Here is a 230,686-nt window from a genome sequence, read left to right as displayed (position 1 = left end):
TTGCGGCAACCATCATCAAATCGGCAAGCTCGTCCACAATTACGACGATGTAAGGGAGCACGGCGGCCGGATTGTCAGCCATCAACGTGTTGTAGCCTTCAATGTTGCGGGTTGCAGATTTAGAGAACAGCTCATAGCGGCTTTCCATCTCCACGACGATTTTCTTCAACGCAAGCGAAGCGCGCTTCGGATTTGTTACAACGGGTGCTAGCAAATGCGGAATGCCGTTGTATACGTTAAGCTCAACCATCTTTGGATCGATCATAAGAAATTTCACTTCGTCGGGAGCAGCTTTGTACAAAATACTCGTAATAATTCCGTTAATACAAACCGATTTGCCTGAACCCGTAGCACCTGCAACAAGCAAATGGGGCATTTTCGCCAAATTGCCGACAATCGTCTGACCGGAAATGTCACGACCGAATGCAATGGACAATTTGGATGCGGCATTTTGGAACGTAGCTGTTTCCATGACCTCGCGCATCGTAACGACCGATACTTCCATATTCGGCACTTCAATCCCGATTGCCGATTTCCCTGGAATCGGCGCTTCCATCCGGATATCCTTTGCCGCTAATGCAAGCGCAATATCATCCGTTAGCCCAACGATGCGGCTTACTTTTACTCCGGTAGCAGGCTGAACCTCATAACGCGTAACTGCCGGGCCTCTTACGACATCCAGCACTTTAGCCTTTACGCCAAAGCTCTCAAGCGTTGCCTCCAGCTTTCTGCGCGAATCGTACATGTCGGTTGCGTCTGCGTTTTTGCCTAGTAAATTAGGTTTCGTAAGCAGCGAAAATGGCGGCAGCAGATATGGCTTCACCGTGCTGGCTTCCGCAATCGGACGTTTTGGAACAGGCTGCGAACCGCTTTCATCATCAATGAGCGCCTCTGATGCTTCGGCAGCGGCAGTAGCTGGCAGCTCTGAAACTTGCAGCTCCGATTCATCCTCAAACTCATCCTCATCGGAATCATCGGGCTCGGGCGCTTCTGGAGCGGCAAGCTCCTGAACTGGCCACGGCCCTCTCCATTCTTCCTCTTCAGGAGCGTCAGGAAGCTCAGGATCGATCACTAGACCGGTCTGAGTCTCAACCCAAGGTACAGCTTGCTCTTGCCCGGAGAGCGTATTTAGCGGCTCTGTATGTAAGTCTTCGCCGGATTTCTCCCATGGCGGCTCAAAATCATTTTGCCAAGCAGGCTTGCTGTTTGAACGCGCTTCAAGGCTGTTCGGCTCGAATACCCATTCATCCTGCTCGTCGTCTTTCTCGCTTTGCTCCTCGGCATTGTTGTTTTGCCGCCATGAGAAAAATAAAGATTTTTTCTTTTTTGGGGGAGCTGCAACGTAACCGTCATGGTCATCATCAATCGTATCGTCATCATCGTCGATATCCGTTTGGCTGGCACTCGAGGCAGCAACGGCAGAAGCGCGCCTTGCTGTCCGTTTCGCCCATTTTGCGCTTAGCAGCTTGAACATTCGGGTTCCCCTGCTGCTTGCCAGTCTTCCTAATTCCACATAGGACTTGCCTGTCATGAGCATAATGGAAATCGCGAACATGACGAACATGATCAGCTTCGCGCCATAGTAGCCAAACAAGGAGAAAAATAACGAATATTGAATAGCTCCGACGTAGCCGCCGCTTATTTCCTTGTCTCTAATCGGTAAATCGTTGGCTGCTGGAACACTAATTAATGATAGCTGCAAATCGCTGCTTAGCTGCCTAAAAATCTCCGTGCCAGTCAAATCGACCGTAGGGCCCAGCTTTTGATCAATTTCCGATATGGAGCTCATCAGCGTGAAAGCGAGCACTAAAATAAACAAGCCAGTGCGTCTATTCGTCCAACCCTTTGGCCAAGCCCGTTTGATCATGACAGCCAGTCCAATTACGATGCCAATTAAAGCAAGCACAAAATAAAACTTGCCGAGCACAAGCCCAAATAGCTTGGATAACGAGCGCCCGACAGCCGCTTCACCTGACAATGCAATGATGGAGATTGTAATAAGCAATATGCCGTATACTTCGTATTTTAAGTTTGTGCCAATTGTTTTTTTTCGTCTCTTTTTCTTTGCCAATTCCGTCACCTCTGGTAAAAGATTATACCATAGGTGGGCAAATGTTCCTATGAGACATTCGTACGAACATCTGTTTGCTGTTACTTGTAATGAACAATCGTCCCCGGCATTAAGCTTGGCTTCAAATAATCATCCAGGCTGCACTCGATAAGGCGGACGATCTTCCCCATGCCCGGCGCAACCGGCATAACCTGCATCTTTACGCCGTTTGACCAAACCTCCTGCAAATTTTCCGCTTCATCATGAAATCCCTCCAGCACCAATTCGAGCGGCATATTCGTATAAATGGTCATACGCTGCCCACCTCAAGTCTTCCGCGCTTCCATGCCTCAATCCGTTGGTTCAGTTCCCTTAACGCCTCACCGAGGCCGCCTACCGCATCAATCAACCCATGCTTTACCGCATCGGAGCCAATGACCGTCGTTCCGATATCCCTTGTAAGCTCGCCCGTTTTGAACATCAGCTCTTTAAAGATATGCTCCGACACGTTGGAATGCGAGGTGACAAACCGTACGACACGCTCCTGCATTTTATCCAAATATTCGAAGGTTTGCGGTACTCCGATGACTAAACCGTTTAATCTAATCGGATGAATCGTCATCGTCGCCGTTTCCGCAATAAACGACATATCGCCCGCTACTGCGATCGGAACGCCGATGGAATGCCCGCCGCCCAGAACGAGCGTCACCGTCGGCTTTGATAGGGATGAGATCATTTCGGCAATGGCTAGTCCCGCTTCCACGTCGCCGCCTACCGTATTCAAGACGATAAAGACGCCTTCGATTTTATTATTTTGTTCGGCTGCTACTAATTGCGGAATAAGATGCTCGTATTTGGTCGTTTTGTTTTGCGGCGGCAGAACTAAGTGACCCTCTACCTGCCCAATAATCGTCATGCAAAATATGTTCGACTCATTAAGCGCAGGTGTCGCGGTCTGGCCAAGCTGCTGTATCGTGTCGACGACAGCATTCGCCTTTCTTTTCTCATCTGCACTTGGTTCCTGCTGCTCTGAAGTAATACCCGTTTGCATTTGCCAACTCATGTACAATCCCCCTCTAATGAAATAATGCTCGTCATAGTATGGGGTCTGACGTCGAATTTATACAAATACAGTCACGAATCAATATAGAGCACAAAAAAAGAGAACCGTTTGTCTCCGCCGCGGCAAATGCGGAATGGACAAACGATCCTCTTCGTATATTGATGTATTTGATTATACTTCCATAATGATTGGCAAAATCATTGGGCGACGGCGAGTTTGCTCGTACAAAAAGCGACCAAGCGCATCCTTCACATTTGTTTTGAGTGATGCCCATTCGTTGACTTTATCGTTCATCAGGCGCGTAAGCGTTGAAGTTACGATGCGGTTTGCTTCATCCAGCAAGCCCTCGGATTCACGAACATATACGAAACCGCGAGAAATGATGTCTGGACCAGACAAGATGGCGCCATCCTGCTTGCTAAGCGTAACTACGACAACCAAGATGCCGTCTTGCGATAACAGCTTACGGTCACGAAGTACGATGTTACCAACATCGCCTACACCCAAACCGTCGATCAATACGTTGCCAGCTTGTACTTTAGAACCCTTGCGGCCGCTGCCGTTTTGGAATTCTACAGTGTCACCGTTATCAATTACGAAAATGTTTTCGCGCTCGATTCCGATTGCTTCACCAAGCTTCGCGTGCTGGCGAAGCATACGGTATTCACCGTGAATCGGAATAAAGTATTTAGGCTTAATCAGGTTAAGCATAAGTTTCAATTCTTCTTGGCTGCCGTGACCGGATACGTGTACGCCCGATACCGAGCCGTTTCCGTAAATCACGTTTGCGCCTAAACGGAATAATTCATCAACCGTACGTCCAACATATCTCTCGTTGCCTGGAATCGGCGTTGCAGCGATGATAACCGTATCGCCTGGCAAGATGTCCACCTTGCGGTGAGTAGAGCGCGCCATGCGTGTAAGTGCTGACATTGGCTCGCCTTGACTGCCTGTACACAAAATGACAACGCGATCCGCAGCCAATTTGTTAACTTCCTCCGGTTCAATGATCATGCCTTCCGGAATGTTCAAGTAACCAAGATCGGAAGCGATGCCAACTACGTTCACCATGCTGCGGCCTACAACAGCGATTTTGCGTTTTGTAGCGATTGCAGCATTAATAATTTGTTGAATCCGGTGTACGTTCGATGCGAATGTCGCAACAACGACGCGCTGTGACGATTTCCGGAATATATCTTCAAGATTATCGCCTACCTGAGCTTCAGACGGCGTGTATCCAGGACGTTCTGCATTTGTACTATCCGACAATAACGCCAAAACGCCGCGTTTCCCGATTTCAGCGATACGCTGCAAATCAGCGAATTGCTCGTTAACCGGCGTATGATCGAATTTAAAGTCACCCGTATGAACGACAGTGCCTTCCGGTGTATCCAAGCTGACGCCAACGGAATCAGGAATACTGTGGTTTGTTCTAAAGAAGGAAGCACGGATGGTGCCTAGCTGAATTTCGCTGTCTGCGTTGATGAGAATACGTTTAGTTTCTCCAAGCAAACCCGCTTCCTTCAATTTGCCTTCAATAAGTCCGAGTGTTAGTTTAGTTGCATATAAAGGAACATTTAAGCTCTTCAATACATATGGCAGTCCGCCGATGTGATCCTCGTGACCATGAGTAATAATGATGCCGCGAACTTTGTCGCGATTTTCCGTTAAGTATGAAATATCCGGTATGACGATATCTATACCGAGCATGTCCTCTTCTGGAAACTTCAAGCCTGAGTCAACAACTACAATGTCGTTGTTATATTGAATGACATACATATTTTTTCCGATTTCGCCTACTCCGCCTAGTGCAAAAATGAGCAGTTTATCCTGGTTGTTCTTCTTAGACAAGTGTATCTTTCCTCCTTAAAATTTTGCGAAGCAGCTTTTGCTTCGTAATCATTTTCTTAAATTTTTGCGAAGCACAAAGGCTTCGTGAACATGTTTGTGAAATTTTGCGAAGCAGAAAAGCTTCGTAATATTTAATTGTTGCGAAGCGAATAGGCTTCGTAAGTATGGTCTGAATATGGAAAAGCAGAATAGCTTCGTACAGTCCCACCTGGTGTAGTGAAGCCGAACCTTTTTAAACCTATGCCCTGTTATCGTCAGATGCCGCTCTGACGTTAAGTTCATTTCCAAATATTTGCCGCACCCAGTCACTTGCAATCATTATACATGAAGAAAAAGCTGGAATACAAGTGAAACCCGATAAAGCTATTTTCCAATATGCTTCCCAAAAAAATAAAACCGATGCTGGACGCACCGGCTGCAATCAAAGAAAACGTCTATTTATACGAGCAAATTGCGTAAGAATGCGGCTTCCGCCTCATTCACTGTAACAAGCGGGAGCCTTACTCCGCCTACGGAAAATGCTTTTAAACCAAGTGCATATTTTACTGCAACAGGATTAGGAACAGGATGAGGACATTGGAACAAACCTTTGAAAATCGGAAATAAGCGTCCATTCATACGTGCAGCTTCCTGAACGTTGCCGCTTGTGTATGCTTGGATCAGCTCTTTCATCTCGGCTCCGATAATATGGCTTGCTACGCTTATCGTGCCATATCCGCCAATCGCCAGAGCAGGCAGAGTAGCGCTGTCATCACCGGTATACACTTTAAAATCAGCCGGTGCCCCGCTAATAATTTGCGTCAATTGATCGGTAGATGCACAATCCTTAGTAGCGACAACATTGTCGATTTGTGCTAAACGAAGCGTCGTTTCTACAGAAAGGTTCACACCGGTGCGACCCTCAACGTTGTACAAAATGACAGGCAAAGCGGTTGCTTCCGCAATAGCCTTAAAATGCTGGAATAGTCCCTCTTGGTTAGGACGGTTGTAGTAAGGAGCAACAAGCAATACGGCATCAACGCCCGCAGCCTCTGCCTCTTTTGTCAAATGGATGGAATGGGCCGTGTTATTGCTCCCTGTACCTGCAATAATTTTGCAACGACCATTCGCATGCTTAACAGCAAATCGGAACAGCTCTAACTTCTCTTCATCGGACAGCGTAGGCGATTCGCCAGTAGTGCCTGAAACGACAAGACTATCGCTTTGCTGATCCTCAATCAAATAATCAATCAATTGGCCAGTCGTTTGCCAATCAATTTGACCGTCCGCATCGAATGGGGTTACCATTGCGGTAATTAATCTTCCAAATTCCATCTGAATTCCTCCCAAAAGTGTTGCTCTCTATCGATGAAGCTCGAACTTTGCGTGGAGAGAACGCAGTGCCTCCGCCATATCCGCTTCACGTACGAGCACCCATATCGTTGTATTGGAATCGGCCGATTGCATGATGGAAATCCCTTGTTCCGTCAGCGCTTCCACGATACGCGCCATAACGCCAGGTTCTCCATTCATTCCACCGCCGATTACGGATACTTTAGCACAGCCGTTTATGGCTGAAGGAGCAAATCCTCCCTCCTTCAACACATCGACCGCACGTTCAGCATCATGATCAAATACGGTATAAATTGCGCCGCTAGGCGTTACATTAATAAAGTCGACGCTAATGCGATGCTTAGCCATCGATTGGAATACTTGAAGCTGCACATCATTTCGGCCTTCGATCGCCTTGACCGATATTTGAGTGATGCCAGAAACATGAGCAATGCCCGTGACATGCCGATCCTTAACGGATAGAGCTGCCCTTAGCTCGGCCGAATCAGTTACAAGCGTGCCTGTTTCGTTAGAAAAGGTAGAACGCACTCGCAGCGGTATGCGAGCTTGCTGCGCAATCTCAACCGCACGGGGATGTATCACCTTGGCTCCTTGCCTTGCCATGTTGCAAATTTCAGCGTAGCTGACGACAGGAAGCGGCTTTGCCTCTTCGACAATGCGCGGATCTGCTGTCAATATGCCATTTACGTCTGTATAGATATCAACCATTTCAGCGCGCAGCGCAGCGCCAAGGGCAGTCGCAGATGTATCGCTTCCGCCGCGGCCAAGCGTAGTCGTATCGCCATGCGCCGTGCTTCCTTGAAAGCCTGTCACAATAACGACCGTGCCTGCATGTAAATGGCTTATGACCTTATCTGGACGAATTTCTTTAATTCGGGCTTGCCCATATTGCTCGTCAGTAATCATGCCCGCCTGTCCGCCGGTTAAAACGACGGAAGGTATGCCGCTTGCGATGAGTAAGCTGCATAAAGCGGCTGCGGAAATAATTTCTCCGCAGCCTAACAGCATATCCCGCTCGCGAGCCGGCAATCTGTCGCCATTGTCACGAATAAGCTGAAGCAGCGTATCCGTTGCATATGGATCACCCTTTCGACCCATTGCCGATACAACAACGACAACAGCGAAGCCATTACTGCGTTCTCTGCTAATGTGATGGATAACGTGTTCTCTGGCATGATCGGTTGATAGAGAGGTGCCCCCGAATTTTTGAATCAGGATGCGCATATAATTATCCTCCGTGATCGATCCCAAGAAGGAGCAGCCGATACCCTTACTTAATAAATGAACCTGCTGCGATATGCTCTGCGATTTGTACAGCATTCCATGCTGCGCCTTTGAGTAGGTTGTCTGAGACGATCCACATATTAAGTCCGCGTTCGAAGCCAAGATCGCGTCTCAAGCGACCGACGAATACATCCGGCTTGCCGGCAGCATCAGTCGCAAGCGGGTACTGCTGATTAGCAGGATCATCAACGAGCGTAATGCCCGGCGCGTCTGCCAGCAGCTGCTTAACCTCTTCCAAATCGTAGTCGTTTTTAAGCTCAACATACAGAGATTCCGAGTGACCGTAAACGACAGGGATACGTACGCAAGTAGCGGTAACCTGAATGGATTCGTCACCCATAATTTTTTTAGTCTCGCGGACCATTTTCATTTCCTCGAGCGTATAGCCATTCTCTTGGAATTTGTCGATTTGTGGAATCGCATTAAACGCGATTTGATGCTTGACAGGCAAAGCCCCTACCGGAAGAATGGCAGGATTCACCTCATCACCGCTAAGCACGGCTTGCGTTTGACGCAGCATTTCATCGATTGCCCGGCTTCCTGCACCTGACACAGCTTGGTACGTGGAAACGATAATACGGGAAATGCCATAACGGTCTTGAAGCGGCTTAAGCGCTGCAACCATCTGAATAGTCGAACAATTCGGGTTAGCGATTATGCCCTTATGCTCGCTAACCTTCTCGATATTCACCTCGGGAACGACGAGGGGTGTGTTCTCATCCAAACGGTACGCATTCGTATTATCGATACAAATGGCGCCATGCTCGACCGCATGGGGAGCAAGTGCCTTCGTTACGTCGCCGCCGGCGCTGAACAAAGCAATCTCAATGCCCTTAAAGCTATCCGGCGTTGCTTCCTCTACCGTCAGTTCTTGGCCCTTGAACGCCAATTTTGTGCCTGCCGAACGAGCAGACGATAACAGCTTGAGCTCTTTAATAGGGAAGTTTCTGGAATCGAGTAATTTGAGTATTTGTTCTCCTACTGCGCCTGTTGCTCCGACTACAGCAACATTAAACGACTTCTGATTCGACATTTGTTGTCGTCTCCCCCTCAAACGTGTGTCATGAATGACGTTCGACAAGCAGAGGCTGCAGCTGTTTGCCTTGAAGGGCCGCTTCGCATGCTTCCAAGACCAAATCCATTCTGGCAACCAGCGAATTAGGCTTTTGCACAGGGTTATCTTGGCCGAACGGCACGAAATAAATATGTTTAGCCACTAGAAGCTTCGCTATGTTAGCGGCATTTAAACCAAGTCCATCGTTAGTTGAAATAGCAAGCACAAGCGGACGACCGTTACGCATTTGCGCCTTGGCAGCCATAAGCACTGCGCTATCCGTGATCGCATTTGCCAATCTGCTCGTTGTGTTGCCTGTGCAAGGCGCTATGACCAGAACGTCAAGCAGCTTGGAAGGCCCAAGGGGCTCTGCCTGCACAATCGTTGATATAAGCTCATTGCCTGTAATCGCCTTAAGCTGCGCTTGCCAATCCTCGGACTTTCCGAATCTAGTATCCGTGGTCATAAGCGTATTTGAAACGATCGGCACCACATTGGCACCCGCATCGACGAACCGCTTAATTTCAGGCATAACCTCAGCAAACGTACAGTGCGATCCAGATAAAGCATATCCTACTGTAATACCAGACCAATTCATATCCCATTCCCCCGCTTAATCAAATCGTCCAAAATCAACTGTGTTAAGCAATCCGCCATGATACGTCCAGCTGTTTTGGGTGCGACGATACCGGGTAGTCCGGGTGCGAGCATCGCTTTAATTCCCCGCTTCTCAGCAAAGCGGAAATCAGTGCCGCCAGGCTTCGATGCGAGGTCGATTATTACGGCCCGCGAAGGTAAATTTGCGATAATTTGTGCTGTGACTATCATAGTCGGAATTGTATTAAAAAGCAAGTCAATATTGCTCACATGCTGCAACAAACCACTGATGTAGAAAGGCTCAAACCCCATTTCCGAAGCCCTTGCAAACTGCTCCGAACGCCTTACGCCAACCTTCACTTTTGACCCTAAACCTTGAAGCGTGCGCGCCATCGTGAAGCCGGTTCTGCCGAATCCGAGCACCATGGAGGACGAACCGTGAATCGTAATATCCGTATTCTGAATCGCCATCATTAGCGCGCCTTCCGCTGTCGGTATCGAATTGTAAATAGCGACATCATCACGGTCGAATAGCTCAACGAGCGATAGTGATTGCTGCTCGCATAGCTGGCGCAAATAAGGTTTGGCCATTCCCGTATAAACGGTGCAGTGCTTTGGCAGCTTTGCCATATGGCTATCTGTCAGCTGCATTTGACGGTCGCTGAAGACAGCGTGTATTAGACCTTGATCATCGGTGCCTACCGCCGGCAGCAGCAGCGCATCGACATTTTCAAACAACTGTTCTTCGAACTCCGCCTGCACAGCGCCGTCTAATGACGAATGTAGTCCGTCGAAGCCTGAGACCGTAACGGCAGCATCAAGCTCCGTCAGCTTACGTATGACCTCAAGCTGCCTTGCATCGCCGCCAAGCAACAGCACTTGAATGCCTGTTAGCATTAAGCTTCACTCCTTTCTTGCTAATAGCTCATGATCATCTTATGCTTGCGCCCAGAGCGGGGTGAAAAAGAAAAAAAGATCGGGCAAATGCCCGATCTTTTCGTTTCTATTATTGCTATACGCCTGTGTGGCCAAAGCCGCCTGCGCCTCGCACCGTTTCTGGCAATTCTGCCGCTGCTACAATCGTAACAGCCGGTACCAGCTGGAACACCATTTGAGCGATCCGCTCTCCGCGTGTAATCGTAAAGGGCTGCTGTCCCAAATTAATAAGAAGCACCTTAACTTCACCGCGGTAGTCCGCATCAATCGTTCCAGGCGAGTTCAAGCAGGTTATGCCATGCTTATATGCAAGCCCGCTTCTTGGTCTAATTTGCGCCTCCAGCTCGCCTGGCATAGCCATAGCAAATCCGGTAGGAATAAGCTGGCGTTCGCCCGGAGCCAGTATGACAGGCTCGTCTACGGCAGCCTGCAAATCAAAGCCCGCTGCCCATTCGGACATTTTGCGCGGCACTGCGATATCTTCATTGCCTTCTAATCGTTTAAACTGTACTTGATACAAACTGATTCCTCCCCAATTGCGCTGCTGCTTTGTCGTTAGAGCCAACCATCGCAACGGAGAATGGTACGGATAGCATACGCTTCGTCACTTCAACAACATGCGACATATCTACAGAATCAATACGTTTTAGAAGCTCATCCAGCGTATAATGCTGACCGAGCATCAGCTCGTTTTTGCCTAAACGATTCATTCTGCTGCTTGTGCTCTCCAAGCTAAGAATCAAGCTTCCCTTGAGCTGCTCTTTGCCGCGGTGCAGCTCATCCTCGCCTAGTCCTTTGACGGACAGCTCGTTTAGCTGCTCCATCGTCAAATCGAGCACTTCTTTCGTTTGCTTAGGCGCCGTTCCCGCATACAGCGTGAACAATCCCGTATCCGCATAGGAAGTATGATAGGAATACACGGAATAAGCTAAGCCGCGCTTCTCCCGAATTTCTTGGAACAGTCTGGAGCTCATGCCGCCGCCAAGCGCATTATTAAGCAAAATCATAGCATACAAATGCGAGTCGGTGATGGAGCAGCCAGGAAATGAGATACAGAGGTGATTTTGTTCGGTTTTCTTTTTGTAGAACAAATAGTCCCCATGGAATGTAGGCGGAGTAACGATTGCGGAAGCCGGCTTGCTGTTCGTAAAGCCTCCAAAATGTTTTTCCAATAAAGCGAGCAATCCTTGCTCTTCTACATTGCCGGCTACGCTGATAACTGTATTCTCAAGCGTATACGTATCGTTCATATATCCGCGAAGCGTATCCGGGGTCATTGCTGTCAAGCGATCCTCAAGCCCCAAAATCGAATAGGCTAACGGATGATCTCCGAAAGCGGCACGCGATGCTTCATCATGCACCTTATCATCCGGCGTATCCTCGTACATCGAAATTTCCTCGAGAATCACGTTTTTCTCTTTGGCTAGCTCCTCCGGATCGAGCTGGGAGTTGAAAAACATATCAGAGAGCGCATCCACAGCAAGCGGCAAATGCTCATCAAGCACCTTTGCAAAATAGCAGGTGTACTCCTTTGAAGTAAATGCATTGACATTGCCGCCAATGCCGTCAAATAAATCAGCAATATCCTTCGATGTACGGCTTTCTGTCCCTTTGAACAGCATATGTTCGATAAAATGCGAGATCCCGTTATTTTCCGGCGTCTCATTGCGCGAGCCCGTTTTGACCCAGATCCCAAACGATACGGATCTTACGGTCGGAATGTATTCAACAACAACACGCAGTCCATTGCTTAGAGTATATTTGTTCAACGGTATTCCTCCTTATGTTCTGTACGGCAAAGCGAATCAATTACGGTTCGATGATAAGTTTTGCCGAACATAACTACCTTCTTTTGCATGCGTATTTAAACATGAATGTTTTTACTATAGCAGAATCAGTCGGCCCCCTCAACAGCAGCCGGCAGGCGCTTGGAAGAAAGCGTCTCGCTGACCGTTCCGACCGCATAGCCCTTTGCCTTGGCAGCGGCGATCATGCCTGGAAGCGCGTCTCGCGAAGATGCGGTCGGATGCATCAAAATTAATGCGCCCGGCTCGAGCTTCGACGATATTTTGCGAACAATCGAATCAGCCGGCGGCTTCTGCCAATCAACCGTGTCGATCGTCCAAAGCACCGTTTTGAGCCCCTGCTCCTCTGCGATTTGAACGGTAGCTTGATTAAAGGAGCCGGACGGCGGAGCGAACCATTTGTTATCGACGTTTAAAGTGGATTTCAGCAGCGCCTCGGTTTTTGCAATTTGATTGTACTGGTCCTGCCTGCTTAGCGCCCTCATATCCGGATGCGTATAGGCGTGGTTGGACATCTCGTGTCCGTCTGCTTGAATTTTTTTGGCAATGTCCGCATTTTTTTTAAGCCAGCTGCCATCCAGAAAAAAAGTAGCTTTCACATTTTCTCGTTTAAGCGTATTTAATATGGAATCTATGTATTCATTGCCCCATGCCACATTAATCATAAACGAGATCATTTTTTTATTCGAATTGCCTCTGTAGATCGGGTGAGGCCCAAGATCGTTAAGCTTTATATTCGGCTCTACTTCCTTGAAGACATAAGGAATCGCATTTGCGGAAGGCGCAAGCAATGCCGCATCCAGCGTTTTCTCTATATCAACCTCCACTCCATTATAACCGGGAATCGCCTTCCAGACGCGGTCAATCCGCGCATCTTCAGGGGTGATTTTGCGTTTTTCGGCTTCCTCGGAAATAATCGTGAGCAGTCTTTGGCTTTCTTCCGCGGAATACGTTATATCCGCAGACGCAGCTTTAGCGTCGCCATATTTCAATGAGGCAAGATATTGCGACACATCACCATTTATGCTCACGAATACAAGCACCATGAGCATACTCGCTGCAATCGTGGCAGCTTTTCTCACCGTCATATTTCCCACTCCTATAAACAGCCTGACATGCCTTCTAAGCTTGACCTTAAAGAGGCATGTTAATCCATGTTTATGAAAAAAGGGACAAGATTATGCAAGCGGAAGCGAATGCATCCAAACAGCCATTAAAAAACAAAAAGAGACAGATCAAATCTGGCTCTTTTCTACTTTTTTTCTATTATTGTAGCCTAAGCGTTGAACGCTTATTGCGACGATACTTCCGGCGTCATAAGAACTTTCGCTGACAAGTTAATTCGGCCTTGTTGATCGATTTCGGTTACTTTAACTTTGATTTGGTCGCCAATGTTCACGACATCCTCCGTTTTGGCAACACGTTCAGTAGACAGCTGCGAAATATGGACAAGTCCATCCTTGTTCGGCAAAATCTCAACGAATGCGCCGAATTTTTCTACGCGCTTAACTGTACCTACATAAATCTCGCCAACAACAACTTCCTTCACGATGCCTTCGATGATCGATTTTGCTTTCTGGTTCATTTCTTCGTTAGAGGAAGCAATGAATACCATACCGTCTTGCTCGATATCGATTTTAACGCCTGTTTCTTCGATGATCTTGTTAATAATTTTACCGCCTGCGCCAATAACGTCACGGATTTTGTCCGGGTTAATGCGAAGCGTCAAAATTTTCGGTGCATATTTCGATAAGCTTGTCCGAGTAGTCGGCAGGCTTTCAAGCATTTTACCGAGGATGAAAATACGTCCTTGACGTGCTTGTTCAAGTGCTTGCTGCAAGATCGCACGGTTGATGCCGGCAATTTTGATGTCCATTTGAATAGCCGTTACGCCTTCAGCCGTACCAGCAACCTTGAAGTCCATGTCGCCAAGATGATCTTCCATGCCTTGGATATCAGATAGAATAGCAAAATGGTCGCCATCCTTGATTAGACCCATTGCGATACCGGCTACAGGAGCTTTGATCGGCACGCCTGCATCCATCATAGCTAGTGTGCTTGCGCAAATACTTGCTTGTGAGGATGAACCGTTCGATTCCAAAACTTCGGAAACAAGGCGGATCGTGTACGGGAAATCGGCTTCGGATGGAATGACTTTGGAAAGCGCGCGCTCGCCAAGTGCTCCATGTCCAATTTCACGGCGTCCTGGCGGACGAAGAGGACGAGCCTCACCTACGCTGAACGGCGGGAAATTGTAATGATGCATAAAGCGTTTTGTTTCCTCAGGCGAAATGCCGTCCAAAATTTGAACGTCACCCATCGCTCCAAGCGTACAAATGCTTAGCGCTTGCGTTTGTCCACGAGTGAACAAGCCCGAACCGTGCGTACGAGGCAGAAGAGCGACGTCGCAGTCAATCGGACGGATTTCTTCAAGCGAACGGCCGTCAGGACGAACCTTGTCATGAGAAATAAGGCGGCGAACCTCTTCCTTCACGATATCATAAAGAACTTCCTTCACATCGGAAAGCAGCTCTGGCGTTTCGATATATTGCTCTTCAAAATGTGCGACAGCCGCGCTGTTAACCGCGTCAATGGCTTCTTGACGAGCATGCTTCTCTTCTACTTTAATAGCTTCAACTAACTGAGCGGAAGCATAAGCACGAACATCAGCATTCACTTGTGCATTAACCGTATGTAGCTTAACTTCCATTTTCGGCTTGCCGGCAATGGCTTGCAACTCTTCGATTTTAGCGACGATGTTTTTGATTTCATCATGTCCGAACATAATGGCTTCGAGCATAACTTCTTCAGTTACTTCGTTCGCTTCGGCTTCAACCATCATAATAGCATCCTTCGTACCCGCTACAACAACAAACAAATCCGTTTGCTGCTCTTGCTCAACTGTCGGATTAATGACGAATTGACCGTTTACCCGGCCAACGCTTACGCCGCCGATTGGACCATCAAAAGGAACGTCGGAAATCGATAAAGCAGCAGAAGTACCGATCATTGCCGCGATTTCCGGCGGGCAGTCCTGATCCACGCTCATCACGATATTCATCACTTGTACGTCATTGCGGAAGCCTTCCGGGAATAACGGACGAATAGGCCTGTCCGTAAGTCGGCTGGACAAAATCGCCTTCTCGCTTGGACGGCCTTCACGTTTAATGAATCCACCTGGAATTTTACCAACGGCATACAAACGCTCTTCATAGTTAACTGTAAGCGGGAAGAAATCCAAATCCTTCGGACCTGCGGATGCTGTTACCGTACACAATACGACAGTATCGCCATATTGCACGGTTACTGCAGCATTTGCTTGCTTAGCAAGTCGTCCTGTTTCAATGGATAGCGGTCTTCCGCCTACCATCATCTCAATTCGTTGTACCATCTTATCCCTCCTAAAGGTTATTTTTTTAGTCTATTTCACTGTAATATACAGGTTTTTCCCAGTGTTTCCCTATTACAAAAAGCAACCCGAATCCGCTTATCCGGTATTCCCGGACGGCTGGACAACCAGGTTGCTTCTCATTACGCATGTTTTAACGGCGTAGGCCGAGTTTTTCGATCAATGCGCTGTAACGTCTAACATCATTGTTTTTAAGGTATGCAAGCAGCTTACGGCGCTGACCTACCATCTTGAGCAAACCACGACGGGAATGATGATCTTTCTTGTGCTCCCGCAAATGTTGAGTCAAGTTAACGATGTTTTCAGTCAGGATAGCCACTTGAACCTCCGGAGAACCGGTATCAGTTGCATGTGTCTTATGCGTCTCAATCAGTTCGTTTTTACGTACTTGTGTAATTGCCATCCTAATTCACCTCCTTCTTGATAATCGCCATTAGCCTCGCTGCCGTCGGTGAGATCGGACACCCAAGCTAAGGTTAAGTTTAGAGAATGACATACGAGATGTATGCCTACTCACAACGTTGTATAGTATAACATATAAGATATACGCTTGTCGAGTTTATCTCCCAAGCACATAAATCGTATGATATCACGATCCATAATAGATTGTACAAACATCCGGTTTAGTTGTAACCGAGTATTTCCTTAGCCCGAAGAGCATCGGTGCCGATTTGGCTGATAAGCTCATCAATGGAATTGAATTTCTTCTCCGAGCGGATAAACGAAACAAATTGCAAACGCAATGGTTCACCGTAGATATCGCCGTTGAAGTCAAACAAATGTGCTTCCATAACGGGCTGAGGCTCCTTCTGGTTGAATGTTGGCTTTAAGCCATAGTTCAATACACCAGAGTATGCTTTATCTCCCGTCCAAGCCGTTATCGCATAGACGCCTAATCTTGGCGAAATATACGGAGCATTAATTTGGAGGTTTGCCGTTGGGAAGCCAATGGTGCGGCCTCTCTTATCCCCATGAACGACGATGCCTTTCACCTCATACGGGCGTCCAAGCAGCCGTTCAGCCAATTCCGTGTCACCCTGCTCGAGCGCTTCACGAATATAGGTGCTGCTTACTTTTATTCCATTTTCATATAAAGGCTCAATGACATGTACGGCAATATCGGGCTGGCCCAGCTGTTTAAGAGCTTCCGTATTGCCTAAACCTTTATGTCCAAAATTGAAGTCGAAGCCCACCACTACCTGCTTGGCGCGCAGCGTCCGCAACACCTCATCCACAAAGCGTTCAGGTGATACGGAAGAAAACTCCGTATCAAATCTCATAATGAACACAAGATCGACTCCGAGCTCTGCGAACAAAGCAGTCTTATCCTGAAGAGGAGTAAGGCAACGATAATATTGATCTCCTTGACCGAGCACTTCCTTCGGATGGGGATCGAAGGTCAAGACCGCTGATAGCATTTCGGCTTTCTTCGCTTCAAGCACCGCTTGGCGAATGACGTTTTGATGTCCGCGATGAACACCATCAAAATGACCGATTGCTATGGAAAGCGGTTTGTCCAGCGATAACGTGGACAAACCGTTTAAAGGAAAACTTAATGGTATAATTTCCAACGCTGAAACACCTGCATTTCCTGTTAACTTTCTACATCGATAATTTAAGCTGAAAATACTTTGACTGGCCTGAAAACAGTTGCTCCCAGATCGATCTGAAAAATACCAAGAAACAAAAGATTATCGTTATAAAGACGTACAAGTTGTCCATCTTCAAGGGTTGCAGCTTGGTTATCCGCATGGGACAAATTAATCTTCTGCCCCAGCAGCGCAAGCTTGCCGAATGCTTCCGGAACGATTGCACGCTCCAAATGGGTGATGGCTTCGTCAGCGGCTATTAAATGGCCCTCTAACTCACCAGCATTTTGCAGTTCCTCGATTTGCTCTAACGTCAAGCAGTTTTCCTGTGTGATGCCGCCAGACATCGTTCTCGTCAGATGTGCCATCGCAGCAGGAACGCCAAGTGCTTTGCCAATATCTACGCATAAAGTACGGATGTATGTACCTTTAGAACAAACGACGGAAAACGTAATTTTGGGCTGCTCAAGCTCAAGCTGCGCGTCAATGAGATCAATCTGATGAATCGTAACTTTTCTCGATTTGCGCTCAACCGTTTTGCCTTCTCTAGCCAGCTCATAAAGTCGCTTGCCATCAATCTTGACTGCGGAGAACATAGGCGGAACTTGTTCAATTTCGCCTGTAAAACGTCTTAATACTTCACGTATCGCTTCCTCAGTAACTGTCACTGTTGATTGCTGTTCAATGACCGTACCGGTTAAGTCCTCCGTGTCCGTTGCTATACCAAGCTGCAAAACGGCTTCATAAGACTTAGGCCGCTCTTGTACATATTCAACCACTCTGGTTGCCCGCCCTAAACATAAAGGCAATACACCCGTCACCATAGGATCAAGCGTACCCGTATGTCCGATCCGCTTCATTTTCAAAATGCGGCGAACCTTTGCAACCACATCATGTGAAGTCCAGCCTTCAGGCTTCCAGACTGCCAAAATGCCGTCCATCGTTTAAACCAACGCCTTTCTAACGGCTTCCACAAGCTTATCAATCGAATCTGTTAATGAGCCTTCAAGCCGACAGCCAGCTGCCCTAACATGTCCGCCACCGCCAAAATCCTGAGCGATTGCAGCTACATTGGCTTTGCCCGCCGAACGCAAGCTTGCTTTGACAGAACCGTCTTCTGCTTCTTTAAATAATATGCCGACCTCTACTCCATCAACATTAAGAGCATAATTTACGATACCTTCGAGATCCTCGGGTACCGCACCTGTATCCAACAAATCGTCTTTTCCAATAAAAACCCACCCGATCTCCAAATTTTCTGAGAAGGTGAGTCGGTTTAACGCGATTTGGAGCAGCTTGAGCTTAGCCATCGTCATCTTCTCAAGCAAATGATCAGCAAGTTCGTTGCCATGCACGCCTAAGGCAAGCAAATGGGAAGCAATCTCCAAAACACGCGGGCTAGTATTAGAATAACGGAAGCCGCCCGTATCGGTTAGTAAACCGGTATAAATGGCTGTTGCGCAATTCAGGTCAAGTGAAATTTCTGCTCTTTCGATTAAGTCATATAAGATTTCCACTGTTGCGGCAGCTTCGGCACGAATGACATTCACGGCACCAAATCCGTTGTTCGTCGGATGGTGGTCGATATTGAGCAGCTTTGCTTCAGAAGCAAAGCTGCTCGCAACCTCCCCTATACGCTTGAAATCAGCGCAATCGACCGAAATAATGGCGTCGAACTTTTGCTGCGGTACAGCTTGCTTATAGTTGACGATCGAATCAAATTGATGCAAGTAGCTAAGTCTCGACGGCAATTCACTTTCATTAATCAGAACGGCCGATTTACCAAGCTTTTGAAGCAGCCAGCCTATGACAACAGTAGAGCTTATGGCATCTCCGTCAGGCTGGACATGAGACACGACCAAAAAATGGTCGGATTCGTTCATGAAAGCCAGCGCATCATCTAGCTGCTTCACATAGCTACCTTGTGCCTTCATTGACTTGCATTCCCGCTATTGATGTTCTCAAGCAATGATTCAATGCGGCTGCCGTATTCGATACTGCTATCGAACTTGAACAGCAGTACGGGCGTGTGACGGAGGCGCATACGCTTGCCAAGCTCTGTGCGGATAAAGCCCGTTCCGCTTGCAAGTGCTTTGAGCGTCGCTTCCTTCTGTTCTTCACTGCCAAGCACGCTTAGGTATACCTTAGCTTGTGACAGATCGCTCGACGTTTCAACGCCAGTTACGGTGATGAATCCGATTCTAGGATCTTTAAGCTCTGTTTGTATAATTTGGCTGAGCTCTTTTTTAATCTGCTCGCCAACCCGTCCTACGCGAATTTTTGCCATGCTATAATCACCTCTCTACCGATTCCATGACAAACGCTTCGATCGTATCTCCTTCACGAACATCGTTGTAACGGTCAAGTGTAATACCGCACTCGTAGCCTTGTGCCACTTCTTTGGCATCATCCTTGAAGCGCTTGAGGGATTCGATCTTACCTGTGAAGACAACAATGCCGCCACGGATAAGACGAGCTTCTGCGTTACGAGTAATTTTGCCGGAAGTGATCATGCAGCCTGCAATTGCGCCAACCTTCGTAACTTTAAATACGTTACGAACCTCAGCGTGACCGATAACAACTTCTTTGAAGATTGGATCAAGCATGCCTTTCATCGCTTGTTCAATTTCATCGATAACATTGTAGATGACGCGGTGCATACGAACGTCAACTTTTTCTTGGGCAATGGTTGCTTCAGCTTGCGGATCTGGACGAACGTTAAATCCGATTACGATAGCGTTGGATGCCGAAGCCAAAATGATGTCGGATTCCGTAATCGCGCCTACACCGCTATGGATGATTTTTACGCGTACGCCTTCGATGTCGATTTTAGCAAGCGATCCTTTAAGTGCCTCAGAAGAGCCTTGAACGTCGGATTTAATAATAACGTTCAGGTCTTTAATTTCACCATCTTTGATATGGTTATACAGATCATCAAGCGTTACGCGTGTATTGGCACCCATATCCGATTGGCGCTGTTTAATGGAACGGCGGTCAGCGATCGCACGTGCTTTGCGCTCATCCTCGAATACCATGAACGGATCTCCGGCTTGCGGCACTTCCGTTAAACCAGTAATTTCTACCGGCGTAGAAGGACCTGCTTCTTTTAAACGGCGGCCTTTGTCATTCACCATTGCTCTGATACGGCCGAAACAGTTGCCTGCAACGAAAGCATCGCCGATTTTTAGCGTGCCATGTTGAACGAGAATACGTGCAACTGGACCTTTACCTTTATCAAGCTCAGCTTCAATTACTGTAGCGCGAGCGCGCTTGTTAGGGTTTGCTTTGTAGTCATTAACTTCTGCTACGAGCAAGATCATTTCAAGAAGGCCTTCAAGACCGATTCTTTGCTTAGCGGAAACTTCAACGAAAATGGTATCGCCGCCCCACTCTTCCGGAACCAGTTCATATTCAGTCATTTCTTGTTTGATTTTGTCCGCATTTGCTTCTGGCTTATCGATTTTGTTGACAGCAACGATAATGGGAACGCCGGCAGCTTTCGCATGGTTAATCGCTTCTACCGTTTGTGGCATAATGCCGTCATCGGCTGCTACGACGATAATCGTTATATCCGTTACCTGCGCACCGCGAGCACGCATAAGCGTAAACGCTTCGTGACCTGGCGTATCTAGGAACGTAATTTTTTTATGGTTAATTTCAACTTGGTAAGCACCGATGTGCTGCGTAATCCCGCCAGCTTCTCCGCCAGTTACGTTCGTTTTGCGAATCGCGTCAAGCAAAGTCGTTTTACCGTGGTCAACGTGACCCATGATTGTAACAACTGGAGGACGTGATACCAAATCTTCATCTTCGTCTGATTCTTCAACCGTCTCGAAGGAATCTTCCTCTACAGGAATTTTCACTTCAACCTCTACGCCGTAATCCGTAGCGATCAAATGGATAGCATCCATATCGATTTCTTGGTTGATTGTAGCCATAACGCCTAAGAAAATCAGTTTTTTGATAACTTCTGATGCATCCTTGTGAAGCAATTTAGCCAATTCGCCGACAGTCATTGTACCGCGAACGATAATCTTTTTAGGCGTATTGTCGATTTTCTCGCGCGGTGGTTGTTGTTGGAATTTGCCGCCGCGGCCTTTTTGGCCCCGGTTGTTATTTCCTCTGTAGCCGCCGCCTGGCTTGCCGTCTTCAAAACGCTTTTGGCCTGGTCTTGCATTTTTGTTGTCATTTCCGCGCGATTGCCCTTGAGCTGGCTTGGAATCAAAGCGGCTTTGTCCGGACGGTGCTGGACGGCTGCTGCTTGCAGCAGTGCTAGGACGGCTCGCTGAATTGCCTTGTCCGCCTTGTGCTGGACGATTTTGCCCTGAAGATGCCGGCCGGCTGCTTTGGCCGCCTTGGCCTTGACCTGGACGGCTTGAACCCGCGCTAGAGCTTGGGCGACTTCCTTGTCCGCCTTGCCCTTGGCTTGGGCGGCTTGCGTTGGAGCTTCCTTGTGAAGGACGGTTGTTGCTGGACTGTTGCGCAGGACGATTCGTTGATTGTTGTCCTGCTGGTCGTTGTTCGGTTTGGTTGGTTTGTGGTTTCGTATTAATAGAATTCATAGGCCCCTGTCTGTCTTGATTCGTATTTTTGTTTTCTTGTACGGGTGCAAGCTTTCGTTCCTGCTGCTGTTGCGGCTGCTGCGATTGCGGCCGGCTTGCGGAAGTTTGAGCGGAGGATACAGACACGCTTGTCGTTTCCTGTGCCCGTTTAGCTGCAGCATTTTGTTTAATATTCCGGAAAAATCCTTCGACCTTGTTTACCATCTCATTTTCCATGACACTCATATGGTTATTGACAGGTAAATCAAGTCGTTTAAGAATCGTAATGATTTCTTTGCTGCTCATATTAAGTGACTTGGCATACTCGTAAACGCGCAGCTTATCTTTATTGTCCTTGCTGTCTTGTTTATTGTCCAATATGATCCACCTCCGTATTATGGCTCAGATGACTCGCAATCATTTTTCCGAATTGCGCATCGGTTACCGCTAGTACAACCCGTTCTGGCTTACCAATCGCCTTTCCTAGTTGCTCACGGTCGAATGCTTCGGCGAGTTGTATTCCGTAGGTGTTGCATTTGTCACGAAATTTTTTCTTCGTATTTTCTGAAGCATCTCCTGCAAGGATCACGAGATGCACTTTTTTGTTTCTTACAGCCTTGAGAACAATCTCATCGCCTGTAATCAGCTTGCCTGCTCGCATAGCCATGCCCAGCTGTGATAAGCTCTTATTCTGCTTCATCGCTTATCAGCTCCTTGCCGGCGATAAACTGCTCCTCAACCGCTACAAAATCCTGCTCGAGCTGATCATAAATATGATCTCCAACATGCTGCTTCAGCGCTCGATCAAGTGCCTTGGATTTCTTTGCTAATTTAAAGCAGCTCACTTTACCGCACAAATACGCGCCGCGGCCCGCTTTTTTGCCTGTCAGGTCAATTTGCACCTCTTCGGCCGGTGTCCGCACAATCCGAATGAGTTCCTTCTTCGGCATCATCTCCTGACAAGCGACGCATTTGCGAAGCGGTACTTTTCTCGGTCTCATTGTACACCCCTCCTCTGCCAGCTGAATTGACGCTTTCCTAATAGAGATTAATCGATGGAAACCGAATCCTGGTGCATGATCGTCGTCAAAGATTTCGGACGGCCATACTCCTGCTCCGCTTGAGTCTCGCTTTTAATATCGATTTTCCAGCCTGTCAGCTTGGCAGCAAGCCTAGCATTCTGGCCTTTAATACCGATCGCGAGCGACAATTGGTAGTCTGGAACGATAACTCGTGCCATCTTCTCTTGTTCGAATACGATTACCTCTAGCACCTTGGATGGGCTAAGCGCATTCGCAACATATTCATCCACGCTTTCAGACCAACGAACGATATCGATTTTTTCGCCTTTAAGCTCGTTTACGATCGTCTGAACGCGCAGTCCCTTTTGCCCAACGCATGATCCGACTGGATCAACCTCGGAATTGCGGGAATGTACAGCAATTTTCGAGCGGAAGCCGGCTTCGCGCGCAACCGAGCGGATTTCCACGACGCCGTCATAGATTTCAGGAACTTCAAGCTCGAACAGTCTTTTTAATAGACCTGGATGCGTACGGGACAAGATGATTTGCGGACCCTTAGTCGTATTTTCGACTTTGGTGATATAAGACTTCACGCGGTCGCCATGCTTGAACTTATCGGTAGGCATTAGCTCTGTAAGCGGCAATACAGCCTCTACTTTGCCAAGGTCTACAAATAGATTGCGAACATCTTGACGCTGAACGATACCGTTAACGATATCTTCCTCTTTATCGATAAAAGCGTTATAGATCAATCCGCGCTCTGCTTCGCGAATACGCTGTGTTACGACCTGCTTCGCTGTTTGTGCAGCAATACGGCCGAAGTCGCGCGGCGTTACTTCAATATCCGCAATATCGTCCAGCTGATAATGAGGGTTGATTTCCCGTGATGCCTCTACTGTAATTTCGAGACGCGGGTCAAGCACCTCATCAACGACGGTCTTGCGGGCATATACTTTAATAACGCCAGTATGGCGGTTAATATCGACACGAACGTTTTGCGCTGTGTTGAAATTTCTTTTGTAGCTGGAGATAAGCGCTGCCTCAATGGCTTCCAGCAGGACATCCTTCGTAATGCCCTTGTCTCTTTCTATTTCCTGTAACGCTTCAATAAAATCCATGCTCATTGGACTGGATTTCCCCCTTTCAATATAAAAAACGAATATTAGAACACGATAGCGAGTCTAGCACTGGCTACCTTGACATAAGGAATGGTGTACTCCTTCTTGCCAGTACGTACAACCGCATTTTCCCCGTCAAATGAAAGTAGCAGCCCTTCAAATTCTTTAGCGCCGCTAATCGGTTCATATGTCGTTATGTAAACGTGTTTACCGATTGCTTTAACTACGTCCTCTTCCTTTTTAAGCGGTCTTTCTGCTCCCGGAGAAGATACTTCTAGAAAATAAGCGTCAGTTACCGGATCGTTCTTATCCAGCTGCTCGCTCATAAATTCGCTGATACGGCCGCAATCGTCGATATCGATGCCGCCTTCTTTATCCACGAATATACGAAGGAAATAATTGCTTCCCTCTTTGACATACTCAATATCAACTAGTTCAAATCCATTACTGCTGAGGTATGGTAGAACCATTTCCTGGACGGCAGCTTTGATTTTGGAAATACTCAAATTCAGTTGACCTCCTGTTTATACGCACTATGCCATTTTGCCAAATACAAAACGTAAAGAGTGGGTTTCCCCACTCTTCTGCATCAAAGTCTTTATCATCATCATTGCCAGAAAAATTATAACATAACCGCACTATAGTGACAAGAAATCTTTTCTAACAGCCCTCTTTCTAAAACAGGGAAAGCTGGTTGGATTCAGGCAATCCACGGAAGCATCCCATGTTGCCAAGCACCTCTACAATCGTCTTCGTCGCCTTCGATTTCATCTGGAAATCCTCGATCGACAAGTACTCGCCATCGTCTCTCGAAGCCGCAATATTGCGTGCCGCATTATCGCCGATACCTGCAATTGCAGCAAATGGCGGAATTAGCGAATCGCCGTCTACAAGGAACTTCGTCGCATCGGAGCGATAGAGGTCAATCGGCTTAAAGGAGAATCCGCGAGCTGTCATTTCAAGCGACATTTCCAGCTGGGATACCATGTTTTTCTCTTTAGGCAGCGCGTTAAACCCTTTTGCTTCAATTTCGATCAGCTTGCGCAAGATTGCATCGTACCCTTGGCACAGCAGTTCCAAATCAAAGTCGTCCGCGCGGACTGTAAAGTAAGTCGCATAGTATTCAATCGGATAATAAAGCTTGAAAAAGGCCGTCCGAACAGCGGAGATGACGTAGGCAGCAGCATGGGCTTTCGGGAACATATACTCGATGCGGAGGCAAGAATCGATATACCACTGAGGTACCTTGCACCGCTTCATCTCTTCGATCCACTCCGGCGTCAGACCTTTGCCTTTACGCACGCTCTCCGTAATTTTAAAAGCCAACCCCGCATCCATGCCCGCTTTGTAAATCAAGAAAAGCATAATGTCATCCCGGCAGCCGATTACGGTTTTAATGTTGCACGTTCCGTTCTTGATAAGCTCCTGCGCATTGCCGAGCCAAACGCCCGTACCATGCGACAGCCCGGAAATTTGCAGCAAATCGGCAAAGGAAGACGGCTGCGTTTCCTGAAGCATCTGCCGTACGAATTTGGTTCCCATCTCGGGAACGCCGTACGTCGCTACCGAGGAACGTATTTTCTCGCCCGGTATGTTGAGCGCATTCGTCGAGTTGAACATGCTCATCACTTTAGGATCGTTCATCGGAATGCTAGTTGGGTCAACGCCGGTCAAATCCTGCAGCATCCGCATCATCGTCGGATCATCATGACCGAGAATATCGAGCTTCAGCAAGTTTTCATCAAATGCATGGTAATCGAAGTGGGTCGTCTTCCACTCCGCATTGACATCATCTGCAGGAAATTGTACGGGCGTTATGTCTTCTACTTCAATATAATCGGGAACGACCACGATACCGCCTGGATGCTGGCCTGTGCTCCGCTTCACGCCGGTACACCCGCTCGCAAGCCTTGCTAGCTCCGCTCCGCGCCATTTTTTGCTATGCTCTTCCTCAAATTTCTTAGCGAAGCCATAAGCCGTTTTCTCGGCGACCGTACCGATTGTTCCTGCACGGAACACGCTCTTGTCGCCAAACAATACCTTCGTATAGTTATGGGCAATCGGTTGATAATCGCCCGAGAAGTTAAGATCGATATCGGGAACTTTATCGCCTTTAAAGCCAAGGAACGTCTCGAACGGGATATCCTGTCCTTCGCCCTTCATCGGCTTCTCGCATTTTGGACAAAGCTTATCAGGCAAATCGAATCCGCTCGGAATGCTTCCGTCCAAAAACCACTCGCTATGGCGGCAATCCGGATTTTTGCACAAGTAATGGGCTGGCAGCGGATTAACCTCAGATATGCCAAGAAAGGTCGCTACGACCGACGATCCAACCGATCCCCTTGAGCCGACCAAATAACCGTCCGCATTCGATTTTTTAACGAGCTTCTCCGATATCAAATAGTTGGCGGAAAATTTAAATTTAATGATCGGAATAAGTTCCTTCTCCAATCGGTCGATAACGACCTGAGGCAAATCCTCGCCATACATCGATTTTGCGGTGTCATAACAAGTGTTGCGTATTTCTTCGTCCGCTCCCTCGATGTTAGGCGCAAATAGGCCTGTCGGGAACATATCATACGGTTCAAAGCGTTCGGCAAGCTCCACCGTATTCGTAATGACGACTTCCTTCGCTCTTGCTTCACCGAGAAAAGCAAACTCCTCCAGCATTTCTTCCGTCGTGCGGAAATGAGCGTCTGGCTTGCGAATGCTCTTCAGCGGGCTAAAGCCCGTAATGCCGTGAATCGTAATATCCCGGTACATTTTGTCACGCGGATTCAAATAATGAACATTCCCCGTCGCGATGACCGGCTTGCCAAGCTCGTCTCCGATTTGGCAGATGCGGCGATGCGCCTGCTCAATCTCAGCCCGGCTGCCTACAAGACCTTTTTCAACTAAATGCATATAAAAATCGATCGGTTGAATCTCAAGAACGTCGTAGAAACGCGCAACCTCGAGCGCTTCCTCGTACGATTTGTTCAATACCGTCTCGAAAAACTCGCCCTTCTCACAACCGGATATAACGAGCAAGCCTTCACGGTGCTCGACGAGCTTCGTCTTAGGAATCGTCGCGACCCGTTTAAAATGCTGCGTATGCGATAACGAAATCAGCTTAAACAAGTTTTTCTTGCCGACTGCATTTAAGGCGTAAATATTGCTATGGAAAGGTCTGGAGTTCGATAAGTCAATGCCGACATAGTCGTTCAACTGATTCAGGTCCGTAATATTACGCTCCGCAGCATCCCCGATTAAGCCGTAAAGCACACCGCCAAGCGCAAGTGAATCGTCAACCGCGCGGTGATGGTTTTCAAGGCTGACCTTGTATTTATCCGCCAAAGTATTCAAACGGTGATTTTTGAGCGACGGAAAAATAAACCGAGCCAGCTCGAGCGTATCGAGTACCGGGTTTTTCACCTCAGGCATCCCAAACGCTTTGCAGTTCGCTTGAATGAAGCCGATATCGAACCGCGCATTATGCGCTACAAGAATATCGTCGCCAATAAACTCGATAAATTCACGAAGTTTCGGCTCAATCTCGGGCTGTCCTTTTACCATGTCATCATTGATATTGGTTAATTGCTGAATATGATAAGGTATCTTCTCATGCGGATCGATAAGCGTCGAGAAACGATCGATTTCTTTGCCGTCGCGCATCTTGACGCCTGCAAGCTCGATGATTTTGTTATTGATAACCGACAAACCTGTCGTCTCTATATCAAATACGATATAAGTCGCTGTCGCAAGCGGCTCCGGCCTCGACTGGAGCACCATTGGAACGGCATCGTTAACCACGTTGGCTTCTACGCCGAACAGCACTTTGATGCCATGTTTTTTGGCTGCTTTATTCGCATCGGGATAACATTGCACATTGCTATGATCGGTTACGGCAATTGCCTTATGTCCCCATTTGGCAGCCGTTTTGATATATACGTCAACCGGCGTTACCGCATCCATCGCGCTCATCGTTGTGTGGAGATGGAACTCGACGCGCTTCTCCTCCGCCTTGTCCGTACGATCTGGAGGTGACTTAACCTCATGCAAATCATTTGGCATCATCACTAGCTCCGGTTCCTGCATAAAGCGGTCATATTCGACCCGTCCGCGCGCTTTGACCCATTTGCCGTTGGCAAGCTGGCTTAATATTTTGACGTCGTCCTTTGTTTTGGCGAACATCTTCATCGCAATGGAATCCGAGAAATCAGTCACATTAAACGTAAAGAGCGTGCTTCCGTTGCGAAGCTCCTTCACGTCGAGGCCAAATACGGCGCCTTGGACCGTTATTTTCTTTTCTTCCTCGATGATATTCATTAGAGGCACGGGCTCTTCGCGGATATCATATCCGACGGCAAGCCTAATTTCAGCTTCATCAACAAGCTCCGATTCCGATTGCGAGTTAGCCATCAGCTCCTGCACGTACTCACGCTCTTCCTGCACGATCCGAAGGGCGTACTCGTCCAGTATTTCTTGCCGTGACTCGCTCATGATCATCTTCACCTTGCATGCGCGTTGAAAATATTGATTGTAAAAGCGGATGATTTCCTCATCCAACCGTTTTTTGCGAGCAAGCTCCAGCCCTGTGTTATCGAGCAACGATAGCGTAAGCACGTCACCTTCGACCGAAATGCTGGCTTTCTGAAGCCATCCGTTAACGGATGCGATCTCGCGCTGTGCCCACTCCATAAATAAACCCCAGTATTGCAAAACAATCGATTCGGTCTCGACAATAGGGTCGTATATGAAAATAAAAGAGACCGCAGCGATATGCTCGAACTTCATTCGAGCTGCTTGGCATAGGCCATTATAGGCCTGTAAAGGCACCATGGACGTTTTGCGTATGCAAAACGTCCATTCCCGATTGCTGTTGCTGACGATAACTTGATCGATGTAACCATCTTGAAAATAAGTTTGTATAAGTTCCTGCGGCAGCTCCGTTTGCTGTAAAAGCATTTCGAAACGCTGCCGCTTGTCCGCGGTTTGGCTCATAAAACTCCACTCCTTAAGATCCGAACCGAGCTTCTTCAGTTCTTAATAAGCACGTGCAAATACGACAGTATGTTTTGCTTCATCGCCGCAAACGAGACATGTGCTCTTATGCGTAGACGGTTCAAATGGGATATTCCGGCTTGTTGCTCCTGTTTCTTCTTTAACCTGCTTCTCGCAAGCAGCAGATCCGCACCAGCCAGCTTCTACGAAGCCGCGCTGCTCCTCGAGAAAACTTTTCATTTCATCAAGCGTATCCACCGAACGCGAGTTATCGATACGGAACTGCTTCGCGCGGTTGAACATTTCATGATGGGTTTCTTCCAGCATCGCTTCAACTTCAGCAACGAGATTCGCTTGTTGAACAACGCGCTTCTCTCCTGTAATGCGAGAAACGAGTACAACTTGTCCGTTTTCCATATCACGAGGTCCAAGCTCTAAACGAAGCGGAACGCCGCGCATCTCGTATTCGTTGAATTTCCAGCCTGGGCTAACGTCTGCACGGTCGTCTACACGCACGCGAACGCCTGCTTTTTTGAGCTCGGCATACAGCTCGTCTACACGGCCAACAACCTGCTCGCGCATTTTCGCCGGTCCGATTGGAATCATGATCACTTGGGTTGGAGCTACCTTAGGCGGCAGCGCCAGACCGCGATCATCGCCATGAACCATAATAAGCGCGCCGATCAGCCTTGTGCTTACGCCCCAAGAAGTCGTATGCGCGAATTGCAATGTATTTTCACGATCAAGGAATTTGATATCAAAAGCGACTGCAAACTTCGTGCCGAGGTAATGGGAGGTTCCAGCTTGAACAGCCTTGCCGTCCTTCATCATCGCTTCGATGGAGTACGTATCTACAGCACCCGCAAAACGCTCGGAAGGCGTCTTCTCGCCCTTGATAACCGGAATAGCGAGGAACTCTTCGACAAACTGAGTGTACACATCAAGCATCTGCATCGTCTCTTGACGAGCTTCCTCTTCCGTCTCATGAGCGGTATGGCCTTCCTGCCACAAAAACTCGCTTGTGCGCAGGAACGGCATCGTGCGCTTCTCCCAGCGGACTACGTTAGCCCACTGGTTAATAAGCAACGGAAGATCACGGTACGATTGAATCCACTTCGAATACATATGGCCAAACATCGTCTCCGATGTTGGACGAATAGCAAGCCGCTCTTCCAGCTTCTCGCCGGCAGCTTCCGTTACCCATGGCAGCTCCGGATTAAAGCCTTCCACGTGCTCCTTCTCTTTTTGAAAGAAGCTCTCTGGAATAAATAGCGGGAAATACGCATTGCGATGACCCGTTTCTTTAAAGCGACGGTCGAGGTCACGCTGAATATTTTCCCAAAGCTCATAACCCTCCGGACGGAACACGATACAGCCCCGCACCGGTGAGTAGTCCATAAGCTCGGCTTTTTTAATAACATCTATATACCATCTGGAGAAATCTTCGCTCTGCGGCGTAATTTCTGTAACAAACTGTTTATCTTTAGACATGAGCGACAACTTACTCCCCTCTTACCAATCGTAAAATATCATTATAGGTTACTACAAGCATCAGCAGCATAATGAGCGCGAAGCCCACAAAATGCACCATGCTTTCACGGTTTGGATCAATTGGCTTTCTTCTAACCGCTTCGATTCCGAGGAAAATGAGACGGCTGCCGTCCAGAGCCGGAATCGGAAGCAAATTGAATATGCCAAGATACAAGCTGAGCAAAGCGGTCCACGAAGTTAACTGCGCAATGCCTTGCTTCGCAATTTGGCTCGTTACCTCAGCGGTACGCACCGGTCCGCCAAGATCATCAAGCTTGAACTCTCCGAAAATAAGCTTCTTGAATCCTTCAAAGATGCTTATGGTCATATTTTTCATCAGCTTGCCCGCACCGGTAAACGTCTCTGAAAATGACGCAGGCCGTGTAGGCAATGCTGCGCTTATGCCCACCTTGCCTACCCCTGCTTCATTTGCTTCAGGCGTAATGACAATCTGCTGGGCTTTGCCGTCCCGAATGATGTCCATCTTGACTGGCACATTCGGTGATTTGCCGATAATCCCGATCATTTTATCGAAATCAGCGCCGATTTTGATTCCGTTAACCGCATCGATAACGTCGCCTTTTCTTAGGTCAACCTTATCGGCAGGCATGCCTTCCGAAATATCGCTGACAAGCAGCTTATCCGGCGATTCAACGGGAATTCCAACCATCTGAATATACGTCGCAAACAATACGAATGCGAGCACAAAATTCATGAGTGGACCTGCAAAAATCGCAAGCGCACGCTGCCGCACCGTCTTGCTGCCGAATTGTCTGTCGAGCGGCGCAATTTGCGTATCCTTGCCTTTGGCGATCATCAAAGCCTGTGGATGTACCGAGAAGCTCTCGTTCTCTCCTTCAACGTCTAGCGTTACAGAAAGGCTCTTCTCCAAATCAATTTTAACGATCTCGCCGCGAATAACGCCGCTTCTCTCGTCAAGACGATCTAAATACAAACGAGTAATTTGATTGTCCTTCAGCCGAACCGCTATCGTTTGGCCTGGTTGAACATCAACTATTTCAGGGTCCTCTCCTGCCATTCGAACAAATCCGCCTGCCGGCACCAGCCTAAGCGTATATCTAGTCTCGCCGCGTTTTACCGAAAAGAGCTTCGGCCCGAAGCCAATTGCAAATTCCCGAACCAATATGCCCGCACGTTTAGCGAAATAGTAATGACCCCATTCGTGGATCGTTACGATAACGAAAAAGACGAGTATAGTCAAAAAGACGACCTGAATCATGTGCATAAAGCTGAAGCCTCCTGTTCGTTACGGCCTGTACATAGATTATCATTATTCTCCCGTCCGATACAAGAGAACCGGAATTTGACCGATATTATACGGATTCTGCCAGCTGGCGCGCCCAAGCGTCCACTTCTGCAATCATTTGCAAGTCATTAATAGCAGACACCTCGTGACGTTCAACTACCGTCTCCAATATCCGCTCAATGTCCAAAAACGTAATTTCACCTTTCAAAAAGCGTGCCACTGCGACCTCGTTGGCTGCATTAAAGACAGATGGCGCGGATTCGCCCATACGGCCGCATGAAAAAGCAAGCCTTAAGCATGGGTATCTGTCAAAATCCATCTCACGGAAATTCAGCCTGCCGATTTGAGCTAGATTCAGCCTATTCGTTGGAGTAGCGTTCCGCTCCGGATAAGATAATGCGTATTGGATCGGCACGCGCATATCAGGCATCCCAAGCTGCGCGATGACGCTGTGATCGGAAAACTCCACATAAGAATGAATGATGCTCTCCGGATGAATAATGACATCTATCTGATCGTATGTAACGTCAAAAAGCCATTTTGCCTCAATGACCTCAAGACCTTTATTAACCATCGTCGCGGAATCAATCGTAATCTTTGCGCCCATTGACCAGTTCGGGTGATTAAGCGCCTCTGCGACGGTTACGCCTTCAAGCTCTTCCCTTGTCCGGTCACGAAAGGAACCGCCCGAGGCTGTCAGCGTAATTTGCTTGATCGATTTACGATCTTCGCCGTTCAAGCATTGAAAAATAGCAGAATGCTCGCTATCAATCGGGAAAATGCTTACGCCGCGCTGGCGTGCGCGCTCCATGACGATATGACCTGCAGTAACGAGTGTCTCTTTGTTGGCTAAACCGATCGTTCTGCCTGCGTCAATGGCTGCTAGTGTTGCAGGCAAGCCTCTGCTGCCCATAATTGCCGTTACAACGACGTTAGCGTCCACACCAGCCGCTACTTCGATAAGGCCTTCCTCGCCAAATACGACCTTCGTTCCTGCCGGCATATGAGGCCGTGCAGCGTCAGCGTCAGACTTGGAAGCCAAGCTGACGATTGACGGCTTGAATCGATTCGCCTGCTCGATAATCAGATCAACGTTAGCGCCAGCCGATAAGCCGACAACCGTGTAATGATCAGGATCATGGGCTATAATGTCCAGCGTTTGTGTTCCGATTGAGCCAGTTGAACCTAATATGCTTATTTTTTTCATGCCAAAAATCCTCCTGACTTATACGGGCAGCAGCTCGGTCAGCACCAACAGCGGAAATACGATCAGCCAGCTGTCGCATCGGTCAAGCACGCCGCCATGTCCCGGCAACAACGTGCCGGTATCCTTAATATCTCTGACCCTTTTATAGGCTGATTGAATCAAATCCCCAAATTGCCCTGCTACAGCGGCAACTAAGCCTATAAGCAGCGCTTTTGGCAAATCGATAAAACCAGGAATCGCCAAAGCGAAAACCGCAGACACGATTATGGAAAATAAAACGCCTCCCAGGGCGCCTTCAATCGTTTTATTTGGACTGATCGATGGCCAGAGCTTTGTTTTCCCAAAGGCTCGTCCCATAAAATAAGCGCCGATATCCGATGCCCAAATACAGCCAAAGGCCAAAAACGTCCATATTAAACCATGTTGCTCAATTTGACGTGCCTCGACCATAGCTGAAAAGCCATAGCCTACATATAAAGCGCCTAGCAACATAAGTGCGGCGCCGTCAATTGTAGTTTTATTTTTTGTAATTACGGTTATTGCAAGCAATAAGAAGGCAAGCACCCAAAGAATGGTTAACGGCGAAGGAATCGTTATTCCCCAATCTGACCAAGGAAGCACGAACAGTAGCACACCCGCATATCCGAGCAAAGAAGACGGATGCGACCATGCTACACCATTCATGCGCGCATATTCAGTAAAGCCGATAATTGCTAGTAATACGAGTAGACTAGTATATAGCCATCCGCCTACGATCGTAAGGCCGATGAACCCAGCACCTGCTACAACTCCGGTAATAATTCGTTGTCTCAATGAAAAGTCACACTCCGTTGCTTGAAGCTACAATCCACCATATCGACGTGCACGGCGCTGATATTCCAAAATCGCCTCTTGAAAATGCGCTTCCGTAAATTCCGGCCAGTACACATCCGTAAACCATAACTCACTGTAAGCTAGCTGCCACATCATAAAATTGCTTAGACGCAGCTCTCCGCTAGTACGAATGAGTAAATCCGGATCGGGCAATCCGCTTGTAAGCAATCGATCTGCCATCACTTTATCATCAATTTCATCAAGGGATAAACTCCCTTGCTGAACTTCTGAAGCGATACTTTTTATGGCTTCAAGCATTTCCTTACGGCTTCCGTAATTCAGAGCAAAATTCAAAACAAGTCCAGTATTGTTTGCAGTTTTCACAATCGCTTCTTCAACTGCGCTTATAGTAAATGATGGCAAATCCTCTTTATGGCCCATCATACGAACCTGTACGTTGTTTGCAATCAGCTCTTCTAATTCAATTTCAAGAAATTGCTGGGGCAGCTTCATGAGAAAATCCACTTCAGCTTTCGGTCTCTTCCAGTTTTCCGTTGAAAACGCATATAACGTCAAATACTTGACGCCTAACCGGTCTGCTGCAATTGTAATACGTTTGACCGCTTTCATGCCGGAATGATGACCTGCCATTCGTGGCAATCCACGATCTTTAGCCCAGCGACCATTCCCGTCCATTATAATCGCAACATGCTCAGGCACATTTTCTAAGGCCACAGAATCAGTCGGCTGTAAGGACGATTTGCCTAGTTTGGCCCAAAGTCGCTCGATCATCTTACTTCCTCCCAACCGAAATCAAAACCAAACCCCACCTAGCGGAGGGGCCCAGAGATTATTATACTTCCATAATTTCTTTTTCTTTAGCAACCAGCACTTTATCTACTTCTGCAATAAACTTGTCAGTTGCTTTTTGAATATCCTCTTGATGTCCACGCGACTCGTCTTCAGAGATCGTCGTTTTCTCAAGTTTTTTAATGCCATCGTTAGCGTCGCGGCGAATGTTGCGGATAGCTACCTTCGCTTCTTCACCAAACTTTTTCGAAGTTTTTACCAGATCAGCACGACGTTCCTCCGTTAGCGGCGGAATCGAAATGCGAATCGCTACGCCATCATTCGAAGGCGTAAGGCCAAGATCGGATTTCATAATCGCTTTTTCAATCGCCGAAATCGACGATTTGTCCCACGGTTGAATAAACAACGTGCGGGAGTCAGGAGTGTTTATGTTAGCCAGTTGGTTGACAGGCGTCATCGCTCCGTAATATTCCACTTGAATACGGTCCAGCAAAGAAGGGTTCGCTTTGCCAGCGCGCAAAGACGACAAATCACGTTTAAGCGCGGAGATCGCTTTATCCATACGTTCTTCTGCGTTTTTCTTCAGCTCTTGTGGCATTATTTCGCACTTCCTCTCACTATCGTTCCGATTTTCTCACCCAGTACGACGCGTTTAATATTCCCTTTCTCCGTAATTGCAAATACGATAAGCGGAATATTATTGTCCATGCAAAGTGAGGCTGCAGTTGAATCCATTACACCTAAATTGCGGTTTAACATGTCGAGGTATGTAAGCTCCTCAAATTTCTCAGCCGTGCTATCCTTAAATGGATCCGCAGAATATACGCCATCCACTTTATTTTTCGCCATTAGTATCACTTCTGCTTCAATCTCAGCTGCACGCAGCGCCGCTGTCGTGTCTGTTGAGAAGAACGGATTTCCTGTTCCAGCAGCAAAAATGACGACGCGACCCTTCTCCAAATGACGAATGGCACGACGTCTGATGTACGGTTCAGCGATTTGCTGCATCGCGATTGATGTTTGTACGCGAGTTGGCACATCGATTTGTTCCAATGCATCTTGAAGTGCGAGTGAATTCATCAGAGTAGCCAGCATACCCATATAATCGGCAGTTGCACGGTCGATCCCTTTTGCAGAACCGGCAATACCGCGCCAAATGTTGCCGCCGCCGACGACAATAGCGACTTCTATGCCAAGTGCAACAACTTCTTTCACCTGATCAGCAATCGAAGATATGACAGTTGCTTCAATGCCATAACCTTCCTGTCCAGACAATGATTCACCGCTAACTTTCAGAACGATACGTTTATACACAGGATGCTCCAACGTTAATACCTCCATCATGCACCTCATTAGATGAGGTCCCTCAAATATGTTCTAATCATACAAGCAGGCGGGGCGGACGCCCCGCCCCGCCTGTGCGTTCGGATTAATGTTTAACTTGTGCCATTACTTCTTCAACGAAATTGTCTACTTTTTTCTCTAGGCCTTCACCAAGCTCGTAACGAACGAAGCGACGGATGGAAATGTTTTCACCAATTTTGCTGATTTTTTCGTTAAGCAAAGTGGAGATCGTTTTGTCTGGGTCTTTAATGAACGATTGCTCAAGAAGACAGAACTCTTCGTAGTACTTCGAGATACGGCCTTCAACCATTTTCTCAACGATTTTTTCTGGTTTGCCTTCGTTAAGCGCTTGAGCTTTCAAAATTTCGCGCTCTTTTTCAAGCTCTTCGGAAGAAACCTCTTCACGGCTAACAAATTTAGGGTTAGCTGCTGCGATTTGCATAGCAACGTCTCTTGCAAACTCACGGAATTGATCCGTTTTTGCAACGAAGTCTGTTTCGCAGTTAACTTCAACGATTACGCCGATACGGCCGCCAGCGTGAATGTACGATTCAACTACGCCTTCAGTTGCGATACGGCCTGCTTTGTTAGCTGCAGCTGCCAAACCTTTTTCACGAAGGAACGCAATCGCTTTTTCGATATCGTTGTTTGTTTCGTCCAAAGCTTTCTTGCAATCGAGCATCCCTGCCCCAGTTCTTTCCCGTAGTTCTTTTACCGCGCTAGCACTAACTGCCATTGTAAGCCCTCCTATAAATTATACGAAGCCTATGTAGCCCCGTAATGATATACTGTTGGTTCTAGTCATTTACATTCGAAAAAAGGGCAGTGAGAGGTTTATCACCATCTGACCACCCTTTGTTGACTAACTAAAGCCTCTAAATTAAGCCGTTGTTTGTTCGCCTTGGTTAGCTTCAACGATTGCATCAGCCATTTTCGACGTCAACAACTTAACGGCACGAATTGCATCATCGTTACCTGGAATTACGTAGTCGATTTCGTCTGGATCACAGTTCGTATCAACGATACCAACGATTGGGATACCAAGTTTGCGAGCTTCTGCAACAGCAATGCGCTCTTTGCGTGGGTCAATGATGAACAACGCGCTTGGCAAACCTTTCATTCCTTTGATACCGCCAAGGAATTTTTCCAAACGGTCTTTTTCTTTGCGAAGAATGATAACTTCTTTCTTCGGAAGAACTTCGAAAGTGCCGTCCTCTTCCCACTTCTCAAGCTGTTTCAAACGGTCGATACGTTTTTGAATCGTTTGGAAGTTAGTCAAAGTTCCGCCGAGCCAACGTTGGTTGATGTAGAAGTTGCCGCAACGTTCTGCTTCTTCTTTCACGGAATCTTGTGCTTGTTTTTTTGTACCTACGAACAGCATAGTGCCGCCGTCTGCAGCGATCGATTTAACAAAGTTGTATGCTTCATCAACTTTCTTAACCGTTTTTTGCAAATCGATAATGTAAATCCCGTTTCTTTCTGTGAAGATATAACGATCCATCTTCGGGTTCCAACGACGAGTCTGATGACCGAAGTGTACCCCAGCTTCTAGTAGCTGTTTCATGGAAATAACCGCCATTTCTTCAACACCTCCTATAATGGTTTTTTTAGTGCTCCTCCGCTAGTCGCATCTTTCACCAAAACTTCCGCCGGGCGGAAGCACCGTTTGGCAAAATTGACCTGCGTGCGTTTTTAACACCGTGAATTAATATACCATAAATATATATCTCGTGCAACAATGATTCTGAAAAGATAGGTTAACCTGCTTTTTTGCTAGAAGTAATCGCATCAGCTTCTTTTTTCGTAATCGGCTCACCCGTTACAACTACAATCGCTTCAGCTACCGTCATCTTCTCTTGAAACAGAAAATAACCGGCGCGTACCAGTTTTTTTGATTTCTTCATCTGGCTAATAAACGCCGTTTTGTTGTCTATAATGTGATTAGCGGCGAGCAGCTCTGCTGTTTTGGTTAAGTTTGATCCCGCCTCGATCCGAATGACATGCTTAACTGCCGCTTCTTCCTTTACGGGCTCCGCGGTAGGAGAGGGAGCATCCATAGTAGCAGCAGGCTGCTCTTCTTTGGCTGGCTCGGTTTTAGGCTCCGCCTGCGTCTTTGTTCCCGCCTTCGCTTCTTGGTCAAGCTTAAACGAGTCGCGTTCAGCCTCAAGTAATGCGTCGACCTCCACTTGCGTGTAGAGCTTCCCGCTTGGCTCCGTGCCCATTTGACCTAGCTTTTGCCTGCTCTGCTCGCCTGAGAGCATGAGCTGGAATAATAATGCGCCTATAATGATGCCAGCACCGAGACCGATCAAAAATAAGCGGTTTTTAAGCATGAGCGGCCTCCTCCTGCTTCGCGAGCTGAATAATGAGCTGTACCTCTCCCTTATTCATGCCAAGCTTCTTGGAGATCATTTCAATGGATTTGCCTTGTTCATAAAGTGAAAAAAGCTCCGCATAACGGGAATGAATCGTATTTGCGCGTGGAGCTTCCTCTTCAACTGGCTCTGGGAGCTTCGCAAAAGCTGCTTCGCTTTTGCCCGCATCAATCGAAAGAGGCTGAGGAGAAGCAGTCTGAAGCGTAATTGTTGCGGTAGCAGATCGCGCCATTTGCAGCTGCTCTGCAAGCTGCTCACACTTTCTCTCTAGCTCCGCAATCCTTTGCTCCTGACGCTCCGCATCAACCTTTGTCTCTTGCTGTGCATCTCTAACCAACTGAACAAGCTCTTCATTATCCTTCTCCATGTTCTCCATGAACTGCTCCAGCGCCGTTTCCATGTTTTGCATCGATTGCGAAGGAAGCGAATGATCCTGCTTCTTTCTCGGCATTACAAAGGCGCCAACAATGACAACCGCTCCGAGTAATACAATATATTGCAAGTATGGCTGCATCGTTCATAGCCTGCCTTTCTAATGTTCGCCTAAATCTTATAGCTTTATATCGAGCCTATGCCCTTTAAAGGGGTGGGTTGGAGGATGCTCCTGCTCGCTTTCCGCAGCACCTATTTCTGAACGTTTACGCCTGCCCTGCTGGTTCGCATCTTCCTGCCGGCCATCTTTCTCGCTGCGTACGTTAAGGCCGTTCGTTTGCTCTACCGCCGAATTTTTCCCTCTGGCAAGCTCCGTATCTTTCGTAGTCTGGGCAGCCAGCATATTTTGATCCGCTACAGGTTTATGAATCGCTTGTCCATGCATGCCGCTAAATTCCTGCGTGCGCGGAACCGACATTTGCAAATCCATTGATTTGAAAGTCATTGCAGCTTCCCCCTTTGCGCAATTCATTTGCAGCCGTTACTTTGTGTAAGGAACTAAGACGATATCCCCCTCCGAATATCGGAAGGAAACGCGCTGCGAAGAATCTTTGACGAATTTGGTGTATCTGCCAATTACAATTTTTGTGCCGCCAAACACGATGTTGCTGACATCGACTCTCGAACGATCAGTATCCTCAAGCGATTTCTCGATAGCAAGAATTCGGCTTTTCGTTTGATCGTTCTCGAGCAGCGTTTGACGTTTCGTTGCCGTCAATTTAATGCGAAGCGCCATCTTCTCCGGCGAAAGGTTGCCTGTAGCCGCCAGCTGATCCAAAATGGTCAATGCTTTCTCCGACTTGTCCAAGCTTTCCATATTCTGTTTGAGCCGTCCTCTAAGCTCAAGCAGCTCCGTACGATATTCCGGCTTAACGCCTACCTCAATCGTTGTTGCGGTTGACATGGAATTGCCGACCGTTCGTGCGCTTACCAAATCGCCCGCTTGCACGATGCCGCCCACGATCAATCCCTTGGCGCCGGAGCATATGACATTTCTGCCAGCCTTTACATGCGAGTGCATGATGCTCTGGGATACGAGCACCTCTTCTCCGGCGATGACATTGCCTTCTTGAATGAAGGAGCTGCGAACATTATGCCCTGCCTTAACGAAACCTTTGTTGCTGCCAAGGATGCCGCCTGTAATTTCAACAGAGCCATCTGATTCGATTTCTGCTCCTTCAACGCCGCCGATTACACGGATATCGCCAGATGCCTTAACGCGAAAGCCGCTGAGCACGTTGCCCCTGATAACGACAGTGCCGACAAAATCAATATTTCCAACGCTGTAGTCAACGTCGCCGTTCACTTCATACACCGGGAAAACATTAATTTTCTCTTTTTCCGTCAGCGAAATAAGGCCGTCAATCGCACTGTACATAGCCGTTTGCTCGTCATTTAGCACGACATTTTTGCCGACCTTAAATCTTACATGCTTCCCAAGCTTAGAGGGAATCTCTTCTCCCGTTACCGTTTGGCCGGATGGTCCAGGCTGTGGATCAAATCGTTCTGCAATCAGTTGACCCCGTTTAACATTTTTTAGCTGGACGACTTCTTTGAAGTCGACCTTTCCGTCTTCCAGCTCGGCAGGAGCGCTGTTTCTTTTCTCCATGTCATAAACTAAACGTATGAAACCATCCTTGCCCGGTACGGGCGAAACGCCTTGCGCAATCAAAGTCTGATCCTTATAGTACGCAAGCGGATTGGTTCCAATTTGATTCAGAACCTCAGTCCGCAAGCCAAAGACGACCCCTTTGCTTCGTGCATAACGTTCTAGATCATTGCCGCTGCATCCAAACTCATCCGTTATCCGACTAAATGTCAAGAAGGCAGATAGTTTATCGGCTGAGATCTGGATGCTAAGGTATGAGTCTAATTGTAGATTATCCACCTTTTCCCCTCCTTCCTAATGTTGCATGAGTTGATCTTTATGCTTAGCCAAAGCTCCCCGCAATCGCAAAATAGCTTTCGAGTGGAGCTGGGAAATTCTCGAAGGTGACAGTGACATTACTTCAGCAATTTCACTTAATGATAATTCCTCGTAGTAAAACAGAGAAACGACGGTGCGTTCCTTTTCCGTGAGACGCTCAATTCCTTTAACTAGCGATTCCTTTAAGTAAAACTCGTGTACCTTGTGATCTGGATTTTTTGCTTTGTCATCTACTAACAATGACATTCTGGTCTCCGATTCCTCTTCTCGAATGGGATCCTCTAACGAACATATCGTCGTAACTGCGATATCTTGAAGCATATTCGTAAATTCTTTCTCCGACACATCCAGGTAACGGCTAATCTCAGCATCGGTAACGGTGCGCAAATACTGCTGCTCCAGATGCTGATAGGCTTCTTCCACTCGCTTCGCTTTTTCCCTTACGGAGCGAGGCACCCAGTCGCCTTGCCGCAAACCATCAATAATAGCGCCGCGAATGCGCCAAGAAGCATAAGTCTCGAATTGCAAGCCGCGGCAATAATCAAATTTTTCGATGGCATCGATAAGCCCCATAACGCCGTTGCTTGCCAAATCATCCTTAATGACGTTTTTCGGAAGACCAATCGCCATACGATTTGTAACATAATCAACAAGCGGCAAATATTGCTCAATCAGCTTTTTCTTTGCTTCCAGCTCGCCCTGTTCTCTCCATGCTTGCCACATCTGCAAGTTTGTCAGATGAGGGGTTTTCTGCTCAATCATCGACTCACTCTCCTGTCAGGTGACGAATGGCTTTGACCAATTCTTCAGGCTGTGTATTTTTAGTAGATAACAATTGAGGTGGAGTAAGCGGTCGAAATCCAGTTGCTTCATTAGATTGTGCATCAGCAGAGGAGTTCGCCGCGCCATCCATCAGCTGCGATTTTAACAATTGGTTAATGTCCGCAGACTCGTCCGGGGTTTGCATGTCAAGCTGTGTGCCCTTGCTCTCATCGTCCTCGATCTGCTCGCCTACTAGAGTAGGGGGCTGAAGAATGTATGCCAATATTGCACGTACTGCATACGCAAGAACAAAAAAAGCGATGAAAGCATACATGCTTCTAAGCAGCATTACAGAAATCGGATTGTTTCCGATCGAGAAAGCTACCGTAAGCACGGTGCCGAAAACTCCAAATACGACATTCCATCGCCATGTTCCTAGCATATCAAATCTCCTTTGTACCAAACTGCACGCTTCTTATATTTAACATTCCATTATCACTATTAAACTCTATCGTGCGTCCAAAGCTGCCACCCGTGTCTTGCGAAATAATCGGAATTTTAAATCTTAGCAGCATCGCCGTGCAGGATTCTACGTTGCGGGGACCGATTCTTAATGAATCGGTATGTCCGGACATAGCAAACATTTGTGCTCCGCCTGCCATCTTTGCTCTCATTCTCTCAACGTAAGCACCGGCTGCTATCATTCGGTCCAACAGCTCGGGAATGGCGGTATCGGCATATTTAGCCAAGTTTATTTTGGTCTCGCGGGCAATCTCTGAAGACGGCAGCATCACATGTGCCATACCGGCGATTTTTCGGATCGGGTCATACAACGTGAGACCTACACATGATCCTAAGCCGGTCGTTTTGAGTATCGCTCCATCTGTTGCAATATTTAAATCAGCCATGCCTACTTTGACCAAGTTTTGTTGTATCATTCGGTAACGACTCCCAAAGCCCTAAATATTTTTTCAAACGACTCTGGGTCAGGTATAAGGAAAAAATGTCCTTCTAGCGATTGACAATCTTCCAAAAACGTCGTTTCGATAAGTAGGGCCGAGTCTCCCATCTCTCCGTATTGCATGAGACCGTAGCTTAGTACGGCTCCTGCCATATCAACTGCTATGGCAGGAACGGATGGGGCCATCGTTAAATGGGTAAAGTCTGCAAGCGAGGATAGATATGAGCCTGCCAAAATGTTGCCGATCTCGCAAAGCGCAGACAGCTCCATCTCAGAATAGCTCTCCTGCTCTTCAATATTCATCGCCAGCAGCTGGCGTAAAATCCGCTTAGCCGATGCTTCTTCTATAATGAAAAACATATTGCCAGGCGCTTCGCCTTCCACCCGAAGGAATACGGCAATGACGATTTGTTCAGAACCGCCAACTCGCTCCGCGATTTCTTCAAAGGGCAGCAGGCTTACTTTTGGAACAGCCATATCAACGGGTTTGTCCAACAAGCGCGATAGCGCAGTCGCAGCGTTTCCTGCACCGATATTGCCGACTTCTTTTAATACATCCAGCTCAAACGCTTCTAAACGATTGAATAAACTCACTCGTTATACCTCTAGCTGCTCTAACTGAATGATTTCGCTCTTGTTCAATACCTCGGACAAATTCAGCATGATGAGAAGTCGACCTTCACCAAGCTTAGCAATGCCTCTTAAGTATTTAGCTTTAATGCCTCCAACAATTTCAGGCGGCAAATCAATCGTGTCGGTATCGATATCAATAACGTCATTCGCGGAATCTACGATAAAGCCAACCTCGAGATCTGCTACTGCTACAACGATAATTCTTGAATTTTCGGTTGCAGTCGTCTCTGATAGGTTAAAACGGCCGCGCAGGTCAATTACGGGAACGACCACGCCGCGCAGATTAATAACCCCTTTAATAAACGTTGCTGTTTTTGGGACGCGTGTAATTGGAGATAATCTTTCGATCGTGCGAACCTTATCTACTTCAATTCCGTACTCTTCGTTGCCTAATGCGAACACGATAACCTTTAATTCTTCTCCCATCGTAAAAACCCCCTTATTTAATTAGTGCATTCGGATCAATAATCAATGCTACGTAACCATCGCCAAGTATCGTTGCACCTGAAATGGCTTCGATATTGGTTAAATATTTGCCTAACGATTTTAGGACGATTTCACTTTGGCCGATAAACTCATCGACCATTACAGCAGCCCATTTCTCGCCTTTGCGAACGACAACAATTTCGGTTTCTTCCTCTTGATTTTCATCAAAGTCAGGAGAATCGAGCACTTTGCTAAGCGATACTAGCGGAATGATCGAATTTCTGAACTCAATCATTTTGTTGCCGTGGACATGCAATATATTTTCCTTGCGAATGATGCCGGTTTCTACGATAGAGGATAATGGAATAGCGTATTTTTCAGAGCCCAGCTTAATAAGCATCGCCGAAATAATAGAAAGGGTGAGCGGCAGTTGAACGGAAAATTTAGTGCCTCTGCCAAATGCAGAATCAATCGTTACGTTTCCGCCTAATGATGTAATTTTGGAACGAACGACGTCAAGTCCGACGCCTCTTCCAGAGATATCCGAAATTTTGTCAGCAGTACTAAAGCCAGCTGCAAAAATAAGCATATTAATTTCGTCCGGCGACAGCAGCTTCGCTTGCTCTTCCGTTACAACGCCATTTTTAATCGCAGTCTTCAGAACACGCTCATGGTGAATGCCGCGGCCATCCTCTTCCACTTCGATGAAAACATGGTTTCCGCTATGGAAGGCACGCAAGTTAATCGTACCCGTCTCCGGCTTGCCGGCTGCGATACGCTCCTCTACGGTTTCAATGCCGTGGTCAACGGAGTTGCGAAGCAAGTGAACGAGCGGATCGCCAATTTCGTCAATTACTGTACGGTCAAGCTCAGTGTCCGCTCCTGTAATGACTAGATCGATTTTTTTGTCCAGCGATTTCGCTAAATCTCTGATCATGCGAGGGAAACGGTTGAATACCGAGTCGACAGGAACCATCCTCAGCTTCAGCACGATGCTTTGCAAGTCCGAGCTGACACGCGTCATATGCTCGACCGTCTCCGTCAGATCGTTGCGCTTAATTTCGCTGGAAAGCTGCTCAAGTCGAACGCGGTCGATGAGGAGCTCGCTGAACAAGTTCATCAGCGTATCCAATCTCTCGATGTCTACACGAATCGTTCTTGCTACATTTGCGGGTGCTCCTGCTGCGGGTTGCGCTGCCGGTGCCTGTGTTTTAACAGCTGCCTCTACATTTACAACCGGCGCTGCTGGAGTAACTGGAGCTGCTTCAACAACCTCTACGGCTGCTGCGGCGTTAGATTGACTAAGTACAGCTAGCGACTCAGCATCAAGCAACGTCACGATTGCAGTCTCAATTTCGGATATGTTTAGCAGCTGTGTTTGGAGATCTTCCTGTCCCAATTGTGAAATCGTAAATACAGTGAAGCTGAAATCGAATTTTTCCTGCTCGATATCCTGTGCAGGAGGATCGGATTTAATGACTTCACCGTTGCGCTCTAGCAAATCAAATACCATATAGGCACGAACGGCTTTCAGCAAGCAATTATCGCGAATCGCGATTTGGATGTGATAGACACTGTGCCCTGACTCTATCGATTGTAGCAAGATAGAGGATTGGAATTCATCAAGCAGCATCGCCCCTGATGCGCTTGAGGATGAAGCGCCTGCTGCATTTGCTGCCACTGTTGGAGCGGCAGCCGCACTGCTTGCGCTATAATCGCTTTTCAAAATAATTTGCAAGGACACTACGATTGAAGTGACATCTGCCTTGCCTGTCCCTCCGCCAACAATATCCTGAACCATCGCTTCCAGAGCGTCCAGCCCTTTGAACAAGGTGTCAAAAATAAAGCTGTCCATCTTTAGCTTGCTGTTGCGAACCAGGTCCAGCACGTTCTCCATTTCATGAGTCAGCGCCGCCAAATCCTCAAAGCCCATCGTAGCTGACATCCCTTTCAGCGTATGAGCTGAGCGGAATATATTTTGAACGATACTAAGCTCCTCAGGCTCGCTTTCCAGCCGCAGCAAATTTTCATTCAGGGACTGCAGGTGATCATTAGATTCATCGATAAACATCGATAAATAGGCATTCATATCCATTTCCTAGCACCTCCTGTTAGTATGTTTAAGCGTTTGCTATCTATTTATTTCAGCACTGCCTTTACAAGTTGCGAGGCAATGAGTTGAAGAGGCAATACATGACCTACGCAGCCAGCCTCAATCGCAGATCTTGGCATGCCGTAAACGACGCAGGTTTCTTCTGCTTCTGCGATCGTTGTTTCGATGCCGCAGCCTTGCAGCAGCTTCATCCCTTTTGCACCATCGCTGCCCATTCCGGTCATGATGACAGCGTGCCGCTTTAATTCGCGAAACGTTGCCAATGATTCAAATAAAACATCGACAGATGGACGATGGCCATTGCGCTGCGGCTGCTCTGTCAGCAAAATCGAATAACCGGCTGCATCCTTTGCAAGCTCCATATGGAAGCCGCCAGGCGCAATATAGACAACCCCTGCCGTTACTCTCTCTCCCTGTTCAGCTTCCACGACATGCAATTCACTAAAGCTATCCAGCCGCTGAGCAAGCGACTTCGTAAATTTAGGAGGCATATGCTGCACGATAAGCACAGGTGCCGGAAAGTCAGCCGGCAAAGAAGTAATAACCTCATGAAGCGCTCTCGGTCCTCCGGTTGAAGTGCCGATGGCTACGATATGTTTGAATGCTGCAATCGGACTGCCAGCCTTTTCTTTTCTTGTAGAGGGTGGCTCTACATGAACCGGCTTAGCCTCAAGGTGCGGTTCTCTAAGTACGGTTTTGCGCGTAACAATCGTTGATTTAGCTTTGCTTGGCGCAGCTTCCTCAAGCTTGTTTTTTTGTTTTGTATGTAAAGGGGGTGCCGCTTGCTTCAGCGGCTGCTTCTCCTCCGTTTTCGGAATAACCGTGTTGCTCCGATCCTTGAGAGGGGTAGGCAGCGGCGTTGCTATCGGCTCCTCTTGTTGTGAAGGCTTATTTCTTGCTGCCTCTATGACTGGCTTTGCTTGTTCAGAATCATTTACGGCCGGTTCCTGTTTCTCGCTGATCGTAATTATGGGCTGATAGCGCTTCGTCAGTACGGCTATGCGCAATTTTTCAAGCAGAAACTCGCCGACCTGATGAATGTCATTCGATATGGCGCTTGAAGGCTTTCGAATAAAGTCGAACGCGCCAAATTGCAATGCTTTAATCGTCTCTCTCGTGTTATCTTCGCTTATTCCAGAGAGCATGATGACCGGTGTCGGATTGTCCTTCATAATGATTTGCAATGCTTCTATTCCGTTCATTAGAGGCATTTCCAAATCCAAGGTGACGGCGTCCGGCTTCCATTCGCGGACCGCTTCAATCGCTTCTTGACCATTTCTGGCAGTAGCTACGATCGTAAATTGCGGGTCCCGAATGATTAGGTCACTGATAATCTTCCGCATAAATCCGGAATCGTCAACAACAAGTATGCGATAAGGAGCCATTCCATTTCCTCCTCACTTCCAAAGGATTATCTTGAGAGTCTGAACATTTTATGCAAAAATCCTTTGACTCCGCCGTTAGCTGTAGAACTCTGTGGGATCTCTAGAAATCGCCTTGCAATCCGATCGATGGCTACGGACGCTTCGCTTCCCGGATACGCCACCGTAAACGGGATTTGGCGCTTTACCGCCTTTGACACATTCGGGTCATCTGGCAATATGCCGAGATGCGGCAGCTCGGATTGCAGAAATCGCTGTGCTACCATGGCAATTTTTTCTGCCGTTTGTTTTCCTTCGCGAGGATCGGCGGCGCGATTGACGATTAATTTGAAATGAACGTCCACTTCCATTGATTTAACCATCTTAATCAATGCGTACGCATCCGTAATCGAAGTCGGCTCCGGCGTTGTGACAACGATCGTTTCTTGAGCCGCCGTAATAAACTTGACCGTTTCCTTCGAAAGCCCTGCCCCCGTATCAAACAAAATAACGTCATACTTCCCATGCAGCTTACTGATCTCCATTTCAAAGCGGTCAAGCTGCTCCTGCGATAAATCCATCAGGTCGCGAAAGCCGGAGCCCCCTGCAATAAAGTTAAGCCCTTCAGGACCTTCCTGAACGATTTCCCATATCGTTTTTTCCTGCTTAAGCAAATGATATAAATTGTAGGTCGACGAGATGCCCATAAGCACATCAATATTCGCCATTCCGATATCAGCATCGAATACGAGCACTTTTTTGCCCAACCGCTGAAGCGATAAAGCAAAGTTAAGGCTGAAATTCGATTTGCCGACGCCGCCCTTCCCGCTCGTAACTGTTACAACGCGGGTCGTTCGGCCTTCTTCTTGAAGCTCTTGCTGCTTCACTAAATTACGTAATGCTTCTGCTTGATCCATCATGGGCCATTGCTCCCGAGCAGCTTGTTAATGTAAACATCGATTTGAAACAACTCGATATCATCGGGTACGGTCTGTCCGCTTGCCATGTATGTAGGCAGAAATTCAAAATTCATAATGAGATTGAAGATCGCTCCATAAACCGAGGTTTCATCTAATTTTGTAAACAACACTTTTCGAACGCCATATTTGCTAAAATGGTCCGCAACCGCCGCCATATCACGCGTCTTGCCTGTCAAGCTGAGCACAAGCACCGTCTCGCTAGGCTCGGTGGTTTGGAGCAAGCTGTTTACTTCGGATACGTGAAGCTCGCTGCGGAAATTCCGGCCAGCTGTATCCATATAAATCAATTCCTGCTCTTCAAGCTGCTTGAAGGCACGAGTTAGATCCATTTGCGAGAAAACAACCTCAAGCGGCACATTCAAAATGGTAGCATATGTTCTAAGCTGGTCCACCGCCGCAATACGGTACGTGTCCGAAGTGATAAAGCCGACCTTCCGGCCTTTTTTTAACGTTTGCTCCGCTGCCAGCTTCGCGATCGTAGTCGTCTTTCCTACGCCGGTTGGTCCTACAAAATGAACGACTCGCACATGGCTGCTAATTCCGCTGCCGCTATAAGGCCGCAGCCACTCGTCAATTTGTGCTGCAGCAAGCTCCCAAACCTGATCTTTGCTGAATTCGCCTTCAGCTTCATGCTGTTTCTCTTCAATGCCTTGCAGAAGGCGCTCGACCCAAGCCGGGTCCATTTCCTGTTCAAGCAAATGCACCTTGAGCTGAATTAATGGCTCGGACATAGCCGCAAGATTATGCTGCTGCTTTGAGAGCTTGACCATGTATTCCCTTAAATCGCGTATCTCGTCAATAATGAACTGTTCTCGTTCTTTTCGATCATTTGATTCTTTCACCGGCACCGGCGCAGGTGCCGGTACAGGCGGCTCCATTACAGCAGTAGCGGTACGCTGCGCCGTCTGCAAAATCTGCTCAACAGCCGCATCCACTTGGGGGTTAGCTGTTCGCTGCTGAGGCGTCGGGACGTTCGCTTGATTAGATTCGATAGCGGCAATAACCTCCATCTTCTTCTTGCGGAACATCCCCATAAACCCGCCAACCTTGATTTCCTTCGTATTCAAAATAACGGCGTCTTTCCCAAGCTCGCTGCGAATCATCGAAACAGCCTCAGGCAGCGCATTTACGACATAACGTTTTACTCTCATAGGTTCACCACCCCTACGCTTTGAACTTCGATGTTCGGCTCAAGCTCACTGTAAGAAAGAACGGGCAAATCTTGCATCGTTCTCTCCACAATTTGTCTCAAATACATCCGAATGGTGGGCGAAGCTAGAACGACAGGCTGTTGGCCGGACTGGATTTGACGATTAACATGCTCATTTAGCTTCTGGTAAATTTGCTGCGTGGACACCGGATCGAGCGCGATATAGCTGCCTTGATCCGATTGCTGCACGGACTCTGCAATTTTTTTCTCAAGCTGCGGACCAACCGTAATGACCTTTAACGTATCGCCGCCGGAAGAAAACTGCTGTGTAATTTGTCTGGATAAGGATTGGCGTACATACTCTGTCAAAATATCGGGATCCTTCGTATAGTTTCCATGGTCTGCCAAAGCTTCAAAGATCGTTACAAGATCACGAATGGATACCTTCTCACGCAATAACTTAGCTAGTACCTTCTGTACATCGCCGATCGTAAGGATAGAAGGAATCAATTCATCAACGAGAGCTGGGTAGGATTCTTTGACATTTTCCACAAGCTGCTTCGTTTCTTGGCGTCCAATAAGCTCATGCGCATGGCGCTTTACAATCTCCGTTAAATGGGTAGCAACGACAGAAGGCGGATCAACGACCGTGTAGCCTGACAGCTCGGCGCGCTCCTTCATCTGCTCATCGATCCATATTGCCGGCAAGCCGAAGGCCGGCTCCGTCGTTTCAATCCCAACAACCGAATCGTCTTCAAAACCCGGGCTCATGGCCAAATAATGATTGAGCAGCAAATCGCCGCGAGCGACGGTATTGCCTTTAATTTTGATCACATATTCATTAGGCTTCAGCTGGATGTTATCCCTGATCCGAATGACAGGCACAACAAGCCCCAGCTCCAGAGCGCACTGCCTGCGAATCATAATAATGCGGTCAAGCAAATCTCCGCCCTGCTGTGTATCCGCCAGCGGGATCAACCCGTAGCCAAACTCGAATTCAATCGGATCAACCTGCAGGAGGCTGATAACACTCTCAGGACTGCGAACCTCTTCAATCTGCTGCTCTTCAACAAGCATTTCCTCTTGCTCCTGCTGCTTGTTAATCGCCTTCTGCATATACCAGCCGCCAAATGCGAGCATAATGGCGAAAGGCCAAGTCCGAATCGGTCCGATCGGCGTCAAGCCTAGCAAACCGATCGTTCCAGCTGCGATAAATAATAGCTTTGGATATTTGAACAGCTGCGAGGTAACATCCTCGGCCAAGTTGCCGTCGGATGCCGCTCTCGTTACGATCAAGCCAGCAGCCGTTGAAATAAGCAAAGCAGGAATTTGACTGACTAGACCATCACCGATCGTTAGGATAGAGAAAGTTGAAAGCGACTCGCCAAAGCTCAAATCATGGATAGCCATCCCGATGATGAAGCCGCCGACCAAGTTGATTACTAGAATGATGATTGATGCTATCGCATCACCTTTTACGAATTTGCTGGCACCATCCATCGCTCCGTAGAAATCTGCTTCTCGTTCGATTTTGGACCGGCGGTCTTTCGCTTGCTGCTCATTAATCAACCCTGCGTTCAGATCCGCGTCGATACTCATTTGTTTACCAGGCATCGCGTCTAGCGTAAATCTTGCTGCAACTTCCGCTACCCGCTCGGAACCTTTCGTAATTACGATAAACTGAACGACTACGAGGATGAGGAAGACGATAAACCCGATTGCGATTTGTCCTCCGCCAACCCAGCTTCCGAATGTGGCAACAACTTCCCCTGCTTCCGCATGCGACAAAATGTTTCTGGTTGTAGATACGTTTAGCGCTAGGCGAAATAGGGTCGTGATCAATAGAATGGCCGGAAAGATCGAGAAGTCCAACGCTTCCCTCGTATTCATGGCGATTAGCAAAATCATCAATGCGATCGATATGTTTAAAATAATTAGGATATCTAGTAATAGGACTGGGATCGGGATAATCATCATGAGCACAATACCAATTACGCCAAATAGTACTACAAAGTCCTTTGCTTTCATGATGCCGTCTCCTCCCGTAGTGTTATGATGATTTTACTCGGCCCTTCATCTTATATACGTATGCGAGCACCTCAGCCACAGCTTGGAACAGGTCTGGAGGAATAACATCCCCTATCTCAGCACGTTCATAAAGCGCTCTGGCCAGTGGTTTATTTTCCATAGTTACAACACCGTTCTCTTTGGCTATCTCCCTGATTCGAAGCGCGACATGATCCATGCCTTTGGCAATAATCTTAGGCGCCTCCATCTTCGTTGCATCATATTTTAATGCGATAGCAAAGTGTGTAGGGTTGGTGATGATGACATCCGCTTTAGGAACCTCTTGCATCATTCGCTGCAGCGCCATTCTGCGTTGACGCTCACGAATTTTGCCCTTGATGATCGGATCACCCTCCGATTTCTTATATTCGTCTTTAATATCTTGCTTGGACATTCTGAGACTCTTGTTATGCTCATAACGTTGATAGAAAAAATCTGCGAATGCGAGTACGGTAAGCACCGCACCAATTTCAATGCCTAACCTAACCGTCAATCCGGCTGTAAAGCTAAAGATCTGCTGAATAGGCAAGCTTGCTAATACCAATATGCGGTCCCACTCTTTGGAAATGGCCATATATACGAGAACACCTATAATAAGCAGCTTCAGTACGCTTTTCAGAAATTCAACGATCGTTTTTGCGGAAAAAATTTGTTTAAAGCCGTTAATTGGGTTTAACTTGTTTAATTTCATTTGAAGAGGCTCGCCGGTCAGCAAAAAACCAAACTGAATGATGTTTCCTAAAATTCCGATAATGACCGTTATCGCAAATATCGGCATTAAAATGAGCAGCAATTGAATGGTTATATCGGTGAAAAGCGACATCACGTTTCCAGTCGTCACTTCCATCAACAACCAGTCCTCAAACAGATTTCCAAACAGCATCATAATATGCTCTTTATAAAAACCGCCGAGCATGATAAAGCCCATAAAGGTAAACATCAAGATTAATGAGCCAGGAAGGTCAGAGGATCTAGCAATTTGACCTTTCTTTCTAGCTTCATCTCTTTTCTTCGGAGTTGCTTCTTCAGTCTTCTCCTGACTGAAAAGCTGAAGATCAAGCTTTAAACGGTAATTACGCATGGGCAGCATCCTCCTATTGTCCCTCAGGCGGCGGTCCTTGCACGATTCCGAATAACTGCTCCAAAGCATCAAACATGATGGAAAACAATCTTTCGAATATGCCGGCAAGACTTGGCATTAGCAAGATAAGCAAAAACATGCCAATGATCAACTTAAGCGGGATACCGATAACAAACACGTTGAATTGAGGAGCTGTTTTGGTCAAGAAGCCTAAGCCGACATCCGTCAAAAACATCGCAACGATCAACGGTGCAGCAACTTGAATTGCCAGCAAGAACGTATTGCCAACCAACCTCGTCAAAAAGTCGGTCACGCCTCCGCTCATCAATCTGCTAAATAAATCATTTGACAGTGGCATCCATTTGTAGCTGTCCATGAGACCAGTCAATAAGAAGTGATGGCCGTTCATCAATAGGAAAATGACGATAATAAGCATGTACTTAAAATTGCCGAGCAATGGAGCTGACGTACCCGTATGAGGGTCTACTATGTTTGCCATTGCAAACCCAACCTGCAAATCCATAAAGGCGCCAGCGGTTTGCACGACTGTAAAAAACAAATAGACCACATAACCCATCAGAACTCCGACCAAAATCTCCCGCAATACGACGAGCACATACTCCGCGTCCGGGACGATCGTCTGATTCATTCCATAAGTTAAAAAAACGATAAACGAAATGAAAAAGCCAAGCCCGATTTTAAATACATTCGGCACGCCTCGCGAAGAAAAGACAGGCGCTACGACGAAAAACGCTGTAATTCGACAAAAGATTAGCAAAAAAATAGGAAAGCCTTGTACGATCGCATTCATCCACTCACAACCTAACCGATGTAATTATGAAGATTGTTCAGCAGATTGTAAGTGAAGTCGATAACCGTATTTAGAATCCATGGGCCAAATATGATGATGGACACGAAGACCGCTACAATTTTCGGAACAAAAGCAAGCGTCTGCTCCTGAATCTGAGTTGTTGCTTGAAATATGCTGACAATTAACCCTACAACCAAAGCAAGAACGAGCATTGGCGCACTGGCTTTCAAAACTACGAATACGGCTTCACCAGCCAATCCGATAATGAAATCAGTACTCATCGACGTCCCTCCCTGCTAGTATCACGTGTTGAAGCTTAACAATAAAGATTTTACGATTAAGTACCATCCGTCTACCAATACAAACAGAAGCAGCTTAAACGGTAACGATATCATGACGGGAGGAAGCATCATCATCCCCATCGCCATCAAGGTGCTTGCCACGATCATGTCGATGACCAGAAACGGAATAAAGATCATAAAGCCCATTTGAAAAGCGGTTTTAAGCTCGCTTATTGCGTAAGCAGGTATTAATACCGTAATCGGGATATCCTCGAAGGACGCAGGCTTCTCCGTTTTTGTGTAATTCATGAAGAGCATCAGGTCCTTTTCCCTCGTATGAGAGAACATGAACTTCTTCATCGGGACGGAAGCTTCTTTAAAAGCTTCGGTTTGCGAGATTTGACCTTTTAAATAAGGCTGAAGCGCAACATCATTTACTTGCGAGAATGTCGGAGCCATGATGAAAAAGGTTAAGAACATCGCAAGTCCAATGAGCACTTGGTTGGGAGGCATTTGCTGCGTTCCGAGTGATGTTCTTACAAAGCCTAGAACGATAACGATACGAGTAAAGCTGGTCATAAGAACCATAATCGCAGGAGCGATGCTTAATACTGTAATTAATAGAAGTATGGATAATGCGCTAGTACTGGGCGTATCGCCATTCCCGTCGCCAATGTTGATGGATAGGTCAGGAAGCGGCTCCGCAAATGCTTGGTTATGTATGAGTAGTGCAAGCAGCTGTACAGCAACGATTGATATCCACCATTTATTTTTCATCATCCATCAACCGTTCATTTGTTTTAGAGTTATGCAGCAGAGATTCCAGCTGTTGCTTTCTTCCTGCTTGCTCACTTAACTTGGTTTGCAGCAGATCTGAAAAGGATGACTCCTTATTCCATTGCTCGTTGGAAGGCTCTGGACCTGTCTTCTCGTTGCGGCTGCGCAGCTTGCCAACCAATTGGGAGATAAGATCCTTTGACCAAGCGGACTCCTGCTGGCGTTCAAGCGCGGTTATAACCGCTCTGACTTGCTCAGGATCATCCAGCTTATCTAGCAGCGTTATGTTCTCTCCTACGCCAACGATGTATATCCGGCCAGCGATTTCAACGATTTGAAGCGAGTTGTTTTGTCCAAGCGCAATGCCGCCGAGCGAACGAAGCGATCGATTCGTTCCCCACGTACGGTTGCGCTGAGACAGCCATTTAATGACGAAAATAATCAGCGTGATAACGATGGCAAGCGAGATGATGACCCAAACCAAGCTGCCAGCTAGATCCTTAGATCCGGTAAACACCATCTGCCCATCTTGATTTGCGCTGCTGCCGTCTGTTGCAGCAGCAGCCGCAAAACCAGGCCATATCGCCATCCCAAGAGCAGACACCATTGAAATGCGCGAAGGTATGTTAAACATAATGTCTAACCGTTATCCGAGCGTTTTCTTAATCGCTTCAATAACGCGATCAGCTTGGAACGGTTTAACGATGAAGTCCTTTGCGCCTGCTTGAATCGCATCAATAACCATTGCTTGCTGACCCATTGCTGAACACATAATAACTTTTGCATTGCCGTCTAGCTTTTTGATTTCTTTCAGTGCGGAGATGCCATCCATCTCCGGCATCGTAATATCCATCGTTGTCAAATCCGGTTTTAGTTCCTTGTACTTCTCAACCGCCTGAGCGCCATCTTGTGCTTCACCGACGACTTCGTAGCCGTTCTTTGATAAAATGTCTCGGATCATCATGCGCATGAAAGCTGCGTCGTCTACGATTAGAATGCGGTTTGCCATCTTTTTATCCTCCTAGGATGCTATTGTAATTTTTGAATGCGGTCCCATTGGCTCACGATATCGGTTACGCGTACACCAAAGTTTTCATCGATAACAACAACCTCGCCTTTGGCTATTAGCTTGTTGTTCACCAGAATGTCGACTGGTTCGCCAGCAAGCTTGTCCAGCTCGATAATTGAGCCTTGCGACAGCTCCAAAATATCCTTTATCTGCTTTTGGGTCCTCCCTAATTCTACCGTGACCTTAAGCGGTATGTCGAGAAGTAAATTGAGGTTTGTTTCATCAGGTTGAATAAACGGTGCATTACCAAAATTAGCAAATTGCACAGGCTGTACGTTTACGTTTCGATTTGCTGATTGACCATATGTATGCGGTCCAGGCGGCTGCATCGGCATGTCGTATCCAGCGGCTGGCGTTTGATACTGCATAGGCGGCATTTGCTGCATAGGCGGTGCCATATGCATTTGCGGCGCCACAGCGTCCATCTGAGCCGTCGCAGCCGTTTCTTGCATTGCCATAGCTTGCTGCGCTGCCGGGGCTACAGGAGCCGCTGGAGGCGTCGCTGCTACAGGCTGAGCTGGTTCCTCTTCCACTACCCCCATCAAAATATCAACCATCTGCTTCGCAAAAGGAATTGGGAGAAGCTGCATGATCGTCGAGTCAATTAAATCGCCAATCGTCAGTCGGAAAGAGATTTTAATAAACATGTCTACCGGCGGCAAATGCTCCATGCCGTCACCGTTGTTTACGTCTAAAATATCGATGCCCGGCGGCGAAATATTGACAAAACGATTAAAGATCGTCGACATGGAAGTCGCGGAGGAACCCATCATTTGATTCATCGCTTCTTGCACCGCGCTAATGTGGATTTCATTCAGCTCTTCTACCGTAATGTTGTTCCCATCGCCGCCAAGCATGAGATCAGCAATGATTTGGGCGTCCTTCGTCTTAATGACGAGAGAGTTAATGCCTTGGAAACCATCGACGTATTGCACGCTAACCGCTACATGAGGCTTAGGGAAAATGTCCGGAAGCTCATCTTTTCTAACAATGGTAACTTGCGGCGTCGTAATGTCTACTTTTTTGCCAAGCAGCGTTGACAATGCGGTAGCGGCGCTGCCAAAGGTGATATTTCCAATTTCGCCGAGTGCAGACTGCTCCATTTCGGATAAGAAGTCTGAAAGCTGGGTACCGGTATCAGAGGACTGCACCGGATCCGGCTCATTGGAGGATTGACGAAGCAATGCATCAATTTCCTCTTGCGACAAATAGTCCTTACTCGTCATAATCTTCTTCCACTCCTTCGCTGACGATCTCATCTACTTGTACAGCCAGTCGATCCTTAACGGAACCTGGACTGCCAATGAATTTAAGCTTGTCTCCAACTTTAATTTTCAGACCATCATCGACGGACTTATTCAATGAGATAACATCGCCAATGTTGAGTCCTAGAAACTCTTTAATAGTAAGCGAGGATTCGCCAAGCTCTGCTACGATCGGCAGCTTTGCTTTGTTAACGCGCTGTTCCAAAATTTCAACCTCTTCAGGCGCGCGCGCTTTCTTCTGCGATACGAACCAATGATGAACGGAAAGTCTGGACATGATCGGTTCGATGACGACATGCGGAATACAAAGATTAATCATGCCTGTCGTATCCCCAATTTTAGTGCTGAATGAAATAAGGGCTATCGTCTCATTGGGTGAAACAATTTGCATAAATTGCGGATTCGTCTCCAATGCTTCCAGCCTAGGAGAGATATCAATGATCGTTCTCCATGCTTCCTGCAAGCTTTCGAATGTCCGGCTAAAGATACGCTCCATAATGATCGTTTCGATTTCCGTTAAATTATTAATTTTAGAAGGCGCAATGCCTTGGCCGCCCAACATACGATCAAGCATAGCGTAGGCTACGTTCGGATGTACCTCAAGCACCATTCGCCCTTCCAGCGGCTCCGCTTCAAATATGTTCAAGATCGTCATCTTAGGAATCGAACGAATGAATTCGTCATAAGGCAATTGCTCGACCTGCACGACATTAATTTGAACAAAAGTGCGAAGTTGCGCTGAGAAATAGGTTGTCAGATATCGCGCAAAGTTTTCATGGATCCGAGTTAAGCTTCGAATATGATCCTTGGAGAAACGAACAGCGCGTTTAAAATCATACAGGCTGACTTTTCGTGTCGTTTCTTCCTTTTTTAAATCCTCTGCATCCATTTCACCGGAATCGAGGGCAGCGAGTAGCGCATCAATTTCATTCTGCGATAAAACATCAACCAAATATCTCACCTCCTTCGAGGAATGTCTGCGTAGTCAGTTAAAGCTCTGTAATAAGAAAGTTCGTAATTTCTACCTTTACCAATTTACCTTTTGGGATAATCGGATTGATTAGGTTAAGCAGCTTGGATTCAAGCGCATCTTCGCCTTGAGACCCTTGAAACTCCTGTGCAGTCATATCAGCTAACGTGCGGTTAATGATAGGACGGACTTCAATTTCTAGCAGCTTGTCGAACTGTTCCTTTGTTTTCTTGCTGTCAAGCTGGAAAGCAAAGCTGAGCACCACAACATATTCAGGGTCTTTAAGGTTTCTTCTGAAATCCTTTAATTCGGATGTAACTTCCACCCGTTCATCAGCCGACAGCACTTTAACTTCAATCGTTTTGGTCTCTGTCGCCGTTTCCTTGGGATCAGTAAAAAAGGACTTAAATAAAATAATAGCAACGATTGCGATTAACGTTATGGATAATAAAATCGTTATTAGCCAAGGTAGCATTTTTTTCATGTTGAGGGACCCTCCGTTTGCTCACTCTTCTGGGCCGCCGCAACGAGGCCGATTGTTCGAAGATACTGTTGATTAAGCAGCAACAGATCAGCTGTCTTTTCTTTTACTACCAGCTTTTTTCCTGTCGTAAGCGTTATGACAGTATCCGCAGATTCTTCAATCACTTCAATGAGTAATGCATTAATCGTGACTTTTGTTCCATTCAAACGCGTTACGGTAATCATCAGTTACCCCCTCACACAGGGGGAGGCACTAAGCCTCCCGCTCATTATGACTTACCTATCGTTTTAAGTTAACGACCTCTTGCAATATTTCATCTGAAGTCGTAATAATACGCGAGTTGGCTTGGAAGCCGCGCTGCGCCACGATCATTTCCGTAAACTCAGCTGTTAGATCAACGTTAGACATTTCAAGCTGGCCTGCAATGATGGCACCAGTACCTAGCTCCGGATCACCTGCGAAGGACATAAAGTCTTCGATCGAAGCGTCAGGGTTAGCATTTGCTGTGACACGGTACATATTGCCGCCTAGCTTCTCAAGGCCGCTAGGGTTAATGACCTTGGCTACGCCAATCTGTGCAACTGCTTCTGTTCCGTCAGCGGTAACGCCCATAATCGTTCCATCTTGCCCGATGGAATAAGCAGTGACCGCTTCGTCAAGCACGATTGGCTCTTGGTCAACGCTTAGTACAAAGTATCCATCGCCCGTAACAAGCTGCCTATTGGAATCCAACGTAAAGTTGCCCGCGCGTGTAAGCAGCATTTCGGAATCATCGTTCGCTCTTACTACGAAGAAGCCGTCACCGTCGAGCCGAAGATCTGCCGGTTGGTTCGTCGTCATTGCGCTCCCTGCGGTATGTACCGTATCGATGGAACCGATGGATACTCCCAAACCGATTTGTTTTGCGTTTACGCCGCCGCGCACGCCGTCCTCAGGCGCGGTTACGCCCGAAACCGTCTGGCTTAGAATATCTTTAAACATCACGCGGCCAGCTTTAAATCCAACCGTATTGACGTTCGCAATATTGTTACCAATTACGTCAAGCTTTGTTTGAAAGCCGCGCATACCGGATACGCCCGAATACATCGATCTTAGCATTGTTCGTTATTCCTCCTGGAATATGGATTAGTCTCACTTGGCTTAAAAAGGATGTACGCACTATCATTAAACTGCTTCAATCGGTCCGCAGCTTGAGGCTTCCTGATAGGTCCAGCCTTACGATAAAATAATAGCGCTGTCTATCTGAGTAAACACATTGCTTCTCATTTGCCCGCCATCCATCGCCGTCACAACCGTGCGGCTTGGCACGTTGACAATCATCGCAATATCGCGAAAAACGATTAATGAGTCTTGAGCGCCTTTGGATGCGGCCTCTTCAACGGCATTCATAATTTTCGTCAGAGATTCCGGCTGCAGCTTGATGCCTCTCTGCTGCATGCGAACCTCTGCGTGGTGACTGAACTTAAGCACCTTCGCATCAAGCATCTCTTGAAATGGAGTTGGCTGCGATGAACGGCTGACTGCTGATTTGCTTGGCTGCAGAGGTGTGGACTTAACCGGAAAAATATGACCGATTTTCACGCCATCATTCACTAGACCTCAGCCCCCTCCTCAGCATTCGCTTTATCAGAAGGTTTATCATCCGATTCGTCCGGCGGCTTCGTGTCTCCGTTTGTCTCCGAAACCGAAGTGACATATTCCAGCGCAACCTCTGCGCCGCCAACTCTTGCGTGCAGGATGCCATCCTTCGATATAATCGAATCCACAACACCGCTTGCTTTAGTTACTTCCCCAGCTTCGTTATACTCGTTCCATTCGATCGTTTTACCAATCAAAGTCGAAGCGGAGCCTATGCTCTGACGCATTAAGGTTAGCTCGGTAGCCATATTCATTAGCTGCTCTACTGAGGTGAACTGTGCCATTTGAGCGATAAAATCTTTGTCCTGCAGCGGCTGCATAGGATCTTGGTTTCGCAGCTGCGTGACTAGAATACTTAGAAATTGATCTTTGCCGAGTGTGTCTTTTTCTTTATTTGCTGCGGCTCGCACGTTTTCTTGGCTGTAATTCGGCCAAACCACGCGAGAAGGAATGCTGTTAGACATATCCGATCACCTCCGTTCACTCTAACGATAAAACCGCCCTGCTAAGCCTTTACATTAATCCCTCTGCCGAAGCCAAGTCCTTGAATAGCGGCTTGTTCAATCATTTCGGTCTCAAAATGGGCTTCGCCCGAGCCTTCATCGCCATTAAAGGTATGGCGATTGGACGATTGCTGTTCTCTGCTTCCTTGCCCTTGATGCTGCTGAGAAAGCTGTGCAGTCGACTGTCCTTGTGATACTTCAAGCTTATCAACCATTAAGCCTTGCGCTTGTAGCGCGGATCGAAGCTGCGCCATTTGGTTATCGAGCATGTCCTTGGCCATCGCTGTATCCGTTTGGAAAATTGCTGTCAACAAGCCATTTTGCATCGTGATTTTAACGTCGACCTGACCTAGATGCTCAGGGAAAAGCATGATCTTTGCTTCTGATACACCGTTCATAGTCGTTAAATCAAACTTCTGCACGATCATTCCTGTCATCGACTTGGCAAAATCGTCGGCAACAACAAATGATGTGGCAGCTGCCGCATTAGCGACAAGCGACGTAAGTCCGCGAAGTGTTTCCGATTGGCTTGTGCCGAGATGCACCTGAGAATTCGTTTCGATTGGCAGAGCTCCCGCTTCTGTGTCGACCGCTTGCTCCATGTTCTGAATGGCCGTAGACAATAGGGCTGGATGAACCGTTTGCTGCGATAGACGCTGCAACAAAGTGCTGACATCAGCTTGCGGTGCATTTTGCGCGGCAAACAGTTGTTGTGTGAAGGCTGACGATTTCGTTTGAGACTTATTCGTATCCACCGGCTCGCCTTCCAAAATCGCTGTTAGCGCTTGTAGCTGCTCCGCTACCAGCTTAGTTGGCTCTTGCTGTTGAATGAGCTTTGTCGTACCTTGCGGCAGCATGTTTTGCAATTGAAGAAGCGTATCCTGCAAGCTTGTCTTTACGTTTGCGACATTTACAGCCGCTTCATTAATAGGCAGGCTTTCATTTTCCGCAGACAGTTGGTTCTTTGGCTGCTGAATGACTGGCACTGGAATGCCTAGAAGCGCAAGCAGCGCATTCATTTGATCAAGGACGGCCTCTAGCTGCTTCAGCTGCTGCTCGTCTTCAACCTTCACTTCGCCGTCTTCCGTTTTCGGCACTTCAAGCTGCTCAAGCAAGCCATCAATGATCGACATTAGATCGGATAAAGCAGGCGCAGCGGCAGCAGCCTCTCCTTCAATCGCAGCGTCCTTTGCTACATTCGCTACAAGCTGAACGGCCTGCGTTTTGCCAGAACTGCTAGCCGCTTCCCCGTTAATTTGTTGAACTAACGTTTTTTGGAATTCCGCCCCGCCTGCACTTTTGCTTGCTTGTCCACCCGCAGTCGGTTGCGCTTGCTGCTGGGGAGCAGCGGTTTGTGATACCATCATTTCCATTTTTCTCACCTCCTCTCTAATAGGGGGCTAAAAAAGTTACGGGTACAACTCTTAACTTCCAGACATTAGCTTAGCTACGAGCTGGGCGGCTACCGTTTCATTGATTGCTGACATTTCTGACAAAATCGTTGATCTCGGCGCGTCGCCAACCGCATTCAAGATGCGAAGCACTTTGCTTGGACTGACATCCACCATCTTGACAAGCAGCTCAGCAGCGCTTTTAGGAGCCATCGCTGTGAAAGTTGCGCTTAATTGCGTTTCATCAAGCACAGAGGAAGCCTGTGTTTTTTGCGGTGTTTTCTGCGCATCCAGCTTCGCTTGCAGCGCCGCGATTTGCAGATCCTTAACCTTCACGTTGTCTTTGAGCTTCATAGCTGCGTCAGCAGCAGTCTGAGGATTCATCTTCTCCATAATGCGCACTCTGTCGTCAGGACGCATATTCGCAAATACGAGCACCATTTCATCTAAAGTCATGCTTTGCAGAATAGGTGCTGCTTTACTAGGCGTAATTTTGGAGAACATGCCCGCTAATTCTTGAATTTTCGCTTGGTACTGCTCATCCTCAAGCAATTGCTCGTCATTGGAGCTTTTGAGCTGGGAGTTATCGTTCTCCAAATCCTTAACCTCTTGCTCCAGCGCCGACTTCGTTTGATTGGCTGCCGCCAGCTCGCTTTCAATCGCAGTAAGCTGTGCTTGCAGGTCCGCAATCTTAGATGACATGTTCGCTGTTTTCAAAACATCGTCATTAACGGCTCCGCCTGCAACCTTTGGTTCAGGAAGCACGTCTTTTAAGAATGGAACCGAGTTTCCGGCCTCCAGCACTTTATTGCGAAAGTCAATATTGAACAAGGTGTACAATACGCCAAGCAACACGATGGCGAATAAAATCGGCGTCATCAAGAACATAATTCGTTCAAGTGTGCTGTAGCCTTGCTTTTCATTTTCCGTACCCGCCAATTCCACTCACTCCCTCTAGCCGGTATAACGCATCAATTTATGGGGTTGGTATCATGAAACGGACGCTTGCCAGCTCATCTAATTCGTTCTGCTCCTTGATTTGCATCGCATATTGAAACCGGTCACGCGCATGGTCCTTTGCTTTCAGCCAAACTTTTTCATCCTTCATTTTATCTGAAAGTTTAAGCCTGCTTTGCTCAACCGCTTTCTGTGCATGCAACACATCTTTCAATTTGCTGGTGATGCAAGCTACTAAATAATCCAAGTACTGCTGGATAACCTGCAATTCCGACAAGGAGACAGCAATGATTGAAGCTTCATGAAGCTTGCCTTCCCATTCATGTTGCTTCGCGCGCAGCTCCTCAAGCGACAGTTCCTCAGCCGCAAGAGCTCCGATCGCCGTTGATAGCATCCACTCTGCTTGTGTCTTTTCACTCGACTTCAAATCAATGACCTTTTGAAATGAATACCGAAACGATGCCATTTATCGATTCAACTCCTGTAGAAATCGGTAATTAAACGATTTTGCGCTTCCTCTAAGCTCACCTTTTCATTGGTCTTCTGCTTCGTATAGCTCTGAATGGGCTCAATAAATTGGAGTGCTTTATCAATTTCTGCATTTGATCCTCGTTGGTACGCCCCAATATTGATCAAGTCTTCCGAATCTTTATATATAGCTAGCATTTTCTTTAATTCATTGGCGGCATCCTGTTGCTCTTCGGTCACAATTTCTTTCATAACGCGACTGACAGAAGCAAGAACATCGATTGCTGGAAAATGACCTTTATGCGCCAAATGGCGGCTTAGCACGATATGACCGTCGAGTATTCCGCGGACAGCGTCAGCAATCGGCTCGTTCATATCGTCGCCGTCAACGAGCACCGTGTAGAAAGCGGTGATGGAGCCAGAAGGACCCGTCCCTGCTCTTTCTAACAATTTAGGCAGCGCTGCGAATACGGAAGGCGTATAACCGCGTGTTGCAGGAGGCTCGCCGATGGCAAGCCCTACTTCACGCAGCGCCATCGCATAACGCGTTACGGAATCCATCATCAACATGACGTTCAAGCCGCGGTCGCGAAAATATTCGGCAATCGAAGTCGCAATCAACGCGCCTTTCATACGAATTAGGGCCGGCTGATCGGATGTAGCTACAATAACGACGGAACGCGCTAAGCCTTCGGGCCCAAGATCCTTTTCCATAAATTCCAGCACTTCGCGTCCGCGCTCGCCGATTAGGGCGATCACGTTAACATCGGCGGACGTGTTCCGGGCAATCATGCCAAGCAGCGTGCTCTTCCCTACGCCGGAGCCTGCGAAGATGCCTACGCGTTGGCCGCGGCCAACCGTTAGCAGACCATCGATCGCTCTCACGCCAATGCCAAGCGGTTCAACGACGCGCGGGCGCATGAGCGGATTGCTGGGTTCATTATGAGTCGAATAATGAGGCATCCGGCTTGGCAGAAAAGAACCGTCGAGCGGATTGCCTAAGCCGTCAAGCACTTTTCCTAGCAGCTCGGATCCGACTTGAACGGTTAAGGGCTTGCCGGTACCAACGACATCGCAGCCAGGGCTTATCGCATGAAGATCGCCTAGCGGCATCAAAATAACTTTGTTATCTCGAAATCCGACGACTTCCGCTTTAATCGGCTTCGCGCCTTTGGATGGATAGATAAAGCATACGTCGCCGATGCTTGCGTCCGGACCTTCTGATTCGACTGTTAAGCCGATAACCTGCGTCACTTTACCGTTTATCCTTACCGGATCGAGAGGCTGCAGATGCTCGATGTACTTCAGTACATCCAAATTATTCACTATCATTGGAATAACCTCGCTCTTCGCCGCTGTGATGTGCAAGATGGATTAACTCACGTTTAATCTCAGCCAGCTGCGTATCGATGCGAGCGTCGATGCTCCCAAAGGATGAACGAATAACACAACCATTGTCCTTTACCGTCGAGTCTGGCAAAATTTGCAGCTCCGCTTGCGAATCGATCGCAAAATGAAGCTCTTCTCTAGCAGCTTGTACAAAGGCGAGCTGGCCAGGTGCGACGCAAAGCGTAATGATGCCCTGCTCTCTTCGACGTGACAATGATTTGCGAATTAATTCAATCGCCATCTCTGGAGCTAACGTCAACTGCTGGCCAATAATCTTTTCAGCAATTGCACAGCTCAGTTCAACAAGAAAAGGTTCGGCTTCCTGAATGATTTGTTCTCTCATTTGGAAAGCAGTTTTTAGCACATCCGATGCTTCGGCAAGCTTCTGCTCCCAAGTTTGACGCAGCTCCGCTTCCGAGTTTGCAGCACCTTCCGCATAACCAAGCTCATAGCCCGATTGCCGTGAAGCTTCGGAAGCCGCTTCGTCATCGGTCCGCTTTTGCAGCCACCAAACATCGATTTGCTGCTGCGTCTCGGCGAGCAGCTTTTCGCTCTCCAGCGCCGCTTCACGAAGACGTTCTTCTGCATAAAGCTGAGCATCATTCAAAATTTGATCTCGCAGCGTGATCGTCTCTTCATCAGGAACAGGCTCGGTATCTTCTTCCTGTTCTTGAGGCTCATTGATTTCAAAATTCCGTTGATGCAGCCATTCCAGCTGCTTCAATTGCTCAAGAGTAATCACGCTCGAAGATTTTATCAAATTAGACAATGATATCGTCTCCTCCACCGCGGGCGATGATGATTTCACCTGACTCTTCTAGACGGCGAATGGTAGCAACGATACGAGTTTGCGCTTCTTCCACGTCGCGTAAGCGTACGGGGCCCATGAACTCCATTTCTTCCTTGAAGGTCTCGGCCATGCGCTTCGACATGTTGCGGAATATAGCTTCTCGAACCTCTTCGCTCGCCACTTTGAGTGCAAGCTGAAGATCTGAATTCTCGATATCGCGAATGATCCGTTGAATAGAGCGATTGTCGATATTGACAATATCCTCGAATACAAACATACGTTTCTTGATTTCTTCTGCAAGCTCTGGATCTTGAATTTCAAGCGCGTCGAGAATGGTGCGCTCCGTACCGCGGTCGACACCGTTCAAAATTTGTACGATCGAATCGATACCGCCGGCATTCGTGTAATCCTGGGTAACCGTTGCGGACAGCTTTTGCTCGAGAACACGTTCTACCTGTGAAATGACTTCAGGCGACGTACTATCCATCAATGCGATACGCCTTGCAACCTCTGCCTGCTTCTCTTGCGGAAGCGAGGATAGAATATGAGAGGATTGTTCGGATTGCAAATAGGATAATACCAAAGCAATCGTCTGCGAATTCTCATTTTGGATAAAGTTCAATATTTGAGTAGGTTCTGCTTTTCTGGCAAAATCGAATGGTCTCACCTGCAGCGTAGCTGTCAACCGGTTAATGACCTCAAGCGCTTTTGCTTCGCCGAGCGCTTTCTCCAAAATATCTTTGGCGTAAGAAATACCGCCTTGCGTAATATATTCTTGAGCCATGCAAATTTGATGGAATTCGCTTAATATCGTTTCGCGGTCCAGACTGTCTACTTTACGGACGTTGGCGATCTCAAGCGTCAACTGCTCAATTTCTTCATCGCGTAAATGTTTAAATATTTGCGCCGAAACTTCAGGTCCAAGCGTAATAAGCAAAATGGCTGCTTTCTGACGACCTGATAAGCCTTGCATTGATTTTGACAATTGAACCACCTCTATTCATCCACAAGCCATGTGCGAAGAAGATTAACGAACTCATCCGGTTTCCGTTTGGCCAGTGTTTCAAGATTTTTACGGGCTTGACTGTCATTATTGACACTTTCCAAATCAAGCGTTGGATATTCTACCTTAGCAGGAGCAGCTAACTCTATTTCTTCTTCTACTGCTTTTTTGCGTCTGCGGGCAATTACATAAATTAATCCGCCGATGATTGCTAGAGCTGCGACGCCAATACCAATAATCCAAGGCATGGATAGCGCGTTCGCTTGATTAGCAGTGCTGCTTCCAGAGAATGTTCTCGCGATGACCGCAACTTTTTTAGCCATTAATGCGTCATCATTAACATCTTGTCCGGAATCTGCAAGCTGAGCTCTTACCAAAGCTGTCAAATAAGTCATAATAGCTGTTCTACTAGCTTCATCATTCATTTGTGACTGCTCGATGCCGATACTAATAGAAAGGTCTTTCAAAACAAACGGTCCCGAAACGATATTATTGTTTATCCGAGTAACTTCATAATTTCTGATTTGCGAGTTTGTCTCCGAAGAACCTTGACCTGCCGATGAAGCTTCATAGCCTGGCACATCAGTCTCCCCGGTACCTGCAACACCGCCAGCCTGACCAGCACTTCCAGTTGAAGTACTGTTATCGATCTGTTCACTAATGATGATACCGTTGTTGTTGTTGTTATCAAGCGGCTTCACCACTGACTCTTGCGATGTCTTCTTGTCGAAGTTCATGCTGCTCGAGATTTGAATGACTAGATTGTCGGCGCCAACGATCGGCCCAAGAAATTGTTGAATGTTTTTCTTTAGCTCCGTTTCATATTTCCGCTGAATAATGAATTGCGATTCCACAGCATCCGTGCTGTTCGATATACCGCCGTCCACTTCAGAATATGTAAGTTCTCCCTGCGGGCTGGAAATCGTGATGTCCTTCATCGCTAGATTAGGGACAGACGTTTTTACGAGGTTGTAATAACCGTCGATTTCCTTTTGACTAGGCCGATAGCCTGACATGAACTTCATCATGATGGAAGCCGATGCTTGCTCCGCGTCTTCCGGAGACAAAAACACGCTTTCCTTCGGCAAATTAACTAGAACCTTTGAACTGTCTACTCCCTGCATCGCATTGAGCAGTTGCTGGATTTCTCCGTTCAAAGCATTAAGGTATTTAACATTGAACTCATTCTCAGTCGTTCCAAACTGACTGGAACTAGAGTTAAAAGCTTCAAAGCCGATGGACCCATTTTGAACTAGCCCTTGAGAGCCAACATCCACTTTAATTCGTGATGCTTCCGTACTGGGTACTGAAATGCTTTTGCCATTGCCGCTAAGTTGATAAGGAATTCCGCTTCCGTCTAAGTAAGTCATTATGGCTGCTGCATCGGTCGTATCCAAATTTTGAAAAGCAATTTCGTATTCCGTTCTCGTAAATACGATTGTCAACAAGATTATTGTCAACAAGATTCCACTGATGGATGCCCCCAACCATATTTTTTGTTTTCTGCCCATTTGGCCCCAGAACTGCGTAAGCCTGCCTCTAAGTTGGGCGATTCTCTCGTTCACATTGTCACCTCACCCAAATACTATGCTAGGTCAAAAGTTGGATTAAATTTGCATCCGCATCATTTCTTGATAAGCCTCGACTACTTTGTTGCGGATTTGTGAGGTGAGCTGCAAGCTCAACTGCGATTGCTCAGAAGCAATTAGTACTTTCGTAACATCCACTTGACCCACCAAGTACTTGTCATTCAGCTTGTGAACGTTTTGTTCTTGGTTGCTTACGTTATCGATGGCTGTTTGCAAATATTGTCCAAACGTTTCAGTTAATTGAGCCGGAGTCGCTTCTTGCACCGATTTAGTTTCAATGAGCTTGACAGGCTGAACCGGACCGAGCGACATCGATTGAATCATCATTATTCCTCCATTGCATCTTATATGGTTTGATTACTTTTATTTCCCTATTTCCAGCGCCTTTACGAACATGGATTTTGTTGCGTTGAGTGCCGTTACGTTGGCTTCATAGGAACGCGTTGCCGCGATCATATCAACCATTTCCTTCGTAACATCCACATTGGGCATATTTACGTAACCTTTTGCATCCGCATCAGGATGTGTGGGGTTATAAATGAGCTTGTTCGGCGATTGATCTTCTTTAATTCTCGTAACTTTTACGCCTTGCGCAGCTGAGTTGCCGTTTAGCTGTTGAGAGAGCATGCTGGAAAACGACTGCTGCATCGGCTCCATGACGACCATCTTCCGCTTGTAAGGCTGAAATTGTCCGTTAACGAAACTGCCTCGAGTCGTTTCTGCATTGGCGATATTGGAGGAAATAACATCCATGCGCAGCCGCTGTGCAGATAATGCGGAAGCACTAATATCAAATCCTGTTGACAGCTTCACGTTTAGACTCTCCCTTCAATCGCTGTGCGCATCATTCTTACGTCATGATTAATTTGTTGGATATAAAAGTTATAGCTTAATTGATTTTTCGCAAGCAACGACATTTCACGGTCGATATCAACATTATTTTCATTGTTGTTCATCGAAGTTGTTTCATCGGTAACAAGTTTGGGTACTGGTAGAGTAGATGAGCCTGATCCGATCGGAATATGCTTTTGATTCGTTCGTTTGCCGACCAAATGCCCTTGCTGATTTCCCATCGATTGCTCCAATAATTCCTCAAACAAAACCTCAGACCGTTTGAAATGCGGCGTATCACCGTTTGCCACATTGTTAGAAATGACGCGCTGCCGCATTTCAGCTGCTTGTAGCGCACCTTCCAATCTTCCAAATGCTGCGCCATTCAACAAATTCACGTAGTTTCACCACTTTCACATAGGAGATCTTCTTAACGTATTCAACAGATTAATGCTCAATCCTTCTTTGTTCGACAGTAAAAATTAAAAAAATGAGATCGTGTGTCGATTTTTGCCGACATGATAATATTCAACAATTTCCTAAATTATTACAATAAGAAAAAAGCCCTATCTTTGAAATAAGATAGGGCCAATATGGTCTGAACGTCCTATAATTAAGACTTAATTTTATCCAATTCTTGTAAGAGCTGGTGATTTAATATTTTAATGTATGTGCCTTTCATCCCTAAAGATCTAGTTTCGATCACGCCGGCACTTTCCAGCTTGCGAAGCGCATTTACAATAACTGAACGTGTAATGCCTACCCGATCTGCGATTTTTGAAGCTACCAGCAAACCTTCCTTGCCATCCAGCTCTTCGAAGATATGTTCGACTGCCTCAAGTTCGCTGAACGACAAAGAACCAACCGCTACGGCAACGACAGCACGGCTGCGTACCTCCTGCTCGATCTCCTCTGTCCGCTCACGCAGAATCTCCATACCTACAATCGTAGATCCATATTCAGCTAAAATAAGATCATCATCGTCAAACGTACCCGACAAACGAGTCAGAACCAAAGTGCCTAGACGGTCTCCTCCGCCAATGATCGGAACTACCGTCATAATTTCTTGATCGCCAAGCCTAGGAAATGTTTCGTAAATGCCGGAATCAGGCTTAACGTTTGTCATCGACTCCTGCATATCAAGAAAACGGCCGTTGGTTTCTTGCGGGAAACGAAGCTCATCTGCGGATAAGGAGCGCATAAAATCATGATCATACGCATCTACAGCCGCGCAGCCAAGTATTTTACCTCTGCGACTAACGACAAACACATTCGTTTGAATCGTCGTGCATAGCACCTCCGCCATTTCCCTAAAGCTGAGCGCTTTGCCGGCCGCACGCTGCAGCAATCGGTTCAGCGTTCTTGTCTTTGTTAGTAAAGTCATTCTAATGCCTCCCAAAACTCATAACAACTACAGTATATATTGACTCAAATCGCGGTTTTGTGCAATGCTTCCCAGCTTTTCCCGTACGTATTCCGGGGTAATCGTCATTTTCTCGAGTGAGAGCTCAGGCGCTTCAAACGATAAATCTTCCAGCAGCTTCTCCAAAATCGTATGCAAGCGGCGCGCGCCAATATTTTCGGTATTGCGATTTACATCGGCAGCAATCGATGCCAGCTCATGAATCGCCTCATCCGAAAACTCGATTTGGATGCCCTCCGTCTCAAGCAAGGCTGCATATTGCTTCGTTAAAGCATTTTTAGGCTCCTTCAAAATGCTTACAAAATCATCTAAGCTTAGGCTCGTCAGCTCCACCCGAATCGGGAACCTACCTTGCAGCTCTGGAATCAAATCCGAAGGTTTGGCTACATGGAATGCGCCGGCTGCAATAAACAACACATAATCCGTTTTTACTGGACCATACTTGGTCATAACCGTAGAACCTTCTACAATTGGCAAAATGTCGCGCTGAACGCCCTCTCTGGATACATCAGGGCCTGAACCGCGCGATGGGCTCGCAATCTTGTCAATCTCATCTATGAAAATAATGCCGGACTGCTCAGCACGTGTAATCGATTCCGAAATGACATCGTCCATGTCAATTAGCTTATTCGCTTCCTCTTGCGTCAACACCTTGCGCGCTTCCTTAACCGGCAGCTTGCGTTTCTTGGGTTTCTTCGGCATAAGCTGGCCGAACAGCTCCTGCATATTCATGCCCATGCCTTCAGGTCCCTGACCGGACAGCATATCCATCACATTAGGCGAGGAATCCTCGACCTCGATTTCAATCACTTCGTTTTCTAGCTTGCCAGCAGCGAGCTGCTCCTTGATTTGTGACCGTTTTTGATAAAGCTCATTCTCTACCTCAGGCGCTTCCTTCGGCTCATCTGCTTGCTGTTGGTTGCCAAAGAGCATCTCAAATGGATTTTTTGAGGATTTGGCTTTTGTGGCAGACGGCGCCAGCAGCGTTACGATCCGCTCATTAGCTAGTTTTTCGGCACGGTCTTTAACTTTTTCGGTCTTTTCGGTTTTCACCATACGAATTGCCGTTTCAATGAGGTCGCGGACCATCGATTCAACATCGCGGCCAACATAGCCCACCTCGGTAAATTTCGTCGCCTCAAGCTTGACAAAAGGAGCTTTGACCAGCTTCGCCAAGCGGCGAGCGATTTCTGTTTTACCGACTCCGGTAGGTCCAATCATCAAAATATTTTTCGGAACGATTTCATCGCGCAGCGTTTCATCGAGCAAACTTCTGCGGTAACGATTGCGAAGAGCAATAGCTACCGAACGTTTAGCCGGCTTTTGTCCAACGATATACTTATCAAGCTCCGCTACGATCTGGCGCGGCGTCAGTGCATCATTTCCCATTATAAAATCCCTCCGATTTCTATTCTTCGCTATGGCATTCCGAAGCTAATTCGTTTATTACAGTCACTATTCGATTACTTCTACGATAATATTTTGATTCGTGAACACACAAATTTCAGCAGCAATCTCAAGTGACGAGCGTGCGATATCCTTCGCTTCCATCTGCGGGGCATGGCGCTGAAGCGCTCTAGCAGCAGATAAAGCGAAGCTTCCGCCTGAACCTATAGCTAAAATGCCGTCATCCGGCTCTATAATCTCTCCGTTGCCCGAAATAAGCAGCAAACCGGTTTTGTCCATAACGAGCATCATCGCCTCAAGCCTGCGCAGGACACGGTCCGAGCGCCATTCCTTTGCAAGCTCGACAGCCGAACGCTGCAAATTGCCGTGATGCTCCTCCAGCTTTGCCTCGAACTTCTCGAATAACGTTATCGCGTCAGCAACCGATCCTGCAAATCCTGCGACTACTTGGCCACGGTACAACCTTCTTACTTTTTTGGCTGTGTTTTTCATGACCATGCTGTTCCCGAAAGTTACCTGCCCGTCTCCGGCAATCGCGCCTTTCCCTTCATGACGAACTGCACAAATGGTCGTTGCGTGAAATTGCATTTCCATTGCGTTGCCTCCTCAAGGTTCCATATTGAAATAGAATGCCATGCCATCATTACGAAATATTACTGCAAATGTTCCCGTTTAAATTGCTCGATGCCTTCAAGTGCCCGATTAGCAATCATTTCATTCTTTTCTTTTTTGCTGCGAATCTTTTTCTCCAGAGGCGGGAATAAACCGAAGTTTGCATTCATTGGCTGAAAATGCTTGAAATCGGCAGTCGTAATATAGTTAGCCATGCTTCCTAGTGTCGTTTGTTCTGGCAGCACAACCGGCTCTAAGCCGCGTGCTAGCTTAGCAGCGTTAATACCGGCAATCAATCCTGATGCTGCCGACTCCACATAACCTTCTACTCCGGTCATTTGACCGGCGAAGAACAACGTGTCGCGATTGTTAAGCTGATAAGTAGGCTTAAGCAGTCGAGGGGAATTGATAAACGTATTGCGGTGCATAACTCCGAAGCGAACGAACTCCGCATTCTCAAGCCCTGGAATGAGCGAGAATACACGCTTCTGTTCGCCCCACTTGAGGTGGGTCTGGAAGCCAACCAAATTGTACAAGGTACCCGCTGCATTATCTTGGCGAAGCTGAATAACCGCATGCGGCAGCTTGCCTGTATGCGGATTGACAAGGCCTACGGGCTTCATTGGTCCAAACAATACGGTTTGCTTGCCTCTGCTTGCCATAACTTCGATCGGCATGCAGCCTTCAAAATAAACTTCCTTCTCAAAATCTTTAACTTCAGCTTTCTCAGCCGTCGTCAGCGCCTCGTGGAAGATTTCAAACTCCTCTTCCGTCATCGGACAGTTCAAGTAGGCAGCTTCCCCTTTGTCATACCTTGATGCTAAATAAACTTTATTCATATCGATTGAATCTTTTTCTACGATTGGAGCAGCAGCATCATAGAAATAAAAATATTCCTCGCCCAGCAGCTCTTGAATCTGAGAGGATAAGCCTGGAGCCGTTAGAGGGCCTGTTGCTATAACAACGATCCCATCTGTCGGGATTTCCGTAACTTCCTCATTGCGGACCTCGACTAATGGATGCTCATGCAGCCTGCGCGTAACCTCGCCCGAGAAACCATCGCGGTCAACGGCAAGCGCTCCGCCTGCCGGGACAGCATGCTGGTCAGCACAGCTCAAAATAAGCGAGTTCAGCTGGCGCATTTCTTCCTTTAGGACGCCTACGGCATTGGATAGTCCATTTGCTCTTAGGCTGTTGCTGCAGACAAGCTCTGCGAATTGATTGGTATGATGAGCCGGCGTTTTCGTAACTGGGCGCATTTCATAGAGAACGACTGGCACTCCCTGCGATGCGATTTGCCATGCTGCCTCGCTTCCTGCTAGACCAGCTCCGATGACGGTTACTTTTTGTGGTTGTGACAAAATGTATTCAATCCTTTCAAAATATAATTCACGATGCAAAAAAAGAATGGAAAAACGTTAAAGGCTTTTACAAAACCCTAATGCCTTTTTCAAAAAAAATCAACTTGCCAAGCCGAATTCCCAAACAGCAACACTCAGCTAAGCTGCACTTACTGCAACGCAGCCTAACATTCATAGAGTCATGTGAGGTTTTTGCAGCACTTTCTGCAATAGCGAGACTCCGCTCGACAACCGCAGCCCTATAAGAACAAGTAGGATAACCTAACTTTATATGATCTTCTTAAACAAGCTTACCCTATCGATTCGTTTCATCGTTTGTTAGCTTTATTATCAATTATCCATAAGTCTATACCGCTAGCAAATTCCCTGCTATTTTCGATCGTGCTGCCTAATGGCCCAATGGTTATCTAGTCGTCAGCTTCACATAAACGCTGGTTAAACCCTCCTGTACAGGAGGGTTTAATGTGAATTAACTGCCCGTTTAACAACGGTGTCCTCCCTGTTTGGAGGGAGGACGGCTACATCGTTAACATTCGTCTGCAGATTATGTTGGTCTTTAGCTAAATTTAATCAGTATCTGTGCCTTGCTCGTCTTCGTCCAGCACCTCTTCGGAATAGTCGCACGTTGGACAGAGCAGCTTCACGCCGCTGCGGTTGCGCTTCTCTACGAGCTTAGAATCGCACTGCGGGCACGGTTTGTTCGTCGGTTTGTCCCATGATACATAATCGCATCCAGGGTATTGGTCGCAGCCGTAGAAAATACGGCCTTTTTTGCTGCGTCGCTCAATAATTTTGCCTTCGGCGCATTTCGGGCAAGTGACGCCGATATCTTTGACGATAGGTTTCGTATTGCGGCATTCCGGGAAGCCGGAGCATGCTAAAAATTTACCGAAGCGACCCATCTTGTAAACCAAATGGCGTCCGCATTTCTCACATAGCTCGTCAGAAACTTCATCTTGAATTTCAATTTCCTTCATTTCATCTTCGGCTACCTCTAGCCGCTTCTCGAAGGATTCATAAAAATTCGCGAGAACCTTCACCCAGTCCTCCGTACCTTCCTCCACATGGTCAAGGTTTCCTTCCATGTTGGCCGTAAATTCGGCATCAAGAATTTCCGGGAAAAACTCCTCCATAAGCTGTATGACGAGATCGCCTAGCTCGGTTGGCATAAACTTTTTCTCTTCCATTGCGATATAACCGCGCTTTTGAATCGTCTCGAGCGTCGGTGCGTACGTACTCGGACGGCCTATACCCAGCTCCTCCAGCGTCTTCACAAGCCGTGCCTCCGTAAACCTTGGCGGCGGCTGTGTGAAATGCTGCTTGGGATCAACGGACTCTGAGTTGATCACATCGCCCGCAGCAAGCGGCGGCAAAAATTTATGCTCTTCTACCGTGCCGTCATCATTGCCTTCCACATATACCTTCATAAAGCCCGCAAACTTCACTTTAGAGCCGGTAGCTCTAAAGACCGTTTCGCCTGCTTGCAGATCTACCGTCATCGTATCTAACACCGCTGATTGCATCTGGCTGGATACGAATCGCTCCCACACAAGCTTGTATAGACGGAATTGATCGCGGCTAAGGAATGGCTTCATCGTTTCTGGATCACGTAAGATCGATGTCGGGCGAATTGCTTCATGCGCATCCTGAGCATTGCTGTTTTTCTTCGTATAAACCCGCGGTTGCTCAGGTACGAACGTCGCGCCGTACTTTTCCGTAATGTATTCCTTGGCTTCCTCTTGCGCAATTGGTGAAATCCGCGTGGAGTCCGTTCTCATATAAGTAATTAAACCGACGGTTCCTTCTTTGCCAAGCTCGACACCTTCATAAAGCTGTTGAGCGACTGACATCGTCTTAGACGCCCGGAAGCCCAGCTTCCTTGCCGCTTCCTGTTGAAGCGAACTCGTTATGAAAGGAGGCGCAGGATTGCGCAGGCGCTCCTTCTCCCGCACGTCAGATACAGTAAACTTGCTGCCCTTCATCGCGCTGAGCACTTCTTCAACTTCCGCTTCCTTGCCAAGCTCCCGCTTATCTCCGTTAATGGAATAATACTTCGCGTCAAAAGGAATGCCGGAATGGCTAAGCTTAGCCGTGATCGACCAGTATTCTTCAGGAACGAATGCATCGATTTCATTTTCGCGATCGATGATCAGCTTAACCGCAACCGATTGTACCCGTCCGGCCGACAAACCCTTTTTCACTTTCTTCCATAGAAGCGGACTAATTTTGTAACCGACAAGCCGGTCCAAAATGCGTCTAGCCTGCTGCGCGTTTACTAGATCCATATTAATTTTACGCGGCGTTTTGAAAGCATCCTTAACCGCTTGTTTCGTTATCTCATTAAATACTACGCGACATGTGTCCGTCTCATCAAGCTCCAGATAGTGCGCCAAATGCCAAGCAATCGCTTCACCTTCGCGATCCGGATCGGCTGCTAGAAAGACATGTTTCACTTTTTTGCTGGCATCCTTCAATTCCTTGAGGACGCTGCCTTTGCCGCGTATCGTTATGTATTTGGGATTAAAATCATTATCTACCTCGACGCCGATCTGGCTTTTGGGCAAATCGCGAATATGTCCCATGGAAGCTTTTACGATATATTTGCTGCCTAGATATTTACCAATCGTTTTGGCTTTTGCGGGTGATTCGACGATAACTAAAGAATCTGCCATGTAAGGCGCCTCCTCTCTCCATTGCAAGCTATAAAGCAATATATATTGATCCGGGCTGCAATTCTATTTTGCGTTTTATACATAAATTTAGCAGAAGTGCGTTCAAATGTCCAAACGGAATGGCGGAGAGCTCATGCAATTCATTAATAGATAACGGTTGATCCCTCAAAAAGGCGATCAATTTGCTCTCTTCCAGCGTTAGCTGGGCCGCTTCTGTCTTCTGCTTGGCGTTGTCCGAATTGTCTGCTTCCCTATAGGCATCTAATGCAGCTGGCAGCCACTTCAGCTCATCGATAATGTCATGAATGCCGCATATCAGCTTTGCTTCACCGCGCTTAATCAGTTCATTGGGGCCTTCGCTCTTAGGCGATGAGATCGGACCGGGTATGGCGAACAGCTCACGCGACATGTCAGATGCATGCTGCGCAGTTATGAGCGAGCCGCTCTTTGTAGCGCCTTCCACAACGACCGTTCCAACAGATAAGGCGGCGATGATGCGATTGCGCTGAGGAAATTGCCCAGGATGCAGCGGCGTACCGATCGGAGTTTCGGAGACCAGCAAGCCGTGCTCCGCAATTTTGTGAAATAAGGATAAATTCTCTGGCGGATAACACTTATCAATTGGTGTCGGCAGAACGGCAATCGTCCCTCCCGCTTCGTACAAAGCCGCTTCATGGGCTTTGCTATCGATCCCTCTCGCTAGTCCGCTGACGACCGTTAAGCCCGCAGAGGACAGCTCCTGCGCAAGCGCAGCTGCCGAATGCCTGCCATATGCGGTTGGCACTCTCGTACCAACAATGGCAATAGCAGGTCGCTTCAGCAATTCCAACCTGCCTTTGGCATAAATGACCCAAGGCGGCTGTGCGATTTCCCTCAGAAGACTCGGATAGTCGGGGTCATAGGGAGTAATCTCAACTGCGTTTGCTCTTGCAACTTCTTCTGCTCGGCCATTGGCCAGCATCCATGATTGCTTGGCATAACGCTCGGCTGCTGATTGCGCTTGGTCGCGGCGCAAGCCTATCGCAAGTAAATCCTCTATACTCCATAGTTGCTTATTCCAAAATTGATGCTTAACGGCCTTCTGGATGGCAAACCATCCAATGCCGGGAATCTCGTGTAAAGCAATAATCATTTGCCTGCGAATATCTTTATTTTGTTCCATCCTCGTCCAACCCTTTCTTGGCTTGGGCTGGCCTGCATTCTTATCTATTGTGCGTTACACAGCATAAGATTGCAAGTCAACCCATAAAATAATGGCTACAGGCAAATAAAAAAGCAACCTTCCAACTCCCGTTTTCGGGTCGTTGAAAGGTTGCTTACCTTATATCGAACTATTGAATTATTTACGTGTAATACATTTTTCGAGCAAGCCTTGCTCTTCAAGAACGCTAACAAGCGTTGAACCCATTTCCGATGGTGTCGGAGCTACTTTAATGCCGCAAGCTTCAAGCGTTGCGATTTTTTCAGCAGCTGTTCCTTTACCGCCAGAAATGATTGCGCCTGCATGTCCCATACGTTTGCCTGGAGGCGCTGTAGCGCCGCCGATGAAGCCGACAACCGGTTTTTTCATGTTGGCTTTAATCCACTCTGCAGCTTCTTCCTCTGCTGTACCGCCGATTTCACCAATCATGATTACCGCGTAGGTGTCAGGATCTTCGTTGAAGAGGTTCAAGATGTCGATGAACTCGGAACCTTTAACAGGGTCGCCGCCGATTCCTACTGCAGATGATTGTCCAATGCCGCGAGTCGTCAATTGATGAACCGCTTCATAAGTCAATGTGCCTGAGCGGGAGATAACGCCAACATGTCCAGCTGTATGAATGTAACCAGGCATAATGCCGATTTTGCACTCATCAGGTGTAATAACGCCTGGGCAGTTAGGTCCGATAAGAACGGTTTTGCTGCCGTCCATGTAACGTTTTACTTTAACCATATCAAGCACTGGAATGCCTTCTGTAATACAGATGACAAGATCAAGCTCAGCGTCAACAGCTTCCATGATCGCATCAGCAGCAAATGCTGGTGGAACGTAGATTACCGAAGCGTTAGCTCCAGTAGCCGCTTTAGCTTGTGCAACCGTGTTGAATACAGGCAATGATACGAGCGTGCCGTTATCAAGTGTAATGTCAACGTTCGTGCCACCTTTGCCAGGTGTTACGCCGCCAACCATTTGCGTACCGTATTCCAATCCGCCTTTGGTATGGAACAAGCCAGTAGCGCCTGTAATACCTTGGGTAATGACTTTTGTATCTTTATTGACCAAAATGCTCACTCTTAACTCACATCCCCTGAATGAATTCGTATGCAGCCGCAGGCCGCACAGCAAGTTATCTTATTTCACGAGAGCGACAATCTTCTGCGCGCCGTCCGCCATGGAATCCGCAGCCACGATGTTCAATCCCGATTCTTTCAAAATGTTTTTGCCGAGGTCTACGTTCGTACCTTCTAGACGAACAACGAGCGGACGGTCAAGACCGACTTGCTTCGCTGCTTCGACAACACCATTAGCAATAACGTCGCAACGCATGATGCCGCCAAAAATGTTAACGAAAATACCTTTAACCTTCTCATCGGACAAAATGATTTTGAATGCTTCTGTTACCTTCTCAGCTGTAGCACCGCCCCCTACGTCTAGGAAGTTGGCAGGGTCGCCGCCGTAATATTTGATAATATCCATTGTCGCCATCGCAAGGCCTGCACCGTTAACCAAGCAACCGATGTTGCCGTCAAGTGCGATGTAGCTAAGGTCGAATTTGGACGCTTCGATTTCTTTTGCGTCCTCTTCTTCCAAGTCGCGAAGCTCAACGATATCTTTGTGACGGTAAAGAGCATTGGAATCAAAGTTAAGTTTCGCATCAAGCGCGATAACTTGTCCGTCGCCAGTTACGACAAGCGGGTTGATTTCGGCAATGGAAGCGTCTTTCTCTACGAAAGCTGTGTAGAGCGAGATCATGAACTTAACGGTTTTGTTAACCAGATCGTTAGGGATGTTGATGGCATAAGCCAATTTGCGTGCTTGGAAAGCTTGCAAACCAACAGCTGGATCAACGATCTCTTTGAAAATTTTCTCCGGGGAGTGTTCAGCAACTTCTTCAATCTCAGTGCCGCCCTCTTCCGAAGCCATCATAACGACACGACCTGTACCGCGGTCTAATACAACGCCGATATAATATTCTTTTTTAATGTCGCAGCCTTGTTCAATCAGAAGACGTTTAACTTCTTTGCCTTCTGGTCCTGTTTGGTGGGTAACGAGCACTTTGCCTAAAATTTCGCTAGCGTATGCACGTACCTCGTCGATACTTTTTGCTACTTTAACTCCGCCCGCTTTACCACGGCCACCTGCGTGAATTTGTGCCTTCACGACAACTACCGGTGTTCCGAGCGCTTTAGCCGCTTCAACAGCTTCGTCTACGGAGAAGGCTACTTTACCTTCTGGTACGACGACACCATACTGTTTAAGGACCGCTTTCCCTTGATACTCATGGATATTCATTGTTGAAATCCTCCATTTCACAGACTGAAATCAGTCATATGTACACAAACCTCTATTATTGTAGCACCTTTCCCCATCCGTTACCTTACTTTCATACATAATTAATACGGCTTTTTTGATATGGGTTTCATCTCAATTTGAGATTAAAGGATTAAAACCTGATGGGGCCGCCATTTATCGGTGTTGTGAACTACGCCATCTAGTATGACCAAAACTGCTTTTCAATACCCGAATCATTTTAAACATTGACAATATGTAGCAGCCTCCTCTATGATATTTGCAAATTCATAATACTGATACGGAATCGTAAGGAAGCACCTTCATCCATCAAAATGGGGGTGCTTTTTGTTTTGTTTAGTTTAATCAAGAGTGCGAGCGTATATGGCGTTGACGGCAAAGGGATATCGGTTGAAGTAGATATTGCGAGCGGGTTGCCGCAGATTAACATTGTAGGATTGCCCGACCCCGCCGTCCGCGAGTCTGTCGAGCGGGTAAGGGCTGCTCTCAAAAACAGCGGCTTCACCTTCCCGATGGACCGCATTACCGTTAATTTGGCTCCGGCCGACCTGCGCAAGGAGGGAACGTCTTTTGATCTAGCGATCGCAGCAGGCATTCTGACGGCAAGCGGCCAAATTAGTGCGGTACATTTTGAGAACACCCTCCTGCTGGGCGAGCTTTCGCTAAACGGCAGCGTTCGGCCGGTAGCCGGCGTGCTGGCAATGCTTGAGCAAGCAAAAAAGGTAGGGGTTCAGAGAGTATTGCTGCCCATCGGCAACGTGAAGGAAGCAAGCTGGATCTCCGGCCTAGAGCTGTTCGCGCTCAGCCATCTTAACGAACTGGATTTACAGAAGCAAGAACAAGACGGCTGGGAGCATATCCGCGCCGATCAAGCTCATGAATCTTTTTCCTTTAAAAATAGTTCCTCAACACTCGCGGAAACAGCAGGCGATGATCCCGGCGATTTTGGCGATGTTATCGGTCAGCATCAAGCTAAGCGAGCGATGCTGATTGCCGCAGCCGGCAAACATAATATTTTGCTGAGCGGCCCGCCAGGCACAGGAAAAACGATGATGATTCGCAGGCTGCCGGGCATTTTGCCGCCCCTTAGCGAGCAAGAAGCGCTGGAGGTCACCAAGATATACAGCGTGGCAGGCAAGCTGCCCGGAAGCTCCCATGGATTGCTTGCGCAGCCTCCCTTCCGCGCCCCGCACCATACCGTTTCCGCTGGCGGCCTAATTGGCGGCGGCTCTATCCCGAAGCCCGGGGAAGTTACGCTTGCGCATCGCGGCGTGCTGTTCTTAGATGAATTGCCGGAATTTCCAAGGCAGGTGCTTGAGGTTTTGCGCCAGCCGCTAGAGGACCGCATCGTCACCATATCCCGCTCCAAAGCCGTATTCCAGTTCCCCGCCAGCATCATGCTTGCTGCTTCGTACAACCCTTGTCCCTGCGGCTATTATGGTCATGAATATGGGGATAAGCGCTGCACCTGCAGCTCATCCATCATTAGCCGTTACCGTTCCAAAATATCCGGACCTCTGCTCGACCGAATCGATTTGCAGCTTGAGGTGCCGCGACCGATATCTTTGGATCATGTCGCCGCTTCCCCATCTTTAAATACTGCTCAAATGAAGGCGCTCGTTAGAAATGCAGTGGACTTTCAGAAGGAAAGAAACGCTAATAACAGATCCAAAAGCAAAGGTGAATTAACAGGAGCTTCCCTTCGCAAAGCGGTAAATATTAAACCCGATGCGATCGGCTTGCTGGAGCATGCTTTTGAGGCACTCGGTATCAGCATGCGCGCTTATGATCGTATGTTAAAGCTGTCCCGCACCATAGCTGACCTTGCATCCAGCGAGTCTATAATAGAGGAGCATGTAGCGGAAGCGATACAATATCGCGGTCTTGAGAGGCAGCACTCCTAATCGAATAACTAAAGGGCTTTCACCTTAGGTTAGGTTCTTAACCTAGGCAAAAGCCCTATGTTATATGTATGGATTCAAAAAGCACCCTCGTAATGCTTGCATTCCACGATCGTCTCGTCCGTGCGGTTAATCGTGATTGCTATGACATCAAACCGAACGGAAGCATTTGAACGGTCAGCGCTTCGCAAATAAACCTGAGCCGTTTCCCTTACCTTTTGCTGTTTTCGGCGATCGACCGATTCAGCCGCTGTGCCAAATCTGCCATTTTGCTTCCTCGCGCGCACCTCGATAAAAACAAGTCTTCCTTCATGCTCCGCGATAATATCGATTTCTCCGCTGCGGCAGCGCCAGTTGCGCTCGAGAACCGAATAGTTTTTGCTTAACAAATAGTCACATGCGGCCGCTTCGCCAAACATGCCCGTTTGCTTTCTGTTGTCTCGTTTATCTCTATCATCCGCCAAGCTCTTGCGCTCAACCATTCTTCATGTCCCTTGCTTTGCGATCAGAACGATAAACAAAGCTTAATATTTCGGCAACTAGCGTATAAAGCTCTGGCGGAATCTCTTGATCGACATCAAGCTTGGAGAGCACTTCGACAAGTGAAGAATCTTCTTGGACTGGAATGCCGTTTTCCTTAGCTTTTTCAAGTATTAGGTCGGCCATATGCCCTTTGCCTTTGGCAACCATAACCGGGGCCGTGCGCTCGCCAGGCTCATATTTTAACGCAACAGCCTTTTTGATTTTTGATTTGGGCTGATCATTCGCTTGTTCGCTGCTCATATGCGATAATCGACTCCTTTGTAGCGATTGGAGGAAAAAGCGGTCATTTCCGGCACTTGCAGGCTTTTTGCGGCAGCGGCCGTCGCTTCAGCCGCCTGAGCCCCGGCCTTTGGCAGCGGCGTTGTTCGAAGCGATAGCAGCTGGAATCCGGCTTGCTGCAGGCTGCTTGCTATTTCATTCCGGGATGACTCTGCCAGCATGGAGATAGCAGGGTGATCATTCCACAGATTTAAGCTGACGATTTTGTCCATCACATTAACGTCCACCATCGTGTCCCCCAGCGTATTCATAGACAAATTGAACAGCAGCCTGCAGTTGGATGAGTCCAGCTCTCCTTTGCGCCCTCTTCTCGTCTGGATATGAACGGATGCGGTCTGCTTGCCATCGGGACTATTAAGCGGAATAAACATCGTAACATGGGTTAGCACGGAGCTGTTGCGCTCTGGCGTCAGCAGAAGCTGCTGTCCCGTAATTTGCTGAACGAGCTGCTGCGCTGTTTCTTTGATCGCGGGCGGTGTCTGATCGGAAGAAACTAACGCCAGCAGCGCGCTTTTTAGCGACTCTTGGTGTGCCGGCAAAGCTGGCTCTGCAACGGGAGCACTATCCGCAATGGATGAAATGATTGCTGCTGCCGCTCGCTCGACGCCATGCCTTGTGTCTTGGATTCTTATTGGCAGCGGCTCTTCCTGCTCTTCCGCATTCCCTTGCGCGTGTACATTCGTCTGAGGAGCCTCTTTTCTAGTCAACTCCACCGCTTGGCCAGCCTGTGGAGCGGACTGCGTCGAAGCTGCGGCTGTTTGCGCAGGCAAAGGCTTCGCAGCAGCAGAAGCAGCAGTCTCTGCTTCAGCCGCTTGCGGCGCTGGCGCAGGCTGGCTTCCGGAAGTATCCGGTGCTCCTGCAACCGCCTTGGCAAGCTGAAGCTCGTGGTCTACGCCCATCCATTTCATCATCTGTCCGAGCCAGTTGGGCTGGGACTGCGCGACTCTTGCTGTCTGGGGCGCTGCCTGCTCAGCCGCACCCTCTTCAGCAGTTGCAAGCGTACTTGCGCTCGCCTGCCCCAGAGGCGGTTCTATTTTTGCTGTTTGCGCGAGCTGCGCTCTTGCAATTGCAGCTTCTTTCGTTCCCATCTCTGCCGCCTTGGATGGCTCATTAGGCGACGATGCCGCGCGCAACAGTTCCATCCCTTCTACCAGCAACGCTTGCACCCGAGCTGCCGCCTGCGGCAATGGCTTTGCTTCTGCCGAAGCGCCGTCTGGATCACCGCTTGCGAGCGCAGAAAGCTGCTGCTGCATCGTTTCAATGAGTTCATGGGCGCTGCGGCCGAACATGACCTGCTGCATGGCACCAACCGTTGCGCCCGTCATCGGCAACCCCCGTTTAAAGGTTGCAGCTGCGGCCTGCATCCACTGCTCCGCATCGCCGCCCGCCGGCATCGCCGCTGCGGCTTGCTGAAAGGCTTGCGCAACCTCACGGTTCAGAATGACGCCTTCTTTGCGCAAATCCTTTACAATATGCGCCGCCCATTTCTGTTCAGGCAATGCGAGCTGCTTAGCCCATTCTTTAAAGGTATCCTCCGGCAGCCCTACAGCGCCCGGTTCAACCTGCTTCAGCGTCACAAGCGCTCCGCTTGATTGCGGCTGTACCTGCAGCATGGCTGTTTGCCCCACTTGAAGCGGGGCTTCCAGCTTCGCACGCACCTGCACTCCGTTAATCTGAACGAGCGCCTCGTTATTTTCCATCACCTGCAGTACGACGCCCCGTACAACTTGGCCAACCTTGAGCTCCATCGCCCGTGTATCCGTTCCTGAGGATTCCCCTAGGAAACTCCGCATCATTTGACTAATATTCATCTGCTCATCCGCCTCCGCTGCTCCAGCGCCTATCTGCGAGTTTCTTCTTATGCGCTTATCGCTCTCTATACGTCATACTTTTTCGACTCCGTTAAACCTATAAACCATATATCGGTCGAAGTAAGCCAAGCATGAAGCGATACTGCCCAAAAAGATATTTAAACAAAAAAACGCCTGATCATCACACGAAGCATTCCTCTGCCTCGTACAATCAATCAAGCGTCATGCTGTTTGTTTTGCAATAAAGTCTAGAAGAGCAGAAGCTGCTCCTCTGTAAACAAGTTGCCGAGAAACGATCTGCGATGCAGGGGACTTGGCCCTGTCGCCAGCAATCGCTCGCGATGCAGCTTCGTTGCGTAGCCTTTATGAATAGCAAGCCCATAGTCAGGGCATTCCTGCTCCCACTCGCCAGTACACAGTCTATCGCGGGTAACTTTAGCGACAATGGATGCAGCCGCGATGGACTGGCTGGTTGCGTCCCCTTTGATGATCGACTGCTGCGGCAGTGACACATCCACCTTCTCCGCGTCGATAAGCAAATAATCCGATGGCACCTGCAAAGATTCCACCGCATGCTTCATTGCGAGTCTAGCTGCCTGCTTAATATTGATGCGGTCGATCGTTTCAGCGTCAACGCGAGCAGCCGACCAAGCAACGCATTCCTGCAAAATAATCTCATACAGCTGATCCCGCTTTTTCTCGGACAGCTTCTTAGAGTCATTGACTCCCTCAATCACGAGTCCCGGCGGCAAAATGACAGCTGCGGCCACAACGTCTCCGAACAAGCAGCCGCGGCCTACCTCATCCACGCCGGCAATCGCTTTGTAGCCATCTTGCCATAACGACTGTTCATATTGCAGCACGTTACGTTCCCCCGTTTCACATCAATAAGGTGGAGCTTCCAGCGTGATGCGACCTAGCTTGCCTGAACGCAAATCACGCAAAATGATTCCTGACGTCTTCTCCAGATCGACGCGTCCGCCGCTAAGCAGGCACCCTCTCCGACGTCCGATATCCTCCATCACTCGTACGATCTCATCCGAATCGGATACATCCTTCGGCGGCGTCTCGAGCTCGTAACGCTCCTTCATGTTCGGCCAGTACCGGTCCACGAGCTCACGCATCGCAAAAAAGGCAATATCGTCAACGTTCAATATTTGCTCTCTTATGGCGCCTGTCATCGCTAGCCGGTAGCCGACCAATTCGTCCTCAAACTTCGGCCACAAAATACCAGGCGTATCAAGCAGCTCCATCTCCGTACCGATCTTAATCCACTGCTGTCCCTTTGTGACACCCGGACGGTCGCCGGTTAAAGCAATTGCTCGTCCTGCCAGCTTATTGATCAGCGTAGACTTCCCAACGTTCGGTATGCCAACGATAAGTCCCCGGATTGCACGCGGATTTATCCCTTTGGCAATTTGGCGCGCAATTTTCTCTTGCAGAATCTGCTTCGCCTTTTGCGGCACCTCATTGACACGCGTACCCGTCGAGGAGTCGATCGCTATCGATTCATGACCCTCATTTTTGAAATAAGCCATCCATTGCTCGGTCGTCTTCGGATCTGCCAAATCGGATTTGTTCAACACGATCAGTCTTGGCTTGCCGTTCAAAATTTCTTCTATCATCGGATTGCGGCTCGAAAGCGGTACCCGAGCATCCAATAGTTCGATGGCAAGATCGATTAGTTTGAGCTTGTCTTGTATTTGCCGCTTCGCCCGGGTCATATGACCCGGAAACCATTGAATGGCCATTTACTTACTCACCTCATTTTGTCCAGTGCTTTATAAACTCTAGCTTGTCCAGCGGCCAAAAAATAATATCGGCGCGACCAACGACTTCCTTATCTTTTACAAAGCCGATCACACGGCTATCCGTACTATCGCTGCGGTTATCGCCAAGCGCAAAAATCGTGCCTTCCGGAACCGTCATTTCAGGCACTTCGGCATTCGGGAAATTTGGCCCTCCGCCATTGTACAGCTCGCCTTTCGCATGCGCTTCTTCGATCGCTTCCTTTATATAAGGCTCATCGATTTTTTTATCATTAATATAAAGGTCGTCGCCTTCAACTTTGATCGTATCGCCCGGCACGCCAATTACCCGTTTAATGAATTTTCGCCCTTGCTCCGGAACGTCAAATACAACTACCTCTCCAAACTTCGGTTCGCGGAACGTATATAAAATTTTATTGACGATCAAACGCTCGCCCGTCTCGAAGTTAGGCTTCATGGATGGGCCGTCTACGATAAATGGTGAAAATAAAAATTGGCGAATAAGAAATACGAGAACGACCGCAATGACTAAAGCTTTGATCCATTCTACGATTTCCTTGTAAGCACCGCCCTTCTTGCCTGAGCCGGATGCATGGGCCACGGCACGGTCTGGTAATTTTTGCTGAAAATCGGATTGGTTTGACGTATCGTTCACTTCATTATCATTATCGTTGTTCAGACCATCATTACGCTGCTGTGAGTCCACTCTGTTCGCCTTCTTCCCATATACTGTAATATGTAAATGACCTTTGAGAAAAAACGAAAAGGAGCTTGTTTGCGCAAGCCCCTCTTGTCGTTTGTTCTTAACGAATTTCTTTAATACGAGCAGCTTTTCCGCGAAGACTACGTAGGTAGTACAATTTCGCGCGACGTACTTTACCACGGCGAGCCACTTCGATTTTTTCGATTTTAGGCGAGTTAAGCGGGAAAGTTCTTTCCACACCAACACCGTAGGAAATTTTACGCACTGTAAAAGTTTCGCTGATTCCACCGCCGCGACGTTTGATTACAACGCCTTCGAACAATTGGATACGCTCACGAGTTCCCTCGATAACTTTTACATGAACTTTTAGCGTGTCACCAGGACGAAAGTTCGGTAGACCTTGGCGCAGGTTTTCTTGCGCAATAGTTTGCAAAAGATTCATTTGATTCACTCCTTCCACCATAGACGTTCTTATAAGCTCACCGAATTCCTATGAACCGGTTCATCGCTGATAGCGGACCGTCCGACTTTACGAACAACATTAGAAATTTTACCACAGCCAGCCCAATAATACAATATGCTTTTTTTATTCATTATTATTGTATACTAAATAATGACATACGCCGACAAAACGAGGTGGAACATTTGATTCCAGATAAAAAACAATATTTTTCCATAAATAAAGGAGGAATGATTGCCGCACTCTTGTTATTGACCCTTACAGCTCCTAGCTATGCGGCCGCTGAGTCCTTGAACTTCAAGGATACGAAGGATCACTGGGCTGGCACTTACATAACATGGGCGATCGAGCAAAAGTTGACGCAAGGGTATGGCGACGGCTCCTTTAAGCCTAACAATCTTGTTAATGAAGCAGAATTTCTAGCCATGATGCTCCGTGCTTACGGCTTAGCAACCGAATCACCCGCAAGCGGCAGCGCATGGTTCCAGCCATACTACGATTATGCCGAACACCTAGGTTGGCCGGTAAGCAGCGCGCAGCAAAATAGCGAATTTCGGCGCGGACAAGCTGCTCTGCTTCTTGCCTCGGCTGCCAGCGGCGAAGCTTTTACGGAGCAAAGCGCTGTTCAATGGCTGTTGAATGAGAAAATATCAAATGGCCGAACATCTGCAACGGTTAGCGGCTTCGCCACTGACGGCAAGCTTACCCGCGCGGAGGCGCTCACTTTTTTCTACAATCTCAAGAAGCATTCCAGCTCGTTGTCAAAAGCGCAAATTCCGAAAGCAACAAATGCGCTAGGCGGAGTCGCATTAAACGATACTATTCAGAAGCTCCAGAAAGCGCTTGGCAAGCCGGCACGCATCGATCCAAGCGAATATGGCTTCTCCTGGCATATTTACAACAGCGACTATAACCACTACATGATGTTTGGCCTCCAAAACGACCGCGTTACGGCGCTTTTCTCCAACGACAGCGACAGCTGGAAAAGCAATTCCGGAATCCATATCGGCCAAACGATCACTGCGGCCAAAAAGCTTATTAGCCGCCCTACTAATGCCGAGGCGAACGAGAACTATTATGCCTATACAATAGGAAACGAGCGTACCATCCTTTTTATTGACCGGCAGGACGGAAGCAAAATAACCGGCATCATTCGGATGAATCAGGCTGTCTCCAAACCAATCAAAACATCCTATACAACCAAACTCGAAGCAGCTTTTGAATTGCAGCTTTTTGATCTGGCGAATGCAGAAAGAGCTGTTCGCGGCATTCCAATCCTCGAATGGGACAAGCTCGCTGCCGCTTCAGCCCATGGACACAGCGGCGATATGAGTAAACGAAGCTTCTTTAATCACACGAACCCGGATGGCTCTTCCCCCTTTGATCGCATGAAAGCGAAGGGCGTCAAATACCACTCTGCAGCTGAGAATATCGCCGCTGGTTACCAAAGCAGCATCTTTACTCACTATGGATGGCTCAATTCCAAAGACGGTCACCGCGAGACGCTGCTGAACAGCAAGCTTAAGCGGCTTGGTACAGGCGTCGCAGTCGGGGGAACCTATAATGTATATTATACCCAAAACTTTTATACGCCATAATAAGTCAGTTTCTTCTATTATAATAAAGAGGGTTTTCAAAATTTGAACAGATCGGTTAAAAACCATAAAAAATAGCGGTGCAGGAGGCAATTCCTGTACCGCTATTTTTCTTTTTCGTCGATGTCTGCTTGCTCCGAGAAAATGTAGTGGTTTTTACTCAACCACTTTGTTTGTTAACATCGATATTCTATTTGTCTGCTTTATTAGGCTCCTGCTTCAGCTGTGCAGCGATCCACTTCCGTTCCTTGTCGGTAAGCGCCGCACTCTTCAGCAGGTCAGGACGGCGCTGCAGCGTCCGCAGCAGCGATTGCTGGCGCCGCCACACCTCAATATTCGCATGATGGCCAGAAATAAGGACATCCGGCACCGGCCAGCCGCGGAATTCAGCCGGACGGGTATAATGCGGATGCTCCAGCAAGCCCGTGCTGTACGAGTCCGTTACCGCAGATGTCTCATTGCCGAGCACGCCGGGGAGCAGCCTTACCACGCTATCAATAAGCACCATCGCCGGAATTTCACCGCCAGTCAGCACGTAGTCGCCAATGGATAGCTCGTCCGTTACGAGATGCTCGCGAATACGCTCGTCATAGCCCTCATAGTGGCCGCAAATCAGCACGAGATGCTGCTCCTTTGCAAGCTCCTCCGCCTTCTGCTGCGTAAACTGAGCGCCCTGCGGACATAGCAGGATGACGCGCGGCTTAATGTTGTCATCGAGCTTAAGATCCTCAACAGCTGCAAATACCGGCTCAGGCTTAAGCACCATGCCGCCTCCGCCGCCATACGGATAATCGTCGACCGTATTATGTTTATTGCCCGAATAAGCTCTAAAGTTGATCGCTTGTGGCGTAACGATCCCTTTCTCCTTCGCTTTTCCTAAAATGCTGGCGTTAAATACACCGTCGAACATTTCAGGAAACAACGTTAGCACATCAATTTTCATCGGTTTAAATCAATCCTTCCATCAACCGGACCGTTACGACTTTCTCTTTCGTATTCACGCTGATCAAAACATCATCGATGACAGGCAATAGCAGCTGCTTGCCGGAGCCCTTCGGACGATCAACGACCCATACGTCATTTGCGCCAGGGCTTAGTATTTCCGAAATGGTGCCAAGCTCCTCGCCTTCTTCCGTCACGACGCGGCAGCCAATAATTTCATGATAATAATATTCGCCGTCGTCCAAATCAACCAGATTGGCTTCGGACACCTTAAGCACCCAGCCCTTATATTTCTCTACCTGATTAATATCAGTGAAGCCCTCAAGCTTCAGTATGTATACGGTTTTGTTCTCCCGTGCGCTAATGACCTTCACTTCAAGCGATGCTCCGCTTTCCTCGTTCAGCATGAGCAGCTTGCTCCCGGGTGCGAAGCGAACATCCGCAAAATCCGTTTGCGACAATATTTTCAGCTCTCCGCGAATACCGTGCGTATTAACTACCTTCCCGACCGTAAACCATTTTTCGCTCATTACAACCAGCCCTTCATATGTGTATCCCTCTATTATACATGCAAAAACGGCATCGTTCCACGTTGGAGACGAAGCCGTTTGGATATGCGCAGTGTTTAAAATAGCTGCATATTAAAAAAAGGCTAGGACATACATCCTAACCTTCCCTCCATTACGTGCATCATGACATGATGTCGACGATGACGCGCTTTTGCGATTTGACGGAAGCAGAAGTCACTACCGTACGCATCGCTTTCGCAATGCGTCCCTGTTTACCGATGATTTTACCGATATCCTCGGGGTGAACCGAAAGCTCGTATATCGTGCCACGGTCATCATCCTTCACATTGATTTGCACCTGATCAGGATGATCAACCAATGCCTTCGCTATGACAAGAATCAATTCTTTCATCTCAAGGCCCTCCGCTATTCAACAGTTATTTCTGTTGCTTAAGCTCATGGAACTTTTTAAGAACACCTGCTTTGGAAAGCAAGTCACGAACTGTATCAGAAGCTTGCGCTCCTGTTTGCAGCCATTTCAACGCTTTTTCTTCATCGATCTTAACTTGAGCCGGTTGTGCAACCGGGTTATAAGTGCCGATCTCTTCGATAAAACGTCCGTCACGCGGCGAACGGGAATCCGATACTACTACGCGGTAGAAAGGAGCTTTGTGAGCACCAATTCTTTTCAAACGAATACGTACTGCCATGAAAATTCACCTCCTTCAAAGAGTAAACAGCGATTAAAACGGGAACTTCATATTTTTGCCGAGCATGCCCTTCAGGCCTTTCTTGCCGCCCTTCGGACCTTTCGGCCCCATCATCGATGAGAATTGCTTCATCATTTTTTTCATGTCGTCAAACTGCTTAATGAGGCGGTTAACCTCGACGATCGTCGTGCCGCTGCCTGCAGCTACACGTTTGCGACGGCTGTGATTAAGCAGCTCCGGCTTTTGCTTCTCCTCTTTCGTCATGGAGCGGACAATCGCCTCGACTCGGCCGATTTGTTTCTCATCGACCTTCATATCCTTCATGCCCTTCATCTTGTTCATGCCGGGCAGCATATCCATAATTTGATCGAGCGGCCCAAGGTTGCGAACCTGCTCCATCTGCTCCAGGAAATCGTCGAACGTAAATTCTGCTGTACGCATTTTACGTTCCATTTCCTTCGCTTTCTCCGCATCGATGTTTGACTGCGCCTTCTCGATCAAAGAGAGCATATCGCCCATTCCGAGAATCCGGGAAGCCATACGCTCCGGGTGGAACGGCTCCAAGGAGTCGATCTTCTCACCCATCGCCGCGAATTTAATCGGGCAGCCTGTTACGGCTTTAACCGAAAGCGCCGCGCCACCGCGGGTATCGCCATCGAGCTTCGTCAGCACAACACCCGTTAAAGCGAGCTGTTCATGAAAGCTTTGTGCAACGTTAACTGCATCTTGCCCTGTCATCGCATCAACAACGAGCAGCACTTCATCCGGCTTCGTAACCTGATGGATTTGCTTCAGCTCTTCCATCAGCTCTTCGTCGATATGCAAGCGGCCGGCGGTATCGATGATGACATAATCATTGCCGTTCTCTTTGGCATGCTGGAGTCCGGCACGCGCAATTTCTACAGGCGAGGTTTGATCACCCAAGGAGAAAACCGGCGCATTGATTTGATCGCCGAGCACTTGAAGCTGCTTGATTGCCGCGGGACGATAGATATCACACGCGATAAGAAGCGGCTTATTATTGCTCTTCTGTAGGAGCTTAGCCAGCTTGCCCGTCGTCGTTGTCTTACCGGCACCCTGCAAGCCCGCCATCATAATGACGGTTGGAGGCTTGTTCGCCTTCGCAAGCTTGCTTTGAGTGCCGCCCATCAGCTCGGTCAGCTCTTTATTTACGATATCGATGACGACCATGCCGGGTGTAAAGCTCTTTGACACATCGAGGCCGATAGCCCGTTCCTTCACCTTCGCGATAAAGTCCTTCACGACCTTGAAGTTAACGTCCGCCTCGAGAAGCGCCAATCGCACCTCACGCATTGCTTCGCTAACATCTTCCTCGGAAACCTTACCTTTGCCCCTCAGCTTGCTGAACACATTTTGAAGCCGACTTGATAAGCTCTCAAATGCTGCCATGTACCGTCACCTCCACTCATTATGTTTTAATCGGTTATTTGAAATTGTGCAATCATGCTCATGAGCGCCTGCCTGTCCTGCTCGGCAATCGAAAGCTCATTCACGCTGTTCACGAGCTGCACGGTTAATTGTAGAAGTGATTCATGCCGGACAAGCAAGCCGAGCTTGCTCTCATAGCTCTCAAGCACCTGTTCGGCACGCTTGATATGCTCGTATACCGCTTGTCTGCTTATGCCGAATTCGGCTGAGATTTCTCCAAGTGAGAAGTCGTCGTGAAAATAATATTTGAGAAACGTCCGCTGCTTCTCTGTCAAGAGCGGCTCGTAAAAGTCGAACAACAAGTTTATACGGGTCGTTTTGGATAAGGCATCTGGTTCATTTGCTTTCATCCCGTCAGCCCCTCCTGTTATTAAGCTTGTGTCACCGACAAGGTAAATACCTTTACACCTGACAACGTCTTTTATCATACATGACGTCATAGGCAGCTGTCAAGCATTTCCCCTTGTCACCTTTAAAAGCCGCATTTACTATCGCTTCAAATGATTCGAAACCAGCTTATTCAGCCGTTTTTTCGGCATCCTGCGATTCCTCGCGCTGAATTAATCCAGCAAATAGCGCATGAATGAACTGCTCCGAATCAAATTGCTGCAGGTCGCCCATCTTCTCGCCCAGTCCAACAAGCTTCACTGGTAAGCTGAGCTCATTACGAATCGCGATTACGATACCGCCTTTAGCCGTGCCATCCAGCTTCGTTAGAACAAGTCCGGTAACGCCGCTCTTCTCGCCGAACAGCTTCGCTTGGCTGAGCGCGTTTTGACCTGTCGTTGCGTCAAGAACGAGCAACACCTCATGAGGAGCATCGGGCAGCTCGCGCTGAATGACGCGGAAAATTTTGTTCAGCTCTTCCATCAAATTCGTTTTATTTTGCAGCCTGCCTGCCGTGTCGCACAACAGCACATCTACGCCGCGCTGCTTGGCAGCTTGCACCGCATCGAACATTACGGCTGCCGGGTCTGATCCCGACTGCTGCTTGATCACGTCAACGCCAACGCGCTGACCCCATACCTCGAGCTGCTCGATCGCTCCTGCACGAAACGTATCGCCTGCTGCCATCAGTACGCTTTTGCCTTCGCTCTTGAACTTATGCGCAAGCTTTCCGATTGTTGTCGTTTTGCCAACGCCGTTAACACCTACGAACAAAATAACGGTAATGCCGCTTGGCGCCATGCGCAAACCAGATTGATCATCACTCTTCATTAGCTGAATCAGCTTCTCGGACAGAATAGGCTGCAAATCGGCAGCATCCTCGATCTTGCGCTTCTTCACCTCGACGCGAAGCTCATCTATCAGCTGCATGACGGTATTAACGCCAACATCCGCGCCGATTAGAATTTCTTCAAGCTCCTCATAAAACTGCTCGTCGATCTTCTTGCGGCGCGTAATGAGCTCCTCGACCTTCTCAACGAACGCTGTACGCGTCTTCGACAAGCCCTCTTTAAAAATATTCGTTACCGCTTCGGTTTTCGTTGCGATACTTTCCTTCAGCTTCTTAAAAAAACTCATCGGTTCAACTCCCCATCCTCACATTGCCGGTTTGTCTTTATTTATGCGGATACCGGTTCTTCCTCATCCTCTAAGCGTACGGATACCAGCTTCGATACCCCGCCTTCTTCCATTGTAACTCCGTACAGCACATCTGCTTCTTCCATCGTACCTTTGCGATGCGTAACGACGATGAACTGCGTCAGCTCCGAAAACTCGCGCAAATATTGCGCGAACCTGGATACGTTTGCCTCATCGAGCGCGGCTTCAACTTCATCGAGCACGCAGAACGGAACGGGCTTCACCTGCAAAATAGCAAACAACAAGGCAATTGCCGTCAGCGCACGCTCACCGCCTGAGAGCAGCTGCAGGTTTTGCAGCTTCTTGCCCGGCGGCTGCGCAACGATGTCGATGCCGGTATCAAGCACGCGATCCGGCTCAACGAGCACTAGATCTGCCCTGCCTCCTCCGAACAACTTCGCGAATACGACGACAAAATGGCCGCGAATCGCTTCAAAAGTCGTTTTAAACCGCTTCGACATCTCCTCATCCATCTCACGGATAACCTGATACAGCGTTGTCTTCGCGTCTATAAGATCATCCTTCTGCTCCGATAAAAACTCAAACCGTTCGCTTACCCGCTCATATTCCTCAATCGCGCCGAGGTTAACCTCGCCGAGCGACGTAATTTGGCGTTTGATGTCCCGTACCTCGTTCTGTGTCCCAAGAACATCCTCCGGCACTGGATACTGTTCCTTAGCCAGCTCATAGCTCAGCTCGTATTCCTCGCTAAGCTTGCGAAGCAAGTTGTCGAGCTCAACGTCGAGCCGGTTAGCGGCGATTTCGGTTTGGCGCATTTGCTCTTCGACCTGTCTAAGCTGCGCGCGCTGCTCCTTCGTCTCACTCTCGCCCAAATCAAGCTCGGCAATACGCTGTGCACGCGCGGATCGCTTCAGATCCGTCTGTTCTGCGCATTCTTGCTTCTTTATTCGGAGGTGATTGAGCTGCTCGATCTGCTGAACCGTCTCGTTCGCATGTCTTTCTATCTCTTCCTCTTGCTGAACAGATAACGAGCGCAGCCCTTCCAGCTCCTGCTTCGCCCGCTGAATGTCAGCCCGCACGCGCGCCGATTGATCCTCGAACGAAAGCTTCTCCTGATCCGTCTTGGCTGCTGCGATTTTAATATCGGTAAGCTGGCCTTGCAGCTCTTCCTTAGCGGATTCGCTCGCTTTGCGGCGCTCCTCTGCCATGCGGATTGCTTCCTGCAGCCTTGCTTCATCGAGAACAAGCTGCTCCAAACGAAGCTCAGCCGCTGCTGCAGCTGCCTGCACATCCTTTTGCTCGGATAAATGCGTATTGCGGTCTGCCGAATACAGCTGCCGCTGCTCATCCAGATGTTTGGCTTCATTATGAAGCTGCTGAAGCTCAGCCCTAATTTGCTGCTCTTCAATGCGGCTTTTCTCGCCTTCCGCACGAAGCTCCTCGATATTATGAGTTCTTATCGAATGCTCCTTGCGCAAATCGCTAAGCTTGCTGCGCAGCTGCTCAACCATCCGGCGAGCATCGGCAATCTCTTGATCAAGCCCGTCGATCTGGCGTTGACGTCCAAGCAGGCTTGCGCCCTTCTTCTGCAAGCTGCCGCCCGTCATCGAGCCGCCCGCGTTGACGATATCGCCCTCAAGCGTCACGACGCGATAGCGGTATTGGCATTTTGAGGCGATCCGGTTCGCTTGCTCAAGCGTTTCGGCAAGCAGGACGTTGCCGAGCAAATTGTTGACGATTGCGGTGTAACGAGAATCCGAGCTGACCAAATCTGCCGCTACCCCAACAAAGCCCTCTACGGATTCCGCAGTCCGTTTGTCATGTTCGGGCACTTGCCTGCCGCGAATAACGTCAAGCGGAAGGAAGGTTGCCCGTCCAAGCTGGCGCTGCTTCAAGAAAGCAATCGCGGTACGAGCTGTTTTCTCGTCCTCCATGACAATATGCTGCAAGGCACCGCCAAGCGCTGTCTCAACTGCGGTTTCAATCCGTTCCGGAACACGGACAAGCTCTGCTACCGCGCCATGGACACCGCTGATTCCGCCGTTGCCGCGCCTTGAAGCTTTGAGCACTTCTTTAACCCCTTGCATAAAGCCGTCGAGCGCATCCTGCATTTCCTTCATCGTGTCGCGCCTCGATACATGGCTGTCGAGCTTTTGCTCCCACTTGCGAATCGCTAGCGTTACTTCTTCCAAGCTTTGCGAAATCGCTCTCGTTTGCTCGGATTCGGTAAGCGTCTTGCTTCTTGCCTGCTCAAGCCGCGCAAGCGTAGACTCAAGCGCCTCCGCTAGCTCCGAACGCCTCGCATCCAACTTCTCTTGCTGCTCCAGCCACTTGGTCTCGTCCTCGCTAATCCGCTCCATACGCCGCTGCAATGTATCCTGTTGCTGCGCCGCATATCTGATTTCATTGCGATGCTGAGCCATAGCGCTGAGCACTTCGAGCAGCTCGCTCTTAAGCGTCTCCTCTGCATCAGCAACCGCGCCTCCTGCAACGCCAAGCAAACGAGCTTCCTCTTCGGATATTTTCGAGCGAAGATCGGCAAGCTGCAATTGAAGCGCTGCTGCACGGCTGCGGAATTCCGCTTCCTCCTGCGTCATCGTGCCAATTCTGGCATCCTGCGCTGCAATGGATTCCTCCAATTGCCGCTTATTTTGCTCCAAATTGCGTTTGCGTTCTTTCAAAACCTCGCCGTAGCCTTCGCATTTCTCAAAATCCTCGCTAATTTGCAGCATCGCTTCATGAAGCTGATCGAGCGCCTGCTCAAGTTCCCGCAGCTGCTGGCGATCCTTCTCCAAATGCGCATCATGCTTGCTGACAACGGTGGAAAGCTGAAGCTGCTCCTGCGTCAACCGCTCAAGCTTGCCGTTTGCTTCCGTCCATGTGCCGTGGATTTGTTCAATGTTATGTACGTACATCGAGATTTCTTTCGTTTTGAGCTGCTCCTTAAGCGCCTTGAAATGGATAGCTTTCTCGGACTGCTTGCGCAGCGGGCCAACCTGATCCTCAAGCTCCGTGACAAGATCGTGGATGCGCAGCAAATTCGTCTCGGTTTCGTCAAGCTTCCTCTGCGCCTCGCGCTTACGCGACTTGTACTTGACAATGCCGGAGGCTTCCTCAAAAATACCGCGCCGATCCTCGGAGCGCGTACTTAAAATCTCTTCAATTCGGCCTTGTCCAATGATGGAATAAGCCTCTTTACCGATACCGGTATCCATGAACAGCTCGGTAATATCTTTTAGCCTGCATGGCTGCTTGTTAATTAAATATTCGCTGTCGCCGCTTCGGTGCACACGGCGCGTCACGGTCACCTCGTTGTACTCAAGGGGAAGCGCACCGTCGGCATTGTCTAGGGTCAGCGAAACCTCGCTGTAGTTAACAGCTTTACGAGCGTCGCTTCCGGCAAAAATAATATCCTCCATCTTGCCGCCGCGCAGACTCTTCGCGCTTTGTTCGCCCAACACCCAGCGTATGCCGTCCGAAATGTTGCTTTTACCGCTGCCGTTTGGCCCAACCACCGCAGTGATCCCGGTTACAAACTCCATTTCCGTCCGATCTGCGAAAGACTTAAAGCCTGATAATTCAATCCGTTTCAGAAACATGTCTTGGTTTTCACCTCACCCCTCATTGTACCACATCTTATGGGCCTTGATAACCATTATGGCGGCTAAAAACAACCACTGCGCGTCTGCTTTCGCCTTGCTCGCGCCACACTTGTTCATTCTTCTTTCTGCAAAAAAAGAGAGAGCGTCCAGAGGGCCGTATGGCCTGCTTTGGACACTCTCTTCGCTGATTAGACTTGTTCCTGCGATAGCGTACGCCATGCTTCAGCCGCTGCGCGCTGCTCCGCTTCCTTCTTCGTTCTCCCGCTTCCAACGCCAAAACGTTCTTCCCCGAGATATACCTCAACGACAAATTCACGGTCATGCGCAGGTCCACGTTCCTCAATGATGCGATATTCAACGGCGCCAAGCCCATGATGCTGCGAGCGCTCCTGAAGCTTCGACTTGGAATCCTTCACTAGCAGGCCGTAATCGTTAGACTCAACAAATGGGAACATGTGCTCATTCAAAAATGCCCTCGTCTGCTCAATGCCTGCATCAAGGAAGATCGCACCAACAAATGACTCAAACAAGTCAGCAAGCAGCGCTTGACGCTGCCTGCCGCCGAGCTGCTCTTCACCGCGCCCTAGCAGCACGTGAGAGCCAAGCTCTAAACGTTCCGCGAATTGGGCCAAGGAAGGCTCGCACACGATCGATGCACGCATTCTCGTGAGCTCACCTTCCGGACGCTGCGGATAAGTCGCGAACAAATATTCCGACACAAGGAGCTGCAGGACAGCATCTCCGAGAAACTCTAATCGCTCATTATCCTGAGCAGAACCGCGCTTGTGTTCATTCACATAAGAGGTATGGGTAAAGGCCTGTCTGAGCAGCTTCGTCCGCTTAAAGCTGAGCTGCAGCCGCTGCTGCAGCTCATAGAAGGAATCACGCTTCATAAACTTTCATCACGATCGATGCATTGTGGCCGCCAAAGCCAAATGAGTTAGACAAAGCTGTCTTCACATTCGCTTCACGCGGTTTATTCGGAACGTAATCAAGGTCGCACTCTGGATCTTGATTGTCCAAATTAATAGTCGGAGCAATGATGCCGTTTTTAAGCGTTAGGCCAAGAATAACGGCTTCAACGCCGCCAGCCGCACCAAGCAAGTGACCTGTCATCGATTTTGTTGAGCTTACTGCTACTTTGTAAGCATGATCTCCGAGCGCTTTCTTGATCGCCTTCGTTTCCGAACGATCGCCAACCGGAGTCGATGTGCCATGCGCATTGATGTAATCGATCTCTGAAGGCTCAATTCCAGCATCCTTCAAAGCTTTTACCATACAGCGAGCAGCACCATCTGGATCAGGCTCAGTCATATGGTGAGCGTCTCCGCTCATGCCGTAGCCAATGACTTCCGCGTAAATTTTTGCTCCGCGTGCTTGCGCATGCTCTAGCGATTCCAGCACCAATACGCCGGCGCCCTCACCCATTACGAAACCATCGCGGTCCGTATCGAACGGACGGCTTGCCTTTTCAGGCTCCTCATTGCGAACGGACATCGCGCGCATCGAACAAAAGCCTGCCATGCCCGTAGGTCTGATCGTTGCTTCCGCTCCGCCTGCGATCATCACGTCGGCATCGCCGCGCTGAATCAGCTTGAATGAATCGCCGATCGAATGCGTTCCCGTTGCACATGCTGTTACAGCCGTGCTGTTCGGACCTTTTGCGCCAGTGAGCATCGATACCTGGCCAGACGCCATGTTTGCGATCATCATCGGAATAAAGAATGGGCTAACGCGCTTAGGGCCTTTTTCCAGCAAAATGTTATGCTGGTCTTCCCATGTGCCAAGTCCGCCGATACCGGAACCGACCATAACGCCAACGCGTTCAGCGTCCGCATTTTGACCTATTTGCAAATCCGCATCTTTAACCGCTAGTTGGCTTGCTACAGCTGCAAACTGCACGAAACGGTCCATTCTGCGAGCTTCTTTTTTATCTAAACCATAATCTTCGGGATTAAAATTTTTGATTTCTGCGGCAATACGTGTCGGGTATTCGGAGAAATCGAAAGCCTCAACAACCGATACCCCAGATTTTCCTTCTAACAGGTTACCCCAGAATTGCTCCAAATCGGAACCGAGCGAGGTAATAACCCCCATACCCGTAACTACAACTCTTTGTTTCATTCGATTCACCTCTATGTCCAGCAAAATAGATGTGCATGCTGCATCATCTTGTCCAATCTAAATCGATGTTACTGTGATGCGTATACCCTGCTTATATTTCTCGGTAAATCCAAGCTATGCCGTTCGTAAACGGGGTGAGCCTTTACACTCGAAATATAAGGAGGTATAAAGTCGATAGTCGTACACAATCGTAATGATTGAAAATCACCTAGATGGAGAGAAGTCCCGTTTGTTAATAAACGGGACTTGTCCAACTTACGTATGAGATTGTATGTATTTAACTACTTCTCCCACAGTGGTGATTGTCTCAGCATCTTCATCAGAAATTTCCATATCAAACTCGTCTTCTAGCTCCATGACCAATTCAACGACATCAAGAGAGTCAGCGCCGAGGTCATCTTTAAATGAAGCTTCTAGTGTAACTTCCGCTTCGTCTACGCCTAGACGGTCGATGACGATACGTTTTACGCGATCTACTACTTCGGACATCCGGTTCACCTCCTCCATGGTATTATACGAGAATTAAAGATAAAATGCCATACGTAACCGTTTTAATTCCGAACAACGGAATTATTTGGTGTTACATATACATGCCGCCGTCTACGTGAATCGTCTGTCCAGTCATATAGGCTGAAGCATCCGAAGCAAGAAAACGAACCGCGTTTGCGATGTCGCTCGGATCACCGAGACGGGCAAGCGGGATTTGGCCAGATAAGGATTGGCGCATTTCTTCCGGAAGCTTATCCGTCATTTCGGTTTGAATAAATCCAGGAGCAACACAGTTAACGGTAATGCCGCGTGACGCAAGCTCGCGGGCGCTAGCCTTAGTTAGGCCAATGACGCCAGCCTTCGCCGCAACATAGTTCGCCTGCCCTGGATTTCCGAGCACACCAACGACCGAAGAAATGTTAATGATGCGGCCGGAACGCTGCTTCATCATAGAACGAGTGACCGCTTTAATGCCATTGAAAACGCCCTTGAGGTTCGTTTCAATGACTTGGTCGAACTCGTCCTCCTTCATACGCATGATTAAATTATCTCTAGTAATACCCGCATTATTCACCAAAATGTCCACAGCTCCGAATTGCTCGATGACTTCCTTCACCATCGCTTCAAATTCGTCCACTTTGCCGACATTAGCTTTGATGACTAATGCGCGTCTACCAAGAGCTTCGACGGCTTGTGCCGTTTCAGCTGCCGCAGCCTCGCTGCCGGAGTAGTTAATCGCAACATCTGCGCCTGCCTCGGCAAGTGCAATGGCTATCGATCTCCCGATTCCGCGCGACGCCCCGGTTACGAGCGCTTTCTTCCCTTCCAAGCTTGCAAACATTCTAATCCCTCCACCCTCATGATCAATATCTACAGCGCTTCAAGCGCGGAGATGCTGTTTATCGAAATGACACGAACGTTTTTGTCGATTTTTTTGATCAAGCCGGCAAGCACCGTTCCTGATCCGATTTCTACAAATGTATCCACGCCCTGATCGATTAGATAGCGTACGCTATCCTCCCAGAGCACAGGTGAATAAACCTGCTCGACTAGAAGCGAACGAATCTCATCTGCGGCCGTAACAACATTTGCTGTCACGTTTGCCACAACGGGAACAGACGCATCCTTCATCACAAGACCAGTGAGCGTCTCTTGAAGATTAGCTGCCGCAGGCTTCATCAGCGACGAATGGAAAGGACCGCTGACTTCGAGCGGAATGACCCGCTTCGCGCCGGCTTCTTCCTTGCCGCGTTCAACAACGGCTTGTACGCCTGCTGCCGTGCCTGATACTACGATTTGTCCTGGGCAGTTCACGTTTGCAAGCTCAACAGCCGAGCCTTCGGCAGTAATAGCCGCGCATAGCGCTGCGAGCGTCTCGCGCTCCGCGCCAAGCACTGCCGCCATTGCGCCAAGGCCGCTCGGAACGGCTTGCTCCATAAACTGTCCGCGAGCGCGAACGGTACGAACGGCGTCCTCAAAGGACAGTACGCCGGCAGCAACAAGCGCACTGTATTCGCCTAGGCTGTGGCCCGCAACATAATCAGGCTTCAAGCCGCGTCCCTCAAGCGCCTCGAGAAGAGCAACGCTGACGGTAAGCAAAGCAGGCTGAGTGTTAGCCGTCTGCTTAAGCAAGTCATCCGGCCCTTCAAATATAATGCTGCTTAGGGAGAAGCCTAGCGCTTCATCCGCTTGCGCAAAAATCGAACGCGAGCGGTCAAATGCCTCGTAGACATCTTTGCCCATTCCAACTGCCTGGGCGCCTTGTCCCGGAAAAACAAATGCTGTTTTACTCAAGTATGTTCCCCCTTGCGCACATTAACGGTTTGCTCCGCTTAAGAGCGGCCAAAGCCCGCATCGCGCTTTAAAATATAAGCCGGCCGTAAGAGAAAAGCTTATCTGTACTTATTTTATAGAAATGAGTTCCAAATGCAGATATACTACCAGACAAGCACCGAAGCGCCCCAAGTCAAGCCGCCGCCAAAACCAACGAGCACCAGCTTGTCGCCTTCATTCAAACGGCCTTGCTCCACCGCTTCGGCAAGCGCAACCGGAATGGAAGCCGATGACATGTTGCCGTACTTATCGAGGTTAATCATCGCTTTATCCTCCGACAGGTTAAGCCGGTTCAAAGCAGACTGAATAATGCGGATGTTCGCCTGATGCGGCACTAGAAGATCGATATCGTCCTTCTCAAGCCCTGCCTTCTGCAAGGCTTCCTCAGCTACACTTCCCATAATTCGAACGGCAAATTTGAAAACATCATTGCCGGCCATATGAATAAAGTGCTGCTTCGTCAGAATGCTCTCCTCCGATGCCGGAGTGCGGGAGCCTCCTCCAGAGACTTTAAGCAGTTCCCCGCCGCTGCCGTCAGCGCCAAGCTGGAAGGAGAGGAAGCCGCGGCCCTCTTCAACTTGCCCAAGCACAACGGCGCCTGCACCGTCACCAAACAAAATGCATGTGTTGCGGTCAGTGTAATCCGTAATGCGGGATAAAGTCTCGGCACCTACGACAAGCACATGCTTGTACATGCCGTTAGCCACCATGCTGGAGCCTGTCGCGAGCCCATAAATAAAGCCCGAGCAAGCAGCCGACAGATCAAAGGCAGCAGCTTTCTTAGCTCCCAACTTATCTTGCAGCAAGCATGCAGTCGATGGAAAAAACATATCCGGCGTAATCGTAGCAACGATAATAAGATCAATATCTTCCGGCGTTAATCCAGCAGCAGCAATAGCTTTTAGCGAAGCATGCAGCGCAAGATCTGATGTTGCTTCCTGAGCGGACGCCAGACGGCGTTCTTTGATGCCCGTGCGTGTAACGATCCACTCATCGTTTGTTTCTACCATAGCTTCTAGCTCTTTATTCGTTAAAATGCGTTCGGGAACATATTTGCCTGTTCCGATAATGCCTACAGGATGTAAACTCATTTCGCACACTCACTTCCCGTTTATTTCTGCTGCAATGGTTTCGATCAATTGGCCCTGGATCGCGCTTCTTGCCTGCCTTACCGCATTCTTAACGGCAAGCGCGTCCGATGAGCCGTGACACTTCACGACCAGACCGTTCAGGCCAAGCAGCGGAGCGCCGCCATGTTCCTTATAGTCCATTCTTTTTTTCAACGAGCGAAGGTTAGGCATCATGATAGCCGCTGCAAGCTTCGTTAATAACGATTTGCCGAAAGCATCCTTAAGCGATGTGAAAATCGTACCCGCCGCGCCTTCCATCGCTTTTAGCATAATGTTGCCGGCAAAGCCGTCGCAAACAAGCACATCGCAATTACGGTTGAGAACGTCCCTGGCTTCGACATTGCCAATAAAATGAATCGGCGCTTGCTGAAGCAAAGCGTAAGCCGCTTTGGTCATCTCGTTTCCCTTCATCGCTTCCGTACCTACGTTCAGAAGGCCTACTCTTGGTTTATCCAAGCCATGAACCTTGGCACGGTAGATGCTGCCCATGATCGCATATTGGAGCAAATGCTCCGGCTTTGCATCCATGTTCGCTCCAAGATCAAGCGTCAAAATCCCTACATCATCCATCGTTGGCATCATAGGCGCAAGCGCCGGCCGTTCAATGCCATCCATTCTTCCGACAACGAGAAGTCCCGTCGCCATCAAAGCGCCCGTGTTGCCGGCAGAGAGCATCGCATCCGCTTGCTTCTCGCGTACGAGCTGTCCGGCAACGACCATGGACGCTCCTTTTTTGCGGCGCACCGCTTTAACCGGCTCATCATCGGCTCCGATAACCTCATCCGCATGGCATATGGTTATGTTAGAAGGCTTCTGCCCCTTCATGAGCGGTTCGATAACAGACGTATCGCCGACGAGCAGCAGCTCCGTATCCGGCCACTGCGCCGCCGCATCAAGCGCTCCTTGCACAATTAAGCTTGGAGCGTTATCCCCGCCCATAGCATCAATAGCGATCCGCACGTTCGTCTCCTCCTTCAGTATCTGTGTCTCCCGCGGACCGAAAAATAACAAAGTTACCTTGGAACACCATTTCATCGCCAACATACGTGAACAGCTCGACCTTTGCCTTGCTCCGCTCGCCCGAGATGGAACGAACATAAGCTTTGGCAATACATTTCTCCCCAAGCTTAACGGGACGAATGAACCTAATGTCCGCTGTTACGGTTAGCGCAATTTCATCATCTATAATAGCAACTGCCAGTGAATTCGCTTGTGCAAACACGTGATGGCCCCTGGCGATTCCGGTTCTGGAGAATACATGCTCCTCGCGAATCTCGAACACCGAGATGCCGCTCTTGTCCAATTCCAGATCGACGATGTCACCGATCACCTCATGCAATGGCAACGATCGAACCGAATCATAAGAACGCTCAGCCATCAGCTTAAGTCTTTCTCTAAGCTCCGGAATACCTAGCTCCATTCGGTCAAGCCGAATCGTTTGGATGCTTACTTTCAGCAGTCGCGTGAGCTCCCGATCGGTTATAAAAGGATTTTCATCAATATGTCGGGCAAGCTGCTGATGCCGCTGCCGTTTGGGCATTCGTTCGATGTTCGGCACCACCTTTTACCGTATAGTAACATAAACGATTCTAATCGCGCCTCAGCCTCGCATGAAACCGGTACGATTAGTATATGTATGCTGCTTGATATTATCACCTGGTACTAATTAAGTATATAAAAAAATACGCCCGAGCGCAATCCAGCATGTAAATTTACAGTTTATAACATTGTTAAACAGCTTGCTTAATGCTCTATTACAGCAAAAAATAGCACCTCATCGCGAGATGAAGTGCTATTTCTGACATCAATCCACTATTGGGAAATGATCTCTTTTGTTTTGTAATATCCACAAACTTTGCATACGTGGTGAGCCAATTTCAACTCTCCGCATTGCTCACACTTCACCATGCCCGGTACTGCAAGTTTGAAATGCGTACGACGTTTATCACGGCGAGTCTTGGATGTTCTACGCTGAGGTACTGCCATATTTAACACCTCCTTCAAAAATTCAATCAGCATTACGCTTATTCCTTAAATAGATCCTTTAGCGCCGCAAAACGAACGTCAATCTTTTCGTTGGAGCAGCTGCATTTGTGCTCATTTAAGTTCTGTCCGCAAGTCTGACAGAGACCTTTACAGTCATTGCTACAAAGCGGTGCAAAAGGCATGAACAGCTGAAGCGCTTCTTCCACATAAGGCCTCAAGTCCAGTCTTTCTCCATTCACCTCAATGAAGTCATTCTCTTCCTCTTCCATATCCTCATCGCGTTCTTCGTCAGCCGCAGGACGCTTGAATACTTCCGAGAAACGAATAACCGTATGGTCCTTCACCGGTTCGAGACAACGTGAGCAAGGAAGCTCGAGATCAATGGCCAGCTTGCCATCAACTTCAATGAATCCTTCATGCCCAGTTACCTGAAGCGATACATGGAGCGGTCCCGTACGATAAACATCTTGGCGTCCTTTAAACAGGTCACTGACATCCAACTGTTCGTCAACTGTCAATTTCAACCCTTTGGACATTGTTTCTTGAATATGAAACTGCATCAGATCACCCCAAACAAACAAAGATTATTATATCTATCAGAATACCGTTTTGTCAACATTTTCACACTGCTTTTCCTTAAGTCTTTGAGCAGCCCGTGATTGAGCGCCTTCACTATGCTATAGTGAAACGACCAACATTTAACAGAGAGAGGACCCAAGCGAATGCGCACAGTCGGACTTATCGTCGAATACAACCCGTTTCATAACGGACATTTGTATCATTTGCAACAATCGCGCAAAATAACGCAGGCAGACGCCGTCGTTGCCGTCATGAGCGGCCATTTCCTCCAGCGCGGCGAGCCCGCCCTGCTCGATAAGTGGGCAAGAACGCGCATGGCGCTCGAGGGCGGCTGCGATCTCGTTATCGAGCTGCCGGTCGCATACGCGACGCAAGCTGCCGAATGGTTCGCCTACGGCGCGGTATCCCTGCTGGAGGCGACTGGCGTCGTCGACAGCTTCTGCTTCGGCACCGAGAACGGCGAGCTTGAGCCGCTGCTGCAAGCTGCCGAGATCGTCGCACATGAGCCTCAGGCGTTCAAATTGCTTTTAAAGCAGCAGCTTCAAACGGGAATGAGCTACCCAAGCGCTTACAGCAGCGCAATAACCGCTTATTTATCGGACCAAGGTTATGCTTCCGCAGCGAAGTTCCCTTTCTCGCTGCCAAATCATACTTTAGCGCTCCATTACCTGCTCGCTTTAAAACGACTCGGCGGCAAAATGGAGCCTTTCACCATCACGCGTGAAAAAGCCCAATATAATCAGGATACGGCAACCGACAGCCAGATCGCAAGTGCGACCGCGATTCGCAAGCTGCTGCTTGAGCAGCGCTCGCTCGAGGAAGCTCGCGCATATGTTCCCGAGTCAACCAATCGCATCCTGCAGCAAGAATGGTCGGCTGGCAGATGCCCGATTAGCTGGGCATCCTTTACAGACACGTTGCTGCATGCAGTCGTCACCCGTTCGCCAGCGGAGCTTGCACACATACATGAAATATCAGAGGGACTGGAGCATCGACTGCTGAACGCCCTTCCGAGTCTCAAGTCACGAGAATTCGAAGACATCTTGGAAGCATTGAAAACGAAGCGCTACACGCGAACGAAGCTTCAACGCGCGCTTCTTGCCATTCTGCTCGGACACAGCAAAGCTGATCTTACGCAACAAAAGCTCGCTTCGGGTGTTGAATATATAAGAGTGCTCGGTTTTACGGAAAAAGGCAAGCATTTATTGCGCCGCATGCGCAGCTCCGCATCGCTGCCCGTACTAAATAGCGCAGCTAGGCCGCCAAAACCGTTCCGCTACCTAGAGCTGGATACGCAGGCAAGCAGCGTTTACATGCTTGGTGTTTCTAGGGCAGCGTCTCCGCAGCCGCTGTTCCGAGACTTTACGGACAAGCCGATTACGATTGAACAAAATTAAATTTATAAGTTAATTGGCACTTGCAGCATGGAACGTTTTTATTTGATCGATCGCTTCATCCAGCGTGCTAACGCTGACGACCTTCATCGAGGTGCCTAGTGATTTGGCTTTGGCGCTTGCATCCTCGAAATTATCGGCAGGCGCCAGAAAGAGCTGAGCGCCTTTTTTGCTTGCAATAATAATTTTTTGCTTAATGCCGCCGATCGCACCGACTTTCCCGTCTACGGTAATCGTCCCAGTCGCCGCAATGCGATGTCCGCCGGATAAATCACCATTCGTGAGCAGATCCAGTGATTGAAGGGCAAAAACGAGTCCAGCAGACGGTCCCCCGATCTCTCCAGCCGTTATAGTCAGTTGATTATCGAGATCGGTCGGGACCAAGCTGCGAAGCTCGGTTAAGCCAACAATGCCAAGCGTCTTTAAAAATTGCTCATTTGTCTTATCCGATTCAAATGCGTTTGCAGGAAAGATTACGCTAAGGCGTTTGCCGCCGCGGTCGATGTCAAACTGAATCGGCTTATCTTTGCTGCTCGCTTGCAACGTCTCCAGCATCTCATCTATACTGCCTAACGGCTGTTTGCTTGTCATGCCAAGAAGCTTGTCTCCCGCTTGGAAGGCATTTGGATCGGCATGCTCCGCCATAAGAACGTCGGATACGATTAGGCCATCCGTTCTGCGCTCATAGGGCAAACCGGCGTAGCGATAAGCAGCCTCGATGGCGTTATTTTGCGACCCCTGCATGATGACATTCAGACGTTCTGCATACTGTTCCTTCGTATAGCCCCGAAGCACGTCTTTTTTGAGATGAACCTCCATGTTTGCGTTCAGCATTGACGAGAAGGCATGCAAAAAGTTCGGCTCCGTCAACTTGACCGCCGTCAGCAAAAACTCCCCTTTGCCCAGCCGATCCCCCGCTTCTATCTTAACCATCGGCTTAACCGGAACAGCAATTCCTGGTTCATATACGACATAAGGTGTAGGAGCATACAATAATATCCACATAAATGCTGCGGTCGATAGCACAATGATAGCTATTCTCCGCATATCCGACCGTTGCTTTTTCACCCGCCACTCCCCACTTCCATTCAAACTTCCATTTTGCATACCAGACATACCAAAAAACGCTCTATGGCTGTACACGCCAACCCATGTGGTCTATCAAGCGCTGCACATGCGTACTATTTAACGTATAGGATTGTCCATTTCTTCATGACAGCAGCAAGCTTATTGCCAAGTCCGACCACGCTTTGCCCCAGCGTCTTAAAGGAGTTGAGTAGCATTGGCTAAAACGGTTCTATTAGCGTTCCTGTCCATATTGCTTGTCGCAGCTATTATTGTTCAGCCGGATGCTTCCTTTCAATCCTCGCTGCAAGGACTCACCGTATGGTGGAATATCGTATTTCCCGGCTTGCTGCCGTTTCTCGTATTATTTGAGCTGATAACCGCCTTCGGGCTTGCAAATGCGATGGGATCACTGCTCCAGCCGATGATGAGCAAATGGCTTAAGCTGCCAGGAGAAGCTGCGCCCGCAATCTTTCTAGGCTGGATGGGCGGCTACCCTGCAGGTGCAGAGGCGGTTGCTTCCTTGCGCAAGAAGAATGTCGTGTCAAAGCAACAGGGCCAGCGAATGCTAGCCCTGGCGCATATGCCCAACCCCTTGTTCATGCTCGTCGTCGTTGGCGCAGGATTTCTGCATAAGCCCATTGTTGGAGCCATCATAGCTGTAGTTGTATGGTTATCCGCGCTATGGGTGATGCTTCTAATAACAATTACAAGCCGTAAAGAACAGACCGCTAAAGCTGCCGCTCCAACTGCGAGCGATGACGAGCAACCACGCGGCATGCTTCAGCGAGCAGCCGAAGCGCTTCGCAACGGCAGGGAGCAGGACGGCCGCAGCTTCGGCAAAGCGCTGGGCGATTCCGTCACTGCAAGCGTTCAGAAGCTTATGATGATCGGCGGCTTTATGATTTTCGCCGCTGTGCTCGCTAAATTGTCCGAGCCGCTGATTGCCCCGCTTCTGGACAAAGCTGGGCTTAGCTTCATCAGCCAAGCCTTTTTTGAAGGTCATTTAGGCGCCTACTCCGCTGCTATATGGAATGCACCGGGAGCGGGAACGCTCGGCAACGCCGCCGCTATCGCTGCGGTTCTCGCATGGAGCGGTCTGTGCGGCATTTTGCAGGCGGGCTATTCCATTACAGGCACCGACCTCAAGCTGCTCCCGTTTGTCGCATGGAGAATTGCTCACGCCTTGCATGCCCTTCTGTTTATGCTGCTGCTATGGAAGCCGCTCACGACGCTGCTGCGTCCTTTGCTTGCCCCAGGCGCCGTGCCAACATTCGCTGACGGCTCCATCATGCCAGACAGCTCCGCTATCGTTGCGGTCAAAGCCGGTGATCTTCCGTTTTTATGGCAGTTCTCACTGCCAGCCTGCATCCTGCTCGCCCTAATCGGCTTGGTAGTTTCCGCCATATTGCTGCCATATCGCCGAGCTGGCAAAACATGATATACATTGGATCAAATAATGGCTGTTGTCACAAAGCTGCTCAGCTCTTCGGTTTGTATTTCTCGCGTAATTGCGTCTCCACGACAGGCGGAACCAGTTCATGGACAGCCCCGTGGAATTGGGCGATTTCTTTTACAATGCTGGAGCTCAAATAAGAGTACTTAGGATTAGTCATCATAAACATCGTATCGATTTCGGCATCGAGCAGATGGTTCGTCGAAGCAAGCTGAAGCTCGTATTCAAAATCGGTTACCGAACGAATCCCTCTAATAATAACGTTAGCTTGGCGTGATTTCATAAATCGGACGAGCAGATCACGGAAGCTGTCTATCTCTACATTCGGAATATCCCGCGTAACTTCAGCAAGCAGCGCTTTTCGTTCTTCGACGCTGAACAGCGGATTTTTGCTTGAATTATTCAAAACGGCTACAATAAGCCGATCAAATTGTTTGGCGGATCTGCGAATAATGTCTAAATGACCATAAGTTACAGGATCAAAGGTACCTGGGTACACCGCTACTCGCTCTTGTTTATTCGTTGACATCTGTTACACTCCCGTCGTGACTCTCTTGGTTGGTATATTGATAAATGGACACGGCGGTATCCCCGTATTTCGCATGCTTCAGCTGCTCAAAATGCTCCATCTGCTCCGAATACCGGTGAGCGGCGTCATGCTCGACGACTATAATCGCATCCGGCTCCAGCATTTGTTTCTCTACGAGCTGTGCCATCAAGCTATCCATCGTAATCATTTTGTATGGCGGATCAAGAAAAACAAGCCGGAACTTCTGCCCCCGCTTCGCTAGCGCTTTCAATGCGCGCTCCGCATCATTCCTATAAATTTCAGCAGCGCTTCCCATCTTCGCCGTTTGCACATTTTGACGAATGACATCGATGCTTATATTTTCCCGATCAACAAACACCGTACGCTCAATCCCTCTGCTCCAAGCCTCTATGCCCAAACCGCCTGTCCCGGCAAAAAGGTCCAGCGCCAGTCCTCCGTCGAAGTAAGGTCCAATCATGCTGAAAATAGCTTCCTTTACCTTATCCGTTGTCGGCCTCGTATTCATGCCAGGCACAGCCTTCAGCGTGCGGCCTTTGGCCTCGCCCGCAATGACTCTCACTCCAATTGCCCCCTTCTATCTCATTCCCGCCTATCGTACCATAGAACCCCTTTCACAATAAAGCAGAGCCTATCAAAAAAACGGACTAACAAATGATGTATACTTCCCCAGCAAACCGGACATGATAAACTCATCGGCGTCGCAAGATGTCGTAGACAACCGCGGAGAAGACTTACGTTTCCCCATAAGCTCTTCGTCCGGTTTCTCCTCTCCCATGAAAAGGGCGCCCCGAAAGGGGCGCCCGATTTTTTTATTAATCCCCATATTTATAAAGGATTCCTTCTCTTTATCTTTACTTCAATTCTTAATTGTCCACCAATTGTCCACCAAATAGAACAAAACCTTCTTTAACCCAAAGATTAATTTCACCTTTGATCTGGCCTTCGCTTCTCTGTGATCGTTGGCTAAGATATTGCACATTAACTCCATGTTAAAAACGCATGGTGCATTCGGACTAAGGCAGAAAGCTTTGACCTTTCCATTTCGGACGGATAACACTTGAATTGTACGGTTGGATATATTTCGTTTGCGGTCATTATAAATATATTGTAATGTCCGACCGATATGGTTTTCGATCATGTCTCTCATTCCAATACGAATATTCATTCTTATTTGTTACAAACATACGTTCTCGTTCAATTGGACGTTATTGAGTATCTTCACTCATTATGCCTTTTTTGGTAATTTATTTAGTAGAAATTTGTCGAAACTAATATGCAACAGAAGGAAGATATAGTAAAATTACGAGAATAATATCGAAAAGGAGATAAAATATGGGTCTATTAAAAGTGTTGGGTTGGCTATTCCTACCTTTCATTATGATTTTTGTTTCATGGAAAAATTTAAAAGTAGTCGGTAAAACATTCGGAATAATTTGGGCTGGCTTAACTCTATTAGCAATACTCGGAAATATTACCGGCCCAGTAGATCCAGTTGCTGAATCGGTGGAAAAAGCGGATGTTGGCAACAATACCACAGAAAAAGAATCAGACGCGGATAAAATATCGGCTAAAGATGCTGAGAAGAAAAAAGCAGCGGAGGCTAAAGCTGCTAAGAAGAAGGAAGCGGAGGAAGCCAAGGCAGCAAAGGATAAAGAAATAGCTGATAAAAAAGCAGCAGAAGAAGCAGAGTATAATAAACCTGAAAAAGTTTATGAACGTTGGATACAGTCTCAATTTAGCGCTTGGGATGGCTCGGCGACTGCCCTTAAAAAAAGCGTTAAAGAAAATATGAACAACCCCAAAAGTTTTGAACATGTAGAAACTACATATTCCGATAAAGGAGATATGAAGGGTATCGATGTCTACATGAAATTTCGAGGCACCAATTCATTCGGGGCGATAGTCACTAATAAAGTACATGCTTCGTATGATTATGTAGAAGGTACATTCACATATGAGATGGTCGATTAAATCCCAAATAAGCCCCGACCAATTAAGGTCAGGGGCTTTCGTTTATTTGCGGGATATTTCGATTGTGTTAAACTAGATCAATCCCGATAATGACATTTTCCTAGGCTTCACCTTACCCACCCACGAATTATCTGATATCACCTTACTATTAATAAGTCGTTGTAGGTTATTAGTATCATCATTCATTTTACCTTCTTATAAGAGAAGTGGTTTTTTTTAAAATGCCTGAATCCCTCGAAGAAAAAGTTGAATGGTTAGAACTATACGTAAAATTACTTCGTGAAATCGCACTAGATCCGGAACAATACCGTTTATGGGATTGGATAATTGCTAACAATACGTTTAATTCTTACAGATCCAAAAAAAAGATGATCCAGGTCAGGTTTTGTCGTGCCCTCATTCGAACTAATTTCTAGTGAAATAATCCAGGTTCTTTCACCAAACGAATACCTCTCTAATGAAAGAGGGATTATTCTTTCTGAGAAACGCAGTTAAAATGGTACCTTATGAGTCATTACAGTATTATCTTAACAATTAAAACAGATACCCCAAATCACTCCTCCTCATATGCAGTCATTTCCATCGTTTTTTTTGCGATGTCAAACCCATAACCCCTGCCCATCAAAAACTGAATGCATTTTTGTTTCCACTCTCGTTCTGATTTTGTTTTTCTTTTGTAGGTTTCGATTTTACTTTTGAGCGCTTTCGCGGCTGACTCTAGCTCATCCGACTCTGTTATTGCGCTGAGTGCCATATCAATGCTCGTTTGTTCTACGCCTTTTTGTTTTAGTTTTTGGGCAATCATTCGTTTGCCATTTTTCTTTAGGTTCGAGCCGTCTTTTGCAAACTTGCGCGCGTAATCTTCATCATCCACGAATTTATAATGTCTGGCCCATTCCAGTGCTTTCTGCACAACACCTTCTTCATATCCCTTTTTGGTCAATTTCTCAATAAGGATATGCTGCGTTTTATTCATCAAGTAGCTCGTAATATAGCCTTTTGCCTTCTCGAGCTCGTCTTCAAACAAAACCGACTCCAATTTTGCAGGGTCCACTTCCTGATCCACCTGGAGCTTATGTTTAGCGACTGCATAGGCAGAAACACCTACAAGAAATTGATCATCTACATATACATTAACACGATCTTTGTTCCGCTTTTGAACTTCTACACTCGTGATCTTGGGCATGATTGTCTCCTACATTATTAGGTTTTACATGGATGCAAAACTAATATTTATATTTTTTATCATTTCATCTCTTATCTTACCAGTAATTCATGCCATCTTTATGTATTTAATATGCTTATTTTTCTACTATTTTATCTACCACTGCTTCGTATCGAAGCGCTCAGCTCGAACCATAAGCGATGCAAAGCCGGATCATGCACCGCTGCATGCCGTTCTAAGGAGATGTTCATTATGGTGCTATTTGCTATTCTTTTTGTCTTGATTGCCGCACTTAATATTTTCTTTCCTAAATTCGGATGGCATATGAGATATGGTTGGATGGTAAAAGGTAATTCCGAGCCTAGCGATGCTTACATTCTAATGAGTAGGATCAGCAGTCTTTTTTGCTCCACCCTGCTCTCTCATTCCGCCTTAGGTGTCAGTTATCCATATAAGGCTAGTATCCTATCGGAACAAACATACAATCACATAGCTCTATCAACTCATATTCTACATGGTAGTCAAGATAGGGAGGTGTTATTGATGTCTGGAAGTGAATGCGGTTCTAAAAACAGTCTTGGTTTTATTCTGGTACTGTTCATATTGTTAGTTATTGTCGCATGCAGTTGCCGCGTATTTGGCTAAATTATTAACATCTAGCGTATTTAAATTATTTGGAGGTCATATAAATCATGCACAATAAAATTGGTTTGATTCTGGTGCTTTTCATCCTACTAGTGATTGTTGTTTGCAGCTGCGGCGTATTGGGACACAATGATCGCAGAGACGAAAGAAACGACGAAAGAAAAGATGATAGAAAAGATGAGAGAAACCATGACAGAATCAATAACAGAAGTAATATCTGCAGCCATAACAACAGATGTGGATTCGGTTACTAATTTTAATGCCAGCTTTTGGCTCCGTTACAAAAATCCTCGTCAAAAGGCCCATTTTATGGGTCTTTTGTGTTTTGAACCGTTCAGAAAGCCCCCGGCTTTCTCTAGAACAACTTTTTTGGATACGCGCAATAGAGTTTGCCTTCCGTTATTTTTGAGGCCGATAACAACACTGTTTCTCTAGACCCACACCTGTTTTCTCGGTTATCATTTTATTTATCTTGTTAAGGAATTGAGGTAACGAAATGCAAAACTCTTACAATGAAATTAGACAAGGAGAAAAAGGCGCATTACTAAGTATTTTTGCATACGTTTTTTTATCAGCCTTAAAATTAATTATTGGCTATTTTACTCACTCGGAAGCTTTATCAGCGGATGGGTTAAATAACTCGACTGATATTATTGCATCCATAGCCATATTAATTGGATTGAGAATCTCTAGAAAGCCGCCGGATAAGGATCATCGATACGGCCATTATAGAGCTGAAACGATTGCTGCGCTTATAGCCTCATTTATTATGTTTGCCGTTGGACTCCAGGTACTATACCAATCCATATTAAAGTTTAAAGCCCCCATAACGGAATCCCCTGATATGATCGCGGCATGGACTGCCCTCTTCTGTGCAGCCATTATATATTTGGTTTACATCTACAATATTCGACTAGCCAAAAGAACAAACAGTCATGCCATGATGGCAGCAGCCCAAGATAACCGGTCCGATGCGTTTGTAAGCATTGGTGCTTTTATCGGCATTGTAGGCGCACAATTTGGCATTCCTTGGTTAGATCCACTAACGGCTATCCTAGTTGGTTTTATCATTTGTAAAACAGCCTTTGATATTTTTCGCGATTCCACGCATTCACTAACGGATGGATTTGATGACTCTGAGCTGCAAACCATAAAAAAAACCATCCACAAAGTAGACGGCGTCGAAAAAATTATTGATATAAAGGCTCGTGTCCATGGCAACAACAAATTGGTCGATGTAACGATAGGCGTCGATCAACAGCTCAATATCATTGAAGGCCATGAAATTACTGAAAAGATCGAAAAACTGATTTTCGATAAATACAACATCTCTCATGTCCACATCCACATAGAACCGTATGTCACGGCAAAAGGTTAAGCGAATGATCAATGACAACAATTACCTGCTCCACGTCCAAAACTTCCATGTTTTTTTCGGTAACTGTCTCTCCGCCCAGTTTGATAACTTTAATGCAATAAAATTAGTATGAGGATTAGGGTTTTTGGAATTATCATACAATATTAACGCAATAATTAATGCAAAAAAAACCTTTATGCCTATCCATATTTTCATCTAAGTCGCCCCTTTTTTACACATTTCGCCAAAAAGCAGGCTTTTCCTCTTTCCCTGTTGAAGAAAATGACGTTTATTTGAAACCAATTTCAAATAAACGCCCTTGCAGTCGCAGAAAAAGACCTTAATCCTCTATTGATTTAGAGGATTAAGGTCTTTTTCTGTGACATGATCGTCCATACTATCGGATTTTTCATCATCAGCTATTCGTTTAATTTGAGCTATATCTACTCTTCTACCTCATTTGAACCTTGAAGCGGGTTGTTCTGAAGATTCAACGCAACAGCTTGTGCTTGTTGAAGAATTTGCTGCGCCAGCTGAACATCCTGCTGCTCCTGCCTGACTTGCTGCTGTGCTTGCAACACTTGCTGAGTCTCGCTTTGCAGCTGCTGCTCCGCTTCGAGCAATTCTTGATTTTCGAGCTGCAACAGTTGATGCGCTGCTTGGACTTCTTGCTGCGCTTGTTGTAGTTGCTGCATCTCCTGTTGATCTGCAGCCCATTGTTTTTGATTTACCATTAAGCGAACCTCCAATAATGATTGATTTCGTTCTTTAATGACCAATAATATGGTGCTCCTAATAACTTATTTCTATGCTTTACATTAAATGGATTGCGGTGAGCCTCAATCGATCTTCATGGTACTACATAATGTTAGTACTCTCTCCCTGCCAAAAATAGCTATATGATCATTGTAAAAAGGTGTAACCCCCTATGCGGAAATTACTGAAAGTAACCATCATTTTGTTTGGCGTTTTTATTTTTCTTTATTATGTAGGATTTATTGGATTATGGTATATCGTTCGCAACGTTTCATTTGCACCCTAAACGAAGGAATATGAAAATAATTTTGAAGCACAATAAGATGTCTTGCTAAACGAAACCAAAAAGGAGTGCTTTTTATGCGCGAAGGTTTGATTCCTGCCGTTCTTGGAACTGTAGTTTCTGCATCTGGTGCTAAAATGCTTAATAGCAAGTACAAACTTGTTGGTGTCGGTGTCCTTGGCTTTGGTCTTGCCCATGTAATTCTTGGAGCAATCGATTTAGTTGAACATCGTTAAGTTTGGCAAGGTAACGGGGGGGCGCTTCTTGCCTCCCTTCTTATTCTTTCCATTTGGGCTTATCGCCTCGATAAAATGCCACCGTGACAAACATCCAATCACTCAGCAGCAATAGCGCATAACCTACATGGTACTTAAGATGCTGGGAGGTGAATGTTTAATGTCTGGATTCGTTGGTGGTGCTCACAACAGTATCGGTTTTATTCTTGTACTATTCATCTTATTGGTCATTATCGCTTGTAGTTGTGGATTTGGCGGCTTCGGCGGTTACTAAGAATAGTAATCTACACTCTAAATGCAACCCCTCCATGCGTTAACCGTTCATTGCTTAAGCTTACCAAGAGGCTCATTTTATGAGCCTTTTGGTCACTAAAGGCTCCCCAGTCGGCCAGCCTACATCCATAACCACTCCTTTTACATAATGCTTGCTTGCAGCCGTTCCTTCACCTTTTTCGTCTTGACAAAAAAACCGTCCAGACGGTACAGTAATGATGGAGGTGAATCCCAATGGCAATCGACAATCTAGTGCCTAAACGCAAGCGTTTATTAGTAGCTGCTTCGATAATTGTTAGAGAGCAAGGCGTAGAGCATCTAACGCTAGAAGCGGTTGCGAAAGCCGCTGGAGTCAGCAAAGGCGGCTTACTCTACCATTTTCCAAGCAAAGATGCCCTTATAAACGGGATGGTCGAAGATTTAACTAACGCATTCGTAGAAGATATTCAAGACAGAGTGGACCGTGATCTTCAACCAAATGGCAGATGGAGCAGAGCCTACGTAGAATCGACCTTCAGAGGTTTTGAAGATGGATTGGAGATGAGCTCCATTCTTTCAGCAGCCCTCTTTACAAACCCTGAATTACTGCAACAGATGCAAGAGCAGTACGCGGTTTGGCAAAAAAATATCGAGAATGACGGATTGAACCCGATTCGTTCTACGATTGCCCGGCTTGCGGCGGATGGCTTATGGTTCTCGGAAATGTTCGGATTAGCTCCATTAGAGAAGGATGCCAAAGAGCTTATTTTTAATGAATTGATGGCATGGACGAAGGAGGATCATACATAATGGCATACCTATTTTTAGCTATATCCATTTTGGGCGAGCTTATTGGAACTTCGATGATTAAAGCCTCACAGGGATTTACAAAGCTTTATCCAGTCATCGCAACGTTAATAAGCTTCACGATATCATTTTACTTTTTATCTTTAACCATGAAGACAATTCCGCTAAATACTGCTTATGCGATTTGGTCTGGCGTTGGCGCTGTCGCTACCGTTCTTATTTCTGTATTCATTTGGAAAGAGAAAATCAATGCCGGAAGCATGGTCGGAATTGGCCTGATCGTCATTGGGGTGATCGTACTGAACCTGTTTGGACCGGGCCATGATTCAGCTGATGACTCTTCAAAAACAGCGAGCGCAATGGTTCAAAAAACGAACTAAGCCATTGACATATTGTTTCTTAATTCTACCAGCAGCCCATAACATGGGCTTTTTCTTTTGCATATCTATCCTTCTCTCTATTTAATTAACCCTTTCTCTATTAAAAAGGCATTTAGCATATAGCAAATCGGTCCCTCTCTGCATTTGATATAGAGAGCTTCTTGAAAGTGAGGTGATCGATATGTCTCGTGTAGGTATTCCGCTTCAGCCAGATTTAGTGTTAGTTTCTTGGACAAGAAACCCGCTTGTGCCCGGCTCCGCCCGTCGAGTAACCGCTGCTCGCGTAATTGGAAGCGCTCGGCCTTGTAGTTGCAAGCTGGTCCCAAACTCGCTATTAGTCCCTGCAATAAAATGTTTGAAAAAGAACGGCTTTGTTATTGTGGTCAGCAAAAAAACGACAGATGTATCCGGTTTTATCCTTTTGCAACGCGGCTAACTACGCGGATGTAAGACGCACCGCAAAGGAAAGAGCCTTCTTTTGCTGGCCCTCTTTCCTTTGCGCTGCGTTTCTCTGATCATTATGTTTGGCTAAGTGACAAACACCCAATCAGAACATCTTACCGGTGCATAACCTACAGTGTACTCAACACACGAGGAGGTGCAATGAAAAATGTCCGGTCATGTTGGCGGTGTTTTCACAAATACTGGTACAATCCTGGTCCTTTTCATTTTGTTGGTCATTATCGCGTGTAGCTGCGGGGTCTTCGGCGGCGGCTATTAATAGCTCCTTAAATTATCTCCATGCACATTCCAAACAAGCGCAAAGTTGATTTACTCCAAATAGCTTGTCAAGAGGCCCGGCATATGGGCCTTTTGTATTTTCTTCTACGCAAAGCTGCTTTCTACAAAGCACATTCCCTTCGCCAAACTTTTAAAGATGTAGTATGATGGCTTCAAATCACAAGAAATGGAGAATCATCATGAAATCGTTATTAACCGCATTGCTGACCTTATCTCTTATCCTCTCTGGCTGCGGAGCCTTATCAGTCAATCTAGAACCAAACGCTGCTAAAAACGATTTAAATGTGGATGCAACGATTCATCTGCCCACCGACCGTTACCCGGAGACGATGGCTCATATTGCAGCAGCGATTAAGGCAGGCGCATCGGCTATCTGTACGATCGACAGAAACGGAGCAGATGCTAATCGGGATGCATCATTAAACGGTATTGCCACCAAAAAAGGCTTTGATCGCGATGAATGGCCGATGGCTATGTGCAAGGAAGGCGGGGATGGCGCACATATCGCTTACGTTTCGCCAAAGGATAATCGCGGAGCAGGTTCCTGGATCGGCAATCAACTCGCAGAACTGAAGGACGGCACACGGGTATTATTTGTTGTCGGTGATTCGGCAGCAGCTGTGGTACCCGCAGCAACCGAGCAGCCGCCGGTGAAGGAAGAAACGGTTTATTATGCGAATTGCGCTGCCGCAAAAGAAGCAGGCGCCGCACCCTTACATAAAGGCGACCCTGGTTATAGCGTGAAGCTGGACCGGGATAAAGATGGCGTCGCATGCAGTTAAAACAAGTAAGCAAACCGATTAGGCGGCCGATTGCTCCTTGCTCGGTTTAATGACAAACAAAGCTAGCGCACAGCAAAAAACGGCAAACGCGGCAAACAAATAAAATAACCAAGCTTCCTTATTCAGAAGCAGCGACGCCACCGGAGGACCAACTGCTACCCCTATAAAGCGAGTGCTGCTGTAGAGCGAGGTGATCGTGCCTCGCTCTTTCTTTTCGATCCCCTCTGTAATTAGCGCGTCTAAGCTAGGAAGCGCGAGGCCGATGCCTGCGCCGCTGACAAACATGAAGGCAAGCAAAAAAACAAGCCCTTTCGTATTCATAACCCCGCAAATGAACATCATGACCGCTAAAGCGGCCATCCCAATGACGATAAACCACTTCATTCTTCCCTTGTTTTCACCGACGATTTTCCCAGTAATGAACGAGGCTAGGCAAATGGCGCTTAATGGAATAGCAAGCAGCAGTCCCTTTTGTATGCCATCGATCTGATAATGGTCCTCAAGGACTGACGACAGCTCATATAGGAATCCGAACATAATAAACATCGCGATACCGCCAATCGCAAACGTTGCATAAAGCCAGCGACCCTTCTCGGCGAGTATCCGCTTGATGGATTGGAAAAAACTTTTGAGGCTATTATCCCCTTTATCCTTCTGGCCTTTCTTAGGCTCCTTCACAAGAAAAATAACGCCAATGATGGAAATCAACGATATCAGCGGAATAACGGCTAATGGAAGAAACCAATAGACCAGCGCGAGCGCCGAGCCTAATACGGGGCTGAGTACTTTTCCAAACGTATTGGACGTCTCAATCATCCCTAGCCCACTGCTTACCTCCTCCTCGCTTTCAAACATGTCTCCTACTAAAGGAAGAACGATCGGAAATGCGCCTGCCGCCCCAACCCCTTGAATAAACCTGCCGGCTAAGATGACCGCATACACATGCGACTCCATTAACCAGGCAGCGAGTCCTGAGACCAATCCTCCGATAGCCGCAATGGAGAGGCCGGTTATAATAATGATTTTCCGGCCAAAACGATCCGACAAATACCCTGCGATTGGGATACAAAGGATAGAAACTGCCGCGTATACGGTAATGATCAAGCTCGATTGCACAGAAGTAATGTGCAGTTTTTTTTGCATAAGCGGCAGTACAGGAATCAGCATGGAGTTAGCGAGCGTCATTATTAAAGGAATAGATGCTAAAGCGGCTAAGTCCCACTTTTTTTTCACAAAGGCTCCCCTTTCTCGTTCTTGCGCGCATAAATAAGCAGCACTTAACAGCACTCAGAGCTGCAATGTTTTCAAAGGTTCTTCAGCAGGCCCATCAACGACTTCGCCGCGGTATGAAAATCTGGAGCCATGGCATGGACAATCCCATGTGCGATCCCCGTTATTCCATTCCACCTCGCATCCCATATGGGTGCAGGTCGTATCCACGAGGAACAGCTTCCCTTCTGAATCCTTATACGCTCCAGCTCTTTTGCCATGAAGCTTAACGACGCTTCCTTCATCCACAGCCAAATCCTCGGGATGCTTGTGCACCAATTCAAGCTTGCCGGCAATGAGATGCTTGGCTACATCTGCGTTATCTACGATTAGATTTTTAAGGGCTCCCAACGTAGTGGGGCGTGATGGTGCATATAAACCCTCATAAACATTTTCCTTCTCCATGATTAAATCCCTGATGAGCAGCGCAGCCGCCGTACCATTCGTCATCCCCCACTTCCGATAACCGGTTGCGAGGAAAACATTTGGGGAAGAAGCGGTTATTCGGCCGATATAAGGTATGTTGTCGCCTGTAGCAAGATCCTGGGCAGACCAACGGTACGCAATTTCCTTCAGCCGAAAATGGCTTGTCGCGAATTTCCGCAGCTCCTCGTAGTGATTGATCGTACAGACCCCTTGCCCCGACTTATGGCTTTGGCCGCCTATAAGCAGCAATTTCTCGTGCTTCGCCGTATTGACATATCGAATGGATCGTTTCGGGTCCTCCGCGCTCAAATACATGCCCTCTGACCATTTGTCTTCCACATGGACGCCAAGCACGTATGAGCGGTCCGCATGCATTCTCGCAAAATAAAAACCAAGCCCGTCATAAAACGGAAAGTGCGTGCAGGACACAACATGCTTACATGTCATACGACGCCCTTTGCTGGTTATAACCTGTGGATGCGCGCCAGGCTCGACATCCACGGCAGTTGTATTTTCGTAAATCGTCCCTCCCGCTTCTACAAACTTAAGCACGAGGGCGGACAAATATTGTAGCGGATGGAACTGTGCTTGATTATGCATAACGACTGCTGCTCTAGCAGGCAATTCCAGCGGAGTTTGATCCAAATAAGCTCCTGGTATCCCTAGCGCGGCGTATGCGGACATTTCCTTCTCGAGCTTATTTATGTATTCGTTGGAGTTTGTATAAACATAGGCGTCTTGTACCGAAAATCCGCAATCGATATCGTTTTGCTCAATCGTTTGCTTCATGAATTGAAGGGCCTCATGATTAGCTTTGTAATATAAGGCTGCTTTCTCTTCTCCTTCGCGCTGGATAAGCTCATCATAGATCAAATCATGCTGTGCCGTTATTTTAGCCGTCGTATGTGCCGTCGTTCCGTTTAGAAGCCGTCCCGCTTCGATGAGCACGACGCGAAGTCCCTCTTTAGCAAGCAAGTACGCCGTTGTTATGCCTGAGATACCGCCGCCGACGACAACAACATCGGTTTCGAGATTTTGTTCAAGCGCGGGATAAGATGAAAGCTCGGATGAAGTTTCAATCCAGTAGGATTCCGGGTATTTGGGCAACTGATCCTTTTTTGACATTGCTGATCTCCTCCTTGTCTATATAGCACCTTAATTTGTGCCATTTGATTATGTTTCATTCTTTGTCCATGCGAATCCGAAGCAAACCAATAAATACGAATCGTACCGCGACTCGGGAGTAGAATAAGCGCCATATATTAGGACAGTTTATAGAGGACATTACTGACAAAGGAGGCGCTTTGCTTGGAGAGCTCATTCGAGCAATCTTTTTTGCCGATAACCACTTTTGCTAGTGGAGAAGGTCTTGCTTATCGGCCTGATATTTATTGCTATCCCATTCAAATCGTCAACGTGTGTTTTATAGGCGATCCGAATAAAAAACAAGACGGCTGGTTTCTCGTAGATGCCGGCATGCCTAGATCGGCGAAAAAAATTATAAAAGAGGCAGAGGAACGTTTCGACTGTCCGCCTAAAGCCATTATTTTGACGCATGGGCATTTTGATCATGTTGGTGCGATCATTGAGCTAATTGAGCGCTGGAGCGTTCCCGTATACGCACATAAGCTGGAGCTGCCTTACTTGACCGGTGAAGCTGACTATCCTCCCGCAGACCCCTCGGTTCATGGCGGGCTCATTTCGGAGATGTCCTCCTACTTCCCCCATGACGGCATTAATCTGGATGACCGCGTAAAGGCGCTGCCTGATAAAGGGGTTGTGCCGGGGCTCCCCGATTGGAAATACATCCATACGCCCGGTCACACGCCCGGCCATATCTCGCTCTTTCGCGAGGAGGACGGCACTTTAATTGCCGGAGACGCATTTGTGACGGTTAAGCAGGAATCGCTTTATAAAGTGATGACGCAGGAGCAGGAAATTAGCGGTCCGCCAAAATATTTTACGACAGACTGGATAGCCGCTGAGAAATCCGTAAAGAAGCTGGCTGATCTCAATCCCTATTTAGCTATTACCGGGCACGGGGAACCGATGTTTGGCGAGTCGCTCAAAGATAATTTATCGCTGCTTGCGAAAAAATTCAAAGAGATCGCCGTACCTGAGCATGGCCGTTATGTGCAGTAAAAATAAAAGCGGCATCCAACAAATAAAACCCCTGCCTTGGGTGGCAGGGGTTCTACGCGTTTCCCATTCAGCTTTAATGAAAGCCTTCGTCAAGTACGCTCGCGGTCACGGCTTCTTAAGCCCATCAATCCAAACAAGCCGAGTAAGCCAAGCCAGCTCCAATTAATCGGTTTTTTTGTTGCCGTAGCTGTTGTGCGGTACTGGTTGTCTCGTATGTTGGAATGGTCGTTAACATCGAGTGCGCGTGTCGTATTATCGACACCTCTATCGATATCGTATCGCATACCAGCATCAGGCACGGAATTGCCCATGCCTTTATTGCTGTAATTCTCCACTGCACCAGACTTCATGTTATCTGCAAAAGCGGGTACAGCCATTACGAATGTTAAGCATGCAACTACAGCAAAAACCGTCCAAAACTTCTTCATGTACTCGTCCCCTTTGTCTTATTATTTCGTGCATTTTATTTTGTCTCAAGCTCAAAAGATCTATGCGAGCAATGGGAATCAATTTTATGCTTATTCCATTAAACTTCCATAATTTGAATACATAATCGAAAAAATGAGTACTTTTTTGCAAAAGTTTACAATGCTATTCTTTGGGAGGGGATGATGATCGTATGAAGAGGAGTGGATAAACAGTCTGACGAAAATTGCAAACGCTTTCAGATAAGCGGCTAACGACGATGCTTATGACTTCGATGTACAAAAAAGAGGAGGCGTGATGATTTTGAAAAAAAGTTTGCTTCTCATGCTTTGCAGTACGCTTTTGCTTGGCTTATTGTTTTCGGTATCGAGGCCAACTGTTGCTAATGCGGCATTTGGATCGGGAGATTTTCTGAAAACAAGCGGCACTGTGCTTAAAAATAATTGGGGAGCCGGCTCCGTCATTAATCTGCGGGGAACGAATCTCGGCGGTTGGCTGCTGCAGGAGGATTGGATGACGCCTGCTGGCGCTGTCGATGAATACACGATTCGGCGGACACTCATTAACCGGTTCGGTGAAGCGGACGCTCAAACGTTGATTAACGGCTACCAAGACACATGGATTCAAGCAAGCGACCTTGATATGATTAAAAATATGGGCATGAACGTCGTCCGCGTCCCTCTCTACTGGGAGGACTTTATGTATACGAACGGGACGATGAAGCCGGATTCGATTACGTTCCGCAAGCTGGACTGGCTTATTACGCAGGCTGGCAACCGCAACCTCTACGTCATTTTAGACCTCCATGGAGCTCCAGGCGCGGCATGCCCTTGGCATTCCTGCGGCCAAGAAAACTCGAACCAAATGTGGACAAACGCCACGTATCAGAACTGGACCGTTCAAATTTGGGAGCGGCTTGCAACCCGTTATAACAATAACCCGACCGTCGCCGCCTATGACCTGCTTAACGAGCCGCTCGTCACGATGGGAGCGGGCGAGAACGCGGCTCAAATCAAGCAAAAGATGGATTTCTTCAATAGGCTGTACCAAGCCGTTCGCGCTAAGGACCCTAACCATGTCATCATCATCGCAGCCTTCTTCGACTGGTTTGCTGCCTCCCCTCCTTCTGCTTATGGCTGGAGCAATGTCATGTATCAAACCCATCATTATCAATTCACCGATTATAACGACTGGAATTTGACCAACTCCGAAATCGATAGATGGCTCAAAGATATGGCGCTTTACCAAAAAAACTGGAATGTTCCGGTTTATGCAGGCGAATTCTCTTTTGGGCAAAATGATTTATACGAAAAATGGCTGAACGGTCTCAATGGCTTAAACGCCTCATGGACGAATTGGAGCTATAAGGTCAAGGGCGGAGGCAACTGGGGTTATTACATCAATAACAACAACCCTGCGCCAAACTTAAACAGCGATAGCGCAGCCACTATCGCAGCCAAATGGAATCAGTTCGCAACCGCCAATTTCACCTCGAATACCGTCTTTCAAAATTTAGTGAAAAAATATACGGGCGCGGCGCCTGTTGCTGCAACATGGTCCAGCCTCAAAGCGAATGCAAACAGCACTTTTGTGAGCGCGGATAACGCCGGACTTAATCCCTTGATCGCCAATCGGACGACTGCCGGAGATTGGGAACGGTTTAAGGTCATCAATAACGCAGACGGCACGATCTCCCTGCTCTCGCTCACCAACCTTAAATATGTTCAAGCCGATCTTAACAACGGCGGCCGCTTGATCGCGAATGCCTCGTTCATTGGGACATGGGAGAAGTTTTATAGGCAGGATTTAGGCAACGGCCTTGTGGCGCTGAAATCTGCTGCAAATAATCTCTTCGTATGTGCGGATTTGAACAATGGCAATGTGCTGTACGCGAACCGTACTGCGGTCGGCGGCGCTTGGGAGCAGTTTATTATCGCTTCGGCTCCCTGAGCAGCGAATAGAGGCAATAATTACCGCTCCTTTCATTTCAACAAACCGACAAACATTTTTAATCTTGGGTTAAGGTTCGCTTTTTATAATAAGAGACATCAACCCCACTGTTGATATATAGTTCTAGGACACCGGCCCACAGCGATGTGGGCCATTTTTTTGTCTTCCTCACCTGCTGCGCCACATTAATTGGAACCATACAACCCATAAAAACGTTATAACCGAATATACTGTCTGGAAGTGGCTGCTTACGAAGAAGGTTTTGCCGAGCAAAACCTAAGCTTTAGGAGGCGATTAACGATGGAAACATTCGGCAGAGGCTGTCTGTACATTATTTTTGGTGTCATTATCGTAATGGCACTGGCATTTATTGTTGGAGGCACGATTACTATCCCTTGGTACATTCTCATTCCCCTTATCATACTCGCTTTCTGGGCCGCATCCAAAAAAGGTAAATGAATGGCATAAGCCATGCAGCGCAACATAAACCGGCATTCCCGCAGCTCGCGGCAGGATGCCGGTTACGTTGTGCCCAGTGCTTTTAAATAAACGGTTTCTTAGGTGGAGGTTAAACCTTGAGCATACATAATGAAGAAGATATCATTCGGCTAGTGCGTGAAGACAAATGGATGATGGAGGTATTAAGCGCCGCCAAAATGCTGCAATTGCCGGATTGGTGGGTATGCGCAGGCTTCATCCGCTCAAAAATTTGGGACGTGCTGCATGGCTATCCGCAGCGGACAGCCACACCGGACGTAGATGTCATTTATTTCGATGCCAGCAATCTGGATGAAGCTGTCGAGAAGAAGCTTGAAGCCGAGCTTCGAGCCTTGAATCCGACTGTCCCATGGTCCGTTAAAAACGAGGCAAGAATGCATCTCATCGACCATGCGCTGCCTTATACATCCTCCGTTGATGCTATCTCCAAATTTCCAGAGACCGCTACAGCGCTCGGACTTACGCTTAATCATCATAATAATGTTATACTGGCCGCCCCTTGCGGAATCGACGATGTCATTCATATGGAGGTCAAGCCGACTCCCTTTTTTGCTGGCTCGAATGAGAAGATGAAGCACTACGAGTCGCGTATAGCGAACAAGAACTGGCAGCAAATTTGGCCGCTGGTAAGGATTGTTGAGCCGGAGCGGTCTAATAGATTCGAGTAATCCGTACAAAAACCAAGCCAGCGGCTGCCCGCTGGCTTTATTTTACGCTAAGCTTATGACTCTTCTTACGTAAGCAAAATAATACGCGCTGCCGGGTCCCAGCTTGCGGCAAGCCCAAGCTCTGCTGCCAGAGCGCGAACCTGAACATAACCCGTCGCTTCGGACAAAATGGATTCTAGCTCTTTGCCATTTACGGTTACATGCGTTCCCGTCCAACTAATCTTTGCGCCAAGCGCTTCGCCAAGCGCCCTTGCAGGCACCCAAGTCACCCCGTTAAGCAGGTAACCATCCGATATAACCTTGTCCTTGTATTCAACATCAACATGCTCAGCATCCTTGAGCTTCTCCGGCTTTGGCTCCTGCTGAAGGCTTAAAGCATCATATTTTTTCAAATTATACTGCGTAATAATAGATTTTAGTTTAGCTGGATATGCGGGATCGGTTGCATAGCCGCATGCGAACAGCATGTCAGCCTGCTGCTCCGGCGTTACAGCACGGCGAACGCGCTCATACCTCGGAGTTGCCAGCAGCAAATCCAAATCCTTATAAAAATCATACACGCTGTCATAGGCTCGAAACGCGGCTTTTGTTTTTGAGCTGCGCCCATCGACAACTTCCCAGGTTCCTTTTACTACCGCTTTGCCATGCCAATATGCGTTCGTCTGCCCGCTGCCAACCTTTATTCCGCCTAAATTATTCCAAGAATGAATGACGCCTCCTGTTTCAAGAAGATTTTGCGCTAATCGCACGGATGGAAACATCGGTGATCCTTCTCGCTTAACCCGCAATACAATCGGCGCTAATATCTCGATAAATTGTTCTTTTGTCAGCTTTGCCATCTCCTGACCCCCTTCTGCCTACGTGGCACGCCTCGTTACCCTGTCCTTATCTTTGTATGCGGCGGATGCGGCAATTGCAATGGACAAAGCGGTACGATTGTAGCAAGCAAAAGCAAAGGCCGCCATGCAGAATCTTTCCTTCTGCATGGCAGCCCTAATTTAAACGACTAGAGTCCGTAAAACCGCCGCGTATTGGCAAGCAATATTTCCGCGGCCTGTAAAGCGGGTAGCTGCTTAATCTGAGCGATATGCTTAGCTGCATCGGCAGCCATCGCTGGGCGTGTCGGCTGGCCGGCATAAGGCCCTTCGAACGGCCACGGTCCGTCCGTTTCAACCATGAGCTGCTCCACCCGATACTGCGCGACAAGGCGCTGAATCTCTTCCTCGTACGCAACGTCCGGCGTAATCGAGACCATATAGCCGCTGGCAGCCATCCGGCGAACGACGTCCTCACTGCCCTTGAACCAGTGAAAGTGCGCCCTGCGTACGCCGTGCTTCTCTAATAAGTCGCAAGCTTTGTCCGCATCCTCATATACCGCATGCAGCACAATCGGACGATCGAGCTCACCGGCAAGTGCAGCGAAGCGCTCAAGCAGCTCCAAATACGGCTTTTCGTCAAATGGCAAACCCGCTTGCGATGCTTCTAACCGCGTATAATACGGCAATCCAACCTCGCCGATCGCAAATCTCTCACCCGCCGCATGGCGAAGCCGAATCCACGCGAATAGCTCATCCAGCTCCGCTTCGGGTGGAAGCGGCTGCTCCGGATGAAAGCCGTAGGCCGGATGCACCCGTCCGTCAAAGCGATTCGCGATTTCACGGTTCACCACCGAGGATTGCAAATGCATCGAGACGGCAACCACAGCTGCAACGCCTTCCGCGAAGGCGTCCTCCAGCAGCGAATCCCGCTCCTCCTCCGCATATAAATCGACATGGAGATGTGCGTCTATGCATGACCCTGCGGTCCATGCAGTCTTTAAAGCCGATTGCTCCTCACGCTCGTTCCAACCAAATGCTGCAGCCACCTGTTAGCTCCCCTCCTTCGCGCCAATCTTAAGCAGCTCATAAATACGCTGCTTCAACGTATTGAACACCGGATCTGTCCATAATGCTTCATGGCGCGGACGCTCAAACGGTACCTGAAATTCCTCGAGCACTACGGCAGGCGAAGCGGACAGCACGATAATCCGATCGGACAAATACAAGGCTTCTTCGATGCTATGCGTAACGAGCAGCACCGATCTGCGGTTATGCTCCCAGATCGACATGAGCCACTGCTGCATTTGCTGCCGCGTCAATGCATCCAAGGCGCCAAACGGCTCATCGAGCAGCATCAAATTCTGCGGCGCAAGCAAAGCCCGAAGAAAGGAAACACGCTGCTGCATGCCGCCGGACAACACATGCGGATAGGAATTCGCATATTCATGCAGCCCAATCCGCTCCAGCCACTCTTTTGTTTTCTCCTTCGCCGATTTTCGGTCAACGCCTGAGATCGTAAGCGACAGCTCAATGTTGCCGGCAACGGTTTGCCAGTGGAGCAGTGAAGATTGCTGCGGCATATATGAAATATGTCCCCGCTCGCCGGTCGTTTGCTTGCCGTCGATACATATCTCGCCTTCCGATGGCCGCTCAAGGCCGCCAATCACTTGAAACAAGGTCGTTTTTCCGCTGCCAGAGGGTCCTATAATGGAGACGAATTCCCCATCCGCTACGGAAAACGATAAGCCCGCCAGCACCTCTTTGCTCGAGGCGCCTTGCCCAAATCGCTTGCGGATGCCCTGCACCTGCAACGTCGCCTGCAGATTCTCATCTATATTGCTCATTCGCTACCTCACCTCTTTCTTAGGGCGCCAACGAATGACAAGACGCTCCGCCAAAGTGACTAGACCAAATAACGTCAGGCTAAGCGCAACGATAATGATGACCGCCGCGAACACGCGATCGGGCATAAAACCTTTGGACGAAATGAGCATAAACGAGCCCAGTCCTTTATTCGTACCGAGCCATTCGGCTACAACCGCGCTGAGCACGCTGTAGGAGGCCGCGATTTTTAATCCGGAAAACAGATGGACAATGGCGTGCGGCAGCTCCAATCGCCAAAATAGCTGCCACTTGCGAATCCCGATCATTTGCAAATAGTTGCGCAGCTGCGCGTCGGTGTTCATTAAGCCGCCCAGCATCGCAACCGTTATTGGGAAAAAACATACCATAATGACAAGCAGCGCCTTCGGCAGCAAACCCCAGCCGAGCAGCATCGTCAAAATAGGCGCAATCGCTATAACGGGTACGTTTTGCGTCAAAACGAGCAAAGGGTATACCGCCGTACGTACGCCGGGAATTAAATGCAGCAAAGCGGCGAGCACGAAGCCCACCGCCGATCCCCCCACGAAGCCGATTAGCGTAAGCTGCACCGTCGCTTCTGTATGCATCATTAGCCTTGGCCAAATATCGATTGCTTCTTGAACGATTGAGATAGGAGACGGAATCAGCCACTCTTGGAACAACCCAAGCGCGGTTGCTGCCTGCCAGCAAGCAATTAGCGCGATAAGCACTGCTGATGGCGGCCAGGTTTGGGACCAAAGCGTTCTCTTATTGCCCATCTGGATATTTCTCGAGCAGCCTGCCCATCGAGGCGCCATTAGCCGGATTGTAGTAAATTTTGATTTGTGAAATGACAGATGGACAGCCCATCTCCGTCATCGCTTCGCTCATCGACTGCACTACGCCAAGCAGATGGCTGAGCTCGCCCTCCATCGTCGTTTCAAGCGGCGCTACGCGGTACGGTACACCCGCTGCTTTGATGATCTCGATTGCCCGGTCCACGTAAGGGATAACACTCTCGCCACCCGGCGTAGTCGGCAGGATTTGAATGCTTACTAATGCGTTTGCCATTAGAATTCCTTCTTTCTCATCGATGTTGGCGCAAGGCGGCAGATGCTGCCGCCTCCCTATGTTCCTTTATTCCGGCAAAAATTCGTTCGTAAAGGCTTTGTCCGCTTCAAGCTCTTTCTCCAGCAGCTTGTGCTCGAACATCCAGCTCGCGTAATTTTCCCATACGCTAAGCTTTTGCTCGCCCCAACGCGGCGCGTCGTCCTGATATTTCGGGCTTAGCCATTTTTGGCTTGCGCGCACGAGATCCGCGTTCAAATCCGGCTCCGCTTTAATCAAAATCTCTGCCGCATCCTCCGGATTGCCGATCGCGTATTGGTAACCTTTTGCCGCCGCAGCCGTGAATGCCTTAACAAGCTCCGGCTTCTCTTTAATCATCTTCTCGCTTGTCGTCAGCACCGGCGTATAATAATCCAGTTTGTCGCTGTAATCGGTCAAATAAACCATGTTGATTTTTTCGCCGCGAAGCTCTGCTTCCACACCTGTCCAAGCATAATAAATCCATGCAAAATCAATATCGCGCTTAACCGCCGTGAAGAAATCGCTGTCGCCGATGCTGATCAGGTTTACTTTGCTGACATCCGCGCCCTTCTCCTGCATTAGCGATTGAATGACCGCCTCCTCGACAGGAGCGCCCCAGCCGCCATAGGTTTTGCCTTCGAATTTCTCCGGCGAGTCAATGCCTTTCGCAACCGGAGAAGCGAAGCCTGAAGTGTTATGCTGAATGACCGCTGCAATCGACACGAGCGGAACGCCTGCGATCCGAGCCATGGTAATCGATTCTTGATAGCTTACGCCGAACTGCACATTGCCCGAGGCTACCATTTGATCGGCGCCGCTTTGGCCAGGCTGAATAATTTCAACGTCAAGCCCCTGCTCCTTGAAAAAACCTTTATCTCTTGCTACATAAAGTCCGGTATGATTCGTGTTAGGCGTCCAGTCCAGTACAACCTGCACCTTCTCCAGCGGCTTGTCCGCTGCTCCCTCTTGCTCTTGCGGCGGCTTGCTCGCTTCCGGCGCGTTGTTGTTTGTGCCGCAGCCTGCCAGCGCCATGACGAATACGAGCATAGCCGCTACTATTCTCCATGATTGGCGACCCGTTTTCTTCTGATTCATGATGTGTTTGTTCCCCTCTCACTGCTTCTATTTGTGTAAAATGACGAGTCCGCATCAGTGTCCGGTTGGCAACAATTAAAAAAAGCGTCCCCCTAATCCGGAGGACGCCATGTGATTGGCTGTGCAGCTGTTTGAAGCAGCAAAGGCTTGATCGCTAAGATCAGGCTTGCTGAATAAACAGAGCTTCTGTCCCTACGCTGGCATTATCCAGATCAGGTTTAACGGGTCGGAATTGTACAGATAATTCCCTCTCAGCCGGCCTAACCAGCTCCCCGGAACATATTCGGTTCGTCAATACTTTCAATTGTATAGCAAAACCCAATCATAATGCTACTCTTTTTTTGAAAATGATTATCATCAAGCCTGCAAACCCTTCGTCTTCCGGCATAGCGCCACCACATACATAGGCTCGGCACTCTTAAGCAAATGAAGCGGAATCAGCTCATCCGGCGTCCAAGCTCGCTTATGCTCCTTGCCCCGGCCCGGCGCGATGCCGTTCGTCTGCCGCAGCCAGCGCATTGCCGGAAACAGGGAATCATCGAACGCATTTTGCCCATACACAGCCTCGACCGCGTAGTGCTGGACAAGCTCGCCGATCAGCTCTGCCGTGCGGTACTCAAAGCGATGATGCTCGTTAAAAGGCCGCTCCTCAAAATAAATATGCGTGTTCGTCACGGTGCGGTTCGGCGTCGATACGATAAACAATCCGCCAGCCTTTAGCACCCTAGCCGTCTCCTTAATAAAGTCCGCTCCCGAAGCGACATGCTCGATCGTCTCGAAGGAGACAACCGCATCGAAGGCTTCATCCTCAAAGGGCAGCCGCAGCACATCGCCCTTCACAAACGACACGCCGCCGCTGCCATAGTCCCGCTCCGCAAGCTCAAGCGACACACGGTCAACGTCAATGCCTATCACCTCGGCAGCACCCGCCTGCTTCAGCATCGCGCTTCCGTAACCTGCTCCGCATGCGGCATCCAGAACGCGCAGTCCATTTACCCGCGTACCGGCAAATTCATAACGTCTCATATGCTCATGATAAACGCTGTTGTAGCTTTGCTTAACCGCCTGATTCACAACCAGCCGCTCGCCGGTAAACTGTACGTCGTTTTGCTCTTTTAATAGCTCCTGCCGCTCTGGTGAAGGCATTTCCCGCTTCATTGCCTTGAGGGCTGCTGCCGGTTCAATCTTCTGCACGTTAACGTCTTCCAGCGATTTACCCTCCCTGTCATGGACGCGCCCTGGCTCGGCCGGTGTTACAACCGCCTCTGGCTCCTGCTCCTGAACGGAAGATGCAACACGGCCGTATACGAGCAGATATGCGGCAGTAAGCTCATCTGAAATCATTTCGTTCGTTACTTGCTCCAGCAGCCTGATATAGTCAAGGTGCTCCTGCGGTTTATGCTCCGCGAGCGTCACCTTCACATAAGCAAAGCCTGACTGCGTGAACAGCTGATTGACCTGCTGCTTCGTATACTGAATGGCGGCTTGGCGCTGCGCCTTCACATTTGTTGGGTCTAGATATTGCCTAATATTTTCAAAATAATAACGATTCGCGAAGCAGCCGATGATCCAGCCTCCCGGCCTTAACAGGCTGACCAGCCGCTTCATGGACTGCGGCGTTCCATAGGCATGCGCATCTCCGATCAGAATCCCGTCCAGCCCTTCGGCGGGCAATGTCCAGTCCTCCGGCTCGTTCGAGCGGAACACCGTAATTCCTGACGCCTCGGCAACTCTCGCCGCAAGCTCATTACGCTCGACGCCGTACCATTTGGCAGCTGGAAACTGCTTTAGCAAATGAAGGATCGTTGCCCCGCAGCCGCACCCGATTTCCAGGATGGAGCTGTCCTCGCGCCTGTATTCATGGGACTCCCGCTGTATGACGGTACTAAAATCCATTCGTATATACGTCGCCTCGCCTGGATCAAAGCCCCACTTTACTCTAAAAACATTCGCATTATTATTAAAAGTTTGCCGGAAGAGCTCCGGCTCGGAGCTGAAGGAGACGCTGCCGAAATGATGGATGAACGTATCTCCGCATAGCAGCAGCCGGTAACCTGCCATCCGCAGCCGCAAGCAGTAGTCATCATCCTCAAAGTTGCCGATGCCGAAACACTCGTCAAACGGCCCGACCCGCTCCCAAGCCTCCCGCTTCATAAGCAGGCAGTAGCCAACCAGCTTCACGCGCTCCTCCCACCTCGTTTTGTCGGGAATCGCATGCAGCGCGGAAGCGAACAGCTCCATCTCCTCTATCGTTTTGTACGTGACCGGAATCGTCGTCCAGTATGACGCTGAGTTCGTTACCGGGCCTACCGCACCAATTCGCTCATCGCTGAGCAAGCAGCGCTTTAAGCCGTCAAGCCAGCCTGGCGTGACGATCGTATCGTTATTTAGCAGCATAAGCAGCTCGCCGGAGGCTGCTGCGAGCCCTTGATTGCAGCCCTTCGGAAACCCTGCATTGCTGCCGTTGTCGATGACGATGATGTCGCTTTCGTTTGTTGCCCAATCCACCGTACCATCCGTCGATCCGTTATCTACAATAATCAGCTCATAGCAGCCTTTCTGCGTATGCCTGCGAATGCTCTCCACGCATTGCTTCGTGTAATCAAGCTTATTGTAGGTAACGAGAATAATGCTTGTCGTGCTCCTAATGGCATCGCTCACGCGTATCCCCCTCAAGCAAGCGTAAACGGCTTACGCAGTCCGTCGGCGGCAATGCTCGTATCGCGATGAAATATAAGCCGTTTCCTATGCTCATATTTCGATCTGTATCCATAAAATATGTCGGGGCTGCCGTTTCTGTGAGAAATGCCCTTCATCAATTGCCGCTACGCTGCCGCTTTATATTTTTTTCGTATGCCTACGATAAGCATAAGCAGCGGCAGCAAAACCTGAAATATCGGGGCAACCTTCAGCGTAATATCAAGGCCGATCCATATATGCATCGTATTATTTCTCTCCAAAAACGAAGCGGCGTAGATGATGATGCCAATCGGCATCACGCAATAGCGATAGGCAATGCCGGTTATGACGTTAAACGTGAATACCGAAGCCATATATAGCGCGGTCATTTTCACATAAAGCCCTATAAACAAGAGCAGCGTTACAATGACGTCAAGCCGCTCCAGAAAGTTGGCCAGCCTGATCAACTGCACAACCTCAAGCAGAGGCAGCGCCGTAAGCGCAGCTATCTCCGGTCCAAGAACGCAAATCGTGAGCGCATTCATAAAGATAAGAAACATCGAAACCCCTATAAAAGATAAATAGGAGACGCGTCCGATAATTTTTTTCTCGCTGACATGCTTCCAGAAAACGAAAAAAATAATCGTCTGCCCAAAGGGAAAAGACAATAAATCCGGAAATGCCGCCTTTACTACAGGCCCAATTCCATTCTCGAGGAGCGGAAACAGGTGCGAGATATGCGGCAACCTGGCAATGAACAGAAATAAAATAATGCCCATGTAGCTAAGCGCTGCTATAGGAAACAACAGCTGTACGACGCGGACAAACACTTCAAGTCCCTTGCTTACGGTATAAGCTGCAGCGCTCAAAATGAGCAGCATGACAATCCACTTCGGCGTAAAAGAAAGCAGCGCCATCATCGTGAGCTCGCCGACATCCCTTACGTTGCGCATCGATTCGTACGCAAACCAGAGCGCGTGCATAAGGCCAACAAAGCCGCCGATCCATTTTCCAAAATGCATGATGTAAAGCTCGGCAAGCTCCGATTCGGGAGAGCGCTTCTGTATGCGGACATAAATAACTGTAAGCAGCAGGCCGGCTAACGCAGCCAGCGTCATCGCCATCCATGCGTCCTGCTTCGCCTTGATGCCAAGCTCGAACAATGGCGTGCTGCCGATCAAAAATACGATGATCAAAATTGAAAGCTGATTTTTCCCGATCTGCTGCATACGGTCTCCTTTCCGATTATGAGCTTTCCTTCTTCTTCTGCTCCTTCTTAAAGCCGCTTCCGCTCATGCCTGTCGATAGAAGCTTAACCTCTACCGCAATTTTCACTTCCGTGTTAGGGAAAATTTCCATCCAGTTCTCTCGCGACTTCGACCACTGCTTCGGATACCTTTCATGAATCACATTGCCGAAGCCCAGCACATCAGCCCGGTGCTTGCGGACGGCCTTCCAGCCTTTCTCCATAATCGAAGCAATCTCCCGTTCAATGAGCCGCTCGACCTGATCGACCTGCCGCGGCTTCGCAAGCTCGCCCGCGCAGTTGTATTCCATCAGCGTCCCTTCCGAGCTCACATTCACATGCATGATCCACTTGCCGTTTGACAGCTCTGGACGCAGCTTGGTTTTTGCATGCGTAATCCGGATAGTCGAGTTCTTCTGTCCTTCCCCATCCGCCGCGCATGCAAAGGGGATCGTCGCTTTTTTCACATGATCTGCAAGCCACATCACGCCTTGGCTTTCTTCATTGTTAATCCAGCCTACCAGCTTGTCGCCTGCAATCAATCCCAAATCATATAACCTGACCTTAGACGGCGTGTTGGTGCGCGAGAGCTTTCCAACCGTATCCATGCTCTCGGTAGTCCCTGCCACGACCAATCCCGGCAGTCCTGTAGCATGGGTGGTGCCCAGCAAGTCCATCATCACTTGATGCACCGTCATTTGACGGAAGATCGAGCTGTTCAGCTCCTCGTTTGTGATCATGCGCTGAATGGCTGAAGCGGGTATTTTCTCAAGCGGAATGAGCTGCTCGAGCATTCGGCGCGCGCTCCCCTTCGACAAGTACACGCTCACCGTCTCGCGGGAATCATGATTGCGAAGATACGTGTCGAGCAGCGGCCCCAGCCCCTTGCGGGCAGCTTCCTGCCCAATAATGATGATTTGAGTATGCGAGAAGTAAAGGCGACGCGACGTTTCCTGGCTCGCTTTGCTGACTGCGCTGCGGAAGCTCTCGCCCTTCGTGGAAAACACGTTTACCGACGCCGAGTTGCTTGAAGCGCTCTGGCTGGAAATGGCTTGCGGAATGACAACCTGATACGTCAGCACCCAGTTCCCGTCCTTCCAATCCACTCCGGTTGCGGAAATTACGGCAATATCATTGAGCTCTACCCGATTCCAGCAGCCGGCAGCCAGCAAGCACACAATCAGCGGCAGCAGCAGCTTCCATTTAGTCATTGCCGTTCCTCCCTTTCTTTACGGTTTGCCGGAGTGTCGCTGTGCCGGCGGTTTTTTTCCGTTCGGGCGCCGCTTCGGATTGCGCAGGTTCAAATCAAGAGGACGAAGCACAATTGCCCACCAGGGCAGCCTCACGAACACGTCTCTCCATATCCCTTGCTTGGTTGGCCCTGGCGCGATCGGAGACATGTACGGCACCCCGAAAGAGCGCAGCGATGCGAGATGAATAAGCATAATCAGCACGGATATGAATATGCCGAAGAAGCCGAAAATGCCTGCCATAATCATGAAGGCGAACCGGATAATGCGTGAGGTTGCCGCCATATTGAACTCAGGCATAACGAAATTGGAAATAGCCGTGAAGGATACCACGATGACCATGCCCGCCGATACGATGCCCGCCTGCACGGCAGACTGGCCGAGCACGAGAGCGCCAACGATTGAGATCGCCGGGCCGATAGCCCGCGGCATCCGAAGTCCCGCCTCGCGCAGTACCTCGAACGTAACCTCCATGAGAAGCGCCTCGAGCAAGCCTGGAAACGGAATGCCTTCCCGCTGCGCCGCTAGACTAATAAGCAGCGTAGTCGGAAGCATCTCCTGATGATAGGTCGTCACTGCGATATATAGGGCAGGCAGCAGAATCGAAATCACATACGCGCCATAACGGATCATGCGTACGAACGTCGCAATATCGAATCTCTGGTAATAATCCTCAGGCGACTGGAAAAAGGTAAAAAAAGTCGTTGGCGCCATCAACGCCATCGGCGATCCGTCGACCATGACCACCACTCTGCCTTCAAGCAGCGCGGCTGCAACCGTATCGGGACGCTCTGAATTCAGCAGCGTCGGAAAAAGCGTGAAGGTCTCGTCCTGAATAAACTCCTCAATATATCCGCTCTCCAGCACGCCGTCTATTTCGATTGCCGCCAGCCTGCGGTAAACCTCCTTAACGATCCCTTCGTCCGCTACGCCGTGCAAATAGAGCACGCCCACGTTCGTATGCGTCTGACGGCCGATCTTATGCACCTGCACATGCAGGTCCGAAGAACGAATGATGCGCCGAATTAAACTGATATTCGTTCGAATGCTTTCGACAAAGCCATGCTGCGGCCCCCGAATAACCGTTTGGGTCTGCGGAATCGTAACGCTGCGCTCCTCGCCTCCGCCGACATCCGCAGTTAATGCCGCAGCGCTCCCGTCTGCCATAATGACGCATAGCCCGTCCGTCATATACTGGAGCGCTTGCTCCAACGAACGAATATCCTGTACCGATCCGATTGACACGATGCAGCTGCGAAGCGCCTCCAGCAGCTTGCCGCCCTTCACGAATACATGGTCCGGCAGCTTCATCGACATTAACGGCTCCATGACGCTTTCGTTAATCGTCTCCGAATCCACGATTCCATCCACATATATAATCGCGATTTCGCGATCGGGGGCCGCATCGCTGCGAAACATGCGGATCACAATATCCGAGCTTCCGCCGAACCGATCGCGGATCGTTTCCAGATTCGCATGCAGCGATGGACTAAACGGCGTTAACGTCTCTGCATTTTGTTTGTTCATAACGGCACCTTTCATTTCCATGTTGCTTCTATTTTGGCGCAATATGGATTTAAATATGTACGCCGCTATTCCAAACGTCACCTATCGCCAGAGGAACGTGCCAGTCTTTGTAAAAAACATCCACAAAAAACCACTAGTATAAGAACGAATGTTCTGTATATAATAAGAACAAACGTTCTTATCTTGGAGGGATACATCATGACATTAGAAAAATGGTTCAGCGTAATCGGTTGTGTCGTTGATGTGATTTATATGAGCAAAAAAGGCAAGTTTACGAAACGAAGAATTCGAGTCCTATCGGTGAGAAACGGCTACGTTAGAGCCTTTTGCATCGACTCGGGCGCACAGCGCGTCTTTCTTGCGGCAAATATATTAGCGGCAGAGCTGGTGAGCCGAAATGTCTCTTAATAAAGCCATCATGCTCGCGGATTGCCAATCGTTTTATGCGTCGGTGGAGAAGGCGGAGCATCCCGAGTACCGCGATTTGCCGGTTGTCGTGGCGGGCGATCCCGAACGCCGTTCCGGCATCATTCTCGCCGCCTGCCCGATCGCCAAGTCATTTGGAGTAACCACTGCGGAGAGACTCGGCGATTCGCTTGCGAAGTGTCCGAATTTGGTAATCATTAGACCGCGCATGCAGCTGTATATCGATATTTCCATGACTATTACGCGCATTTATCAGTCGTATACCGACCTCGTCGAGCCTTATTCGATCGATGAGCAGTTTCTCGATGTGACAGGCTCGCTGCATCTGTATGGGTCGGCGGAGGAGCTGGCGCATCATATCCAGACTCGCATTTTGGCGGAGCTTGGCATATACACCCGCTTTGGCATCGCGGAAAATAAAATTTTGGCGAAGACGGCCTGCGACAACTATGCAAAGAAAAACGAATCGGGCATTTACATCCTCTCGAAGGATAAGCTTCAAGATACGCTATGGACGCTGCCCACCGCCAAAATGTTCATGGTCGGCAGCCGTATGACGCGCCATTTTAATGCGATGGGGCTCGATACGATCGGCAAGCTAGCGGCAACGCCGCTGGATAAGCTGAAGCTGATGATGCGCCGCAAATTCGGCAAAAACTCCGACATTAACGCCGAGCTGTACTGGCGTATTGCCAACGGCATCGATGACAGCCCCGTTACGCCGGGAACGCATCAGGTTGCCCCGAAGGCGGTTGGGCATATGATGACGCTGCCCCGGGACTACGGCAAGCTGGAGGAAATCAAGGTTGTGCTGCTTGAGCTGACGGAGCTTGTGTGCCAGCGCTGCCGCGGCAAAGGCTATATGGGGCATGTCGTGTCTGTGGGATTGATGGGAGCCGACTATGACCGCCCGACCGGCTTTAGCCGCCAAATGAAAATGGACGATCCGACCAACGTCACCAACCAGGTTTACCGCGCCGCGGTGCAGCTGGTGCTGCGGCACTGGGACGGCTACCCCGTAAGAAAGATCGGCATCAGCCTGTCGCAATTTTCGCAGGATGACGAGTATCAGCTCTCGCTGTTTGACCCAGACCGCGAGAAGACGATGGCGCTTGAGAGGGCGACGGATGCCTTGAAGAAGAAGTACGGGGACGCCGTTATTTTAAGAGCCGTATCCGTCTCTCCCGCTGGGCAAGCGCTGCATCGCTCGGAGAAGATCGGAGGACATTACAAATGAGAAAGAAACTTGAAGGCAACGGGCTTTGGGAGTCGAGCCGCATGATGCTGCCCGAGCACAAGGTCGCGATTAATGAGCATGAGAAATCACTCAGGCAGCGGGAGCGCGTAGAGCTTGACGAGCAGGAGTGGGAAAATGTAGCCCGCTTCGTGAACGAATCGCTGCAGCAGCGCCACTCCATCACGCTTCGCCTGTTCCATCCGCTGGAGGAGTTGACCGTCGTCGGCATCGTCGATCGGGTCGATCAGCTGAAAGGCCGCTTTATGGTCGATGGCGAATGGTTCTCGATTCGGGATATCGAGGGCGCCGCAGCCGAGGAATAATGTCTCTAAACCATTCATTCAAAACAAGGAGCTGCCAAGCGCGAAGGCTGGGCAGCTCCTTGTTCTATGTGACGATCGATAGCTGAATAAAATTCAATATTAGACTCAATAGCGCATGCCATTCGTTCCGCCGTTTTATTTCCCCCGCTGCATCGCAAGGACAGCCAGCTCAATCTTATTAAGCATAAGCCCGTATTCATTCGTAATCTCAAAGGAATGCGGCAGCGGCAGCTTCTCAAAATAAGGCGCGATATCGTCTGCCGACTTAAACCAATCGCCAAGCTCAGGCGGCCCAACCGGCTGGTCGCCCCACGCCGAGCCAAGCTCCGGACTGTAGATCGGTTCCGCTCCAGGCCTCAGCCGCCCGCCAAGGAGGCGCTCCACATAGACGCGCTGCGGCGGCCCCTTGCGAACGCGAGCGAACATATGGGGCGCATAGTCGGCACGCGAGCCGCTATGCTTAACCGCTCCCGCAAAACATTTAGCACCGTCATGCACACGGGGGATGCCAAACAGCAGCGCATAAAGACGCTTGCCGAATTCAATTCGCTCATGCAAATTTTCGAAGCTCTCCAAGATGAGCCCGGAGAGCCTCAGCACTTCGGCTTCATCGCCTTTTCCTTGCCCATTCCCATAAGGAAAAATCACGCCGTTCAATTGCAGCAGCGATTGCAGTCCAAAAAACAGCGTATGAAGCACCTTTTCGCGAAAATAAGGCTGCTGCACGACACGCTGCTCGATATAATGCTGCTCGTTTACGATTAGCGCAATCGTTAGCGGCACGGGGTCGCGGTCACGCCAGAACTGCTTCCAAACCGGTGCCATAAAAGCCGATACGCCAAAAGCAGGCAGCAGATGGAACAGGCTCCTGCCCTCGCGCCGGCTCCATTCGTACAGCAGCAGCTGCGGATAAGCATCCTGAAAGATCAAAGCGTTCGCCTGCTCCAAAAAACGGAACACCGCCTCCCGCTGCTCGGGCGTCAGCAGCAATGGCAGCCACTCCCCTTGCAAATCCGTCATGTTCCAGCCGCCGTTGCGCGACACCATATGGGCAAGAAACGCCCAGTGCAGCTCCGGCATGCGAAAATACACGCTGCGGTATGCCTCGGTTCGCGTTACATTATTGCGGTTGCTGGCAGCCGTCTCCGAGCGGATTCGATCAATAAGCGCTAGCTCCTCCATGCTCCAGCTGCCCGATGGCCCAGCCGCAGGCAATACGGCGGGCTTTGACCATGCGTACATGAGCTTCGCAACGGCAGCAGATGATAATTGCAGCGGAGCCGCCTCTGCCATCATCGCTTGCGAGGCATTCATCGCGCCCCATTTCCCGATCGCGTACTCAAACGCCGCGCCGGGAAGCGCGAGCAGCTGGCGCAGCCAGTAGCCGATTGAGCGGCGATATGTCCGTAATCCATTTTTATTGCCCATCGTCAGCGCTCCTTGTTCAAATCATTGGCTATGTAGGAGTTGATATAAAGCTGCAAGTCTATATGAACCAGTATCTGCCACTGTGCCGCATGTCATACCGTGTAAGCAACATATGCGCTGCCGTTTCCCAAGATGTATAATAAGAGCATGCGAAAGGAAAGAGGGAGAGAGTCATGTGCGGAAGATATACGCTCACCGTTACGCTGGAAGAGCTGATGGTCAGATATATGATCGAGGAGACGATGGTGCCGTTCCACCGTCCAAAATATAACGTAGCTCCAAGCCAGCAGGTGCTGTCAATCATTAACGACGGACACAGCAACCGGCTCGGCGAGCTCAAATGGGGACTTGTGCCGCCATGGGCTGATGACCCGAAGATCGGCTTCCAAATGCTTAACGCGCGCTCGGAGACGGCAGCGAGCAAGCCTGCCTTCCAGAAGCCGCTGCGCCACAAGCGATGCATCATCCCGGCAGACGGCTTCTACGAGTGGAGAACGACGGCGAGTGGCAAGCAGCCGATGCGCATCGTGCTGAAGAGCCGCTCTATTTTCAGCATGGCAGGACTTTATGAGACGTGGCTCTCGCCTGACGGGACCAAAATAAATAGCTGCACGATATTAACCACAACGCCGAACGAGCTCGTTGCGCCGATTCACGACCGGATGCCGGTCATTTTGCGTCCGGAGGATGAGCAGCTTTGGCTGAACCGCGCGGTGACGGACGTTAGTGCGATCACGCCGCTCCTGCAGCCCTACTCGGCGCATGAGCTCGAGGCTTATCCCGTTTCAACAGCCGTTGGAAGCGTCCGCAACGACGAGTCTGCGTTAATCGAGCCATGTAAAGTGGACGAGCAGCTAGAGCTGTGGTAAGTGCAGAGAAGGAAGCTGCGACTCTGCTGATAACAAAAAAAAAATCGCTGACCTTAAGCGGTCAGCGAAACATTCCCCACAGCTTCAACAGATGAAACGTGTTGTTGGGATCGATTTTTTGCCCCATCACGAAGGCGACGATCTGGTCCTCCTGCGTATCCGTAAGCTGTTCCTGCAAAATAACGGCCGCCGCTTTCACAAGCTTCCTCACCTTTGGCCGGTCCTGCAAATCATACTTCGTTACATTGCCCAGCAGTTGCCTAATTTTGTCCTTCACGACAGGGTTTTTCATTTTGTATTTAACGCGCTCGACCAGCTGCGGCCGAATTCCATAGTTTTGGTAACTCACTGCCCTGACACCTCCATCCGGCAATCCGATTACATCTTTAATCTATATGCCGTTTGAAGGTAATTATTGCCTAGTCCAGCTGTTCTCCTTGAAAAAATTGATCCTTCTGCAATACGCTGCGCAATCTGGCATAGGACTCATTCGACCAAAAATCGTCACGCCCTGTTAATTCAGCGGCATCGTCCCTAGCAATCTCCAGCACCTCATAGTCGGCAACCATATCCGCCAAGCGGAACTCCGGCAAGCCGCTCTGCTTCGTCCCAAAGAAGTCGCCGGGGCCCCGAATTTCAAGATCGCGCCTCGACACCTCAAAGCCGTCATCCGTGTCGGTCATCACCTTCATCCGCTCTTTTCCGGTTTCCGATTTGGGATCGGCAACGAGTATACAATGTGATTGATGCTCGCCCCGGCCAACCCGGCCTCTAAGCTGATGCAGCTGAGACAAGCCAAACCGCTCGGCGTCCATAATGATCATAAGCGTCGCGTTCGGAACGTCGACGCCTACCTCGACAACCGTCGTCGCGACAAGCACATGCGTCTCGTTCGCGCCGAAAGCGCCCATTACCGTTTCCTTCTCGGCAGCTGAAAGCCGTCCGTGCAGCAGCCCCACGCGCAAATCGGGAAACGATTGCTGGGTTTGCACGTACAGGTCAATTGCATTTTGCACATCAAGCTTCTCCGATTCTTCAATCAGCGGGCAAATGATATAGGCTTGTCTGCCCTTGCTAACCTCTTTGCGAATAAAGCCGAGCACGCGCTCCATCATGCTGTGCTTCACCCAATACGTTTTGATCGGCTTGCGGCCATGCGGGCGCTCGCGGATCGTCGACACATCCATATCCCCAAAAGCCGTAATCGCCATCGTTCTTGGAATAGGGGTGGCCGTCATCGTCAGCACGTCCGGATTCATTCCTTTGCGGCGCAGCACGCTGCGCTGATTTACGCCGAAGCGATGCTGCTCATCGACAACGACTAGCCCCAGGCTCCGAAAGAAAACATCATCTTGAATAAGGGCATGCGTGCCGACTACAATGTCGATGATTCCCATCTGCAGCCCGGCAAGCACGTCTCTTCGTTTCTTCTCCGTAAGGCTGCCTGTAAGAAGGGCAACCTGAATGCCAAGATCGGCAAACATTCTCGTTAACGAGCGCATATGCTGATCCGCCAAAATTTCGGTCGGCACCATGAGCGCCCCTTGATGGCCTGATTTAACCGCTACGTACAGAGCGATGGCTGCGACTACCGTTTTGCCGGAGCCAACATCGCCTTGAAGCAGGCGATTCATGCAGGACGGCCTTCTCATATCGACGCAAATTTCATTGACGACCTTCTTCTGCGCATCGGTCAGCTCGAACGGTAGAGTCGCGGCAAACTGGCGAATCGTCTCGCTCTCGATCTGATGCGCAATGCCGTCATTGCGCTTGCGATTAAGCGCCCGATAAGCCTGCAGCTTCAGCTGAAAAAGAAACAGCTCCTCATAAACCAACCGATCGCGGGCAGCTTGTCCTTCCTTTGTATCATCCGGCAAATGAATGCGCTGAACCGCATCTCGCCTTGCCATTAGATCATGCTGGCGTACCAGCTCATGCGGCAGCATCTCTTCGATCATCGTCCCGTACTGCGTCAGAGCTTGCCGCACCGTCTTGCGCATCCACGGCTGCGTAATGCTTCCGCCGACCGAATAAACCGGCTGCAGCGTTCCCGACTTAGCCGCGCCGCCGCTGCCTGGAAATTCCGAGTCCGATATCGTCATTTGCAGGCGCTGCTGCTCCCATTTGCCGGTGAGCATAATTTCCCGCCCGATGACCAGCTGGTCCTGCAGGAAATGACGGTTAAACCATACAGCTGTAACCAGCCATTGCCCCACTTCCACCTTGCAGGTGAGCCTCGACTTGCTCTTGCCATAGCGCTGCAAGAGGGGGACGCCCCGCACATGCCCGAGCACCGTGACCTTCTCGCCTTCCTTTACGTCGGTCAGCTCGCGAATGCGGTAATCCTCATAACGAAATGGAAAATAATCCAGTAAATCCGCAACCGTTCTCACGTCAAAGGCGTGAAGCTCCTGTTCCTTAGGAGCGCTCACGCCTTTGATTTGCCGAACAGAAATTTGATCCAGCGTCATCATCATATCACATCCTGTACATAAACACGGCCGATGCGCCCGGTCCCGTATGGGTACCGATAACCGCGCCAATCGTCGTCCAGCCAATGGCTTGCACATTAAAATTGCTCTTGAGAAGCTCAAGAAGCTCCTCTGCCGTATCCTTGCGGAAAGAGTAAGCCATTGTGAGACCGACCGGCTCGTCGCCGTACGTCTGCTTCAGCATCTCCACAATGCGCCCCATGGCCTTCTTGGAGCCGCGCACTTTATCTACCGCAAGCACGACACCTTCCTTATCCAAGGATAAGATAGGCTTGATGTTTAGAATCGAACCAATCAGCGCGGAGGCTTTGCCGATCCTTCCGCCCTTCTGCAAATATTCGAGAGTATCTACGAGAAAATATAAATTCGTATCGCGCTCGAGCTGCTCGATTGCCGCGATAATCCGTTCCTTGGATTCGCCTGCCTGCGCCATTTCAGCCGCTTTCACGACACGCATCCCAAAGCCAAATGAAGCTGATCTCGAATCCAAAATCGTAATATCAGATTCTCCCTCAAGCATGGACTGCGCAATTACAGCCGATTGATAAGTACCGCTGAGCGCCGCAGACAAATGAAGCGAAATAATAGGCGACTCGGCGTCTTCAGCAAGCAGACGTTCATATACGTCTGAAAATTCATTTGGCGATGGCTGCGACGTCGTAGGAAGCGCGGAAGACTGTGCAAGCTTCTCATAGAACTGCTCGGACGTAATCGTCACCGCATCCAGAAACGTTTCTTCGCCAAAGAGCACTTTAAGGGGCACAGCCGTGATCCCCAGTTTTTCTCTAACCTCTTCTGGAATGTCGGACGTACTATCCGTTACGATTCTAACCTTCCCCAATGTTAACCCCTCCCAGCTTTAAAACGTTAACCTTTTATTCGAGCGCAAAAACATAAGGATACAGCGGTTGTCCGCCTTTTTGCACTTCCAGCTCAAGCTCAGGATACTGCTCGCCGATCCACTCGCACAGCGTTGCCGTCTCTGCTGCATCGGCTTCCGCACCGGTAAGAATCGTCAGCAGATCTCCTCCTGCGCTCATCATGCTTGCGATTAGCGACTGGCTGGCGTCCTGCAGGCTGGCATTCGAAACCATAATCGCTTTTTCCTTAATGCCGATATAATCGCCTTCCTTGATGCATACGCCATCAATCGTCGTATCGCGCACAGCCTTCGTTACTTGTCCAGAGAGCACTTGCTCCGCTGCATTTTTCATCCATAGGCTGTTTCGCTCAGCCGTTTCTTCTTCCTTGAATGCGAGTACCGCCGCTAAGCCCTGCGGGATCGTTTTTGTCGGAATGACCGTAACGCTGCGCTCGCTTAGTTCAGCAGCCTGTTCCGCCGCCAAAATAATGTTTCCGTTATTCGGGAGAATATATATATGCTCCGCAGACAACGCTTCGATAGCCTTTACAAAGTCTTCGGTGCTCGGATTCATCGTCTGGCCGCCGGACAATACCGTATCGACTTCATTTTCGAGGAAAATGTCCGCGATTCCCTCGCCTAAAGCGACCGCAATAATGCCAAACGGCGCCTTCTCGAACACTTGGCCTGGCGGGATGCCTTGAACAGCCTGCCCGGCAAGCAGCTCAGCCGCGGAGAAGTCCGCTATGTCCGAAGATGAATGTTCATGCTCAAGCAAATCGCGATGCTGCTCGCGCATGTTAAGAATATGAATATCGGTTAATTCGCCGTAAGGAAGTGATAGATTCAGCACGTCGCCAGGCTTGCGCGAGTGTACATGCACTTTAATGATATCGTCTTCTGTTATAACAAGTATGGAATCTCCGTCTTTTCCAAGCGCACGTTTGTAAGCGGATTCATCAAAAAACGCTCCCGTATGCCCAGCTAGCTTGCGATTGATAAAAAATTCCATATCATATAAAAATTCAATTGCTTCCGTTGATAAGCGTGATTGCGCCGATGAAAGCTCTTGCTTACGGATGTTTGGTGCAGGAGCTATTGTCGGAACAGCTACCTCCTCTGGAGGAGCCGCTTCTGAACCCATCGAATAGGAATCGAGCTGGCCGTCTAATTCTGTCAGGCTGCGCACGAACCCCTCATAAATAAATACAAGGCCTTGTCCGCCGGAATCAACTACGCCAACCTGCTTAAGGACAGGCAATAAATCTGGCGTGCGCTGCAAAGCTTCATGCGCCTTCTGATGCACTTCTTGCATCAATTCAACGACATCATTTGTTCTGCGTGCATATTGAACCGCATGCTTAGCAGCTTCCTTGGCGACCGTAAGGATCGTTCCTTCGACTGGCTTTACGACAGCTTTATAAGCGAGGTCAACACCGTATTGCAAAGCAGCGGCGAGCTGCGTCGTTCCCGCCTCTTCAAGACCGGCAAGCGATCTAGAGAAGCCTCGGAAAAGCTGTGACAAAATAACGCCAGAGTTGCCCCTTGCGCCCATTAACAGCCCCTTCGATAATGCTTCCGTCGCTTTACCGATGCTGCTTGACGGCTTGCTGCGGAGTTCACTAACGCCAGAGGACATCGTTAAGTTCATATTAGTTCCCGTGTCGCCATCCGGCACCGGGAAAACATTTAATGCGTTAACGTGCTCTGCGTTGCGCTGTAAATAATCCGCGCCGAGCAGTGCCATTGCGGCAAAATCAGATCCGTTTATAAAGCGCTTACTCAACGAAATTTCCCTCCCTGTTACTTAAGTACCCTGACATCTTGCACAATTATATGGACTTCTTCCACTTGTAGACCGATAACGTCATTCAGCACATATTTAACCTTGGATTGAATGTTATGCGCTACCTCGGAAATTTTCGTTCCATAGCTCACGATGATGTAGAGATCAATATGAAGCTTTTCATTTTCTCGTCTAACTTCGACGCCCCGGGTTAAATTATCCCGTCCGAGCAACTCGGCAATTCCGTCTTTTAGTTGTTTGCGGGAAGCCATTCCGACAAGTCCATAACAATCCATGGCCGCAGAGCCGGCAATAATGGCTATGCAATGGTCTGAGACATGTATGGAACCTAATTCGGTGCTTAGCTGCAGAGGCATGGAAATACACTCCCTTACTGTATATATTATGGACTACGTTCATTGTACTATAAACGTGACCTTTATAGAAGTCCGATCGATAAATCCAGTGTTTCTGCGCCATTGCAAGTTTTCAAAGCGGCGGCTCACAACCTTGTCCGTAGATTTAGGTTGAACAGATCCAATGTTTATGATACGATATTCAAGTGTGTTTAAATGTTATTTCGCTTACGAATGAAGTTTTCCTCACGCATAACGAAGCCATTGTAAATGGAATCAGTTTTGCTCTAGCAAGACTTAAAGGAGGTGTAGTCATGTCCCGCAAATGTTTTCTTACAGGTAAAGCACCTGGTAAAGGTAACAACGTATCCCACGCAAACAACAAAACACGTCGTTCTTGGGGCGTAAACGTGCAAAAGGTTCGCATCTTGGTTGACGGTAAACCAAAACGTGTTTATGTCAGCACTCGCGCACTGAAAGCTGGTAAAGTTACCCGCGTATAATGATGGCTATGGCCATAGACAAAAGCACCTGAGCGCTCAGGTGCTTTTCTTTTACTTTTCCACGATCACGGCCGAAGGGTGCCCTGCAGCATATTGACCTAATTTTTTTGGAAGGTATTCAAAATCGCCTTTACGAACCCGCCCAAAAATTTAGGCAGTTTGATTGTATAAAATTTCATGCCTCATCCCTCCTCAGACACGCTCATCGAATTAATCCGTGACAAAACTGCTACGCTCATGTAACCATCCTATGCGTAGTCAGTTCGTCCTATTCCATCGAGAGCTAGCGAAGAGTTTGCATGACAAGCCCGTTTATGGCGCTTGATGATCTCTCAAAAAGACAAAAGCAGCCGCGACAACGGCGATTAGCAAATAAAATACAATCGCTAGTACGAAGAAAGCAATTCGCAGCCCTACCGTCTCAAACCTCCGAAAGAAGCGTATACCTATGTATAAAGCCAGCAGGGAAAATAGATACCGATAAACTTCCGTCAACATAGAGAAAAGCGCCAGCATCAGCCCTGCAAGAAAGGTATAGCCGATTAGCCAAAACGTTGTTTTCAACTTCTCATTCATTGCGCCGGCCCCTAACGTAATACCGCGATTGCCGCAGCAAGGTCATTCTGCGCAAACACGGCATTCCCCGCTACAAGCACATTGGCTCCAGCTTCGCGGATAACAGCTGCCGTCGTTTGATTAACCCCTCCGTCAACCTGAACATGCACATCGCTCAGGCCCTGCTCCTCCAACATGGCGCGCAATTGGCGCAGCTTCACAAGCGAATACGGAATAAATTTTTGTCCGCCGTAACCCGGATTTACCGTCATAATAAGCACGAGATCAAGATCATGCAAAATCGGCTCAAGCACCGAAACCGGCGTTGCTGGGTTAATCGCTACCCCAACCGGAAGACCTTTTTCTTTAATGTAATGTACGGTTCTGTGCAGATGCACGCACGCTTCAGCATGAATCGTAATGCGGTCAGCCCCAGCAGCTATATAGTCTGCAATGGACAGCTCCGGGCGTTCGATCATGAGATGTACATCAAAGGGCAGCTTTGTAGCTGAACGGATAGCCGAAATGACCGGCGGGCCAAAGGTGAGGTTTGGAACAAAATGCCCGTCCATCACGTCAATGTGGATCCAATCCGCTCCAGCCGCATCCACAGCCTTAATTTCTTCTCCTAGCCTTGCAAAATCCGCTGATAATATAGAAGGTGCAATAATGGTCATCGTTGTTAGTACCTCCGTTTTTTCTCTTTCATCTCAGCTAGAAACAGAAGGTAGTGATCATGCCTGCTCTTCTCGATAGCCCCGCTTTCTACCGCCGCAAGCACGGCGCAGCCTGGCTCATGCACATGCGTGCAGCCTCTAAACTTGCAGTTTGGTGACAGCTCTCGCATCTCGATAAAGCAATAGCCTAAATCCTCAATCCCTAACTCCTGAAAATCCAGCTGGCTAAAACCTGGCGTATCTGCTACTAAGCCTCCGCCGATCTCAATCAGCTCAACATGCCTAGTTGTATGCTTGCCTCTTCCCAGCCTGTTGCTGATTGCATTTGTCTCCAGCTCTAGGCCAGGTACGATCGCGTTAAGCAGCGAGGACTTCCCTACGCCCGATTGGCCCGCGAAAACCGCCAAATGGCCCTTAAGCCTCTCTTGAAACGGTGCAATCCCTTCGCCAAGCCGTGAGCTTGTCCCATAGACTTCGTAGCCAAGGGCCCTGTATATACGATTAACAGAGGCGGCCGCAGCCTGCGCCTCCTCTGTCTCCAAACCGTCATTCTCTAAATCCTGTTTGCTTAAGCATAATACCGCCGGTATGCCGACATGCTCGATATGCACTAGAAACTTATCGAGCAGCTGTAAATTCAGTGCAGGCTCCGTAACGGAGAACACCAGAATCGCTAGGTCGATATTCGCTACTGGAGGACGGATAAGCTCCGATGTCCGGGGCAAAAGCTCCTCAACGGTTCCTTCCCCGTTCTCCGTCAAGCTGTACATGACCACGTCGCCAACGAGCGGCGTAAGTCCCCTGTTCTTAAACACGCCGCGGGCGCGGCATTGGACCGTTACCGAGTCCGATGCCGTGTTCTCCGCTCGCACATAGTAATAACCGCTAAGCGCTTTTACAATTGTGCCTTTGAGATGACCTTCTTTACTATTATGGCTGCTGTGTTGGTTGCTCTTCTTCAACTGGCTCATCATTGCTTTCGGTAACCTCCGTTTGCACCGGCACATCTGTCGCCGGCACTTGTTCACCCGGAATGGTCAAGGTGGATGAATTCGTACCCTGCAATAATTCATCGTACGTAATCGTTTTGGTATCGATAAACTGATTGTCGCGGTAAACCGTCACTCTGGCTTCTGTATCCGGCGCAACAAGAACGGTTACAGGGAACGTTTGAGTGCTCGTAATTTGCCGTTTATCCCACTCAATTTTTTCACCGCGCGCATCGGAATATTCAATTCGAATTTCACTTGTCTTTCCAGCTACAGCCGGCGAGATCGTAATATTGAATTGATGCTCCTTCGCATCCGCTGGCGGACCCGAGCTTACTCGGATCGAGATTTTTGCCCCTTTGGATACAAGATCCTTCGGTTTGTACGGGTTTTGGCTAATGACAAAATCCTTCTGATGCAAATAGCTAGGTTCGTACAAAATATCCGCGTCATCAAGCGTCAGCTCACTTGCCTTAACCAGATCCTTGGCTTCGTCTAGGCGCTTGCCGATTAAATTCGGCATCGGAACGGTCTCTCGGCCTTTGCTGACCATGAAATTAAATTCAACGGATTCCGGATTATATTGCTCCCCAGGCTTAGGCGACTGCTGAAGTATCGTATCCGCAGCCTCCTCGCTGAACACCGGATCAATGACGATTTGGTCCTCGGTAATGCCTAATGCGCCCAGCTCGTCAATCGCCGTCTGCAATGCTTTGCCGACGTAATTGCCAAGCTCCTCAAGCTCCGGCCCATCGCTGACTGTAATTTGAATTAGGGAGCCTTCCTTTACCTTCATGTTCATCTTAGACTGATTGAGTACCTGATCCTTCGGAATTTCCTTGTTATGCTCGTGAAGGACCGGCTCTTCCACCTTAAGGCCAGCGGCTTCAATCATTTGCCGCGCCTCGGCTTCCTGCTTGCCTACTACATAAGGCACGTCTACTTCCGCTACGTCAAGGAAGCCGAGCAGCCAGATAAAGCCCCAAATAATAAGTCCAAGGACAACCAGCGTAACACCCACGACCGTAAGCGGCTTTTTCCAGCCTTTCGAATTAGGAGGCAGCTCTTTGACCGCTGCCTTCTCTTCATTCTTCGCATTAATCGGCTGCTCCCGCTCCTTAGGAGCCGCAGAAGCAATATCTCCGCGAATGGCAGGCATGACGCGGGTCTCTTCCAAATCGTTGACATGCGTAAACGTAATTTTAGGCTCCTTCAACCGGTCTGGACGCATACATGTATCCAGATCGAGAAGCATTTCATGCGCCGAGTTGTAACGCTCGCTCGGGTTTTTGCGCATCGCTTTAAGAACGACGTTCTCCACGCTTTGGGGAATATGCGGATTAACGATACGCGGCTCTTCGAAATTTTCCTGCAAATGCTTTAACGCTATGCTGATCGGGCTTTCGCCGAGAAACGGCAGCTGCGCGGTAAGCATTTGATAGAGCACGATGCCAAGCGAATACAAATCAGACTTCTCTCCCGTATTGATCCCTTTGGCATGCTCGGGAGAAAAATAATGAACCGAGCCCATGACAGAGCCGGTCTGTGTAATCGTTGACGATGTAACCGCGCGCGCAATACCGAAGTCGGTAACCTTAACGCGCCCGTTTTTGCCGATTAAGATATTATGAGGCTTAATATCGCGATGGATAATATGATTCTGATGCGCGTGATCCAGCGCATCGGCGATTTGCATGGCAATACGCACCGCTTCATCTGTTTGCAACGGCGCACGCTCTTGTATGATTTCATTCAAATTGTGGCCTTCAATGTATTCCATTACGATGTAATGTGTATCCTCTTCTTGCCCTACATCATAGATGCTGACGACATTCGGATGAGAAAGCGCAGCTGCTGACTGTGCCTCACGACGGAATCGGCGTATGAATTCCTCGTCATGCACAAATTGCTGCCGCAGCACCTTTACCGCGACCTTTCTGTTGAGCAGCACATCATGCGCTTTATAAACAAGCGCCATTCCGCCGCCGCCGATACGTGTTAAAATCTCATAACGCCCGCCTAAATCCTGTCCGATCATCCTTGTCACCCCTCTCGGTTCGTGCCAGCCGCTTCTTGCAGGAGAACGACCGTTATATTGTCGTCTCCGCCAGCATGCAGCGCAAGCTGAATGAGATGATCAGCTTTAGCTTCCAGCTCCAGCTGCTCCGTCGTGACCGTTAGCAGCATTTCCTGCTCGCTCACCATATTCGTTAATCCATCGCTGCAAAGCAGCAGCACGTCTTGCGGAGACAGCTCCACCGCTTGCACCTCGATATCCACATGTGAATCCGTTCCAATTGCGCGTGTAAGCACATTGCGGCGCGGATGATAGGCTGCTTCCTCCAAGCTGAGCTGGCCGGATTTGACCAATTCATTGACGAGCGTATGGTCATTCGTAATTTGCGTGATGACACCTTCATTAATTTTATATGCGCGGCTGTCGCCAACATGTCCAATAATCGCATTATTCTGCTTAACCAAAGCAGCTACAATCGTAGTGCCCATGTTGTGATATTGCTCATTGCGCGAAGCCAACTCAAAAACAGCCTCATTCGCTTGCGAAATGGCTTGTCGAATAAGCATTTTGCCTTCTTGTAGAGATAGGTCAGCCTTTGCTGCGCTTTGCTCCAGCATGCTGCGGAATGCGTCTACCGCCTTCTGGCTCGCTACGTCGCCAGCTTGGTGACCGCCCATGCCATCAGCTACGATGGCAAGGGTAACCCCGTTATTCAATTGACTAACCCATGATTGATCTTCATTGACTTGACGAACCCGTCCGATATCACTGCGGTTTGCCGTTAACAATCAGTCATCACCTCGCCTGAGACTCCATATGTTTCGCTCTTAATTGGCCGCAAGCTGCCGCAATATCATGACCTTGCTCCCTGCGGATCGTTACGCTCACTTTATTTTTCTCAAGCACGCGTTGGAATTCAAAGATGTCCTCACGCGGCGTACGGACATAATTCCGCTCAGGCACGTGGTTAACCGGAATCAAATTGACATGGCATAACATGCCTTGAAGCACGTCCGCAAGCTCTTGCGCATGCTCGGCACGGTCATTGACTCCGCCGATAAGCGCATATTCAAACGTAATTCTCCGGCCTGTCTTCGCAATGTAGTTATGGCAAGCTGCCATTACGTCATCAAATGGGAAGCGGCGGTTGACCGGCATCAGCTTCGAGCGAAGCGCATCATTTGGCGCATGGATCGACAAGGCCAAGTTAATTTGCGTATTTTCCTCTGCGAATTTATACATGCTTGGGACGATTCCGCTTGTTGATACAGTGATATGGCGCTGTCCGATATTCAGGCCCTTCTCATGAATCATGATGCGAAGGAATGCCATCGTTGCGTCATAGTTCTCAAACGGCTCGCCAGAACCCATAATAACGATACTGGAAACGCGCTCGCCTGTAGCATCAAGCATCTGCTGAGCAGTCACGACCTGAGCGACGATCTCGCCCGCAGTCAGGTTCCGCTTCAAGCCGCCAAGCGTCGATGCGCAAAACGTACAGCCGATCCGGCAGCCAACCTGCGTAGTAACGCAAATGCTGTTGCCATAGTTATGGCGCATAATAACCGTTTCGATTGCATGCGCGTCATGAAGGCCGAACAGAAACTTAACGGTTCCGTCCTTCGATTCAAACTTCGTAATTTCGTTTAACGTTATAATTTGAAAGCTTTCGTCAAGCTTTTCTCTAAGCCCTTTAGATAGGTTAGACATATCTTCAAAGCTCTTCACTCGCTTCACATACAACCAATCAAACAGCTGTCCGCCCCGGAATGCCGGCTCGCCGTTGTCAATCATCCATTGTTGAAGCTGCTCGAGCGTGTAGTCATATACGCATGGTTTCATTTCATCACACCTGTACCTTATAGTAGGGCGGCTAAACCGTTCCGGTCGCCGCCATCGATTTATTTTACCACAAACGTCCATGTTCAGCCATAAGCATAGGTTATGGACGCTTTACCATCCTAGCGATGTAGAATCCGTCACTGTCAAAATGCTGCGGAAGCAGCTGCGCTTGTCCATCGAAATGCTCGTTTATTGCGCCAACTTTCTTTAACTGATCTACAACGGCCTCCGGCCAATTGCGATCCAGTTCAAACTCAGGATGCTCCTGCAAAAATTTCGCAACCTGCTGTTCATTCTCGTCTTTCTCGATCGTGCATGTGCTGTATACGAGCACGCCGCCAGGGCGAACCAAATCGCATACTGCGCTCAGCAGACGCTGCTGAACGGCTGCAATATCGGATACATCGCCTGCCGTTTTGGTCCATTTGATTTCCGGCTTCCGCCTAATAACGCCAAATCCGGAGCATGGCGCGTCCAGCAGGACGGCATCCATCGATTGCGGCTTGAAGCGTTCCGCCAGCTTAAGCGCATCCTCGGTAATCGCCTCGACGTTGCGAAGCTTCAAACGCTCGGTCTGCGTGACGATTAAATCACGCTTATGAGCATGCAGATCATTCGCCCATACCTTGCCCTTGCCGCCCATAAGCTCAGCCAGATGCGTGCTCTTGCCGCCGGGAGCAGCGCAGCAATCAAGTACCTGCATGCCTGCTTTTGGCGCTACGACCTCCGCGACCAGCATCGAGCTTTCATCCTGAACCGTCCATAAGCCTTCACGGAACCCGTCCGTATCGGCAAGATTGCCGCCGCGATTGATCGCTATGCCCGCAGGCGCGATAGCGGATGGCTCGGCCTCATATCCGGCTTCCTTTAGCAATTCGATTACGTCTTCGCGGCTTCCGCGTAGCGTATTCGCCCGAACGCTGGAATGCGGATGCTCATTGCCCGCAGCGCAGATCGCTTCAGCCGTTTCGGCGCCGTAAGCGGCAACCCAGCGGCTTACGAGCCATTCCGGGTAGGAGTGGCGAAGCGCGATTTGCACGATAGGATCCGCATGCTTAATTTCAGAAGCCTGCAGCTCCCCGCGGCCGCGGTCGATACTGCGAAGCACGCCGTTAACCATGCCGGAAATGCCGGAATGTCCGCGTTTTTTCGCAATCGTTACCGCTTCGTTCACCGCTGCGTGCGCGGGAATGCGGTCCAAATAAAGAAGCTGATAAGCACTCATGCGAAGCAGTTGATGAACCCATGGCTCAAGCTTATGTAACCCCTTGGACACAAACCGGCTTAACCAGTAATCAAGCGTCGCTTGCCGCTGAATCGTACCGTACACAAGCTCGGTGACAAGGCCGGCATCCGCTCGCTGCAAGCCTGCATCCTGCAATGTCCGGTTAAGCTGCAAGTTGCTGTAGGCGCCGGTTTGAGCAACCTTAACAAGCGTATCCATCGCTAGCTCGCGCGGGGATTTTGCCTTGCGCGATCCCGGCTGCTGCGCCTGCGGGGAACCGCCCGCAGGCTTGCCGCCGCTCGCAGGACGCTTATTGCCTGATTTAGCTCTAGGCTTTCCTTTCACGCTATTGCTGCCGTTGCGATTGGCGTTTGGCTTTTGCGTGCTTTCCGTCATGCTGCACCTCCATCGCCAAGCAGCGTGCCCGCTTCAAGACGCGCACCCTTCAGCCAATCCGAAGCGCTCATCGCTTTTTTGCCCGCAGGCTGAATTTCTCTTAGCACCAGCACGCCGTCGCCAGTCTGGACTTGAATGCCGCTGCTGTCCGCTGCTAGCACTGTGCCCGGCGCAGAGCTTGCTGCTTTCGAAGAAGACGATGGAACAGCGCATTGCCACACTTTGAAAACTTCGCCATTCAAATAAGTGAATGCCCCCGCCATTGGCGACAAGCCGCGCACCTGATTAAAGATCGCGCGTGCGGACTTCGTCCAATCGATTCGCTCATCCTCGCGAGTCAGGTTCGGCGCATATGTTGCCTGCTCGTCCTGCTGCGGCACTGCCTTCGCCTCGCCGGCGATAATCGACGGCAGCGTTTGGCCAAGCAAATCCGCGCCAGCAATGCTTAGCTTCTCAAACATCGTTCCCGATGTATCCTCGTCCGTGATTGGAAGCTCCACGACGCTGATCATATCGCCCGTGTCGAGACCTACCGCCATATACATGATCGTCACGCCTGTTGAGCTCTCCCCATTGATGATAGAGCGCTGAATAGGAGCGCCGCCGCGATATTTCGGCAGCAAGGAGCCGTGCACGTTAATGCAGCCAAGACGCGGAATATCAAGCAGCGCCTTCGGCAAAATTTGGCCGTAGGCTGCCGTTACGATTAGGTCAGGAGCTAGCTCCGCCACCGCTGCAACGGCTTCTGCGCTGCGCATCCGCTCCGGCTGCAGCACAGGCAGGCCAAGCGACAACGCCGCTTCCTTTACAGGCGGCGGCGTCAGCGTTTTTTTGCGGCCCTTCGGCCGGTCAGGCTGTGTTACGACAGCGACAACATTGTACTGCTGCTCAAGAAGCAGCTTCAAAGAGGGAACGGCAAAATCCGGCGTTCCCATAAATACGATACGCATGAAGCTATTCGCCGCCTTTTCTAGCTCTTTCCGATATGTCGTAGATGCTCTCCGCCAAATCGGTAAACAAAATGCCGTTCAAATGGTCGACCTCATGCTGGAAAGCACGCGCGAAGTAACCTTGTGCTTCGACCGTAAACGATTCGCCGTTAACGTCTTGGCCCGTCACGACAATGCGGTCTGCACGCAGCACATCACCGTTCAGGTTAGGAATGCTCAGGCAGCCTTCAGGACCAAGCTGCTCGCCTTCCTGCTCAACGATAACCGGGTTAACCATCGCGATCAAGCCGTTCTCATCGCCTACGTCAACGACAATAACCCGCTTTGAGATACCGATTTGTGGCGCTGCAAGGCCTACGCCTTCCGCGTCGTACATCGTTTCTGCCATATCGTTTACAAGCTTTAGCAAATTGGGGTTGAACTTCGTTACTTCCTTAGCTACCTCCCGCAATACCGGGTCTGGATCTTTCACAATTATACGGATACTCATAGTATTCCCTTCCTTTACGTTCAATAAAATAGTAATAGCTATTTATAATATAACTTGCGGATCTACGTCAATACTGAACTGCACCTGGCGCTGCGGCGGCCCGTCTGTAAACGACGTGAGCGCCTTGCGAACGAGAGCCGAAGCATCGATGTTCCCCCGATATTTTATCACACATTGAAAACGGTAGCGATCCTTCATTCTCGAAATCGGCGATGCAACAGGCCCGAGTACCTCAAGCGCTCTACTAAATCCGCTGCTTAGCGGCAGCAGTACGCCCTCATTCTCGGCTAACTCGCGCAGGTCCGCCGCAAATCGTTCGCTGATGGACGATAGCAGCGGCAGCTGCTCATGGGACATCGTGACGAGGATCAGCCTGCAATAAGGCGGATAGCCCATTGCGCTGCGATGCCGCAGCTCCTCGCTTACAAACGCCGAGTAATCATGCTGCTGCGCCGTTACGACCGCATAATGCTCCGGCGCATAGGTTTGAATAACGACTTCACCCGGCAAATGATGCCTGCCAGCTCGCCCCGCAACCTGCGTAAGCAATTGAAACGTTCGTTCGGCTGCGCGAAAATCAGGCAAATTAAGCGACGTATCCGCCGCGATGACCCCGACTAATGTGACGTAAGGAAAATCGAGCCCCTTCGCTACCATTTGCGTGCCTAGCAGCACATCTGCTTTTCGCTCTCCGAACTGCTTCAGCAGCTTCTCATGCGAGTTTTTCTCCGTCGTTGTGTCCACATCCATCCGGATTACCCGAATGCCTGGGAACAGCTTCGAGAGCTCCTCTTCAACCCGCTGCGTCCCGGTGCCAAAATAACGAATATGCTCGCTTTGGCAGGAAGGACAGGTCGTGGGCGCCTGCTCGGCATGCCCGCAATAGTGGCAGCGCAGCGCGCGCGATTTCTGATGATACGTTAGGGAAATGTCGCAGTGCGGGCAAGCCGCGGTATAACCGCAGGAGCGGCACATTACGAATGTTGAGTAGCCGCGCCTGTTCAGAAGCAGCACCGACTGCTCACCTCGCTCAAGCCGCTCGGCAAGCGAGCTGTGCAGCAGGCGGCTGAACATCGAGCGGTTGCCCTCCTTCAGCTCCTCGCGCATATCGATAACCGCAACCGGCGGCAGCGGCCTGCCGCCTACGCGTATGGGCATCGGCAGCAGCGCCGGCTCGCGGCCCTCGTCCTTTGCCGTTAACGTCCGGCTTGCCGCAGCAAACGACTCCAAAGAAGGCGTTGCCGATCCAAGCACGACCGCGGCACCATGCTGCCTCGCTCTTCGCACCGCCACATCGCGCGCATGGTATTTCGGGCTCTCTTCCTGCTTGTAGGAAGATTCATGCTCTTCATCAATTATAATAAGCCCAAGTCGTTCAAACGGTGCAAAAATAGCCGAACGCGCGCCAATCGCCACCTGTACCTGGCGGCTGCGAATTTTGCGCCACTCGTCATAGCGCTCGCCGTTCGAGAGCCTGCTGTGCAGCACTGCCACCGCATCTCCGAACCGTCCTTTGAAGCGCTCCACCATTTGGGGGGTGAGCGAAATTTCGGGAACGAGCACGATCGCTTGCTTTTCCTGCTCCAGGCAGAACTGAATCGATTGCAAGTAAACCTCCGTTTTGCCGCTCCCCGTTACGCCATGCAGCAGCATCGTCTGAGGCTCGCCTGCGTGAACGGCTCTAGCGATACGTTCAAATACGCCTTGCTGGCCTTCGGTCAGCGCAAGCGGTGTCGTTCGCTCGAAGGAACGCCCCGCATAGGGATCACGCTGCTGCTCGATCTCTTCTATAACGAGCAGCCCTTTCTCCGCTAAAGAGCGCACGCTTGCCGCAGAACCTCCCGCCTCGGCGAGCAGCTGCTGCATAGGCAAGGGTCCGCCGTGATCGAGCATATAAGCCAGCAATTCGCGCTGCTTTGCTACTCGCGCTGGCAAAGCTTCCATTTGACTGCGGATTTCGTCAGTATCATCAGGAACGAATACAGTTAAAACCTTGCGGATGGCAAGGCGGTCTTTAATAGAGGTTTGTTCGACCAGCACTCCCTCGCGCAGCGCAGCCTTAATTGCTTTCGCATGCTCCGGGAAACGTTCCAGCAGCCCCTCCAGCTTTACGAGCTGTCCGCTTGATCCGATCCATTCCGTCATGGCAGCGGGAAGATCCTCCCTTGCCGCTTCTTCGTCCTGTATGCCGACAAGGCGTTCAGCCTTTCCCTTCAAAGCAGCCGGAATCATCGCTTGCAGCGCCGTCGTCCATGAGCAGCAATATTTCTCGCTCATCCACTTCGCAAGCTCGATAAGATCGGGCAGCAGCGGCGGAACGTGATCGAGCAGCTCCGAAACGGGCTTTAGCCGCTTCATGTCTACATCCGATGTCTCTGCCAGCTGCGTGACGAAACCTTGTAGTACACGCGGTCCAAACGGTACGCCGACGCGGCTGCCTACCTCGATCCAGTCCGCTAACGCCGCGGGTACCTCATAATCAAACGGCCGATCCGTCTGGCGGCTCGGCACGTCTACAATGACTTTAGCAATCATTCGCCTCTCCCTCCGGAAGAAGGAAGACGCTCTGCAATCAACGTAAGCAATCGGGTAGCGACCTCGCGTTTAGACAAAAGCGGCATGGCATCAACAAGCCCCTCCGAACCAAAAACCTGAACGATATTCGTATCCCCGTTAAAGCCTGCCCCATCCTTGCTCACATCGTTAGCTACAATGAGGTCGCAATGCTTTCTGCGCAGCTTGTCCATCGCATAATGCTCAACCTGCTCCGTTTCTGCCGCGAAGCCAACAAGAAACTGATGCTGCTTTCGCTGTCCAAGCGTCTCCAAAATATCGGTAGTCCGCTCAAGCTCCAGCACCAGCTTCTCGCCGCTCTTTTTCATTTTCTGATCACTGATGTTTACCGCCCTGTAGTCGGCCACTGCTGCCGATTTTACGACGATGTCCATCTCGTCATAAACGCTCGTTACCGCCTCCAGCATCTGCTGCGCGGATTCCACCCGAATGACCTTCATGCCGGCAGGCGGCGCTTCCGTGGTGCGTCCTGCAACCAGCGTCACGTCAGCGCCCATAAGGAGCGCGGCTTCTGCAATCGCAAAGCCCATTTTGCCGGATGAATCATTCGTCAAATATCGTACCGGATCAAGCCGCTCCATCGTGCCGCCTGCGGTGACAAGCACCCGTTTCCCTTTCAGCTTGCCGCCTTGGCTGAACCAAGAGTCAATCGCCATAACGATGTCCTCCGGCTCTGCAAGGCGCCCTTTTGCAACATAACCGCATGCCAGCTGGCCGGTGCCAGGCTCAACAAACATGACGCCGCGGGAAGCAAGCAGCTCGAGATTGTTCACAACGGCAGGATGCTCATACATGTGCACGTTCATTGCCGGAGCGATTAATATCGGACATGTCGCTGCGAGCAGCGTCGTGCTCAGCATGTCATCGGCATGGCCTCCGGCCAGCTTCGCAATCGCATTGGCGGTAGCCGGAGCAATAACGATTAAATCCGCATGGTCAGCCAAATGGATATGCGATACGACCGCTGGATCCCTCTCATCAAACGTATCGATATAAACCGGATTCCGAGACAACGTTTGCAAAGCTAGCGGCGTTATAAATTTTGTAGCCGATTCCGTCATAATAACGTGTACGGTCGCGCCCGCCTGCACCAGCTTGCTGCATAGCGCCGCGCCTTTATAGGCTGCTATGCCGCCTGTAATGCCGAGTATAATTGATTTCCCTTTTAGCATGGTGTATCTCCCTATCAAGCTTATCATTGCTTATATTTTTACATTGGCGCTACGACCAACTACCAATCCTTGCGGTCTCTTAAGCTTGTTATTTGAGCAACATGATGCTTGCCATGCCACGCAACGAATCCTAGAAAATTAGCCAGCCCAATTTGGCTGCCCTTCTCCGGATGGTAGAACATTTTATCAAAATCAGATGCCTGCATCGAACGAAGCAGCAATACCAAGCGAGCATAAATGCCCTCTACGATCGCTAAGCTGATGTCCGGTGACGCTTGAAGGCTGTCTGCCGTCTCCGCCCATCGTTCTTCGTTAAACGGCTTTATGGTCGGATTGGACTCAGTCAGCGCTAGCTTGAAGCGCGAGAAACAATTCATTGAAGCATCCGCAAGATGATGGACCACTTGGCGCAGTGTCCAGCCACCGCTCCGATAAGAGGTGTCTAACTGCTCATCATTCAAGTCCGCTAGCGCCGCCCTAAGCTGCCCAGGCAGCTTTTCTATGTCTGAAATCCATTGCTCGCGATGCTTAACCGTCATTCCCTCGAACGAGTACCTGCCAATTGGATAACGTAATTTGTCCATTCCGTTCCCTCCTGTTCATTCGTCCCTGAAACATAAGTCCCACCATCTATCATAACATATGCAGCTTCAAAATCTAACCTGAACGATTACATTTTATCCGATAAAATCTGTTCTCTGCGCCTATGATTGACCGTTTTTATGTCGATGCGCCATCAGGTAAAGCTCGGCAATATCGCTGCGCCCAATTTCCTCGAACAATCTAACAGCCTCATCGATGCCAACTACCTCTACTGCAATGACCTGCTCGCCATCGGGCGGGTTTAGAGGCTCACCGACAATATTTACTTCGCCATACCCGACAAGTCTCACGAAATGAGGATGAGGAATATGAGGGCGGTAAGGCTCGCTCGCGGACGAATGGCATTTAAAGCAGCCAAAGAGCGTGTAGTCTATCAGCTCCGCGCCAATTTCCTCCTTCACTTCCCGCTCCAGCGCGTCCATATGATGCTCGTTAGGCTCAAGCGTACCGCCGATTAGCTCCCATTTTCCGTTATCTATCTTCATTACAACATACTTATCGCCTACTGTCGGTATGATGCTTATATTGCTCACAGAAGCTGTATCCACCTCATAATCAAGCGAAAAGCAATTTTCAACAAAGCCCCATACAATCCCCTTTGAGAGAGCGGGATATTGATTCAATGTAATCGTCATGCCTTCAATCTTCCTCTACATTTATTTATTATGGCTTATAAATTGGATAACGCCACTCGCAATGATGATTGCAAAGAATACGATAAAAAAACCAATGAAAAATCGGGCAAAACCAGATCTTTGACGTTTCGAATCCGCCCTAATTTGAGCGACCTGACCTTCAAGCTTCTGAAGCGTTTCCTTTATTTCTTTCAGCTCTTGATCATTAGCCATAGCCATCAACCTCTCCATCAGCCGTTTATCGATCATCCCTTTGGCTTGAGCCATTCATTACTTGTAAGCTTAGTTTATCAAATTATAGGCATTCATACTTAAAAAAGCTGCCCAATACCGTAAAACGGCTTTTGGACAGCTCTCTTTCGCCTTGCATCATCCTTATTTTTGATTCCGCTCAAGCAGCATGGCTGTTATTTCCTCGGATTGCGCCAGCACCGAAACCGGGTCAAAATACCAATAACGATCCGCCGCAAGCTCGTACACGTGATTGTTTTTTACCGCGGGGATCGCCTTCCAGATTGCGCTGTCCTTGAATTGATCCGTGCCATCCTCCGAGAACAAGAGAACATGATCGGCAGCATAATCCGGCAGCACTTCTAGAGTAAGCTCTCTCCACTGCTCCTTCATTAACTCATTCTTTATAATATCGGACGGAGTCAGCTTCAAAGCGCCGTAAATGGCTTGACCTCCTCTTCCGAAATTGTCTCCAAACGTATAAAACACTTTAGATGCCGCCTCGATAATCGAGAACGTTTCCGTCGGAGCAATAACCCCGTCTAACTGACTGCGCAGCTCAGCGATTCGCTTATCATAATTGCCAATCCATTGCTCGGCCGCTTCCTGCTTATTAAGCAGCTCTCCGATTCCTCTTACTTCCGCATGCACGCCTTTAAAGGTTGCATTCGTTCCAAAGGGAATGTTGACCGTCGGCGCAATTTTCGAAAGCTGCTCATATGTATTCGAATCCTCGGTCGCCGTAATAATAAGATCAGGCTCAAGCGCCGTAATTTTTTCCAAATTAACTGCGCTTCTCTCCCCGATGCTTTCGATTCCCTGAACGAGATCCTTCGTATAAGGATTATCGATATAATATTGATCGGCGCCTACCGGCTTAACGCCTAAAGCAAGCATCGTTTGCAAATACTGGTCAGCTACAATTCTTTTTGGATTAGCCGGAATTTCGATATCGCCATGAATCGTATTGTAAAGACGAGTTTCCTTCTCATCTGCAGTCGGCGCCTCGCTTGCTTGATCCGCTTCGTTAACAGCTTTGTTTTTCTGGGCGCCTGCACCGCCGCAAGCCGTTATCAGCATAATAAATACGAGCAAAATAGATCCTAACCACATACCTTTGTTTAATCGCAACATTCATTAACTCCTCTTTCCCTCTGTTATTTAATACGAATGATAATCATTCTCAAAAATAACTTTACCAACTGAGCGCGTCATTCGTCCATGCCTTAATGTGATGCTGCGCACAAAATTACTTTTCATGTTTGGTAAGCAAGGAAACGATATCGAGCAGCTGCCTTTTGGTAGAGGCTGGATCAAAGCCGTAAAAGCATCCCCCGTCAATCGAGTAGATCTGTTTATTTTTGGCGGCATCGAGTTGGTTCCAGCTTTCTGTATTCATAAAAGTGAGCACATTCGCTCGTTCAACAGCGCAGGTCGGCAGCGCAAAAAATAGATGATCGGCCGCGTATGCATGAATATTCTCTATCGAAGTTTGTACATAACCAATTTTGCAGCTTCCATCCTGCAATAGGCTTTGGGGCGGCGCAAACTGAAGCTGATCATACAGAACATGGGTACCTCGCCCCCACTTTTCGCCAAAAACATAACACTTGTCCATGCCAAGCTCCACAACAACCGCCGTTCCGCGGGTACCTAGCTTCTGGTCCAACCTTCGATTTGCTTTCACCATCAAACTCTCGAGCCTGTTCAAATAATCGTTTGCTTCGCCGCTCTTGCCTACGACCTCTGCGATAAACCGAAACTGCTCATCCCAATCCATCTGCTCGAACGGCAAGCTTATTAACGGCGCAATAGCGCGCAGCTCCAAGGCAAGCTCCTCGCTTATTTGATAATCAAAAATCAGATCAGGCTTAAACGGACCTATCGCATCGCTTATGCGGATTGGCACATTCCCATACCACTGCCGGGGTTGCTCTTTGACCACATCTCGAAAATAGCCAGATACCCAGCCTGAGACAACCGCAACGCTTGGCGTCACGCCAAGAGCCAGCAAGCTTGCTGAATAATTATAGGTCAATGATGCTATTTTCTTCGGACGTTTAATATAGAACAGAGGTGCCGTACCGACTACTTGCTTGAATTTCCTGCTCAGATAAAATCCGTCCTTGTATCCGACATTCAGCGCGACATCTACTAATCCGGACCTCGAGCTTAGCAGCTGTTCCTGGGCAGCTCGAATGCGCAGCTCCGTCAGATAAGCCTTGAAGGTTTTGCCCGTATGCCGCCGGAACTCCCTTGAAAAATGCTCGAGGCTAACGCCAGAGGATTGTGCCAGCTGCTTTCTCGTTATCGGATTTCGATAGTTTTCTCTTATATATTCAAGCGCGCTAACTAGCCATGGCTGTGCAACTGCTTGCTTTTCCTGGCCATGAAGCTTATTTTGCTCAATCTTTGTTTCAGCTTTGTTGGACAGTCTCCTTGGTCTATTCCGCTTTGGTTCAGGGTCTGATACAGCAGCCTCTCTAGCTTCAGTCCTTCGCAAAGCAGCACCCGCATCCTTGCCCAATTGCAGCTTCCGCTTCATTTCAGCCGCCTCTGCCTCTGTCAGAATGCCAAGATTCGAAACTAATCGATGCTTTGGCTTGCCATGCTCATCCCGGTAAGATTCAACTATTTTATAGTAAAAGCAGCTTACGCCTTTACGTTTAACTGGTACTCGCTTTAAAAACAACGCAAACCACACCCTTTTTTTATAGGACTACAAAAAACGATTATTCAAGTGATAACCATTCTCATTATAACACAAAAAAAGAGCACCTACTATAAAGTAGGCACTCCGTTCCTAGTTAACGAATATTGGATTAATCCTCTTTGGTAGCGAGGTTTTCTACTTGGAGAATGTCGCCGTAAATTTCTTCTAGCGCAACACCTACATACTTGCGGGAGCGCGGATTTTTGAGCTCCGACTTGTCTCCGTTGCGGAGCATGCGAGCGCGTCTCGAAGCCGCTACAACAAGCGTGTATTTACTGTCAACTTTTTTCACCATTTCGTCAATGGACGGATATAACATCGTTCATTCTCCTCACTCATGCTTTCTCAATTGCGGCAACCATTCCGGAAACGTAAGGTAAATATCTTTCTCTGCGGCAGTGCTCTGCAATCATGATGCTGCGAATACGATCGCAAGCAGCATCTATCTCATCATTCAATACCGCATAGTCGTAGTGGCCGAGCAAATTCATTTCCTCTACCGCTACAGACATGCGATTATTGATCGTATCCAAAGTCTCGGTACCACGGCCGGTAATTCGCTGCTTCAGCTCATCCAAGGATGGAGGCAATAAAAATACGAAGATGCCGCTCGGGAACTTTTGTTTTACCTTAAGCGCTCCCTGCACTTCAATCTCCAAAATAACATCCTTGCCGCTCGCTAAGGTGCGTTCCACGAAATCGCGCGGAGTTCCGTAGTAGTTACCAACATATTCAGCATGCTCCAAAAGTGCGTCTCGTGCAATCATCTCTTGGAACTGCTCTCTCGTTTTGAAAAAATAATTAACGCCGTCTACTTCACCCTGACGCGGCATTCTAGTCGTTGCCGACACGGAATACACCAGCTCAGGAACCTTATTACGAAGAACGGAGCAAACCGTTCCTTTGCCAACCCCTGAAGGGCCGGACAACACAATTAGCAATCCCTTATCCATATTACTCCCCGTACTATTCGTCGTTATCGTCGTCCTTGGTAGACAACCGGTGTGCAACCGTCTCTGGCTGTACTGCTGATAATATCACATGATCGCTATCCGTGATAATAACAGCGCGTGTGCGGCGTCCATATGTGGCATCAATAAGCATATGCCTATCGCGTGCTTCTTGAATGATTCTCTTAATCGGAGCCGATTCCGGGCTTACGATTGAAATAATGCGGTTAGCTGATACAATATTACCGAATCCGATATTAATAAGTTTAATAGCCAAGCCTGGTTCCTCCTCCGCCTACGATCTTCCCTGTGCATCTGCCTGCAAATGTTCAAACACTCTTTTTTATATTTTATAAATGTGAATACGACAAGTTTGCGTTCTTGCCAAAAACCGACAGAACTACTGCACTATTGTTGACGAAAAAAGTGCCGGACATACGTCCCGAAGCACGCTAAAGCTTATGCCGAAGCTGCTGATCGGCAGCCTGTCCTTGCCATCCTGTGTAAGTGTGGCAACAGTATCCATGCTTTATTTTAATTGATTTTTTACAAACGAACAAGCGAAAATGCGAAAACAAGCAAAAAAGCCTGTTTTTCGCATTCATTCTAAGCTATTTGGCTACATACGCTCTGTCTTCTGCCATACATATTCTGTAAGCTGAACGCCCATATCGTAGAACATAAACGGAGTAATTAAATAAATTCCTTTAAAATGCGGCAAAGCCGCATCGAGCAGCTCCTTCGCAATCTGCACGCCTTCCGCACGGCCCGCTTCGCCTTCGAGACCCGACATCCGCTGACGAACCTCGTCAGACAGCTGGATTCCCGGCACCTCGTTATGCAAATATTCAGCATTGCGCCCGCTAGCTAGCGGCATAATGCCGATAAATACAGGCACGGTCAAATGTTTCGTCGCCTCGGCGATCCGTTCAATCAATCCTGGATCGTATACAGGCTGAGTCATAATATAGTCCGCGCCTGAAGCGATTTTGCGCTCGAGACGCTGGACAGCCTTATCCAAATGTTTGACGTTCGGATTAAATGCCGCGCCTACGACGAACTTCGCCTTTTGCTTAAGAGGCTTGCCGGAGAAGGCCGTTCCGTCATTGAGCTGCTTAATCATCCGAATCATCTCGAATGAGGTAAGGTCATACACCGAGCTTGAGTCAGGCAGATCGCCGAATCGTGCCGGATCTCCCGTTACAGCCAGCACATGATCGATATCAAGCGCATCCAGTCCCATCATATGGGATTGTGTTCCGATCAGATTGCGGTCGCGGCATGCGATATGAACGAGCGGACGAATACCTACCTTCTCTTGTACGAGCGCTGCAAGCGCGATATTGCTCATGCGCGTAACGGCAAGCGAATTGTCAGCCATCGTAACGGCATCCGCCTTCGCTTCTTTAAGGGCGGCTGCGCCGTCCATAAACTTGCGAATATCCAGATCACGCGGCGGATCAAGCTCTACGATTACCGTATGACGCTTCAGCACTAGATCAACGATAGTTGGCTCCTGCACCTCAACCTTTTGGGGAGCCGTATCAGATGCAGCCGGCTTCTCCGCTGGTTTTACGACAATCGTCTCTACCGCGGCATGAGAAGCAACCGCTTGTCCAAGCTGAGGAACATAACCGTCAAGCGCAGCAGCTATGGCTTTGATATGCTCAGGTGTCGTTCCGCAGCAGCCGCCGATGAGGCGCGCACCGCGATCGGCAAAGCGCATCGCTGACTCAGCAAAATACTCAGGACCAGCGCTGTACGCATATTTGCCGTCAATATAGTCGGGAATACCTGCGTTCGGATATACCGACAGCGGCAAACCGACAGGACCTGTTATCGAATCAATCGCTCTCATAATACCGTTAGGACCGCTGCGGCAGTTAAAGCCTACAACGTCTGCCCCGGCCTCTTGAAGCTGATCGAATGCACTCTTCATTCCATTTCCATCCTGCGTGCGTCCAACATCCTCGACTGCAAACTGGCAAATGACAGGCACGTTGGAAGCCGATCTCGCAATACGCAGCGCAAGCAGCATTTCATCAAGATCATAAAACGTTTCAAGCAGAAGCCCGTCCACGCCTTCGTCAAGCAAAGCATGCATTTGGCGCTGGTAAGCTTCGATTACTTTAGCTGTGCGCAAGTTTTTCAGCTTGCCGTCACGTACCGAGCCCACCGCGCCAACAACATATGCGTCATCGCCGATTGCGGCGCGCGCAACGCGCACGCCGGCACGGTTAATGGCGTCCATCTCATCCTCTAAGCCATATTTGGAGAGCTTCTCCAAATTGGCAGAAAACGTATTCGTCTCGATGACGCGTGCGCCAGCCTCGTAATAGCGGCGGTGAATGTTCTCGATGACATCGGGACGAATCGTATTAAATTCCTCGTAAGAAACGCCGACAGGGAACCCCATCTGATACAGATAGGTTCCCATCGCGCCGTCCCCGGTCAAGATACGCTGCTGGAGCGCTTCCCGCAAATCCGGTTTCATTATTTTCATTCCACCCATCTAACTTTGCTCTTACAGTGTGCCGCGGAACGATACCGCAGCCGGTCCAGTCATATATACGTGATTATCGGACTCATTCCATTCAATGAGAAGGTCGCCGCCTTTAAGCGATACGGTAGCCGTCCGATCCGTTGCGCCGGTCAATACCGAAGCGACAACCGTTGCGCATGCACCTGTGCCGCAAGCAAGCGTAGGTCCCGCGCCGCGCTCCCATACGCGCATGTCGGTATGCGTACGGGAATTAACCGTTACGAACTCAACATTGATTTTGCGAGGAAAGAGCGGATGTGTCTCAAGCTTCGGACCCCAAGTATTCAGATCAAAATGAACAGCGTCCTCTACATAAATAACGCAGTGAGGGTTGCCCATCGATACGGCGGTGAAGCGGAATTCACGTCCGTCCACCTCAATCGGATGCTCAATGACGCGTTCGGCATCAATGGTTGTCGGCACTTGCAGGCCGCCAAGAATCGGCTCTCCCATATCGACGCGGACCGATGACACCTCGCCGCCTTGAACGGTAAGCTGCACCTTTTGAGCGCCGGCGCCAAGCGTTTCGATCGTAATCTCTTCTTTATCGGTTAAACCATTATCGTATACATATTTAGCTACGCAGCGTATAGCGTTGCCGCATTGCTCTGCTTCCGAGCCATCGGAATTAATAATGCGCATGCGGAAATCAGCGACTTCCGAAGGCAAAATATAAACAAGTCCGTCTGCCCCGATTCCAAAAAACCGGTTGCAAAGCCGGATGGCCAAATCCGCTGCATCATCCGGGAGCTGCTGCTCGCCAGCTATGACGACAAAATCATTTCCTAAACCGTTCATCTTTGTAAAATTCATCTGTTTGCCCTCTCCTTGCCGCATCTCTAGGTATGATAAAACTATAATTAATTGCTAATAGCATACCGCAAAGCAAGGAGAAAGGCTATTCATAATTTGTATCATGATTTGTATTTTTGTGTTATCTCGCCGCGGTTTGCGGTCCGATCGGCCATTTTGATTTGGTCTTATTTTTATTCTTAGTGCCGAGCACGCTGCCAATTCCCATTAAGAAAGTAGGAATTCCTGCCGCTACAAAGACCAGACACCATTCGCGGAAGTTAAGCGGAACGGTTTTGAAAATAGGCTGCAGGGCTTCAATATAAAGCACGCCGATCATCAGAAGGAGCGACGAGAGTACAGCGAGCACCAAATATTTATTTTGAAACGGATTGCGGTGAAAGATAGAGCGCGAGCTTCTGCAGTCGAATACGTGAATGAGCTGTGCCATGACTAAGGTTGCGAAAGCGACCGTCTGTGCCTTCATAAGCTGCGCAGCGCTGCCCGGCGCATCATGCAGCGTAATCCAGAACGCTCCAAGCGTGCAAACCCCGATCAATATGCCGCGGCTAATGATTTTCCAGCCGAGCCTGCGCGAGAAAATGCTTTCTTTGGCCGAACGCGGCTTCTGCTGCATCAAATCCTTCTCTGCCTGATCCACGCCAAGCGCCATCGCCGGCAGGCCGTCTGTGACCAGGTTGACCCACAGAATTTGAATCGGTACGAGCGGAAGCGGAAGCCCCGCCATCATCGCTAAAAACATAACGAGAATTTCGCCGACATTTGATGCAAGCAAGTACCGGATGAATTTGCGAATATTTTCATAAATGCCGCGGCCTTCTTCAATGGCAGCTACGATCGTCGAGAAATTGTCATCGCTTAGAACGAGCGCCGAAGCTTCCTTCGATACATCCGTCCCGGTAATGCCCATCGCGATGCCGATGTCAGACGCTTTTATCGCAGGAGCATCGTTAACGCCGTCGCCTGTCATGGCAACTACATGCCCTTGGCGCTGAAGCGCCTTGACGATCCGCAATTTATGCTCTGGCGAAACGCGCGCGTATACATAAATGTTGTCCACGAGGCGGTCAAGCTGCTCGTCGTCCATCGCTTCCAGCTGTCTGCCGCTCATCGCGATGCCGCCGCGCGGCATGATGCCGAGCTGTCCGGCAATCGCTTCCGCCGTCAGCTGATGATCCCCGGTAATCATTACTGTCTTGATTCCCGCACGTCTGCAGGTCGCTATCGCTTCCTTCACCTCGCGGCGCGGCGGATCGATCATGCCGGTTAAGCCAACGAATACAAGCTGGCATTCCGCATCGCTCTCTGTCTCGCACACATCGCCGGCGCGCAGATCGCGATAAGCAAGTCCAAGCACGCGAAGCGCGGATTGCGCCATAAGCTCGCCTGCCTCTGCGCATTTGCGTTTTAAAGTAGCCGTAAAAGGCACAACCTTGCCTTCCCATAGCACATAGGAGCAATGATCCATCAGCAAATCAGGAGCACCCTTCGTGCAGATGAGACGACCGCCCTGATGCGCAACGACGACCGACATCCGCTTTCGCTCCGAATCGAATGGAAACTCCTTCTCCCGCTTGTAAAGCTGCTCAAGCGCCTTCGCGGATGAACCGAGCTTAGCCGAGAGCACGGCTAAAGCTCCCTCGGTAGGATCGCCTTTAAGCACCCACTCTTCTTGGATTTCCTTGCTCTTGCGTTTACCCGTCTCCGCCGATTCTACCTTCACGATCTGAGCGTTATTGCAGAGCGCGCTTATTTGAAGCAGACGTTTGACGGATTGATCATGCTTAATGTCAAGGGCGTTGCCCGCTTCATAAATGGCACCTGTCGGATCATAACCTTCACCGCTTACCTCAAGCTGCCTTCCGCCAATCCACACATGAGTAACCGTCATTTTGTTTTGCGTAAGCGTTCCGGTTTTGTCTGAGCAAATGACAGAAGCGCAGCCCAGCGTCTCTACGGATGGCAGCTTGCGAACGATTGCCTTCCGTTTGATCATCCGCTGAACGCCGAGCGCAAGCGCAATTGTTACGATAGCCGGCAAGCCCTCCGGAATCGCCGCAACCGCCAAGCTTACGCCGGCAAGGAACATGCCGTACGCTGGCTGACCGTGCATAATGCCTGCTGCGACTACCATAATCGTTAAACCTACCGCAACGACGATTAGTATTTTGCCAAGCTGCTCTAGCCGGTGCTGCAGCGGCGTCTCCATCGACTCCGTCTGCTCGATGAGTCCTGCGATTTTGCCCATTTCGGTATCCATGCCTGTACGAATAACGACGGCCCTTGCTGTTCCGCGAGTAAGCATCGTCCCCATAAACCCCATGTTGCGCTGGTCGCCTAGCGGCAGATCATCCTCGCCGATTGCTGCTGCATGCTTCCCGACCGGTACCGATTCCCCCGTCAAAGCCGATTCCTCAACATAGCAGCTATTCGCCTCCAGCAGGCGCACGTCAGCCGGGATCCGGTCTCCGCTTTCCAAATAAATCAGATCTCCGGCAACCAGCTCCTTGGCTGGAATAGTCTGCAATTCTCCGCCGCGTATAACTTTGGCCGTTGGGGCAGACAATTCCTTGAGCGCCCGCAAGGAGCGTTCCGCGCGAAACTCCTGCACGAAACCAAGCACTGCGTTCAGGGCGATGATCGCGACAATCGTAATCGCGTCCAAATATTCGCCCAGCAAGCCAGAAATCAATGTCGCTCCCATCAAGACGAGCACCATAAAATCTTTAAATTGGTTGAGGAACAGCAAGATCGGCGATACGCGCTTCCCCTCTGTCAATTCATTCCGTCCATGCTTCTCCAGCCGCTGCGCCGCTTCCGACGTCGTCAGCCCTTGATCTGGGGAGCTGACTAACGCGTCAACCAACTCAATTGTCCCCATTTGATGCCATTTCATTTGTTCCATGGTATAACTCCCTCCCGTAATATGCCGAGCCAAGCAGCAACGACGCCGGCCCTTCGGACAGCCTTTATAGGGTAAATGTATTCGGACAGCCCATAAAATATCCCATCAAGGACTTAAGTTTTTGTCTCAACTATGGCATGATAGAGAAAGATAGACCAAGGAAGCGAGGAACTACACCATGGCATTAGACGGCATCGTCACCCATGCGATCACGCATGACCTACAGCGCTGCGTTGGTGCGCGTATACATAAGATCCATCAGCCAACCGAGCACGAGCTTGTTTTCAGCATTCGCGGAGCCGGTATGCAGGGCAAGCTGCTGCTGTCCGCCAACCCAACCTATCCCCGAGTCCACTGGACTACCGGTACATATGTCAATCCAATGGAAGCGCCGATGTTTTGCATGCTGCTTCGGAAGCATTGCGAGGGCGGCATGATCGAGTCCATTCGTCAAATCGGGGCCGAGCGAATTATTCATATTGAAGTGAAGCATCGCGACGAGCTAGGTGACTTATCAAACAAAACGATCATAGTCGAGATTATGGGGCGTCATAGCAACATTATTTTGATGGATCCATCAACCGGCATCATTCATGACGGCATTCATCATGTTACGCCAGCTATCAGCAGCCATCGTATCGTAATGCCCGGCAGCAGCTACGCTTCGCCGCCCGAGCAAGGCAAGCTTGATCCGCTGGCTATCGAGAACGAGCAGCAATTTTTGGATGCGCTAAGCGAAACAGACGAGACTGCTCCCTTGCACAAAAGGCTAGTAGACAAGCTAAGCGGCTTCAGCCCGCTTCTTGCTAAGGAGCTTGTACACCGTGCGCACGCTGACTTAGCCACAGACGAGCAATCCGCTGACGAAAGCGTATCGCAGCAAAGCCTAGCTGCATTATGGAGCAGCTACTCAAGCTTTATCGAGCAAGTCAGAAACGACCATTATACGCCTACGATCAAAACAAACGCGGACACCGGCAAATCCTTTTTCTCCATTACGGAGCTTACCCATATTGAAGGCGAAGCCGTTGTTTTTCCGGACATAAGCACTTGTCTAGAAGGCTTCTACGGCAATAAGGCGGAACGCGATACCGTTAAGCAGCGTGCTGCCGATCTGATTCGGTTCGTCCAAAATGAAAAAGCAAAAAACATTACAAAAATTAAAAAGCTTGAAGATACGCTTGTTGAAGCGAAGGATGCGGAAAAATATAGAGTGCTCGGCGAGCTGCTTACCGCTTACATGCATCAAATAAAGCGCGGCGACACCACCATTGAGCTCGTTAACTTCTATGATGAGGAGCAAGCTGTAATCAAGATTGATCTGGACCCGCAGCTCACGCCTTCCGATAATGCGCAGCGCTATTTCCGCCGGTACACGAAACATAAGAACAGCTTATCGATCGTTGCCGAGCAAATGGAAATCGCCCGTACCGAAATTCAATATTTTGAAGCGCTGCTGCAGCAGGTTGACAACGCATCGCTAGGCGATATTGGCGAGATTCGTGACGAGCTCGTTGAGCAGGGTTATATGAAAGAGCGCGGCCGGCGCGGTCCGAAGAAGAAAAAAACGCTTAAACCAACTTTGCTATGCTACACCTCCTCTGAGGGAGCAACGATATATGTCGGCAAAAACAATACGCAAAACGAATATTTAACGAACCGGCTCGCGGTGCCTTCCGACACATGGCTCCATACGAAGGATATCCCTGGCTCGCATGTCGTTATAAGAGGCGGCGACTTCGGCAATGCGACGCTAGAAGAGGCGGCAATGCTGTCTGCACACTATAGCCAAGCCCGTGACTCAAGCTCGATCCCCGTGGATTACACGACAATCCGGCATGTGCGCAAGCCAAACGGCGCAAAGCCCGGCTTCGTCATATACGACAACCAGAAGACGCTGTACATCACGCCTGACGAGAAGCGCATTAAATCACTCGCAAGCGAATTAAAGTAAAGACGATTGCGCATAAAAAAAACACGGCTCTTATTCATTTGGAATAAGAAACCGTGTTTTTATTTTTTCGACGCAGCGCTTGCCATCGCCTACAAGCATGTGCACATGCTTGGTTCCTGCCAGCAGGCCATCCTCATAAATCGCTTTTCCGCCAATAAAAACTTTCGTTGACAGCTGGCCGCCGGTAATCCGTTGATCGAGCTCTTGCAGAAAAGGCACCGCTTCCTCCAAAGCTTGAGTGACAGAGAAGCTAAATGTAAAAGCTGCCGGCCGTACCTCCACCAAACAATCAAAAATCCCTTTCTCCGAGGGCGAGCTTCCCAGGTAAACGACCCGAAAACCTTCCATCTGCGCAAAATAACCAAAAAATAAAATGCCAAGCTCATGACGCTCGCCCGGTCCGCATGCCGTCACCATCAATGGGCTATCGTCAACTGTGCGGATCATGCCGCGGATCGCGAGCATTTTGTCCCGAATAAAGAGGCTGCCGAAATGCTCCTGGTATTCTGAAATTTCTCCCCGTTCCCAGCGCTCTCCAAGCTCGACGAGCGTCGGCTCCAAAATTTGAAGCATCAAATTTTCCAATTGAAGAACCGCTAGAAGCTGTTCATAAATGCGCTCCGCACTGGTTAAATCAAGCTCAATAAAACTTTGAAGCAGCTGCTCAATCGGATTCGTCCAATCCATCGCTGCATGATCGGCGTTCTTCCATTCCTGAACAGCCATTCCGATCGGTACGCCTTCATCGACCTGCTTCTTAAACCAAAGAAGGGTCTCTATATCATGATTCGTATACCCGCGATAGCCATTTGCCATTCTTTGCGGGATAACAGCCTCGTAACGCTCCTCCCATTTCCGAATGAGCTGCGTTGATAAGCTGGTACGCATAGAGGCTTCCTTGATCGTAAAGAGCCTATGGTTCATTGCGCTCTTTCCCCCATAAAGGTTCTAGCTGCTGGAGAACGTTCACATCTACCGTGCGATTGCCTATTTCACCATGAAAAATAACGCCTTGACGCGATCCATGATAATCCGATCCGCCCGTTGCAATCAATTGATACCTCGCTGCAAGCTGCGCATATCGGCGTTCTTCCTTCGGACCGTGATCGGAATGGAACACTTCGATTCCTTGCACGCCATATCGAATAATTTCCTCGACTAACGAATCATTGCCGTAAAGCCCCGGATGCGCAATTACGCTAGTGCCGCCGGCTTCCCGAATCCAATCAACCGCCTCAAATGGGTTTAATCTTGGCGGATTGACGTAAGCAGCAGCTCCTGTTTTTAAATAACGGTCGAATGCTTCTTTCATAGTGGAGACGATTCCCTTGTTCACAAGGACAGCGGCAATATGCGGGCGACCGATACTAACGGCTGCATCCTGCAAGGCTTCGAGCTTGCCGTCTCCATGAGCAGCCGCGACAACCTCATCCATCGTGATTGCTATTCCGAGCTCGCACAGCTTATCTAATATCATTTCATTTCGTTGATCCCTTACACGACGCAGGCTGGCAAGACGCGTTAGCCACTTCTCGTCATCATTGCTCGTATAATAACCAAGGATATGAATATCTGTCCCATCTGCAACCGTGCTCACTTCAACCCCTGGCACAACAGTTATTCCTAAACGCTCCCCTTCCAGCATCGCCTCCGCCACTCCGGCAACGGTATCGTGATCGGTAATCGCGATTGCGGCAAGCCCCGCCGCTTTTGCCAATCGAACGTTTTCAGCAGGAGATTGCATGCCATCCGAAGCGGTCGTATGTGTATGCAGATCAGCAAGTCCATTCATTAGAGCCATTGCTGCAAGTCCCTCTCTCTCAAAAAGGATAAAAATGTGACAGCGGATATTGGCAGTATCGCCGATTTTAAGTATATGGAATAAAACTGGCGCTGAAACTTCGAATCCGACACCTTAATCATGCGGATCAAATCGAGCGCTACCTCATGCTTGACGGAAGAAGATGAAATGAAGGAAACGCCTAAGCCAGCCTCAACAGCAGACTTCACAGCTCCCGTGCTGCCCAGCTCCATTACGATTTTCATAGTGGAAGGATCGATATTTTTATTCCTCAGCTGCTCTTCCATTACAAGCCTCGTCCCTGAACCTTGCTCCCGAAGCACAAAAGGATATTCCATCACTTCCTCTAACGTAACGGATTCCCGCTCAGCCAATGGATGGGATTTGGAAACGATTAATCGGAGCTCATCGCTCATTACCGCCTCCATATGCATATCCGGATGATTAATCGGGGCTTCAATAAGGCCAAAATTAAGCTGGTGATTCAAAATATCCTCCATAATCTGCGAAGTGTTCATAACCTTCATGCTGATTGAAATATGCGGGTATTCCTGGCCAAACGGACCGAGCAATCGCGGCAATATATACTCCCCGATCGTTAAGCTTGACCCGAGCTGGAGCCTTCCCTTCAGCTGTTTGGTGAAAGCCGACATTGCCTGATCCGTATCACGGATCAAGTCGATGCTGCGCTGAGCGTAAGGCATAAGAGCCCTTCCCGCTTCCGTCAGTTCAATGCGTTTCGTAGAACGCTGCAGCAGCTTCGTGCCAAAATAATCCTCCAACGACTGTACTTGCATCGTAACGGCGGGTTGAGTCATATGTAAAGATTGCGCCGCTGCGGAGAAACTGCCTCGTTCCGCAACCGTACAAAAAATATGCAGCTGGTGAAAATTAAGCGCCATGAACCAATCATCCTTTCTTCTGGTCATTATTATACTATAAAGCTTGTACAGAATCTTACAAGCGCAACAAAAAAAGCATGCAATCTTTTTGCAGATTGCATGCTTCCCCCATTTATATATAGTTATAAAGTCCTATTTTCGTTTTCTGCTGCTCTTCACAAGAGTCATTCGCCTAGAATGACGAAGCCATGAATAATAGGACTTTAGGTCCCTAAGCTCAATGGTTTCTGACATGCGCCCTAAAAAGGTTACGATGATCATCTTATGTAAAGGAGATCCGGTAATATCCGTTTCCGTTAGTGAGTCCGCAAATTCCGCAACAAATACAAGGTCATCATCAATTAGGTAAACATCCTGTTCGTTGCGGTAATAAGGCTCTACGCGCCCTTGCTTGAGGCATTCCCATAGAAATTCTGCGATGTCTTCAAAGCCGGTTTTTTCGCTTTCTATCCGGTCCAGCCAACGACTTTTGGCATGGTTCGTAATCACGATATCCGCAACTTTCTTATCACCCAGATCGATATAAAACGACTCATATGTACTCCATCTTCTCGTCATTTTATCTTTCACCACGCAACCTACTCCTTCCAAGGAACCAGGGCTTTTATACTATGTATTTAATTCCATTTTACCACGATTGTCCGAGATTACAACAATAAATTAAAGTCAGACCAATTATGTAAGTATTTGGAATACGTATATAAAAAAGAAGCTTCTCAGTATTAATTCTCACTGAGAAGCATTTGATATTCAGAATAATGTAATATTTTACATTATTACATAACCTTATCGAGCGATGCAACCTCACTGTTCACATCACCGAAAGGAAAAGGTTGGGATTTATCTTACAAGCTGTAAAATCTTGTTTTATCTTCACTGTCCTTGCTATATTCGGTCTTGATCTCATTTCGGTATGAGCGTTCGATCTTACGAACGTACGAAAGCTTCCCCATTTGCCGCACAGCCTCTTCAGAGCGCTCCGCATTCATGTACATGACGACGTAATGCATCTTCCGCGACATGTAATGAACCGTTCCGAATCTTTCCAAAGACCTTGCTGCTTTCAAATCGCTTACCCATACGATATAACCCGTTCGATCCGGTAGCATCTTTTCCCTCCTCAAAGGTTTGCGTAGCAAACCTACTTCGTAAGCCTTTGCTTAGGTTTGCGTAGCAAACCTACTTCGTAAGCCCGTGTTAGCTGCAACCGCCGCTGCCGCAGCTGCATGAGCCGCCGCTTCCACAACTTCCGCCGCCAGCTTTTTCGTTGCCCGGCACCTTAATGTTTTGCGATACGGACTCTGCGATCGTACGAGAAACATCATAAAGCATCTCGTCTACGACCTGCTCGGCAAATTTGAAGCGGCGAACGCTTTCAATCTCTCCAAGCTCGCGCTCAATGACTTTGACCTTATCCTTCGCCTCGTTGTAATTGGGGTGAAAACGGCCAAATCGTTGACATTCTTCAAATAACTCTTTTGCCTTGTCGAACTGCCTCGTCAGCAGTTTCACTTCTTCGTCCTCGTTCACAGCCGACTTCCAATATAAATATTCGGCGACTTCCGCCGATTGATTGATCCAGTCACCTAATTCATAGGCGCAAAGCAGCAGCGACGCCATATCAAGAGAAGAAACGCCGCCTTGCGGTTGCTCCAACTGATTAGCCGTTAAACCTTCAGCAGTTGGCATTCATCCACCTCTTTTCAATTCGCTAAATTCTACACTATCATATCATAATCGCAAAGCCAATAGATAGAGATTATATTGAAGCGCCTTGACCCGGAATGACTAGCCGCATTTCCTCCCACATATCCGGCGTTAACCGAATCATCAGCCTCTCCGGCTCATCGCGAAGCAAGCCAACGACAGCCCAGCCGTCATCCTGCTGCTCAAGCCTCTCCGGAACAAATGATCGAAGCTCGCGCTCCATAAGCAGCTGAACCGGCGTTTGCCATTGCAAGGCGTGTTCGATAAGCTCCTTCCTGGTGGAGTGGTGATAGGCACGCAGCTGCTTTGTCCACATCACGGGCACCCGCTCAAGCTCCGCCATCGTTTGAAGTTTCTTCCGAGCAGCTTGCTCATTAAGCTCAAAATGCTGCAGCGAAAAAGCTTCGTAAATATAAGAAGGCGAAGTTCTTGCATGCTTGCCCGTCAAAAGCGGTTCCAAGGCTTGTTCGTTCTCCATATAGAAAATTGGGTAGCTGTCCGCCTCATACTGACCGTCTGATTGTACGGCCTTCCTAGCAGGATAACCTGCTTTTTGCAGCATGCCTCTAATGGCGCTTATCTGGGCCTTATCGACAATAAAATCGCACGAACCAAGCTTTTGCGTAAGCAGGGGAGCAATTGTTGGATGGTTCTCTACGATCGCCGCCATCGCTTCATTGTCACAGCGCAGCAGCGCTACCTCGGCAAACGCTGTCCGGCATGCACGGCTTGTCCATTCCTCCAGCATAGCCAGCATCGCAAGCGGCAACGACTCCTCGCCCGATGCTTGCTCAAGAAAATGTTGGATGGAAGCATGCGTCCTTCCATGCTCTAAAGCTCGGGAAATCGAAGCCGCTTCAACACGGTAGATCGCGACCAGCTCATCCGATTTCCGTTCAGCAAGAAGCTCAAGCTCCCATCTGATCCAAAAAGGGCATTCCGGCTCAACCATAATTTCTCCGTTTGGCTGTACAGCGGCATAAGAAGAATGTGTCTCATACGTTTGCTTGCTCGCAGTTTTTATTGGAGCTGTAGACTTCCACCGGAAAAACAGCTCCGTGTGGTCAGAGTGGGCATAATCCACCAGCTCTAACCAGCCAAGACTGTACAATAATCCATACCAGGACAGCTCTAAGCCAGCTTCATTCGAATCTGCACCGCTGCTCATAAGAAGCTTAGCTTCATTCAGCCGTTCATTCATCCTGCGCTTAGAAAACCATTCCCCGGCTTGCAGTGCAGTTAATGCCGTCGCCAAATGCGCACTCATGCCTCCGGCCGGCAGGAGCAGCGCCAAACACCAATCCATTAATTGGCTCTCCCGCTCCGTCTCTCCGATGTTCAGCCAGTTGCTAAGCATACCTTCATTCCACCGCATTGATCCGTCCAATGTTTCGATCAAGCCGAGCGCTGATGCCGCCTCCAAAATAAAAGCGGCATTCAATGGATAAACATCAGAATATGCCCCTTTTAATGCAAAGGATTTCAAATAGCTTTCATCTATATCTAATGCCTGCAGCAGCTTGTTCACCGTTTTTTTCGGAAGCGTTCCATTTACCGTAACCGCTAATCCGCTTCGCCCCAATACCGATAGAGCTGCAAGCAGTTGTCTGCCAAATGGCCGGCAATAAGGTCTCATGACCCCATTCATTAGTCTTTCCCTGTCCTCTGCTGCAAGGGGTTCAGCGTTGCTTGGGAATAATGCCCTCTGCCAACTGGCGAAGCCATCCACAGGCACAAAATACAGGTTCTCACCCCAAACCTTGCGAGCGGAAAATAAGATGCCGGCTTCCTCCAGCTCTGCGATTCCGATTCGGCACTCTGCGCCGGATAAGTCGGTATGCCGTCGCAGCTCTTTAATGAGCCGCTCTTCTTCGGCAGGCACAGCGGCAAATAGTCGCAGCATTCCCTTTAATACTTCCGCCGCATAAGGAGTCAGCGCTGCGGCAGCCTCAAGTATCGTTTCATCCCTTGCAGCCGCTTCCTCCCAAGACAAGCCTTGCTGCCGCGCTGTTTGCCATGCTGATGCTTGCATGAAGCTTTTTTTTCGTTCCTCGGGCAGCTTACCTGCCAATTGTTGCATTCTCATTGAGCAGCAGCCTCCGCAACCTCATTCTTATTATGTGGCAAACTAAGCCTCTCGTACTGATATCCTTGCTCAAGCATAAACAGCTGTCTCTTAAGTGCAAATTCCGTTTCCTTCGTTTGATCGGTCACAATCGTATAAAACCATGCTCGATTGCTGCCCGCTTTGGGCCTTAGCAATCTCCCGATCCGCTGCGCTTCCTCTTGGCGCGAGCCAAAGCTGCCGGAGAGCTGGATCGCGACAGCCGCATCAGGCAAATCAACGGCAAAATTCGCTACCTTAGAGACAATTAGCACGGAAATCTGCCCCGACTTAAAGCGGTCATACAGCTGTTGCCTCTCCTGGTGAGGCACCTCTCCCGTTAACAGAGGCGCGCCGAGCTCCGCAGAAAGCTCATGCAGCTGGTTCAAATATTGTCCAATAATAAGGGTAGGCTTGCCTGCATGCTCGCGCAAAAGCTGCTGTACGACCGGAATTTTTCCAGGGTTTTCAGCTGCGAGCCTAAGCTTCGAGCGCGCGCTTGCCTGCGCATATAACGCTTCCTTATTTGCATGGAGCGGCACTCTTATCTCTGTACACGATACCGAAGCAATATAGGAGCCCGCCTCGGCTGTTTTCCACTGCATATCGTACTGCTTCGGACCAATCAAGGAATAAACGTCCTCCGCGCAGCCATCCTCCCTAACGAGCGTGGCCGTTAGGCCAAGCCGCCTCGTTGCTTGAATATCCGCAGTCATTCTGAACACAGGGGCTGGGAGCAAATGCACCTCATCATAAATAATGAGTCCCCAATCCCTTTCCGAAAACAGCTTCATATGGGTAAAAGGAGCGTCCTTTGATTTTCGATGCGTCAGCATATTGTAGGTAGCTATCGTAACCGGACGAACCTGCCGCAGCGTGCCGCAATATTGACCGACTTCAGGATCAGTCAGCGATGTTTTATCAAGCAGCTCGTCCTTCCACTGCTTAACAGAGGTCGAATTAGACGTTAAGATTAGCGTTGCCCTGCCAAGCCTAGCCAGCGCTGCAATGCCTACGATCGTTTTTCCCGCTCCACAGGGCAATACGATAACGCCGCTGCCTCCTTGCACGGTTCCTTCCTTATAAAAAAGTTCAACAGCAGCTTGCTGGTATTCCCTTAACACAAAGCTCCGATCGCTCAGCGTTCGATTTTTTAATTGAATAGCAAGTTCCTCTCCGAGGTGATAACCTGCCAAATCAATAACGGGATAGCCAAGCCTTGTCAACTCCTGCTTCAAAGCCCCCCTGCAGCTATCGTTCAGCTCGCAAGCTGTCGCCTCAGACCTCATCGTCACACAGCTCATAATGGATTGATGCGTGATAACCTCATCTATGATCGATGCTTCTCCATGCAGCATAAGCTTGCCGGATTCAGATGACAGCCATAGCTTGCCGTACCTGCCGATCAGCTTTCGAATCGTTGCCTCCGCCTGAAATGGCAGCTCATATCTCCCGTACTTCGTAAGCAAGCCTACAACTTCGTCCGCTGTAATTCCTGCTGCTGCCGCATTCCATAACGTTAAAGGGGTCATTCGATAGGTATGAATCGAACCCGCTCTTTTGACGGCGTCCATGAAGAGAACTAGCTTCTCTCTTGCTTGCTGTGCCATAGGTTTACTCTCGTCAAGCAGCACCAATAAATCCGATTGCACGATTATTGGCCTTTCGTGAAGATTATGCATCATTCTCCTCCAGCCATTTATTTCTAGTTTATTTCATAAATTTTGCCTTTTAATGTTCTACTCAGATGCCCTCACCTGTCAGTATGAAGAATTTAACACTTTTTTATGCCGCAACCTGCGCATGTATTACGCGATTTTTTTATATAAAATGTGTTATAGTAATTAAGAAGTTCTCATAATTGACCGCACATTGGGCTGGAGGTATCCCTTCTATGAAAAGAATTATAATCATTCTCCTCATGCTCATTTGCATGCCGCTTGCCGGCTGTTCGGCCATTTCCGAGCTTTCCTCGAATGTTATTCAAACGAACCAATGGTATCAGGTAGCCGGATATATAGACGGTGACACCTTCAAAATCAAAACCGGTTCCGACGAGACGACCATTCGACTTCTATATGTAGATACGCCGGAAACCAAGAAGCCCGATAGTCCGGTGGAAGCCTTTGGACCCGAAGCGTCTGCTGCGACGGAGGAGCTATTAGCTGAATCCCAAGAAGTTCGGCTTACCTTCGACAAGGAAACGACCGATCAATACGGCCGTACGCTGGCTGTTGTCGAGCTTAAGGATGGGCGGATACTAAACGAGCTGCTGCTTGCGCAAGGTCTGGCAAAGGTCCTGATTGTTGAACCTAATGTCAAGATGGAAAACGCATACAAGCAGCTGGAGCAGCAAGCAAAACAAGCCAAAATCGGCCTGTGGAGCAGTGCCTTTGAAAGCAATCATACGGAATTCCCCGTCAAGAAGGCCGCGCGAAGCGGAATTCTCATTGAGGTGGACAAGCTGGCAGAGCTTGTCACGATAACGAATACGACAGACCAAGCGATCGACTTGAATGGCTGGAAGCTCGTCAGTGTTCGCGGCAACCAGACCTACCCTTTTAGTGCTTACACGCTGGAAGCCCGTCAGAAAGTGGTCATTTCCTCTGCAGACGAGACGGCAGCATCCGATCTCGCCGTCCTACAATGGGGCGCAACTAATATTTGGAATAACAAAGAGTCAGATCCCGCTGAGCTCTACAACCAATACAATGAATTAGTTTCTGTTTGGGAAGATGACTAGCCAATCAAGGCAACTATCTCCCATGCAATAATGAATGCCATGAGGTCGGGCGGCAATCGATTGCCGTAATCTGATTAAACAAACAGCCATTGAAGAGGATAGAAAAATAGCGGTACAGGAATTGCCTCCTGTACCGCTATTTTTTATGTTTATAACCATTCTGTTCAATGCGGGCTATCTCCGATGTTCAGTCGTACTCCACGCTTCCGCCGTCCGCCGCTACATCCGTTCAGAGGTTGAGCCTGTCTGCTCCTAGGCTAGTCGCATAATCTTCTGCCATGCCGATCAGAAGCCTTGCAGCGCGAAGCATTGCCCTTTCATCGATATCGAATTTCGGATGATGATGCGAGTAATTGGCCCCGCTGCTCTCATTGCCTGCTCCTACAAACATAAAGCACCCTGGCACCTTCTCCAAATAATAAGAGAAATCCTCTGCTACGGTGATCGCTTCCGAAAGAACGACGGCGGGCTCGCCGAACAACTGCGCGCCAACCTTAAAGAAACGCTCGGCCTCCGATTCATCATTCACTACCGGCGGGTATCCGATCCGCATCTGGTAATCGAATTCAGCCCCATGCATTTGGCACACATGCGTAATGAGCGATTCCAAACGGTCATGAATCATCTTCCTTGTTTTCTCGTCAAATGACCTAACCGTACCCATCAGCTTGCATCTCTCTGCAATTACGTTGTTGGTTGAGCCTGCTTGAAAGGAGCCGATGGACACGACTGCCGGGTGAAGCGGATTTACATTGCGGCTAACGATCGATTGCACCGCTTGAACAAGCGTGGAGCCGATCATGATCGCGTCAATGGCTTGATGCGGCAGCCCGCCATGCCCGCCGCGTCCAACAATATCAATAACGAATTCATCTGCGGCAGACATGAACGGCCCGCCTTTAGAAGCTACCAAACCATGCGCCAGCGGCGTCCATAGATGTACGCCATAAATGACATCTACACCGTCAAGCGCTCCGTCTTTAATCATCGGCTTGGCTCCGCCCGGCGTAACCTCCTCGGCAGGCTGGAATAGCAGCCTGCGTTCACCGCTTATTTCGGCTAAATTAGCCGAATAATACGAAGCGACTGCCAGCAGCGTTGCCGTATGCCCATCATGGCCGCATGCATGCATGACGTTCGGCACCTTTGACGCGTAATCGCATTTTTTCTCATCTTGAATGGGCAGCGCGTCAATGTCTGCTCTAAGCGCAACCACTGGCCCTGGCTTGCCCCCTTTAAAGACAGCAATTAACCCATGGCCGCCAACGTCCTTCTGCACCTCGCAGTCAAGCGCTTCAAGTTGGCTTGCAATCCAGCTTGACGTTACGCGCTCATGAAACGAAAGCTCCGGATATTGATGGAGATGCCTCCGCCAACGAATCATACTCGGATATAGCTGCTGAAGCTCTAGATCTACGACATCCTCTGTCTGCAAATCGCAAACCTCCTTACTTTTTTGTGAAACAAAAAAATTTCTGAAAGCTCACTCTGCGGTTTGTTTCACAAAGCGCACCTTAGGAAGCCATGCTTCCTAACAGATAAGATCATTTTATCTAGTTTACCAGATGTCAGCCTTATTAAGGAAGCATATGCGACAATGAATCAGCAGGAATTATACATTTCGTCAAAATGTCACTTTTGATCGCGGCGAGTGGCGGGAGTAAGGGTTGCGCTTGCTGGGGAAACATACTATCATGAGAAAAGAATGCACAACTCTGTCTTTTGAAATGGAAGCATATGCTTACGAAGTCAGTTTTGCTTCACAAAACCTTTAGGAGGAACTACCATGATTATTGAAAATACCGGCTTAAACGGTGTTAAAAGCGAACTAGACCATTTAGATGAATCAGCTGAAAAAGTTGGCTTCGTCCGTTGGCAATGGGAATACTATCGCGCTACATACGATTTAAAACTTGAGGATCGCGCTAGCGGTTCCGAATATTTCTTAAGGATTACTACTCGCGCTGTTGAAGGCAAGCTTGAATCGCCGCATGCCGTGCTTGTTATTGAATCCGTCTACATTGGACGAGCTACTTTCCCGCATGGCCTTGAGTATGAATCTCCGGTACCGCAGCCTATTATGAATACAGCTACACAAAGACTTCAACAATTGAAACAGCTGTTAGCATAACGGTGGCAACATGAAAGCCACGCAGAACGGTAGCCGTGGAAGACCGGACTTTCTGCTTCTCATTTTGACTCTTCTGCTAGTAGGTTTTGGGCTTGTGATGGTATTCAGCGCAAGCTCCGGAATAGCAGCGGTTTCAAAAGCAACAGGGAATGATTCACTTTACTTTATCAAACGCCAGCTCATATGGGCTGGCCTTGGTACGTTCATCATGCTCTTTATGATGAACCTGCGTTATCAAGTATATAAGAAAGCTTTCATGCTTTTTTTTGTACCTGTCATTTTCATGCTCATGCTTGTCCCTTTTGTCAACGAAGGCATTAACGGCGCCCGGAGTTGGTTCGGTATCGGATCACTTGGCATTCAGCCAACCGAGGCTGCCAAGCTTGCGCTTATCTTGTATCTCGGAGCGCTGATTTCCAAAAAAGGCGAGAAGTTTCGTGATTTTAAAAAGGGACTGCTGCCGGTCATCGTTATCGTCGGGTTCATTTGTGGCCTAATTATGATGCAGCCAGACCTTGGTTCTTGTTTGGTACTTGGCTCATGCGCAGCGATAATGATTATAGCAGGAGGCGCGAACCTCAAGCATTTATTTGCTGTAGGGATCGTCCTCGCGATTTTAGGCACAATTGTAGTCAGCATAGGAATGGCTATCGACACAAAAGGCTGGCAATATCGAATTGACCGGTTTACGGCCTACTCTGATCCACTGGCTGATGCACAAAATACCGGATTTCAAATTGTGTCTTCTTTGCAAGCGCTGGGGCATGGCGGATTGACCGGAGCTGGTTTTGGAGAAAGCATTCAAAAACTGCATTATTTAAAATACGCCTACAATGATTTTATTTTCTCGATCATCGCCGAGGAGTTTGGCTTTATCGGAAGCACGATTTTCTTATTGTTTTATTTAGTCTTTTTATGGCGCGGCCTTATCGTCGCTCTGCGCTGTCCTGATGAGTACGGAACGATTGTCGGCATCGGCATCGTCGGCCTGCTGACCATACAGGCATTCATTAATATTGGAGGCGTAACCAACGCCATTCCGATGACTGGAGTTACCCTGCCATTCATAAGCTACGGCGGCTCATCGCTGCTTTTTTGTCTCATGAGTATGGGTATTCTTCTAAGCATTTCAAGAGAATCGAATAAAGTTGAAAATCGAAGCGCAAAAAGCGGCTCCCAAAACCGATTTGCGGCAAAACAAAAGACCTCTTCCATGTAAGAGGTCTTTTGTTGCTTGCTTATTTTTATTTCAGTCGTTGCTGCTGCAGCTGCGATTCTTCCAATTCTTCCTCTTTGAAGGCTACGCCTTCCACCTTCACGTTCACTTCCACAACATGCAGGCCTGTCATGTTTTCTACGGATTCGCGAACATTAAGCTGCAACTGACGGCATACTTCTTGAATCGGAATGCCATAATGAACAATAATTCGAAGATCAATTGCCGCCTCTGTCGTGCCTACCTCGACAGATACGCCTTTTTGCACGTTTTTGCCGCTTAGACGTTTGGCAAGACCTTCGGAGATACCGCCAGACATTGCTGCAATGCCTGGCGTTTCAAGCGCTGCTAGTCCAGCTATCGTTGCTACTACATCATCAGAGATTCGGATAAGACCAGTTTGAAGTTCTTCGGTCATGTGACACACTCCTCATTTTGCCATATACGTTTATTGTAATGGAAGCTTAGGCGCGAAGCAAGAACAGTGCTTTTAAATGAATGTGAATATTTGCTATTTTAAATGATAACAATTTGTAAGTTTCATTTTGATAGCATGTTGGTAAAGTTTACATGTCTCCTCATTTCCGCTATATTATTATCAGGTTTTCAGCAAATTTGCAAAGAGGTGCTTCGTATGAATCAAAAATTGTTTTTCACAGGCTTGATCGTCATGTTTGCGCTGAGCGCGATCGGTCATTTCGCTCACTTTAACAACACAGCGCAGTTCGTCATTTCAGCGATCGCCATCATTTTTGTGGCAGGGTTCCTTGGCAAAGCGACCGAGAGCGTCGCCCACTATGCCGGACAGCGGCTGGGCGGCTTTCTAAATGCGACATTCGGCAACGCCGCTGAGCTTATTATCGCAATATTTTTGATCAAAGCACAGCAATTTGACATGGTGAAGGCAAGCTTAACAGGGGCGATCATCGGAAATCTTTTGCTCGTGTTAGGACTCAGCATTTTGCTAGGCGGGTTGAAGTATAAGGAGCAGCGCTTCAACAACCGGCTAGCCGATCACAACTCCACCCTTATGATCATGGCCGTTATCGGTCTTTTCGTACCGGCGGTGTTCGTTGTTTCAGAGAAGTTCACCTTTGAGAAAGACCAATTTTTAAGTCTAGCGGTTGCCGGCATTCTGATCGTCTCCTACATCTTGTGGCTCATCTTCTCGATGGTCACACATAAGGATATGTTGTCAGACGTCGTCATGAATGCCGATCATGGCGAGGAGCCTGCATGGTCCAAAGGAAAGTCGATCTTGTTCCTCCTCCTCGCGACCGTTATGGTGGCGTTTGTGAGTGAATGGCTCGTACATACCCTTGATGCGTTTAGCGCCCAATTTGGCCTATCTGAGCTGTTTATAGGGGCGTTTGTCATCGCTATCGTCGGTAATGCCGCGGAGCATAGCGCTGCCGTCATCCTAGCCATGAAAAACAAGATTGGCGCAGCCGTCGAAATTGCCATCGGAAGCAGCTTGCAAATCGCCTTGTTTGTAGCGCCCGTGCTCATCCTTGTCAGCGCGTTGTTCGGCAACACGATGGATATCGTCTTTACCCCAATCGAGCTGACCGCAATCGGCGTTTCCGTCTTTATCGCCAAATCGGTATCGCGGGATGGACAGACGAACTGGTACGAGGGTGTTCTACTCATTATGGTCTACGTGATTCTCGGTATCGCCTTCTACCTCGTATAGGCCATATATTTGCCCCATGCACCTTCATATATAAAGAAAAGAGTAGTCTCCAACCGGAGGCTACTCTTTTCTTTCCAAAGCTTCGTATAACATCGCTAAATTCCGCTCTAATCGATTCACTATTTCCTTGCCTGCCATCTCTGCTATCAAGCCTGCGCGAACAGCAAAGTCAACCTCTCGCGAGAATCCATACATTTGCGTATCTAGCACTTCTTCGTACAGCGGACATTGACGGGTAGTCAAGTTTTCCATCTGAACTTCGATTAGCTTTTCTATTTTACTCGCATCTTCTTGAAGGAGACGAAGCGCTTTCTCATGCAATTGTACCGTAATTTCCGGTGAAGACATCGTTTTCCCCCCTGTGCGCGTATCCGCCGTCTTCTATACCCTTTATATTAGACGAAAAAGAGGGATTATACAAGGTCAAAACAGAAAAGCGCCCCTTCAAAAATGAAGGGACGCCAATTCTGGAATATTATAATACTACTAATCCGTAATAACGGTAACGTTCAAGTTGTGCTTAGCGAAAACATCTGCCATCGCTGTTTTTGCTTCTTCAGCATCAGGTCCGTGTACATGCAGTTCATATGCATGGCCGCCTACTAGTGTTGTGAATAGTCCGAGGATGCTTTTTACATCGATATATTTGCTCTCGGCTTGCAGAACGATGGACGAAGTGAATTGGCTAGCCGTTTGGGAAATTTCTACAATAGCTGCGTTGTTGGACATGGGAGATCCCTCCAGTTATATTAGTAAAGCTTACCTTTGTCACCATGATAACCCGAAACGTAACATCGAGCAAGTGGTAAAATGAAAAACGCTTTATTTTCCATTTATTATAGAGGAAAGCGATATCATTGTGTTCATTTATTTCAAGTTTTCTGAATTTAATGCTTCAAGCTCAGGAATAACGAACACGCCATCCTTACGAATGAGAATATCGTCAAAATATATTTCCCCGCCGCCGTATTCCGGCCGTTGGATTAGCACCAAATCCCAGTGGACGGAGGAGCGATTGCCATTGTCCGTTTCCTCATACGCTTGGCCTGGCGTGAAGTGCAGGCTTCCGGCAATTTTTTCATCGAACAAAATATCATTCATCGGATGCAAAATATGCGGATTAAATCCAATTGCGAATTCACCGATGTAACGAGCACCCTCATCCATGTCTAAAATCTCATTTAGGCGGGCCGTGTCATTGCTTTCTGCTTTGACAATTTTTCCGTTCTCAAACGTAAACGAAATGTTTTGGAACGTGACGCCGGAATAAACGCTTGGCGCGTTATACGTAATGGTTCCTTGCACCGAATCGCGGACAGGCGCGGAGAATACTTCGCCATCAGGAATATTGCGGTGTCCCGAACATTTTTTAGCTCCGATGTTTTTGATCGAGAAGCTCAGGTCCGTGCCTGGCGATACGATGCGCACGCGATCTGTTTTGCTCATGAGCGCTTGCAGCGGATCCATCGCTCTATCCATCTTAGCGTAATCCAAATTGCATACGTCAAAATAGAAGTCCTCAAACGATTCCGTGCTCATGTTCGCAAGCTGTGCCATCGATGGGGTCGGGTAACGCAGAATGACCCATTTCGTTTTTTTAACGCGCTGCTCCATATGTACCGGATTTCTGTATATTTGCTCATACAAGCGCATGTTCGCGTCAGGTATGCCAGCCAGCTCATTGACATTGTCGCCGGAGCGTACCGCGATATAACCTTGCATATTTTTCATTCGCTCCAAATCAAGCGACGACCATAGCTCCATTTGCTCTTTGGTAGCATGCTGCAATAAAGTACGAAGCACAGAGCGATCGCTCGATTCTACGAACGGTCTTCCGCCGCGCTTAGCAACCTCTTCTATTAAACATTTTGTCAGCTCCCGTTCTGAACCGACCATGTCAATGAGCACATTTTCGCCAGGCTGAACATCAATGGAATACTCGACTAAATTTTGGGCTAGCTTTTGCAATCTTGGGTCACGCATGTTAAAAGTCCTCTCCTTCTTCCTTTCGATCTAATCCATCGTAACACGTTTTTGCGTCTGTTGAACAGTTTCGCTCGATGCTCCGTTAAAGGATTGAAACCTTACTGTCGTGTGCCTTTCCTCGGCTGCCGGCTTTTGATTATACGTGTAGCTGAAGGATGTTTTCTCCTCCATTTTTAGCGGCAGCAGCCGGTCTCGGTCGATGACAAGCTCATACTTCGTCACCGCTTGCATGGACGCCAGCATCTGTTCCAATTGCTTGCGGGAACGCGCCAGTTCCTTCGACCACTCCTCGTGATACGGACGATCCGCTGCCGGTACATCAAGCTGATCGAGCTGCTGCCGCAGGCGCTGCTCCCATCTCTCCTTTGAGACACTGGCATTCTCGGTAATCAGCAGCGTGACCGTGTCTGGATTATTGCTTTCATTTAACAAACGAACCTCGTCGTTGGCATTGTTTAACGCCTCCAGCACTTGTACCGGATTCCAGTGCAGCGGGTCCGCCGTATTCGTCTGAAGCGTCAATTGCTGATGATCCACTACTTTGCCTTCAAATACTTCCGGCTTAAACTCGAGCCCGTCCGCCGTCTTCATGCTCATCGAGCCCGTAAAATCATATTGATCCGTTGCCGCAAGCCCCGAGTATGACAAAGACAGCCACTCCTTAGGTGTTCGCTTGTCGCCGGCACTGCCGCAGCCGAGTGCAGACATCATTAAAGCTACTGCCACAACGCCCGCTCCAATCGCCTTATTTCTTCCCATCTCTTTTCCTCCCGTCCAACTTATTATTGTAATATCGTCCCTTACCTGCTTGCTCCTTATTCCGTTTAAGGGCAAAAAGAAAAAGATGCCCGTCAAGGCATCCTTCATCTAACCTGTCTCGCTGTGGAAAACAGGCATTATTTAGTTCTGTCCTACGAAAATACAATTTCGCCCGTTGTGCTTAGCCTCATAAAGCGCCATGTCCGCTCGGTAGAACAACGACTCGACGCTAACCTTCTCATCCTCGAACGTCCACTCGGAGACGCCGCAGGATACGGTTACAACAGGATCGGTGTCTTTCTCCACCTGCAGGCGGATCCGCTCAGCGATGCGATAAGCCTGCTCCGCTCGGATGCCCGGCAGGTACACCGCAAGCTCCTCGCCGCCCCAACGTGCCGCAATGTCGCCGTGTCTGATCGAGCTCCTAATGATATCGCTCACTTGAATCAGAATCCGATCGCCGACCTGATGGCCAAACGTGTCATTTACCCGCTTGAACAAATCGATGTCCACTAGTATGAGCGATCCAAACGGATCTTTGCGCTGACGGTTTTGAATTTGTTCATTTAAATAATGGCGGGCATGCAGCCCTGTCAAATTGTCGGTTATTACCATCCGGCGCACTTCCGCATGCAGGGACGCATTCGTAACCGCAAGGCCGATATGCGTGCTCATCACTTGCAGCAGCTTATAATTTTCGTAGGAGAAAAAATTTGGCGCCTTATGCGTGACCAAAATGACGCCAACGACCTCGCCATCGACCAGGATCGGCGCAGCGATAAGCGATCTCGAGCTCGTATTGTCCATCAGCTTGGAGGTTACAACGCGAGTATGCCAGTAATCGGATATGATCAGCGGCTCTTTCGTCCGGTAAACCATTCCGCAAAAGCCGTAATCGGGCGAGAAATGCTCGCTTGCAAGTGCAGGAAAGTTGCTCGACATGACAACAAACTGATTTTTTTCTTTATTAAGCTGCAGGACGCAGCAAAAATCCGCATCAAATATCGTTAAAAGCTCGCTGCTCGCAAACTGAAAAATTTCTTTCAGCCTAAGGGACTGATTCAGACGTTTCGTGAGCTCATTGATAAGACGAAGCTCATTGATAAGCAAATTTGACTGCTCGTACAGCTTCGCATTCTCAAAGGCAGAGCCTGAAGTATCCGCGAGCAGCAGGAAGGCCGGCAAATCCGCCTCATCCCATTTGCCTGGACCGATTGACATGCGGAGCACGCCATATGCGGCTTGCTTGCCGGTCATCGGGACTGCCAGCCGCAGCGTGCCGTCCCGGTCATGCTCGGTTACCGATTTTCCGTTAAGAAACGCTTTAGCCACGAGATCATGCTCGGCATTTTTGAAAACGAGCGGCTTCACGCGCGGATCTCCGTTCAAATGATCCTGCGATAGATACAAATCAACCTCTGAGCTTGGGAACAGCATCTCTAGGCTGAGAAGAAGCTCCGACAGCACGGAGGATACGTCGATTTGATCATATAGCCGTTTGGCGGCTTGAAACAAAGCGTTTCTACGGTCGGCTTCCTTCTCAGCCCTCCGCTGCTGCAAGAGCAGATCCTTAACATAAATCTGTTCGAACATATGATAAAAGCAGCTGTGGAAATGAAGCGAGCATCCAAGAAGCTGCTCTAGCTCTATTCGAGATCCATTAGTTGATAGGTAGGTGAAGACGCCAAAAACGGCACCATCGTTCCGCCTATGAACAGGCACCGCTGCCACAAATAACTCTTCCGTTCCATTAATGCTGACCTCTCCACCGCTTAGAGCACGGCTAACCGCCGTCATTAGCACAGCATTACGAATTTCGCGCCCATCGCGATACTGCCCCGTTGCAGCGACCTCTTCCCCTTCTTTATTAAATAGCGCAAACTCGCCATTCTCAAATGAAGCCAACGCTGCTGATTCTTTTGCCCACTGCTTAAAGCTGTCTTGAAACAAAGGAAATAACAAGGACTCGTCCGCATCGCTAATATCTTCACTGCTAAACCAAACCGGTTGTGATTCTGCTGATGTATCCACAATTGTAGAGGTTTTATGATATGCAAAATTGCTATTCACTCGATCAACCATGCAGCCCCAACCCTTTCATCTGATAACCAAGGAGATGAGCTTCCCATTTTCGCTTATTATTACAATCATCATACTCCATCTTTGAGAAATTTGCACTACTATGTATGTAAAATATAGGTCTTTCGATGCGCTTACGTTCTTGTTTAATTTCATGCATGAACCTTGACAACGACTATATATTTCATATATTATTTATTGATGAATAGATGGGCGTACGGTTTTGTGTCACCCTCATGAAATACGTTCGCTGTAGGCCAGCGGCTGACTAGCCTAACAGGGACGAGCTTGCTCGGACGTTGAACGTATTCGGCGAAACACAACCCCATTCACAAATTTATTTGATGAAGGAGTTAATATTACGTATGTCACGTTATACAGGACCTAAATTTAAACTAAGCCGTCGCCTTGGAATCTCTTTGAGCGGAACGGGTAAAGAACTTGCAAAACGCGCTTTTCCACCAGGTCAACACGGCCCTAACCAACGCAGAAAAATGAGCGGTTACGGCGTTCAATTGCAAGAGAAACAAAAGCTTCGCCACATGTACGGTTTGAACGAAAAACAATTCCGCAACTTGTTTGACAAAGCGGCAAAAATGAAAGGTAAAGCCGGTGAAAACTTCATGGGCCTCCTTGAAAGCCGTCTTGACAACCTCGTTTACCGTCTTGGCCTTTCCAACTCCCGTGCAGGAGCACGTCAGTTGGTATCGCACGGTCACGTAACTGTAAACGGCAAGAAAGTGGATATCGCTTCTTACAGCGTATCTCTTGGCGATGTAATCGGTTTGCGCGAGCGCAGCCGCAGCCTAAGAACGATTAAAGAAGCAATGGAAGGCCGTCACCACCTTCCGAACTACCTTGAGTTCAACGATCAAACATTGGAAGGTAAATTCCTTCGTCTGCCTGATCGCGGTGAGCTTTCCCAAGATATCGACGAGAAACAAATCGTCGAATTCTACAGCCGTTAATTATGAAAAAAACCTTGAACCATTCGGTTCAAGGTTTTTTTTATGTTTTCGTTTAAGCTTGGTCAGGCAGTTTTGGTGCTGCTGTAATCTCTACAGGCTTAGCATTGCCGCTTGGCACACTGATCGCCTTCGAGGTCAGTCCTTTAATAAGCGCGTTCACATCGATACCGGATACGCTCTTCAGCATCTCTGGCGCGGTAGACATCAATGAAGTCACATAATTGCTTAGACGCGCCGCCCCTTCGCCGTTCCCGGTGTCAACAACGGTAAGCTTATCAATGTTGCTGATCGGCTCAGCCACTTTGCCGGCAAGCTCAGGCAGCATTTTGACGATAATATCGAGTATGGCCGCTTCACCGAATTTCTCAAACGCCTCGGCTAGCTTCTCTTTCGCTTCCGCTTCCGCCAAACCGCGCAGCCTAATCACGTCGGCCTCCGCCGTTCCCTTCGCTCTCTCCGCTTCTGCAACAGCCAAACCATCCAGACGCTTCTGCGCCGCATGCGCTTTCGCTTCTGCTTCGATCCGGTACTGCAGGGCATCTGCTTCGCGCAGCTGCTTCGCCTTGTTCGCTTCTGCCGCTTGCTCGACCGCATAACGATCCGCGTCGGCTTTTTTCTTCACTTCTGCATCGTACTGCTTCTCGCGACGTAAAATCTCTTTGCCTTCGAGGTCGATCTCACGCTCTTTGCGCACGAGCTCTACCTTCATTTGCTCTTCAACCACGCTTTGCTTCGCGCGTGCTTCATGAATCGAATAAGCTTGATCTGCTTCGGCTTTCGCCGTATCCTGATCCCGTTTAAAGGATGCGACCTTCATTTCTTTCTCTTTCTCTGCTTCAGCGATGTTTGTGTCGCGCACAAGCTCGGCTTTTTGGCCAGCCTCTGCCGCAAGCGCTTTTTGAATTCTAGCATCCCGCACCGCTTCAGCTTCTGCAATTTCCGCATCCCGTTTGACAGCTGCGATACGCGGCTTGCCGAGAGCATCTAAGTATCCGTGCTTGTCGCGAAGGTCCTTGATCGTGAAGGATACGATTTGAAGGCCCATTTTTTTCAAATCCTTAGCCGCAACGCCTTGTACCTCTTGGGCGAATTTGTCGCGGTTGCGATAAACCTCTTCGACCGTCATGGAGCCTAGAATAGCACGCAAATGTCCTTCCAGCACTTCCTGCGCTTCACCCTTGAGCGCCTCGGTCGGTTTGCCTAGAAATTGCTCCGCCGCCGTTGCCACATCCTCAACCGCTCCTCCGATTTTAATAATCGCCACGCCGTCCGCCATAACCGGAACCCCTTGCTCCGTATAGACCTCCGGTGTCGACACATCAAGCTTATGCGACAGCAATGACAGAAACTCAGCCTTTTGGAATATCGGTAAAATAAACGCGCCGCCGCCTCTTATGATCTTTACCTTACGGCCTGATTCATCCGTACTGGCGTTGCGCGAGCCAAGAAACGATCCCGTTACGAGCATTGCCTCATCCGGGCTGACTGTCTTATAGCGCGCCCAAAAGGCAAGACCCAATACGACAAGCACTCCAATTACGATTGCAGGTATAACAAAAACTTCCGGCATTGACATTCCCCTCTCTACTGCTTAATTAAGATAAGTTCACTTCGGAAACATAAAGCGTGCTGTCCTTTACCTCGACAACGACTACTCTTGTGCCGCTTGCAATTTCAACTCCATCAAAGCTTGCCGCAATCTGATTCGTAAAGCCAGCCCCCACTTTAACCATCACTTCACCATAACCGGCAGCCGGAATTGGAACGAGCACATCTCCCAGCATGCCTGACATTCCATTAAGCGAAAAAGCGATCGAGTTCTCACTTTGCTCCATTGGTTTGATATACAGGAAAAAAACGGCCGTTCCAGCAAGGAGCGCAATCAATAAGGCAACCATAACGATGGCTGTCGATCCAAAAGAAGTATATCGATCTAGCATGAGCCCTGCCCCGCCAAAAACGGTAATTCCCCCAACGAGCGCAGTCGGCGACAGCCAAGAATGACCGTCTAACGATAAGAAATCAAGTGCACCGTCCAATGCTTGCCCCAGCCAATCCCCAAAAATGACACTAACGAGGGCGTACATTATACCGCCGATTAGACAAGACATAAATAGCGTCTCCAACTTCCTCCTCCTCTCACTGTATCCAGAACCTGTTAATGCTTCCGTTATTTATTACGTTCAAAAAGCAGTTTTGTTTCTAAAAAAATAAAACTTGCTGAATTTTATCCATTCAACAAGCTTTATTAGAACAATTATACTAATTTAATTTTGACGAATTTGCGTTTGCCGACTTGAAGCACGTCACCGTCATGCAGTGTAACGTCAGCGTTCACATCGGAAATTTTCTCTTCATTAATACGTACCGCGCCCTGCTGTACGCTGCGCCTTGCTTCACTGCTCGTCGGCTGCAGCCCAAGCTCCGTAAGCAGCTTTACGATTCGGATTTGACCGTTTTCCAGATCTCCTGTCGATACGGTTACTTCTTCTATATCATCCGGCAAAGCACGCTGCTGAAATACGGTTACAAAATGGTTTTCGGCTGCTTTCGCTGCCTCTTCGCCATGGTACATTCGCACGAATGTTGCTGCCAGCTGCATTTTCGCATCGCGCGGGTGTACGGAGCCATCCTCAAGACCGGACTTCAAAGCTGCCAGCTCCTCGTTGCTTAAATCGGTAGCCAGTTCATAATATTTGTACATAAGTCGATCTGGAATGGACATTGATTTGCCGTATATTTCGTTAGGCTCCTCATCGATGCCGATGTAATTGCCTAAGCTTTTGCTCATTTTATTTACGCCGTCCAAGCCCTCGATCAGCGGCGTCATAATAGCTACCTGAGCTTCCTTGCCATATTCCTTCTGCAGCGTTCTGCCCATAAGCAGATTAAATTTCTGGTCCGTGCCGCCAAGCTCTACATCGGATTCCAGCGCAACCGAATCGTATCCCTGCATTAGCGGGTAGAAAAATTCATGAATGCTGATTGGGAGGCCGGTTGTGTAGCGTTTCGTGAAATCGTCACGCTCCATCATGCGCGCTACGGTTACCTTCGCGGCTAAATTAACAACCTCCGCAAAGTTCAGCGGTGCCAGCCACTCCGAGTTGTAGTAAAGCTTCGTCAGCTCTGGATCCAATATTTTGTAAATCTGCTTCTGGTACGTTTCCGCATTCCGCTTCACGTCTTCTTCCGTCAGCTGCTTCCGCGTTTCCGATTTTCCTGTAGGATCGCCGATTCTCCCCGTAAAATCACCGATTAAAAGCTGAATCTGATGGCCAAATTGCTGGAACTGGCGCAGCTTGTGCAGCACGACGGTATGACCGATATGAATGTCCGGCGCCGATGGATCAAGACCTAGCTTCACTCTAAGCGGAGTGCCCGTCGCAACGGCATTAGCTATTTTATTTTTTAATTCATCCTCAGGCACAATCTCAACGACACCGCGCCGGATAACCGCGAGCTGTCGCTCCACCTCGTTTTGCTGTTCTTTCGACAAACTTTCCCACTTCACCATACAACTTTTCCTCCCTCGTATGCGTCTATATAGACATAAAAAATCCTTCCAGCCCCAAGGGACGAGAAGGATTAGCTCGCGGTACCACCCTCGTTAGAGTACGCCAGCCTATCAAGCAAATGGGCTGTACGACACTCTCACTTCGTTGTTGATAACGGAGACGGGCTCCGAAGTGAACTACTACGGCTTAAGACCGGCGCCCTTTCTTGGGCTAAATCCGATCTTAGCATACGGTTCCTTCACTTAGCTCCAGGCGGTAATTCAACAAGCGGCGCATACCGGTTTCCACCACCCACCGGTTCTCTGCAAAATGCGGTTCGCTGTCTACTGATGCCCTTCAAAGCATTGATTAGATAAAACATTATAGATTTTATACCACAGTGCCTAGGAGGAAGTCAATCTTGTTAAAGCATGCGTAATTTTGTTGATTTATGTTATAATAGGTGTGCTATTTGGAGGAGGAGTTATAAGGATGCAAGAGGATCGTCAACCGTCGCCAATCAAACGAAGCAAATGGCGTACATTCGGAATCGTAACATTTATAACAGTCAAATGGATGGTATACTTTGGAATCTTTATCGGATTGCTTGCAGGCGGCGCCGTTACTGGCTATGTTGCGGCACTCGTAAAAAATGAAGAAGTAAGGCCACGAACCGTTATTGAAGAGAAAGTCGGCGAGAATGCCATAACCGGTTTCGTCTACTTCAATGACGATACACTTGTCGGACAGCTGAGAACGTCTGAGGATAGAATGATCATTACATACGATGATTTACCGCCTCAGGTCATCAATGCCGTACTCGGTATCGAAGACAACAATTTTTTCGAGCACAAAGGGGTAGACATCAACGGGCTAGGACGCGCCGTGAAGCAAAAGCTACTTAACGAGGATACGCAAACCGGGGGGAGCACGCTTACCCAGCAGCTCGCTCGCCGCGTATTTCTAAGCTTGGACAAAACCGACAGCCGTAAAATCAAAGAAATCTTTTTGTCCCTGCGCATGGAGCGTTATTTGACCAAGAAGGAAATTTTAGCGGCATATTTGAACAAGGTTCCGTTTGGCAACGGTTCTAGCGGCTACAATTTGTTCGGGATCAAGGCAGCTGCCAAAGGCGTCTTTGACATTACAGATTTAAACCAACTCAACATTGCGCAATCCGCATATTTGGCAGGCCTTCCGCAAAGGCCTTCAGCATACACGGCATTTACGGGAAAAGGCCAATTCAATCAAAAGGGCTTCGATCTCGCGCTTGGCCGTCAACGCACCGTGCTTATGCGGATGTTCGAGACGGGCCGCATCACCCAGCAAGAATATGATGAAGCGCTCAAGTTCGATATTCGCAAGACACTTGCGAAGCCATCGGAGAAGGCCTATACGACTTACCCTTACTTGATGCTTGAAGCTGAACGTCAAGCAGCAGAGATTATGCTTATGGAGCAGGATAAGACATTAACCAAAGCTGATCTTCGCAAAAAAGAAAATGCGCCGCTGATTGAAGAAGCCCGCGACCATTTGCTTCGCGGCGGTTATCACGTCTATACGACGATTGACAAGGATATCTACGGACTCATGCGCGAGATCGGCAGCAATGATGAAAACTTCTCTCCTTATAGCGAGGAGAAAGGCCTAGAGCAAATCGCCGCAGTCATGCTGGACCACAAAACCGGCGCGATTGTCGGCATGCTGGAAGGCCGTGACTTTTACGAGGAACAGCTGAACTACGCCACTCAAATGACTAGGCAGCCAGGCTCTACAATGAAAACGTTAGCCGCCTACTTGCCGGCAATCGAAATGGGGCTTATCCAGCCTGCCAGCATCATTGATGATGCGCCAATGGTACTCAAGGACGGTCAGAAAGGCTTCCACATTCCGATGAACGTAAACCGGAAATTTGCAGGTCTCGTTACGGCGCGTGAGGCGTTAAACCGTTCCTTGAATTTGCCGGCATTGAAAATTTTTAACGAGGAAGTCAAGATCGAGAATGCTTGGGCCTTTGTTAAAAAGCTCGGAATCACGACGCTTCAGCCGGGCGATGCGTATGCGCAAACCGGCGTAATCGGCGGACTAAGCATCGGTACGTCCGTTGAAGAGCTTACGAACGCTTATGGCTCTATTCCGAACAAAGGTGTTTTCAATGACGCTTATATGATTTCGAAAATTACCGACGCTAATGGCAAAATCGTCTATGAGCACAAGCAAGAGCCAAAACGCGTATTCTCGGAACAAAGCGCGTTCCTGATGACAGATATGCTGTCTACTGTCATCTCGGACAGAAGCGGCTCTGCCAACAAGCTCAAATCGCAATTCAAAAAATACGGTGAAATTCCGATTGCCGGTAAAACAGGCTCCACTCAAAGCTACGGCGACGTTTGGTTCATGGGCTTCTCTCCTGATATTACGTTAGGCGTATGGGCCGGCTATGAAGAACAGGTTAATTCCCTGAGCGAGAACGGCAAAGCAAGAGCACGGTCGATATGGGCGTTAATTATGAACAAAGTAGCAGAAACAAAACCTGAAATGTTCGTAACCGATAAGTTCGTGAGGCCTTCCGGAATCGTTAAAGCAACGGTGTCGAGCGCAAGCGGCTTGCTCCCTAGCCAATTAACGAAGGAAGCTGGCATGCTTGTTACCGACTGGTTCAACAAAAAAGATATACCGAAGAAAACAGACGATGCGCTCGTGAAGATGGCGTATATCACTTACGAGGGTGTCAACTATGTCCCTAACCCTGCTACGCCAAGCGATATGGTTAAGGAACAAATCGTTATTAAGCGCAAGAAGCCACTTGACGTCCTGATGGATGAGATCAAGAACGCACAGTCTAAATTACCGGCAAAAAGCAGGCGTCCGATTGAGGTATACCTGCCTGCGGATGCGAAAGACAATGCACCGTCCAAACGGGATCCGCGCGTCGATGACGGGGCTGCTCCACCGCCTCCTGCCAGCGTTAAGCTGCAATCATCGGATGGAGTGCTCATTTTGACATTTAGCGACAGTGCTGCTAAGGATGTCGTCGGTTACCGCGTCTACAGATCGCTTAATCAGGGCGCTTACGAGAAGCAAGGGGAATCCATTATTGCAGGTGCTGAGAAACGAATGAAGCTCAACGCCTCCAGCTCCCATAGCTATACGTATTATGTAACCGCGGTTGATGTTGTCGGCAAGGAATCTGCACCGAGCCAGCTCGTTCAGTACGGCAACGCGCCAATCATCCCTACACCGCCTGCAGGCGGGGAAAACCCGGGCGGGGAGCAACCGCCGGCAGCAGCAGTACCTGCTGCTCCGACGGACTTAAAAGCAGCAAAGACGGATCTTAGCGTACGCCTAACTTGGGCGTCTAACAGCGTCTCGGACCAAGTGACAAAATATCATGTATACTACAGTCCAAATAACGATGGAAAATATTCAAGGATCGCCTCCACCACGGAAACGAGCTTTGAGTATGTTGCACCACTCATAACCGGAAGCTTTTTCGTCACATCGGAAAATGCAAACGGCGAATCTGGTCCATCATCGAAGCAAACCGTAAGTTAATTGGATAGCAGCATAATCAATAAAGGTAGCAGCCTCGCATGAGGCCGCTACCTTTTTTTAATATTGTGAGTTAAATGGCATAAGAAGAATCCGTTTCGAACAATCGACTTATTTGCTCATAATCTTCTCTGGTTAAGCTCCATCTGGCAGCAGCTGCATTTTCTTCTACTTGCTTGACCGTCTTAGCTCCCGCAATGACGCTTGAAATTTCCTTGCGATACAACAACCAATTAATTGCGACTTGATTAAGCGGCTTGCCGATCGCTCTAGCTATGCCGGTAAAAGTTTCAATGATGACGAGATTTTTGACGAATTGTTTTTCCGAAAATAAAGGGTTTAGCTGCGCGCGCACATCTGTCTGTGGCAGTCTCGTTAAATAATTAAATTTCCCCGTAAGCAGCCCTTGCGCCAAGGGGCTATATGGTATAAATCCGATATTCAGCTGTTTGATATAAGGCAAAGCCGCATGTTCTACATCACGCTGGAACAGATTATACGGCGATTGCAAAGAAACGATAGAACTGACCGTTTGCGCTGCAACCAATTGCTGCACATTAAAATTCGAGACGCCAATGTAACGTATTTTCCCCTCTTCCACTAACTGATTCAACGTTTCAAAGGTCTCTTCAATGGATGTTTTGCCGCTGGAGTCCGGTGCGTGTATCTGATATAAATCAATATAGTCCGTATTTAAGCGCCGCAGACTTTCCTCTACTTCGCGCACGATATTCGCTTTCGTTACGTTAACGCTTACCTCCCCTTGCGTATTCCATTCGAGGCCAGCTTTTGTCGCGATAATCACTTTCTCCCGAAAAGGCTGAAGCACTTTTCCAAGCAATTGCTCAGAATGCCCATATCCATAGACTGGCGCTGTATCAAAAAAAGTAATCCCTAAATCATACGCCCGGTGAATGGCAGCTTCGACTTCGTTATCCGCTACTTCCCCCCAGCCCGCCTTTCCTGCAGCCCATGCGCCAAAGCCAATAACCGATGGAAATAGCTCGCTATTGCCTAATTTCCTTTTCTCCAACTGCTAACCTCCTTTTACACAACTTTTCCTACCTTTTTACTCAGATATAACATCATTATAAATCGGCGAGTTTGAATGTCAACCCATTTTCTGCAAATTCCAGCGCATAGACAATTTTCTTCTCCTTGTGATAAAATTTATTGAATACATAAAGGAAAATATTTATAGCTAATTTGAGGAGGGAACAAAAACGATGACAAAGAGACGTATTGATCACGTTGGCGTAATGGTTAAAGATATTGAGGCATCCATTGCCTTCTACACCAACATTATCGGATTTGAGCTTAAAGGGCGCATACAGCATACAAATGGTATTGTTGAGCTGGCTTTTCTCGGTTTTGGCGATTCCGACGAGACGGATCTGGAATTGGTTCAGGGCTACAACGATAGCCTTCCGGTTGAAGGAAAGGTGCATCATTTTGCCGTAACGGTTGACGACATAGAAGCCGAGTTCAAACGTTTGAAGCAGCTAGACGTTTCGTTTGTGGATGAAGAAATTACAACTCTGCCGAACGGCTACAGATACTTTTTCGTAAGCGGGATTGATGGTGAACGGGTCGAGCTATTCCAGCGGTAATATGCAAAAACAAAAAGAGAGGATGCCGCCCGTTTGGGAGACATCCTCTCTTCTATGTTTATGAACCTAGTCCTCGATCGTGGACAAATCGCCCGTTGGCAAATTCAGTTCCCACGCCTTCAAGACGCGTCGCATAATTTTGCCGCTTCTCGTTTTTGGAAGCTTATCTTTAAACTCGATTTCTCTTGGCGCTGCATGCGCGGATAAGCCTACTTTTACGAATTGCGAAATTTCCTGCTTCAACTCATCCGAAGCCACATAACCTTCGCGCAGCGCGATGAACGCTTTTATAATTTCCCCGCGCATCGGGTCTGGCTTGCCGATTACGCCCGCCTCCGCTACTGCCGGATGCTCAACCAGCTTGCTCTCTACCTCGAACGGCCCTACGCGCTCGCCCGCTGTATTAATGACATCGTCGATGCGTCCCTGGAACCAGAAATAGCCGTCTTCATCCATATAAGCGGAGTCACCTGAGATATACCAGCCTTTTAGGTAAAAATACTCTTCGTATTTCGAAGGATTATTCCATACCTTGCGCATCATGGACGGCCAAGGGGTTTGAATCGCTAGATTTCCCATCCGGTAAGGCGGAACCTCATTGCCGCTGTCATCGATAATCGCAGCTTTAATGCCCGGTAAAGGCTTGCCCATCGAGCCTGGCTTAATGTCCATGCTCGGATAGTTGCAAATTAGCTGGCCGCCGGTCTCCGTCATCCACCAAGTATCATGAATGCGTTGGCCATATACCTTCAGTCCCCACCGGACAACTTCTGGGTTCAGCGGCTCGCCTACGCTAAGCACATGACGCAAGCTTGTCAGGTTGAACTGCTGGGAGATATCATCGCCCGCGCCCATAAGCATGCGGAAAGCTGTAGGTGCACTGTACCAGACGGTTACGCCGTATTTTTGAATAACGCTATACCAATCGCTTGGACTGAAACGTCCGCCTCGAATGACATTCGTAGCGCCGTTCAGCCACGGGGCAAAAATGCCGTATGACGTGCCCGTCACCCAGCCTGGATCGGCTGTGCACCAATAAATATCCGTTTCTTTCAAATCAAGTACAATTTGTCCCGTGTACATATGCTGTATCATCGCATTTTGAACATGGTAGACACCTTTAGGCTTGCCGGTTGAACCGGAAGTATAATGCAAAATAAGGCCATCCTCGCGATCAAGCCACTCGATCTCTGCTTCGTCCGATGCAACAGCCATTTCTTCCGCAAAATCGATGATGCCCTCTTCCTTCGGCACATCTTGTCCGAAGACGATCACATGCTTCAGATTAGGCAGCTCATCGCGCTTTATCCGCTTGAATAAAGCAGGCGTCGTAATGATCGCTGTAGCTTCGCTGTCCTGCAGCCGATCCTTTACCGCCGTCTCCATGAAAGCTTCAAATAAAGGTCCTACAACTGCGCCAACCTTAAGCGCGCCAAGCGCACTGAAATACAACTCAGGCGTCCTAGGCATAAAAATAAAGACACGTTCGCCCTTCGTAATGCCAAGCTTGCGTAAAACGTTTGCAAAACGATTGGATTGCTTGCTCAGCTGCTCAAAAGTATAGGATTCATCGCGCTCATTATCGCTATAATAGAGCGCAATTTTCCCGCCTTTTCCTTGCTCGACATGTCGATCGATGGCTTCATAAGCCATATTCACTTTTCCTGTCGTATGCCAGCTGAATTGACTTTCGATCTGGCTCCAATCAAAGGAGTCTACTGCTGCTTCATAGCTCGGTAAATTCGGATTTTGTGCCGTTGCTGGAATTCTTTCTTGATGTAAGTTGATCATACTATCACTCTCCCATCAAATCTGTATGTTTCATCCATAAGAATACGCTTTCAAAATCGAGTCATTACTTGAGGCAAACAAGCTGACTACCATTCGCATACCCATGATTTCAACCGCCAAACCTATTATAGCATAACCTTTTTCTATTCGACTACGCTTTTCATTTACTCGAATGTTTGTTATAAAGAGTAGTAGAGGTTTGAGATCTGACAGCAGCCTAACAGCAAAGGGGGTTCAGCCTTGGAACATCGAAAGCGTTTGCAGCGGGAACAGCTCGCTCTGGACGCAAGCCGTGAGCTTATTATTGAAGGACCCGTACCGCCTGAGCGGCTAGCAAACATGAAGATGCACAAATCGCTAGACGCATTCCGCAGGCCGCATGAGCAGCATGATGCGCTTGTCGAGATCGCTGGGCTTGATGAAGGAAGAATCATTTTGACGCGTGAGGGAGACGTTATCGTCGGCTACGTCACCTTTCACTATGCCGATGAGCTTGAACGCTGGTCGGAAGGCGGAATGACCGATCTCATTGAGCTTGGAGCGATAGAAGTAGCGGATGATTATCGCGGCGCAGGCTTAGGAAAGCGAATGATTCAGCTCGCTTTTGCAGAAGAACAACTAGAGAACATGATTGTTTTTACGACTGAATATTATTGGCACTGGGATTTGGAAGGAACAAAGCTGAACGTGTGGGATTACCGCAAAATGATGGAGAGATTGATGCAATCCGTTGGCATGGTTTGGTTCGCTACGGATGATCCCGAAATTTGCTCCCATCCGGCTAATTGCCTCATGGTGCGCATTGGCAAGGAAGTGCCGCTCAGCTCTGTCGAGCATTTTGACCGGGTTCGCTTTCGGCAACGCTTTATGTATTAAGCAGCAGGTTTGCTCCGCAAACCTCAGCTTATGCTTACGAAGCAGGTTTGCTTCGCAAACCTTAGCTCATGCTTACGAAGTAGGTTTGCTTCGCAAACCTTAGCTCATGCTTACGAAGCAGGTTTGCTTCGCAAACCTTTTAGGAGGATAGGGATGGCTTCAGATGCTATATTCATTCATCATACGGATTCTAGCGGATATAAATTCGGTGAGGAGCATCCTTTCGATCCGCTGCGGATTACGCTAACGATAGACCTGCTTAAAGAAATAAACGCGATTTCTGAAAAGCAAATGGAGGCTCCTCCCTCCTACTCCGAGGAAGAGCTGCTGTCGCTCGTTCACCGAACCGACTATCTATCAGCGGTCAAGCAATTAAGCGAGGACGCGGAATTTAATGACAGCAGCACTCTCGCTCAGCAATTCGGCCTTCACACCGAGGATACGCCTTATTTTCCAGGGATGCATAAAGCTGCGATGACGATTGTCAGCGGCTCCGTAGCTGCGGCTGATGCGGTTATGACAGGCCGAACCAAGCATGCTTACCACATCGCCGGCGGACTGCACCATGCCTTTCCTGACCGCGCTTCTGGCTTTTGCGTATATAACGATGCAGCGGTCGCAATCAAACATATCCGCCAAACCTACGACGCTAGAGTACTTTATATTGACACGGATGTCCATCACGGAGATGGCGTTCAGTGGGTTTTCTATGATGATCCTAACGTTTGCACCTATTCGATTCATGAAACCGGTAAATTTCTGTTCCCTGGAACAGGCTTCGTGTACGAAAAGGGCGTGGACCATGGCTTAGGCGCCTGCTACAATGTTCCGCTTGAGCCTTATACCGAGGATGACTCGTGGCTGGAGAGCTTTAATGTCACCCTTCGCAAAGTGATCAAAGCCTTTAAACCGGACATCATCATTAGCCAGCATGGCTGTGATGCGCATGCATACGACCCGCTTTCCCATATCCATTGCAGCATGCGGATCTATGCCGAGATTCCAGCAATCATTCATGAGCTTGCCCATGAGCATACTGATGGGCGCTGGATTGCGCTTGGCGGCGGCGGCTATGACATTTTCCGCGTTGTGCCTAGAGCTTGGTCATTGGTGTGGCTCACGATGATAGAACACCCCATCGCTAAAGCGGTAACTGCTGGTGAAGCACCCTCGCTTCCTGATAGCTGGCTTCAGCGCTGGGCCGCCATAAGTCCGCTCAAGCTGCCGACAAAATGGCTGGATGATCCATCTGACATCGAGCCTATGCCAAGGCGGACCGAGATCACTGAAAAAAATAGGGCGATGCAAAAGATCGTAGTCCAGGATATTTAAGCCGCCTCTTAAAACCATAACAAAAAAAGAACAAGCTCCGATGCCAGAATCGGGGCTTGTTCTCTTCTAAATGCATTAAATATGTTTGATGATGTCATCAATAATTTGGTAGGAATTGTTGGACGCTTTAACCGTAAACTCCGGGAAGTTCACGTGAGCCGATCCATCAGCCTTGTCCGACATCGAACGAATGATCACAAATGGCGTTTCATTCATATCGCATACCTGTGCGACCGAAGCGCCTTCCATTTCCGCGCATGCGCCGTCCAGCGTCTCATGCAGCAGCTTCACAGTCTCGCGGCTAGCAATAAATTGATCGCCTGACAGCACTTTGCCCTTAAGGCTTCGTCCTGCAAAAAGTCGTTCGCTTGCTGCTGAAGCAAGCTCGATCAAGCGCTCGTCAGCCGGAAATTCCGATCTAGGATGAAAAGGTATCGTCCCGCGTGCAAAGCCAAGCGGCGAGCAATCCATATCATGCTGCACGCAGCTTGTGGAAACTACAATATCCCCAATGTTTAGCTGAGGGTCAACTGCGCCCGCTACGCCTGTAAACAGTACGCAATCAGCTCCGAGATCAAGCAAAATTTGCGTGCATACGGCTGCATTTACTTTACCTACGCCCGATTTGCAATAAATAATCGCTTTTTCGTGAAACGTGCCTTCATAATAGGTGATGCCTGCTTTCGTCACCTGAGACGCTACGTTAACATGCTCATGCAGCAATTCAATTTCTTCCGCCATAGCGCCAATAATACCAATTTTGTTAAACGACATTTCTTTTATACTCCTCCAACCGATTGACGCACAACGATTTCATGCGGCAGTACTACTTTGGATTGATCAACGTTTTCCTTCTTCATCAGCTTCGTCAGCAAACGCATGGAAACCGCACCGATATCGTACATGGGCTGCGCTACTGCAGTAAGCTGCGGACGAACCATCGATGCCATCCGGCTATTATCAACACTTATTACGGAGATATCTTCCGGCACTTTCAAGCCGGAGTCTTGAATGCTGTGAATCGCGCCAATCGCCATTTCATCCGTTGCAGAGAAAACAGCTGTTGGACGCTCGTCCAGCTCAATAAAATATTTCATTGCTTCCGCGCCGGATTCGTAACGATAGTTGCCGATGCGCACCAAGGAATCGTCATAGGCAATGCCGGCAGCTTCAAGCGCGCGCTTGTAGCCTTGGAACCTTGCATAACCAATCGACGGATCTTGCAGCGTGCCGCTAATCATCGCAATACGTCTATGTCCTTGTGCAAGCAGCTGTTGAACCGCGTCAAAAGCAGCGTCCTCATGGTTGATGTCGACAGACGGAATTTGTCCGCTTTCATCGGAAGTCGCGCAAAGTACAATCGGTACGTTTGCTGTCTTGAATGCTTGCAGATGCTCTTCTGTTACGGCGCCGCCCATAAACAACAGACCGTCGACCTGCTTCTCCAGAAGGGTGTTGATTACGCGGATTTCTTTGTCTTTCTTCTTGTCCGCGTTGCACAAAATAATATTATAATGATACATGTTCGCTATATCTTCGATTCCGCGCGCTACCTCGGCAAAAATGGCATTCGAAATATCGGGAATGACAACGCCAACTGTAGTCGTTTTTTTGCTCGCAAGACCTCTTGCTACAGCATTTGGACGATACCCTAACCGTTCAATTGCTTCATATACTTTCTTGCGTGTTGCTGGTTTCACATTGGGATTGTTATTTACAACCCGGGAAACCGTAGCCATCGACACTCCTGCTTCTCTTGCTACATCATAAATGGTTACCGTCACAGTGGTTCTCTCCATTAGCTCAAATTTTAAAATTTCGTACACCGTATATTAACGTAATCATAGCATAAAGGGAAAGGCAACGCAAAACAAAAGACGTCAAAAACCCTGATATTCCGTGCTTTCATTGATTTTTTCAACAATCATCTATAGCCAAATGCACAGCACAAACAGCCTGAATGCTATGGTAATGTTGCAGAGATATAAGGCTTGCCGCGCGGCTGGATAAGCGCAGAAATGCTGTTTTGCCTCCCGTTTGCCCTCCAAAATATTTCAACATATCTACAAATGGAAAAGGGCAAGCCTTGGAAGTTTCCTCCCTTCGGCTTGCCCTATGGTCACTGCTAAACTCCAAATCTTATCTTCAAAAACACTCGAGCACACACGGGCCTATCCATTCTAACAGCTCCCGTCCACAGCCTGCGTCACACAAAGAGCGAGGATAAAAAGCTTCGCTTCCATGATGGACGCAGGGTCCGCTCTGCTGCGGCTCGTATAGCCTGAAAGCCCGCTGGTCCAAAGCGACTATGTAAGGAGAGTGCGACGGCTTATTTGCTCAAGCCGCTTTTTTAAATCCTCGATCCAAGCCTCATCATTAAGAGACTGAGCAAGCAAATACAAATCCAGCAGCTTATTGATTCGCTGCTCTACCAATCTCTCGAAAGCGGATTGGTCCGTCTGCTGCTTCTCCGCCTTCGCCTCTACCAGCAAGTTCGCCCATTCATTGCATTCATTAAAAAGAAAGGTTTGTTTATCTGGTTGAGCCCCCAATTGCGATATTAATCCCGTTAAATCCGGCTTCACCTCCGGAAAAACTTCGCTCCTATTGCAGGTAGTGCATGAGAAAATCGGTACGTTGTCGATCTCGACCTTCCCCGAATAAATTACTGTGCGCAGTTTCATCTTCATGATGTCACCACAATGACACCGCTTATGCAAAGTGGTCCACTCCTTCTTAGTAGCAGCTATCGCCGCTAAGTATTGCTTTTTAGAGTTACAATAGTATAAATGATTCGACCATTTTCGCATAAATTCCTGCTTACACAGCTATGTAATTTTTACTACTAAATTCATCTTTGGAGCCTGCCAAAAGCTTCCGAATTAATGGGCGATTTTTCTCCATTTTTTTCGAACCGGCGGTATTGCTGCAAGAGCTGTCCATATCGCAGCTCCTATCATATCGTTGCGCACATCCATAGGGTCAGGCATTCTGCCGCCCACGAATGATTGATGATACTCGTCCGTAATTCCGTATAGCCCGCAAAGCAGCACGATAACAACCTTCATCCAGAAACGGTCGCCCCGCTTGCCGATGCCGTAATCGATGGTTAGAGCCAAAACAAAATAAGAGACAAAATGGCCCCAATTAAAATCTTCCATGAACGGAAAAAACTTTTGAAAGAAAGGCAGCAGCGTACCGATCTCGTCGCTAGTTCTGGAGGACAAGGCAAAAATAACGGCCATCCAGGCTACCGCGGGCAAAAAACGAAGCAGCCTAAGGTAAGAGAATGATTTTGAAATCGAATCTGTTTGCTTCATTGTTTCTCCTTCGTTACAATAATAGAGATCTTTAATAGATGGAGGGGAAAATAATGTCATTACAAAACAAAACCGTCATCTGTTTGCTAGACGACGAGTTTGAGGATTTGGAGCTATGGTATCCCGTTTACCGCGCACGCGAGGCCGGTGCAACCGTCTTGTATGCAGGACCCGAGAAAGGCAAGAAGCATATTGGCAAATACGGCGTGCCTGCTGTTGCTGACCTGTCATTTGACGAAGTGAACAGCGCGGACATTATCGGTTTGCTCGTGCCAGGCGGCTGGGCTCCCGATAAGCTGCGCCGTTACCCGAAGGTGCTGCAGCTTGTGCAGGAGCTGAATGCGCAGGACAAGCCAATCGGCCAAATCTGCCATGCAGGCTGGGTACTTATCTCGGCGAAAATATTAGAGGGCCGCAAAGTAACCTCAACTCCTGGCATTCGTGACGACATGGAAAATGCAGGCGCCACATGGTTTGATGAAGCCGTCGTTGTTGACGGAAACCTCATCTCCGCACGCCGACCGCCGGATCTTCCTCCTTATGCCAAAGCATTTGTAGACGCATTAGTACAGCGAATGGGCTAACCATTCGCTGTTTTTTTGTCTAATCGTTCCATAAAGCCATTTAGCTGCTCTAGTATTTCGGTGCTCGTGCGGCAGGCATGGAGCTGTTGAAACACCTCTCTGCTCTCTTCCTGAGAAGTGCATAGCAGCCGCTCCTTCACCTGCAAGATCGAATGTGATGACATGCTCAGCTCATCCACGTCCAAGCTAAGCCAAATCGGCAGCGCTCTTAAATCTCCCGCAAGCTCCCCGCATACGCCAACGGTAATTCCGCTTCGCTTCGCCGCTTCAACGGTCATGCGCAGCATTCGAATGAGCGCAGGATGATAAGGCTCATACAAATGGGAGATTTCCTCGTTCATACGATCGACGGCAAGCGTGAACTGAACCAAATCATTTGTGCCAATGCTGAAGAAATCAACTTCCTCCGCAAGCAAATCGGCTATCATGACGGCTGCCGGCACCTCGATCATAATGCCGATTTTCATTCCTTTGTCATAAGGCTGTCCCGCTTCCTCCAGCTCACGCTTCGCTTCGTTCAGCACTGCGTTGGCTGCGCGCACCTCGTCAACTGAAGAGATAAGCGGATACATCAGCTTCACTTGGCCATAATGACTGGCACGCAATATAGCGCGCAGCTGCGTTTTAAATAAGTCCTGACGGTCCAGTGAAATTCGGATCGCACGGTAGCCAAGGAAAGGATTATCCTCTTCAGGAAGCTCAAAATAATCAAGCTGTTTGTCGCCTCCGACATCTAGCGTCCGAATAACGAGCGGCTCGCCTCCAAGCCGTTCGGCTACGCTGCGATACACTTCGAATTGCTCTTCTTCCTTTGGAAACCGATTGCGGTCCATATACAAAAACTCGGTGCGGAACAAGCCTACGCCATGCGCGCCGCTCTGGAGCGCAATTTCCAGCTCTTTGAACGAGCTGATATTAGCCGCAAGCTCCAATCGTTTGCCATCTGGCGTTACAGGACGGTGACCTGCAATGCCATGCAGCTTTTTCTTCGCTTCCGATTGATGGCTGTGCAGCTCGGAATAGGAATCGATCACCTGCTGCACGGGGTCGATAAACACGGTTCCGTCGCTGCCATCGATAATGATCGTTTGTCCGGTTTGTATCGGTTCGGCAAGCTTCGTCTCAACGCCTACGACAAGCGGAACGCCAAGCGCGCGCGCCATAATAGCCGAATGGGAAGTCGTGCTTCCCGCTAGCGTCACGATGCCCAGAACATGCTGCGGATTGATATGAGCAAGCTGTGAGGGCGAGAGCTCCTTCGCGATGAGAATGAAGGGCTGCGTATCCGAAGGGAGCGTAATTTCCGGCGCTCCCAGCAGATGCTTCAGCAATCGATTGCCCACATCTTTAATATCAAGCGCCCGCTCCTTCATATATTCATCATCGAGCAAGTCGAACATCGTTACAAAATGATCGATCGCTTCCTTCACCGCTACTTCCGCCGCTTTGTACTGGCGCTGGATAATGCCTTGTATTTCATTCATAAAGACAGGATCGTCCAAAATGGCTATATGAGCATCGAAAATATGTGTTTCCTCCGAACCGACAACATCGCGCAGCTCGTCCTTGATCTGCTCGATTTCCGATTTCGAGGTACGAATGCCTTCGTAAACACGTTCGAACTCGCGGGCAAAATCAGCTACATCAATCTTTTGCTCCGGTAATTCCCATTCCCAATTCGGAAGCACAAACGATCTCCCAATCGCTATGCCTGCTGACGCTCCTATTCCTTGAATCATTGTGTTTCCCCTCCACCGTTTCTCTCTTTAAGTACAACAGACAATACTGAGGACTGCCCCTTTTTCACCGCTTTGAACGGTGCAAACCGCCAAGAGTGTACAAGATCGGAATTCGTAATAACCATCGGTGTCGCTAGCGACTTGCTTTCCTTCTTGACGCGCTGCAAATCAAATTTGATAAGCAGCATGCCTGGCGTAACTTCGTCGCCTTCCTTCACCACCGCATTAAAATAAGCTTTGCCTGCAAGGCGAGAGGTGTCGATTCCGATATGGAGCAGTACCTCCAGCCCTTCAGGAGTAAGAATGCCTATTGCATGCATAGTTGGGTAAATATGAATGACCTTTCCTTTGACTGGGGAGACAAGCTCTCCTTTGTCGGGAATGAATGCCACGCCTTGTCCAACGAGCTTGCCGGCAAATATAGGGTCCGGCACCTCATCAAGCGGAATCATTCGTCCTTGCATCGGCGAGTGGAACAGTACTTGAGCCTGATCGCGATGGATCGTCTTGATCATTTCCTCGCGTATGAGCTCGGAGTAAGTCCCGAATACGACTTGAACATGTCCGCCGCCTAGCTTAATGACGCCTGCTGCTCCTAGATTGCGTAGTGAATTTATATCGAGCAGCTTATCATTGGAAACTTTAAGCCGCAGTCTAGTAATACAGGACTCCATTTTTTCTATATTTTGCTTGCCCCCAATGGCTTGCAAGATAAGCGGGGCACGGTAAGGAATGTCGCCTGCCCATTCATCGAGCTGCGAGCCTTCCTCACGGCCAGGCGTCGGAATTCTAAATCTGCGTATCGCCCACCGGAACAAGAAGTAATAAACAAAACCAACGACGATGCCAATGGGAATAATAAGCCATCCCCGGGTAGCCAAATGCAAATTAATGACAAAATCGATGGCGCCCGCAGAAAAAGAGAAGCCGTGCTTAATGCCAAGCTCGTAGGTAACCCACATGATGATACCTGACAATATGGCATGAACGACGTATAAATACGGAGCAACGAACAAAAATGCAAATTCTACCGGCTCCGTGACACCCGTCAAAAATGACGCGAGCGCTGCATATAGGAACGTTTTCCGTATTTTCGGCTTCAAATCCTCGCGCGCTTCATGAATAATCGCAAGCGCAATGGCCGGCAAAGCAAACATCATGGTCGGATAAAGCCCTGCCATGAACACGCCCGCTGATGGGTCTCCCGCAAAGAAACGAGGCAGGTCGCCGTATACCATGCTGCCCGACTCCGTCTCATAGCCGCCAATCTGAAACCAGAACACATGGCTGACTAGATGATGCAGGCCGAACACGACCAGAATGCGATGTACGAACCCATACAAGAAGATGCCGAATCCGCCGCCTGAAGCAACGATATCGCCAAGCTCCACAAGCATTTTTTGCAAATAAGGTGCGAGGTTGATCATGCCAATCGAGAATAGCAAGGAAACAAAACTCACGAACAGCGGAACGAATCTCGGCCCTCCAAAAAACTGTATGTACTCCGGCAAGCGGAGACTTTTGAATCTCTCATGGCTGACACCCGATAAAATACCAATTATAGTCCCGATAAGTACGGTTGGTTCAATCGGCACTTCAGCCGTGCCGGTAATGCCGCTGTAAATAAACATTCCGACGAGCGCTGCCATACCGGCTGCAAGCGCGTTTCCAGTTAATCCAAGCGATATGCCAAGCGCAAAGATATATGGTAAAAACGTAAAAATCGTTTCGCTTGCGGCAATTAAATAACCTTCCATGCCCGGTAATCCTATGTACGCCCAAGGCAGCTTGCTTAAGCTCAAAAATATTGCCGCTCCCGGCAATACAATCATCGGCAGCATAAAAGCTCTACCGAGCTGCTGCAGGCTTCCTATGAAAACCATCATGCACCTCCTTTGCATTTTGCGCTGCAAATGCGAATTTGCGTTGCAAAACTGACTGCATAAGCATTTAGTCCATTATATCTATTTCGATGTTAAGCGTTTGCTACGTTTTTGTCAAAGTAAAACGGCGAGCCTATGAAGGCCCGCCGTTGTTGATGATTCTAATCTTAATTTTTTAAAACGATGTTATCGATTGCCGCCGGAATATGGTGAGTTGTTAATACCACTATTCGACTGCCAGCCTAATTGTGAAATGACTGGGCCTGCTTGTTGATAAGCATTAGTCGCCTCATATACAGGATGCATCGATGTTGTGTTTGAATGCGTTTGAGTCATGCCGCCATAGTTATTTTGCTGGTTTTGCAAGTTAGATTGTGCAAAGCCACCAAAATTTGATGATCCCGCATGCTGAGCATACTGCGAACCAAAATTCGAGGACGGTTGATAATGAGATTGCGATTGTTGACTGTCAGGACCTGCTTGATAGCCAACATGCGAGATAACCGGACCTGTGCTGCCAAAAGCCGTTGCTGGCGATTGCGCATAGCTTTGAACCGGTTGATGCGAGATGAATGAATTGTTCGTTCCTACCGGATTTGTCATATTCGAATAGCCAGATGTAGCAAAATGTTGTTGCGCACCTTGGTTATAAGAATTAGACGCTTGATAACCGCCTGGCACATTCGAAACGATAGAATTCGTTTGTCTGCCAAAAGTCGGTTGGCTGAGCTGCCCTTGATAATGCGATTGCACATTGCCTGTTGGCTGGAATTGTGCGTTTTGGTTTAGGTAGCTCTGTTGTCCTTGGAAATTACCCGGTTGTTGCGAAAATTGATTCACGTCGTGTCCTCCTTGGATACCATTCATAGAGTCTTCAGATGACTACCGACCGTTACGCCCACATTGATTATGCGATAACAAGTTCGGCACTCGCTCTTGAAGCCTTTCTTAGTGTGTAGGAGTGACCGTTTTTTTATTACAGTAATGATTTGGGTTTTCCACCAGGAAGTAGGATAGAATCCTCAACTTTAATGCAACGATCCATAATGACCTCTAAGCCGCCAGCTGCTGCAATGGCAGCTGCTTCCTCGCTTACGATTCCAAGCTGCAGCCAGAAGGTCTTGGCGCCAATCGCAACCGCCTCCTCCGCGACAGGAGGTGTATACTCGCTTCTGCGGAATACATTAACGATATCAACGGGTACGGGTATATCCTTGAGCGATGCGTAACTTTTTTGTCCCAATATGGTATCGGCGTTAGGATTGACGGGAATAATCGTATAGCCCTTTGCTTGCATCGCTTCGGATACCATATAGGACACGCGCTCTGGATTGTCTGACAAGCCAACAACAGCAACAGTCGTACTTTTCTCCAAAATACCCTTTATCTGCTCACGCGTAGGATTCTCAAATGCCATCGTAACACCTCAATTCATCAATTTAGGAACAAGTGCCGAGCCGCCTTTCATCATTTAGCCTTCAATCCACTCAACGTTCGCTCCCAAAGCTTTCAAATGATCAAAGTAAATGGGATACGACTTGGCTACATGATGAGCATCACGAATTCGAATCGGCTGTTTCGCACGCAAACCAACGACCGTCAAAGCCATAATAACGCGATGATCGTAATGGGCATTAATCTCAACGCCGCCCTCGACGCCTTCGGGGCGGCCATGCACGATAATTTCAGCTTGGCGCTCTTCCACGTTCGCGCCTGCTTTGCGCAGCTCATTCAAATAATCGGTAATACGGTCGCATTCTTTGTAGCGCAGATTTTCTACGTTATAGAACCGTGAGGTTCCTTCCGCAAAAACGGCCGCAGCAACCATCGCAAGCACGGCATCGGTCGCATGATCGCCATCGAACTCAACTGCTTTAAGCTTTCCGTTACCTTTAACATGGACAATGCCGCCCTCATGCGTCAGCGGAACCTCCATCATCTTCAACACGTCGACGACCGCGCGTTCGCCTTGCTTGCTCTTCTCTTCAAGGCGATGAACGATTACATCGGATTCCGTTACGGCAGCAGCAGCCAAAATAGCCGCAGATCCCGGATAGTCTCCTTGAATGGAGTATGTTTTAGCCGCATAGCTTTGATTGCCAGGAACACGGAAACGCATATAGTCCTCATCGGCATGGATGACGATTCCAGCTTGCTCCAATACTTCAAGCGTTTGGCCAACGACAACCTTCGATTTCAAATCATGCAGCACTTCGATCTCGCTGTCTTCCTCCAGCAGGGGAGTCAAGAACAGCAGCGCACTCAAAAACTGCGAGCTAATGTTGCCCGACACTTGGATTTTTCCGCCCTTTGGCGCTCCGCCTTGGATACGGATAGGAAGCTTGCCGTCTTGGTGCTCAATAGAAACGCCCATAGCAGTCAAGGATTCAATCAAATCGCTGTGCGGACGCTTGCCTAGCGAATCCGGGTAACGATTAATGAAGGTTACATCTGGGCATAGTGCCGCAATAGCCATCAAAAACCGCAATACAGCACCTGCGTTGCCTACGTCAAGCTGATCAACTGGCTTCGGATGACGGCCAAAGCCGGTGATGACGATTTTCTCATCATCCTCTTCCACCGTCGCTCCTAGATCGCGGATACAACGACGCATAGCGTCGCTATCCTCGCTATGAGCCGGATAATAAATGGTGCTTGTTCCTTCCGCAAGAGCTGCTACAAGCAGGTAGCGGGTCGTGTAATTTTTCGAGGATAGCGCTTGAAGCTCGCCTTCAAGCCTTGGCGTTGGCGTCACTAATACGTCCATAGTTCGTATGATCTCCCTTTACAATAATATATACACCACAAGCGGCCGATCGGCCGTTTGGCGTGATGAACAATCCAGTAATTACGAAATGACGTGCTGCGCAAGTATCGCATCAACGACTTCTTCTGCCGACATATCTGTCGTATCTATCGTCAAATGCGCGAAATCATAAGCATGCTTGCGCTGCTCAAGCAGCAGGTTAACTCGCTCAACCGCATTGCCTTCCAGCAGCGGCCTTGCGGTATCATTTTTGACCCTTGCAATGATTTGCTCGGAACTCGCCTTCAGTGCAACTACAAAACCCTTGCTCAGCATGAGCTCCCTGTTCACCTCGCTGAGTACGGCACCGCCGCCTGTAGCAATAACAGAGCACTCCTCGCTCGTCAAAATCGTATCAAGCACCTTGGTTTCAATGATCCGAAAACCCGCCTCGCCATCCGCCGCAAATATATCGGAAATAAGCCTGTTTTCAAGCCTCTCGATTTCCTCATCGCCGTCGACTCGCTTCCAGTCAAGCTTCTCTGCGAGCAGCTTGCTGACGGTTGACTTGCCGGTTCCCATAAACCCAATTAATACTAATTTCTTTAATGGTTGCCTGTCCATCGTAACCGTTTCACCCTTTTCGTTCTTGGTAAACCCTATTTTCTTCAACATCATATCATTTTTTTGCAATTCTAGGGTATAAAAAAGTTGCATATGCCGTATGGATGATAATGATGAATGATGATGAATAGGAGTGACTTTAGCGATGACCAGAGATCCCCATCCGCAACAATTCCACCCCACACAAAAACGGATAGACCGTATTCTCGATCCCGATCATCCGCTCTGTCGCGCGGATGTTGTCTGGATGCTTGAATTGATTAAAAAAAAGGTGGCTGACGAAGATCCAGCCTTAATGGATCTTTCGCAGCCACGCTTATTGCAAAACTTTCATTTTTTTGCCGAAGCGGCCATGTCCCTCATTCATCGCAGGCATTACAGCAACCAAGAGGCTGATCGGCTGCGAGAATGGCTGCGCCAAGCAGCGCACGGATTGTATGTGGACAATCCTCGCGAGCGGAACCGTTAAAGAGCTGCTCGTATTAAGATTGCATCCAGTTGAAGTGGAAGCTGCCTTCTTTGTCCAAACGTTTGAACGTGTGGGCACCGAAGTAATCGCGTTGTGCTTGAAGCAGGTTAGCAGGCAAACGCTCTGTGCGGTAGCTGTCGAAATAAGCGATTGCGCTTGAGAAAGCAGGAACCGGTACGCCGTTAGTAACAGCGGCAGAAATCACTTCGCGCCAAGCGCCTTGGTAGGACTCAACGATGTTTTGGAAATAAGAATCCAAAAGAAGGTTGCGCAGGTTAGGATCACGGTCGTAAGCGTCTTTGATATTTTGCAGGAAGCGAGCACGGATAATGCAGCCGCCGCGGAAGATCATTGCGATTTCGCCGTAGTTAAGATCCCAGTTGTATTCTTCGGAAGCTGCCCGCATTTGGGCAAAGCCTTGTGCGTACGAGCAAATTTTACTTGCAAACAGCGCTTTGCGCACGGACTCGATAAATGCCGCTCTGTCGCCTTGGAAAGGTGTTTTTGCAGGGCCGTTAAGCACTTTGCTTGCTGCAACGCGTTCTTCCTTCATTGCGGACAAGAAACGAGTAAATACGGATTCCGTAATGATGGAGAGCGGAACGCCAAGATCCAGCGAGCTTTGGCTTGTCCATTTTCCTGTACCTTTTTGGCCAGCGGAATCTAGGATAACGTCTACCATTGGCTTGCCTGTCTCAGGATCGTATTTGGAGAAGATATCTCTTGTGATCTCGATAAGGTAGCTGTCAAGCTCGCCTTTGTTCCACTCGGAGAAAATTTCGTGAAGCTCTTCCGCGCTTACGTCAAGCACGTTTTTGAGCAGGTCGTATGCTTCGCAAATCAGCTGCATGTCGCCGTACTCGATTCCATTATGTACCATTTTCACATAGTGGCCAGCGCCATCCGGTCCGATATACGTGCAGCAAGCGTCATCGCCTACTTTAGCAGAAATAGCAGTCAGGATCGGTTCAACAAGCTCGTAAGCGGATTTTTGGCCGCCTGGCATAATCGAAGGTCCTTTCAAAGCGCCCTCTTCGCCGCCGGATACGCCCGTACCGATAAAGCGGAAGCCTTTTGCTTCAAGGTCTTTGCTGCGACGAACAGTATCAGGGAAATAAGCGTTGCCGCCATCGATGATAATATCGCCTTCAGCCAAATGAGGAACAAGGGAGTCAATCGTTGCGTCTGTTCCTGCGCCAGCTTGTACCATGATCAAAATTTTGCGCGGCACTTCAAGCGATTGCACGAATTCTTCAATCGTGTACGTCGGAACAAGATTTTTGCCAACTGCTTCTTGTACGAGATCATCTGTCTTCTCGCGGGAGCGGTTAAATACCGATACTGTAAAGCCTCTGCTCTCAATGTTAAGGGCAAGGTTCTTACCCATTACGGCCAATCCAATAACGCCAATTTGCTGTTTAGACATCTGGTTTCTTCCATCCTTCATCATCTATTTTGGGTCACAATAGTTTCATTTTACTCCTTTTACGCCAAGAAGAAAACTATTTGCCTAGAAAAATGTCTCAATTGCAGCATCAAAAATATTGACCGATTCAAAAAGTTTATCTTATATATGAAGGAAATCCCCATTCTATTCTCTACAACCACCTGCGGATTCAAGCTCACAGCGCAACCTAAAAACGATCAAAGGCTGCATGTTCCGCACAGCTTTCGATCGCTTTTAGATTTTCATATAGGGACCAACATCCATCATCAGAGCTCCAGTTGCAACATTTCCGAACGGAGCGCCATCAGCCGTTCTTTCGATTCCGTAACCGCTTCCTCGTCATCGCCTTGCAGTGCATCGAATAACATCGACAGCTCGTAATCCAGCTCATAACGCAGCACGATGGCTCTTTCCTCTGCTCGCTTGGATTGAAAAGCTCTAATCATTTCTTCTATTGTAACGAAAGGCTTCTTCTGATAAATAATCCGATGTTCCATACCGGACACCTCCACGAGTCGTATAATCTCACCGAACATAATACTTTCAATGACGATTTGACGATCTTTAATGCGCTTCACAACCGCATGTCCACGTGTGTCATTAATCAGCTTTTCAATCAACTCTGACAGCTTCTCGTCTTTGATGATATAGTCGCCGACAATTTTGTAACGATTCTTCATTCGTTGGAATTGCAGCTTAACGAGCTTGCGGCCGGTTCGAATGGATACTAAAAACTGCCCCTCCGTCTCGCTCCAATACAAGGAGTAACCTTCCTGAATAAGATCGCGGATGAGATTTTGGATTTGCCGGCGGTCAAATCGCAGCTCCAAATTGCAGTATTCGACTTCGTGGCTTTTGTTCACGGCAATCCCTCCCTTACCTCAGTTTAGATGATGATGAGTTGACGAAATGTTCTGATAATTTGTTCTTATCTTCATCTTATACTCCATCTTATGTTATGGCAACTTGGATTATTGACTAATTTTACGAATACAGCCGACTAAACTAAAAAAAGGGCGCTGCCGTCTCCAAATCCAGACGGCTCGCTCCCCTTTCGTTCCGCTATTCCATAGGCGGCAGTGGAAATTTTATATGAAAGCGCATTATTTTCGGTTAGATGCTTACTTTTCGAGTGCAAAAGCAATCGCTTCCTCTAAGCCTAGCTTTTGCGCTTCCGATTCGCTTCGACGCTTAAGCTCGACGATCCCTTCGGCTGCATGCTTCCCGACTACGATGCGCAGCGGTATGCCGATTAGGTCCGAGTCCTTGAACTTGACGCCCGGTCGCTCGTCCCTGTCATCAAGCAGCGTCTCTACGCCCGCTTCCTGCAGCCTAGCCGCTATATGAAGCGCCAAATCCATTTGCACCTGATCCTTGGCGGATACAGGCACGACATGCACCTGATAAGGCGCGATAGCCTTCGGCCAAATGATCCCGTTGCTGTCTGTATGCTGCTCAAGTACCGCTGATAGAAGCCGCGATACCCCGATACCGTAGCAGCCCATTATGAAAGGCTGTTCCGTACCCGCCGCATTTAGAAATTTAGCATTCAGCGCATCGCTGTATTTTGTCCCAAGCTTGAACACATGCCCAACCTCGATGCCGCGATGGAACGTCAAATGGCCTTGCTCGCAGCGCGGACAGCCGTCTCCGGCCAATGCATTGCGATAATCGCCTGCCTGCGCATGCGCTAGATGAACGCGCGGCTGCACGTTTCCTACATGATAGTCCTGCTCGTTTGCGCCTGCGATTCCCGCTTCCATCGCAAGCACCGCATAGTCTGCAAAGATAGGAATCGTTAAGCCGATCGGACCTGCAAAGCCAGTTGGCGCACCTGTCACCCGCTCAGTAGTCTCCTGATCCGCAAGCTCCAGCTGCGTGGCACCTAGCGCATTTTTCAGCTTGATTTCATTGACCTCATGATCGCCTCTTACGATAACCGCTACCGGGCTTCCGTCGGCCGAATAAATCAATGTTTTCATAAATGTATCGGCAGGAGCGCCAAACGCCTCAACAAGCTGCTCCATTTTTTTAATGTTCGGCGTATGGAGACGCTCCGGCTCTTTATGTTGAACGGTTTGTCCGCTTTCGCTCCGCAGCTCGGCACGAAATTCCGCTTTTTCCAAATTAGCCGCATAGCTGCAAGCATCACATGCCGCAATCGTATCCTCACCGATCTCGGCGAGCGCCATAAATTCATGCGTGCCGCCCTCGCCTCCGATGGAGCCGGCATCCGCTTCAACGGCGCGGTAATTCAGGCCGCAGCGCGTAAAGATACGGTTATACGCCTCATACATGCTCATGTAACTGCGGTGAAGGCCCTCAAAGTCCTCGTCAAAGGAGTAAGCATCCTTCATTAAAAATTCTCTGCCGCGCAGCAGCCCATAGCGAGGACGCTGTTCATCGCGGAACTTCGTTTGAATCTGGTACAGTGTCATTGGCAGCTGGCGATAGGAGCTCACCTCGCTGCGAACCAGAGCGGTGATCACTTCCTCATGTGTCGGACCCAGCGTAAATTCCCGATCGTGGCGGTCGCGCAGCCTGATTAACTCAGGACCGTAAACCTCGTAACGACCGGATTGCTGCCAGAGCTCGGCTGGCTTGCATCGCAGGCATCAGCACCTCTTGCGCCCCTGCTTGATCCATTTCCTCCCGCACGATCTGCTCGAGCTTTCTAAGCACGCGGCGTCCGAGCGGCAAATACGTATAAATGCCAGCCGCGAGCTGTCTGATCAGACCTGCGCGCAGCATCAGAATATGGCTGGCTGCTTCCGCTTCCGATGGCGCCTCGCGCAAAGTTGGCATGAATAACTGGCTTTGTCTCATAGTTGAATAGCCTCCTTGTGATTAAATTACGGTTAAATGAAAACAAAAAGAACGCATTCGTAAGGGACGAATGCGTTCGTGGTACCACCCTAGTATAGCTGCCGTTTATTGTGGCAGCCCTTGCTTAGATAACGGAAGATGACTTCCGGCAGCGGTTCTCGTTTCTTAACCGCCGCAGCTCTCAAGGTAGGGAATAATCAGTCGTTCATAGAAGCCTTGCAGCCTGCGGGCTTCCTCTCTGAAATAAACGGCAGCTGATCAACATAGCCTTGGTCGACGCTGTTATATTGTCATTAACTTTTGATAAAATTTACAATACAAAGGAAGCGAAGTCAAGCCATATTTTATACACTGGATGTGTCCTATGATTTGCTTGCGCGATTCGGTCTAAGCACAGCTGAACCAAACGCAATCATAACGGCTGCGAATAAGAGCAGAATAAGAAGCTGAAGTCCGATATCGCTGATGCTGCCTCCGCCGCCTAAACGGTCAACCGCTTGAATAGCCCATTTTTGCGGAGTGAAATTAGCGAGCTTTTGCATGAAATCAGGCAGGATGGATATCGGAAAAAAGCAGCCGCTGATCATGCAGGACGGTGTAATAATAAGATTGTTGATCTGCGAGAGCTGGGCGCTGTTGCGCACAAGCCCGGCAACCGCCGACGCAAGGCCAACAGCCGCCAGCAAGAAGCACTCCAGAACAAGCAGCAGCGACCCAAACGAGATGCCCGGCGAGTAGCCGAATACGAAATAAGATAAGCTGAGCACGATAACAAGCTGTATCGTGCCTACGAGCATGCTCCCCATAAAATTGCCGAAGGCGATATCGATAGCGCGGAGCGGAGCGGTGAACATTCTCGCCATCGTCCGCTTCTCTCTATCTTCAAGGACGAAACCGATCGATTGACTGACAAGCATCATGACGAACATAAGGATTAAACCGATCATCGTCGGATTGGAAACGATCTTGCCAAGCTTCATGCTGACCTTATCGGCAACTACCTTTGGCGACGCCTGTGCATCAAGCAGCGCGGTCAGCTTTGTCAAATCCGCTTCGCCAGTGCTGCTCACAAGGCTTGCAGAGGAGGAAAGCTTACTAGCTTCCGTCTCCAGCAAGGTTGCGAGCGATGCATTCCACAATTGCACATTCATCCGGTACAAATTCGCCTCCGTTACGCTGCCTTCGAGCAGCTTGGCGGAATAATCGGAAGGGATGTAGATAGCAGCATCTGCTTTCCCATTTACGACCATATCCTTAAGCTCCTGTTCCGTCAGCTTCGGCTCCAAATGGATCTCGTAGAGACTCTCCTGCTCTACCGAGGAAGCAAGGTACCTGCCTAATAGGCCAGTGTCCTGATTGCTAATGGCAATAACCGCTTTTTGCCCATCGAAGCTAGCAAACAGCCCTGCCATAATAGAAAGAAAGATTGCAGGAACCAGCACGTTCATAATTAGTCCGCGGCGAGATCCCATCGTTCTGCGTATTAGTTGAGTTGCGATATGAAAGCTAGGCATGCTGCTTCACCACCTTAGGCAGCCTGATCACTGCGATAATTGTAAACGCTAGTGCAATAACGCCAAGTATCCCGATTCCATTCCAAACCGCAGATGTATCTGTACCGCTCATAAGCGTTCGCAAACTCACGTTTGCCCAATGATTGATCGTTAATTTATTGGCGCCGCCAACCATTTTCTCTATGCCGGTCATCATGCCGCCGCTAAGAAAAGTCATGCTGAAGACAATAATAGTAAACAAGGTTTGCGTTGTTTTCCGCGTGCGGGCAAAGGACGCGATCGTGATAGAAAGCCCAGCGCCTGCCGCTGCCGTAAGCAAACATATGAGTGTAATCAAGCCTAAGTGGCTGCCCCAATCCACGCCGTATACATAGGAGGTGAACGCTACGATAATGACCGTTTGCAGCGCAGCAAGCATGCCGGCTCCAACGATGATGCCAAACACGATCGCTCTAAATGAGCTAGGTATCGCATACATGCGCTGCAGCGTGCCGCTCTCTCTTTGGTTCAGCAATGCAAGCCCCGCTGACATGCCTCCGTACAGTAGAAACATGATTAAATAAGCTGCTGAATAATATTGGATCGCAGATGTTTCTCCGAACTCTTGACTATCTCCTGAACCGAGATTATAGGATGCAATGTGACTCTTGCTTGCTTCTGCTTGGCTGCCAGCTCCGCTAAGTGATGCCGCGAGCTCCGGACCGAGCGTCTCTATCGCCGCCAAGCGCAGGTTCACATTAGCCAAGTATCGGTTAACAACGGCATCCGCTGCTATATTTTTCTCTTCGTAACGCCCTGAGTATGTCAGCCATTTGGCAGTTTCACCGGCCTTCAACAGCTCCGAATAATTTGCCGGAATATACACGCCGTAGTCGGCAATTCCCTCGCGCACAAAGTCTTGCACCTCTTTCTCTGAACCAGCCTCAACCACCTTAATGTAAGGCGCGATCGCTTCATCCTTCCAGAACGAATCGATGCTTGCTCTCATTTCACCATGATCTGCCGTAAACAGCGCAACCTTTGAAGGCTTAATCTCCGTATCAAACGCGCTTCCAAGCAGCAGGATCAGTACTAATGGCAATCCAATCAATACAATGAGGACCGAACGCATCCGACTATATTTAATTAGCTCATAATAAGCTGTCGTCCACCATGCTCGCATTGTTAACTCCCCCTATTCGTCACGCAAAGTGCGCCCAGTCATTTGAAGGAAGAGCGACTCAAGATTCGGCTCTATCCGCGTCAGCTTGCGAAGATTGATGCCATGCTTCTGGATAATAAACAACAGATCCTGCAATATGGATGGCGATTCCTTCACCGACACTTCAAGCGTCAAACCCTCGTCATGCTCATCAAGCTGCTGTACGCCCGGATGGTCTGTTATTTCAGTCAGCGCGGTGCTTGATTTCCGGTCAATTTCAAAAATCAGCTTTTCTGCTTGGCCGACCTGGCGCTTCAATTCATCCTTCGTGCCGCATGCGATCAGCTTGCCTTGATCCAGGATGCCGATTCGTGTACAAATCGCCTCAACTTCCTCCATATAGTGGCTCGTATAAATGACGGTTGAGCCCAGTTTATTCAGCGCTCTTACCGATTCTAAAATATGATTCCGCGACTGCGGGTCAATGCCGACAGTCGGCTCATCCATAATGATGAGCTTTGGCCGGTGCATGATGGCGCAGGCGATGTTAAGGCGCCTTTTCATGCCACCCGAGAACGTTGAAGGCTTATCCTTGGCACGCTCCAGCAGTCCGACGAATTGAAGCGCTTCGTCAACGCGGTCGCGCAGAAGCGATCCTCTTAAGCCGTACAGTTTCGCAAAAAAGGTAACGTTCTCTCTGGCTGTCAGCGTCTCGTAAATAGCCAGCTCCTGCGGCACTAGACCGATACGCTTCTTCACTTCAAGGGGCTGCTTCCGGATTGAGAAGCCATCCACCAAAATGTCGCCGCCGCTTGGTTCTAGCAGTCCCGACAGCATATGGATCGAAGTGCTTTTTCCGGCGCCGTTTGGTCCAAGCAGGCCAAATATTTCTCCTTCGCCGATATTGAAACTAAGATGGTTAACCGTTAATGTCGTATCGTATTTTTTAACAACCTCGCGAAATGTGACTAGACTCATTTATTATTCATCCTTTCGGTCTGTTTCTGATAAACCAATCATACAAGATCGCTATCCTCGAAACAGGTCTATTAAGTCACCTTCTGAAGGTGACAAAAGTCATCTCCTGTAGAAAGTGCCGCGAGCATCATGAAAGTTAGATGAAAAGCTGTTTTCATTATCGTTCGCCCATGCAACATTATGCTATAATGAAGCAAATTCAGCTGCGGGAGCCATTTTACCATGAATATACTGCTGCACCGGATTCGGATTTTGCTCGTAGCGATCCCTCCTATTATTAGCATCGTTGACGTAAATGCAGGCTCGTACGCCTTTTACACCGCTTATGTGCTGCTCACCCTGCTCCTGATTAAAGCTTCTTCCCAGTTTGCAAAAGCCGGCAATCTATTGCTGCTCGCGGAGCTGATCGGCTTTGCTTGGTTTTCCTACTCGTATGGCGGTGTTTTGTTTCTATTGTTATTCTCCACGCTCATTGCGACATTTCGCAGCAGACCCGCGCCTATGATGTGCGTTTTCTGGGCGGCGATTGGTTTATTGGCATTGCTGTCCGGCCTGCATGGCAGAGACAATGAAATTACTTTTGCAGTCGCCGTGCTCTGGGTCACAACGTCTGCCATTCTATATGCGTCCAATGAGTTCGAGGAAAAACGCCACCAAATCGAAGATTTGTATGGGGCACTGGCTGCAAGCCATGCGGAGCTCGACGCTGCGAGACGCAGAATGCAGGATTATGCCTTGCAGGTGGAGCATAATGCGCAGGTCGAAGAGCGGAATCGCATCGCCAAAGATATACATGATGATCTGGGCCACCGGCTTATTCGTGTCAAAATGATGTCCGAGGCCGCTTTGCATTTGTTTGACGCGGATACGGACCGAGCTAAAGGCACCCTTACGCAAATACGCGACCAACTGCAGGACAGCATGGAGCTGATGCGCCGTACGGTGCGCAGGCTCGCTGCAGATGGCGAGAAGGACGCCAGGCGTTACGCGCTGGATCGTCTCGTTGAGGAATCCGCCTCCGCTTTGGGGATAACCGTCAGCTTCCAAGTGAACGGACACCCAAGGCCGCTTTATCCGAGCTTGGAGCTTATATTGTTCAAAAATGCCCAAGAAGCCATAACGAATGCCGTTCGGCATGGCAAAGCGACCGCAGTTACGGTAGATCTTGACTTCTCGGAAGATTCCGTCGCGCTTACGATAGCCAATAATGGCAGCCTTCCAGGCGAGCCTATTGAAGCTGGTCTTGGCATGAAGGGGATGAAAGAGCGGATATCGCTTATCGGAGGCAGGCTGGAGTGGCAGAACGCTGGCCGCTTCTCGGTTACGACAACGCTGCCTCTTCTCGGAGGTTAACGACGATACCACTTGCTTAGAAATGGGGTTGTTCGCGCTTATGATTCAAGTATTGGTAGTGGATGATGATCCTTTTATTCGTGAGAGCATGAATGTCATATTGGATCTCGATCAAGATTTACAGGTTGCCGGCGTTTGCGCTAACGGGCAGGAAGCAGCCGATTTTGTCCGCCAGCATCCCGTCGATGTCGTCCTCATGGACATCCGTATGCCGGTATGTGACGGAGTGGAGGGTACGAAGCTGCTGCGTGCGCTTGAGCATCCCCCTGCCGTCCTTATACTGACGACCTTCGACGACGATGAATATATCGCGCAGGCGATTCGTAACGGAGCGAATGGCTATCTGCTCAAAAATGTACCGCCAAGCCGCATCATCAGCGGCATCAAAACGGTTCATGAGGGCTCGGTGCTCATCCATCCCGAAATTGCCCGCAAGCTTGCTGGCATGCTGGAGACGCCTCGCACCGATACAAGCAAGCCGCCGACGATAAACGGCCTCACGCCGGCTGAAGGCCAAATCGTGCGTCTTATTGCAGACGGCAAATCCAATAAAGAGATTGCCGCCTCCTTGTTTTTAAGTGAAGGCACAGTCAAAAATTATATAACCGAAATATTAAACAAGCTCGAGCTGCGTGACCGCACCCAAATCGCTATCTTTTATTTGAAATTATTGCATCAATGATTCTTGTTAACCGAAGGAGATTATAACGATGACTACACAGACTGCTTCTACTTCTCTAGCTGGCTTCACGCAGGCTGACTTTGATGTTTTTGGACTCGAGGGTCTTGAAGAACGAATGGCAGCTATTCAAAATCAAATTCAACCAAAGTTCCGTGCGCTCGGGGAGCAGCTCAGCGTAGATACAGCCGTGCATGCCGGCAACGAAATGTATCTGCATGTAGCAAGGCATGCTCGCCGCAAAGTAAATCCGCCGAAGGATACTTGGCTCGCGATCTGCAACAATAAGCGCGGCTACAAAGCGCATCCTCATTTTCAATTGGGCTTGTTCGATGATCATTTATTTATATGGCTGGCGCTTATTTATGAGGTGCCGAACAAATCCAACATTGCAAAAGCCTTCCTTAAGCAAATTGACGACGTAATCGCAACGGTTCCCGAGCATTATGTGCTCTCATTGGATCATATGAAGAAGGAATCGACCGCGGTCAGCAGCATGTCGAAGCAGGATTGGAAAGATGCCCTCGTCCGCTTCCATGACGTGCAGAAGGCTGAGCTCCTAATCGGTCTCCATGTGCAGGCGGATGACCCGATCCTTCGAGACGGGGATGCGCTGCTGGCGCTCGCTTCTTCTACTTACGAGACGCTGATGCCGCTATACCGCATGGCGAACCTATAACAACAAAGAAAGGCTGTGCCCCAAGGTCGATTTTGACCGTTGTGGTACAGCCTTTTATTATTAAACCTGCTGCGCGGCGGCGGCTTCCGCTTGCGCGGATGCTGCGTTAGCGCGCCGTTGTTTGCGGGAGGTGCGGAAGAATAACAGCTCATACACGCACGGAACGATGATCAACGTAAGCAGCGTTGCTGCGATCAAACCTCCGATTACGACGATCGCAAGACTTTGGGAAACGATGCTTCCCGATTCATGTGAACCGAACACGAGTGGCAGCATCGCGGATACTGTCGCTACCGCCGTCATCACGATCGGACGCATCCGAGTCGTCGCTGCTTCGATCAAAGCTTCGCGTATCGACATGGTCTGCTCGTTTTGCTTCACGCGGTCAATCAGTACGATCGCATTCGTGACGACGATGCCGATCAGCATCAGCGCTCCGAACATCGCCGTGAAATCAGGCGTTACGCCCGATACGAGCAAGCCCGTTACAGCTCCAATTGCGGCCAGAGGCAGCGAAATCATTATCGCGAGCGGTGCTCTAAGCGTTTTGAAGGTCAGCACCATGATCAGATACACGATACCGATGGAAATAAGCGCCGTTAATCCGAGATCTGCGAAATCGCTCGATTGATCGGCAGACGCCCCGCCTACTGCAAGCGTTACGCCCTCCGGCAGCTTCATGTCCGCTGCCGCTTTGTCGACTTTATCGCCAACGACCGAAAGCTCCTTAGGTTCGGCGTTAGCCGTTACTCGGATATAGGTTTTCCCGTCTTTGTGGTAGTACAAGGCAGGCTCCTCGGAGCGCGTCAATTCCGCCACCTTCGAAATTGGAGTGGCGCCTGTCTCCGTCATTACGGTGAGCTGCTCAAGCTCCGCCTTTGAGGCTGGGTTCAAGACCGGCTGCAAAATAACCGGCGTAACGCTGTCCTCAAGCCTAATCGTGCCAATCGGCACCGGGTTCAGCATGCTTTGCAGCTGCATCGCCACTTCTTGGCCTTTTGCAACGGCAGGATTGACATGGAACGAGTAAACCGATTTTTTCTCCTCCTGGTTGCTTACAACCTTTTGCACCCCATCAATCGGCTTAATGGCAGCGATAAGCTTATCCGCGGTTTGAGATAGCTGCTCAGGATCGTCGCCAGTCACGTCAATATTGATTTGCGGCGACCCGCCTCCCATTATTAAATCGGATGCATTAACCGTTAACGTTGCATCTTTGTAATTGTCCTTCTGCGATTTTACATCCTCCATAAATAACTCAGCATCGACGCCATCCTTAAGATCAACCATATAGGTGATTAGCGTAGGCGACGATACAGATCCGTATTTGGCCGCATCGGCGCTATTGCCAAGCATCATCATGACCCATTCGATATCTTTGTTGCCGGTCATATAGGATTCGAATTTTTTGCCTGCATCAAGCACCTCATCCGCAGGCGTTTCGCTTGGATATTGCAGCGTTACGTTGACATTCTCGGCGCTAGAGGAGTCAAGCGCCCCTTTTGGCATGAAGATGTAAGCACTGATCGAGCCTGCGAACAGCAGCACCGCAATCATTAACGGCACTAATTTATGCGCAAGGTTCCAGCGGATGAAGGCAGCGAATTTAGGCGAGCCGGCATGCTCCTTCTCCTTAGTGCCCCGAA

General features: G+C 48.9%; 221 protein-coding genes, 1 pseudogene, 1 riboswitch and 1 other annotated feature (2 of these 224 cut by a window edge). Of the genes and pseudogenes, 35 read left to right on the top strand and 187 right to left on the bottom strand.

The features are described from left to right. The 78 genes from ADU23_RS22440 to sucC form a co-directional block, all read right to left on the bottom strand. On the bottom strand, window positions 1–2,071 hold the 5' portion of the coding sequence (locus ADU23_RS22440) for an FtsK/SpoIIIE family DNA translocase (protein WP_053375779.1). Its footprint begins 605 nt before the window's first position; the window shows 2,071 of its 2,676 coding nt (coding positions 1–2,071); the start codon lies at window positions 2,069–2,071; the stop codon falls past the left edge of the window. 80 nt (window positions 2,072–2,151) lie between these two features. After that, a complete protein-coding gene (locus tag ADU23_RS22435; RefSeq protein ID WP_053375778.1) occupies window positions 2,152–2,364 on the bottom strand; it encodes a YlzJ-like family protein in 213 nt (70 codons plus the stop codon). Beyond that, complete coding sequence (locus tag ADU23_RS22430; RefSeq protein WP_053375777.1) at window positions 2,361–3,113, bottom strand: ClpP family protease; 753 nt, start codon at window positions 3,111–3,113, stop codon at window positions 2,361–2,363. The genes ADU23_RS22435 and ADU23_RS22430 overlap by 4 nt, the downstream gene beginning before the upstream one ends. 171 nt (window positions 3,114–3,284) lie before the next feature. Next, complete coding sequence (locus ADU23_RS22425; protein WP_053375776.1) at window positions 3,285–4,964, bottom strand: ribonuclease J; 1,680 nt, start codon at window positions 4,962–4,964, stop codon at window positions 3,285–3,287. Window positions 4,965–5,402: 438 nt separating this feature from the next. Further along, on the bottom strand, window positions 5,403–6,278 hold the full coding sequence (gene dapA / locus ADU23_RS22415) for a 4-hydroxy-tetrahydrodipicolinate synthase (protein ID WP_053375774.1): 876 nt from the start codon (window positions 6,276–6,278) through the stop codon (window positions 5,403–5,405). A 27-nt stretch (window positions 6,279–6,305) separates the two neighbouring features. Then, entirely contained in the window at window positions 6,306–7,520 is a 1,215-nt protein-coding gene (gene dapG, locus ADU23_RS22410) for an aspartate kinase (protein ID WP_053375773.1), read from the bottom strand. Between the two features lie 46 nt (window positions 7,521–7,566). Next, window positions 7,567–8,613, bottom strand: coding sequence for an aspartate-semialdehyde dehydrogenase (gene asd / locus ADU23_RS22405; RefSeq protein ID WP_053375772.1), 1,047 nt, complete (start codon window positions 8,611–8,613; stop codon window positions 7,567–7,569). A gap of 28 nt (window positions 8,614–8,641) precedes the next feature. Continuing rightward, window positions 8,642–9,232: a dipicolinate synthase subunit B gene (locus tag ADU23_RS22400; RefSeq protein ID WP_053375771.1), complete on the bottom strand. Its 591-nt coding sequence runs from the start codon at window positions 9,230–9,232 to the stop codon at window positions 8,642–8,644. Then, window positions 9,229–10,128, bottom strand: a complete 900-nt coding sequence (gene dpsA / locus ADU23_RS22395; protein ID WP_053375770.1) for a dipicolinate synthase subunit DpsA — start codon at window positions 10,126–10,128, stop codon at window positions 9,229–9,231. Before dpsA ends, ADU23_RS22400 begins: the two co-directional genes overlap by 4 nt. 115 nt (window positions 10,129–10,243) lie before the next feature. Next, window positions 10,244–10,687, bottom strand: coding sequence for a dUTP diphosphatase (gene dut, locus ADU23_RS22390; protein ID WP_053375769.1), 444 nt, complete (start codon window positions 10,685–10,687; stop codon window positions 10,244–10,246). Further along, window positions 10,668–11,936: a M16 family metallopeptidase gene (locus tag ADU23_RS22385; RefSeq protein ID WP_053375768.1), complete on the bottom strand. Its 1,269-nt coding sequence runs from the start codon at window positions 11,934–11,936 to the stop codon at window positions 10,668–10,670. Before ADU23_RS22385 ends, dut begins: the two co-directional genes overlap by 20 nt. A 125-nt stretch (window positions 11,937–12,061) precedes the next feature. Next, window positions 12,062–13,060: a polysaccharide deacetylase family protein gene (locus ADU23_RS22380; RefSeq protein ID WP_053375767.1), complete on the bottom strand. Its 999-nt coding sequence runs from the start codon at window positions 13,058–13,060 to the stop codon at window positions 12,062–12,064. Window positions 13,061–13,263: 203 nt separating this feature from the next. Further along, the gene (pnp, locus tag ADU23_RS22375) at window positions 13,264–15,363 is read right to left on the bottom strand and encodes a polyribonucleotide nucleotidyltransferase (RefSeq protein ID WP_053375766.1); all 2,100 of its coding nucleotides are present in this window, start codon (window positions 15,361–15,363) and stop codon (window positions 13,264–13,266) included. A gap of 151 nt (window positions 15,364–15,514) precedes the next feature. Further along, window positions 15,515–15,784 (bottom strand): 30S ribosomal protein S15, encoded by a 270-nt coding sequence (rpsO, locus tag ADU23_RS22370; RefSeq protein WP_053375765.1) that lies wholly within the window; start codon window positions 15,782–15,784, stop codon window positions 15,515–15,517. A 220-nt stretch (window positions 15,785–16,004) separates the two neighbouring features. Beyond that, window positions 16,005–16,952 carry a bifunctional riboflavin kinase/FAD synthetase gene (locus ADU23_RS22365; protein WP_053375764.1) on the bottom strand — a complete coding sequence of 316 codons (948 nt, stop codon included), beginning with the start codon at window positions 16,950–16,952 and terminating at the stop codon, window positions 16,005–16,007. 44 nt (window positions 16,953–16,996) lie between these two features. Next, window positions 16,997–17,911, bottom strand: coding sequence for a tRNA pseudouridine(55) synthase TruB (truB, locus tag ADU23_RS22360; RefSeq protein WP_053375763.1), 915 nt, complete (start codon window positions 17,909–17,911; stop codon window positions 16,997–16,999). A 3-nt stretch (window positions 17,912–17,914) separates the two neighbouring features. Beyond that, a complete protein-coding gene (locus tag ADU23_RS22355) occupies window positions 17,915–18,904 on the bottom strand; it encodes a DHH family phosphoesterase (RefSeq protein WP_053375762.1) in 990 nt (329 codons plus the stop codon). Continuing rightward, window positions 18,901–19,257, bottom strand: coding sequence for a 30S ribosome-binding factor RbfA (gene rbfA / locus ADU23_RS22350; RefSeq protein ID WP_053375761.1), 357 nt, complete (start codon window positions 19,255–19,257; stop codon window positions 18,901–18,903). The genes ADU23_RS22355 and rbfA overlap by 4 nt, the downstream gene beginning before the upstream one ends. A 7-nt stretch (window positions 19,258–19,264) precedes the next feature. Next, the gene (gene infB, locus ADU23_RS22345) at window positions 19,265–21,889 is read right to left on the bottom strand and encodes a translation initiation factor IF-2 (RefSeq protein WP_053375760.1); all 2,625 of its coding nucleotides are present in this window, start codon (window positions 21,887–21,889) and stop codon (window positions 19,265–19,267) included. Further along, the gene (locus ADU23_RS22340) at window positions 21,879–22,211 is read right to left on the bottom strand and encodes a L7Ae/L30e/S12e/Gadd45 family ribosomal protein (protein ID WP_053375759.1); all 333 of its coding nucleotides are present in this window, start codon (window positions 22,209–22,211) and stop codon (window positions 21,879–21,881) included. Before ADU23_RS22340 ends, infB begins: the two co-directional genes overlap by 11 nt. Then, window positions 22,198–22,512 carry an RNase P modulator RnpM gene (gene rnpM, locus ADU23_RS22335; RefSeq protein ID WP_053375758.1) on the bottom strand — a complete coding sequence of 105 codons (315 nt, stop codon included), beginning with the start codon at window positions 22,510–22,512 and terminating at the stop codon, window positions 22,198–22,200. The genes ADU23_RS22340 and rnpM overlap by 14 nt, the downstream gene beginning before the upstream one ends. A gap of 47 nt (window positions 22,513–22,559) precedes the next feature. Beyond that, window positions 22,560–23,657 carry a transcription termination factor NusA gene (gene nusA / locus ADU23_RS22330; protein ID WP_053375757.1) on the bottom strand — a complete coding sequence of 366 codons (1,098 nt, stop codon included), beginning with the start codon at window positions 23,655–23,657 and terminating at the stop codon, window positions 22,560–22,562. Between the two features lie 38 nt (window positions 23,658–23,695). Further along, window positions 23,696–24,157, bottom strand: coding sequence for a ribosome maturation factor RimP (gene rimP / locus ADU23_RS22325; RefSeq protein WP_053375756.1), 462 nt, complete (start codon window positions 24,155–24,157; stop codon window positions 23,696–23,698). A gap of 169 nt (window positions 24,158–24,326) precedes the next feature. Continuing rightward, window positions 24,327–28,634 carry a PolC-type DNA polymerase III gene (locus ADU23_RS22320; RefSeq protein ID WP_053375755.1) on the bottom strand — a complete coding sequence of 1,436 codons (4,308 nt, stop codon included), beginning with the start codon at window positions 28,632–28,634 and terminating at the stop codon, window positions 24,327–24,329. Between the two features lie 42 nt (window positions 28,635–28,676). Then, window positions 28,677–30,125, bottom strand: coding sequence for a proline--tRNA ligase (gene proS, locus ADU23_RS22315; protein WP_053377775.1), 1,449 nt, complete (start codon window positions 30,123–30,125; stop codon window positions 28,677–28,679). 10 nt (window positions 30,126–30,135) lie between these two features. Further along, window positions 30,136–31,410, bottom strand: coding sequence for an RIP metalloprotease RseP (rseP, locus tag ADU23_RS22310; RefSeq protein ID WP_053375754.1), 1,275 nt, complete (start codon window positions 31,408–31,410; stop codon window positions 30,136–30,138). Between the two features lie 88 nt (window positions 31,411–31,498). Then, window positions 31,499–32,638: a 1-deoxy-D-xylulose-5-phosphate reductoisomerase gene (locus tag ADU23_RS22305; protein WP_053375753.1), complete on the bottom strand. Its 1,140-nt coding sequence runs from the start codon at window positions 32,636–32,638 to the stop codon at window positions 31,499–31,501. Window positions 32,639–32,656: 18 nt separating this feature from the next. Further along, window positions 32,657–33,451 (bottom strand): phosphatidate cytidylyltransferase, encoded by a 795-nt coding sequence (locus tag ADU23_RS22300; RefSeq protein WP_053375752.1) that lies wholly within the window; start codon window positions 33,449–33,451, stop codon window positions 32,657–32,659. 27 nt (window positions 33,452–33,478) lie between these two features. Then, window positions 33,479–34,243, bottom strand: a complete 765-nt coding sequence (locus ADU23_RS22295) for an isoprenyl transferase (RefSeq protein ID WP_053375751.1) — start codon at window positions 34,241–34,243, stop codon at window positions 33,479–33,481. A gap of 61 nt (window positions 34,244–34,304) precedes the next feature. Continuing rightward, window positions 34,305–34,859 (bottom strand): ribosome recycling factor, encoded by a 555-nt coding sequence (frr, locus tag ADU23_RS22290; protein WP_053375750.1) that lies wholly within the window; start codon window positions 34,857–34,859, stop codon window positions 34,305–34,307. Further along, entirely contained in the window at window positions 34,859–35,587 is a 729-nt protein-coding gene (gene pyrH, locus ADU23_RS22285) for a UMP kinase (RefSeq protein WP_053377774.1), read from the bottom strand. Before pyrH ends, frr begins: the two co-directional genes overlap by 1 nt. 103 nt (window positions 35,588–35,690) lie before the next feature. Beyond that, window positions 35,691–36,341, bottom strand: a complete 651-nt coding sequence (tsf, locus tag ADU23_RS22280; RefSeq protein WP_053375749.1) for a translation elongation factor Ts — start codon at window positions 36,339–36,341, stop codon at window positions 35,691–35,693. A 144-nt stretch (window positions 36,342–36,485) separates the two neighbouring features. After that, a complete protein-coding gene (gene rpsB, locus ADU23_RS22275; protein ID WP_053375748.1) occupies window positions 36,486–37,184 on the bottom strand; it encodes a 30S ribosomal protein S2 in 699 nt (232 codons plus the stop codon). Between the two features lie 178 nt (window positions 37,185–37,362). Continuing rightward, window positions 37,363–37,938, bottom strand: a complete 576-nt coding sequence (locus ADU23_RS22270) for a hypothetical protein (protein WP_053375747.1) — start codon at window positions 37,936–37,938, stop codon at window positions 37,363–37,365. Further along, window positions 37,931–38,494: a DUF6115 domain-containing protein gene (locus tag ADU23_RS22265; protein WP_053375746.1), complete on the bottom strand. Its 564-nt coding sequence runs from the start codon at window positions 38,492–38,494 to the stop codon at window positions 37,931–37,933. The genes ADU23_RS22270 and ADU23_RS22265 overlap by 8 nt, the downstream gene beginning before the upstream one ends. Window positions 38,495–38,530: 36 nt before the next feature. Further along, window positions 38,531–38,857, bottom strand: a complete 327-nt coding sequence (locus tag ADU23_RS22260; protein WP_053375745.1) for a hypothetical protein — start codon at window positions 38,855–38,857, stop codon at window positions 38,531–38,533. A 36-nt stretch (window positions 38,858–38,893) separates the two neighbouring features. Then, the gene (locus tag ADU23_RS22255) at window positions 38,894–40,300 is read right to left on the bottom strand and encodes a DUF342 domain-containing protein (protein WP_053375744.1); all 1,407 of its coding nucleotides are present in this window, start codon (window positions 40,298–40,300) and stop codon (window positions 38,894–38,896) included. A gap of 15 nt (window positions 40,301–40,315) precedes the next feature. Continuing rightward, window positions 40,316–41,101 carry a FliA/WhiG family RNA polymerase sigma factor gene (locus ADU23_RS22250; protein ID WP_053375743.1) on the bottom strand — a complete coding sequence of 262 codons (786 nt, stop codon included), beginning with the start codon at window positions 41,099–41,101 and terminating at the stop codon, window positions 40,316–40,318. Between the two features lie 4 nt (window positions 41,102–41,105). Beyond that, a complete protein-coding gene (locus ADU23_RS22245) occupies window positions 41,106–41,543 on the bottom strand; it encodes a hypothetical protein (RefSeq protein WP_053375742.1) in 438 nt (145 codons plus the stop codon). 1 nt (window position 41,544) lies between these two features. Beyond that, a complete protein-coding gene (locus tag ADU23_RS22240; protein ID WP_053375741.1) occupies window positions 41,545–42,039 on the bottom strand; it encodes a chemotaxis protein CheD in 495 nt (164 codons plus the stop codon). Further along, the gene (locus ADU23_RS22235) at window positions 42,036–42,656 is read right to left on the bottom strand and encodes a chemotaxis protein CheC (protein ID WP_053375740.1); all 621 of its coding nucleotides are present in this window, start codon (window positions 42,654–42,656) and stop codon (window positions 42,036–42,038) included. The genes ADU23_RS22240 and ADU23_RS22235 overlap by 4 nt, the downstream gene beginning before the upstream one ends. Before the next feature lie 3 nt (window positions 42,657–42,659). Beyond that, window positions 42,660–43,121, bottom strand: coding sequence for a chemotaxis protein CheW (locus ADU23_RS22230; RefSeq protein WP_053375739.1), 462 nt, complete (start codon window positions 43,119–43,121; stop codon window positions 42,660–42,662). Between the two features lie 13 nt (window positions 43,122–43,134). Beyond that, window positions 43,135–45,216, bottom strand: a complete 2,082-nt coding sequence (locus ADU23_RS22225; protein WP_053375738.1) for a chemotaxis protein CheA — start codon at window positions 45,214–45,216, stop codon at window positions 43,135–43,137. A gap of 44 nt (window positions 45,217–45,260) precedes the next feature. After that, window positions 45,261–46,619, bottom strand: a complete 1,359-nt coding sequence (locus ADU23_RS22220) for a protein-glutamate methylesterase/protein-glutamine glutaminase (RefSeq protein WP_053375737.1) — start codon at window positions 46,617–46,619, stop codon at window positions 45,261–45,263. A 26-nt stretch (window positions 46,620–46,645) separates the two neighbouring features. Further along, window positions 46,646–47,515, bottom strand: coding sequence for a MinD/ParA family protein (locus tag ADU23_RS22215; protein WP_053375736.1), 870 nt, complete (start codon window positions 47,513–47,515; stop codon window positions 46,646–46,648). Then, window positions 47,512–48,726: a flagellar biosynthesis protein FlhF gene (gene flhF, locus ADU23_RS22210; protein ID WP_053375735.1), complete on the bottom strand. Its 1,215-nt coding sequence runs from the start codon at window positions 48,724–48,726 to the stop codon at window positions 47,512–47,514. Before flhF ends, ADU23_RS22215 begins: the two co-directional genes overlap by 4 nt. Further along, entirely contained in the window at window positions 48,723–50,753 is a 2,031-nt protein-coding gene (gene flhA, locus ADU23_RS22205; protein ID WP_053375734.1) for a flagellar biosynthesis protein FlhA, read from the bottom strand. The genes flhF and flhA overlap by 4 nt, the downstream gene beginning before the upstream one ends. A gap of 22 nt (window positions 50,754–50,775) precedes the next feature. Further along, entirely contained in the window at window positions 50,776–51,873 is a 1,098-nt protein-coding gene (gene flhB, locus ADU23_RS22200) for a flagellar biosynthesis protein FlhB (protein WP_053375733.1), read from the bottom strand. 13 nt (window positions 51,874–51,886) lie between these two features. Continuing rightward, the gene (fliR, locus tag ADU23_RS22195; protein ID WP_053375732.1) at window positions 51,887–52,684 is read right to left on the bottom strand and encodes a flagellar biosynthetic protein FliR; all 798 of its coding nucleotides are present in this window, start codon (window positions 52,682–52,684) and stop codon (window positions 51,887–51,889) included. 11 nt (window positions 52,685–52,695) lie between these two features. Continuing rightward, window positions 52,696–52,965, bottom strand: a complete 270-nt coding sequence (gene fliQ / locus ADU23_RS22190; RefSeq protein WP_053375731.1) for a flagellar biosynthesis protein FliQ — start codon at window positions 52,963–52,965, stop codon at window positions 52,696–52,698. Window positions 52,966–52,986: 21 nt separating this feature from the next. Next, window positions 52,987–53,742 carry a flagellar type III secretion system pore protein FliP gene (gene fliP / locus ADU23_RS22185; protein ID WP_053375730.1) on the bottom strand — a complete coding sequence of 252 codons (756 nt, stop codon included), beginning with the start codon at window positions 53,740–53,742 and terminating at the stop codon, window positions 52,987–52,989. Continuing rightward, window positions 53,732–54,331, bottom strand: coding sequence for a flagellar biosynthetic protein FliO (locus ADU23_RS22180; RefSeq protein ID WP_053375729.1), 600 nt, complete (start codon window positions 54,329–54,331; stop codon window positions 53,732–53,734). The genes fliP and ADU23_RS22180 overlap by 11 nt, the downstream gene beginning before the upstream one ends. A 57-nt stretch (window positions 54,332–54,388) precedes the next feature. Further along, the gene (locus tag ADU23_RS22175; RefSeq protein ID WP_028611027.1) at window positions 54,389–54,751 is read right to left on the bottom strand and encodes a response regulator; all 363 of its coding nucleotides are present in this window, start codon (window positions 54,749–54,751) and stop codon (window positions 54,389–54,391) included. Window positions 54,752–54,771: 20 nt separating this feature from the next. Next, a complete protein-coding gene (gene fliY, locus ADU23_RS22170) occupies window positions 54,772–56,037 on the bottom strand; it encodes a flagellar motor switch phosphatase FliY (protein ID WP_053375728.1) in 1,266 nt (421 codons plus the stop codon). After that, on the bottom strand, window positions 56,027–57,028 hold the full coding sequence (gene fliM, locus ADU23_RS22165; RefSeq protein WP_053375727.1) for a flagellar motor switch protein FliM: 1,002 nt from the start codon (window positions 57,026–57,028) through the stop codon (window positions 56,027–56,029). Before fliM ends, fliY begins: the two co-directional genes overlap by 11 nt. Window positions 57,029–57,065: 37 nt before the next feature. Further along, window positions 57,066–57,530 (bottom strand): flagellar basal body-associated FliL family protein, encoded by a 465-nt coding sequence (locus ADU23_RS22160; RefSeq protein ID WP_053375726.1) that lies wholly within the window; start codon window positions 57,528–57,530, stop codon window positions 57,066–57,068. After that, a complete protein-coding gene (locus ADU23_RS22155; RefSeq protein ID WP_053375725.1) occupies window positions 57,527–57,754 on the bottom strand; it encodes a flagellar FlbD family protein in 228 nt (75 codons plus the stop codon). The genes ADU23_RS22160 and ADU23_RS22155 overlap by 4 nt, the downstream gene beginning before the upstream one ends. Window positions 57,755–57,809: 55 nt before the next feature. Next, complete coding sequence (gene flgG / locus ADU23_RS22150) at window positions 57,810–58,628, bottom strand: flagellar basal body rod protein FlgG (protein ID WP_053375724.1); 819 nt, start codon at window positions 58,626–58,628, stop codon at window positions 57,810–57,812. 117 nt (window positions 58,629–58,745) lie between these two features. Next, window positions 58,746–59,123, bottom strand: coding sequence for a TIGR02530 family flagellar biosynthesis protein (locus ADU23_RS22145; RefSeq protein ID WP_053375723.1), 378 nt, complete (start codon window positions 59,121–59,123; stop codon window positions 58,746–58,748). Next, complete coding sequence (locus ADU23_RS22140) at window positions 59,123–59,632, bottom strand: flagellar hook capping FlgD N-terminal domain-containing protein (protein ID WP_053375722.1); 510 nt, start codon at window positions 59,630–59,632, stop codon at window positions 59,123–59,125. The genes ADU23_RS22145 and ADU23_RS22140 overlap by 1 nt, the downstream gene beginning before the upstream one ends. A 41-nt stretch (window positions 59,633–59,673) precedes the next feature. After that, window positions 59,674–61,044 (bottom strand): flagellar hook-length control protein FliK, encoded by a 1,371-nt coding sequence (locus tag ADU23_RS22135; RefSeq protein WP_053375721.1) that lies wholly within the window; start codon window positions 61,042–61,044, stop codon window positions 59,674–59,676. Between the two features lie 51 nt (window positions 61,045–61,095). Next, window positions 61,096–62,001 (bottom strand): MgtE protein, encoded by a 906-nt coding sequence (locus ADU23_RS22130; protein ID WP_053375720.1) that lies wholly within the window; start codon window positions 61,999–62,001, stop codon window positions 61,096–61,098. A gap of 37 nt (window positions 62,002–62,038) precedes the next feature. Continuing rightward, window positions 62,039–62,485, bottom strand: coding sequence for a flagellar export protein FliJ (fliJ, locus tag ADU23_RS22125; RefSeq protein WP_053375719.1), 447 nt, complete (start codon window positions 62,483–62,485; stop codon window positions 62,039–62,041). Window positions 62,486–62,493: 8 nt separating this feature from the next. Continuing rightward, the gene (gene fliI, locus ADU23_RS22120) at window positions 62,494–63,819 is read right to left on the bottom strand and encodes a flagellar protein export ATPase FliI (RefSeq protein ID WP_053375718.1); all 1,326 of its coding nucleotides are present in this window, start codon (window positions 63,817–63,819) and stop codon (window positions 62,494–62,496) included. Then, window positions 63,806–64,645 carry a FliH/SctL family protein gene (locus ADU23_RS22115; RefSeq protein ID WP_053375717.1) on the bottom strand — a complete coding sequence of 280 codons (840 nt, stop codon included), beginning with the start codon at window positions 64,643–64,645 and terminating at the stop codon, window positions 63,806–63,808. The genes fliI and ADU23_RS22115 overlap by 14 nt, the downstream gene beginning before the upstream one ends. Beyond that, on the bottom strand, window positions 64,638–65,639 hold the full coding sequence (gene fliG / locus ADU23_RS22110) for a flagellar motor switch protein FliG (RefSeq protein ID WP_141680233.1): 1,002 nt from the start codon (window positions 65,637–65,639) through the stop codon (window positions 64,638–64,640). The genes ADU23_RS22115 and fliG overlap by 8 nt, the downstream gene beginning before the upstream one ends. Window positions 65,640–65,662: 23 nt before the next feature. Beyond that, a complete protein-coding gene (gene fliF, locus ADU23_RS22105) occupies window positions 65,663–67,234 on the bottom strand; it encodes a flagellar basal-body MS-ring/collar protein FliF (RefSeq protein WP_053375716.1) in 1,572 nt (523 codons plus the stop codon). A 42-nt stretch (window positions 67,235–67,276) separates the two neighbouring features. Beyond that, window positions 67,277–67,582, bottom strand: coding sequence for a flagellar hook-basal body complex protein FliE (gene fliE / locus ADU23_RS22100; protein ID WP_053375715.1), 306 nt, complete (start codon window positions 67,580–67,582; stop codon window positions 67,277–67,279). Window positions 67,583–67,621: 39 nt separating this feature from the next. Further along, entirely contained in the window at window positions 67,622–68,071 is a 450-nt protein-coding gene (gene flgC, locus ADU23_RS22095; protein ID WP_053375714.1) for a flagellar basal body rod protein FlgC, read from the bottom strand. 2 nt (window positions 68,072–68,073) lie between these two features. Then, on the bottom strand, window positions 68,074–68,487 hold the full coding sequence (gene flgB / locus ADU23_RS22090; RefSeq protein ID WP_053375713.1) for a flagellar basal body rod protein FlgB: 414 nt from the start codon (window positions 68,485–68,487) through the stop codon (window positions 68,074–68,076). Between the two features lie 215 nt (window positions 68,488–68,702). Next, complete coding sequence (gene codY, locus ADU23_RS22085; protein ID WP_053375712.1) at window positions 68,703–69,473, bottom strand: GTP-sensing pleiotropic transcriptional regulator CodY; 771 nt, start codon at window positions 69,471–69,473, stop codon at window positions 68,703–68,705. Between the two features lie 27 nt (window positions 69,474–69,500). Further along, window positions 69,501–70,901 carry an ATP-dependent protease ATPase subunit HslU gene (gene hslU, locus ADU23_RS22080; protein ID WP_053375711.1) on the bottom strand — a complete coding sequence of 467 codons (1,401 nt, stop codon included), beginning with the start codon at window positions 70,899–70,901 and terminating at the stop codon, window positions 69,501–69,503. Between the two features lie 66 nt (window positions 70,902–70,967). Beyond that, entirely contained in the window at window positions 70,968–71,513 is a 546-nt protein-coding gene (hslV, locus tag ADU23_RS22075; RefSeq protein WP_053375710.1) for an ATP-dependent protease subunit HslV, read from the bottom strand. A gap of 59 nt (window positions 71,514–71,572) precedes the next feature. Then, on the bottom strand, window positions 71,573–72,892 hold the full coding sequence (gene trmFO, locus ADU23_RS22070) for an FADH(2)-oxidizing methylenetetrahydrofolate--tRNA-(uracil(54)-C(5))-methyltransferase TrmFO (RefSeq protein ID WP_053375709.1): 1,320 nt from the start codon (window positions 72,890–72,892) through the stop codon (window positions 71,573–71,575). Window positions 72,893–73,458: 566 nt separating this feature from the next. Then, a complete protein-coding gene (topA, locus tag ADU23_RS22065; protein WP_053375708.1) occupies window positions 73,459–75,564 on the bottom strand; it encodes a type I DNA topoisomerase in 2,106 nt (701 codons plus the stop codon). Between the two features lie 28 nt (window positions 75,565–75,592). Beyond that, window positions 75,593–76,726, bottom strand: coding sequence for a DNA-processing protein DprA (gene dprA, locus ADU23_RS22060; protein WP_053375707.1), 1,134 nt, complete (start codon window positions 76,724–76,726; stop codon window positions 75,593–75,595). A gap of 177 nt (window positions 76,727–76,903) precedes the next feature. Further along, window positions 76,904–77,836 (bottom strand): succinate--CoA ligase subunit alpha, encoded by a 933-nt coding sequence (gene sucD, locus ADU23_RS22055; RefSeq protein ID WP_053375706.1) that lies wholly within the window; start codon window positions 77,834–77,836, stop codon window positions 76,904–76,906. 60 nt (window positions 77,837–77,896) lie between these two features. Further along, window positions 77,897–79,057: an ADP-forming succinate--CoA ligase subunit beta gene (sucC, locus tag ADU23_RS22050; RefSeq protein ID WP_053375705.1), complete on the bottom strand. Its 1,161-nt coding sequence runs from the start codon at window positions 79,055–79,057 to the stop codon at window positions 77,897–77,899. A 350-nt stretch (window positions 79,058–79,407) separates the two neighbouring features. On the opposite strand from sucC, the gene ADU23_RS22045 reads away from it, so the two are divergent. Then, entirely contained in the window at window positions 79,408–80,979 is a 1,572-nt protein-coding gene (locus ADU23_RS22045; RefSeq protein WP_053377772.1) for a YifB family Mg chelatase-like AAA ATPase, read from the top strand. Window positions 80,980–81,053: 74 nt separating this feature from the next. On the opposite strand, the gene ADU23_RS22040 is transcribed toward ADU23_RS22045, so the two are convergent. From ADU23_RS22040 to rplS, 7 genes are all read right to left on the bottom strand, one after another. Beyond that, window positions 81,054–81,458: a YraN family protein gene (locus ADU23_RS22040; RefSeq protein WP_053375704.1), complete on the bottom strand. Its 405-nt coding sequence runs from the start codon at window positions 81,456–81,458 to the stop codon at window positions 81,054–81,056. Beyond that, window positions 81,451–81,759 (bottom strand): EscU/YscU/HrcU family type III secretion system export apparatus switch protein, encoded by a 309-nt coding sequence (locus ADU23_RS22035; RefSeq protein ID WP_053375703.1) that lies wholly within the window; start codon window positions 81,757–81,759, stop codon window positions 81,451–81,453. The genes ADU23_RS22040 and ADU23_RS22035 overlap by 8 nt, the downstream gene beginning before the upstream one ends. After that, the gene (locus ADU23_RS22030; RefSeq protein WP_053375702.1) at window positions 81,756–83,609 is read right to left on the bottom strand and encodes a hypothetical protein; all 1,854 of its coding nucleotides are present in this window, start codon (window positions 83,607–83,609) and stop codon (window positions 81,756–81,758) included. The genes ADU23_RS22035 and ADU23_RS22030 overlap by 4 nt, the downstream gene beginning before the upstream one ends. Before the next feature lie 248 nt (window positions 83,610–83,857). After that, a complete protein-coding gene (locus ADU23_RS22025; protein WP_053375701.1) occupies window positions 83,858–84,472 on the bottom strand; it encodes a ribonuclease HII in 615 nt (204 codons plus the stop codon). Between the two features lie 21 nt (window positions 84,473–84,493). Continuing rightward, a complete protein-coding gene (gene ylqF / locus ADU23_RS22020; protein ID WP_053375700.1) occupies window positions 84,494–85,360 on the bottom strand; it encodes a ribosome biogenesis GTPase YlqF in 867 nt (288 codons plus the stop codon). A 13-nt stretch (window positions 85,361–85,373) separates the two neighbouring features. After that, window positions 85,374–85,979 carry a signal peptidase I gene (gene lepB / locus ADU23_RS22015; RefSeq protein WP_141680231.1) on the bottom strand — a complete coding sequence of 202 codons (606 nt, stop codon included), beginning with the start codon at window positions 85,977–85,979 and terminating at the stop codon, window positions 85,374–85,376. Window positions 85,980–86,181: 202 nt separating this feature from the next. Then, window positions 86,182–86,523 carry a 50S ribosomal protein L19 gene (gene rplS / locus ADU23_RS22010; protein WP_053375699.1) on the bottom strand — a complete coding sequence of 114 codons (342 nt, stop codon included), beginning with the start codon at window positions 86,521–86,523 and terminating at the stop codon, window positions 86,182–86,184. 248 nt (window positions 86,524–86,771) lie between these two features. Between rplS and ADU23_RS22005 the strand changes: the two genes are divergently transcribed. Next, a complete protein-coding gene (locus ADU23_RS22005; RefSeq protein WP_053375698.1) occupies window positions 86,772–88,139 on the top strand; it encodes a CAP-associated domain-containing protein in 1,368 nt (455 codons plus the stop codon). Between the two features lie 187 nt (window positions 88,140–88,326). Here ADU23_RS22005 and trmD read toward each other — a convergent pair whose 3' ends face one another. The 18 genes from trmD to ADU23_RS21910 all read right to left on the bottom strand — a co-directional run bounded on the left by trmD (window position 88,327) and on the right by ADU23_RS21910 (window position 105,015). Next, complete coding sequence (trmD, locus tag ADU23_RS22000; protein ID WP_053375697.1) at window positions 88,327–89,079, bottom strand: tRNA (guanosine(37)-N1)-methyltransferase TrmD; 753 nt, start codon at window positions 89,077–89,079, stop codon at window positions 88,327–88,329. Window positions 89,080–89,083: 4 nt separating this feature from the next. Next, entirely contained in the window at window positions 89,084–89,608 is a 525-nt protein-coding gene (gene rimM, locus ADU23_RS21995) for a ribosome maturation factor RimM (protein ID WP_053375696.1), read from the bottom strand. Between the two features lie 160 nt (window positions 89,609–89,768). After that, on the bottom strand, window positions 89,769–89,999 hold the full coding sequence (locus ADU23_RS21990) for a KH domain-containing protein (protein WP_053375695.1): 231 nt from the start codon (window positions 89,997–89,999) through the stop codon (window positions 89,769–89,771). A gap of 25 nt (window positions 90,000–90,024) precedes the next feature. Continuing rightward, a complete protein-coding gene (gene rpsP, locus ADU23_RS21985) occupies window positions 90,025–90,297 on the bottom strand; it encodes a 30S ribosomal protein S16 (RefSeq protein ID WP_053375694.1) in 273 nt (90 codons plus the stop codon). A 33-nt stretch (window positions 90,298–90,330) separates the two neighbouring features. Beyond that, window positions 90,331–91,707: a signal recognition particle protein gene (gene ffh / locus ADU23_RS21980; RefSeq protein ID WP_053375693.1), complete on the bottom strand. Its 1,377-nt coding sequence runs from the start codon at window positions 91,705–91,707 to the stop codon at window positions 90,331–90,333. Window positions 91,708–91,733: 26 nt separating this feature from the next. Beyond that, complete coding sequence (ylxM, locus tag ADU23_RS21975; RefSeq protein WP_053375692.1) at window positions 91,734–92,096, bottom strand: YlxM family DNA-binding protein; 363 nt, start codon at window positions 92,094–92,096, stop codon at window positions 91,734–91,736. A 166-nt stretch (window positions 92,097–92,262) separates the two neighbouring features. Continuing rightward, the gene (gene ftsY, locus ADU23_RS21970) at window positions 92,263–93,270 is read right to left on the bottom strand and encodes a signal recognition particle-docking protein FtsY (RefSeq protein ID WP_053375691.1); all 1,008 of its coding nucleotides are present in this window, start codon (window positions 93,268–93,270) and stop codon (window positions 92,263–92,265) included. Window positions 93,271–93,311: 41 nt separating this feature from the next. Further along, on the bottom strand, window positions 93,312–96,890 hold the full coding sequence (smc, locus tag ADU23_RS21965) for a chromosome segregation protein SMC (RefSeq protein ID WP_053375690.1): 3,579 nt from the start codon (window positions 96,888–96,890) through the stop codon (window positions 93,312–93,314). A 191-nt stretch (window positions 96,891–97,081) separates the two neighbouring features. Next, window positions 97,082–97,786 carry a ribonuclease III gene (gene rnc, locus ADU23_RS21955; protein ID WP_053375688.1) on the bottom strand — a complete coding sequence of 235 codons (705 nt, stop codon included), beginning with the start codon at window positions 97,784–97,786 and terminating at the stop codon, window positions 97,082–97,084. Continuing rightward, complete coding sequence (gene fabF / locus ADU23_RS21950) at window positions 97,776–99,017, bottom strand: beta-ketoacyl-ACP synthase II (RefSeq protein ID WP_053375687.1); 1,242 nt, start codon at window positions 99,015–99,017, stop codon at window positions 97,776–97,778. The genes rnc and fabF overlap by 11 nt, the downstream gene beginning before the upstream one ends. A 255-nt stretch (window positions 99,018–99,272) precedes the next feature. After that, a complete protein-coding gene (locus ADU23_RS21945; protein WP_053375686.1) occupies window positions 99,273–99,506 on the bottom strand; it encodes an acyl carrier protein in 234 nt (77 codons plus the stop codon). Between the two features lie 91 nt (window positions 99,507–99,597). After that, the gene (gene fabG, locus ADU23_RS21940) at window positions 99,598–100,347 is read right to left on the bottom strand and encodes a 3-oxoacyl-[acyl-carrier-protein] reductase (RefSeq protein WP_053375685.1); all 750 of its coding nucleotides are present in this window, start codon (window positions 100,345–100,347) and stop codon (window positions 99,598–99,600) included. A gap of 29 nt (window positions 100,348–100,376) precedes the next feature. Then, window positions 100,377–101,300 carry an ACP S-malonyltransferase gene (gene fabD / locus ADU23_RS21935; RefSeq protein ID WP_053375684.1) on the bottom strand — a complete coding sequence of 308 codons (924 nt, stop codon included), beginning with the start codon at window positions 101,298–101,300 and terminating at the stop codon, window positions 100,377–100,379. 143 nt (window positions 101,301–101,443) lie between these two features. After that, on the bottom strand, window positions 101,444–102,430 hold the full coding sequence (locus tag ADU23_RS21930; RefSeq protein WP_053375683.1) for a beta-ketoacyl-ACP synthase III: 987 nt from the start codon (window positions 102,428–102,430) through the stop codon (window positions 101,444–101,446). A 9-nt stretch (window positions 102,431–102,439) separates the two neighbouring features. After that, window positions 102,440–103,429, bottom strand: a complete 990-nt coding sequence (gene plsX, locus ADU23_RS21925) for a phosphate acyltransferase PlsX (RefSeq protein ID WP_053375682.1) — start codon at window positions 103,427–103,429, stop codon at window positions 102,440–102,442. Continuing rightward, on the bottom strand, window positions 103,413–104,009 hold the full coding sequence (fapR, locus tag ADU23_RS21920) for a transcription factor FapR (protein WP_053375681.1): 597 nt from the start codon (window positions 104,007–104,009) through the stop codon (window positions 103,413–103,415). The genes plsX and fapR overlap by 17 nt, the downstream gene beginning before the upstream one ends. A gap of 272 nt (window positions 104,010–104,281) precedes the next feature. Then, window positions 104,282–104,455: a 50S ribosomal protein L32 gene (rpmF, locus tag ADU23_RS21915; RefSeq protein ID WP_006036546.1), complete on the bottom strand. Its 174-nt coding sequence runs from the start codon at window positions 104,453–104,455 to the stop codon at window positions 104,282–104,284. 38 nt (window positions 104,456–104,493) lie between these two features. After that, window positions 104,494–105,015, bottom strand: coding sequence for a YceD family protein (locus tag ADU23_RS21910; protein ID WP_053375680.1), 522 nt, complete (start codon window positions 105,013–105,015; stop codon window positions 104,494–104,496). Window positions 105,016–105,177: 162 nt separating this feature from the next. Between ADU23_RS21910 and ADU23_RS21905 the strand changes: the two genes are divergently transcribed. Beyond that, complete coding sequence (locus ADU23_RS21905) at window positions 105,178–106,431, top strand: nucleotidyltransferase (protein WP_053375679.1); 1,254 nt, start codon at window positions 105,178–105,180, stop codon at window positions 106,429–106,431. 9 nt (window positions 106,432–106,440) lie between these two features. On the opposite strand, the gene ADU23_RS21900 is transcribed toward ADU23_RS21905, so the two are convergent. Then, a complete protein-coding gene (locus ADU23_RS21900) occupies window positions 106,441–107,496 on the bottom strand; it encodes a S16 family serine protease (RefSeq protein ID WP_053375678.1) in 1,056 nt (351 codons plus the stop codon). 214 nt (window positions 107,497–107,710) lie between these two features. On the opposite strand from ADU23_RS21900, the gene ADU23_RS21895 reads away from it, so the two are divergent. Then, the gene (locus ADU23_RS21895) at window positions 107,711–108,934 is read left to right on the top strand and encodes a nucleoside recognition domain-containing protein (protein ID WP_053375677.1); all 1,224 of its coding nucleotides are present in this window, start codon (window positions 107,711–107,713) and stop codon (window positions 108,932–108,934) included. A 40-nt stretch (window positions 108,935–108,974) separates the two neighbouring features. On the opposite strand, the gene coaD is transcribed toward ADU23_RS21895, so the two are convergent. Together coaD and rsmD are read right to left on the bottom strand one after the other, a co-directional pair. Beyond that, window positions 108,975–109,478, bottom strand: coding sequence for a pantetheine-phosphate adenylyltransferase (coaD, locus tag ADU23_RS21890; protein ID WP_053375676.1), 504 nt, complete (start codon window positions 109,476–109,478; stop codon window positions 108,975–108,977). Next, the gene (gene rsmD / locus ADU23_RS21885) at window positions 109,465–110,058 is read right to left on the bottom strand and encodes a 16S rRNA (guanine(966)-N(2))-methyltransferase RsmD (protein WP_053375675.1); all 594 of its coding nucleotides are present in this window, start codon (window positions 110,056–110,058) and stop codon (window positions 109,465–109,467) included. Before rsmD ends, coaD begins: the two co-directional genes overlap by 14 nt. A gap of 773 nt (window positions 110,059–110,831) precedes the next feature. Between rsmD and ADU23_RS21875 the strand changes: the two genes are divergently transcribed. Beyond that, window positions 110,832–111,470: a beta-galactosidase gene (locus ADU23_RS21875; RefSeq protein WP_053375673.1), complete on the top strand. Its 639-nt coding sequence runs from the start codon at window positions 110,832–110,834 to the stop codon at window positions 111,468–111,470. 553 nt (window positions 111,471–112,023) lie between these two features. Here the strand turns inward: ADU23_RS21875 and ADU23_RS21865 are convergent. After that, window positions 112,024–112,656, bottom strand: coding sequence for a RecX family transcriptional regulator (locus tag ADU23_RS21865; protein WP_053375671.1), 633 nt, complete (start codon window positions 112,654–112,656; stop codon window positions 112,024–112,026). Window positions 112,657–112,887: 231 nt separating this feature from the next. Here ADU23_RS21865 and ADU23_RS21860 point away from each other — a divergent pair, with 231 nt between their 5' ends. Beyond that, window positions 112,888–113,280: a DUF6199 family natural product biosynthesis protein gene (locus tag ADU23_RS21860; protein ID WP_053375670.1), complete on the top strand. Its 393-nt coding sequence runs from the start codon at window positions 112,888–112,890 to the stop codon at window positions 113,278–113,280. Between the two features lie 496 nt (window positions 113,281–113,776). Continuing rightward, complete coding sequence (locus ADU23_RS21850) at window positions 113,777–114,658, top strand: cation diffusion facilitator family transporter (protein ID WP_053375668.1); 882 nt, start codon at window positions 113,777–113,779, stop codon at window positions 114,656–114,658. Between the two features lie 422 nt (window positions 114,659–115,080). On the opposite strand, the gene ADU23_RS21845 is transcribed toward ADU23_RS21850, so the two are convergent. After that, the gene (locus tag ADU23_RS21845) at window positions 115,081–115,416 is read right to left on the bottom strand and encodes a hypothetical protein (protein ID WP_141680182.1); all 336 of its coding nucleotides are present in this window, start codon (window positions 115,414–115,416) and stop codon (window positions 115,081–115,083) included. Between the two features lie 337 nt (window positions 115,417–115,753). Here ADU23_RS21845 and ADU23_RS21840 point away from each other — a divergent pair, with 337 nt between their 5' ends. The 4 genes from ADU23_RS21840 to ADU23_RS21825 all read left to right on the top strand — a co-directional run bounded on the left by ADU23_RS21840 (window position 115,754) and on the right by ADU23_RS21825 (window position 118,874). Then, window positions 115,754–115,912 (top strand): hypothetical protein, encoded by a 159-nt coding sequence (locus ADU23_RS21840; protein WP_053375666.1) that lies wholly within the window; start codon window positions 115,754–115,756, stop codon window positions 115,910–115,912. A 507-nt stretch (window positions 115,913–116,419) separates the two neighbouring features. Then, window positions 116,420–116,974 (top strand): TetR/AcrR family transcriptional regulator, encoded by a 555-nt coding sequence (locus ADU23_RS21835; RefSeq protein ID WP_053375665.1) that lies wholly within the window; start codon window positions 116,420–116,422, stop codon window positions 116,972–116,974. Next, entirely contained in the window at window positions 116,974–117,351 is a 378-nt protein-coding gene (locus ADU23_RS21830) for a DMT family transporter (protein WP_053375664.1), read from the top strand. Before ADU23_RS21835 ends, ADU23_RS21830 begins: the two co-directional genes overlap by 1 nt. A 920-nt stretch (window positions 117,352–118,271) precedes the next feature. Further along, complete coding sequence (locus ADU23_RS21825) at window positions 118,272–118,874, top strand: excalibur calcium-binding domain-containing protein (protein ID WP_053377770.1); 603 nt, start codon at window positions 118,272–118,274, stop codon at window positions 118,872–118,874. Between the two features lie 18 nt (window positions 118,875–118,892). Here ADU23_RS21825 and ADU23_RS21820 read toward each other — a convergent pair whose 3' ends face one another. After that, a complete protein-coding gene (locus tag ADU23_RS21820) occupies window positions 118,893–120,107 on the bottom strand; it encodes an MFS transporter (RefSeq protein WP_331459274.1) in 1,215 nt (404 codons plus the stop codon). Between the two features lie 54 nt (window positions 120,108–120,161). Continuing rightward, the gene (locus tag ADU23_RS21815; RefSeq protein ID WP_053375662.1) at window positions 120,162–121,694 is read right to left on the bottom strand and encodes an FAD-dependent oxidoreductase; all 1,533 of its coding nucleotides are present in this window, start codon (window positions 121,692–121,694) and stop codon (window positions 120,162–120,164) included. Window positions 121,695–121,877: 183 nt separating this feature from the next. On the opposite strand from ADU23_RS21815, the gene ADU23_RS21810 reads away from it, so the two are divergent. After that, entirely contained in the window at window positions 121,878–122,711 is an 834-nt protein-coding gene (locus ADU23_RS21810) for an MBL fold metallo-hydrolase (protein ID WP_053375661.1), read from the top strand. Between the two features lie 89 nt (window positions 122,712–122,800). Here the strand turns inward: ADU23_RS21810 and ADU23_RS33295 are convergent, their stop codons facing one another. Next, window positions 122,801–123,139 (bottom strand): WGxxGxxG family protein, encoded by a 339-nt coding sequence (locus ADU23_RS33295; protein WP_053375660.1) that lies wholly within the window; start codon window positions 123,137–123,139, stop codon window positions 122,801–122,803. Window positions 123,140–123,434: 295 nt separating this feature from the next. On the opposite strand from ADU23_RS33295, the gene ADU23_RS21800 reads away from it, so the two are divergent. From ADU23_RS21800 to ADU23_RS21795, 3 genes are all read left to right on the top strand, one after another. Next, window positions 123,435–125,087: a glycoside hydrolase family 5 protein gene (locus ADU23_RS21800; RefSeq protein WP_053375659.1), complete on the top strand. Its 1,653-nt coding sequence runs from the start codon at window positions 123,435–123,437 to the stop codon at window positions 125,085–125,087. A 300-nt stretch (window positions 125,088–125,387) separates the two neighbouring features. Beyond that, on the top strand, window positions 125,388–125,546 hold the full coding sequence (locus tag ADU23_RS33290) for a hypothetical protein (RefSeq protein ID WP_197286097.1): 159 nt from the start codon (window positions 125,388–125,390) through the stop codon (window positions 125,544–125,546). A 116-nt stretch (window positions 125,547–125,662) separates the two neighbouring features. Continuing rightward, entirely contained in the window at window positions 125,663–126,253 is a 591-nt protein-coding gene (locus ADU23_RS21795) for a nucleotidyltransferase family protein (RefSeq protein ID WP_053375658.1), read from the top strand. A gap of 65 nt (window positions 126,254–126,318) precedes the next feature. On the opposite strand, the gene ADU23_RS21790 is transcribed toward ADU23_RS21795, so the two are convergent. From ADU23_RS21790 to ADU23_RS21745, 10 genes are all read right to left on the bottom strand, one after another. Next, window positions 126,319–127,092 (bottom strand): glucosaminidase domain-containing protein, encoded by a 774-nt coding sequence (locus ADU23_RS21790; RefSeq protein WP_053375657.1) that lies wholly within the window; start codon window positions 127,090–127,092, stop codon window positions 126,319–126,321. Between the two features lie 167 nt (window positions 127,093–127,259). Beyond that, complete coding sequence (locus tag ADU23_RS21785; protein WP_053377769.1) at window positions 127,260–128,042, bottom strand: TatD family hydrolase; 783 nt, start codon at window positions 128,040–128,042, stop codon at window positions 127,260–127,262. A gap of 78 nt (window positions 128,043–128,120) precedes the next feature. Continuing rightward, a complete protein-coding gene (locus ADU23_RS21780) occupies window positions 128,121–128,915 on the bottom strand; it encodes an ABC transporter ATP-binding protein (RefSeq protein WP_053375656.1) in 795 nt (264 codons plus the stop codon). Window positions 128,916–128,918: 3 nt separating this feature from the next. Then, on the bottom strand, window positions 128,919–129,692 hold the full coding sequence (locus ADU23_RS21775) for an ABC transporter permease (protein WP_053375655.1): 774 nt from the start codon (window positions 129,690–129,692) through the stop codon (window positions 128,919–128,921). Beyond that, window positions 129,682–129,984 (bottom strand): thiamine-binding protein, encoded by a 303-nt coding sequence (locus ADU23_RS21770; protein ID WP_053375654.1) that lies wholly within the window; start codon window positions 129,982–129,984, stop codon window positions 129,682–129,684. Before ADU23_RS21770 ends, ADU23_RS21775 begins: the two co-directional genes overlap by 11 nt. A 66-nt stretch (window positions 129,985–130,050) precedes the next feature. Continuing rightward, on the bottom strand, window positions 130,051–131,097 hold the full coding sequence (locus tag ADU23_RS21765) for an ABC transporter substrate-binding protein (RefSeq protein WP_231637505.1): 1,047 nt from the start codon (window positions 131,095–131,097) through the stop codon (window positions 130,051–130,053). Between the two features lie 172 nt (window positions 131,098–131,269). Beyond that, window positions 131,270–131,382: riboswitch (TPP riboswitch) on the bottom strand. Window positions 131,383–131,454: 72 nt separating this feature from the next. Further along, complete coding sequence (locus ADU23_RS21760) at window positions 131,455–133,758, bottom strand: methyltransferase domain-containing protein (protein WP_053375653.1); 2,304 nt, start codon at window positions 133,756–133,758, stop codon at window positions 131,455–131,457. 164 nt (window positions 133,759–133,922) lie between these two features. Beyond that, window positions 133,923–135,005, bottom strand: a complete 1,083-nt coding sequence (locus tag ADU23_RS21755) for a GerAB/ArcD/ProY family transporter (protein ID WP_053375652.1) — start codon at window positions 135,003–135,005, stop codon at window positions 133,923–133,925. Between the two features lie 16 nt (window positions 135,006–135,021). After that, window positions 135,022–136,233 (bottom strand): Ger(x)C family spore germination protein, encoded by a 1,212-nt coding sequence (locus tag ADU23_RS21750; RefSeq protein WP_053375651.1) that lies wholly within the window; start codon window positions 136,231–136,233, stop codon window positions 135,022–135,024. An 18-nt stretch (window positions 136,234–136,251) separates the two neighbouring features. Further along, complete coding sequence (locus tag ADU23_RS21745) at window positions 136,252–137,799, bottom strand: spore germination protein (RefSeq protein ID WP_231637504.1); 1,548 nt, start codon at window positions 137,797–137,799, stop codon at window positions 136,252–136,254. Window positions 137,800–137,997: 198 nt separating this feature from the next. Between ADU23_RS21745 and ADU23_RS21740 the strand changes: the two genes are divergently transcribed. From ADU23_RS21740 to ADU23_RS21730, 3 genes are read left to right on the top strand one after another with little or no spacing between them, the layout of a single operon-like run. Beyond that, the gene (locus tag ADU23_RS21740) at window positions 137,998–138,207 is read left to right on the top strand and encodes a hypothetical protein (RefSeq protein WP_053375649.1); all 210 of its coding nucleotides are present in this window, start codon (window positions 137,998–138,000) and stop codon (window positions 138,205–138,207) included. After that, window positions 138,197–139,462 carry a DNA polymerase IV gene (locus ADU23_RS21735; protein WP_053375648.1) on the top strand — a complete coding sequence of 422 codons (1,266 nt, stop codon included), beginning with the start codon at window positions 138,197–138,199 and terminating at the stop codon, window positions 139,460–139,462. The genes ADU23_RS21740 and ADU23_RS21735 overlap by 11 nt, the downstream gene beginning before the upstream one ends. Then, on the top strand, window positions 139,459–139,785 hold the full coding sequence (locus ADU23_RS21730) for a YolD-like family protein (RefSeq protein ID WP_053375647.1): 327 nt from the start codon (window positions 139,459–139,461) through the stop codon (window positions 139,783–139,785). Before ADU23_RS21735 ends, ADU23_RS21730 begins: the two co-directional genes overlap by 4 nt. A gap of 135 nt (window positions 139,786–139,920) precedes the next feature. Here ADU23_RS21730 and ADU23_RS21725 read toward each other — a convergent pair whose 3' ends face one another. Continuing rightward, window positions 139,921–141,213, bottom strand: coding sequence for a DUF2515 domain-containing protein (locus tag ADU23_RS21725; protein ID WP_053375646.1), 1,293 nt, complete (start codon window positions 141,211–141,213; stop codon window positions 139,921–139,923). 173 nt (window positions 141,214–141,386) lie between these two features. On the opposite strand from ADU23_RS21725, the gene ADU23_RS21720 reads away from it, so the two are divergent. Continuing rightward, complete coding sequence (locus tag ADU23_RS21720) at window positions 141,387–142,082, top strand: SOS response-associated peptidase (RefSeq protein WP_053375645.1); 696 nt, start codon at window positions 141,387–141,389, stop codon at window positions 142,080–142,082. Window positions 142,083–142,143: 61 nt separating this feature from the next. On the opposite strand, the gene ADU23_RS21715 is transcribed toward ADU23_RS21720, so the two are convergent. The 5 genes from ADU23_RS21715 to ADU23_RS21695 form a co-directional block, all read right to left on the bottom strand. Next, window positions 142,144–142,431 (bottom strand): stage VI sporulation protein F, encoded by a 288-nt coding sequence (locus ADU23_RS21715; RefSeq protein WP_053375644.1) that lies wholly within the window; start codon window positions 142,429–142,431, stop codon window positions 142,144–142,146. Window positions 142,432–142,501: 70 nt separating this feature from the next. Next, window positions 142,502–144,553 (bottom strand): ATP-dependent DNA helicase RecG, encoded by a 2,052-nt coding sequence (gene recG, locus ADU23_RS21710; protein WP_082311312.1) that lies wholly within the window; start codon window positions 144,551–144,553, stop codon window positions 142,502–142,504. Window positions 144,554–144,560: 7 nt separating this feature from the next. After that, the gene (locus ADU23_RS21705; protein ID WP_053375642.1) at window positions 144,561–145,415 is read right to left on the bottom strand and encodes a DegV family protein; all 855 of its coding nucleotides are present in this window, start codon (window positions 145,413–145,415) and stop codon (window positions 144,561–144,563) included. Window positions 145,416–145,449: 34 nt separating this feature from the next. After that, the gene (locus tag ADU23_RS21700; RefSeq protein WP_082311311.1) at window positions 145,450–147,183 is read right to left on the bottom strand and encodes a DAK2 domain-containing protein; all 1,734 of its coding nucleotides are present in this window, start codon (window positions 147,181–147,183) and stop codon (window positions 145,450–145,452) included. A 56-nt stretch (window positions 147,184–147,239) separates the two neighbouring features. Next, window positions 147,240–147,599: an Asp23/Gls24 family envelope stress response protein gene (locus tag ADU23_RS21695; RefSeq protein WP_053375640.1), complete on the bottom strand. Its 360-nt coding sequence runs from the start codon at window positions 147,597–147,599 to the stop codon at window positions 147,240–147,242. Between the two features lie 293 nt (window positions 147,600–147,892). Here ADU23_RS21695 and rpmB point away from each other — a divergent pair, with 293 nt between their 5' ends. Then, window positions 147,893–148,081: a 50S ribosomal protein L28 gene (rpmB, locus tag ADU23_RS21690; protein WP_053375639.1), complete on the top strand. Its 189-nt coding sequence runs from the start codon at window positions 147,893–147,895 to the stop codon at window positions 148,079–148,081. Between the two features lie 98 nt (window positions 148,082–148,179). On the opposite strand, the gene spoVM is transcribed toward rpmB, so the two are convergent. The 23 genes from spoVM to ADU23_RS21575 all read right to left on the bottom strand — a co-directional run bounded on the left by spoVM (window position 148,180) and on the right by ADU23_RS21575 (window position 172,360). Further along, window positions 148,180–148,260: a stage V sporulation protein SpoVM gene (gene spoVM / locus ADU23_RS21685; protein WP_010345573.1), complete on the bottom strand. Its 81-nt coding sequence runs from the start codon at window positions 148,258–148,260 to the stop codon at window positions 148,180–148,182. Between the two features lie 133 nt (window positions 148,261–148,393). Next, a complete protein-coding gene (locus tag ADU23_RS21680; protein ID WP_053375638.1) occupies window positions 148,394–148,657 on the bottom strand; it encodes a hypothetical protein in 264 nt (87 codons plus the stop codon). A gap of 11 nt (window positions 148,658–148,668) precedes the next feature. Continuing rightward, entirely contained in the window at window positions 148,669–149,313 is a 645-nt protein-coding gene (rpe, locus tag ADU23_RS21675) for a ribulose-phosphate 3-epimerase (protein ID WP_053375637.1), read from the bottom strand. Window positions 149,314–149,318: 5 nt separating this feature from the next. Then, window positions 149,319–150,284 (bottom strand): ribosome small subunit-dependent GTPase A, encoded by a 966-nt coding sequence (gene rsgA, locus ADU23_RS21670; protein WP_053377767.1) that lies wholly within the window; start codon window positions 150,282–150,284, stop codon window positions 149,319–149,321. Then, window positions 150,244–152,340 carry a Stk1 family PASTA domain-containing Ser/Thr kinase gene (gene pknB / locus ADU23_RS21665; protein ID WP_082311169.1) on the bottom strand — a complete coding sequence of 699 codons (2,097 nt, stop codon included), beginning with the start codon at window positions 152,338–152,340 and terminating at the stop codon, window positions 150,244–150,246. Before pknB ends, rsgA begins: the two co-directional genes overlap by 41 nt. Before the next feature lie 5 nt (window positions 152,341–152,345). After that, window positions 152,346–153,107 carry a Stp1/IreP family PP2C-type Ser/Thr phosphatase gene (locus ADU23_RS21660; RefSeq protein ID WP_053375636.1) on the bottom strand — a complete coding sequence of 254 codons (762 nt, stop codon included), beginning with the start codon at window positions 153,105–153,107 and terminating at the stop codon, window positions 152,346–152,348. Between the two features lie 7 nt (window positions 153,108–153,114). After that, entirely contained in the window at window positions 153,115–154,161 is a 1,047-nt protein-coding gene (gene rlmN, locus ADU23_RS21655) for a 23S rRNA (adenine(2503)-C(2))-methyltransferase RlmN (RefSeq protein ID WP_053375635.1), read from the bottom strand. Between the two features lie 100 nt (window positions 154,162–154,261). Further along, window positions 154,262–155,782: a 16S rRNA (cytosine(967)-C(5))-methyltransferase RsmB gene (rsmB, locus tag ADU23_RS21650; protein ID WP_082197937.1), complete on the bottom strand. Its 1,521-nt coding sequence runs from the start codon at window positions 155,780–155,782 to the stop codon at window positions 154,262–154,264. Then, entirely contained in the window at window positions 155,779–156,732 is a 954-nt protein-coding gene (gene fmt / locus ADU23_RS21645; RefSeq protein WP_053375634.1) for a methionyl-tRNA formyltransferase, read from the bottom strand. The genes rsmB and fmt overlap by 4 nt, the downstream gene beginning before the upstream one ends. Window positions 156,733–156,736: 4 nt before the next feature. Beyond that, window positions 156,737–157,222: a peptide deformylase gene (def, locus tag ADU23_RS21640; RefSeq protein ID WP_053375633.1), complete on the bottom strand. Its 486-nt coding sequence runs from the start codon at window positions 157,220–157,222 to the stop codon at window positions 156,737–156,739. Between the two features lie 42 nt (window positions 157,223–157,264). Continuing rightward, complete coding sequence (priA, locus tag ADU23_RS21635) at window positions 157,265–159,757, bottom strand: primosomal protein N' (RefSeq protein ID WP_053375632.1); 2,493 nt, start codon at window positions 159,755–159,757, stop codon at window positions 157,265–157,267. Next, window positions 159,754–160,968 carry a bifunctional phosphopantothenoylcysteine decarboxylase/phosphopantothenate--cysteine ligase CoaBC gene (gene coaBC, locus ADU23_RS21630; protein ID WP_053375631.1) on the bottom strand — a complete coding sequence of 405 codons (1,215 nt, stop codon included), beginning with the start codon at window positions 160,966–160,968 and terminating at the stop codon, window positions 159,754–159,756. Before coaBC ends, priA begins: the two co-directional genes overlap by 4 nt. Window positions 160,969–161,027: 59 nt before the next feature. Further along, window positions 161,028–161,552: a YfiT family bacillithiol transferase gene (locus tag ADU23_RS21625; protein WP_053375630.1), complete on the bottom strand. Its 525-nt coding sequence runs from the start codon at window positions 161,550–161,552 to the stop codon at window positions 161,028–161,030. Between the two features lie 120 nt (window positions 161,553–161,672). Continuing rightward, window positions 161,673–162,206, bottom strand: coding sequence for an NUDIX hydrolase (locus ADU23_RS21620; RefSeq protein ID WP_053375629.1), 534 nt, complete (start codon window positions 162,204–162,206; stop codon window positions 161,673–161,675). A gap of 21 nt (window positions 162,207–162,227) precedes the next feature. Then, window positions 162,228–162,419, bottom strand: coding sequence for a hypothetical protein (locus tag ADU23_RS21615; protein ID WP_053375628.1), 192 nt, complete (start codon window positions 162,417–162,419; stop codon window positions 162,228–162,230). 162 nt (window positions 162,420–162,581) lie between these two features. Then, complete coding sequence (locus ADU23_RS21610) at window positions 162,582–163,571, bottom strand: iron-hydroxamate ABC transporter substrate-binding protein (protein WP_053375627.1); 990 nt, start codon at window positions 163,569–163,571, stop codon at window positions 162,582–162,584. Between the two features lie 115 nt (window positions 163,572–163,686). Next, on the bottom strand, window positions 163,687–165,129 hold the full coding sequence (locus tag ADU23_RS21605) for an AraC family transcriptional regulator (protein WP_053375626.1): 1,443 nt from the start codon (window positions 165,127–165,129) through the stop codon (window positions 163,687–163,689). A 130-nt stretch (window positions 165,130–165,259) separates the two neighbouring features. Further along, window positions 165,260–165,469, bottom strand: coding sequence for a DNA-directed RNA polymerase subunit omega (rpoZ, locus tag ADU23_RS21600; protein WP_053375625.1), 210 nt, complete (start codon window positions 165,467–165,469; stop codon window positions 165,260–165,262). Window positions 165,470–165,485: 16 nt separating this feature from the next. After that, window positions 165,486–166,103 carry a guanylate kinase gene (gmk, locus tag ADU23_RS21595; protein WP_053375624.1) on the bottom strand — a complete coding sequence of 206 codons (618 nt, stop codon included), beginning with the start codon at window positions 166,101–166,103 and terminating at the stop codon, window positions 165,486–165,488. Between the two features lie 13 nt (window positions 166,104–166,116). After that, on the bottom strand, window positions 166,117–166,377 hold the full coding sequence (gene remA / locus ADU23_RS21590) for an extracellular matrix/biofilm regulator RemA (RefSeq protein ID WP_005548256.1): 261 nt from the start codon (window positions 166,375–166,377) through the stop codon (window positions 166,117–166,119). Between the two features lie 342 nt (window positions 166,378–166,719). Beyond that, window positions 166,720–168,594: a bifunctional homocysteine S-methyltransferase/methylenetetrahydrofolate reductase gene (locus ADU23_RS21585; RefSeq protein ID WP_053377765.1), complete on the bottom strand. Its 1,875-nt coding sequence runs from the start codon at window positions 168,592–168,594 to the stop codon at window positions 166,720–166,722. A gap of 30 nt (window positions 168,595–168,624) precedes the next feature. Continuing rightward, window positions 168,625–169,455 (bottom strand): diaminopimelate epimerase, encoded by an 831-nt coding sequence (dapF, locus tag ADU23_RS21580; protein WP_053375623.1) that lies wholly within the window; start codon window positions 169,453–169,455, stop codon window positions 168,625–168,627. Between the two features lie 121 nt (window positions 169,456–169,576). Then, window positions 169,577–172,360: a calcium-translocating P-type ATPase, SERCA-type gene (locus ADU23_RS21575; RefSeq protein ID WP_053375622.1), complete on the bottom strand. Its 2,784-nt coding sequence runs from the start codon at window positions 172,358–172,360 to the stop codon at window positions 169,577–169,579. A gap of 178 nt (window positions 172,361–172,538) precedes the next feature. Here ADU23_RS21575 and ADU23_RS21570 point away from each other — a divergent pair, with 178 nt between their 5' ends. After that, on the top strand, window positions 172,539–174,314 hold the full coding sequence (locus tag ADU23_RS21570; RefSeq protein ID WP_053375621.1) for an Rqc2 family fibronectin-binding protein: 1,776 nt from the start codon (window positions 172,539–172,541) through the stop codon (window positions 174,312–174,314). A 30-nt stretch (window positions 174,315–174,344) separates the two neighbouring features. Here ADU23_RS21570 and ADU23_RS21565 read toward each other — a convergent pair whose 3' ends face one another. The 8 genes from ADU23_RS21565 to ADU23_RS21530 form a co-directional block, all read right to left on the bottom strand. After that, the gene (locus tag ADU23_RS21565; RefSeq protein WP_053375620.1) at window positions 174,345–175,238 is read right to left on the bottom strand and encodes a MerR family transcriptional regulator; all 894 of its coding nucleotides are present in this window, start codon (window positions 175,236–175,238) and stop codon (window positions 174,345–174,347) included. Continuing rightward, window positions 175,228–176,115, bottom strand: a complete 888-nt coding sequence (locus ADU23_RS21560) for a PHP domain-containing protein (protein ID WP_442950617.1) — start codon at window positions 176,113–176,115, stop codon at window positions 175,228–175,230. The genes ADU23_RS21565 and ADU23_RS21560 overlap by 11 nt, the downstream gene beginning before the upstream one ends. Continuing rightward, on the bottom strand, window positions 176,106–177,017 hold the full coding sequence (locus ADU23_RS21555) for a selenium metabolism-associated LysR family transcriptional regulator (RefSeq protein WP_053375619.1): 912 nt from the start codon (window positions 177,015–177,017) through the stop codon (window positions 176,106–176,108). The genes ADU23_RS21560 and ADU23_RS21555 overlap by 10 nt, the downstream gene beginning before the upstream one ends. 132 nt (window positions 177,018–177,149) lie before the next feature. Next, on the bottom strand, window positions 177,150–177,587 hold the full coding sequence (locus ADU23_RS21550; protein WP_053377763.1) for a hypothetical protein: 438 nt from the start codon (window positions 177,585–177,587) through the stop codon (window positions 177,150–177,152). A gap of 275 nt (window positions 177,588–177,862) precedes the next feature. Continuing rightward, entirely contained in the window at window positions 177,863–178,126 is a 264-nt protein-coding gene (locus ADU23_RS21545) for a YlbG family protein (protein ID WP_053375618.1), read from the bottom strand. Between the two features lie 88 nt (window positions 178,127–178,214). Continuing rightward, window positions 178,215–178,706 (bottom strand): YlbF family regulator, encoded by a 492-nt coding sequence (locus ADU23_RS21540; protein WP_053375617.1) that lies wholly within the window; start codon window positions 178,704–178,706, stop codon window positions 178,215–178,217. 70 nt (window positions 178,707–178,776) lie between these two features. After that, window positions 178,777–180,810, bottom strand: coding sequence for a helicase-associated domain-containing protein (locus tag ADU23_RS21535; RefSeq protein ID WP_053375616.1), 2,034 nt, complete (start codon window positions 180,808–180,810; stop codon window positions 178,777–178,779). Continuing rightward, window positions 180,807–182,510, bottom strand: a complete 1,704-nt coding sequence (locus ADU23_RS21530; protein ID WP_053375615.1) for a DNA repair helicase XPB — start codon at window positions 182,508–182,510, stop codon at window positions 180,807–180,809. The genes ADU23_RS21535 and ADU23_RS21530 overlap by 4 nt, the downstream gene beginning before the upstream one ends. 212 nt (window positions 182,511–182,722) lie before the next feature. Between ADU23_RS21530 and ADU23_RS21525 the strand changes: the two genes are divergently transcribed. Beyond that, a complete protein-coding gene (locus ADU23_RS21525; protein WP_053375614.1) occupies window positions 182,723–183,571 on the top strand; it encodes a thermonuclease family protein in 849 nt (282 codons plus the stop codon). A 229-nt stretch (window positions 183,572–183,800) separates the two neighbouring features. On the opposite strand, the gene ADU23_RS21520 is transcribed toward ADU23_RS21525, so the two are convergent. Beyond that, window positions 183,801–184,955, bottom strand: a complete 1,155-nt coding sequence (locus ADU23_RS21520; RefSeq protein WP_053377762.1) for an amidohydrolase — start codon at window positions 184,953–184,955, stop codon at window positions 183,801–183,803. A gap of 402 nt (window positions 184,956–185,357) precedes the next feature. On the opposite strand from ADU23_RS21520, the gene ADU23_RS21515 reads away from it, so the two are divergent. Then, window positions 185,358–185,702 (top strand): YugN family protein, encoded by a 345-nt coding sequence (locus ADU23_RS21515; protein ID WP_053375613.1) that lies wholly within the window; start codon window positions 185,358–185,360, stop codon window positions 185,700–185,702. 10 nt (window positions 185,703–185,712) lie between these two features. After that, complete coding sequence (ftsW, locus tag ADU23_RS21510) at window positions 185,713–186,921, top strand: putative lipid II flippase FtsW (protein WP_053375612.1); 1,209 nt, start codon at window positions 185,713–185,715, stop codon at window positions 186,919–186,921. A 25-nt stretch (window positions 186,922–186,946) separates the two neighbouring features. Here ftsW and ADU23_RS21505 read toward each other — a convergent pair whose 3' ends face one another. After that, entirely contained in the window at window positions 186,947–187,336 is a 390-nt protein-coding gene (locus ADU23_RS21505) for an Asp23/Gls24 family envelope stress response protein (protein ID WP_053375611.1), read from the bottom strand. A gap of 216 nt (window positions 187,337–187,552) precedes the next feature. On the opposite strand from ADU23_RS21505, the gene cax reads away from it, so the two are divergent. Continuing rightward, window positions 187,553–188,611 (top strand): calcium/proton exchanger, encoded by a 1,059-nt coding sequence (cax, locus tag ADU23_RS21500; protein ID WP_053375610.1) that lies wholly within the window; start codon window positions 187,553–187,555, stop codon window positions 188,609–188,611. A 60-nt stretch (window positions 188,612–188,671) separates the two neighbouring features. Here the strand turns inward: cax and ADU23_RS21495 are convergent, their stop codons facing one another. The 5 genes from ADU23_RS21495 to ADU23_RS21475 form a co-directional block, all read right to left on the bottom strand. Continuing rightward, window positions 188,672–188,959, bottom strand: a complete 288-nt coding sequence (locus ADU23_RS21495) for a YlaN family protein (protein ID WP_053375609.1) — start codon at window positions 188,957–188,959, stop codon at window positions 188,672–188,674. Window positions 188,960–189,097: 138 nt separating this feature from the next. Then, window positions 189,098–189,340 (bottom strand): HPr family phosphocarrier protein, encoded by a 243-nt coding sequence (locus ADU23_RS21490; protein WP_053375608.1) that lies wholly within the window; start codon window positions 189,338–189,340, stop codon window positions 189,098–189,100. Window positions 189,341–189,478: 138 nt separating this feature from the next. Further along, complete coding sequence (locus ADU23_RS21485) at window positions 189,479–190,594, bottom strand: aminopeptidase (protein WP_053375607.1); 1,116 nt, start codon at window positions 190,592–190,594, stop codon at window positions 189,479–189,481. Between the two features lie 30 nt (window positions 190,595–190,624). Beyond that, on the bottom strand, window positions 190,625–191,356 hold the full coding sequence (locus ADU23_RS21480; RefSeq protein WP_053375606.1) for a hypothetical protein: 732 nt from the start codon (window positions 191,354–191,356) through the stop codon (window positions 190,625–190,627). A gap of 141 nt (window positions 191,357–191,497) precedes the next feature. Beyond that, window positions 191,498–193,438, bottom strand: coding sequence for a sensor domain-containing diguanylate cyclase (locus tag ADU23_RS21475; RefSeq protein ID WP_063846077.1), 1,941 nt, complete (start codon window positions 193,436–193,438; stop codon window positions 191,498–191,500). A 362-nt stretch (window positions 193,439–193,800) separates the two neighbouring features. Between ADU23_RS21475 and rpsD the strand changes: the two genes are divergently transcribed. Next, entirely contained in the window at window positions 193,801–194,403 is a 603-nt protein-coding gene (gene rpsD / locus ADU23_RS21470) for a 30S ribosomal protein S4 (RefSeq protein WP_053375605.1), read from the top strand. A gap of 52 nt (window positions 194,404–194,455) precedes the next feature. Here rpsD and ADU23_RS21465 read toward each other — a convergent pair whose 3' ends face one another. The 3 genes from ADU23_RS21465 to tyrS all read right to left on the bottom strand — a co-directional run bounded on the left by ADU23_RS21465 (window position 194,456) and on the right by tyrS (window position 197,914). Continuing rightward, the gene (locus tag ADU23_RS21465; RefSeq protein WP_176707656.1) at window positions 194,456–195,973 is read right to left on the bottom strand and encodes a flotillin family protein; all 1,518 of its coding nucleotides are present in this window, start codon (window positions 195,971–195,973) and stop codon (window positions 194,456–194,458) included. 25 nt (window positions 195,974–195,998) lie between these two features. Beyond that, the gene (locus ADU23_RS21460) at window positions 195,999–196,529 is read right to left on the bottom strand and encodes a protease (RefSeq protein WP_197286096.1); all 531 of its coding nucleotides are present in this window, start codon (window positions 196,527–196,529) and stop codon (window positions 195,999–196,001) included. Window positions 196,530–196,660: 131 nt separating this feature from the next. Beyond that, window positions 196,661–197,914 carry a tyrosine--tRNA ligase gene (gene tyrS / locus ADU23_RS21455; RefSeq protein ID WP_197286161.1) on the bottom strand — a complete coding sequence of 418 codons (1,254 nt, stop codon included), beginning with the start codon at window positions 197,912–197,914 and terminating at the stop codon, window positions 196,661–196,663. Between the two features lie 57 nt (window positions 197,915–197,971). Then, window positions 197,972–198,267 (bottom strand) — a binding site (T-box leader). Between the two features lie 122 nt (window positions 198,268–198,389). On the opposite strand from tyrS, the gene ADU23_RS21450 reads away from it, so the two are divergent. Next, entirely contained in the window at window positions 198,390–201,452 is a 3,063-nt protein-coding gene (locus tag ADU23_RS21450; RefSeq protein WP_053375602.1) for a transglycosylase domain-containing protein, read from the top strand. Between the two features lie 70 nt (window positions 201,453–201,522). Here the strand turns inward: ADU23_RS21450 and ADU23_RS21445 are convergent, their stop codons facing one another. Next, entirely contained in the window at window positions 201,523–202,482 is a 960-nt protein-coding gene (locus ADU23_RS21445; RefSeq protein WP_053375601.1) for an aldo/keto reductase, read from the bottom strand. Between the two features lie 193 nt (window positions 202,483–202,675). Between ADU23_RS21445 and ADU23_RS21440 the strand changes: the two genes are divergently transcribed. After that, window positions 202,676–203,059 (top strand): VOC family protein, encoded by a 384-nt coding sequence (locus ADU23_RS21440; protein ID WP_053375600.1) that lies wholly within the window; start codon window positions 202,676–202,678, stop codon window positions 203,057–203,059. Window positions 203,060–203,125: 66 nt separating this feature from the next. Here the strand turns inward: ADU23_RS21440 and acsA are convergent, their stop codons facing one another. Further along, window positions 203,126–204,850 carry an acetate--CoA ligase gene (gene acsA / locus ADU23_RS21435; protein WP_053375599.1) on the bottom strand — a complete coding sequence of 575 codons (1,725 nt, stop codon included), beginning with the start codon at window positions 204,848–204,850 and terminating at the stop codon, window positions 203,126–203,128. A 240-nt stretch (window positions 204,851–205,090) separates the two neighbouring features. Here acsA and ADU23_RS21430 point away from each other — a divergent pair, with 240 nt between their 5' ends. Together ADU23_RS21430 and ADU23_RS21425 are read left to right on the top strand one after the other, a co-directional pair. Then, entirely contained in the window at window positions 205,091–205,726 is a 636-nt protein-coding gene (locus ADU23_RS21430) for a GNAT family N-acetyltransferase (RefSeq protein ID WP_053375598.1), read from the top strand. Window positions 205,727–205,879: 153 nt separating this feature from the next. Continuing rightward, the gene (locus tag ADU23_RS21425) at window positions 205,880–207,058 is read left to right on the top strand and encodes an acetoin utilization protein AcuC (protein ID WP_053375597.1); all 1,179 of its coding nucleotides are present in this window, start codon (window positions 205,880–205,882) and stop codon (window positions 207,056–207,058) included. A 75-nt stretch (window positions 207,059–207,133) separates the two neighbouring features. Here ADU23_RS21425 and ADU23_RS21420 read toward each other — a convergent pair whose 3' ends face one another. The 4 genes from ADU23_RS21420 to ADU23_RS21405 all read right to left on the bottom strand — a co-directional run bounded on the left by ADU23_RS21420 (window position 207,134) and on the right by ADU23_RS21405 (window position 210,378). Continuing rightward, window positions 207,134–207,832 carry a 5'-methylthioadenosine/adenosylhomocysteine nucleosidase gene (locus tag ADU23_RS21420; RefSeq protein ID WP_053375596.1) on the bottom strand — a complete coding sequence of 233 codons (699 nt, stop codon included), beginning with the start codon at window positions 207,830–207,832 and terminating at the stop codon, window positions 207,134–207,136. A 5-nt stretch (window positions 207,833–207,837) separates the two neighbouring features. After that, window positions 207,838–208,842 carry a catabolite control protein A gene (gene ccpA, locus ADU23_RS21415; RefSeq protein WP_053375595.1) on the bottom strand — a complete coding sequence of 335 codons (1,005 nt, stop codon included), beginning with the start codon at window positions 208,840–208,842 and terminating at the stop codon, window positions 207,838–207,840. A gap of 522 nt (window positions 208,843–209,364) precedes the next feature. Further along, on the bottom strand, window positions 209,365–209,748 hold the full coding sequence (locus ADU23_RS21410; protein WP_063846235.1) for a hypothetical protein: 384 nt from the start codon (window positions 209,746–209,748) through the stop codon (window positions 209,365–209,367). Between the two features lie 192 nt (window positions 209,749–209,940). Beyond that, window positions 209,941–210,378 carry a VanZ family protein gene (locus ADU23_RS21405; RefSeq protein WP_053375594.1) on the bottom strand — a complete coding sequence of 146 codons (438 nt, stop codon included), beginning with the start codon at window positions 210,376–210,378 and terminating at the stop codon, window positions 209,941–209,943. 53 nt (window positions 210,379–210,431) lie between these two features. Between ADU23_RS21405 and ADU23_RS21400 the strand changes: the two genes are divergently transcribed. Next, the gene (locus ADU23_RS21400) at window positions 210,432–210,962 is read left to right on the top strand and encodes a type 1 glutamine amidotransferase domain-containing protein (RefSeq protein ID WP_053375593.1); all 531 of its coding nucleotides are present in this window, start codon (window positions 210,432–210,434) and stop codon (window positions 210,960–210,962) included. Here ADU23_RS21400 and ptsP read toward each other — a convergent pair. From ptsP to ADU23_RS21370, 6 genes are all read right to left on the bottom strand, one after another. After that, the gene (gene ptsP, locus ADU23_RS21395) at window positions 210,959–212,701 is read right to left on the bottom strand and encodes a phosphoenolpyruvate--protein phosphotransferase (protein WP_053375592.1); all 1,743 of its coding nucleotides are present in this window, start codon (window positions 212,699–212,701) and stop codon (window positions 210,959–210,961) included. The genes ADU23_RS21400 and ptsP overlap by 4 nt on opposite strands. Beyond that, complete coding sequence (locus ADU23_RS21390; RefSeq protein WP_053375591.1) at window positions 212,698–214,584, bottom strand: glucose PTS transporter subunit IIA; 1,887 nt, start codon at window positions 214,582–214,584, stop codon at window positions 212,698–212,700. The genes ptsP and ADU23_RS21390 overlap by 4 nt, the downstream gene beginning before the upstream one ends. Before the next feature lie 186 nt (window positions 214,585–214,770). After that, the gene (locus tag ADU23_RS21385) at window positions 214,771–215,424 is read right to left on the bottom strand and encodes a hypothetical protein (protein WP_053375590.1); all 654 of its coding nucleotides are present in this window, start codon (window positions 215,422–215,424) and stop codon (window positions 214,771–214,773) included. Between the two features lie 136 nt (window positions 215,425–215,560). Next, a complete protein-coding gene (locus ADU23_RS21380) occupies window positions 215,561–216,001 on the bottom strand; it encodes a CoA-binding protein (protein WP_053375589.1) in 441 nt (146 codons plus the stop codon). Between the two features lie 54 nt (window positions 216,002–216,055). Beyond that, complete coding sequence (gene aroA, locus ADU23_RS21375; RefSeq protein WP_053375588.1) at window positions 216,056–217,351, bottom strand: 3-phosphoshikimate 1-carboxyvinyltransferase; 1,296 nt, start codon at window positions 217,349–217,351, stop codon at window positions 216,056–216,058. Window positions 217,352–217,432: 81 nt separating this feature from the next. Next, window positions 217,433–217,954, bottom strand: coding sequence for a shikimate kinase (locus ADU23_RS21370; RefSeq protein WP_053377758.1), 522 nt, complete (start codon window positions 217,952–217,954; stop codon window positions 217,433–217,435). 145 nt (window positions 217,955–218,099) lie between these two features. On the opposite strand from ADU23_RS21370, the gene ADU23_RS21365 reads away from it, so the two are divergent. Further along, on the top strand, window positions 218,100–218,423 hold the full coding sequence (locus ADU23_RS21365) for a hypothetical protein (RefSeq protein ID WP_053375587.1): 324 nt from the start codon (window positions 218,100–218,102) through the stop codon (window positions 218,421–218,423). 13 nt (window positions 218,424–218,436) lie between these two features. Here the strand turns inward: ADU23_RS21365 and gndA are convergent, their stop codons facing one another. The 6 genes and pseudogenes from gndA to ADU23_RS21335 all read right to left on the bottom strand — a co-directional run bounded on the left by gndA (window position 218,437) and on the right by ADU23_RS21335 (window position 226,329). Next, window positions 218,437–219,849 (bottom strand): NADP-dependent phosphogluconate dehydrogenase, encoded by a 1,413-nt coding sequence (gndA, locus tag ADU23_RS21360; RefSeq protein WP_053377757.1) that lies wholly within the window; start codon window positions 219,847–219,849, stop codon window positions 218,437–218,439. Between the two features lie 287 nt (window positions 219,850–220,136). After that, a complete protein-coding gene (locus ADU23_RS21355) occupies window positions 220,137–220,733 on the bottom strand; it encodes a hypothetical protein (protein WP_053375586.1) in 597 nt (198 codons plus the stop codon). A 258-nt stretch (window positions 220,734–220,991) separates the two neighbouring features. Further along, window positions 220,992–222,696 (bottom strand): annotated as a pseudogene (locus ADU23_RS21350) (proline--tRNA ligase). Window positions 222,697–223,058: 362 nt separating this feature from the next. Next, window positions 223,059–224,210 (bottom strand): ABC transporter permease, encoded by a 1,152-nt coding sequence (locus tag ADU23_RS21345; protein ID WP_053375585.1) that lies wholly within the window; start codon window positions 224,208–224,210, stop codon window positions 223,059–223,061. After that, complete coding sequence (locus tag ADU23_RS21340; RefSeq protein WP_053375584.1) at window positions 224,203–225,372, bottom strand: ABC transporter permease; 1,170 nt, start codon at window positions 225,370–225,372, stop codon at window positions 224,203–224,205. The genes ADU23_RS21345 and ADU23_RS21340 overlap by 8 nt, the downstream gene beginning before the upstream one ends. Window positions 225,373–225,384: 12 nt before the next feature. Continuing rightward, complete coding sequence (locus ADU23_RS21335) at window positions 225,385–226,329, bottom strand: ABC transporter ATP-binding protein (protein ID WP_053375583.1); 945 nt, start codon at window positions 226,327–226,329, stop codon at window positions 225,385–225,387. A gap of 222 nt (window positions 226,330–226,551) precedes the next feature. Between ADU23_RS21335 and ADU23_RS21330 the strand changes: the two genes are divergently transcribed. Genes ADU23_RS21330 through ADU23_RS21320 form a run of 3 tightly spaced genes read left to right on the top strand, consistent with a single transcriptional unit; the run spans window position 226,552 to window position 229,040 of the window. Beyond that, window positions 226,552–227,682: a sensor histidine kinase gene (locus ADU23_RS21330; RefSeq protein ID WP_053375582.1), complete on the top strand. Its 1,131-nt coding sequence runs from the start codon at window positions 226,552–226,554 to the stop codon at window positions 227,680–227,682. A 40-nt stretch (window positions 227,683–227,722) separates the two neighbouring features. After that, window positions 227,723–228,364 (top strand): response regulator transcription factor, encoded by a 642-nt coding sequence (locus tag ADU23_RS21325; RefSeq protein WP_053377756.1) that lies wholly within the window; start codon window positions 227,723–227,725, stop codon window positions 228,362–228,364. A gap of 28 nt (window positions 228,365–228,392) precedes the next feature. Next, on the top strand, window positions 228,393–229,040 hold the full coding sequence (locus tag ADU23_RS21320) for a DUF1054 domain-containing protein (RefSeq protein WP_053375581.1): 648 nt from the start codon (window positions 228,393–228,395) through the stop codon (window positions 229,038–229,040). Between the two features lie 60 nt (window positions 229,041–229,100). On the opposite strand, the gene ADU23_RS21315 is transcribed toward ADU23_RS21320, so the two are convergent. Next, a protein-coding gene (locus ADU23_RS21315; RefSeq protein WP_053375580.1) for an efflux RND transporter permease subunit crosses the window boundary here: on the bottom strand, window positions 229,101–230,686 show its 3' portion. The gene runs 1,444 nt beyond the window's last position; the window shows 1,586 of its 3,030 coding nt (coding positions 1,445–3,030); its start codon lies off the right edge, out of view; it ends in the stop codon at window positions 229,101–229,103.

Source organism: Paenibacillus sp. FJAT-27812 (assembly GCF_001273905.1).
Taxonomy (GTDB): domain Bacteria; phylum Bacillota; class Bacilli; order Paenibacillales; family Paenibacillaceae; genus Pristimantibacillus.
The sequence above is the reverse complement of the archived record's forward strand: the minus strand, read 5'-3'. Positions and strand labels throughout refer to the sequence as shown.

Excerpts from the sequence above, each read along its gene's own strand:
- dapA (WP_053375774.1), bottom strand. The coding sequence starts at position 6,278 with ATGGAATTTGGAAGATTAATTACCGCAATGGTAACCCCATTCGATGCG.
- ADU23_RS22430 (WP_053375777.1), bottom strand. The coding sequence starts at position 3,113 with ATGAGTTGGCAAATGCAAACGGGTATTACTTCAGAGCAGCAGGAACCA.
- ADU23_RS22160 (WP_053375726.1), bottom strand. The coding sequence starts at position 57,530 with ATGAAAAAAATGCTACCTTGGCTAATAACGATTTTATTATCCATAACG.
- aroA (WP_053375588.1), bottom strand. The coding sequence starts at position 217,351 with ATGGACGTATTAGTGACGCCAACGCCAAGGCTTGAAGGCGAGCTTCAA.
- dprA (WP_053375707.1), bottom strand. The coding sequence starts at position 76,726 with ATGGAACAAAATAAAGATATTCGCAGGCAAATGATTATTGCTTTACAC.
- ftsY (WP_053375691.1), bottom strand. The coding sequence starts at position 93,270 with ATGAGTTTTTTTAAGAAGCTGAAGGAAAGTATCGCAACGAAAACCGAA.
- ADU23_RS21535 (WP_053375616.1), bottom strand. The coding sequence starts at position 180,810 with ATGAGAATGCAACAATTGGCAGGTAAGCTGCCCGAGGAACGAAAAAAA.
- spoVM (WP_010345573.1), bottom strand. The coding sequence starts at position 148,260 with ATGAAATTTTATACAATCAAACTGCCTAAATTTTTGGGCGGGTTCGTA.
- ADU23_RS21770 (WP_053375654.1), bottom strand. The coding sequence starts at position 129,984 with ATGGCAAACGCATTAGTAAGCATTCAAATCCTGCCGACTACGCCGGGT.
- ADU23_RS33295 (WP_053375660.1), bottom strand. The coding sequence starts at position 123,139 with ATGAAGAAGTTTTGGACGGTTTTTGCTGTAGTTGCATGCTTAACATTC.
- recG (WP_082311312.1), bottom strand. The coding sequence starts at position 144,553 with ATGACGCTGGATCAAATTTCTGTTCGGCAAATCAAAGGCGTGAGCGCT.
- ADU23_RS21740 (WP_053375649.1), top strand. The coding sequence starts at position 137,998 with ATGACATTAGAAAAATGGTTCAGCGTAATCGGTTGTGTCGTTGATGTG.
- truB (WP_053375763.1), bottom strand. The coding sequence starts at position 17,911 with ATGGACGGCATTTTGGCAGTCTGGAAGCCTGAAGGCTGGACTTCACAT.
- rpsD (WP_053375605.1), top strand. The coding sequence starts at position 193,801 with ATGTCACGTTATACAGGACCTAAATTTAAACTAAGCCGTCGCCTTGGA.
- fliG (WP_141680233.1), bottom strand. The coding sequence starts at position 65,639 with ATGCAAGGCTTATCAGGTCGTCAGAAAGCAGCCATTTTGCTTATTACG.
- fliE (WP_053375715.1), bottom strand. The coding sequence starts at position 67,582 with ATGATTCAATCGATGTCGCTCGGTCCGGTTCAGCCTGTCAAGCTCATT.
- ADU23_RS22245 (WP_053375742.1), bottom strand. The coding sequence starts at position 41,543 with ATGCTAGGAACATGGCGATGGAATGTCGTATTTGGAGTTTTCGGCACC.
- ADU23_RS21725 (WP_053375646.1), bottom strand. The coding sequence starts at position 141,213 with ATGGGCAATAAAAATGGATTACGGACATATCGCCGCTCAATCGGCTAC.
- ADU23_RS21790 (WP_053375657.1), bottom strand. The coding sequence starts at position 127,092 with ATGGCAAAGCTGACAAAAGAACAATTTATCGAGATATTAGCGCCGATT.
- nusA (WP_053375757.1), bottom strand. The coding sequence starts at position 23,657 with ATGAGCATGGATTTTATTGAAGCGTTACAGGAAATAGAAAGAGACAAG.
- ADU23_RS21400 (WP_053375593.1), top strand. The coding sequence starts at position 210,432 with ATGTCATTACAAAACAAAACCGTCATCTGTTTGCTAGACGACGAGTTT.
- ADU23_RS22215 (WP_053375736.1), bottom strand. The coding sequence starts at position 47,515 with ATGATGGATCAAGCAGAAGCATTACGTAATTTAGTGAAGCAGCAAGAG.
- ADU23_RS21700 (WP_082311311.1), bottom strand. The coding sequence starts at position 147,183 with ATGGCACTGCTCGGCGCGGATTATTTACAGCGCAACGCAGAGCACGTT.
- ADU23_RS21515 (WP_053375613.1), top strand. The coding sequence starts at position 185,358 with ATGATTATTGAAAATACCGGCTTAAACGGTGTTAAAAGCGAACTAGAC.
- ADU23_RS22435 (WP_053375778.1), bottom strand. The coding sequence starts at position 2,364 with ATGACCATTTATACGAATATGCCGCTCGAATTGGTGCTGGAGGGATTT.
- ADU23_RS21865 (WP_053375671.1), bottom strand. The coding sequence starts at position 112,656 with ATGCCCAAGATCACGAGTGTAGAAGTTCAAAAGCGGAACAAAGATCGT.
- ADU23_RS21800 (WP_053375659.1), top strand. The coding sequence starts at position 123,435 with ATGATTTTGAAAAAAAGTTTGCTTCTCATGCTTTGCAGTACGCTTTTG.
- ADU23_RS21540 (WP_053375617.1), bottom strand. The coding sequence starts at position 178,706 with ATGCCAACTGCTGAAGGTTTAACGGCTAATCAGTTGGAGCAACCGCAA.
- ADU23_RS21370 (WP_053377758.1), bottom strand. The coding sequence starts at position 217,954 with ATGGACAGGCAACCATTAAAGAAATTAGTATTAATTGGGTTTATGGGA.
- hslV (WP_053375710.1), bottom strand. The coding sequence starts at position 71,513 with ATGGAAATGCAATTTCACGCAACGACCATTTGTGCAGTTCGTCATGAA.
- ADU23_RS21565 (WP_053375620.1), bottom strand. The coding sequence starts at position 175,238 with ATGAACCATAGGCTCTTTACGATCAAGGAAGCCTCTATGCGTACCAGC.
- ADU23_RS22175 (WP_028611027.1), bottom strand. The coding sequence starts at position 54,751 with ATGGCAAACCGCATTCTAATCGTAGACGACGCAGCTTTCATGCGCATG.
- rpsO (WP_053375765.1), bottom strand. The coding sequence starts at position 15,784 with ATGGCAATTACACAAGTACGTAAAAACGAACTGATTGAGACGCATAAG.
- rplS (WP_053375699.1), bottom strand. The coding sequence starts at position 86,523 with ATGAATCTTTTGCAAACTATTGCGCAAGAAAACCTGCGCCAAGGTCTA.
- ADU23_RS21680 (WP_053375638.1), bottom strand. The coding sequence starts at position 148,657 with ATGAATGAGAAGTTGAAAACAACGTTTTGGCTAATCGGCTATACCTTT.
- pknB (WP_082311169.1), bottom strand. The coding sequence starts at position 152,340 with ATGATCGGACAGGATTTAGGCGGGCGTTATGAGATTTTAACACGTATC.
- rpmF (WP_006036546.1), bottom strand. The coding sequence starts at position 104,455 with ATGGCAGTACCTCAGCGTAGAACATCCAAGACTCGCCGTGATAAACGT.
- frr (WP_053375750.1), bottom strand. The coding sequence starts at position 34,859 with ATGCCACAAGAGCTGAAGAAAAACGCAGAAGAACGTATGGATAAAGCG.
- rlmN (WP_053375635.1), bottom strand. The coding sequence starts at position 154,161 with ATGAAACCATGCGTATATGACTACACGCTCGAGCAGCTTCAACAATGG.
- ADU23_RS21875 (WP_053375673.1), top strand. The coding sequence starts at position 110,832 with ATGGGTCTATTAAAAGTGTTGGGTTGGCTATTCCTACCTTTCATTATG.
- ADU23_RS21815 (WP_053375662.1), bottom strand. The coding sequence starts at position 121,694 with ATGTCAAAAAAGGATCAGTTGCCCAAATACCCGGAATCCTACTGGATT.
- proS (WP_053377775.1), bottom strand. The coding sequence starts at position 30,125 with ATGTCTAAAGATAAACAGTTTGTTACAGAAATTACGCCGCAGAGCGAA.
- ADU23_RS22270 (WP_053375747.1), bottom strand. The coding sequence starts at position 37,938 with ATGCTTAAAAACCGCTTATTTTTGATCGGTCTCGGTGCTGGCATCATT.
- ffh (WP_053375693.1), bottom strand. The coding sequence starts at position 91,707 with ATGGCAGCATTTGAGAGCTTATCAAGTCGGCTTCAAAATGTGTTCAGC.
- rbfA (WP_053375761.1), bottom strand. The coding sequence starts at position 19,257 with ATGGCAAAAATTCGCGTAGGACGGGTTGGCGAGCAGATTAAAAAAGAG.
- ADU23_RS21585 (WP_053377765.1), bottom strand. The coding sequence starts at position 168,594 with ATGAAACCGGATTTGCGGGAAGCGCTCCAGCAGCGTATCTTGACCGGG.
- ADU23_RS21735 (WP_053375648.1), top strand. The coding sequence starts at position 138,197 with ATGTCTCTTAATAAAGCCATCATGCTCGCGGATTGCCAATCGTTTTAT.
- ADU23_RS21750 (WP_053375651.1), bottom strand. The coding sequence starts at position 136,233 with ATGACTAAATGGAAGCTGCTGCTGCCGCTGATTGTGTGCTTGCTGGCT.
- ADU23_RS22220 (WP_053375737.1), bottom strand. The coding sequence starts at position 46,619 with ATGGCTCCTTATCGCATACTTGTTGTTGACGATTCCGGATTTATGCGG.
- ADU23_RS21425 (WP_053375597.1), top strand. The coding sequence starts at position 205,880 with ATGGCTTCAGATGCTATATTCATTCATCATACGGATTCTAGCGGATAT.
- ADU23_RS22400 (WP_053375771.1), bottom strand. The coding sequence starts at position 9,232 with ATGAATTGGTCTGGTATTACAGTAGGATATGCTTTATCTGGATCGCAC.
- ADU23_RS22340 (WP_053375759.1), bottom strand. The coding sequence starts at position 22,211 with ATGAAGCAGAATAAGAGCTTATCACAGCTGGGCATGGCTATGCGAGCA.
- ADU23_RS22320 (WP_053375755.1), bottom strand. The coding sequence starts at position 28,634 with ATGAGCCAAACCGCGGACAAGCGGCAGCGTTTCGAAATGCTTTTACAG.
- ADU23_RS22265 (WP_053375746.1), bottom strand. The coding sequence starts at position 38,494 with ATGCAGCCATACTTGCAATATATTGTATTACTCGGAGCGGTTGTCATT.
- fabF (WP_053375687.1), bottom strand. The coding sequence starts at position 99,017 with ATGAAACAAAGAGTTGTAGTTACGGGTATGGGGGTTATTACCTCGCTC.
- rpsP (WP_053375694.1), bottom strand. The coding sequence starts at position 90,297 with ATGGCAGTACGTATTCGTTTGAAAAGAATTGGTGCTCACAAAGCTCCT.
- ADU23_RS21850 (WP_053375668.1), top strand. The coding sequence starts at position 113,777 with ATGCAAAACTCTTACAATGAAATTAGACAAGGAGAAAAAGGCGCATTA.
- ptsP (WP_053375592.1), bottom strand. The coding sequence starts at position 212,701 with ATGATTCAAGGAATAGGAGCGTCAGCAGGCATAGCGATTGGGAGATCG.
- ADU23_RS21330 (WP_053375582.1), top strand. The coding sequence starts at position 226,552 with ATGAATATACTGCTGCACCGGATTCGGATTTTGCTCGTAGCGATCCCT.
- ADU23_RS21610 (WP_053375627.1), bottom strand. The coding sequence starts at position 163,571 with ATGTTGCGATTAAACAAAGGTATGTGGTTAGGATCTATTTTGCTCGTA.
- rsmB (WP_082197937.1), bottom strand. The coding sequence starts at position 155,782 with ATGACGGAAAGCACGCAAAAGCCAAACGCCAATCGCAACGGCAGCAAT.
- fliR (WP_053375732.1), bottom strand. The coding sequence starts at position 52,684 with ATGAATGCGATCGTACAAGGCTTTCCTATTTTTTTGCTAATCTTTTGT.
- ylqF (WP_053375700.1), bottom strand. The coding sequence starts at position 85,360 with ATGGCCATTCAATGGTTTCCGGGTCATATGACCCGGGCGAAGCGGCAA.
- ADU23_RS22135 (WP_053375721.1), bottom strand. The coding sequence starts at position 61,044 with ATGGAAATGATGGTATCACAAACCGCTGCTCCCCAGCAGCAAGCGCAA.
- fapR (WP_053375681.1), bottom strand. The coding sequence starts at position 104,009 with ATGCCCAAACGGCAGCGGCATCAGCAGCTTGCCCGACATATTGATGAA.
- ADU23_RS21340 (WP_053375584.1), bottom strand. The coding sequence starts at position 225,372 with ATGCGAGCATGGTGGACGACAGCTTATTATGAGCTAATTAAATATAGT.
- ADU23_RS21380 (WP_053375589.1), bottom strand. The coding sequence starts at position 216,001 with ATGGCATTTGAGAATCCTACGCGTGAGCAGATAAAGGGTATTTTGGAG.
- ADU23_RS22295 (WP_053375751.1), bottom strand. The coding sequence starts at position 34,243 with ATGATCGAGCGACTTTGGGCCAAACTAGGCAAATCGTCCTTACAGCCG.
- ylxM (WP_053375692.1), bottom strand. The coding sequence starts at position 92,096 with ATGAAAGCAAATGAACCAGATGCCTTATCCAAAACGACCCGTATAAAC.
- ADU23_RS22305 (WP_053375753.1), bottom strand. The coding sequence starts at position 32,638 with ATGAAAAAAATAAGCATATTAGGTTCAACTGGCTCAATCGGAACACAA.
- fliP (WP_053375730.1), bottom strand. The coding sequence starts at position 53,742 with ATGAAAAATAAATGGTGGATATCAATCGTTGCTGTACAGCTGCTTGCA.
- flgG (WP_053375724.1), bottom strand. The coding sequence starts at position 58,628 with ATGCTAAGATCGATGTATTCGGGCGTATCCGGTATGCGCGGCTTTCAA.
- ADU23_RS21420 (WP_053375596.1), bottom strand. The coding sequence starts at position 207,832 with ATGTCGTTTAACAAAATTGGTATTATTGGCGCTATGGCGGAAGAAATT.
- ADU23_RS21525 (WP_053375614.1), top strand. The coding sequence starts at position 182,723 with ATGAAAAGAATTATAATCATTCTCCTCATGCTCATTTGCATGCCGCTT.
- ADU23_RS21990 (WP_053375695.1), bottom strand. The coding sequence starts at position 89,999 with ATGAAAGAATTGATTCTTGTCATAGCGAAGGCATTGGTTGATCATCCT.
- ADU23_RS21325 (WP_053377756.1), top strand. The coding sequence starts at position 227,723 with ATGATTCAAGTATTGGTAGTGGATGATGATCCTTTTATTCGTGAGAGC.
- ADU23_RS21335 (WP_053375583.1), bottom strand. The coding sequence starts at position 226,329 with ATGAGTCTAGTCACATTTCGCGAGGTTGTTAAAAAATACGATACGACA.
- ADU23_RS22040 (WP_053375704.1), bottom strand. The coding sequence starts at position 81,458 with ATGGTTGAGCGCAAGAGCTTGGCGGATGATAGAGATAAACGAGACAAC.
- smc (WP_053375690.1), bottom strand. The coding sequence starts at position 96,890 with ATGTTTCTGAAACGGATTGAATTATCAGGCTTTAAGTCTTTCGCAGAT.
- fliQ (WP_053375731.1), bottom strand. The coding sequence starts at position 52,965 with ATGAGTACTGATTTCATTATCGGATTGGCTGGTGAAGCCGTATTCGTA.
- ADU23_RS33290 (WP_197286097.1), top strand. The coding sequence starts at position 125,388 with ATGGAAACATTCGGCAGAGGCTGTCTGTACATTATTTTTGGTGTCATT.
- ADU23_RS22240 (WP_053375741.1), bottom strand. The coding sequence starts at position 42,039 with ATGATACAACAAAACTTGGTCAAAGTAGGCATGGCTGATTTAAATATT.
- ADU23_RS21465 (WP_176707656.1), bottom strand. The coding sequence starts at position 195,973 with ATGCCGGAAGTTTTTGTTATACCTGCAATCGTAATTGGAGTGCTTGTC.
- gndA (WP_053377757.1), bottom strand. The coding sequence starts at position 219,849 with ATGTCTAAACAGCAAATTGGCGTTATTGGATTGGCCGTAATGGGTAAG.
- ADU23_RS21570 (WP_053375621.1), top strand. The coding sequence starts at position 172,539 with ATGGCATTAGACGGCATCGTCACCCATGCGATCACGCATGACCTACAG.
- ADU23_RS21365 (WP_053375587.1), top strand. The coding sequence starts at position 218,100 with ATGACCAGAGATCCCCATCCGCAACAATTCCACCCCACACAAAAACGG.
- asd (WP_053375772.1), bottom strand. The coding sequence starts at position 8,613 with ATGTCGAATCAGAAGTCGTTTAATGTTGCTGTAGTCGGAGCAACAGGC.
- tsf (WP_053375749.1), bottom strand. The coding sequence starts at position 36,341 with ATGGCAGTTAGTGCTAGCGCGGTAAAAGAACTACGGGAAAGAACTGGG.
- coaBC (WP_053375631.1), bottom strand. The coding sequence starts at position 160,968 with ATGCTAAAAGGGAAATCAATTATACTCGGCATTACAGGCGGCATAGCA.
- ADU23_RS21320 (WP_053375581.1), top strand. The coding sequence starts at position 228,393 with ATGACTACACAGACTGCTTCTACTTCTCTAGCTGGCTTCACGCAGGCT.
- ADU23_RS21780 (WP_053375656.1), bottom strand. The coding sequence starts at position 128,915 with ATGAGCAATATAGATGAGAATCTGCAGGCGACGTTGCAGGTGCAGGGC.
- fmt (WP_053375634.1), bottom strand. The coding sequence starts at position 156,732 with ATGCGTATCGTATTTATGGGAACGCCGGATTTTGCCGTTCCCTCTTTG.
- ADU23_RS21860 (WP_053375670.1), top strand. The coding sequence starts at position 112,888 with ATGGTGCTATTTGCTATTCTTTTTGTCTTGATTGCCGCACTTAATATT.
- ADU23_RS21775 (WP_053375655.1), bottom strand. The coding sequence starts at position 129,692 with ATGGGCAATAAGAGAACGCTTTGGTCCCAAACCTGGCCGCCATCAGCA.
- ADU23_RS21575 (WP_053375622.1), bottom strand. The coding sequence starts at position 172,360 with ATGGAACAAATGAAATGGCATCAAATGGGGACAATTGAGTTGGTTGAC.
- ADU23_RS21720 (WP_053375645.1), top strand. The coding sequence starts at position 141,387 with ATGTGCGGAAGATATACGCTCACCGTTACGCTGGAAGAGCTGATGGTC.
- ADU23_RS21835 (WP_053375665.1), top strand. The coding sequence starts at position 116,420 with ATGGCAATCGACAATCTAGTGCCTAAACGCAAGCGTTTATTAGTAGCT.
- ADU23_RS21495 (WP_053375609.1), bottom strand. The coding sequence starts at position 188,959 with ATGTCTTCACCGGAAATTACGGTACAATTGCATGAGAAAGCGCTTCGT.
- acsA (WP_053375599.1), bottom strand. The coding sequence starts at position 204,850 with ATGATCAACTTACATCAAGAAAGAATTCCAGCAACGGCACAAAATCCG.
- ADU23_RS21695 (WP_053375640.1), bottom strand. The coding sequence starts at position 147,599 with ATGCCTCTGCAGCTAAGCACCGAATTAGGTTCCATACATGTCTCAGAC.
- dapF (WP_053375623.1), bottom strand. The coding sequence starts at position 169,455 with ATGAATTTTACAAAGATGAACGGTTTAGGAAATGATTTTGTCGTCATA.
- rnpM (WP_053375758.1), bottom strand. The coding sequence starts at position 22,512 with ATGAGACCGAGAAAAGTACCGCTTCGCAAATGCGTCGCTTGTCAGGAG.
- flhF (WP_053375735.1), bottom strand. The coding sequence starts at position 48,726 with ATGAGAGTAAAACGTTATGTCGTAAATGCGCTGCCTGAGGCTGTTTCG.
- topA (WP_053375708.1), bottom strand. The coding sequence starts at position 75,564 with ATGGCAGATTCTTTAGTTATCGTCGAATCACCCGCAAAAGCCAAAACG.
- flhB (WP_053375733.1), bottom strand. The coding sequence starts at position 51,873 with ATGCGTAATTACCGTTTAAAGCTTGATCTTCAGCTTTTCAGTCAGGAG.
- ADU23_RS21910 (WP_053375680.1), bottom strand. The coding sequence starts at position 105,015 with ATGCAGTTTCATATTCAAGAAACAATGTCCAAAGGGTTGAAATTGACA.
- ADU23_RS22005 (WP_053375698.1), top strand. The coding sequence starts at position 86,772 with ATGATTGCCGCACTCTTGTTATTGACCCTTACAGCTCCTAGCTATGCG.
- ADU23_RS22140 (WP_053375722.1), bottom strand. The coding sequence starts at position 59,632 with ATGTCTAACAGCATTCCTTCTCGCGTGGTTTGGCCGAATTACAGCCAA.
- ADU23_RS22030 (WP_053375702.1), bottom strand. The coding sequence starts at position 83,609 with ATGAATATTAGTCAAATGATGCGGAGTTTCCTAGGGGAATCCTCAGGA.
- ADU23_RS21840 (WP_053375666.1), top strand. The coding sequence starts at position 115,754 with ATGCGCGAAGGTTTGATTCCTGCCGTTCTTGGAACTGTAGTTTCTGCA.
- ADU23_RS21765 (WP_231637505.1), bottom strand. The coding sequence starts at position 131,097 with ATGAATCAGAAGAAAACGGGTCGCCAATCATGGAGAATAGTAGCGGCT.
- dapG (WP_053375773.1), bottom strand. The coding sequence starts at position 7,520 with ATGCGCATCCTGATTCAAAAATTCGGGGGCACCTCTCTATCAACCGAT.
- flhA (WP_053375734.1), bottom strand. The coding sequence starts at position 50,753 with ATGAAAGCAAAGGACTTTGTAGTACTATTTGGCGTAATTGGTATTGTG.
- rnc (WP_053375688.1), bottom strand. The coding sequence starts at position 97,786 with ATGAAGCGTGATTCCTTCTATGAGCTGCAGCAGCGGCTGCAGCTCAGC.
- ADU23_RS21390 (WP_053375591.1), bottom strand. The coding sequence starts at position 214,584 with ATGGTTTTCATAGGAAGCCTGCAGCAGCTCGGTAGAGCTTTTATGCTG.
- ADU23_RS21410 (WP_063846235.1), bottom strand. The coding sequence starts at position 209,748 with ATGAAGATGAAACTGCGCACAGTAATTTATTCGGGGAAGGTCGAGATC.
- ADU23_RS21930 (WP_053375683.1), bottom strand. The coding sequence starts at position 102,430 with ATGAGTTTACATCCTGTAGGCATTATCGGAACAGGCAAATATGTTCCC.
- ADU23_RS21450 (WP_053375602.1), top strand. The coding sequence starts at position 198,390 with ATGCAAGAGGATCGTCAACCGTCGCCAATCAAACGAAGCAAATGGCGT.
- ADU23_RS21625 (WP_053375630.1), bottom strand. The coding sequence starts at position 161,552 with ATGGACAAATTACGTTATCCAATTGGCAGGTACTCGTTCGAGGGAATG.
- trmD (WP_053375697.1), bottom strand. The coding sequence starts at position 89,079 with ATGAAAATTGATGTGCTAACGTTGTTTCCTGAAATGTTCGACGGTGTA.
- rpe (WP_053375637.1), bottom strand. The coding sequence starts at position 149,313 with ATGACCATTATTGCACCTTCTATATTATCAGCGGATTTTGCAAGGCTA.
- dpsA (WP_053375770.1), bottom strand. The coding sequence starts at position 10,128 with ATGCTAACAGGCATTCAAGTGCTGTTGCTTGGCGGCGATGCAAGGCAG.
- ADU23_RS21480 (WP_053375606.1), bottom strand. The coding sequence starts at position 191,356 with ATGGGAAGAAATAAGGCGATTGGAGCGGGCGTTGTGGCAGTAGCTTTA.
- rsgA (WP_053377767.1), bottom strand. The coding sequence starts at position 150,284 with ATGAGCCAGTTGAAGAAGAGCAACCAACACAGCAGCCATAATAGTAAA.
- ADU23_RS22355 (WP_053375762.1), bottom strand. The coding sequence starts at position 18,904 with ATGAAGGCACAAGGTAGCTATGTGAAGCAGCTAGATGATGCGCTGGCT.
- ADU23_RS22035 (WP_053375703.1), bottom strand. The coding sequence starts at position 81,759 with ATGAGCAGCGAACAAGCGAATGATCAGCCCAAATCAAAAATCAAAAAG.
- ADU23_RS22250 (WP_053375743.1), bottom strand. The coding sequence starts at position 41,101 with ATGATTGAGCAGAAAACCCCTCATCTGACAAACTTGCAGATGTGGCAA.
- ADU23_RS21615 (WP_053375628.1), bottom strand. The coding sequence starts at position 162,419 with ATGGCTAATGATCAAGAGCTGAAAGAAATAAAGGAAACGCTTCAGAAG.
- ADU23_RS21745 (WP_231637504.1), bottom strand. The coding sequence starts at position 137,799 with ATGAACAAACAAAATGCAGAGACGTTAACGCCGTTTAGTCCATCGCTG.
- cax (WP_053375610.1), top strand. The coding sequence starts at position 187,553 with ATGAATCAAAAATTGTTTTTCACAGGCTTGATCGTCATGTTTGCGCTG.
- ADU23_RS21560 (WP_442950617.1), bottom strand. The coding sequence starts at position 176,115 with ATGGCTCTAATGAATGGACTTGCTGATCTGCATACACATACGACCGCT.
- codY (WP_053375712.1), bottom strand. The coding sequence starts at position 69,473 with ATGACTTTACTAACAAAGACAAGAACGCTGAACCGATTGCTGCAGCGT.
- rseP (WP_053375754.1), bottom strand. The coding sequence starts at position 31,410 with ATGCACATGATTCAGGTCGTCTTTTTGACTATACTCGTCTTTTTCGTT.
- ADU23_RS21830 (WP_053375664.1), top strand. The coding sequence starts at position 116,974 with ATGGCATACCTATTTTTAGCTATATCCATTTTGGGCGAGCTTATTGGA.
- ADU23_RS21530 (WP_053375615.1), bottom strand. The coding sequence starts at position 182,510 with ATGCATAATCTTCACGAAAGGCCAATAATCGTGCAATCGGATTTATTG.
- ADU23_RS21475 (WP_063846077.1), bottom strand. The coding sequence starts at position 193,438 with ATGGTTGATCGAGTGAATAGCAATTTTGCATATCATAAAACCTCTACA.
- coaD (WP_053375676.1), bottom strand. The coding sequence starts at position 109,478 with ATGTCAACGAATAAACAAGAGCGAGTAGCGGTGTACCCAGGTACCTTT.
- fliI (WP_053375718.1), bottom strand. The coding sequence starts at position 63,819 with ATGATAGTGAATAATTTGGATGTACTGAAGTACATCGAGCATCTGCAG.
- ADU23_RS22155 (WP_053375725.1), bottom strand. The coding sequence starts at position 57,754 with ATGATTACCGTAACGCGTTTGAATGGAACAAAAGTCACGATTAATGCA.
- ADU23_RS21755 (WP_053375652.1), bottom strand. The coding sequence starts at position 135,005 with ATGCAGCAGATCGGGAAAAATCAGCTTTCAATTTTGATCATCGTATTT.
- def (WP_053375633.1), bottom strand. The coding sequence starts at position 157,222 with ATGAGTATCCGTATAATTGTGAAAGATCCAGACCCGGTATTGCGGGAG.
- ADU23_RS21945 (WP_053375686.1), bottom strand. The coding sequence starts at position 99,506 with ATGTCCGAAGTAGTAGATCGCGTAAAACGTATCGTCATCGACCGTCTA.
- ADU23_RS21485 (WP_053375607.1), bottom strand. The coding sequence starts at position 190,594 with ATGCGTGACCCAAGATTGCAAAAGCTAGCCCAAAATTTAGTCGAGTAT.
- hslU (WP_053375711.1), bottom strand. The coding sequence starts at position 70,901 with ATGGGAAATGATGCACTGACGCCGCGCCAGATCGTAGCGGAGCTTGAT.
- pnp (WP_053375766.1), bottom strand. The coding sequence starts at position 15,363 with ATGGTACAACGAATTGAGATGATGGTAGGCGGAAGACCGCTATCCATT.
- fabG (WP_053375685.1), bottom strand. The coding sequence starts at position 100,347 with ATGTTTGCAAGCTTGGAAGGGAAGAAAGCGCTCGTAACCGGGGCGTCG.
- sucC (WP_053375705.1), bottom strand. The coding sequence starts at position 79,057 with ATGAATATCCATGAGTATCAAGGGAAAGCGGTCCTTAAACAGTATGGT.
- fliY (WP_053375728.1), bottom strand. The coding sequence starts at position 56,037 with ATGACGAGTAAGGACTATTTGTCGCAAGAGGAAATTGATGCATTGCTT.
- fliJ (WP_053375719.1), bottom strand. The coding sequence starts at position 62,485 with ATGGCATCGTTTCGGTATTCATTTCAAAAGGTCATTGATTTGAAGTCG.
- ADU23_RS21440 (WP_053375600.1), top strand. The coding sequence starts at position 202,676 with ATGACAAAGAGACGTATTGATCACGTTGGCGTAATGGTTAAAGATATT.
- ADU23_RS22380 (WP_053375767.1), bottom strand. The coding sequence starts at position 13,060 with ATGACGGTGAGAAAAGCTGCCACGATTGCAGCGAGTATGCTCATGGTG.
- ftsW (WP_053375612.1), top strand. The coding sequence starts at position 185,713 with ATGAAAGCCACGCAGAACGGTAGCCGTGGAAGACCGGACTTTCTGCTT.
- rpmB (WP_053375639.1), top strand. The coding sequence starts at position 147,893 with ATGTCCCGCAAATGTTTTCTTACAGGTAAAGCACCTGGTAAAGGTAAC.
- rpoZ (WP_053375625.1), bottom strand. The coding sequence starts at position 165,469 with ATGTTATATCCGTCCATTGACGAAATGGTGAAAAAAGTTGACAGTAAA.
- ADU23_RS21905 (WP_053375679.1), top strand. The coding sequence starts at position 105,178 with ATGCGCACAGTCGGACTTATCGTCGAATACAACCCGTTTCATAACGGA.
- ADU23_RS21545 (WP_053375618.1), bottom strand. The coding sequence starts at position 178,126 with ATGCTACCGGATCGAACGGGTTATATCGTATGGGTAAGCGATTTGAAA.
- ADU23_RS22230 (WP_053375739.1), bottom strand. The coding sequence starts at position 43,121 with ATGGGAGAAGAATTAAAGGTTATCGTGTTCGCATTAGGCAACGAAGAG.
- ADU23_RS21825 (WP_053377770.1), top strand. The coding sequence starts at position 118,272 with ATGAAATCGTTATTAACCGCATTGCTGACCTTATCTCTTATCCTCTCT.
- rimM (WP_053375696.1), bottom strand. The coding sequence starts at position 89,608 with ATGAGCGAAAAATGGTTTACGGTCGGGAAGGTAGTTAATACGCACGGT.
- ADU23_RS21490 (WP_053375608.1), bottom strand. The coding sequence starts at position 189,340 with ATGTCCAACAACGCAGCTATTGTAGAAATTTCCCAAACGGCTAGCCAA.
- priA (WP_053375632.1), bottom strand. The coding sequence starts at position 159,757 with ATGATTGCTAAAGTCATTGTAGACGTGCCGAGCCGCCAGACGGATCGG.
- ADU23_RS21405 (WP_053375594.1), bottom strand. The coding sequence starts at position 210,378 with ATGAAGCAAACAGATTCGATTTCAAAATCATTCTCTTACCTTAGGCTG.
- rpsB (WP_053375748.1), bottom strand. The coding sequence starts at position 37,184 with ATGGCGGTTATTTCCATGAAACAGCTACTAGAAGCTGGGGTACACTTC.
- ADU23_RS21505 (WP_053375611.1), bottom strand. The coding sequence starts at position 187,336 with ATGACCGAAGAACTTCAAACTGGTCTTATCCGAATCTCTGATGATGTA.
- gmk (WP_053375624.1), bottom strand. The coding sequence starts at position 166,103 with ATGGATAAGGGATTGCTAATTGTGTTGTCCGGCCCTTCAGGGGTTGGC.
- ADU23_RS21345 (WP_053375585.1), bottom strand. The coding sequence starts at position 224,210 with ATGCCTAGCTTTCATATCGCAACTCAACTAATACGCAGAACGATGGGA.
- ADU23_RS22225 (WP_053375738.1), bottom strand. The coding sequence starts at position 45,216 with ATGGATATGAATGCCTATTTATCGATGTTTATCGATGAATCTAATGAT.
- ADU23_RS22260 (WP_053375745.1), bottom strand. The coding sequence starts at position 38,857 with ATGACTTTCAAATCAATGGATTTGCAAATGTCGGTTCCGCGCACGCAG.
- ADU23_RS21730 (WP_053375647.1), top strand. The coding sequence starts at position 139,459 with ATGAGAAAGAAACTTGAAGGCAACGGGCTTTGGGAGTCGAGCCGCATG.
- ADU23_RS21620 (WP_053375629.1), bottom strand. The coding sequence starts at position 162,206 with ATGACGATTACATTGAATCAATATCCCGCTCTCTCAAAGGGGATTGTA.
- ADU23_RS21520 (WP_053377762.1), bottom strand. The coding sequence starts at position 184,955 with ATGATTCGTTGGCGGAGGCATCTCCATCAATATCCGGAGCTTTCGTTT.
- ADU23_RS21555 (WP_053375619.1), bottom strand. The coding sequence starts at position 177,017 with ATGGCGCTTAATTTTCACCAGCTGCATATTTTTTGTACGGTTGCGGAA.
- ADU23_RS22180 (WP_053375729.1), bottom strand. The coding sequence starts at position 54,331 with ATGGCGATATGGCCTGGTTTTGCGGCTGCTGCTGCAACAGACGGCAGC.